At 65.1% G+C, this 221118-nt stretch carries 220 protein-coding genes, 3 tRNA genes, 2 pseudogenes and 1 riboswitch (1 of these 226 only partly in view); of the genes and pseudogenes, 135 read left to right on the top strand and 90 right to left on the bottom strand.

The features are described from left to right. On the bottom strand, positions 1-34 hold the 5' portion of the coding sequence (locus IVB46_RS29495) for a YgiQ family radical SAM protein (protein WP_247344000.1). The gene continues 1988 nt to the left of window position 1, outside the view; the window shows 34 of its 2022 coding nt (coding positions 1-34); it begins with the start codon at positions 32-34; its stop codon lies beyond the left edge, outside the window. Positions 35-130: 96 nt separating this feature from the next. Next, positions 131-325 (bottom strand): hypothetical protein, encoded by a 195-nt coding sequence (locus IVB46_RS29490; protein ID WP_247313769.1) that lies wholly within the window; start codon positions 323-325, stop codon positions 131-133. Between the two features lie 56 nt (positions 326-381). Here IVB46_RS29490 and IVB46_RS29485 point away from each other — a divergent pair, with 56 nt between their 5' ends. Then, positions 382-1320 carry a DMT family transporter gene (locus IVB46_RS29485; RefSeq protein WP_247343997.1) on the top strand — a complete coding sequence of 313 codons (939 nt, stop codon included), beginning with the start codon at positions 382-384 and terminating at the stop codon, positions 1318-1320. Positions 1321-1505: 185 nt separating this feature from the next. Next, on the top strand, positions 1506-1646 hold the full coding sequence (locus tag IVB46_RS29480) for a hypothetical protein (RefSeq protein ID WP_162131457.1): 141 nt from the start codon (positions 1506-1508) through the stop codon (positions 1644-1646). A gap of 6 nt (positions 1647-1652) precedes the next feature. Here the strand turns inward: IVB46_RS29480 and IVB46_RS29475 are convergent, their stop codons facing one another. Continuing rightward, entirely contained in the window at positions 1653-2348 is a 696-nt protein-coding gene (locus IVB46_RS29475; RefSeq protein ID WP_247313763.1) for a GntR family transcriptional regulator, read from the bottom strand. Positions 2349-2356: 8 nt separating this feature from the next. Further along, the gene (locus IVB46_RS29470) at positions 2357-3769 is read right to left on the bottom strand and encodes an FAD-binding oxidoreductase (RefSeq protein WP_247313761.1); all 1413 of its coding nucleotides are present in this window, start codon (positions 3767-3769) and stop codon (positions 2357-2359) included. Positions 3770-3948: 179 nt separating this feature from the next. Here IVB46_RS29470 and IVB46_RS29465 point away from each other — a divergent pair, with 179 nt between their 5' ends. From IVB46_RS29465 to IVB46_RS29430, 8 genes are all read left to right on the top strand, one after another. Further along, entirely contained in the window at positions 3949-4833 is an 885-nt protein-coding gene (locus IVB46_RS29465; RefSeq protein WP_247313758.1) for a dihydrodipicolinate synthase family protein, read from the top strand. A 202-nt stretch (positions 4834-5035) separates the two neighbouring features. After that, complete coding sequence (locus IVB46_RS29460; protein ID WP_247313754.1) at positions 5036-7366, top strand: TonB-dependent siderophore receptor; 2331 nt, start codon at positions 5036-5038, stop codon at positions 7364-7366. A 2-nt stretch (positions 7367-7368) separates the two neighbouring features. After that, positions 7369-8397 carry an extracellular solute-binding protein gene (locus tag IVB46_RS29455; protein ID WP_247313751.1) on the top strand — a complete coding sequence of 343 codons (1029 nt, stop codon included), beginning with the start codon at positions 7369-7371 and terminating at the stop codon, positions 8395-8397. Further along, positions 8390-9583: a PepSY-associated TM helix domain-containing protein gene (locus tag IVB46_RS29450; protein ID WP_247313748.1), complete on the top strand. Its 1194-nt coding sequence runs from the start codon at positions 8390-8392 to the stop codon at positions 9581-9583. Before IVB46_RS29455 ends, IVB46_RS29450 begins: the two co-directional genes overlap by 8 nt. 73 nt (positions 9584-9656) lie before the next feature. Continuing rightward, entirely contained in the window at positions 9657-10889 is a 1233-nt protein-coding gene (locus IVB46_RS29445) for a rhodanese-like domain-containing protein (protein ID WP_247313746.1), read from the top strand. Positions 10890-11148: 259 nt separating this feature from the next. Continuing rightward, positions 11149-12393, top strand: a complete 1245-nt coding sequence (gene serA / locus IVB46_RS29440) for a phosphoglycerate dehydrogenase (protein WP_247313741.1) — start codon at positions 11149-11151, stop codon at positions 12391-12393. A gap of 109 nt (positions 12394-12502) precedes the next feature. After that, a complete protein-coding gene (locus IVB46_RS29435) occupies positions 12503-13522 on the top strand; it encodes a patatin-like phospholipase family protein (RefSeq protein ID WP_247313738.1) in 1020 nt (339 codons plus the stop codon). A 3-nt stretch (positions 13523-13525) separates the two neighbouring features. Beyond that, positions 13526-14980 (top strand): SLC13 family permease, encoded by a 1455-nt coding sequence (locus IVB46_RS29430; RefSeq protein WP_208084128.1) that lies wholly within the window; start codon positions 13526-13528, stop codon positions 14978-14980. Positions 14981-15005: 25 nt separating this feature from the next. Here IVB46_RS29430 and IVB46_RS29425 read toward each other — a convergent pair whose 3' ends face one another. The 4 genes from IVB46_RS29425 to IVB46_RS29410 form a co-directional block, all read right to left on the bottom strand. Beyond that, positions 15006-16115: a hypothetical protein gene (locus tag IVB46_RS29425; protein ID WP_247313733.1), complete on the bottom strand. Its 1110-nt coding sequence runs from the start codon at positions 16113-16115 to the stop codon at positions 15006-15008. Further along, complete coding sequence (locus IVB46_RS29420) at positions 16115-16771, bottom strand: 5-bromo-4-chloroindolyl phosphate hydrolysis family protein (RefSeq protein WP_247313730.1); 657 nt, start codon at positions 16769-16771, stop codon at positions 16115-16117. Before IVB46_RS29420 ends, IVB46_RS29425 begins: the two co-directional genes overlap by 1 nt. Further along, positions 16772-18304 (bottom strand): substrate-binding domain-containing protein, encoded by a 1533-nt coding sequence (locus IVB46_RS29415; RefSeq protein ID WP_247313915.1) that lies wholly within the window; start codon positions 18302-18304, stop codon positions 16772-16774. Between the two features lie 122 nt (positions 18305-18426). Continuing rightward, a complete protein-coding gene (locus IVB46_RS29410; RefSeq protein WP_247343995.1) occupies positions 18427-19485 on the bottom strand; it encodes a toxic anion resistance protein in 1059 nt (352 codons plus the stop codon). Between the two features lie 307 nt (positions 19486-19792). Here IVB46_RS29410 and IVB46_RS29405 point away from each other — a divergent pair, with 307 nt between their 5' ends. Further along, on the top strand, positions 19793-21454 hold the full coding sequence (locus IVB46_RS29405) for a tannase/feruloyl esterase family alpha/beta hydrolase (RefSeq protein WP_247313726.1): 1662 nt from the start codon (positions 19793-19795) through the stop codon (positions 21452-21454). Between the two features lie 156 nt (positions 21455-21610). Here the strand turns inward: IVB46_RS29405 and IVB46_RS29400 are convergent, their stop codons facing one another. Both IVB46_RS29400 and IVB46_RS29395 read right to left on the bottom strand, forming a co-directional pair. Further along, complete coding sequence (locus tag IVB46_RS29400; protein WP_247313722.1) at positions 21611-23224, bottom strand: DHA2 family efflux MFS transporter permease subunit; 1614 nt, start codon at positions 23222-23224, stop codon at positions 21611-21613. Then, positions 23172-24431: an HlyD family secretion protein gene (locus tag IVB46_RS29395; protein WP_247313719.1), complete on the bottom strand. Its 1260-nt coding sequence runs from the start codon at positions 24429-24431 to the stop codon at positions 23172-23174. The genes IVB46_RS29400 and IVB46_RS29395 overlap by 53 nt, the downstream gene beginning before the upstream one ends. Before the next feature lie 91 nt (positions 24432-24522). On the opposite strand from IVB46_RS29395, the gene IVB46_RS29390 reads away from it, so the two are divergent. The 7 genes from IVB46_RS29390 to IVB46_RS29360 all read left to right on the top strand — a co-directional run bounded on the left by IVB46_RS29390 (position 24523) and on the right by IVB46_RS29360 (position 32071). Further along, on the top strand, positions 24523-25176 hold the full coding sequence (locus tag IVB46_RS29390) for a TetR/AcrR family transcriptional regulator (RefSeq protein ID WP_247313716.1): 654 nt from the start codon (positions 24523-24525) through the stop codon (positions 25174-25176). 45 nt (positions 25177-25221) lie between these two features. Next, the gene (locus tag IVB46_RS29385) at positions 25222-25671 is read left to right on the top strand and encodes a MarR family winged helix-turn-helix transcriptional regulator (RefSeq protein ID WP_247313714.1); all 450 of its coding nucleotides are present in this window, start codon (positions 25222-25224) and stop codon (positions 25669-25671) included. An 11-nt stretch (positions 25672-25682) separates the two neighbouring features. Continuing rightward, positions 25683-26453, top strand: a complete 771-nt coding sequence (locus IVB46_RS29380; RefSeq protein ID WP_247313711.1) for an enoyl-CoA hydratase — start codon at positions 25683-25685, stop codon at positions 26451-26453. A gap of 121 nt (positions 26454-26574) precedes the next feature. Next, positions 26575-28656 (top strand): methyl-accepting chemotaxis protein, encoded by a 2082-nt coding sequence (locus tag IVB46_RS29375; protein WP_247313708.1) that lies wholly within the window; start codon positions 26575-26577, stop codon positions 28654-28656. A 117-nt stretch (positions 28657-28773) separates the two neighbouring features. After that, positions 28774-29712 carry a dihydrodipicolinate synthase family protein gene (locus tag IVB46_RS29370; protein WP_247313705.1) on the top strand — a complete coding sequence of 313 codons (939 nt, stop codon included), beginning with the start codon at positions 28774-28776 and terminating at the stop codon, positions 29710-29712. 281 nt (positions 29713-29993) lie between these two features. Beyond that, positions 29994-31394, top strand: coding sequence for a selenium-binding protein SBP56-related protein (locus IVB46_RS29365; RefSeq protein ID WP_166104559.1), 1401 nt, complete (start codon positions 29994-29996; stop codon positions 31392-31394). A 68-nt stretch (positions 31395-31462) separates the two neighbouring features. Then, positions 31463-32071 (top strand): hypothetical protein, encoded by a 609-nt coding sequence (locus IVB46_RS29360; RefSeq protein WP_247313913.1) that lies wholly within the window; start codon positions 31463-31465, stop codon positions 32069-32071. A 3-nt stretch (positions 32072-32074) separates the two neighbouring features. Here IVB46_RS29360 and IVB46_RS29355 read toward each other — a convergent pair whose 3' ends face one another. Genes IVB46_RS29355 through IVB46_RS29345 form a run of 3 tightly spaced genes read right to left on the bottom strand, consistent with a single transcriptional unit; the run spans position 32075 to position 34653 of the window. Beyond that, the gene (locus IVB46_RS29355; protein WP_247313704.1) at positions 32075-32773 is read right to left on the bottom strand and encodes a DUF1045 domain-containing protein; all 699 of its coding nucleotides are present in this window, start codon (positions 32771-32773) and stop codon (positions 32075-32077) included. Positions 32774-32791: 18 nt separating this feature from the next. Then, on the bottom strand, positions 32792-33985 hold the full coding sequence (locus IVB46_RS29350) for an alpha-D-ribose 1-methylphosphonate 5-triphosphate diphosphatase (RefSeq protein ID WP_247313701.1): 1194 nt from the start codon (positions 33983-33985) through the stop codon (positions 32792-32794). Beyond that, the gene (locus IVB46_RS29345; RefSeq protein WP_071909228.1) at positions 33982-34653 is read right to left on the bottom strand and encodes a chloramphenicol acetyltransferase; all 672 of its coding nucleotides are present in this window, start codon (positions 34651-34653) and stop codon (positions 33982-33984) included. Before IVB46_RS29345 ends, IVB46_RS29350 begins: the two co-directional genes overlap by 4 nt. 174 nt (positions 34654-34827) lie before the next feature. On the opposite strand from IVB46_RS29345, the gene phnC reads away from it, so the two are divergent. The 4 genes from phnC (at position 34828) to phnE (IVB46_RS29325) (ending at position 38438) form a co-directional block, all read left to right on the top strand. Then, on the top strand, positions 34828-35637 hold the full coding sequence (phnC, locus tag IVB46_RS29340) for a phosphonate ABC transporter ATP-binding protein (RefSeq protein WP_247313699.1): 810 nt from the start codon (positions 34828-34830) through the stop codon (positions 35635-35637). Positions 35638-35696: 59 nt separating this feature from the next. Then, on the top strand, positions 35697-36632 hold the full coding sequence (phnD, locus tag IVB46_RS29335) for a phosphonate ABC transporter substrate-binding protein (protein WP_063979768.1): 936 nt from the start codon (positions 35697-35699) through the stop codon (positions 36630-36632). Between the two features lie 76 nt (positions 36633-36708). Beyond that, positions 36709-37593 (top strand): phosphonate ABC transporter, permease protein PhnE, encoded by an 885-nt coding sequence (phnE, locus tag IVB46_RS29330; protein ID WP_247313692.1) that lies wholly within the window; start codon positions 36709-36711, stop codon positions 37591-37593. Then, positions 37590-38438 carry a phosphonate ABC transporter, permease protein PhnE gene (phnE, locus tag IVB46_RS29325; protein WP_247313689.1) on the top strand — a complete coding sequence of 283 codons (849 nt, stop codon included), beginning with the start codon at positions 37590-37592 and terminating at the stop codon, positions 38436-38438. Before phnE (IVB46_RS29330) ends, phnE (IVB46_RS29325) begins: the two co-directional genes overlap by 4 nt. 126 nt (positions 38439-38564) lie before the next feature. Here the strand turns inward: phnE (IVB46_RS29325) and phnF are convergent, their stop codons facing one another. After that, on the bottom strand, positions 38565-39296 hold the full coding sequence (gene phnF / locus IVB46_RS29320) for a phosphonate metabolism transcriptional regulator PhnF (protein WP_247343990.1): 732 nt from the start codon (positions 39294-39296) through the stop codon (positions 38565-38567). A 119-nt stretch (positions 39297-39415) separates the two neighbouring features. Between phnF and phnG the strand changes: the two genes are divergently transcribed. Genes phnG through IVB46_RS29275 form a run of 9 tightly spaced genes read left to right on the top strand, consistent with a single transcriptional unit; the run spans position 39416 to position 46410 of the window. Beyond that, positions 39416-39880, top strand: a complete 465-nt coding sequence (phnG, locus tag IVB46_RS29315; RefSeq protein ID WP_247313686.1) for a phosphonate C-P lyase system protein PhnG — start codon at positions 39416-39418, stop codon at positions 39878-39880. 4 nt (positions 39881-39884) lie between these two features. After that, positions 39885-40493, top strand: a complete 609-nt coding sequence (phnH, locus tag IVB46_RS29310) for a phosphonate C-P lyase system protein PhnH (protein WP_247313683.1) — start codon at positions 39885-39887, stop codon at positions 40491-40493. Positions 40494-40497: 4 nt separating this feature from the next. Continuing rightward, positions 40498-41601 (top strand): carbon-phosphorus lyase complex subunit PhnI, encoded by a 1104-nt coding sequence (locus IVB46_RS29305; protein WP_247313680.1) that lies wholly within the window; start codon positions 40498-40500, stop codon positions 41599-41601. Further along, positions 41598-42488 carry an alpha-D-ribose 1-methylphosphonate 5-phosphate C-P-lyase PhnJ gene (locus IVB46_RS29300; RefSeq protein WP_071909234.1) on the top strand — a complete coding sequence of 297 codons (891 nt, stop codon included), beginning with the start codon at positions 41598-41600 and terminating at the stop codon, positions 42486-42488. Before IVB46_RS29305 ends, IVB46_RS29300 begins: the two co-directional genes overlap by 4 nt. Further along, positions 42481-43293: a phosphonate C-P lyase system protein PhnK gene (gene phnK / locus IVB46_RS29295; RefSeq protein WP_166348438.1), complete on the top strand. Its 813-nt coding sequence runs from the start codon at positions 42481-42483 to the stop codon at positions 43291-43293. Before IVB46_RS29300 ends, phnK begins: the two co-directional genes overlap by 8 nt. Before the next feature lie 22 nt (positions 43294-43315). Next, complete coding sequence (gene phnL, locus IVB46_RS29290) at positions 43316-44014, top strand: phosphonate C-P lyase system protein PhnL (protein WP_166353575.1); 699 nt, start codon at positions 43316-43318, stop codon at positions 44012-44014. A gap of 11 nt (positions 44015-44025) precedes the next feature. Then, positions 44026-45183: an alpha-D-ribose 1-methylphosphonate 5-triphosphate diphosphatase gene (locus IVB46_RS29285; RefSeq protein WP_071917087.1), complete on the top strand. Its 1158-nt coding sequence runs from the start codon at positions 44026-44028 to the stop codon at positions 45181-45183. Next, entirely contained in the window at positions 45180-45776 is a 597-nt protein-coding gene (gene phnN, locus IVB46_RS29280; RefSeq protein WP_247313677.1) for a phosphonate metabolism protein/1,5-bisphosphokinase (PRPP-forming) PhnN, read from the top strand. The genes IVB46_RS29285 and phnN overlap by 4 nt, the downstream gene beginning before the upstream one ends. Positions 45777-45798: 22 nt before the next feature. After that, positions 45799-46410, top strand: coding sequence for a pyridoxamine 5'-phosphate oxidase family protein (locus IVB46_RS29275; protein WP_071909237.1), 612 nt, complete (start codon positions 45799-45801; stop codon positions 46408-46410). A gap of 293 nt (positions 46411-46703) precedes the next feature. Here the strand turns inward: IVB46_RS29275 and IVB46_RS29270 are convergent, their stop codons facing one another. Then, complete coding sequence (locus IVB46_RS29270) at positions 46704-47435, bottom strand: SDR family NAD(P)-dependent oxidoreductase (RefSeq protein WP_247313674.1); 732 nt, start codon at positions 47433-47435, stop codon at positions 46704-46706. A 392-nt stretch (positions 47436-47827) separates the two neighbouring features. On the opposite strand from IVB46_RS29270, the gene IVB46_RS29265 reads away from it, so the two are divergent. Together IVB46_RS29265 and IVB46_RS29260 are read left to right on the top strand one after the other, a co-directional pair. Further along, the gene (locus tag IVB46_RS29265) at positions 47828-48049 is read left to right on the top strand and encodes a hypothetical protein (protein WP_247313670.1); all 222 of its coding nucleotides are present in this window, start codon (positions 47828-47830) and stop codon (positions 48047-48049) included. A 22-nt stretch (positions 48050-48071) separates the two neighbouring features. Next, positions 48072-49025 carry a sulfonate ABC transporter substrate-binding protein gene (locus tag IVB46_RS29260; RefSeq protein ID WP_247313666.1) on the top strand — a complete coding sequence of 318 codons (954 nt, stop codon included), beginning with the start codon at positions 48072-48074 and terminating at the stop codon, positions 49023-49025. A gap of 189 nt (positions 49026-49214) precedes the next feature. Here the strand turns inward: IVB46_RS29260 and IVB46_RS29255 are convergent, their stop codons facing one another. From IVB46_RS29255 to IVB46_RS29245, 3 genes are all read right to left on the bottom strand, one after another. Then, entirely contained in the window at positions 49215-49997 is a 783-nt protein-coding gene (locus IVB46_RS29255) for an alpha/beta hydrolase (protein ID WP_247343986.1), read from the bottom strand. A gap of 4 nt (positions 49998-50001) precedes the next feature. Continuing rightward, positions 50002-51297, bottom strand: coding sequence for an O-acetylhomoserine aminocarboxypropyltransferase (locus IVB46_RS29250; RefSeq protein WP_247313660.1), 1296 nt, complete (start codon positions 51295-51297; stop codon positions 50002-50004). Positions 51298-51378: 81 nt separating this feature from the next. Then, a complete protein-coding gene (locus IVB46_RS29245) occupies positions 51379-52179 on the bottom strand; it encodes an IclR family transcriptional regulator (RefSeq protein WP_247313657.1) in 801 nt (266 codons plus the stop codon). A gap of 129 nt (positions 52180-52308) precedes the next feature. Between IVB46_RS29245 and IVB46_RS29240 the strand changes: the two genes are divergently transcribed. From IVB46_RS29240 to IVB46_RS29215, 6 genes are read left to right on the top strand one after another with little or no spacing between them, the layout of a single operon-like run. Next, on the top strand, positions 52309-53274 hold the full coding sequence (locus IVB46_RS29240) for a tripartite tricarboxylate transporter substrate binding protein (RefSeq protein WP_247313654.1): 966 nt from the start codon (positions 52309-52311) through the stop codon (positions 53272-53274). 3 nt (positions 53275-53277) lie between these two features. Further along, positions 53278-53895: a flavin reductase family protein gene (locus tag IVB46_RS29235; RefSeq protein WP_014491471.1), complete on the top strand. Its 618-nt coding sequence runs from the start codon at positions 53278-53280 to the stop codon at positions 53893-53895. Positions 53896-53950: 55 nt separating this feature from the next. Then, complete coding sequence (locus IVB46_RS29230) at positions 53951-54811, top strand: fumarylacetoacetate hydrolase family protein (protein WP_247313651.1); 861 nt, start codon at positions 53951-53953, stop codon at positions 54809-54811. A 3-nt stretch (positions 54812-54814) separates the two neighbouring features. Further along, positions 54815-55618, top strand: coding sequence for a 2-oxo-hept-4-ene-1,7-dioate hydratase (gene hpaH, locus IVB46_RS29225; RefSeq protein WP_039154531.1), 804 nt, complete (start codon positions 54815-54817; stop codon positions 55616-55618). 25 nt (positions 55619-55643) lie between these two features. Continuing rightward, a complete protein-coding gene (locus IVB46_RS29220; RefSeq protein WP_247313649.1) occupies positions 55644-56036 on the top strand; it encodes a RidA family protein in 393 nt (130 codons plus the stop codon). Positions 56037-56049: 13 nt separating this feature from the next. Then, entirely contained in the window at positions 56050-56925 is an 876-nt protein-coding gene (locus IVB46_RS29215) for an amidohydrolase family protein (RefSeq protein ID WP_247313647.1), read from the top strand. 12 nt (positions 56926-56937) lie between these two features. On the opposite strand, the gene IVB46_RS29210 is transcribed toward IVB46_RS29215, so the two are convergent. From IVB46_RS29210 to IVB46_RS29200, 3 genes are all read right to left on the bottom strand, one after another. Further along, positions 56938-57945 carry an LLM class flavin-dependent oxidoreductase gene (locus IVB46_RS29210; protein ID WP_247313644.1) on the bottom strand — a complete coding sequence of 336 codons (1008 nt, stop codon included), beginning with the start codon at positions 57943-57945 and terminating at the stop codon, positions 56938-56940. A gap of 127 nt (positions 57946-58072) precedes the next feature. Next, on the bottom strand, positions 58073-58291 hold the full coding sequence (locus IVB46_RS29205) for a hypothetical protein (protein WP_247313642.1): 219 nt from the start codon (positions 58289-58291) through the stop codon (positions 58073-58075). Positions 58292-58349: 58 nt separating this feature from the next. Then, a complete protein-coding gene (locus IVB46_RS29200; protein WP_247313638.1) occupies positions 58350-58517 on the bottom strand; it encodes a hypothetical protein in 168 nt (55 codons plus the stop codon). Positions 58518-58687: 170 nt separating this feature from the next. On the opposite strand from IVB46_RS29200, the gene IVB46_RS29195 reads away from it, so the two are divergent. Both IVB46_RS29195 and IVB46_RS29190 read left to right on the top strand, forming a co-directional pair. Next, the gene (locus IVB46_RS29195; RefSeq protein ID WP_247313636.1) at positions 58688-58927 is read left to right on the top strand and encodes a hypothetical protein; all 240 of its coding nucleotides are present in this window, start codon (positions 58688-58690) and stop codon (positions 58925-58927) included. Further along, positions 58924-59373, top strand: coding sequence for a DUF3085 domain-containing protein (locus tag IVB46_RS29190; protein ID WP_071909249.1), 450 nt, complete (start codon positions 58924-58926; stop codon positions 59371-59373). Before IVB46_RS29195 ends, IVB46_RS29190 begins: the two co-directional genes overlap by 4 nt. Positions 59374-59386: 13 nt before the next feature. Here the strand turns inward: IVB46_RS29190 and sulP are convergent, their stop codons facing one another. Further along, on the bottom strand, positions 59387-61141 hold the full coding sequence (gene sulP, locus IVB46_RS29185; RefSeq protein ID WP_247313633.1) for a sulfate permease: 1755 nt from the start codon (positions 61139-61141) through the stop codon (positions 59387-59389). A 371-nt stretch (positions 61142-61512) separates the two neighbouring features. Here sulP and IVB46_RS29180 point away from each other — a divergent pair, with 371 nt between their 5' ends. From IVB46_RS29180 to IVB46_RS29170, 3 genes are all read left to right on the top strand, one after another. Further along, the gene (locus tag IVB46_RS29180; protein WP_247313630.1) at positions 61513-62001 is read left to right on the top strand and encodes a Twin-arginine translocation pathway signal; all 489 of its coding nucleotides are present in this window, start codon (positions 61513-61515) and stop codon (positions 61999-62001) included. An 11-nt stretch (positions 62002-62012) separates the two neighbouring features. Next, a complete protein-coding gene (locus IVB46_RS29175; protein WP_247313627.1) occupies positions 62013-62651 on the top strand; it encodes a ferric reductase-like transmembrane domain-containing protein in 639 nt (212 codons plus the stop codon). A 196-nt stretch (positions 62652-62847) separates the two neighbouring features. Next, positions 62848-63336, top strand: coding sequence for a cyclic nucleotide-binding domain-containing protein (locus IVB46_RS29170; RefSeq protein ID WP_247313911.1), 489 nt, complete (start codon positions 62848-62850; stop codon positions 63334-63336). A gap of 96 nt (positions 63337-63432) precedes the next feature. Here IVB46_RS29170 and IVB46_RS29165 read toward each other — a convergent pair whose 3' ends face one another. Further along, the gene (locus IVB46_RS29165) at positions 63433-63924 is read right to left on the bottom strand and encodes a septal ring lytic transglycosylase RlpA family protein (RefSeq protein WP_094184040.1); all 492 of its coding nucleotides are present in this window, start codon (positions 63922-63924) and stop codon (positions 63433-63435) included. 1102 nt (positions 63925-65026) lie between these two features. Here IVB46_RS29165 and IVB46_RS29160 point away from each other — a divergent pair. After that, positions 65027-66046 (top strand): hypothetical protein, encoded by a 1020-nt coding sequence (locus IVB46_RS29160; RefSeq protein ID WP_247343983.1) that lies wholly within the window; start codon positions 65027-65029, stop codon positions 66044-66046. A 100-nt stretch (positions 66047-66146) separates the two neighbouring features. Here the strand turns inward: IVB46_RS29160 and IVB46_RS29155 are convergent. Beyond that, a tRNA-Thr gene (locus tag IVB46_RS29155) sits at positions 66147-66221 on the bottom strand. Between the two features lie 317 nt (positions 66222-66538). On the opposite strand from IVB46_RS29155, the gene IVB46_RS29150 reads away from it, so the two are divergent. The 5 genes from IVB46_RS29150 (at position 66539) to IVB46_RS29130 (ending at position 70613) form a co-directional block, all read left to right on the top strand. Beyond that, the gene (locus IVB46_RS29150; protein WP_063985880.1) at positions 66539-66727 is read left to right on the top strand and encodes a hypothetical protein; all 189 of its coding nucleotides are present in this window, start codon (positions 66539-66541) and stop codon (positions 66725-66727) included. A gap of 28 nt (positions 66728-66755) precedes the next feature. Then, positions 66756-68474 (top strand): FAD-dependent oxidoreductase, encoded by a 1719-nt coding sequence (locus IVB46_RS29145; RefSeq protein WP_247313620.1) that lies wholly within the window; start codon positions 66756-66758, stop codon positions 68472-68474. A 126-nt stretch (positions 68475-68600) separates the two neighbouring features. Further along, positions 68601-68909: an EthD family reductase gene (locus tag IVB46_RS29140; RefSeq protein ID WP_063985878.1), complete on the top strand. Its 309-nt coding sequence runs from the start codon at positions 68601-68603 to the stop codon at positions 68907-68909. 258 nt (positions 68910-69167) lie between these two features. Continuing rightward, positions 69168-69677, top strand: coding sequence for a hypothetical protein (locus IVB46_RS29135; protein ID WP_028151419.1), 510 nt, complete (start codon positions 69168-69170; stop codon positions 69675-69677). Between the two features lie 114 nt (positions 69678-69791). After that, entirely contained in the window at positions 69792-70613 is an 822-nt protein-coding gene (locus IVB46_RS29130; RefSeq protein ID WP_247313617.1) for an alpha/beta hydrolase, read from the top strand. A 200-nt stretch (positions 70614-70813) separates the two neighbouring features. On the opposite strand, the gene IVB46_RS29125 is transcribed toward IVB46_RS29130, so the two are convergent. Continuing rightward, the gene (locus IVB46_RS29125; protein ID WP_247313614.1) at positions 70814-71467 is read right to left on the bottom strand and encodes a TetR/AcrR family transcriptional regulator; all 654 of its coding nucleotides are present in this window, start codon (positions 71465-71467) and stop codon (positions 70814-70816) included. An 84-nt stretch (positions 71468-71551) separates the two neighbouring features. On the opposite strand from IVB46_RS29125, the gene IVB46_RS29120 reads away from it, so the two are divergent. The 11 genes from IVB46_RS29120 (at position 71552) to IVB46_RS29070 (ending at position 78476) form a co-directional block, all read left to right on the top strand. After that, complete coding sequence (locus IVB46_RS29120) at positions 71552-72490, top strand: SDR family oxidoreductase (RefSeq protein ID WP_247313611.1); 939 nt, start codon at positions 71552-71554, stop codon at positions 72488-72490. A gap of 26 nt (positions 72491-72516) precedes the next feature. Next, positions 72517-73176, top strand: coding sequence for an NAD(P)H-binding protein (locus IVB46_RS29115; protein ID WP_247313608.1), 660 nt, complete (start codon positions 72517-72519; stop codon positions 73174-73176). A gap of 81 nt (positions 73177-73257) precedes the next feature. Further along, complete coding sequence (locus IVB46_RS29110; protein WP_063986739.1) at positions 73258-73707, top strand: DUF2948 family protein; 450 nt, start codon at positions 73258-73260, stop codon at positions 73705-73707. A 145-nt stretch (positions 73708-73852) separates the two neighbouring features. Further along, on the top strand, positions 73853-75148 hold the full coding sequence (hisD, locus tag IVB46_RS29105; RefSeq protein WP_247313605.1) for a histidinol dehydrogenase: 1296 nt from the start codon (positions 73853-73855) through the stop codon (positions 75146-75148). Next, on the top strand, positions 75145-75642 hold the full coding sequence (locus tag IVB46_RS29100; RefSeq protein WP_063985874.1) for a UPF0262 family protein: 498 nt from the start codon (positions 75145-75147) through the stop codon (positions 75640-75642). The genes hisD and IVB46_RS29100 overlap by 4 nt, the downstream gene beginning before the upstream one ends. Before the next feature lie 132 nt (positions 75643-75774). Further along, positions 75775-76242, top strand: coding sequence for an arsenate reductase ArsC (locus IVB46_RS29095; RefSeq protein WP_063985873.1), 468 nt, complete (start codon positions 75775-75777; stop codon positions 76240-76242). 145 nt (positions 76243-76387) lie between these two features. Continuing rightward, positions 76388-77017 carry a Maf-like protein gene (locus IVB46_RS29090; RefSeq protein WP_028151428.1) on the top strand — a complete coding sequence of 210 codons (630 nt, stop codon included), beginning with the start codon at positions 76388-76390 and terminating at the stop codon, positions 77015-77017. A gap of 145 nt (positions 77018-77162) precedes the next feature. After that, the gene (gene yacG, locus IVB46_RS29085; protein ID WP_028151429.1) at positions 77163-77345 is read left to right on the top strand and encodes a DNA gyrase inhibitor YacG; all 183 of its coding nucleotides are present in this window, start codon (positions 77163-77165) and stop codon (positions 77343-77345) included. Between the two features lie 184 nt (positions 77346-77529). Further along, positions 77530-77605, top strand: a tRNA-Phe gene (locus IVB46_RS29080). A gap of 109 nt (positions 77606-77714) precedes the next feature. After that, positions 77715-77870: a hypothetical protein gene (locus IVB46_RS29075; RefSeq protein ID WP_155794856.1), complete on the top strand. Its 156-nt coding sequence runs from the start codon at positions 77715-77717 to the stop codon at positions 77868-77870. A 108-nt stretch (positions 77871-77978) separates the two neighbouring features. Then, the gene (locus tag IVB46_RS29070; RefSeq protein WP_247313526.1) at positions 77979-78476 is read left to right on the top strand and encodes a hypothetical protein; all 498 of its coding nucleotides are present in this window, start codon (positions 77979-77981) and stop codon (positions 78474-78476) included. A gap of 675 nt (positions 78477-79151) precedes the next feature. On the opposite strand, the gene IVB46_RS29065 is transcribed toward IVB46_RS29070, so the two are convergent. The 3 genes from IVB46_RS29065 to IVB46_RS29055 all read right to left on the bottom strand — a co-directional run bounded on the left by IVB46_RS29065 (position 79152) and on the right by IVB46_RS29055 (position 83098). Then, entirely contained in the window at positions 79152-79535 is a 384-nt protein-coding gene (locus IVB46_RS29065) for a PLDc N-terminal domain-containing protein (protein WP_028147401.1), read from the bottom strand. A 409-nt stretch (positions 79536-79944) separates the two neighbouring features. Beyond that, positions 79945-80172, bottom strand: a complete 228-nt coding sequence (locus IVB46_RS29060; protein ID WP_247313522.1) for a DUF3551 domain-containing protein — start codon at positions 80170-80172, stop codon at positions 79945-79947. Positions 80173-81037: 865 nt separating this feature from the next. Next, the gene (locus tag IVB46_RS29055) at positions 81038-83098 is read right to left on the bottom strand and encodes an ATP-binding protein (RefSeq protein WP_247313517.1); all 2061 of its coding nucleotides are present in this window, start codon (positions 83096-83098) and stop codon (positions 81038-81040) included. A gap of 203 nt (positions 83099-83301) precedes the next feature. Between IVB46_RS29055 and IVB46_RS29050 the strand changes: the two genes are divergently transcribed. The 3 genes from IVB46_RS29050 to IVB46_RS29040 are packed head-to-tail and all read left to right on the top strand — an operon-like array spanning position 83302 to position 85972. Continuing rightward, positions 83302-83964 carry a heme-binding beta-barrel domain-containing protein gene (locus tag IVB46_RS29050; RefSeq protein WP_247313513.1) on the top strand — a complete coding sequence of 221 codons (663 nt, stop codon included), beginning with the start codon at positions 83302-83304 and terminating at the stop codon, positions 83962-83964. Positions 83965-83983: 19 nt separating this feature from the next. Next, entirely contained in the window at positions 83984-84694 is a 711-nt protein-coding gene (locus IVB46_RS29045; RefSeq protein ID WP_247313510.1) for a dihydrofolate reductase family protein, read from the top strand. Positions 84695-84703: 9 nt separating this feature from the next. Beyond that, entirely contained in the window at positions 84704-85972 is a 1269-nt protein-coding gene (locus tag IVB46_RS29040) for an NAD(P)/FAD-dependent oxidoreductase (protein WP_247313507.1), read from the top strand. Between the two features lie 31 nt (positions 85973-86003). On the opposite strand, the gene IVB46_RS29035 is transcribed toward IVB46_RS29040, so the two are convergent. From IVB46_RS29035 to IVB46_RS29005, 7 genes are all read right to left on the bottom strand, one after another. Then, entirely contained in the window at positions 86004-86324 is a 321-nt protein-coding gene (locus IVB46_RS29035; protein WP_085400922.1) for a hypothetical protein, read from the bottom strand. Between the two features lie 121 nt (positions 86325-86445). After that, positions 86446-87021, bottom strand: a complete 576-nt coding sequence (locus IVB46_RS29030; RefSeq protein ID WP_247313505.1) for a cysteine hydrolase family protein — start codon at positions 87019-87021, stop codon at positions 86446-86448. 171 nt (positions 87022-87192) lie between these two features. Continuing rightward, a complete protein-coding gene (locus IVB46_RS29025) occupies positions 87193-87540 on the bottom strand; it encodes a DUF3088 domain-containing protein (protein ID WP_247313503.1) in 348 nt (115 codons plus the stop codon). Positions 87541-87595: 55 nt separating this feature from the next. Next, the gene (locus IVB46_RS29020; RefSeq protein ID WP_071917092.1) at positions 87596-88171 is read right to left on the bottom strand and encodes a hypothetical protein; all 576 of its coding nucleotides are present in this window, start codon (positions 88169-88171) and stop codon (positions 87596-87598) included. 300 nt (positions 88172-88471) lie between these two features. Further along, positions 88472-89788 (bottom strand): tetratricopeptide repeat protein, encoded by a 1317-nt coding sequence (locus IVB46_RS29015; RefSeq protein ID WP_247313500.1) that lies wholly within the window; start codon positions 89786-89788, stop codon positions 88472-88474. A gap of 12 nt (positions 89789-89800) precedes the next feature. After that, the gene (locus IVB46_RS29010) at positions 89801-90823 is read right to left on the bottom strand and encodes an aldo/keto reductase (protein ID WP_208068167.1); all 1023 of its coding nucleotides are present in this window, start codon (positions 90821-90823) and stop codon (positions 89801-89803) included. A 311-nt stretch (positions 90824-91134) separates the two neighbouring features. Further along, on the bottom strand, positions 91135-91560 hold the full coding sequence (locus IVB46_RS29005) for a PaaI family thioesterase (RefSeq protein WP_247313497.1): 426 nt from the start codon (positions 91558-91560) through the stop codon (positions 91135-91137). A 71-nt stretch (positions 91561-91631) separates the two neighbouring features. On the opposite strand from IVB46_RS29005, the gene IVB46_RS29000 reads away from it, so the two are divergent. Together IVB46_RS29000 and IVB46_RS28995 are read left to right on the top strand one after the other, a co-directional pair. Then, on the top strand, positions 91632-92258 hold the full coding sequence (locus IVB46_RS29000) for a CoA pyrophosphatase (protein ID WP_063985864.1): 627 nt from the start codon (positions 91632-91634) through the stop codon (positions 92256-92258). A gap of 56 nt (positions 92259-92314) precedes the next feature. Further along, a complete protein-coding gene (locus tag IVB46_RS28995; protein ID WP_247313494.1) occupies positions 92315-93529 on the top strand; it encodes a hypothetical protein in 1215 nt (404 codons plus the stop codon). Between the two features lie 171 nt (positions 93530-93700). Here the strand turns inward: IVB46_RS28995 and IVB46_RS28990 are convergent, their stop codons facing one another. Beyond that, positions 93701-94009, bottom strand: coding sequence for a hypothetical protein (locus IVB46_RS28990; RefSeq protein WP_247313908.1), 309 nt, complete (start codon positions 94007-94009; stop codon positions 93701-93703). A gap of 197 nt (positions 94010-94206) precedes the next feature. Between IVB46_RS28990 and IVB46_RS28985 the strand changes: the two genes are divergently transcribed. The 5 genes from IVB46_RS28985 to IVB46_RS28965 all read left to right on the top strand — a co-directional run bounded on the left by IVB46_RS28985 (position 94207) and on the right by IVB46_RS28965 (position 99351). Further along, positions 94207-94686 (top strand): hypothetical protein, encoded by a 480-nt coding sequence (locus IVB46_RS28985; protein ID WP_247343980.1) that lies wholly within the window; start codon positions 94207-94209, stop codon positions 94684-94686. Positions 94687-94883: 197 nt separating this feature from the next. Continuing rightward, positions 94884-95831: a TAXI family TRAP transporter solute-binding subunit gene (locus IVB46_RS28980; RefSeq protein ID WP_166104196.1), complete on the top strand. Its 948-nt coding sequence runs from the start codon at positions 94884-94886 to the stop codon at positions 95829-95831. 184 nt (positions 95832-96015) lie between these two features. Beyond that, positions 96016-98124, top strand: a complete 2109-nt coding sequence (locus IVB46_RS28975) for a TRAP transporter permease (RefSeq protein ID WP_247343976.1) — start codon at positions 96016-96018, stop codon at positions 98122-98124. Further along, complete coding sequence (locus tag IVB46_RS28970; RefSeq protein WP_247313489.1) at positions 98085-98498, top strand: DUF1850 domain-containing protein; 414 nt, start codon at positions 98085-98087, stop codon at positions 98496-98498. The genes IVB46_RS28975 and IVB46_RS28970 overlap by 40 nt, the downstream gene beginning before the upstream one ends. Before the next feature lie 46 nt (positions 98499-98544). Next, complete coding sequence (locus IVB46_RS28965; RefSeq protein ID WP_085400938.1) at positions 98545-99351, top strand: glucose 1-dehydrogenase; 807 nt, start codon at positions 98545-98547, stop codon at positions 99349-99351. A 171-nt stretch (positions 99352-99522) separates the two neighbouring features. Here IVB46_RS28965 and IVB46_RS28960 read toward each other — a convergent pair whose 3' ends face one another. Together IVB46_RS28960 and IVB46_RS28955 are read right to left on the bottom strand one after the other, a co-directional pair. Then, positions 99523-100293 (bottom strand): hypothetical protein, encoded by a 771-nt coding sequence (locus tag IVB46_RS28960; protein WP_247313486.1) that lies wholly within the window; start codon positions 100291-100293, stop codon positions 99523-99525. Between the two features lie 205 nt (positions 100294-100498). Beyond that, a complete protein-coding gene (locus IVB46_RS28955) occupies positions 100499-102076 on the bottom strand; it encodes a sodium:proton antiporter (protein WP_085400941.1) in 1578 nt (525 codons plus the stop codon). Between the two features lie 118 nt (positions 102077-102194). Here IVB46_RS28955 and IVB46_RS28950 point away from each other — a divergent pair, with 118 nt between their 5' ends. The 5 genes and pseudogenes from IVB46_RS28950 (at position 102195) to IVB46_RS28930 (ending at position 108118) form a co-directional block, all read left to right on the top strand. Then, positions 102195-102959 (top strand): tetratricopeptide repeat protein, encoded by a 765-nt coding sequence (locus IVB46_RS28950; RefSeq protein WP_071909282.1) that lies wholly within the window; start codon positions 102195-102197, stop codon positions 102957-102959. Positions 102960-103092: 133 nt separating this feature from the next. Next, on the top strand, positions 103093-104478 hold the full coding sequence (locus tag IVB46_RS28945; RefSeq protein WP_247313483.1) for a tetratricopeptide repeat protein: 1386 nt from the start codon (positions 103093-103095) through the stop codon (positions 104476-104478). A gap of 337 nt (positions 104479-104815) precedes the next feature. Next, positions 104816-106726, top strand: a complete 1911-nt coding sequence (locus IVB46_RS28940; RefSeq protein WP_247313480.1) for a propionyl-CoA synthetase — start codon at positions 104816-104818, stop codon at positions 106724-106726. Between the two features lie 195 nt (positions 106727-106921). Then, positions 106922-107191, top strand: coding sequence for a hypothetical protein (locus IVB46_RS28935; protein WP_247313477.1), 270 nt, complete (start codon positions 106922-106924; stop codon positions 107189-107191). Positions 107192-107372: 181 nt separating this feature from the next. Then, positions 107373-108118, top strand: a pseudogene (locus IVB46_RS28930) (OmpW family outer membrane protein). A gap of 306 nt (positions 108119-108424) precedes the next feature. On the opposite strand, the gene IVB46_RS28925 reads toward IVB46_RS28930, so the two are convergent. Further along, positions 108425-109120, bottom strand: coding sequence for a cell cycle transcriptional regulator TrcR (locus IVB46_RS28925; RefSeq protein WP_247313471.1), 696 nt, complete (start codon positions 109118-109120; stop codon positions 108425-108427). A 265-nt stretch (positions 109121-109385) separates the two neighbouring features. Between IVB46_RS28925 and ispH the strand changes: the two genes are divergently transcribed. The 3 genes from ispH to rnhA are packed head-to-tail and all read left to right on the top strand — an operon-like array spanning position 109386 to position 111805. Beyond that, entirely contained in the window at positions 109386-110354 is a 969-nt protein-coding gene (gene ispH / locus IVB46_RS28920) for a 4-hydroxy-3-methylbut-2-enyl diphosphate reductase (protein ID WP_063985850.1), read from the top strand. Positions 110355-110360: 6 nt separating this feature from the next. Beyond that, the gene (locus IVB46_RS28915; RefSeq protein WP_247313468.1) at positions 110361-111344 is read left to right on the top strand and encodes a homoserine kinase; all 984 of its coding nucleotides are present in this window, start codon (positions 110361-110363) and stop codon (positions 111342-111344) included. Further along, complete coding sequence (gene rnhA, locus IVB46_RS28910; RefSeq protein ID WP_247313465.1) at positions 111341-111805, top strand: ribonuclease HI; 465 nt, start codon at positions 111341-111343, stop codon at positions 111803-111805. Before IVB46_RS28915 ends, rnhA begins: the two co-directional genes overlap by 4 nt. 155 nt (positions 111806-111960) lie before the next feature. On the opposite strand, the gene IVB46_RS28905 is transcribed toward rnhA, so the two are convergent. From IVB46_RS28905 to IVB46_RS28880, 6 genes are all read right to left on the bottom strand, one after another. Next, positions 111961-112446 (bottom strand): peroxiredoxin, encoded by a 486-nt coding sequence (locus IVB46_RS28905; protein ID WP_247313463.1) that lies wholly within the window; start codon positions 112444-112446, stop codon positions 111961-111963. A gap of 96 nt (positions 112447-112542) precedes the next feature. Beyond that, entirely contained in the window at positions 112543-113097 is a 555-nt protein-coding gene (locus tag IVB46_RS28900) for a DUF924 family protein (RefSeq protein ID WP_247313460.1), read from the bottom strand. A 30-nt stretch (positions 113098-113127) separates the two neighbouring features. Further along, positions 113128-114813 carry a long-chain fatty acid--CoA ligase gene (locus IVB46_RS28895; RefSeq protein ID WP_247313457.1) on the bottom strand — a complete coding sequence of 562 codons (1686 nt, stop codon included), beginning with the start codon at positions 114811-114813 and terminating at the stop codon, positions 113128-113130. Positions 114814-115004: 191 nt separating this feature from the next. Further along, positions 115005-116489, bottom strand: coding sequence for a D-alanyl-D-alanine carboxypeptidase family protein (locus tag IVB46_RS28890; protein ID WP_247313452.1), 1485 nt, complete (start codon positions 116487-116489; stop codon positions 115005-115007). Between the two features lie 176 nt (positions 116490-116665). After that, positions 116666-118462, bottom strand: coding sequence for a glucan ABC transporter ATP-binding protein/ permease (locus tag IVB46_RS28885; RefSeq protein ID WP_247313449.1), 1797 nt, complete (start codon positions 118460-118462; stop codon positions 116666-116668). 91 nt (positions 118463-118553) lie between these two features. Beyond that, on the bottom strand, positions 118554-119603 hold the full coding sequence (locus IVB46_RS28880) for an ABC transporter substrate-binding protein (RefSeq protein ID WP_247313446.1): 1050 nt from the start codon (positions 119601-119603) through the stop codon (positions 118554-118556). Between the two features lie 227 nt (positions 119604-119830). Between IVB46_RS28880 and IVB46_RS28875 the strand changes: the two genes are divergently transcribed. The 7 genes from IVB46_RS28875 to IVB46_RS28845 all read left to right on the top strand — a co-directional run bounded on the left by IVB46_RS28875 (position 119831) and on the right by IVB46_RS28845 (position 125649). Further along, complete coding sequence (locus IVB46_RS28875; RefSeq protein WP_071909294.1) at positions 119831-120208, top strand: hypothetical protein; 378 nt, start codon at positions 119831-119833, stop codon at positions 120206-120208. A gap of 163 nt (positions 120209-120371) precedes the next feature. Continuing rightward, complete coding sequence (gene hisE, locus IVB46_RS28870; protein ID WP_028147364.1) at positions 120372-120776, top strand: phosphoribosyl-ATP diphosphatase; 405 nt, start codon at positions 120372-120374, stop codon at positions 120774-120776. Between the two features lie 133 nt (positions 120777-120909). Continuing rightward, positions 120910-121512 carry a YqaA family protein gene (locus IVB46_RS28865; protein ID WP_081369120.1) on the top strand — a complete coding sequence of 201 codons (603 nt, stop codon included), beginning with the start codon at positions 120910-120912 and terminating at the stop codon, positions 121510-121512. A gap of 122 nt (positions 121513-121634) precedes the next feature. Continuing rightward, entirely contained in the window at positions 121635-122174 is a 540-nt protein-coding gene (locus tag IVB46_RS28860; protein WP_085400964.1) for a hypothetical protein, read from the top strand. Between the two features lie 27 nt (positions 122175-122201). After that, entirely contained in the window at positions 122202-123602 is a 1401-nt protein-coding gene (locus tag IVB46_RS28855; protein ID WP_247313443.1) for an aspartate ammonia-lyase, read from the top strand. Between the two features lie 155 nt (positions 123603-123757). Further along, positions 123758-124726: a nitronate monooxygenase family protein gene (locus IVB46_RS28850; RefSeq protein WP_014491545.1), complete on the top strand. Its 969-nt coding sequence runs from the start codon at positions 123758-123760 to the stop codon at positions 124724-124726. A 149-nt stretch (positions 124727-124875) separates the two neighbouring features. Then, positions 124876-125649, top strand: coding sequence for a thioesterase family protein (locus tag IVB46_RS28845; protein ID WP_247313440.1), 774 nt, complete (start codon positions 124876-124878; stop codon positions 125647-125649). Between the two features lie 422 nt (positions 125650-126071). On the opposite strand, the gene IVB46_RS28840 is transcribed toward IVB46_RS28845, so the two are convergent. Then, on the bottom strand, positions 126072-127634 hold the full coding sequence (locus IVB46_RS28840; RefSeq protein ID WP_247313437.1) for an AMP-binding protein: 1563 nt from the start codon (positions 127632-127634) through the stop codon (positions 126072-126074). A gap of 108 nt (positions 127635-127742) precedes the next feature. On the opposite strand from IVB46_RS28840, the gene IVB46_RS28835 reads away from it, so the two are divergent. The 7 genes from IVB46_RS28835 (at position 127743) to IVB46_RS28805 (ending at position 133445) form a co-directional block, all read left to right on the top strand. After that, entirely contained in the window at positions 127743-128708 is a 966-nt protein-coding gene (locus IVB46_RS28835; RefSeq protein ID WP_247313433.1) for a nitronate monooxygenase, read from the top strand. Positions 128709-128876: 168 nt separating this feature from the next. Next, a complete protein-coding gene (locus IVB46_RS28830) occupies positions 128877-129125 on the top strand; it encodes a hypothetical protein (RefSeq protein ID WP_028147356.1) in 249 nt (82 codons plus the stop codon). A 130-nt stretch (positions 129126-129255) separates the two neighbouring features. Beyond that, a complete protein-coding gene (locus IVB46_RS28825) occupies positions 129256-129951 on the top strand; it encodes a hypothetical protein (RefSeq protein WP_247313430.1) in 696 nt (231 codons plus the stop codon). Positions 129952-130038: 87 nt separating this feature from the next. Next, positions 130039-130722: a hypothetical protein gene (locus IVB46_RS28820; RefSeq protein ID WP_247313427.1), complete on the top strand. Its 684-nt coding sequence runs from the start codon at positions 130039-130041 to the stop codon at positions 130720-130722. A 130-nt stretch (positions 130723-130852) separates the two neighbouring features. After that, positions 130853-131074, top strand: coding sequence for a hypothetical protein (locus IVB46_RS28815; RefSeq protein ID WP_247313425.1), 222 nt, complete (start codon positions 130853-130855; stop codon positions 131072-131074). A gap of 8 nt (positions 131075-131082) precedes the next feature. Further along, on the top strand, positions 131083-131550 hold the full coding sequence (locus IVB46_RS28810; RefSeq protein ID WP_247343971.1) for a hypothetical protein: 468 nt from the start codon (positions 131083-131085) through the stop codon (positions 131548-131550). A gap of 2 nt (positions 131551-131552) precedes the next feature. Further along, positions 131553-133445 carry a hypothetical protein gene (locus IVB46_RS28805; RefSeq protein WP_247313420.1) on the top strand — a complete coding sequence of 631 codons (1893 nt, stop codon included), beginning with the start codon at positions 131553-131555 and terminating at the stop codon, positions 133443-133445. Positions 133446-133574: 129 nt separating this feature from the next. Here IVB46_RS28805 and IVB46_RS28800 read toward each other — a convergent pair whose 3' ends face one another. Continuing rightward, complete coding sequence (locus IVB46_RS28800; protein WP_247313417.1) at positions 133575-133799, bottom strand: cysteine rich repeat-containing protein; 225 nt, start codon at positions 133797-133799, stop codon at positions 133575-133577. A 226-nt stretch (positions 133800-134025) separates the two neighbouring features. Here IVB46_RS28800 and IVB46_RS28795 point away from each other — a divergent pair, with 226 nt between their 5' ends. Further along, entirely contained in the window at positions 134026-134307 is a 282-nt protein-coding gene (locus IVB46_RS28795) for a hypothetical protein (protein ID WP_014491556.1), read from the top strand. Positions 134308-134444: 137 nt separating this feature from the next. Here the strand turns inward: IVB46_RS28795 and IVB46_RS28790 are convergent, their stop codons facing one another. From IVB46_RS28790 to IVB46_RS28770, 5 genes are all read right to left on the bottom strand, one after another. Beyond that, positions 134445-136382 (bottom strand): ATP-binding protein, encoded by a 1938-nt coding sequence (locus IVB46_RS28790; RefSeq protein ID WP_247313414.1) that lies wholly within the window; start codon positions 136380-136382, stop codon positions 134445-134447. Continuing rightward, entirely contained in the window at positions 136379-137062 is a 684-nt protein-coding gene (locus tag IVB46_RS28785; RefSeq protein WP_028170124.1) for a response regulator transcription factor, read from the bottom strand. The genes IVB46_RS28790 and IVB46_RS28785 overlap by 4 nt, the downstream gene beginning before the upstream one ends. Positions 137063-137183: 121 nt before the next feature. Then, on the bottom strand, positions 137184-139931 hold the full coding sequence (locus IVB46_RS28780; protein WP_247343968.1) for a DUF2235 domain-containing protein: 2748 nt from the start codon (positions 139929-139931) through the stop codon (positions 137184-137186). A 272-nt stretch (positions 139932-140203) separates the two neighbouring features. After that, on the bottom strand, positions 140204-140455 hold the full coding sequence (locus tag IVB46_RS28775) for a hypothetical protein (protein ID WP_071909307.1): 252 nt from the start codon (positions 140453-140455) through the stop codon (positions 140204-140206). 24 nt (positions 140456-140479) lie between these two features. Beyond that, a complete protein-coding gene (locus tag IVB46_RS28770) occupies positions 140480-140722 on the bottom strand; it encodes a hypothetical protein (RefSeq protein WP_063985829.1) in 243 nt (80 codons plus the stop codon). A gap of 296 nt (positions 140723-141018) precedes the next feature. Here IVB46_RS28770 and IVB46_RS28765 point away from each other — a divergent pair, with 296 nt between their 5' ends. After that, on the top strand, positions 141019-141978 hold the full coding sequence (locus IVB46_RS28765; protein WP_247313406.1) for an AraC family transcriptional regulator: 960 nt from the start codon (positions 141019-141021) through the stop codon (positions 141976-141978). Positions 141979-141985: 7 nt separating this feature from the next. Here the strand turns inward: IVB46_RS28765 and IVB46_RS28760 are convergent, their stop codons facing one another. Continuing rightward, entirely contained in the window at positions 141986-142216 is a 231-nt protein-coding gene (locus tag IVB46_RS28760) for a hypothetical protein (protein ID WP_247313403.1), read from the bottom strand. A 137-nt stretch (positions 142217-142353) separates the two neighbouring features. On the opposite strand from IVB46_RS28760, the gene IVB46_RS28755 reads away from it, so the two are divergent. Further along, positions 142354-142815 carry a DUF6314 family protein gene (locus IVB46_RS28755; protein WP_247313399.1) on the top strand — a complete coding sequence of 154 codons (462 nt, stop codon included), beginning with the start codon at positions 142354-142356 and terminating at the stop codon, positions 142813-142815. Between the two features lie 35 nt (positions 142816-142850). Here the strand turns inward: IVB46_RS28755 and IVB46_RS28750 are convergent, their stop codons facing one another. Both IVB46_RS28750 and IVB46_RS28745 read right to left on the bottom strand, forming a co-directional pair. Further along, positions 142851-143153 (bottom strand): hypothetical protein, encoded by a 303-nt coding sequence (locus IVB46_RS28750; RefSeq protein WP_247313396.1) that lies wholly within the window; start codon positions 143151-143153, stop codon positions 142851-142853. 191 nt (positions 143154-143344) lie between these two features. Then, positions 143345-143429, bottom strand: a tRNA-Leu gene (locus tag IVB46_RS28745). 158 nt (positions 143430-143587) lie between these two features. Between IVB46_RS28745 and IVB46_RS28740 the strand changes: the two genes are divergently transcribed. Next, on the top strand, positions 143588-144127 hold the full coding sequence (locus IVB46_RS28740; protein WP_247313390.1) for a disulfide bond formation protein B: 540 nt from the start codon (positions 143588-143590) through the stop codon (positions 144125-144127). 169 nt (positions 144128-144296) lie between these two features. On the opposite strand, the gene IVB46_RS28735 is transcribed toward IVB46_RS28740, so the two are convergent. Next, the gene (locus tag IVB46_RS28735) at positions 144297-145382 is read right to left on the bottom strand and encodes an AbrB family transcriptional regulator (RefSeq protein ID WP_166348789.1); all 1086 of its coding nucleotides are present in this window, start codon (positions 145380-145382) and stop codon (positions 144297-144299) included. A gap of 101 nt (positions 145383-145483) precedes the next feature. After that, positions 145484-145783 carry a PsiF family protein gene (locus IVB46_RS28730; protein ID WP_247313388.1) on the bottom strand — a complete coding sequence of 100 codons (300 nt, stop codon included), beginning with the start codon at positions 145781-145783 and terminating at the stop codon, positions 145484-145486. Between the two features lie 199 nt (positions 145784-145982). Between IVB46_RS28730 and IVB46_RS28725 the strand changes: the two genes are divergently transcribed. Then, on the top strand, positions 145983-146474 hold the full coding sequence (locus IVB46_RS28725) for a hypothetical protein (RefSeq protein WP_063985822.1): 492 nt from the start codon (positions 145983-145985) through the stop codon (positions 146472-146474). Positions 146475-146514: 40 nt separating this feature from the next. Here the strand turns inward: IVB46_RS28725 and IVB46_RS28720 are convergent, their stop codons facing one another. Further along, on the bottom strand, positions 146515-147063 hold the full coding sequence (locus IVB46_RS28720) for a TetR/AcrR family transcriptional regulator (protein WP_247313385.1): 549 nt from the start codon (positions 147061-147063) through the stop codon (positions 146515-146517). 111 nt (positions 147064-147174) lie between these two features. Here IVB46_RS28720 and IVB46_RS28715 point away from each other — a divergent pair, with 111 nt between their 5' ends. The 3 genes from IVB46_RS28715 (at position 147175) to IVB46_RS28705 (ending at position 148838) form a co-directional block, all read left to right on the top strand. Further along, the gene (locus IVB46_RS28715) at positions 147175-147600 is read left to right on the top strand and encodes an acyl-CoA thioesterase (RefSeq protein WP_247343966.1); all 426 of its coding nucleotides are present in this window, start codon (positions 147175-147177) and stop codon (positions 147598-147600) included. A gap of 3 nt (positions 147601-147603) precedes the next feature. Beyond that, on the top strand, positions 147604-148080 hold the full coding sequence (locus IVB46_RS28710) for a PaaI family thioesterase (protein ID WP_247313379.1): 477 nt from the start codon (positions 147604-147606) through the stop codon (positions 148078-148080). Positions 148081-148178: 98 nt separating this feature from the next. Then, positions 148179-148838 (top strand): DsbA family protein, encoded by a 660-nt coding sequence (locus IVB46_RS28705; protein ID WP_028147336.1) that lies wholly within the window; start codon positions 148179-148181, stop codon positions 148836-148838. Between the two features lie 78 nt (positions 148839-148916). Here IVB46_RS28705 and IVB46_RS28700 read toward each other — a convergent pair whose 3' ends face one another. The 3 genes from IVB46_RS28700 to IVB46_RS28690 all read right to left on the bottom strand — a co-directional run bounded on the left by IVB46_RS28700 (position 148917) and on the right by IVB46_RS28690 (position 151277). Further along, complete coding sequence (locus IVB46_RS28700) at positions 148917-149123, bottom strand: hypothetical protein (protein WP_247313374.1); 207 nt, start codon at positions 149121-149123, stop codon at positions 148917-148919. An 82-nt stretch (positions 149124-149205) separates the two neighbouring features. Beyond that, positions 149206-150276, bottom strand: a complete 1071-nt coding sequence (locus IVB46_RS28695) for a phospholipase (RefSeq protein ID WP_247313371.1) — start codon at positions 150274-150276, stop codon at positions 149206-149208. Between the two features lie 29 nt (positions 150277-150305). Next, on the bottom strand, positions 150306-151277 hold the full coding sequence (locus IVB46_RS28690; protein ID WP_085401911.1) for a S1C family serine protease: 972 nt from the start codon (positions 151275-151277) through the stop codon (positions 150306-150308). Positions 151278-151562: 285 nt separating this feature from the next. On the opposite strand from IVB46_RS28690, the gene IVB46_RS28685 reads away from it, so the two are divergent. The 6 genes from IVB46_RS28685 to IVB46_RS28660 all read left to right on the top strand — a co-directional run bounded on the left by IVB46_RS28685 (position 151563) and on the right by IVB46_RS28660 (position 158865). Beyond that, positions 151563-152981 carry a M20 family metallopeptidase gene (locus tag IVB46_RS28685; protein ID WP_208068829.1) on the top strand — a complete coding sequence of 473 codons (1419 nt, stop codon included), beginning with the start codon at positions 151563-151565 and terminating at the stop codon, positions 152979-152981. Positions 152982-153242: 261 nt separating this feature from the next. Then, complete coding sequence (locus tag IVB46_RS28680) at positions 153243-155033, top strand: peptide ABC transporter substrate-binding protein (protein ID WP_071909319.1); 1791 nt, start codon at positions 153243-153245, stop codon at positions 155031-155033. 29 nt (positions 155034-155062) lie between these two features. Then, positions 155063-156022, top strand: coding sequence for an ABC transporter permease (locus tag IVB46_RS28675; protein ID WP_063985816.1), 960 nt, complete (start codon positions 155063-155065; stop codon positions 156020-156022). Continuing rightward, positions 155988-156905, top strand: a complete 918-nt coding sequence (locus IVB46_RS28670) for an ABC transporter permease (protein WP_014491615.1) — start codon at positions 155988-155990, stop codon at positions 156903-156905. Before IVB46_RS28675 ends, IVB46_RS28670 begins: the two co-directional genes overlap by 35 nt. Further along, complete coding sequence (locus tag IVB46_RS28665) at positions 156905-157900, top strand: ABC transporter ATP-binding protein (protein ID WP_247343963.1); 996 nt, start codon at positions 156905-156907, stop codon at positions 157898-157900. The genes IVB46_RS28670 and IVB46_RS28665 overlap by 1 nt, the downstream gene beginning before the upstream one ends. Next, a complete protein-coding gene (locus tag IVB46_RS28660; protein ID WP_063985815.1) occupies positions 157897-158865 on the top strand; it encodes a dipeptide ABC transporter ATP-binding protein in 969 nt (322 codons plus the stop codon). The genes IVB46_RS28665 and IVB46_RS28660 overlap by 4 nt, the downstream gene beginning before the upstream one ends. Before the next feature lie 24 nt (positions 158866-158889). On the opposite strand, the gene IVB46_RS28655 is transcribed toward IVB46_RS28660, so the two are convergent. The 4 genes from IVB46_RS28655 to IVB46_RS28640 all read right to left on the bottom strand — a co-directional run bounded on the left by IVB46_RS28655 (position 158890) and on the right by IVB46_RS28640 (position 163203). After that, the gene (locus IVB46_RS28655) at positions 158890-159561 is read right to left on the bottom strand and encodes an HAD family phosphatase (RefSeq protein WP_346016146.1); all 672 of its coding nucleotides are present in this window, start codon (positions 159559-159561) and stop codon (positions 158890-158892) included. Between the two features lie 81 nt (positions 159562-159642). Further along, positions 159643-160668: a helix-turn-helix domain-containing protein gene (locus IVB46_RS28650; protein ID WP_247313366.1), complete on the bottom strand. Its 1026-nt coding sequence runs from the start codon at positions 160666-160668 to the stop codon at positions 159643-159645. Positions 160669-160897: 229 nt separating this feature from the next. Beyond that, complete coding sequence (locus IVB46_RS28645) at positions 160898-162802, bottom strand: diguanylate cyclase (protein WP_247313363.1); 1905 nt, start codon at positions 162800-162802, stop codon at positions 160898-160900. 179 nt (positions 162803-162981) lie between these two features. Beyond that, on the bottom strand, positions 162982-163203 hold the full coding sequence (locus IVB46_RS28640) for a dodecin (protein ID WP_063985811.1): 222 nt from the start codon (positions 163201-163203) through the stop codon (positions 162982-162984). 146 nt (positions 163204-163349) lie between these two features. Between IVB46_RS28640 and IVB46_RS28635 the strand changes: the two genes are divergently transcribed. Beyond that, complete coding sequence (locus IVB46_RS28635) at positions 163350-164231, top strand: DMT family transporter (RefSeq protein WP_247313360.1); 882 nt, start codon at positions 163350-163352, stop codon at positions 164229-164231. 5 nt (positions 164232-164236) lie between these two features. Here the strand turns inward: IVB46_RS28635 and IVB46_RS28630 are convergent, their stop codons facing one another. Beyond that, a complete protein-coding gene (locus IVB46_RS28630; protein ID WP_247343957.1) occupies positions 164237-165484 on the bottom strand; it encodes a glycosyltransferase family 87 protein in 1248 nt (415 codons plus the stop codon). A gap of 332 nt (positions 165485-165816) precedes the next feature. On the opposite strand from IVB46_RS28630, the gene IVB46_RS28625 reads away from it, so the two are divergent. Next, the gene (locus IVB46_RS28625) at positions 165817-166818 is read left to right on the top strand and encodes a glycoside hydrolase family 16 protein (RefSeq protein ID WP_247313355.1); all 1002 of its coding nucleotides are present in this window, start codon (positions 165817-165819) and stop codon (positions 166816-166818) included. 2 nt (positions 166819-166820) lie between these two features. Beyond that, positions 166821-168329, top strand: a complete 1509-nt coding sequence (locus IVB46_RS28620; RefSeq protein WP_247313352.1) for a GH1 family beta-glucosidase — start codon at positions 166821-166823, stop codon at positions 168327-168329. Positions 168330-168371: 42 nt separating this feature from the next. Here IVB46_RS28620 and IVB46_RS28615 read toward each other — a convergent pair whose 3' ends face one another. Beyond that, entirely contained in the window at positions 168372-170513 is a 2142-nt protein-coding gene (locus tag IVB46_RS28615) for a WG repeat-containing protein (protein WP_247313349.1), read from the bottom strand. 158 nt (positions 170514-170671) lie between these two features. Here IVB46_RS28615 and IVB46_RS28610 point away from each other — a divergent pair, with 158 nt between their 5' ends. Together IVB46_RS28610 and IVB46_RS28605 are read left to right on the top strand one after the other, a co-directional pair. Further along, complete coding sequence (locus IVB46_RS28610) at positions 170672-171751, top strand: squalene monooxygenase (protein ID WP_247343954.1); 1080 nt, start codon at positions 170672-170674, stop codon at positions 171749-171751. Beyond that, positions 171741-171962, top strand: coding sequence for a hypothetical protein (locus IVB46_RS28605; RefSeq protein ID WP_247343951.1), 222 nt, complete (start codon positions 171741-171743; stop codon positions 171960-171962). The genes IVB46_RS28610 and IVB46_RS28605 overlap by 11 nt, the downstream gene beginning before the upstream one ends. 90 nt (positions 171963-172052) lie before the next feature. Here the strand turns inward: IVB46_RS28605 and IVB46_RS28600 are convergent, their stop codons facing one another. The 7 genes from IVB46_RS28600 to IVB46_RS28570 all read right to left on the bottom strand — a co-directional run bounded on the left by IVB46_RS28600 (position 172053) and on the right by IVB46_RS28570 (position 180715). Then, complete coding sequence (locus IVB46_RS28600; RefSeq protein WP_063985805.1) at positions 172053-172610, bottom strand: HNH endonuclease; 558 nt, start codon at positions 172608-172610, stop codon at positions 172053-172055. A 222-nt stretch (positions 172611-172832) separates the two neighbouring features. Next, on the bottom strand, positions 172833-173810 hold the full coding sequence (locus IVB46_RS28595) for a peptidyl-alpha-hydroxyglycine alpha-amidating lyase family protein (protein ID WP_247313346.1): 978 nt from the start codon (positions 173808-173810) through the stop codon (positions 172833-172835). Positions 173811-173939: 129 nt separating this feature from the next. Next, positions 173940-175715, bottom strand: coding sequence for an NAD(P)/FAD-dependent oxidoreductase (locus IVB46_RS28590; protein ID WP_247313345.1), 1776 nt, complete (start codon positions 175713-175715; stop codon positions 173940-173942). 77 nt (positions 175716-175792) lie between these two features. Next, complete coding sequence (locus IVB46_RS28585; RefSeq protein WP_247313344.1) at positions 175793-176878, bottom strand: DUF2855 family protein; 1086 nt, start codon at positions 176876-176878, stop codon at positions 175793-175795. A 98-nt stretch (positions 176879-176976) separates the two neighbouring features. Continuing rightward, complete coding sequence (locus tag IVB46_RS28580) at positions 176977-178503, bottom strand: acyl-CoA synthetase (protein ID WP_247343948.1); 1527 nt, start codon at positions 178501-178503, stop codon at positions 176977-176979. Between the two features lie 10 nt (positions 178504-178513). Beyond that, positions 178514-179689: an ABC transporter substrate-binding protein gene (locus IVB46_RS28575; RefSeq protein ID WP_247313341.1), complete on the bottom strand. Its 1176-nt coding sequence runs from the start codon at positions 179687-179689 to the stop codon at positions 178514-178516. A gap of 51 nt (positions 179690-179740) precedes the next feature. Next, positions 179741-180715: a nitronate monooxygenase family protein gene (locus tag IVB46_RS28570; protein WP_247313339.1), complete on the bottom strand. Its 975-nt coding sequence runs from the start codon at positions 180713-180715 to the stop codon at positions 179741-179743. 178 nt (positions 180716-180893) lie between these two features. Between IVB46_RS28570 and IVB46_RS28565 the strand changes: the two genes are divergently transcribed. Next, the gene (locus tag IVB46_RS28565; protein ID WP_247313906.1) at positions 180894-181781 is read left to right on the top strand and encodes a LysR family transcriptional regulator; all 888 of its coding nucleotides are present in this window, start codon (positions 180894-180896) and stop codon (positions 181779-181781) included. On the opposite strand, the gene IVB46_RS28560 is transcribed toward IVB46_RS28565, so the two are convergent. Then, positions 181778-182431 (bottom strand): DNA-3-methyladenine glycosylase 2 family protein, encoded by a 654-nt coding sequence (locus IVB46_RS28560; RefSeq protein ID WP_208084331.1) that lies wholly within the window; start codon positions 182429-182431, stop codon positions 181778-181780. The genes IVB46_RS28565 and IVB46_RS28560 overlap by 4 nt on opposite strands. A gap of 224 nt (positions 182432-182655) precedes the next feature. On the opposite strand from IVB46_RS28560, the gene gluQRS reads away from it, so the two are divergent. Together gluQRS and IVB46_RS28550 are read left to right on the top strand one after the other, a co-directional pair. Further along, positions 182656-183528, top strand: coding sequence for a tRNA glutamyl-Q(34) synthetase GluQRS (gene gluQRS / locus IVB46_RS28555; protein ID WP_247313338.1), 873 nt, complete (start codon positions 182656-182658; stop codon positions 183526-183528). A gap of 103 nt (positions 183529-183631) precedes the next feature. After that, entirely contained in the window at positions 183632-184906 is a 1275-nt protein-coding gene (locus IVB46_RS28550; protein ID WP_247313336.1) for an ATP-binding protein, read from the top strand. Here IVB46_RS28550 and IVB46_RS28545 read toward each other — a convergent pair. Beyond that, positions 184833-185726 carry a YihY/virulence factor BrkB family protein gene (locus IVB46_RS28545; RefSeq protein ID WP_166348866.1) on the bottom strand — a complete coding sequence of 298 codons (894 nt, stop codon included), beginning with the start codon at positions 185724-185726 and terminating at the stop codon, positions 184833-184835. The two genes, IVB46_RS28550 and IVB46_RS28545, sit on opposite strands and share 74 nt — an antisense overlap. 155 nt (positions 185727-185881) lie before the next feature. On the opposite strand from IVB46_RS28545, the gene IVB46_RS28540 reads away from it, so the two are divergent. The 6 genes from IVB46_RS28540 (at position 185882) to IVB46_RS28515 (ending at position 189994) form a co-directional block, all read left to right on the top strand. Continuing rightward, the gene (locus IVB46_RS28540; RefSeq protein ID WP_028147306.1) at positions 185882-186076 is read left to right on the top strand and encodes a twin transmembrane helix small protein; all 195 of its coding nucleotides are present in this window, start codon (positions 185882-185884) and stop codon (positions 186074-186076) included. Positions 186077-186078: 2 nt separating this feature from the next. Further along, entirely contained in the window at positions 186079-186651 is a 573-nt protein-coding gene (locus tag IVB46_RS28535; RefSeq protein ID WP_014491644.1) for a cob(I)yrinic acid a,c-diamide adenosyltransferase, read from the top strand. Positions 186652-186776: 125 nt separating this feature from the next. Beyond that, positions 186777-187526, top strand: coding sequence for an electron transfer flavoprotein subunit beta/FixA family protein (locus IVB46_RS28530; RefSeq protein ID WP_071909337.1), 750 nt, complete (start codon positions 186777-186779; stop codon positions 187524-187526). Next, a complete protein-coding gene (locus tag IVB46_RS28525) occupies positions 187526-188470 on the top strand; it encodes an FAD-binding protein (RefSeq protein ID WP_063985793.1) in 945 nt (314 codons plus the stop codon). Before IVB46_RS28530 ends, IVB46_RS28525 begins: the two co-directional genes overlap by 1 nt. Before the next feature lie 210 nt (positions 188471-188680). Beyond that, a complete protein-coding gene (locus tag IVB46_RS28520) occupies positions 188681-189562 on the top strand; it encodes a 3-hydroxybutyryl-CoA dehydrogenase (RefSeq protein ID WP_063985792.1) in 882 nt (293 codons plus the stop codon). A gap of 237 nt (positions 189563-189799) precedes the next feature. Next, on the top strand, positions 189800-189994 hold the full coding sequence (locus tag IVB46_RS28515) for a hypothetical protein (protein WP_014491648.1): 195 nt from the start codon (positions 189800-189802) through the stop codon (positions 189992-189994). 10 nt (positions 189995-190004) lie between these two features. Here IVB46_RS28515 and IVB46_RS28510 read toward each other — a convergent pair whose 3' ends face one another. Then, positions 190005-190670, bottom strand: coding sequence for a TlpA disulfide reductase family protein (locus tag IVB46_RS28510; protein ID WP_063985791.1), 666 nt, complete (start codon positions 190668-190670; stop codon positions 190005-190007). Positions 190671-190779: 109 nt separating this feature from the next. On the opposite strand from IVB46_RS28510, the gene argH reads away from it, so the two are divergent. The 3 genes from argH (at position 190780) to lysA (ending at position 193853) form a co-directional block, all read left to right on the top strand. Next, a complete protein-coding gene (gene argH / locus IVB46_RS28505; RefSeq protein WP_071909339.1) occupies positions 190780-192177 on the top strand; it encodes an argininosuccinate lyase in 1398 nt (465 codons plus the stop codon). Positions 192178-192270: 93 nt separating this feature from the next. Beyond that, positions 192271-192564 carry a lipoprotein gene (locus IVB46_RS28500; RefSeq protein ID WP_063985789.1) on the top strand — a complete coding sequence of 98 codons (294 nt, stop codon included), beginning with the start codon at positions 192271-192273 and terminating at the stop codon, positions 192562-192564. A 23-nt stretch (positions 192565-192587) separates the two neighbouring features. After that, positions 192588-193853, top strand: a complete 1266-nt coding sequence (gene lysA / locus IVB46_RS28495; RefSeq protein ID WP_247313307.1) for a diaminopimelate decarboxylase — start codon at positions 192588-192590, stop codon at positions 193851-193853. A gap of 206 nt (positions 193854-194059) precedes the next feature. Here lysA and IVB46_RS28490 read toward each other — a convergent pair whose 3' ends face one another. Further along, positions 194060-194968 (bottom strand): NAD(P)-dependent oxidoreductase, encoded by a 909-nt coding sequence (locus IVB46_RS28490; RefSeq protein WP_247313303.1) that lies wholly within the window; start codon positions 194966-194968, stop codon positions 194060-194062. Between the two features lie 232 nt (positions 194969-195200). Further along, positions 195201-195584: a carboxymuconolactone decarboxylase family protein gene (locus tag IVB46_RS28485; RefSeq protein WP_014491654.1), complete on the bottom strand. Its 384-nt coding sequence runs from the start codon at positions 195582-195584 to the stop codon at positions 195201-195203. Positions 195585-195762: 178 nt separating this feature from the next. Between IVB46_RS28485 and IVB46_RS28480 the strand changes: the two genes are divergently transcribed. Both IVB46_RS28480 and IVB46_RS28475 read left to right on the top strand, forming a co-directional pair. Further along, complete coding sequence (locus IVB46_RS28480; protein WP_247313301.1) at positions 195763-197880, top strand: TIGR02302 family protein; 2118 nt, start codon at positions 195763-195765, stop codon at positions 197878-197880. A 3-nt stretch (positions 197881-197883) separates the two neighbouring features. After that, positions 197884-198789: a DUF4175 family protein gene (locus IVB46_RS28475; protein ID WP_071909343.1), complete on the top strand. Its 906-nt coding sequence runs from the start codon at positions 197884-197886 to the stop codon at positions 198787-198789. A gap of 133 nt (positions 198790-198922) precedes the next feature. Here IVB46_RS28475 and IVB46_RS28470 read toward each other — a convergent pair whose 3' ends face one another. Both IVB46_RS28470 and IVB46_RS28465 read right to left on the bottom strand, forming a co-directional pair. Then, positions 198923-199297 (bottom strand): response regulator, encoded by a 375-nt coding sequence (locus tag IVB46_RS28470; RefSeq protein WP_028147294.1) that lies wholly within the window; start codon positions 199295-199297, stop codon positions 198923-198925. A gap of 59 nt (positions 199298-199356) precedes the next feature. Further along, complete coding sequence (locus IVB46_RS28465) at positions 199357-200235, bottom strand: MJ0042-type zinc finger domain-containing protein (protein WP_247313298.1); 879 nt, start codon at positions 200233-200235, stop codon at positions 199357-199359. 181 nt (positions 200236-200416) lie between these two features. Here IVB46_RS28465 and ftsE point away from each other — a divergent pair, with 181 nt between their 5' ends. The 4 genes from ftsE (at position 200417) to IVB46_RS28445 (ending at position 203599) form a co-directional block, all read left to right on the top strand. Continuing rightward, positions 200417-201076 carry a cell division ATP-binding protein FtsE gene (gene ftsE / locus IVB46_RS28460; RefSeq protein ID WP_014491659.1) on the top strand — a complete coding sequence of 220 codons (660 nt, stop codon included), beginning with the start codon at positions 200417-200419 and terminating at the stop codon, positions 201074-201076. Then, on the top strand, positions 201069-202037 hold the full coding sequence (locus IVB46_RS28455; RefSeq protein WP_063985782.1) for an ABC transporter permease: 969 nt from the start codon (positions 201069-201071) through the stop codon (positions 202035-202037). Before ftsE ends, IVB46_RS28455 begins: the two co-directional genes overlap by 8 nt. A 72-nt stretch (positions 202038-202109) precedes the next feature. After that, entirely contained in the window at positions 202110-202814 is a 705-nt protein-coding gene (locus IVB46_RS28450; protein WP_247313294.1) for a YdcF family protein, read from the top strand. Positions 202815-202825: 11 nt separating this feature from the next. Further along, on the top strand, positions 202826-203599 hold the full coding sequence (locus IVB46_RS28445; RefSeq protein WP_247343944.1) for a lysophospholipid acyltransferase family protein: 774 nt from the start codon (positions 202826-202828) through the stop codon (positions 203597-203599). On the opposite strand, the gene IVB46_RS28440 is transcribed toward IVB46_RS28445, so the two are convergent. Beyond that, positions 203596-204207 (bottom strand): gamma-glutamylcyclotransferase, encoded by a 612-nt coding sequence (locus IVB46_RS28440; protein ID WP_247313289.1) that lies wholly within the window; start codon positions 204205-204207, stop codon positions 203596-203598. The genes IVB46_RS28445 and IVB46_RS28440 overlap by 4 nt on opposite strands. A gap of 110 nt (positions 204208-204317) precedes the next feature. On the opposite strand from IVB46_RS28440, the gene IVB46_RS28435 reads away from it, so the two are divergent. Beyond that, a complete protein-coding gene (locus IVB46_RS28435; protein ID WP_063985778.1) occupies positions 204318-205502 on the top strand; it encodes a DUF2125 domain-containing protein in 1185 nt (394 codons plus the stop codon). Positions 205503-205691: 189 nt separating this feature from the next. Here the strand turns inward: IVB46_RS28435 and IVB46_RS28430 are convergent, their stop codons facing one another. The 3 genes from IVB46_RS28430 to IVB46_RS28420 are packed head-to-tail and all read right to left on the bottom strand — an operon-like array spanning position 205692 to position 208603. Further along, a complete protein-coding gene (locus IVB46_RS28430; RefSeq protein WP_247313286.1) occupies positions 205692-206627 on the bottom strand; it encodes a prephenate/arogenate dehydrogenase family protein in 936 nt (311 codons plus the stop codon). Continuing rightward, on the bottom strand, positions 206624-207718 hold the full coding sequence (locus IVB46_RS28425; RefSeq protein ID WP_247313283.1) for a histidinol-phosphate transaminase: 1095 nt from the start codon (positions 207716-207718) through the stop codon (positions 206624-206626). Before IVB46_RS28425 ends, IVB46_RS28430 begins: the two co-directional genes overlap by 4 nt. Before the next feature lie 36 nt (positions 207719-207754). Beyond that, positions 207755-208603, bottom strand: coding sequence for a chorismate mutase (locus IVB46_RS28420; protein WP_063985777.1), 849 nt, complete (start codon positions 208601-208603; stop codon positions 207755-207757). Positions 208604-208820: 217 nt separating this feature from the next. Further along, a riboswitch (SAM riboswitch) is annotated at positions 208821-208900 on the top strand. Positions 208901-208985: 85 nt separating this feature from the next. On the opposite strand from IVB46_RS28420, the gene IVB46_RS28415 reads away from it, so the two are divergent. Then, positions 208986-210188 carry a homoserine O-acetyltransferase gene (locus IVB46_RS28415; protein ID WP_247313904.1) on the top strand — a complete coding sequence of 401 codons (1203 nt, stop codon included), beginning with the start codon at positions 208986-208988 and terminating at the stop codon, positions 210186-210188. Positions 210189-210203: 15 nt separating this feature from the next. Next, on the top strand, positions 210204-210866 hold the full coding sequence (gene metW / locus IVB46_RS28410) for a methionine biosynthesis protein MetW (protein ID WP_063985776.1): 663 nt from the start codon (positions 210204-210206) through the stop codon (positions 210864-210866). A gap of 59 nt (positions 210867-210925) precedes the next feature. Here metW and IVB46_RS28405 read toward each other — a convergent pair whose 3' ends face one another. Continuing rightward, on the bottom strand, positions 210926-211789 hold the full coding sequence (locus IVB46_RS28405) for an alpha/beta hydrolase (RefSeq protein ID WP_247343939.1): 864 nt from the start codon (positions 211787-211789) through the stop codon (positions 210926-210928). Positions 211790-212004: 215 nt separating this feature from the next. On the opposite strand from IVB46_RS28405, the gene IVB46_RS28400 reads away from it, so the two are divergent. Next, entirely contained in the window at positions 212005-212676 is a 672-nt protein-coding gene (locus IVB46_RS28400; RefSeq protein WP_247313278.1) for a TIGR02594 family protein, read from the top strand. 113 nt (positions 212677-212789) lie between these two features. Here the strand turns inward: IVB46_RS28400 and IVB46_RS28395 are convergent, their stop codons facing one another. Continuing rightward, positions 212790-213578, bottom strand: coding sequence for an MOSC domain-containing protein (locus tag IVB46_RS28395; protein ID WP_247343936.1), 789 nt, complete (start codon positions 213576-213578; stop codon positions 212790-212792). Between the two features lie 241 nt (positions 213579-213819). Between IVB46_RS28395 and clpB the strand changes: the two genes are divergently transcribed. Beyond that, on the top strand, positions 213820-216462 hold the full coding sequence (clpB, locus tag IVB46_RS28390; RefSeq protein ID WP_247313272.1) for an ATP-dependent chaperone ClpB: 2643 nt from the start codon (positions 213820-213822) through the stop codon (positions 216460-216462). 79 nt (positions 216463-216541) lie between these two features. Here the strand turns inward: clpB and IVB46_RS28385 are convergent, their stop codons facing one another. From IVB46_RS28385 to IVB46_RS28375, 3 genes and pseudogenes are all read right to left on the bottom strand, one after another. Continuing rightward, positions 216542-216808, bottom strand: a complete 267-nt coding sequence (locus IVB46_RS28385; protein WP_166103776.1) for a hypothetical protein — start codon at positions 216806-216808, stop codon at positions 216542-216544. A gap of 83 nt (positions 216809-216891) precedes the next feature. Continuing rightward, positions 216892-217997: pseudogene (locus IVB46_RS28380) on the bottom strand (hypothetical protein). Between the two features lie 155 nt (positions 217998-218152). Continuing rightward, positions 218153-220210, bottom strand: a complete 2058-nt coding sequence (locus IVB46_RS28375) for a M23 family metallopeptidase (protein WP_247313267.1) — start codon at positions 220208-220210, stop codon at positions 218153-218155. Positions 220211-221118 lie beyond the last annotated feature (908 nt).

Here is a 221118-nt window from a genome sequence, read left to right as displayed (position 1 = left end):
GGGGCTTTTCGGCGGTGATGATCTGGGTGTCCATGGCGCCTACGCATAGGACTCCGGGCGTACGAATACAACCGACGGACGCGTGAAGATTTGCGGTTCCGCCAGGGGCAAACCGGCTTGCGGGAGCGCGTTAACCGTTCGCGAACCCCTGCCGGACCTCGGCAGTCGTGGCCGGCTCGCCATGCTGGCGGACCATCCGTACGGCGTCCTCGACGAGGCGGAGATTGGTCGCCGTCGAGCCCAGCAGCGCCGCCTCGATCCAGACCTTGCGCAAGGCGAGCATCGCCTCGCCGCCCGGAACAGTGCGCGTGCCGCATATGCACATGAGCGATCCGTCTTCCGGGTTCTCACCGCGGCCGACATCGGATATCCGATTGCTCCATGGGCAAGGAAACTTCTGACGGCGGTGATGACGCCGGCGCGGCGCCGTCCACCGAGGCCTGGCTCGGTGCGGTTGCGCTGATCGGCTTCATCCTGGTGGCGACCGCGCAGGCCTCAAATCAGATTCTGGCGCGCGGGCTTGCGGGCTCGGTGCCGCCCTTCGCGCTCGCCTTCTTCCGCTGGAGCATCGTTGCCATCGGGCTCGCGCCGATCGCGTTCGCCGAAATCCGCGCCGGCCGCGTGCCACTCGGCAAGAACATCTGGCCGATCTTCGCCGCCGGCTTCATGGGCATGTTCCTCTGCGGCGGTCCGGTCTATGCCGCGGGCATCTCGACGACGGCGATCCACATCGCGTTGATCATGGCGCTATCGCCGATCACGGTGCTGATGATCTCTGCGGTGCTCGGCATCGAGCATGTCGGCCCGCTGCAATGGCTCGGCACGGCGCTTGCGCTCGCCGGCGCCTTGCTCATCATCTCCGGCGGACATCCGGAGACCTTGTTCGCACTGGAGACCGCAGCGGGCGACGGCCTGGTCGTGATCGCGATGCTCGGCTGGTCCGGCTACACGCTGCTGCAATCGCGCGCGGCGCCCAAGGCGTCGCTGCTGGCGCGCATGAGCCTGTTCGCAGGCGCCGGCGCGCTGTTCTCGCTGCCGCAGGCGCTGATCGAGATGTGGACCACGCCGGCGCAGGTCTTCAGCACGAAAGCGGTGTCGGCTTACGTCTTCGCCGGGATCGTTCCGGGGCTGCTCGCCTATGCCGGCTTTGCCTGGCTCGGCGGCAAATTCGGTTCGGTCCGAACCTCGCTCGTGCTTTATCTCGGACCGATCGCGAGCGCCCTGCTGTCGTTCGCGATTCTCGGTGAACCGCCAAAACTGATCCATCTGTTCGGCGGTGTGCTGATCCTCGGCGGGGTCTGGGCGAGCCTGCGCAAATAGTTCCATCGATCGGAGTTGTGGTTCATTCGCAGGAACCAACCGTCTCCGCGAACATTCTGATCAAGGGACCGGTGCGAGCCATGCTCGCGCGCGCCCCGACCATCCCGGCGCCAGTGCCGTAACCGGATTTTGCCTCGACGTTTCGGGGCGATGGGGGACTTGTGAGTACGGTCATAGAGAACTTGTTGTCACGGAAGCAGAAGCTTGTGGAACAGCTCGAGAAGGCGCAGTCGGTCGACGATCGCGACAAGATCGAGCACCAGCTCGAACAGATCAACACCGCGCTGGATTTTCTGGACAGGCCGGGATCGAAGGACGCGGGGTAGAAGCGCTCAGTCCACCTTCAGCGCGTCCACTTTCAAGGCCTCCACTTTCAAGGCCTTGGCGTAGACCAGGCCGGAATTGGTGATGTGCGTCGTCATCAGCGCTTCGAAGGCGGCGAACTCGCCGCGCGCGAACAAATCGAGCAGCTTGCGATGCTCGTCGAAGGACGAGCGGGTGCGCACGTCGATCGGCGACGTCAGATTGGTGCGCAGCGCGGCGACGCGGCCCGAGACGAGCTGGTAGGATTCGATGAGATAGCGGTTGCCGCAATGCGCGAACAATCCTTCGTGAAAGCTCGCATCGGCGCGGCCATAGGCGATGTTGTCCTTCGCCCCGATCGCCGGCTCCATCGCCGCGACTGCCTCGCTCATCGTCGCAATTGCGCCGTCGCGATCATGACGAAACGCGAGCTCGGCGGCCTTGGGCTCGAGCGCGATCCGGAAGGTACAGAGCGCAGTGATGTCGTCCGCGCTCGGCGTGAACACGAAACTGCCGACCTGCGGCCGGATCACGACCAGGCCCTGCGCCTGCAACTGGCCCATCGCCTCGCGCACCGGCGTGCGGCTGACGCCGAAGGAGTTCGCCACCATCTCCTCGGAGATGGCGGCGCCAAGCGCGAACTCGCCGTCGATGATGGCCTGGCGCAGCCGCAGCACCACCCGCTGCGACAGCGATTTCGGCGTATCGAGCTTGAGCGATCGCATCTGCTGTCTCAGATCACCTTGCCGGGATTAAGCAGGTGATCGGGATCGAGCGCGGCCTTCAGCGTCCGCATCAACGCGATCTCGGCTTCGCTCCTGGCATGGCCCAGCCACTTCTTCTTGAGCGTGCCGATGCCGTGCTCGGCGGAGACGCTGCCGCCCAGTTCACGCACCAGGCCGTAGATGATCGCGTCCATCTCTTCCTTCGGCTGCTGCTCGACGGAAAGACCGGTGACCCAGGACACGAGATGCAGATTGCCGTCGCCGATATGGCCGTAATAGACGCTCTCGCATCCCTTGATTCCATCGGCGAGCGCGGCCTTGCAGCGGGTGACGAACTCGTCCATTCGCGCCACCGCAAGCCCGATGTCATAGGAGATGTGCGGGCCCAGCACCTGGCCGAACTCGGCGCAGATGTCGCGCACGCGCCAGAACGCCTGCGTCTGCGCCAGCGATTGCGCCACGGCGGCATCTGCGAGCAGCCCGCGCTCCATCAGCTCTTCGAGCCAGGCCTGGAAACGCGGTGCATCCAGGCTCTCGTCGGTGCCTTGGGCCTCGACGAGCACGTAGAGGCCGTGGCCTGCGGCGACCGGTGGCTTCACCCCGGCGCGCGTCGTGATCACGTCCCAATAGTCCGGCCACATCACCTCGAATGCCGACAGCAGCGGCCCGAGCCCGCTTCGCGCGGCATCGAGCAGGGCGATCACCGCGGTATAGTCCTTCAGCGCGCACAGCGCCGCCATGGTCGAGCGCGGTTTCGGGAACAGCCGCAGCACCACGCGGGTGATGATGCCGAGCGTGCCTTCGGAGCCTATGAAGAGGTGCTTGAGGTCATAGCCCGCGTTGTTCTTCATCAGCTTGTTGAGGCTGGTGATGATGGTGCCGTCGGGCAGCACCACCTCCAGGCCGAGCACCAGTTCGCGCGTCATGCCGTAGCGGATCACGCGATTGCCGCCGGCATTGGTGGAGAGATTGCCGCCGATCGCGCAGGAGCCGCGCGAGCCGAGATCGAGCGGAAAGAAGAAACCGGCTTCGTCCGCGGCCTTCTGGATCGTCTCCAGCGGCGTGCCCGATTTCACCGTCATCGTCATTGACGCCCGATCGATCTCCTCGATGCCGGTCATGCGCTCAAGCGAGATCGCGACCCAGCCTGCTTCGGGCGATGCGCCGCGGCACAGCCCGGTCAATCCACCCTGCGGCACGAAGGGCAGCCGCGCCTGCCGGCAGGTCGCAATCGCATCGGCAACGCCTTGCGCATCGACCGGCCGGATCACCGCAAGCGGCGTTTGCGGCAGGCTCGCGCTCCAGTCGTTGCAATTGCGCGCGGGCACGTCGGTGCCAACAAGCACGGCGGCCGCGCCGAGCTTGTCGCGCAAGGCGCCAAGCAACTGATCGGGACGCTCAATGGGGCTCACCGCGTTCATGCGAGACCTCCTCGGAATCTGGCTGCGTCTCATGCGCGCCGTGATGGTGGAAAGGATTTGCGTCCGTCTTGTATGTAAGGTACAACATGAAAAGTAAAGCAAAAACAAGGCTCGGAAGGCCTCCTAAGATCGTTCGAGATCAGGGGCTTAGTCCGGGACCGCAGCTAATGGGTGGTGAGATGACGGAGGCAATTCGCGGGTTCTGGGTGGCGTCGGCGACGCCGCTGGCGACTGATGGCAGCGTGGACTCCGCCAAGCTCGCCGCTCACGCCAAGCAGCTCTTCGGCAAGGGCGTCGATGGCGTCGTGTTGTTCGGTACCACCGGCGAGGGTACCTCCTTCAATGTCACTGAGCGTGTCGCGACCATCGAGGCCGTGCTCAAGGCCGGCGTCGCGCCCGAGCGGATCGGCATCGGCGGCGGCTTTCCCGCCATCACCGACAGCATCGCGCTGACGCGCACCGTGCTCGGCCTCGGCCTGCGCCACGTGCTGTATCTGCCGCCCTATTTCGACCGTGGTGTCACGCCCGAAGGCATCGAGGATGCTTTTGCTGCGATCATCGACGGCGTCGCCGACGATCGCCTGCGCGCCTCGCTCTATCACATCCCGCAGGTCTCCGGCGTTGCGATCCCGACCGGTGTCGCGGCGAACTTGCGCAAGCGTTACGGCAAGGTGGTTGCGGGCCTGAAGGACTCCAGCGGCGACTTCAAGCAGTTCCAGGCGTTCCGTACTGCTGCTCCCGATCTCGCCATCACCGTAGGCAACGAAGCCGATATCACCCGCGCGATCGCCGCCGGCGGCGCCGGCACCATCTGCGGCATGGCCAACGTCGTGCCCGAGCTGGTCAAGGGCATGGTTGACGGCAAGGACGTCGAGGCGCGCATGCAAGCCGCGACCGATGTCGTGCTGAACACGCCGTCGTTCCTTGCGACGCTGAAGGCAATCCTCGCTGCACAGACGGGCGACGCGGGCTGGCTGCGCGTGCGCCCGCCATTCCGTGCCTCGTCCGATGGCGCAGCGCTCAAGCGAAAGATTGACGAGCTGATTGCTCCTGCCATCGCGTGAGATATGAAATCTTCGTGACACGTTGCCGCGGATTCGCGTGCAGCGTGTTGCGATAACTGCGACGTCTATTGGTGATTGCCGTTCGGTGCGCTGATGCGCTTAGAACGATTCAACACTAGAGCGATTCAAGCTCGCCTACGGTTCTCTTCGATCCCGCCGACTGTTACAGGCGCACACTTCAATGTTCTTGACTTGAAGTGGAATGAAAGTGCGTGCCCCCGTGGATGGCCAGCGCGTCAGCGGCCATCGTCATCGTGCCGGCAAGAGCCGTGCAGGTCTTCTCCTCGGCGCAGCGGTGCTGCTCGTCGAATCCCCCTCGAACACGACGAGTGCGCTGGCGCAATCGGCGCTGCCGCCGGTGACAGTGGAAGCGCCGGTGCAGCGGCCGAAGCCGGCCCGCGCGTCACAACAGTCCCAACGCCGCGCGCAAACCGTTGCGCGCCAGCGCAATGCCAATCCCACACCCGCAGCACCGACAATATCGGAACGTGCAGCAGCCGCGGCCGCCGCGCAGCAGGCTGCCAAGCTCGGTTATCGCGCGATGCCGAGTTCGACCACGCTGCGCAGCGGCGCCTCGCCCCTCGATACCTCGCAGGCGGTCAACGTCGTGCCTGAGCAGGTGTTGAAGGACCAGCTTCCGCGGAACATCGACGATGCGCTCATCAACGTCTCCGGCATCACTCAGACCAACACGCTCGCCGGCAGCCAGGACGCGGTGATCCGCCGCGGCTTCGGCGATAATCGTGACGGTTCGATCATGCGCAACGGCATGCCGCTGGTGCAGGGCCGCAGCTTCAATCCCGCGGTCGAAAGCGTCGAGGTTCTGAAGGGGCCGGCCTCGCTGCTCTACGGCATCATGGATCCGGGCGGCATCGTCAACACGATCAGCAAGCGGCCGGAGCTCTATCAGCACGGTTCGGTCACGTTGCTCGGCTCGGCATTCAGTGCCTCGAAAACCGGCGCCGACGGCCTGCTCGACGTCACCGGTCCGATCGGCGATCAGGGCCTTGCCTATCGCTTCATCGGCTACGGCGTCAGCGAGGATTACTGGCGCAATTTCGGCCGTCACCGCGAGATGCTGGTCGCACCGTCGCTGGCCTGGTACGGCCAGGACACGACGGTCCAGCTCAACTACGAGCACCGCGAATTCATCTATCCGTTCGATCGTGGCACGGCGTTCAATCCGGTGACCAAGGCACCGCTCGCGGTGCCGTCCACGCGCCGGCTCGATGAGCCCTTCAACAACACCTGGGGCACCTCGGACTTGATGCAAGCCTCGATAGAGCACCGCTTCAACCAGGATTGGAAGCTTTACGCCGGCTACAGCTACAACACTGAAACCTTCAGCGCCAACCAGCTCCGCATCTCCACCCTCAACTTCACGACGGGCGTCGAGACGCGCAGCAACGACGGCACGCAGGGCTCGCTCAGCAATGCCAGCTATGGAACGTCGTACATTTCCGGCGGCTTCTGGCTCGGCAATATGCGCAACGAGGTGGTATTCGGCGGCGACGGCCAGTATCGCACCATCTACCGCGACAATCTGATCCGGCAGGCCACTCCCGCCATCAACGTCTACAATCCCGTCTACGGGTTGGTCGGACCGGGCACGACGGTGTCGAACAGCGATAGCGCACAGACCGACAAGCTCGGCCAATGGTCGCTGTTCTTCCAGGACACCCTGCATCTCACCGAACGGTTCGCGCTGGTCGGCGGCGTCCGTTACATGGACTACGACCAGATCGCCGGGCGCGGGAAACCGTTCATCACCAATACCAACGTGTCGCAAGACAAGGTGCTTCCCCTCGGCGGCGCCATTCTCAAGCTGACCGAGGAAGTCTCGCTGTATGCGAGCTACACCGAGTCGCTGAAGCCGAACTCGACCATTGCACCGATCGGCATCGTGATTGACTCCAATGTCGCGCCGGAGGAAGGCGTGTCATACGAGACCGGCGTGAAGTTCGATTTGAACAAGCGCATCTCAGGTACGCTGGCGCTCTACGATCTCGACAAGAAGAACGTGCAGACGACGAAGACGAACAGCGCTGGCGTGGTGGAACTCCATACCGTCGGCCGCGCCCGCTCGCGCGGCGTCGAGCTGGACGTGACCGGCAGGCTCACCGACAGTTGGGCCCTGATCGGCAGCTATGGCTATACCGACGCGCGGGTGACGGCATCCGAAGATCGGTCGCTCTACGGCATGAAGCTGCAGAACGTCGCGCTGAACACGGCCTCGCTCTATCTGGTCTACGACTTCGGCACGGCTCTGCCGGGACAGCTCCGCCTCGGCGGCGGCGCGCGCTATGTCGGCGATCGTCCCGGTGATGCGATCAACAGCTTCTTCTTGCCGTCCTATGTGGTCGCCGATATTTTCGCGACCTATGAGACGAATTACCAGAACACGCCGGTGATCTATCAGCTCAACGTCAAGAACCTGTTCGACACCGTCTATTATCCCTCCGCCGTGAACAATCTGAATGTCGCGATCGGCGATGCGCGCCGCGTGTCGCTGTCGGCAACGGTGAAGTTCTAGCGATGGCGGTGCGGCACAAAGCCATCGCGGTCCTGATCGCGGCGGCGTCTGCCTGCCTTGCCGCCACAGGTGCGAGCCGCGCCGAGGAGATCACGCTCTATTCGACCAGGGAGGCCGCCCTGGTCGAGCCTGTCGTTGCGGCCTTCACGGAAGCCAGCGGCGTCAAGGTGAAAATCGTCTTCGTCGAGGACAGTCTCGTCAAGCGCTTGGTATCGGAAGGTGACGCGTCGCCTGCCGACGTATTGATGACGATCGGGCTGGACAAGACGACCCAGCTCTCCACCCGCGGTCTGACGCAAGCCTTCACGTCGTCTCGTCTCGACCAGGTCGTCCCTCCAAATCTTCGTGGTAACGGCGCGCAATGGCTTGCGCTTTCCGTCCGACCGCGTGTTGCATTTGTGCGCGAGGACAGCGCGCTTGCTTCGATCGACTATGAAGATCTCGCCGCTCCCAATTGGCGCGGCAAGCTCTGCATGCGCTCGCCGCTGCATCAGAACAATGTCGCGCTGGTTGCGGCCTATCTCGTCCATCACGGCGAGGCCGCGACGGAGGCCTGGCTCGCCGGCCTGAAGGCCAATCTCGCGCACAAGCCTGATGGCAAGGACAACGACGTAATCCGCGAGATCGCGCAAGGCACGTGCAAGATCGGCATCGGCAACACCGTGGCATTGGCGCAATTGCGCGACGGACGCGAAGGGGCCGACTGGCGTGCCTGGGCGATGGAGGTCAAGGCGGTGCCATCGACCTTCAAGGGCGGCGGCACGCATATGAACCTCACCGGCGCGGCCATCGCGAAACAGGCGCCACATCCGGCGTTGGCGCGACAATTCCTCGAATTCCTTGTCACGCCGGCAGCGCAGCGGATCTTTGCCGCTGCCGAGTTGGAATACCCCGTGCTTGCAGCAGCGGAGCGTGCACCCATCGTTGCCGAAATGGGCACGTTCATCGCCGATGCAGCGTCGATCGACCAGATCGCCGCACATCAGCAGGCCGCGATCTCGCTTATCAAGAAGGTTGGCTTCGATGAGTAGGGTGGGGCATCACATCAAGGCCGCTCTGCACCAGATTCACTCGATCGCGGGCCTCGTGCTTGCGCTGCTGCTGGCCTTGATCGCGCTGACCGGCGCGATCATGAGCTTTGAGGACGAGATCGGCGACTATCTGAATAGCGGTATCATGCAGGTCGCGCCGCGCCAGGCGCCGGCGCTGATGCCGGACGAACTGGTGGCCCGGCTCAAGGCGGGGCAGGACCTCGGCAAGGTCTCGGCCGTCACGCTGTCGAGTGATCCGGCCGCGGCGGTGCGTGTCCGCTTCGCGCGCGACGAGCAGGGCGCGCGGCCGACATCGCTCTATGTCGATCCCTACGACGCGCGCGTGCTGGGCGCGCCGCGTGGCGAGGAGTTCTTCGCGACTGTGCGCAGGCTGCATCGATGGCTGTTGATCCCCGGCGATGCCAAGGGCTGGGGGCGCCAGATCACCGGCATCGCCGCGCTCGGCCTGATCGTCATGCTCATCTCGGGCCTCGTGCTGCGCTGGCCGCGCCGCGCCGGCAGCGTGAAGATGTGGCTGAAGCCCAATCTCGGTCTCAGCGGCCGCGGCCTGCACCGTTCGCTGCACGCGGTGATCGGCACGTGGGTGCTGCCGATCTATCTGGTGATGACGCTGACCGGGCTCTGGTACTCGTTCGACTGGTACAAGGATGGGGTGGTCTGGCTGCTGTCGCGCCCAGACGTCACTGCTGCGAAGATGCAACCCAAGATGTCCGCAAAGGCGCCGCGCGCAGCCGGCCAGGCCGAGCCGGCTCAGCCGGTCGGATTCGATCGTGCATGGACGACGCTCCAGCATGAGGAGGGGAAACACTTCTCCAAAGCGTTGCTGACGCTGCCCGCCGGACCCGGCACGGTCATCCGGATCCGGTCGTGGCCGAAGGATTCGACGCTCGATACCACGCGCGACGAATTCCGCGTGGATGCGGTCACGGGGCAGGTGATCTCGGCGGAGCGCTACGCCGACAAGACGATCGGCGAGAAGATCATCGCGAACGTGCTCGACATCCATCGCGGCGCGTTCCTGGGCTGGCCCGGCAAGCTCGCCTTCATGATTGCAGCAGCATTGATGCCGCTGTTCTCGGTCACCGGCATTTTGCTTTATCTGTCTCGCCGCAGGCTGCGGCGTCCCGCGCAGCCGCCGCTCGGGCGGCTGGTTCCGGGCGAGTGAACGGTCGCGAAGGCTAGCCAAGCGCGCGGCAATCGTTCAAAAGCCCTTGGCCGTACTTGCCAGGGTTCACGCCATGAAACTCCCCACCGTCACCCCCGCCGATATCCGCCGCGCGCTGCTGCTCCGCGAGGAGATCGCGCTGCTCGATCTCAGGTACGAGGCCGGCTTCGCCACCGGCCATCCGCTGTTTGCCGCCAACATGGCCGCGGACCGGATCGCGATCGAGGCCGAGCTGCGGTTGCCACGCAAGGACGTCGCGATCGTGCTCTATGATGATGGCGAGGGACTTGTTGCAACCGGCGCCGAGCGGCTTGCCGCGCTCGGCTACAGCAATGTCCGTGCGCTTGACGGCGGGCTGAAGGGCTGGCGCGCGGCGGGCTATCAGGTGTTCGAGGACGTCAATTCCTATTCCAAGGCATTCGGCGAGCTGGTCGAGGCGCGGCGGCACACGCCGTCGTTCAGCGCCGACGAAGTGGCAAAGCTGATCGCGGACAGGGCCAACATCGCCATCCTCGACGTCCGCCGCTTCGACGAATATGCGACCATGAACATTCCGGGCTCGGTCAGCGTGCCCGGCGCTGAGCTGGTGCTGCGGGCAGGGCAGGCCGCGCCCGATCCTGAGACCACCATCATCGTCAATTGCGCCGGCCGCACGCGCTCGATCATCGGCACCCAGTCGCTGATCAATGCCGGCGTGCCCAACAAGGTGCGGGCGCTGCGCAACGGTACCATCGGCTGGACGCTGGCGCGGCACACGCTCGATCATGGTGCCGACCGGCGTGGCGCGATCGGGCCGTTCGAGGGCGGCCCGGCCAATGCGCGCGATGTCGCCTATCGCGCCGGTGTTCGCCATATCGGCGCGAACGAGGCGAAGGCGCTCGCAGCGCAGACCGACCGCACGCTCTATCGCTTCGACGTACGCGACGCCGAAGAGTATGCGGCCGGCCATCTCCCCGGCTCCCGTCATTATCCCGGCGGCCAGCTCGTCCAGGAAACCGACATGGCCGCGCCCGTGCGCGGCGCGCGCATCCTTCTGACCGACGACCAGGGCGTGCGTGCCGACATGACGGCATCCTGGCTCGCGCAGATGGGCTGGGAGGTCTACGTCCTCGAAGGCGGTTACGAGGGAGAGCTCGAGGTCGGCCCGCCGCGCGTGCTGCCAAAGCCCGATCCGGCGCACCGCTACCGCCGGCCCTATGAGGGCACTGACGTCGCCGAGCGCGCGATGCAGGCCTATCTCGACTGGGAATACGGTCTCGTCGAGCAACTCCGGCTCGACGGTACGCACGGGTTTTATGTGATTTAAATCCGTCACCCTGAGGCGGCCGCGCAGCGGCCCTCGAAGGGCGACGGCCCGGCTGTATGGGGGCCGTTCATCCTTCGAGGCTCCCCACGCGACGCGCTGCGCCGCGTGGCTCGCACCTCAGGATGACGGAGCTAGTGGTGGTGGGATGCCAAGCACGCCTCCCCCGCCCCGCCATCTTCTCCCCATATCCAAACCCTATTGTGCTGCATCTCCCCCGCGGTCTATGAGCTGCGGCAAAGCTGTGACCTACGGAGATTCCATGCCAGCCCCAGGCCAAAGCCCCGAGCGGAACGCGAAGGCGCTGTTGCTCGAAGGCGTCAATGACAGCGCTGTCGACCTGTTTCGGAGTGCGGGCTTCACCAATGTCGAGCGGTTGACCAAGGCGCTGGACGGCGAAGACCTGCGGCGCGCGCTGAAGGGCGTGTCGCTGCTCGGCATCCGCTCGCGCACCCAGATAACCGATGAGGTGCTCGCGGCCGCGGACGGGCTTCTCGCGGTCGGCTGCTTCAGCGTCGGCACCAACCAGGTCGATCTCCTGGCGGCCCGCAAGCGCGGCATTCCCGTGTTCAACGCGCCGTTTTCCAACACGCGCAGCGTCGCCGAGCTCGTGATCGGCGAGATCGTGATGCTGCTGCGGCGCATCTTCCCGCGCTCGGTGTCGGCCCATGAGGGCGGCTGGGACAAGTCGGCGACCGGCAGCCGCGAGGTGCGCGGCCGCACGCTCGGCATCATCGGCTACGGCAATATCGGCTCGCAGCTCTCGACGCTGGCCGAGGCGATCGGCATGCGGGTGATCTATTTCGACCGCACCGACAAGCTCCGCCACGGCAACACCGAGCCGGTCGAGAAGCTGGAAGAGCTGCTGGCGCAGAGCGATGTCGTCAGCCTTCACGTGCCCGAGACGCCGGAGACATCAGGCATGATCGGGGAGAAGGAGCTGCGGGCGATGAAAGCAGGCTCGTTCCTGATCAACAACAGCCGCGGCACCGTGGTCGATCTCGATGCGCTCGCGGGCGCCCTGCGCGACGGCCATCTCGCCGGCGCAGCCATTGACGTGTTTCCGGTCGAGCCGTCCTCGAACTCGGATCGCTTCAAGAGCCCGGTGCAGGGCCTCGAGAACGTCATCCTCACCCCGCATATCGGCGGCTCGACCGAGGAAGCACAAGAGCGCATCGGCGGGGAAGTCGCGCGAAAACTGGTCGACTATTTCATCACGGGATCGACCATGGGCGCGGTGAATTTCCCGGAGGTGCAACTGCACTTGCGTCCCGCCGGTGCGCGCTTCAGCCATGTCCATCGCAACGTGCCGGGCATGCTGCGGCGGCTGAACGAGGTCTTCCTCCAGCGCGACATCAACATTGTCGCGCAATATCTGGAGACCGCCGGCGACCTCGGCTACGTCGTGCTCGACGCCGACCTCGGGGGCGAGGATTCAGGCGCGCTGCTTGCGCAGATCCGCGCGCTTGAGGGCACGGTCGGCGCACGGCTGGTATTCGAGCACTGAATCGCCCGACGTTTCGGTTGCATCTTGCGGCCACTGCTCCCACACTGCTGTCATCCTCGGCGTGCTACAATCACGTCGAATTTGAGCTTCAGTTGCGTGAGTGTCCGCCATGGAACGCGACGCCGTACTGATTGATCTCGCGCTTCAGGGCGGCGGTTCGCACGGCGCCTTCACCTGGGGTGTGCTCGACCGCCTCCTGGAAGAGAGATGGCTAGAGATCGCAGCGATCTCCGGAACCTCCGCAGGCGCGATGAACGCGGCCGTGCTGGCGGACGGCTGGACGGCCGGCGGCGCCGGGGGGGCACGCGAGGCGCTCGAACAATACTGGCGCCGCGTTTCGAAGGCTGCCGCCTTTAGTCCGCTCCAGCGCTCGCCGCTCGATCGATTGATGGGGCGCTGGACGCTCGATACGTCGCCCTTCTACATCCTCACCGACCTGATGTCGCGCGTGCTGTCGCCCTACGATCTCAATCCGACCGGCTACAATCCGCTGCGCGCGGTGCTGGCCGAGAGCATCGATTTCGAGCGGCTCGCGAGCTCGCCAATAAAGCTGTTCGTCACCGCGACGCGGGTGCGCACCGGCCGTGGACGGATCTTCCGCAATGCCGAGATCACGGCGGACGTGCTGTTGGCATCGGCCTGCCTGCCGACCATGTTCCGCGCGATCGACATCGACGGCGAACCCTATTGGGATGGCGGCTTCGCCGGCAACCCCACGATCACACCGCTCATTCGCGAAAGCGATGCGCACGACACGATCCTGGTGCAGATCAATCCGACCGAAACGCTCGAAGAGCCGCGGACGGCTGCGGAGATTCTCAATCGATTGAACGAGATTTCGTTCAATTCGCCCCTGATGAAGGAATTGCGCATGATCGCGCTGCTGCGCCAGGCGGCCGACCCCGGCAGCGGCGAGGGCGCGCGCTGGGCAAAGATGCGGACCCACCGCGTCAAGAGTGACATGCTGGCGAAGTTCGGCGCGTCATCCAAGCTCAACGCCGAATGGGAGTTCGTCTCGATGCTGCGCGCCGAGGGGCGCCTGGCCGCGGACGCGTTTCTCGCCGCGCACGGTGCCGACATCGGCCGGCAATCGACCGCCGATCTCGACGTCCTGCTGTCGGAGTGCTGAGGCATGGGTCTTCTCGGCCTCCTCGTCGGGCTCGCCCTGCTCGTCCTGTTCGCTTTTCGCGGCTGGAGCGTGCTTCTGCTGGCGCCGTTCGCAGCGCTCGTTGCCGCGTTGTTCGGCGGCGAGCCGCTGCTTGCGAACCTGACCCAGGTGTTCATGGTGCATGCGGCGGGATTTCTGGCGCAGTTCTTCCCGATCTTCCTGCTTGGCGCGGTCTTCGGCAAGCTGATGGACGATAGCGGCGCGGTCACGTCGGTCGCCGCCTTCATGGCGGAGCGCCTCGGCGAGCGTCGCGTGATCCTGGCGGTGGTGCTCGCCGGTGCCGCGGTGACCTATGGCGGCGTCAGCCTGTTTGTTGCGTTTTTCGTCATCGTTCCCATGGCCCGCTCGCTGTTTCGCGCGGCTTCGATCCCGCGTCGCCTGATCCCGGCTGCGATCGTGCTGGGAACGTCGACCTTCACCATGTCGGCGTTGCCGGGCACGCCGTCGATCCAGAATGCGATCCCGATGCCGTTCTTCGGCACGACGCCGTTCGCAGCGCCAGGCCTCGGCATCATCGCCTCCCTCATCATGCTCGTGACAGGGTTGTGGTGGCTGCACCGCGCCGAAGCCGCAGCGCGCCGCGCCGGGGAAGGCTATGGCGACGATATCGAGGGCGCGACCGAGCGCGCCGCCGCGGACGAGCTCGTGCGCGAGCGCGCAACGACCGCGCGCGAGTTCGATCCGGCAGAGCTCCAGCACGGTCAGCGCAGCGAGCGGCCGTCGCCCGTGTGGAGTGCGATCGCGCCGCTGATCGTGGTCGTCATCGTGAATCTGGTGATGTCGCTCGTGGTGCTGCCGCGGCTCGATGTTAGCTATCTCGCCGAGCAGCGTTTTGGTGAAACGACGCTCGCGGCCGTCGCAGGCGTGTGGTCGGTCGCGGTCGCGCTGACTGCGGCCATCGTCACGACCATCGTGCTGAACCGGGCTCGCCTGCCGGCGCTTCGCCGCACCATGGACGCCGGGGCCAATGCATCCGTCCTGCCTGCGTTCAGCGTGGCGAGCCTCGTCGGATTCGGTGCGGTCGTCGCCTCGCTGCCGGCGTTCACGATCGTGCGCGACTGGGTGCTGGCGATCGAAGGCGGACCGCTGGTCTCACTAGCGGTCGCGACCAACATCCTGGCCGCTCTGACCGGCTCGGCGTCAGGCGGCCTGACCATTGCGCTGGACGCACTCGGCCAGACCTATGTCGAGCTCGCCGCGCGCACCGGCATCGCCCCTGCGTTGATGCACCGCGTCGCGGTGATCGGCTCGGGGACGCTGGACATCCTGCCGCACAATGGCGCGGTGGTCAGCCTGCTCGCGATCTGCGGCCTGACGCACCGCGACAGCTATTTCGACATCGTAATGGTCGGCATCGCGACGTCGCTGCTGGCGCTGGTGGCCGTAATCGCATTGGGTAGTGCGCTGGGATCGTTCTGACCAACGCGCAACCGCGGGCGGTTGCCTAGGCGGCCAGCCGGTCGAGTAGGGCCAGCATGACCGGCGCGTCCGGCATCGGCAGCACCGCGTCGATCCGCTCCAGCAGGCGCGACTGCAGCAACGCGTTGCGCGCCTTGCCGATGGTGCCGAGCGGCCCGCGAAAGCCGTGGTCCTCCCAGGCCATCTCGAGCAGGCTCTCGCTCATCAGCGCCTCGACGAGATCGTCGGCCTGGCGCTCGACGCTGATTAGCGGGTGAGCCGAGAACACCGTGGGCTGCGGATAGAGGATGACGGGTTTTGCGGGCGCGTTGGCCTCAAGCCGCTTCCAGCGTTCGGCGTCCTGGAGCACCCATTCGACGAGCTGGTTCTCGTAGCCGACGATCAGGGGCTGCGCGCCCGCGCCGCCGGCGACATAGTCGTCGAACAGCTTGCCCGAGGATGGCGGCTTGAAACCCATGCGGCGGAACACGGTGGCGACATCGCCGTCGATCTTGCTCAGCGTCTCTGGCATCACCACGTCGCCCGACAACAGGCTCGCCGCAAGGCCGGCGAACATGAAGCCGGAGTTGGATTTGTTCGGATCGGTGGAGACCACCCGGGCGCGACCGAACAGGTCTGCGACGCCGATCGACGACCACGTCTCGCCGGCAATGATCGCTTTGAGCAGTTTTGACAGGTCGACCGTGTAGCGCGGCCCGCCGGCCGATTGGGCGATGCCGCCCTTCACCAGACCGTCGGCGATGCGATCCCAGGAATAGAGCACGATCGGCGAGTTGAAGATCACCTGGTCGCGCGAGATCTTGACGCCCGAGGACCGCGCCACTTCGACCAGCACGGACGACGACGGCCAGAGGAATTGCGGCTTCTGGTCGAGCAGCGCGCGCTCGCGGACCATTTCGACCGAGCCCGCGCGGCGCCCGTCGAGGATCAGCCCGAAACGGCGCTCCAGCACGTTCTTCACGCGGGCGTTGGCGAGAAATCCCTCCTTCTCGCCGCCGGCAAAGCCGAACAGCCGCTTGGCTTCGCCGAAGCGGCCGGCGATTTCGGGATGCTCGCGCAGATAAACATAGCCGCCGGTCGCCGCCGCGCTCGCAGCGACGAGGCCGATGCCGAAGGCTCGGCGCGAGATAGCCATCAGGAGGTTCCTCTCTTGGTCTTGACCGGGGCCGCCGGCGGCGTCGGGCCGATGTCCTCGTCGAGCGAGCTTTTCAGCAGCTTCAGCTCGATATCAAGCTTGTCGAGGTCGGCATCCTGAAGATTGGCGGCGTAGCGCGTGAAGGCGCCGTCGAGCCGGTCGATCATGTCGCCCGTGGCCGCAAGGCGCGCGGTGTCGGGCACGGCGCTCTTCTCGAGCGCGCGGTATGCTTCGGCGATCTCGGCCGCGCGGGGCAGATAGTAGGTCAGGAACCGGCGCACCCGGTCGAGCCGCAGCGGATCACGCTCGATGGCTGCGAAGATGTCGCGCGCAATTTGCACCAGGTGGCGGATGCGATCGGCGACCGCGCGGGTGCGGATCGCCGATGCCGTATATTCCATCCGCTCGGCCAGCGGCTCTGCTTCGGCCAGCAGTTCGTTTGCGAACTCGATCTTGCCGCGTGCGACGCCGCTGGCCTCCAGTGCGGCAAACCGGTTTCGCGGCGCCAGCGCCACGACGATACCGCCCCCGGCGGCCGCGCTGATCGCGAGCGCGATCCAGAACGGCATGGCGAGCCCGATCGCGAGCGACGGCAGCAGCGCCGCGGCTGCCACTCCCCCGGCGATCCAGCCAAGCCCGGACGGCATTGCGGCCATTCAGTTGTATCCTCGTACGGCGCGGAACGCGTCGGTGAGGCTCTTGCTGCCGTCGAACACGCGGCCTCCGGTCAGCTTGGCCAGATTGTCGAGCTGGGCCCGGTCGACCTCGGAACCGAATGTCACGCCGAAGACAGGCACACGATGACCATCGGCGCGCCATGCGCTCTCGAATGTCGACATCGCCCCCTGGCTTTTGCCATCCGTCATGATGACGATGGCCGGGAGATGCTGGCCGTCCTGGAGCAGCGGCTTCATCAAGGCGAGCGCCTGCGCGCCGCAGGTGTAGAAGTCGGTGCCGCCGTTGGCGCGCAATTCGAGCGCGCGTGCGAGCAGGCCGGCCTGCTCGTTGTCTTCACCGCTAGCGCGCGCCGTCCACAAGACGTGATCGCTGAACGGCATGATCAGGATCTGATCCGATTTGGTCCATTGCACCAGCATCTCGCGGGTGCGCGCCGGCGTGAGCAGGAAGCGCATGGCGTCGAGCAGCTGAGTCTCGCCCGGGCCCTGCATGCTACCGGAGACGTCGAGGCAGAGCGCGGTCAGCGACGGCCGCCGCAACGCTTCCTGATAGATCAGCAGCGCCTTCTGGATCACCGCCGGCTCGGGGGGGCGGATCACGGTCACCGGCCGCGATGGATCCAGATTGGTCTTGGGGGCGGCCGCAAGCGGTGTGGCACGGCCGATCTCGACGCGCCGGCCGGTCTTGGCGATCCTGCCTTGCGCATCGCCATTGAGCAGGAAGGCCTGCAGATCGGTGAAGAAGCCTTCGACCTCCTTGCCGCGGCCACGGTCGACGAAGCCGAGTGGGGAATCCGCGATCGCGACGCCGTCGGCCGGATAGATCGCGTAGAGCGGCTCGTGATTGTCGGCGATCAGCTTATCGTTGGTTTCCTTGATGACGGCTTCGTAATTCCAGATCGCCTGGTAATGCGCGCCGCTGCGCTCGCCGTCGCGATAGAGCTCGGCGAGCCAGCCGCTCGAGCCCGCGCTGCGCTCGACGCCTTTCAGCAATCCGCGCGCCGTCGCCAGCACCTCGGGCTTGTCGAGATCGCCGGCCTCGATCAGATCGGGCTTGCCGATGCCGGCCGCCAGCATCGCAAGATAGGCGGCTGCGCCAGAATTCGACTGCGTCGCCGACGTCATCAGGAATTTCAGCTTGCCGCCTTCGACGGCCGCGAGGATGTCCTTCGCCGTCACCTTGGCGCCGATCCAGCCCAGCGCCTGCGCCTTGGAGCGGCGCACGCCGAGAATGACCGGCATCTGCACGATCGACTTGACCATCTTCACGCGCCGCGTCGTGTCGAACATGTCGATCCAGATCGAGGCGGCCGGCCAGACGGCGTCGGCGCCGGGATCGCCGGCCTTCAGCGCGAGCGCGATGTCGAGCGAACCCTGATAGCGCATGGTGCAGGTCGCGTTGCGCGACTTGCAGAACTCCTGCACCAGCGGCTCGAGGATGTCGTTCTCCGAGCCCGAGAGAATGGTGAATTGCGGCCCCGGGCCGCCGCAGCCCGACAGCAGCGCGGCCATCAGCGGCACGGCCGCAAGCAGCACCAGCGGGCGCCGCAGGAAACGGAAAGTTCTCATGCGCGTGCCTTCATGCCGCAGTTCTTATGCAGACGCTTCATCGAGAAACCGTTGCGTGAGGCGCATCAAGGCGCGGCCTGGGAGATCGCGGACTTCAATTCGTCCGTCAGCTCTGCCATCCGATGCTCGATTTCGGCGCGCTTGTTGCGGCCCTCTTGCTGCACCGAGAGCACGCCCGCAATGGCGTCGATCAAATCCCGGTTGGTCTTCTCCAGGGTCTGGATGTCGACGATGCCGCGCTGCGACTGCTTCTCGATCTCGATCGCCTGGGTCTTCATCATCTCGGACGCCTGGCGCATCATCTCGTTGGTCGCGTCCGTGATGGTCTTCTGCAACTCCAGCGCCGATTTCTGCCGGTTCAGGCCGAGCAGCAGGATCATTTTCTGCTTCCACACCGGGATCGTCAGCTCGGTCGTGGCCTGCAAATTCTCGATCAGCGTCTCGTCGCCGGACTGAACGATGCGGATCTGCGGCAGCTGCTGGATGCCGATCTGGCGCGCCTGCTGGAGATAGAAGACGCGCTTCTCCAGCCGGTCGAGCGCCTGGACCGCGTCCTGATAGGTCTGCGCGGCGAGCATGGCGTCGCTGCCGGCAGCTTGCGCCTTCGCGCTCCGCTCCATCTCGATGAGCTTGCTGCCGCGGAACTCTTCGGTGAAGGCCTTGCCGGCAGCGATATGTGCATCGAGCTGGCCGAGCGCGCCCCTTGTCTGTTCGTAGAGGTCGTCGAGCAGGGCGATGTCGCGGCGCAGGACTTCCTTGTTGCGGTCGAGATCGACGCAGACCCGGTCGATCTGCGAGGCGACGTCGTTGAACTGCTCGGTGAAGCGGCGCAGCCGTGCCTCGGCCGACGAGAACAGGCGCGTGAGAAAGCCTTTGTCCTTGAGATCGGCCGGATCGAGCCCGCGTGCCTTGCCAAGGATGTCGGTCAGGAGCTTTCCGGTGGCGCCGAGCTCACGGTTCTGGGTCTGGGCGAGAATGCGGTCGGCGAATTCGACCACCGAGCGCTGCGCGCGCTCGCCGAATGTCACGAGGCGCGACCGGTCCGAAATGTCGATCTCGGACTTGATGCGTGCGACCACAGAGGCATCCGTCGGTAACGCCGGGACATTGATCGTTTCGCTCACCACTTGCTCCTTGTTCTGCACGGTCATGCATAGCATGCCGACGAGACAGGCAGGTAACCCCAGGTCGTATGACAGATTGATGACAGCCTGTGGATTGGTCGGTCGCGAGGCTTTCCGAGTTCGGGGCAGGGGCAAGATTTCCCATAGAATTCAGATCTCTATGGGCCCGTGGGGCGGCCGGGCTGGTGGGCAGGGGCGATGTTTCCGTTGATGGCGATCGCGGCGCGTGTCGCGGCGATTGACGGCCAGCAATCCGACGCATTGAATCGACCGTCTGAACGATAACAAGGCAGCAGGGATGGAAACGATGGCGCGCAGGATTGCGAAGCTGAGTGTGTGGCTTGCCGGCGCCGTGGCCGCGATGAGCGCGAGCAGCACGTTCGCCGCGACGCTGGCGGAGGATGCGGACACGGTCTGCAAAGGGCTCGTCGGCGGCGCCGATGCCGTGAAGATCGATGCCGCGACATTGCTGGCGCCGTCACAACTGGCTGTTGCCGAACGCGGGCCGACCCCGTCGGGGCGCGTCACGCCCGCCAATCCCGCCTTCTGCAAGGTGCTCGGCCATATCGCCCCTGTTGATCCCAAGGCGCCGCCGATCAAGTTTCAGGTCAACCTTCCCGTCGAATGGAACGGGCGCTCCGTCCAGTATGGCGGTGGCGGCTTTAACGGCGTGCTGATCACCGGCCTTGGGCTGCCGCCGGCCTATCCCTTCGACAAGCCGTCGCCACTGGCACGCGGTTTTGTCACCTACGGCACCGATTCCGGCCATGAGTCCAAGCCCGGCGAGCCGCCGCAGGTCTTCGCGCTCAACGACGAAGCCTTCGAGAATTTCGCTCACCGCGCCTACAAGAAGGTGCGCGATGCTTCTGTCGCGCTGATGGAGCGCGCCTACGGCAAGAAGCCGGAAAAAATATACTTCATGGGCTCGTCCGAGGGCGGCCGCGAAGGCCTCACCATGGCGCAGCGTTACCCCGACGATTTCGACGGCATCTTCGCCCGCGTGCCCGTGATCAACTGGGTCGGCCTGCAGCATGCCGGTACGCGCTCGGGCCTTATGACCATGGGCGAGGGCTGGATCAATCCGACGCAAGTCAAGCTCTTTGCCGATGCGGTGCGCACTGCCTGCGACAAGGCCGACGGCTCCGACAAGACGCTGGTGCACGATCCCGTGGCCTGCAAGGCCGTGTTCAAGGTCGAGACGCTGCGCTGCGAGGCCGGCAAGGCCGGCGATCAGTGCCTGACCGAGGCGCAAATCAAGGCAGTCAGCACGCTGCATGGGACCTACAAATTCCCGTTCGGGCTCGCCAATGACCTCGACGACTATCCGGGCTGGGGCGTCTCTGGCGAGGACACGCCGGCGTTTGGTCCGACCGGCGGCTGGTCCGCGTGGTGGCTCGGCAGCGCGCCGCCGGCGCAGCCGCCCGCGCCCAACAACGGCATCGCCTGGATCTACGGCGCCGGCGGCATCCAATATGTGTTCGCCCGCGATCCCAAGCTCGACGTCACCACTTACAAGGTGGAGGACCACAAGGTGCGGCTGCTCGAGGTCTCGAGCCTGATGGATTCGACCGATCCGGATCTCAGCCGTTTTCGCGGACGCGGCGGCCGGCTGATCATGCTCGAGCACATGGCCGACTATGCGCAGAGCCCCTATGCCGGCATCCGCTATTTCGAAAGCGTCGAGCGCAAGCTCGGCAAGGCCGAGACGGCGGAATTCGCGCGGCTCTACACCGCGCCCGGCGTCGACCATGTCGGCTCCGGCGCACCGGCCAATGTCGACATGCTGAGCGTGTTGGTCGACTGGGTCGAGAAGGGCAAGGCGCCTGGCGATCTGGAGGTCTCTGAGCAAAAGGTCGAGGCGCCCACATTTGCAACGCTCCGCGCGATGCCGCTGTGCCGCTGGCTGTCCTGGCCGCGTTACAAGAGCGGTCCGGTCACGGAGGCGTCCAGCTTTACTTGCGCGCCGTGAGTTCTTACCTCGCCCCGCTTGCGGGGAGAGGTCGGAATTCAAGCAACGCTTGAATTCCGGGTGAGGGGGTACGGGTCTCACGGCAATCTCATGCGTGGAGAGAGCCCCTCACCCCGACCCTCTCCCCGTAAGAACGGGGAGAGGGGGAAGAAGAGCCTAATGCGCCGGCCCACCCGCCGCCTTCACGCGCCGGGTCAACACCACCGCGATCGCCGCGAGCACCAGCACCGCGCCGATCACCGCAAACGCATCGGAATAGCCCATCACCAGCGCCTGGCGCTTGACCGTCTTGCCGAGTGCGATGATGGCCTGCTCGCGCGCGGCGTGGGGGTCTGGCACGCCGTGGGCCATGAAGTAATCCGTCATCTGTGCGATGCGGGTGCGGACTTCCTCGCGGCCGAGTGTGACCGACTGGCCGATGATGTTGGAGTGGAACTGCTCGCGCTTGGTGATGATGGTGGCGAGCGTCGCCGTGCCGATCGCGCCGCCGAGATTGCGGAACATGTTGCTGATGCCGGAGGCCGCGGCCGCGTCCTGCGGCGCGATGCCGCCTGTCAGCACCGAGGTCAGCGGCGTCAGCACCATGGCCTGTCCCACGGCACGCACGATGTTCGGAATCCAGAGCTGGTCGCCGGCATAGTCCGGCGACATCGCCGTGTTCATGAAGCAGCTATAGGCGAAGATCAGAAGGCCGGTGATCGCGATATAGCGCGTGTCGAAGCGCTGCATCAGCTTCGGGATCAGCGGGATCAGCACGAGCTGCGGCAGGCCGGTCCAGGCCAGCACGTTGCCGATTTGCTCGGCATTGTAGCCCTGCGCCTGGCCGAGATAGGCCGGCAGGATGTAGACCGAGCCGAACAGCGCGAAGCCGACCATCGTCATCGCGATGGTGCCGAAGCCGAAATTGCGTTGCGTCAGCAGGCGCAGCCGGATCAGCGGCTTTTCGATCGTGAGCTCGATCGTGACGAACAGCGTGAGGCTGACGGTCGCGATGATCGCCAGCTTGACGATGAAGGGCGAGGAAAACCAGTCATCCTTGTTGCCTTCCTCCAGCACGGCCTGCAGTGCCGACAGCCCGATCGCCATGGTGACGATGCCGGCCCAGTCGCCTTCCTTCAACAGGCCGAGCTGCATCTTCTGCTTCTCCAGCGTCAGATAGAGCGCGGCCACCATCACCGCGGTCGGAATTACGTTGACGAAGAAGATCGTACGCCAGCCGTAATTCTCCGTGAGATAGCCGCCGATGGTCGGTCCGATCGCGGGTGCAAAGGTGACGGACAGCGCGAAGATCGCAAGCCCCACCGGCTGCTGCGGCTTCGGTAGCTTGGTCAGCACCAGCGTGAACGCCATCGGGATCAGCACGCCGCCGGCAAAGCCCTGCAGGCCGCGCATCGCGATCATCGACGGCAAATCATGGGTGAAGGCGCAGGCGACCGAGAACGCCGCGAACAGCGCCGCGCTCGCCAGCATGTAGCGGCGGAACGAGAACACGCGGCTCAAATAGTCGGTCAGCGGGATCACGATGATCTCGCCGATCAGATACGACGTCGAGATCCAGGAGCCGTTGTCGGCGCCGGTACCGATGCCACCCTCGATGTTGGCCAGCGAGGCGTTGGTGATCTGGATGTTCAGGATCGCCATGAACGAGCCGATCATGGCGGCGAGCACGGCGATCCAGATCGCGGCACTCGCGCGGTTCGGGTCGGCTATTGCCGGATCAGGCGTCGCGACCGGTGTTGCTGGCGTCGAAAGTGAGAGGCTGTTTGACATGGCACGACCCTCCGGAAACGAGCTTCGCCTTTACGTTTGTCTTGGGCGTCACGGCCGCATTCGCGGTCGGCGCGGTCGAACGTGTTGCAATGGTCGGGATCACCGACATGCCCGGCCGCAGCGCGATCGCGGGACCGTGCGCGGCATCGAGCGCGATCTTGACGGGGATGCGCTGCACCACCTTGGTGAAATTGCCGGTGGCGTTATCGGGCGGCAGCAGCGCGAACTCCTCGCCGCTCGCCGGCGCGATGGAATCGACGTGACCGTGCACGACCTGGCCCGGGAAGGTGTCGACCTCGATATCGACGGCCTGGCCGGCCTGCACGTGGGTGAGTTGCGTCTCCTTGAAATTGGCGACGACATAGGCGCCCTCGGCCGGCACGATCGCCATCAGTTGCGTGCCCGCCTGCACGAATTGGCCAACGCGCAAGGAGCGGTTGCCGACCACGCCGTCGATCGGCGAGACGATTGTGGTGTAGCCGAGATTGAGCTCGGCCTGACGCTGGAGTGCGGCCGCGCGCGCGGCGGCGGCCCTGGCTTGCAATATCTCGGCGTTCAGGAGATCGACCTGCTTCAGGGCGGAGGTGAGATTGGCGATATCGCGCTGGATCGCCGCGTCTGCGCCGGCGTCGCGCGCTTGCGCCTGCTGCGCGTTCTGCACGCTGCCGAAACCCGTTGCCGCGAGATCGGTGTAGCGCTTGTTCTCCTGCTTCGCGAAAACCTTCGCGGCATTGTCGACGTCGATGGTCGCTCTTGCCGCCGCGATCACGGCTTGCTGGACCTCGAGCTGCGCTTGCTTGCTCGTCACCGTCGCATTCGCGGCGGCGACATCAGCCTTGGCCTGGTCGAGCGCGACGCGGAAGTCGCGATCGTCGATCCTGGCGAGCACCTGGCCGGCCTTCACATGCTCGTTATCGCCGACCAGCACGCGGTCGAGATAGCCGCTGACCTTCGGCGCGATCGTGGTGTTGTCGGCCTTCACATAGGCGTCATCGGTGGAGACGAGGTACTGCCCGACGGTCCAATAGTCGTAGCCGTACCAGCTCGCACCGGCCAGCGCGACGATCGCCACTCCCATCAGCAACAGCTTGCGGAGATTGAGTTTTTGCCGGCGGACGCCGGTTGCCGTGGTGGGCAGGACGCCCTCCGGCACGGTTGCTGGAATAGCGATTTGGGTCGCAGCAGATGGGGTGGTGTGGACGGTCATGGCCGGCTCCCCTGAATTAGGAAACTTGACGATTTCCAAAATGAGACTAGCTTTGGAATTGTCAATGGAATGACAGGCGTCATTTAAAAGCATGGCTCAGGCAAAACCTTCGGGTGAATGCCGCCCCCGCGGGCGGCCGCAACTGCGCAGCGACGAGGAGACGAGGCGGATCGTCTTCGATGCAGCGCGCAACGCCTTCGCCGTCGACGGCTACGCCGCGACCAGCACCGAAGAGCTGGCACGCCGCGCCGGCATCTCGACCAAGACGCTCTATCGCCTGTTTCCGGGCAAGGCCGCACTGTTCGAGGCGATGTGCGCGGACAGGCTCGAGCAGCTGCTCTCCGCCGTCGATCTGCAAGGAAGCGACGAGGTCGATATCGAGACGGGCCTGCGTGCCGCGCTGCTGGCCTGCGCCGATCTCGCACTCGATCCGGAGGTCGTGGCGCTGCAGCGCATGGTGCTGCAGGAATCCGCCGCGTTCCCCGAGCTCGCCGCCAACTTCTACAACAACGGCATTTCCCGCACCGTCAGGACGCTCGCGGGCTGGCTGCGCGTCCAGGTCAAGCGCAAGCGCATCGCCATCGACGATGCGGAGGAAGTTGCCGGCATGCTGATCGGCATGGTCGCATCGGCGCCGCAGCGCGCGGCGATCTATGGCGGCATGCCGCTGCCGTCACGCAAGCAGATCGAGCGCCGCGTGCAGACCTGCGCGGCGCTGTTCCTCGATGGCTGCCGCGCCGCGTAGCCGTCTCCCTTTGACAATCCGGTTCGGCTCGGATATCTATTTCGCATGCGAAATAAAGAAGCCGCAGCGAGGCATCATCGGCTTATTTACCTCCTGAACGTCGCGCAACGCCGTTTGCAGCGCTGGATGGCGGCGCAGCCGCAGAACGAGGTCACGCCGGCGCAGGCGGGGCTGTTGTTCATCCTCGGCAAGCAGGACGGCGTGCTGATGGGCGAGGCAGGCGCGGCGCTCGACATGGGGCCGGCCGGCATCTCAGGCCTCGTCGATCGCTCGGCTGCGGCGAGGCTGGTCGAGCGGCGGGCCGATCGCGAGGACGGCCGGGCCTGGCGCGTATGGCTGACGCAGAAGGGGCGCACCGTGCTGGCGCAGGCGAAGACTGACGCGGCGCAGATCAACGCCGCGTTGACGGACGGATTTACCAGCGCGGAGATCGACATCGTCGCGCGCTGGCTGACCAGCATTCAGGACAAGTTTCCAAGACCTTCAGACGAATAAAGGAGAGACCCATGACCGAGCACGTCCGGATCGAGAACAACAACGGAATTCTCACCCTCACGCTGGCGCGCCCCGACAAGAAGAACGCGCTGACGGATGCGATGTACGGCAAGCTCGCCGACACCATCGAATCCGCCGAGTTCGATCCGTCCGCCCGCGTGATCCTGATCCGCGGCGAGGGTGACATGTTCACCGCCGGCAACGATGTCGGCGAATTCGCCGCCGTGGCAGCCGGCAAGTCTGAAGGCAGCCGCAACGTCGTGCGCTTCATCCAGTCGCTGGCGCGCTGCACCCGGCCGCTGGTCGCGGCGGTGCAGGGCCGCGCCGTCGGCGTCGGCACCACGATGCTGCTGCATTGCGACCTCGTCGTGCTCGCCGACAACGCGCAATTGTCGACGCCCTTCGTCAGCCTCGCGCTGGTGCCGGAGGCCGCCTCCAGCCTGCTGATGCCGGCGCGCATCGGCTACGCCCGCGCCTACGAGATGTTCGCGCTGGGCGAGACCGTACCGGCGAGGTCGGCGCTGGAATGGGGCCTTGCCAATCGCGTGGTGCCGCTCGACAAGCTCGATGCCGAGGCGCTCGCGCTGGCGCAGCGGCTCGCTCGCCAGCCGGCCGGCGCGCTTACTGCGACCAAGAAGCTGATGCGCAATGGCGAGGCGCTGGTCGCGCAGATGAATGCCGAGAGCGAGCAGTTCGGACAGCGTTTGCGCACCGCTGAGGCGCGTGAGGCCTTCACCGCTTTCGCCGAGCGCCGGCCGCCTGACTTCACCAAGGTTGCCTGATTTCGCTAGTCTTAAAGCGCTTACAGACCGGGCACTTCCGGCAATTTGACTAAAACCTTAACCGATCCTTGGCATGTCGCGATGCAGGGTGGCCGGCAGTACAATGCAGGCCCCCTGACTCATGGCAATGTTTAAGAAATCGGTAAGCTCGCTTCTCCTGACCTTGATGGCCCTGCTGGCCGCCGGTGCGCTCGCTTCTACGGCGATCCAGATGTTCGGAGCGTTCGGTCGCTACAGCGGCAGTCTCGAGACGGCGCGGCTCGCCGCTGCCGACAAGGCGATCTTCCATGGCGTGCTCGCGTTGCGCAACAATCGTGGCGATGCCCAGAGCGCCATCCTTGGCGAGGACGATCCAAAGGCAAAACTCGCCGAAGCCGAGAAGGCTGAGCAGGGCGGCTATGAAGGGATCAGCGCCGCACTCTCGACCGTCGATTTCGCACGCCGCGACGAGCTCGCCGGCACGCTGAAGCAGCGCTGGAACGAAGCCGCGCCGCAATTCCAGCTGTTCTACGACGAGGCCAGGCTTCCGCGCGCCGAGCGCAAGATGGAGCGGACCAATTCCTGGTACGACGCCGTCACCAAGGTCATCGACACAGCGAACCTCGCCTCCACCGCGGTGTCGAACCGCGCCTGGATGAACGATCCCTACATCGCCCGCATGATCCAGGTCCGCCGCTTCGCCTGGCAGGTGCGCGACCGCTATGGGGTCCATTGTTCGTCGCTTCGCTCGAACATCAACAGCAGCAAGCCGCTCGACGACGTTCAGAAGCGGTCGGTGGCGCAATGGGACGGCACGATCGCCTCCGGCTGGGCGGGCATGGCCGAGTTGCTGGCTGCGCCCGACGTGACGGCGGAGCTGGTGACGGCAGCGTCGGACGCGAAGACCAAGACCGATGGCGTCCTGAAGCAGATCGGCGATCTCACCAAGAATCTGGACGGCAGCGGCAAGCCCGCGATGCCCGCTTCGGAGTGGAATACGCTCTGCCAGTCGCCGTTCCCGCTCATTGTCGGGGTCGCGACCAAAGCGCTGGATCAGTCGATCGCGCGTGCCGAGGCCGTGCAGACCAAGGCGCTCACCAACCTCATCGTGCAGTCGCTCGCGTTTCTGCTCGCGCTCGCCGTGACCCTCGCCGGCGTCTACGTGGTGCGCAATCGCCTGATGCGCCCGGTCCGCGCCATCCTCGACGCCATCGCGCGAATCGGCGCCCGTGATTATGCGACGCCCGTGCCGCGATCCCGATATCCCGACGAGTTCGGCACCATGGCTGCCGCGCTCGAGAGCCTGCGCGAGAGCGCGGCGACCGCCGAGCGGCTGGGCCAGGAACGCGAATCGGAGCAGGCGTTGCAACTCGCCCGCTCCGGCACCGTGGACGACGCATGCCGCAGCTTCGACGACACCGTGCAGGCGGTGATCCACAGTGTCGCGGCGTCGGCGAGGGAGCTCGATGCCACGGCGACTGATGTGCGCACGCTGGTATCAGAGTCGACCAGCCAGACCGCGGCAGTCTCCTCCGCGGCCGAGCAGGCCACCAACAATCTCGAGACCATCGCGGCCGCGACCGAGGAACTCTCCGCATCCGTCGGCGAGATCTCCGCACAGGTGCAGTTGAGCGCCCGCGAGGCGCGCGAGGCGGTGTCGCAGGCCGAGCGGACCAACGCGACGGTCGAGATCCTCGATCAGACCGCGAGCCGGATCGGCGAGGTCGTGAAGATGATCAACGCCATCGCCGGTCAGACCAATCTCCTGGCGCTGAACGCGACCATCGAGGCGGCGCGTGCGGGCGAGGCCGGCCGCGGCTTTGCCGTGGTCGCCGGCGAGGTCAAGAGCCTCGCCGCGCAGACCGCAACCGCAACCGAAGAAATCTCGCGCCAGGTCGAGGAGATCCAGGGCGCGACGGGCCAGGCCGTGACCGCCATCCGCTCGATCGGGGGCGCCATCAGCGGCATCGACGAGAAGATGACGGCGATCGCAGCCGCCGTCGAGGAGCAGCGCGCGGCCACCACCGAGATCTCGCGCAACTTCCAGCAGGCCGCCCAGGGCACGCGCGAGGTCACCGACACCATAGGCAGCGTCGCCAGGCTCAACCAGGAAACCGGCAACGCCGGCACGGTGCTGTCCGAATCCGTGAAGAAGATGTCGGGCGATGCCGATCGTCTTCGCGTCGCGGTCGAAGGCTTTTTGGGGGCCGTGAAGACCGCATAACTTCGATCGTCATCCGTCTAGGCGTCGCGCGAACGGCATTGCCGCCGCTTCACGTGGCGGGTACATCTGTGGCGCTGCGGGAGTGCCGCAACAGACGTATCAAGGATGGAGAGTTCGATGCCGGCCACCCCACACAACGCCCAGCGCCCCTATCGCGGCGTGTTCCCGGTCGCGCCCACCATCTTCGACGAGCGCGGCGAGCTCGACCTCGAGGGCCAGCGCCGCTGCATCGATTTCATGATCGATGCGGGCTCGAATGGTCTCTGCATCCTCGCCAATTTCTCCGAGCAGTTCGTGCTCACCGATGCCGAGCGCGAAACCGTGATGCATGCGGTGCTGGAGCATGTCGCGGGCCGGGTTCCCGTGATCGTCACCACCACGCATTTCAGCTCGGCCGTCTGCGCCGCGCGCAGCCAGCAGGCGGAGGCGGCGGGGGCCGCGATGGTCATGGTGATGCCGCCCTATCACGGCGCGACCTTCCGCGTGCCTGAGAAGGGCATCGTCGAGTTCTTCAAGGTGCTCTCGGGCGCGATCAACATTCCCATCATGATCCAGGACGCGCCTGTCGCCGGAACGCCGCTGTCGGTCGAGCTGCTCGCGCGACTGGCGCGCGACTTCGCCAACATCCGCTATTTCAAGATCGAAGTGCCGGGCGCGGCTGCAAAGCTGCGCAGCCTGATCGAGGCGGGCGGCAAGGATATCGAAGGCCCGTGGGACGGCGAGGAAGCCATCACGCTGCTCGCCGATCTCGACGCCGGCGCCACCGGCGCCATGACTGGCGGCGGCTATCCCGACGGCATCCGCCAGATCATCGATCCCTATTTCGCCGGCAAGCGCGAGGAGGCAAAGGCCGCCTATGAGCGGTGGCTGCCGTTGATCAACTACGAAAACCGCCAATGCGGCCTGATCGCCTGCAAGGCCATGATGCAGGCCGGCGGCGTGATCAAATCGGACACCGTGCGGCATCCGCTCCAGCCGCTGCACCCGGCGACGCGGGCAGGGCTGCTGGAGCTCGCCAAGGAGCGGGATGCGCTGGCGTTGCGGTGGGGGAAGTAGCGCCGTACCCACTCGGTCGTCGCCAGGTCTCTCGGCAGTTCCCGCCTACGCGGGGACGACGCCGAGTGTGAGGTGCGCGCTGGCCTGATCCCGCCGGCTTCCGTCTGGCTGAGGGCGTCGAATTAGCGCGGTTCGCGCGGTTTTCCGCACGCCGGCGATGACGTATTGTACGCTCGCCAACCAGGTCCGCGGAGCTTCTCAAGACGTCGCTGAGCAGCTCTTCATTATGCCGCTATTCCGAGCCAGGTTGGAGCGAGCCGACGAAACAGGGAGGCAGTGCCATGACGATGAGGCCGGATCCCACCTTTCACGCATCGCCCAAGCTGGCGATGGAAGCACCTGCAGAGAACTTTGCCTACACGCTGCTGCTCAGTCCGGATTTCTCAAAGCCGGATGCTCTCGCGGTCATCGACGTCAAGCCGGGATCGCCGACCTACAGCCAAATCGTCCACACGGTGACGATGCCCAACAAGGGCGATGAGTTTCATCACTTCGGCTGGAATGCTTGCTCCTCCGCCTTGTCGCCGCTCGCCGGACATGCCTTCATCGAGCGGCGCTATCTCATCATCCCCGGGATACGCTCGTCGCGGATCTACATCATCGATACCAAGCCCGATCCGACCAAAGCCAAAATCCATAAGATCATCGAGCCCGAGGAAATCTTCAAGAAGACCGGCTACTCGCGGCCGCATACCATCCATTGCGGGCCGGACGGCGTCTATGTGAGCACGCTGGGCGGCGGCGGCAAGGACGGCACCAACGGGCCGCCAGGCGTCTTCATCATGGATTGCGAGACGTTCGAGGTCCTTGGACGGTGGGAGATCGACCGCGGTCCGCAGACGCTGCACTATGATTTCTGGTGGAACCTGCCGCGCGACTACATGGTGACGAGCGAATGGGCGTTGCCGCCGCAGTTCGAGAACGGGATCGTCGCGGAAGATCTGCTGGCGAACAAATATGGCCATCGTCTCCACTTCTGGGATCTCCGCGCCCGTCGCAACGTGCAGACCATCGACCTCGGCGCCAATCATCAGATGGCGCTGGAGGTGCGGCCCGCGCACGATCCGGTTCGCGAATACGGCTTCGTTGGCGTTGTGGTCGACACCACCAACCTCGAAGCATCGATCTGGACCTGGTGGCGCGAAGGCGGAAAATTCCATGCGGAGAAGACGGCGACGATTCCGCCCGAGCCCGCGCCAAAGGAGCAGCTCCCGCCGCTGCTGCAGGGATTTGGCGCCGTGCCGCCGCTGGTGACCGACATCGACCTGTCGATGGATGACCGGTTTCTCTATGTCTCGTGCTGGGGCACCGGTGAAATGCGCCAGTACGATGTGAGTGATCCGCGAAAGCCGAAGCTTGCGGGCTCGGTTCACATCGGCGGCATCGCGCGCCGCACGCCCCATCCGAACGGCAAGGCATTTGCGGCCGGTCCGCAGATGGTCGAGATCAGCCGCGACGGCAAGCGCGTGTACTGGACCAATTCGCTGTATTCCACCTGGGATGACCAATTTTATCCCGATGGAGTTCCGGGCGTGGAAGTCATGGCCAATGCAGGTCGCGACGGCGGCCTCGAGCTCGCCAAGGACTATTTCGTGAGCTTCCCCGACGGATATCGCGCGCACCAGATCAGGCTGGAGGGCGGCGATTGTTCGACGGACTCCTTTTGCTACCCGTCGGCCTAGGCTGGCAGCACGGCTGGCTGTGGCTCGCTCTTGTTGCGAGCGGTCTCTATCACGGCGTCAATCCGGGAATGGGATGGCCGCTCGCCGTTTCGGCCGGGCTCATGGACAAGAGCCCGCGCGAGCTGTTCCGCGCGTTGTGGGCTCTGGCGGCCGGTCATCTCCTGGCAACACTTCTCGTGCTGCTGCCATTCGCGTTCCTGCTCGTGCTGGCCGAGTGGCAGCGTTCGATCCAGCTCGGCGCGAGTCTTCTCGTCATCGGCTTCGGCGTCTATCGGCTGATCGAGCGGCGCCATCCGCGCACGCTGGCACGAATTCCGCCAACGCAATTGGCGCTCTGGTCATTCGCCGTTGCCATTGCTCACGGCGCGGCCTTGATGCTCGTGCCGATCTATCTCGGGCTCTGCCAGGCGTTCGAACTCGATGCCGGCCATGAGGCGGCGGGCGCACTGATGAAGGCAAGCCTTCTGAAGACAAGTCTCGGGATGGCGGTGCTGGTGTCCCTGGTGCACGTTGTCGCCATGGTCAGTGCCGGCGGGTGTCTGGCGTGGCTGGTCTACCGCTATCTGGGATTGAGGTTCGTCTCGCGAAGCTGGTTCAATCTGGATGCAATCTGGGCGACCAGCCTCATTCTGGTTGGCGCCGTGGCGCTCGCCTTCAATCTCGCGAGCTGGCGCTGAGGCCTACTTCGCCAACGCCCACTCGCCGACAAAGCGGAAGCGCGCCCTGGCATCATCCTGCTTGAACAGCGCGATCCGGTCGATCGCCAGCGTCTCGAGACCGAGCGCCGAAAACCTCGCGCGCAACATCTCCAGGATCGGCCCGCGCCGCTCCGCATCCAGCCGTCCCGTCAGCGTCATGTGGAAGCGGAATTCTTCCATCACGTAAGGGTAACCCCAGCGGTCGAGATAGTCGCGCTGCCGCTCAGTGAGCTTGTCGGGCTTGCGCCGCGCGCGGTCTTCCGCCGTCATGGGCGCGCGGAAGTCGTCGAATTCGCGGACGCAATCGGCGGCAAGTTGCTGGAGCGCGCCCACGGGCTCGGTCGGAATCACCGCGATGAAGCCGCTGATGGAGTCGACGACCGGACGGATTGACGGCATCGGCCGCGCCTTGCCGGCAAAGGCCGCGCAGGCTGCGACGAACTCGGCTTCAGTCCTGCCGGGCGCCAGCGCCATCGGCGCCTTCAGCGTGCCGTGGAAACCGTATTTGCGGGGATCGGCCGTGACGTCGCGCCAGTCCGGCGCAACACGCGATGCGTCGGCAGGGAACGACGCCTCGTCGCCGGTGTAGACATCGTAGCCGAGCAGCTCGGCGCCGAAGCGGGTGAGGGCGCTGTCGGCGCCGGCGGCAAAATAGATCGCGTAGCGGGGAAAATCTGTCATCGCCCGAGCATAACCGGTTCAGGCCGCAACAACAGCCTCGCGCGGCGTCGCCGCAGCAGCGAGCAGTCGCGTCGCATCGGTGAGATGCACGAGCTTTCCGCCTGATACCACCGCGATCAGCCGCGGCCGCAGCGGCACGCTGTCGTCGACCAGCAGCATGTCGGCGCGGCGTCCTTCCGCGAGCACGCCGCGATCGGCAAGGCCGGTCGCGCGGGCCGGTCCCGCGGACACCAGGTTCCACGCCTCGGTCAGCGGCAGCACGCCGTCGGCGACGAGGCGGAACGCGGCAAGCAGCTGCGCGGGATAATAATAGTCCGACGCCAGCACCGAGCAGAGCCCCTTCGCGATCATGTCGGATGCTCGGGTCCAGCCGGTATGGCTGCCACCGCGCACGACATTCGGCGCACCGTAGACGATGGCATCGCCGGCGGACGCGGCCGCTCGCGCGGTCTCCTCGTTGATCGGAAACTCCGCGATGTCAGCGCCCAGCTCGCGAAACTCCTGCCGCATCGCCGGTGTCGCATCGTCGTGCGAGAGCATCCGCACCTCGGCCGCGCGAGCAGTCGCGGCAAGCCGCGACACAGAAGCCGGCACTTCACTGGCGCGCGAAAGCACACGCTCCACCAGCCGGTCGAATTCCTCGCCCGAGAGGCCGGTGCGCTCGACCATGCGGTTGCGCTTGCGCGGCTTGGCCATGTCGGCAACGGTGCCGTCCATGTGGTCGTTGAAGGCGAACAGGTCGACGCGGCCCTCGGCGAGCCACTGGCCGATCTCGGCCTCTGCATCGAGATTGTAGGTCTCGTGCCGCAGGTGGAAACGGGTGTCGGCGGCGAATTGCGGGCGCTGCCGCTCGATCGCCTCCATTAGGGCGCGCGCATTGCCGGCGCTGCGCAGGCCCGGCTCCCATGAGCAGGTCGTGGCGTGAAACACCGTGGTGATGCCGTTGCTGATCGCCTGGCGGTCACTGTCGGCGAGCGCGACGTCGATCGGGAAGTCGACGCCGGCGCGCGGCATCATCTGGCGCTCGAAGGCATCGCCATGCAGATCGACGATGCCGGGCAGCACCAGCAGGTTGCGCGCATCGATCGCCAGTCGCGTCCGGCCGCGAGAGGCATCGACCTGCGCAATGTCCGCGCCGGACACCAGAATGGAAGTTTCGACGAGCTCGGAGCCGATCAGGGCCCGGCCGCCCTCAAGGAAGATGTCTGTCACGCGACCGCGCTTCGTTTGCTGGCAGGAGAACGGGTGAGGGAGCTTGCCCGTGCTTCATATGCCGAGAGGAAATCTTCAATCCCGAGCTTGCGGAAATCGGGCAGTGCTTCACGCAATTTGTCGTGATCCCAGTCCCACCAGGCGAGCCGGGCCAGCCGTCCGGCGACGTCTTCCGAGAACCGCCGTCGGACGATGCGCGCCGGATTGCCGGCGACGATGGTGTAGGCCGGCACGTCCTTGGTGACGATGGCGCCGGCCGCGATCACCGCGCCGGTGCCGATGTTGCGGCCGGGCAGCACGATCGCGCCATGGCCGATCCAGACATCGTGGCCAATATGGACGTGATGCTGGCGCCGCCAGTCGAAGAACTCGGTGTCGTCGCTCTCGCCTTCGAAATAGGCGCTGGAACGATAGGTGAAATGCGCCTGCGTGGCGCGATGCATCGGATGATTGCCGGGATTGATGCGGGTCATCGCCGCGATCGAGCAGAATTTTCCGATGGTGGTGTAGGTGATCTGGGCGTCGTTCACGACATAGGAGTAATCGCCCATCGTGACTTCAGTGAGGATCGTGCGCGCGCCGACTTCGGTATAGGTGCCGAGCCTGGTCTCATGCAGCTTCGCCGAAGGGTCGATGGTCGGTTGAACCGAGAGCGTTTTGCCGGCCATGCTGCATCCGATAGGTCGAGGGCGGGCGTACCTCTTCGAGCGGCCTGATGACAACGTCATGACGATGCGATGACAGGGGAGGAGGTGTGTAGGATCGCCGCACCGCAACGCCGGTGTCACACAAGTGTCAAGTGCCAGCGTTAGCGGTGGCAGCCAGCTACTCTGGAGCCCTCTATGCTGGTGGTTGAAGGTCTGACGTGCCGCTTCGGCGCAAAAGCCGCGGTGGACGACGCTTCGTTTAAAATCTCCCCCGGCGGCTTCGTCGGTGTGATCGGGCGTTCCGGCGCCGGCAAGTCGACCATGCTGCGCATGATCAATCGCCTGGCGACGCCGACGCAGGGCCGCATCCTGTTCGACGGCCTCGACGTCACCGCGCTGCGCGGCAAGGAATTGCGGCAGTGGCGGGCGCGCTCGGCGATGATTTTCCAGCAGTTCAACCTGGTCGGCCGGCTCGATGTGCTCACCAACGTCCTGATGGGGCGTCTTGCCACGATGCCGGCCTGGCGCTCGCTGACGCAGACATGGCCCGAGCACGACAAGGCGTTGGCGATGTCGGCGCTCGAACAGTTCGATATCGCCTCGCTCGCCGCCCAGCGTGCCGACCAGCTCTCCGGCGGCCAGCAGCAGCGTGTTGCGATCGCCCGCGCGCTGGTGCAGGAGCCCGACATCATCCTCGCCGACGAGCCGATCGCCTCGCTCGACCCGCGGAACACGAAGATCGTGATGGATGCGCTGCTGCGCATCAACAAGCATTTCGGCATCACCGTGCTCTGCAACCTGCATTCGCTCGATCTCGCCCGCACCTATTGCGACCGCCTGATCGGCATGGCGCAGGGTCGCGTGGTGTTCGACGGCGCGCCGGCCGAGTTGACCGATCACGTCGCGCGCGAGCTCTACGATCTCGAAGCCTCCGACGTCATGGGCGGAATCCCCGTGCCGGCGCCTGAGGGCGTGCCGGCGCTCGGAACGGCCGCGGCCGCCTGAGCTGCGCCTGTAGTTGCCAATTTTTGCGTCAACCGACCCCAACCGATGAAGAGGGTATCATGATCACTCGCAGACTCGTTCTTGCCGGCGCCGCCGCGCTCGCGTTCACGACCTCGGCCTCCGCCGACGACTGGAAAGCCAAATATCCCGAACTGACCTTCGCGGTCATTCCGGCGGAAAACGCCTCGGGCGTGACCGAGCGCTGGGCGCCGTTCATGAACTATCTCTCCAAGGAATTGGGCGTGAAGGTCACGCTGCGCATCGCCAACGACTACGCCGCCGTCATCGAGGGCCAGCGCGCCGGCAACATCCATATCGCCAGCTACGGCTCGGCGTCGTTCGCCCGCGCCCGCCTGACCGGCGTCAAGACCGATGCCTTCGCCAACGACATCAACGCCGACGGTTCGACCGGCTACTACTCGGTGTTCTTCGTCAAGGCGAGCAGCCCCTACAAGAGCGTCGATCAGCTCAAGGGCAAGAACCTCGGCCTCGTCGATCCGAACTCGACCTCCGGCAACAACGTGCCGCGCTTCGAGCTCGACAAGATGGGCATCACGGATGCCGACACCTATTTCAGCAAGGTCGTCTTCACCGGCAGTCACGAGAACGCGATCCTGGCGCTGGCGCAGGGCACGGTCGACGTTGCGGCCAACCAGTGGACCAGCGATGACGATTCGACGCTGGCGCAGATGCTGACCAAGGGCATGCTGAAGAACGCCGACGGCTCGCCGATGAAGAAGGACGATTTCCGCATCATCCACAAGTCGGCGCCGATCATCAACGGCCCCTACGCCTACAATTCCGACCTGCCGGAAGATGCCAAGGCGGCGATCGCCAAGGCGTTCTTCGACGCGCCGGCCAAGGACAAGGCGGCCTTCGATCGCCTCCAGGACGGCCAGAAGAAGGGTTTTCATCCCGCCACCACCAAGGACTGGGATGGCACGATCGAGCTGATCAAGTTCGTCGATGCACTGCGTAAGAAGAAGGCGTCCTGAGTTTCGGGACGATAGCACTGGAGCCGGGTCGATGGACCCGGCTCTTTCTCTTTGATCGACCACCTTTCCTGGCCAGATGACCGTCGCGGTTTCGATCCTCCCCGAGCAGCAGCTCGCCGTGCTCAACGCGGCCTATCGCCAGGCGGTCGCGCGCAAGCGGCTCCGACTCCTGTTGGGGGTCGCGATCTTTGCCGCAGCGCTGTTTCTTGCCGCGATCGGCGCGGAAGTGAACCTGCGCACCTTCTTTGCCCATTTCGGCAATTTCATCAGCTATTTCGACCGCATCCTCACGCTCGATAGCGGCCAGCGGGTCTGGACCGATGCCGGCGAGTGGCTGTGGGGCTGGCGCAAATGGCTGAAGATGCTGGGCGAGACGCTGCTGATCTCCTACGTCGGCACGCTGATCGGCGCGACCTTGGCCTTCGCCTTGAATTTCTTCGCGGCCGAGAACACCTCGCCGTCGCCCTGGCTGCGCTTCGTGGTGCGTCGCCTGCTCGAATTCGCCCGCACCGTGCCGGGCATCGTCTTCGCGCTGATCTTCGTGATCGCCTTCGGCCTCGGGCCGATGGCCGGCGTGCTCGCGATCGCGATCCACTCCACCGGCGCGCTCGGCAAACTGTTCTCCGAGATCGTCGAGAATGCCGACATGAAGCCGGTCGAAGGCATCCGCTCGACCGGCGCGAGCTGGCTCTCATGCATGCGCTTCGCCGTGGTGCCGCAGGTGACCGCGGGCTATGCCAGCTATGCGCTGCTCCGCTTCGAGATCAACGTCCGCGAGGCCTCGGTCATGGGCTTCGTCGGTGCCGGCGGCATCGGCCAGGAGCTTGTCGTCGCCATCCGCAAGTTCTATTACTCCGACGTCAGTGCCATCCTGCTCACCATCATCATCACGGTCTTCATCATCGACATCACCACGGGCTGGCTGCGCGGCCGTCTGTTCGGCAAGGAGGCACGGACGTGACGAGGCCGCAGGAGGTCGACCCGCGAGAGCTTCGCGCGCGCTATCCCGATGTGTTCGACCGGCCCGCCTCGGCGCGGCTCGCGATGCCGGCGATGATCGTCGCGGCGTTTGCGATCCTGGTTTACGGCCTCGTCGATCTCGACTTCTCGCCGTCGCGATTCCTTGCAGGGCTGAGCCAGCTCGGCTGGATCAGCCTGATGATGATCCCGCCCGATCCTGGTTCCTCGCTGCCGGTCTATCTGAAGGCGCTGGGCGAGACGCTGTCGATCGCGCTGCTCGGCACGACGCTGGCGGCGGTGTTCGCGCTTCCGGTCAGCCTGCTGGCCGCGCGCAACGTCATACCCTCGCAGATCCTGCGTTTTCCGGTTCGCCGCTTCCTGGATTCGATCCGCGGCGTGGACACCCTGATCTGGGCGCTGGTCTGGATCAATGTCGTCGGCCTCGGCCCGTTCGCCGGTGTGCTGGCGATTGCCGTGTCGGATTTCGGTGCGTTCGGAAAACTGTTCTCGGAGGCGATCGAAGGCGCCGACCAGAAGCAGGTCGAAGGCGTCCGCGCCTCCGGCGGCAGTGCTTTGCACGAAATCCGCTTCGGCCTGCTGCCGCAGGTGCTGCCCGTGATCGCCGGCCAGGTGCTCTATTTCATCGAATCCAACACGCGCTCGGCAACGATCATCGGCATCGTTGGCGCCGGCGGCATCGGCCTCCAGCTCGCCGAGCAGATCCGCGTGCTGGAATGGCAGCGGGTGTCGTTCCTGATCCTGATGATTCTGGTCGCCGTCGCCGCGATCGATTTCATCTCGAGCAAGCTGCGGTTTGCGATCATTGGGCGGCGAGCTGTCGCCTGATCGCCGGCGCCGTAGGGTGGGCAAAGCGAAGCGTGCCCACCAATTCTGCTTAGATATCGGGGAGAGATGGTGGGCACGGCGCAAGTGCGCCTTTGCCCACCCTACTAGCCCTGCGTGGTCGCCCGCTCACCCGTTCTCCACCAGAAACTCCACGCGCTCCGCTGCAAAGCGCGAGTGCTTGGTCACCAGCGGCTTGCCGGCGAGATCGTGGTCGGTCGCGTCGACCACCAGGATCGGCCGTCCCAGCGGCAGATCGAGCCGCGCGGCATCGGTCGCGTCCACGATGCCGGCGGTGATCCGGGTCGCGCCGCGGCTGTAGTCGCGGACGCCGTAATGCTCGAGCAGTTTCGTCATCGAGCGCGTCGCGGCGAACACTTCGCCCGCGCCCGGAAACAATTCCGCTGACAGCCAGGTGGTGGAGACGCAGATCGGCGTGCGGTCGGCGAGGCGGATCGCCTCGATCCGCACCAGCGGCGCGCCGGCCTTCAATCCCAGTTCGCGCGCCAGTTCGCGGGTCGCGACATCGCCGGACGCCTCGATCAGCCGGCCATGCGGTTTGCGGCCATCGGCGCCGACGATCTCGGAGAAGCGGGTGCGCGAGCGCAAGGGATAAGCGAGGCGCTGCGCCTCGACATAGGTTCCGCTGCCGCGTTCGGCGCGCACGATGCCGCGCTCGGCAAGCGCGGCCAGCGCGCGCCGCACGGTGTGGCGGTTCACCCGATAGGTTTCGGCGATCTCCATCTCGCCCGGCAGCTTGTCGCCGGCCGCAAAGCGGCCGTCGGCGATGCCACGCTCGATGCCGTCGGCAACGAGGCGCCACAGCGCGACGCCCGAAGAGGCTGTGTCCTGCATGCTCATGTCGCCGAGAAGCCTACTTCAGAAATCACACGTTTGTCACGAAACAGTCATGGCGCTTCCGTATCAAGTTGTCTATTATCATAGACAACTTGGATTCGGCAAGTTCTGTCAAAAGCTCGGTGGATTTGGTGACCCAGCACAACAACCAGCAAGTCCAGCGCAAGGCCGCGATGGCCGTGCTGGCGCACGCGGAGGCGGGCGAGATCGCCGCTCGCCTCCGCGCTCTCGCCCTGCCGGCTCATCAGGAGCTGCGCGCGCCGGAATACGGTCTCGTCATGCTGCGCGGCCGGGTCGGCGGCGACGGCGCGCCGTTCAATCTCGGTGAAGCCACGGTGTCTCGCGCGGCGGTCCGGCTCGCGAGCGGCGAGGTCGGCTTCGGCTACACGCTGGGGCGCGATGGCGAAAAGGCGCGGCTGATCGCGCTGTGCGACGCACTGGCGCAGTCCAGTGATTTCGGTGAGGCGGTGGAGCGTGACGTTATCGCGCCGTTGCGCGAGCAGCTTATGATCCAGCGCAAGCAGGCGGCCGCCGAGACCGCCGCGACGAAGGTTGATTTCTACACCATGGTGCGCGGTGAGGGGTGAGGCCATGACCACGATTGCGGAACTGCCGCCGGGTTTCGTCGACAAAGTCTTGTCGGCGCAATCGACCTTTCGTTCCGTCATGGACGCGATGGCGCGGCCGGGCTCGGTCCAGCGCATCGTGCCGATGGCGGGAGCGCCCGAGCCAACGATGCGCGGCACAGCCGCGATCGCGCTGACGCTGTTCGATCACGACACTCCGCTCTGGCTCGATGCCCGGATGGCGGAGAGGTCGGACGTGGTGAAATGGCTCAAGTTCCACACCGGCGCGCCGGTGGTGCAGGACTCTTCGATCGCGAGTTTCGCGCTGATCAGCGACGGCGCGGCGCTGCCGTCGCTCGAGCGCTTCGCGCTGGGCACGAATGAGTATCCGGATCGTTCGACCACGGTGATCCTTCAGGTCGAGAGCCTGAATTCGGGGCGCAGTTTCGAACTGCGTGGCCCCGGCATCGACGGTGTCGCGACGCTTCAGGCCTCGATCAGGCCTTTCGACCTGTTCGAACGGCTGCAGTTCAACGAGGCGCTGTTTCCGCGCGGCATCGATTTGGTGCTGGTTGCCGATGATGCCGTGGTTGCGATTCCGCGCACCACGCGTGTCGTGAACAAGGGAAGCTAGTCGCATGTATGTCGCAGTCAAAGGCGGCGAGCGCGCCATCGAGAACGCCCATCGCCTGCTCGCCAATGCGCGGCGTGGCGACCAGAGCATTTCCGAAGTCACGCTCGATCAGATCTCGGAGCAGCTTGGCCTCGCCGTGGACCGCGTCATGAGCGAAGGGTCGCTCTACGACCGCGAGCTCGCGGCGCTCGCCATCAAGCAGGCGCGCGGGGATCTGATCGAGGCGATCTTCCTGGTCCGCGCCTTCCGCGCCACCCTGCCGCGCTTCGGCGCCAGCGAGCCGGTCGAGACCGGCGCGATGCGGGTACAGCGGCGCGTGTCGGCGACCTTCAAGGATATTCCCGGCGGCCAGATCCTCGGGCCGACCTTCGACTACACGCATCGTCTGCTCGATCCCTCGCTTGGCCAGGGCTTTGTGCCTGAAGTGCCGGCGACGGCCGAAGCTTCGACGGCGCCCACGCCGCGTGTGACCGACATTCTGGGCCGCGACGGGCTGATCGAATCCTCGCCGCGGGCCGAAGACGGCGCCAGCGTCGGCGATCTCACGCGCGAACCGCTGAACTTCCCGGCCGATCGCGACCTGCGCCTGCAAAACCTCGCGCGCGGTGACGAAGGCTTTCTGCTGGCCATGGGTTATTCCACCCAGCGCGGTTACGGCCGCAACCATCCCTTCGTCGGCGAGATACGCTTCGGCGAGGCCGAGGTCGAATTTTTCGCGGAGGACGTCGGCTTCGCCGTGCCGCTCGGCTCCATCGAGCTCACCGAGTGCCAGATGGTCAACCAGTTCAAGGGTTCGGCGACGGAAGCGCCGTGCTTCACCCGCGGCTATGGTCTCGCCTTCGGCCAGAGCGAGCGCAAGACCATGTCGATGGCGCTGGTCGACCGTGCGCTGCGTGCCCGCGAGCTCGGCGAAGAAGCCGTGGCCCCCGCGCAAGATGAAGAATTCGTGATGTCGCATTCGGACAACGTCCAGGCGACCGGCTTCGTCGAGCATCTGAAGCTGCCGCATTATGTCGACTTCCAGTCCGAGCTCGGCCTCCTTCGCAAGCTGCGCAAGGAATTTGCCGAGGCCAATGCGCCCGATGCCATGAAGGAGGCCGCGGAATGAACGCGCCCGCCTACAATTTCGCCTATCTCGACGAACAGACCAAGCGGATGATCCGCCGCGCGATCCTCAAGGCCATCGCAATCCCCGGTTATCAGGTGCCGTTCGCCAGCCGTGAAATGCCGATGCCCTATGGCTGGGGCACCGGCGGCGTGCAGGTCACAGCCGCGATCCTTGGGCCGCAGGATGTGCTGAAGGTGATCGACCAGGGTTCCGACGACACGACGAATGCGATCTCGATCCGCAAATTCTTCGCCAAGACCGCGGGCGTCGCCACGACCACGGCAACAGAAGATGCAACCGTAATCCAGACGCGTCACCGCATCCCGGAGACGTCGCTGCACGCGAACCAGGTGCTGGTCTATCAGGTGCCGATCCCGGAGCCGCTGCGTTTCCTCGAACCGCGCGAGACCGAGACGCGGCGCATGCATGCGCTCGCCGAATACGGCCTGATGCACGTAAAACTCTACGAGGACATCGCCCGCTTCGGCCACATCGCGACCGCCTATGCCTATCCGGTGAAGGTGAACGCGCGCTACGTGATGGATCCGTCGCCGACGCCGAAATTCGACAATCCCAAGATGGACAATTGCCCGGCGCTGCAATTGTTCGGCGCCGGCCGCGAGAAGCGCATCTATGCGATCCCGCCCTATACGCAGGTGGTGTCGCTCGATTTCGAGGATCACCCGTTCGAGCCGTACCGCTTCAACGCGCCCTGCGCGCTGTGCGCGGCGGAAAATTCCTATCTCGACGAGATCGTCACCGACGACAAGGGTGGGCGCATGTTCGTCTGCTCGGATACCGACTATTGCGAGGGCCGTCAGGCCGCCGGCCATCACGGCAGCCTCAGCGCCGCGCCGTACAAGGACAAGGCGGGTTCACATGGCTGATCAAGACATGGCTGATCTCGCCAAGCTCGAAAACGATCAGCCGCTGCTGGTCGCAGAATCCCTCAGCAAATCCTATGGCCGCATCGCCGCGTGCCGCGACGTGTCGTTCTCGCTCTACCCCGGCGAGGTGCTGGCGATCGTCGGCGAGTCCGGCTCGGGCAAGTCGACGCTGCTGCAAATGCTCTCGGGCCAGCTCGCGCCGAGCGCCGGCCAGGTGTCGTACCGGATGCGTGACGGCGTCACCCGCGATCTCACGAGCCTTGGCGAAGCCGAGCGACGCTTCCTGTTCCGCACCGACTGGGGCTATGTCCACCAGGATCCCGCGCAGGGCCTGCGCATGGCGGTCTCGGCCGGCGCCAATGTCGGCGAGCGGCTGATGGCGGTGGGCTGGAATCACTACGGCCGCATCCGAGATACCGCGTCGGACTGGCTCACCCGTGTCGAGATCGACATCGCGCGCATCGACGATGCGCCGCGCACCTATTCCGGCGGCATGCGCCAGCGTCTCCAGATCGCGCGCAACCTCGTCACCGAGCCGCGGCTGGTGTTCATGGACGAGCCGACCGGCGGTCTGGACGTGTCTGTCCAGGCGCGCCTGCTCGACCTCGTGCGCAGCCTCGTTGCCGAGCTGCACCTCGCCGTCATCATCGTCACCCATGATCTCGCGGTGGCGCGACTGCTGTCGCATCGCGTGATGGTGATGAAGGGCGGCCGTGTCATCGAGACCGGTCTCACCGACCAGGTGCTCGATGACCCCCGCGAGCCCTATACCCAGCTCCTCGTTTCCTCGATTCTGCCGCCATAAGCCTTCCAAGATGAGTTTTCCGATGACCGCCATGATCGACATCGCCGCCGCGAAAAAGACCTTTACGATGCACCTGCAGGGCGGCATCGAGCTGCCTGTCGTCAGCGGCGTGACCTTCCACGTCAACCCCGGCGAATGCGTCGTGCTCTCCGGGCCGTCCGGCGCCGGCAAGTCGTCGATCCTGAAGATGATTTTTGGCAATTACCGCTGCGACTCCGGCCGCATCGGCATCCGCCATCGCGGCGCGGTGGTCGATCTCGCCACCGCTGAGCCGCGCCAGGTTCTCAATATCCGCCGCTCCACCATCGGCTATGTCAGCCAGTTTTTGCGGGCGGTGCCGCGTGTTGCGACCATTGACGTCGTCGCGGAGCCACTGATCGTGAACGGCCTGGCACGCGCTGAGGCGCAGCAGCGCGCCGGCGAGTTGCTGCATCGCCTCAACATTCCCGAAAGACTCTGGCAGCTTCCGCCGGCGACCTTCTCCGGCGGTGAGCAGCAGCGCGTCAACATCGCGCGCGGCTTCATCTCGGAGCTGCCGATCCTGCTGCTGGACGAGCCGACCGCTTCGCTCGATGCCGCCAACCGCGCCGTCGTGGTCGATCTGGTCGCCGAGAAGAAGCGCCAGGGCGTCGCCATGGTCGCCATTGTCCATGACGACGAAATCCGTCATTTGATTGCCGACCGTATTGTTGACGTCACCAGCTTTGCCGCCGCCGCCTGAAGGAAATGGAAATGAACGCCAAGCCGAAGGACACAGTGATCGCCAACGCCAGGATCGTGCTGGCTGACCGGGTGATCGAACAGGGCTGGCTCGCTCTCGCGGATGGACGCATCGCCGAGATCGGCGAGGGCAGGGCCCCCGCGGGTGCGGAGGATGCCGGCGGCGACCTCATCATGCCCGGCCTGATCGAGCTCCACACCGATCATCTCGAAGCGCATTACGTGCCGCGCCCAAAAGTGTTCTGGAATCCGGTCGCCGCCGTCATCTCCTATGACGGCCAGCTTGCGACCTCAGGCATCACCACCGTGTTCGATTCGCTCCGGGTCTGGCGCGAGGACGGCGCCGAGGAAGTCGATGGCCGCGCGGGCGTGCTCGCCGCCGCGATCACGACCGCGCGCGATGCCAGCCTGCTGCGCGCCGACCACTTCCTGCATCTGCGCTGCGAAATTCCGATGCCGAGCGTGGTGGAGGAGGCCAAGGAGCTAATCGACCGTCCCGACGTCAAGCTGATGTCGCTGATGGACCACACACCCGGCCAGCGCCAGTTCCGCGACGAGGTCAAGCTGCGCGACTATTATCGCGGCAAGGGCGGCGGCAAGACCGATGCCGAGCTCGACGAGCTGTTCGCGAAGCGCTTCGAGTATCAGAAGCTCTATGCCGCGGCCAACATGCGCGAGATCGTGTCGCTGGCGCACAAATACAACATTCCGCTGGCGAGCCACGACGACACCACCGAGGAGAACGTCGTGGACGCCGTGCGCGATCGCGTGTCGGTGGCGGAGTTCCCGACCACGCTGGAGGCCGCGCGCGGCCTGCATCAGGCCGGCATCGACATCCTGATGGGTGCGCCGAACGTCGTGCGCGGCGGCTCGCACTCCGGCAACATCGCCGCGGTCGATCTCGCCCGCGAGGGCCTGCTCGACATCCTGTCGTCGGACTACATCCCGTCCAGCCTCCTGATGGCCGCGCTGCAATTGCCGGAGCATGTGCCCGCGATCAGCCTTCCGGCGGCGGTTCGCACGGTGACGAAGGCGCCGGCCGAGGCGGTTGGCCTGTCGGATCGTGGCGAGGTCGCGATCGGCAAGCGCGCCGACCTGATCCGCGTGCATGTCGCAGGCGACGTTCCCGTCGTCCGCAGCGTCTGGCGCGAAGGAAACCGCGTCGCATGAGCGAGACCGCGACCATGGCACACGATGAGGCCAGCGGGATCGGACCCGGGCGGCTCGTGCTCGTGGTCGGTCCCAGCGGTGCCGGCAAGGACACGCTGTTGCGGCTCGCACAGGCGGCCTGCGTGGACGATCACGACATCGTCTTTCCGCGCCGTGTCGTGACGCGCGAATCCTCCGAGGCCGAAGACAACATGGCGATGAGCCAGGACGAATTCCGCCGCGCGTGCGAGCACGGCGATTTCGCCGTGCACTGGGAAGCGCATGGTCATTCCTACGCTCTTCCGCTCGAAATCAACGATGACATCCTCGCTGGCCGGGCCGTCGTCGCCAATGTCTCGCGCACGGTGATCGGCGCGCTGCGCCGAGCCTATGCCAACGTCGTCGTGGTCGCGATCACGGCGCCGCCGGACGTGCTGGCGCAGCGGCTTGCTGCCCGGGCCCGGCACAGCGACGGCAATATCGCAGATCGCCTCGCGCGCAGCGTCGACGACGCATCGGCCAATGCCGATGTCACCATCCTCAACGCGGGCGGTGCGGACTATCACAGCCGCCAGCTCGTGCGCGTGATCAGGAACGAAGGCTGGCACGAATAGCCGGCGCAACAAGGAGAACGGAATGTCGGTCATTGAAACGGTCGAACAGCTGGAGGCCATCTACGGTGCCGTTGGTGATGCCTCGACCGTGAAAGTCGCCGACCACGTTACCCCGCTCTACCGCATCTTCATCGAGAAGGCCCCGTTTGCCGCGCTCGCCACCATCGGGCCCGAGGGGATCGACTGCTCGCCGCGCGGCGATCTCCCCGGCTTCGTCCGCATTCATGATCCGAAGACGCTGATGCTCCCGGATCGCCGCGGCAACAACCGGGTCGACTCCTTGCGCAACATCGTGCGCGATCCCAGGGTGTCGCTGATGTTCCTGATCCCCGGTTCCGGCAATGCGGTGCGGGCCAACGGCCGCGCTTGTCTCTCCGTCGATCCCGAGCTGCTCGCCTCGTTCAAGGTCGAGGGCAAGGCGCCGCGCAGCGTCATGGTGATGAATGTGGACGAAATCTATTTCCAGTGCGCCCGCGCCATCGTCCGCTCCGACCTCTGGAATCCCGACAAGCGGATCGATCCGAAGACGCTGCCGACGCCCGGCCAGATCCTCGCCGAGATGAGCGAGAACAAGGTCGGCGGCGCCGAATACGACCGCATCTGGCCCGAGCGGGCTGCGGCGACGATGTGGTAGCTCTCTCTTACCCTCTCCCCTTGTGGGAGAGGGTGGCTCGCCGCGATAGCGGCGAGACGGGTGAGGGGTATCTCTCCTCACGAAAAGGAATCGTAGGGTGGGCAAAGGCGCACTTGCGCCGTGCCCACCACCTATCCAACACCGCGATAGAAATGGTGGGCACGCTCCGCTTTGCCCACCCTACGGCTCACGAAGAGCGGTGCGCGCGGAGAGATACCCCTCATCCGGCGCTTCGCGCCACCTTCTCCCACAAGGGGAGAAGGAAGAGGGCGCGCGCCAAAGCCGCTAATCGTTCAATTAAACGCCATGCCTCCACTCAGCGCGATGGTCTGCCCGGTCATGTAGGCATTGTCGACCAGCAGCATCACGGCTTTCGCCACCTCATCGGCCGTGCCGAAGCGGCCGAGCGGGATGCGGCTGACGAGCCCGGGCTGGCCAGTCATCATGTCGGTCTCGATCAGTGACGGCGCTACCGCGTTGACGGTGATGCCTTCCTTCACCAGCCGCGCCGCATAGCCGCGCGTGAGGCCCTCCATGCCGGCCTTGGATGCGTTGTAGTGCGGGCCGATCGAGCCGGCACCGCGCGCGGCGCCGGAGGAAATGTTCACGATGCGGCCCCATTTCCGCGCGCGCATCTCCGGCAGCACCGCCTGTGTGCAAAGGAAGGCGGATTTCAGGTTGACCAGGATGGTGCGGTCGAAATCGTCCTCGGTGAGATCATCGACGCCGCGCGTGATGGCGATGCCGGCATTGTTGACGAGGATGTCGATCGGTCCGAGCCCGGCCGTGACGCGCTCGGTCATTGTAGCCACGGCGTCGCGCTCCGAAACGTCGGCGGCAACGACAATGGCGCGTCCGCCTTGCTTGCCGATTTCGCCTGCCAGCTTTTCGGCCTGCCCGATCTGCTCCCGGCAGTTGATCGCCACCGCCGCGCCTGATGCGGCCAGCGCGCGACAGACGGCTGCGCCAATCCCGCGCGAGCCACCGGTGACGAGCGCGGTGCGCACCTTCAGATCATCCGCCATGTCCGGATCTCCCAAATTGTCTGTTTTGACGTTGCGCGAGCGTACCATGCCCGCCGCCCGCGCCTGTTGAACTCATCGCGAGATGAATCCGCCTGTTGGTGCTTGCGCCGGGAGAAGCGCGCCAGCGCGCGCGTGCCAAATATGGATAGCCATTTCATTGACCGAACGCACCAATCGCTCGATATTCGCAGCATCGAAACTGCTCCTAGAGCTTGATGCCGCGATATGAGAACCGATCACCAGCGTAACCTTGACGACATGCACGCGTGCATGACGCGGCGCTGTTTCTCGGCGGCAACAGGCGCCTGTTGTTGTTGCTGATCGTCTCCTAGCAACCTCGCACAGCACAAATCCCACGACAGGAACGCCGAGATTCCGGCGAACGAGCAGTCATGTCCCAAATCCAGTCCAACGCCTACATCATTGAAATCCACGACCGCGCCGCCGGCATCATCACAAGAGATGAGCGCCGCTTCCGCTTTTTCTCCTCCGAGCGCCTGTTCGACAGCCTCGAAGGCCGCCAGTTCCGCTCGGCGCGCGAGGCCGAACGAGCCGCCCGCGCGGTATTCTCGGAGCGGAGCCGCCGCGCCAATTCCTCACTCTTCGCCAACTGAACCTGACGCAAAGGACCGCAACATGATTGCACGACGACATATCCTGACCGCAGCGCTTCTCCTTGCAACCGCCCTCGCCGTACCCGCACGCGCCGAGGACAAGCCGGCGGAAATCCGCATCGGCACCCAGAAGGGTGGCTTCTTCCCGGCTGTACGCCAGCGCCAAACGCTCGAAAATGCCTTCAGGCCACTGGGCGTCGAGGTCAGATGGATCGACTTCCAGTTCGGTCCGCCGCTGCTGGAGGCGATCAACGTCGGCAGCGTCGATTTCGGCTTCGTCGGCGACACGCCGCCGATCTTCGCGCAAGCCGGCGGCGCAAAAATCAAATATGTCGCGGCGGTGAAGTCCGAGGGCGACAACCAGGCGATCATCGTGCCGAAGGATTCGCCGATCAAGACGCTCGCCGATCTCAAAGGCAAGCGCGTCGCCTTCGGCAAGGGATCGAGCGCGCACAATCTCCTGGTCGCCTCGCTCGAAAAGGCCGGCCTGTCCTGGTCCGACATCACGCCCGCGCCGCTCGCGCCGGCCGATGCGACGGCAGCCTTCGTGAAGGGTTCGGTCGACGCCTGGTCGATCTGGGATCCCTATCTCGCGCTCGCCGAATTGAAGGAGAGCGCCCGCGTTCTCGTCTTCGACAAGGACGTGCACAAGCCGAACGCCTACTACATCGCCAACACCGACTTCGTCGAGAAATATCCGTCGCTGGTCGCGAAGCTCAACACGACCTTCGCCTCCGAAGGCAAGTGGGCGGAGCAGCATCACGAGGAGGTCGCAAAGGCGCAGGCCGAGGCGACCGGCGTCGACATTGAAGCTGTCAGGCGCTTCGTCAACCGCTCCGTCTACAGCGTGGTGCCGCTCGACGCGGAGGTGATCAAGACGCAGCAGGCCGTCGCCGACCGTTTTGCAAAGCTCGGCCTGATCCCGAAGCCGGTCAATGTCTCCGATATCGTCTGGAAGTGGACGCCGGGGTCCTGAGCGGAGCAATAACAAGGCGTCGTCATGCCCGGGCTTGTCCCGCCTGCGCGGCCGAAGCCGCTTCGGCGAGGCGAAGGCCCGGGCATCCACGTTCTTCGCGTCGCGTGGCCAGGCGTGGATGGCCGGGACAAGCCCGGCCATGACGCCCGTGGCGGCTATCTGCGTCCAAACTTTCAAGTCGGAAGCGGCTCAGCCCCTCAGCGCCGCCAGCAATTGATCCGGGCGCTCGGCCATGATCATGTGGCCTGCGCCCGGCACCACGACGGTTTTGGCATGCGGGATCGCCGCGGCGAGCGCCTTGCCCGCCTTCGCCGGTGTCATCATGTCGCGTTCGCCGAGGATGAGCGTGGTGGGCACTTTCACGCTCGCGGCAGCAGTCAGCGCATTCGCGTAAGCATTGCAGGCCGACAAATCCCTGAACAGCACGCCGGGCTCGCAAGACTTCAGCACCGCCTGCGCGCCGCCATGCATCCACAGGCCCGGCGCGAGGCTGCCGCCGAGCTCGGCGTTGAAGCCGAGGCCCCAGATCGACACCATATCGTTGGCGTCCTGCGAGTTGGCTTCGGCCGCTTTCAGCAGATCCGGGCCGACTGTCATGGTCGCTGCGGTGCCGATCAGGCTCAGCGCGGAGACCTTGTCGGGGTGACGCGCCGCCGTCTCCAGCGAGATCAGCGATCCCATGGAATGGCCGATCAGGTGCGCCTTCGCCACGCCGGCCGCGGCGAGCAATGCCGCCGTCCAGTCCGCCATCTCGGCGATCGTTGACAGCGAAGGTCCGGCCGTGCGGCCGTGGCCGGGCAGGTCGGGCGCCAGCACGGAAAATCCGTGATGGGCGAACCAGCGCGTATGCAGCGCCCAGGTCGAGTGATCGAAGCCGGCGCCGTGGAGGAAGACGACGGCGGGCAGAGATTTGTCGAACTCGCGGCCGCCGTTTGCGACAAACACCTCGGCGCCGTTGACAGTGAGCTTCATGGTGTCAGACCTTTTGCGAGATGCGCAGCGCTTGCGCAAGATCGTCGATGATGTCGCTTGCCGTCTCGATGCCGACCGACAGCCGCACCAGCTCCTCGCCGATGCCGGCGGCCTTGAGCTGTTCGGCATCCATCTGCTGATGCGTGGTCGAGGCCGGGTGGATCACCAGTGTCTTGGCGTCGCCGACATTGGCGAGATGGCTGATCATGCGCAGCGATTCGATGAATTTTCGGCCGGCGGGTCGCCCGCCCTTGATGCCGAAGGAGACGATCGAGCCGGCGCCGCGCGGCAGCAGCGTTTTTGCGAGCTGATAGTCGGTGTGGTCCTCCAGTGAGGGATGCAGGACCCAATCGACGGCCTTGTTCGACTTCAGCGCCTCCAGAACCAGATGTGTGTTCTGGATGTGGCGGTCCATGCGCACGCCGAGCGTCTCCACGCCCTGCAAGAGCTGGAACGCGTTGGTGGGGGACAAGCAGGCGCCGAAATCGCGCAGGCCCTCGGTGCGTGCGCGCATGATGAAGGCGCTCGTGCCGAACTGTTCGTCGAAGACGATGCCGTGATAACCGCCATAGGGCTCGGTCAGCACGCCGAATTTGCCGGAGCCGCGCCAGTCGAACCGGCCGCCGTCGACGATGGCGCCGCCGATCGCGATGCCGTGGCCGCCGATCCATTTGGTCGCCGAATGCATGACGATGTCGGCGCCAAGCTCGATCGGGCGGCTGAGATAGGGCGTGGCAAAGGTGTTGTCGATCAGCAGCGGAATCTTTGCCTCATGCGCGATTCCCGCGACCTTCGGGATATCGAGCACTTCGAGCCCGGGATTGCCGATGGTCTCGCCGATCACGAGTTTCGTGTTCGGCTTGATCGCCGCGCGGAACGCGTCGAGGTCGCGCGGCTTGACGAAGGTCGTGGTGATGCCGAAGCGCGGCAGCGTGTGCGCCAGCAGATTGATGGTGCCGCCATAGAGCGAGCTCGACGCCACGATGTGGTCACCGGCATTCAAGAGCGTCGCGATGGCCAGATGCAGCGCGGCCATGCCGCTCGCGGTGCAGATCGCGCCGACGCCGCCTTCCAGCGCCGCGAGCCGCTCTTCCAGCACACCGGTGGTGGGATTGGAGATGCGCGTATAGATGTGGCCGGCGCGCTCCAGATTGAACAGCGCGGCAGCGTGGTCGGAATCCTGGAACACGTAGGACGTGGTCTGGTAGATCGGCACCGCGCGGGCGCCGGTCGCGGGATCCGGATGCTGGCCCGCATGCAGGCTCAGGGTCTCGAAGGCTGGCGGTTTCGGCGCGGGCATGCGTGGCCTCGTTGGTCGGTAGGCGGAGGCGGCCGTTGTGCCACAAAATGGAGCGCGAAGTCAGCCCATTGACAGCGCCGCCTAACCCCGGATCGCCTGCTCGATGATCCGCGCCTCGCGAAGCAGGATCTCTGCAACCTCCTGCTCCCGCCTCGGTCCGAGCCTCGTCCGAACGGCGGAGACGGTAATCGCCGCGGCAGGCTGTCCGTCCGGAGTCTTGATCCAGGTGGAGATCGATTTCGTGCCCTGCACGAGGCCGATCTCCCTCATGCCGTACCCCAGCCGTCTCGCGGCGGTGACCTGGCCGAGCACCGTCGCGACGTCGGTCCGGTAGGCCCCGAATCGCTTCTCGTTGGCCGCGACGATTTTTCGCGCGTCCTGCGCCGGCATCGCGGCGAGGATGGCGACGCCTGCGCTAGAGACGCCGAGCGGGCGGCGCGCGCCGACCTCGATCGACAGCACCTGAATCGGATAGATTCCGATCCTGCGATCGACGCATAGCGTGTCGTTGCCGGTCCGCACCGTCAGGAACAGCGTGTCGCCGATCTCGGTGGAGGCACGCCGCAGCGACGGATTTGCCGCGACCAGCAGCCGCGACGGCCGCGGGCGTGCAAGCGCCAGCTCCGGCACCTGGTTGCCGATCGCGTAGCGGCCGGTTCGCTCGTGACGTTCGACGATGCCTTCCTCGATCAGCACGTGGACGATGCGATGCACGGTCGGACGCGTGAGGCCGGTCGCGCGCACGACCTCGGCCAGTGGCACGCCGTCTTCGCGGCCTGCGGCAAGAATACGCAGCACCGCGAGCGCGCGCCGGATCGCCTGCGCGCCCTGTCGCGGCTCTGCCGTTCCGCGGGCGGATCTTGCGGAGTTTGTCTTGTCCATATTATGGACAAGAACGCCACAATTCACTCGACAGGTAAAGCGCTCATCTGGAGATTGCGCCACGATCGAGCGCCATGCGCGACGTCACGGCATTCGATATGGAATTGGAAGCGCCGCCGGGAGGTTAACATGAGATTAATCTGGATTGCCATAGCTGCCGCAGCGGCGATGCTGGCGGGACCCGCATCGGGCCAGCAATGGCCGGCGCGCAGCGTCAAGCTGATCGTGCCCTATCCGGCCGGCGGCAACGTCGACAGCGCCGCGCGCATCGTCGCCGACAAGCTCCAGGAAAAGCTCGGCCAGCCCTTCATCATCGAGAACAAGGCCGGCGCCGGCGGCATGATCGCGGGCGAAGCCTTCGCGAAATCGGCGCCCGACGGTTACACGCTGTTCGTCGGCGCCAACGGCCCGGTGCTGTTCGCGACCGAGATCAACAAGCGCGAGGCCTATAACTGGAAGAAGGATTTTCTTCCGATCTCGACGATCTCGATGACGCCGCTGGTGCTCGAAGTGCACCCGTCCGTGCAGGCCACGACGTTCAAGGAATTCATCGAGCTCGCCAAGCGCGAGCCCGGCAAGCTGACGATGGCCTCGCCCGGCCCCGGCACCACCAACCATCTGCTCAGCGAGCTGATGCAGTCGAGCCTCGATCTGCAATGGGTCACCGCGCATTACCGCGGCAATGCGCCGGCGATCAACGATCTCCTGGGCGGCCAGGTGCAGTTCGCATTCGACCAGCTCACGGTCAGCCTCCAGCACATCAAGGCCGGCCTGTTCCGCGCGCTCGCCGTCACCAGCCCGCATCGCCTGAAGTCGCTGCCTGATGTCCCGACCTTCGCCGAGCTCGGCTACAAGGACTTCGACGGCCAGACCTTTACGGGCCTGTTCGCGCCCGCTGGCACGCCGGCGCCGATCGTCGACAAGCTGCACGAGACGCTGATTGCGATCCTGAAAGATCCCGGTGTGATCGACAAGTTCGAAAAGCTTGGCGGCGAATCCACCCCGATGACACCGGCCGAGTTCAAGGCATATCTCGAGCGCGAGGACGCCAAGTGGATTCCGGTCGTCCGCAAGGCCAACATCAAGGCTGACTGATCGATGCGGATCGACCCCACCGAGCTCGGCGCGGAGCGCATCTACCGGCTGATGACCGGCATCGTGGTGCCGCGCCCGATCGCCTGGGTCACGAGCCTGTCGCGCTCCGGCGTGCTCAACCTCGCCCCCTTCAGCGCCTTCACCTTCGTCTCGCAGAAGCCGCCGATGCTCGCCATCAGCGTCGGCCGCAAGGGCGCCGACTACAAGGACACCGCGCACAACATCCTCGACACCGAGGAATATGTGATCCACATCGCCGATACCCCGCTGATGTCCGCAGTGCACGACAGCTCGGTCGAGCATCCGCCTGAAATCAGCGAGGTCGAGCATCTCGGGCTGGAGACGCTGCCGTGCGAGCGCATCAAGGTGCCGCGGCTTGCGGCGGCACCCGTGGCGATGGAGTGCCGCTTCCGGCAGTGCCTCGAATTCGGCGAGGCCCGCAGCCGGCTCATCGTCGGCGAGGTCGTGATGTTCCACATCCGCGACGGCCTCGTGAACGACGGCAAGGTCGAGACCGCGGCGCTCGACCCGATCGCGCGCATTGGCGGCCCGCGCTACGCCCGTCTCGGCGAGATCGTGACGCTGAACACCGTCTTCCAGACGCCCAAATCCAAAGACTGAGCGCGCGGCCCATCGCACGGGCCCTCGTGCCTGAAGACCATTGGAGAATACGACAATGCGACTCGTAAGCTATCTCTTGGACGGAGAGCCGCGCTATGGCGCTGCTGTCGAAGGCGGCGTCGTCGATCTGACCAGGCGGATCGGACGCGACTTCTCCGACGTGAAAGCGCTGATCGCGGCCAACGCGCTCGCGGACGCGCAGGAAGCGGTGGCCGGACAAAAACCCGACCACGCGCTGGAGAGCCTGGTCCTGCTTCCGCCGGTGCTGGCGCCGGAAAAGCTCTGGTGCATCGGCGTCAACTACGCCGAGCGCAATGCCGAGTATAAAGACAGTTCGGACTTGCCCAAATATCCCAGCCTGTTCGTGCGCAGCATGTCGTCGATGACCGGCTCCGGCCAGCCGCTCGAGAAGCCCAGGGTCTCCGACCAGCTCGACTATGAAGGCGAGCTCGTCATCGTGATCGGCCAGGGCGGCCGTCACATCCCGCGCGAACAGGCCTTCGCGCACATCTTCGGCATGACCCTGTGCAATGAGGGCACGATCCGCGACTGGCTGCGCCACGGCAAGTTCAACGTCACCCAGGGCAAGAATTTCGACCGCTCCGGCAGCATCGGGCCGTGGATCGTCACGTCTGACGAGCTCGATCCGCGCGGGCCTCATGACATCATCACGCGCGTCAACGGCGAGGTGCGGCAGCAGGACACGACCGAGCGGCTGATGTTCCCGTTCGACTTCCTGATCTCCTATCTCTCGACCTTTGCCACCCTGAAGCCCGGCGACATGATCGTAACAGGCACGCCGACGGGCGCGGGCGCGCGTTTCGATCCGCCGCGCTGGCTTAGGGTGGGCGACGTCGTCGAGGTCGAGTCTGCTGGCATCGGCGTGCTGCGCAACACCGTCGCCGCGGAGCAGTAAGCCATGCTTGATACCGCCACGATCGAACGCCTCGCCGCGCGCCTGGATGAGGCCGAGCGCAGCAAGACGCTGATCCCGATGTTCTCGAAGGAATATCCCGACTTCGCCATCGAGGATGCCTACGCCATCCAGCGCGCCTGGACGAAACTTCAGCTCGGCCGCGGCCGTGTTATCAAGGGACACAAGATCGGCCTGACCTCGAAGGCGATGCAGAACGCGGTCGGCATCTCCGAGCCCGATTACGGCGTGCTGTTCGCCGACATGTTCTATGCCGACGCCACGCCGATCCCGTTCGACCGCTTCCACGCGCCGCGCATCGAGGTCGAGCTCGCCTTCGTGCTGAAGGCGCCGTTGCGCGGGCCTGACTGCACCATTTTCGACGTGCTCAACGCCACCGACTACGTCACGCCTGCGCTCGAAATCCTGGAGACGCGCATGCATCGCGTCGATCCCGAGACCGGCAAAACGCGGAAGGTCATGGACACGATCTCGGACAACGCGGCGAACGCCGCGCTGGTGCTCGGCGGCCGGCCGTTCCGCCCGATGGATGCGGATTTGCGCTGGATCGGCGCGCTGCTGTTCCGCAACGGCGAGGTCGAGGAGACCGGGCTTGCGGCCGGAGTACTCAACCACCCCGCCAACGGCATCGCCTGGCTCGCCAACCGTCTTGCGCCGCATGACGAGCATCTCGCGGCCGGCGAGGTGGTGCTGGCGGGATCGTTCACGCGGCCCGTCGACATCCGCCGCGGCGACACGTTCCATGCCGACTATGGCGCGTTCGGCTCGGTGTCGTGCCAGTTCGTCTGAATCAACACATAAGAGGGAGCGCATCATGACGGATCAAACGCGGCGCAAGAGCATCCACATCGGCGGCTTCAAGCACGCCAACCCGATTCCCAACGCCTGCCGCATCGGCAATCTCGTGATGTCCGGTGTCATCCTCGGCCGTGATGCGGCCGGCGTGATGCCTGCGAGCCTGGACGCGCAATGCGCCAACATGTTCGCGCATATGAAGGCGACGGTGGAAGCCGCCGGCGGCACCACGGACGACATCATCAAGATGACGGTGTGGCTGAAGGACCGTACGCAGCGCGGCCCGGTCAATGTCGAGTGGCTAAAAATGTTTCCGGACGAGCATTCGCGCCCGGCGCGCCACGCGCTGCCGATGGACAACATGGACGGCGGCGCACTGGTGCAGTGCGACTTCACCGCCGTGATCGACTGAAGGAGCATTTTGCATGCCGACCTATCTGCCGTTCGATCCGAACCCCCGCCGCCCGGTCAAGGCGCCGCCGCCGAAGACTGTCGACAGCCAGTTTCACGTGCTCGGACCCATCGACAAATATCCGGAGCGCCCCGGCGCGGCCTATCGGATGCCGAGCGCGACCTGGGAAGCAGCGCTGCGCGTGCACAAGACGCTCGGCATCGAGCGCGGCATCATCGTGCAGACCACGACCTATGGTGCGGATCATTCCGTCGTGCTCGACGGCCTCGCCGCGATGGGCCCGAACTATCGCGGCTGCGCCAACGCGCTGGTGTTCGCCGAGGCGAACGACGCTTATCTCGCCAAGCTGCATGACGCGGGCGTGCGCGGCGCGCGCTTCAGTTTCCGCCAGGAGCTCGGCGCCGTGCTGTCGGACGCCGATTTCGCCCGCGCCATCGCGCGCATCCGCGAGCTCGGCTGGTACGTGAAGATCCAGCCCGAGAAGGACGGCATCGTCTCCAGCGTCGCCAAGTACGAGAATCTCGATGTCCCCGTGCTGATCGACCACATGGCGCGGCCCGTGCCCTCGAATGGCAAGGATGATCCGAACCTGCGCAAGATGCTGGAGCTGCTCGAGAAGGGCAATTTCTGGGTCATGCTGTCGCTCGGCGAGAAGACCTCGCAGGCCGGCCCGCCCTATGACGACGTGATCCCGATCGCGCGCGCCTATATCGAGGCCGCAATCGACCGCTGCGTCTGGGCCAGCGACTGGCCGCATCCCGTCTCCGTCAAGCAGCCGCCCAACGACGCCGACCTGCTCGAGCTGATGTACCGCTACGCGCCCGACCAGGCCGAGCTGGAGAAGATCCTGGTGCACAATCCGGCAAAGCTGTTCGGCTTTCCGGACTAGGGCGGAATTGATTCACACCTCCGGCTGCTTCGCCAACCTATCCCGCACCTCGGTTGCGATCTCGAACGAGCGCAGCCGCGCGGCGTGGTCGTAGATCTGGCCCGTCGTCATCAGCTCGTCCGCGCCGGTCTCGGCGATCAGCGCCTTCAGCTTCTCCTCGACCGTTTCAGGCGAACCTATGGCGGAGCAGGACAGCGACTGGCCAACCATGGCCTTCTCGGCCGGCGACCACAGCGCGTCCATGTCGTCGACCGGCGGCGGCAGCGGGCCGGGCGTGCCGCGGCGCAGATTGATGAACTGCTGTTGGAGCGAGGAGAACATCCGCTGCGCCTCCGCGTCGCTCTCGGCGGCGAACACGTTGACGCCGACCATCGCATAGGGTTTGTCGAGCTGCGCCGACGGCTCGAAGCGCGCCCGATATTCGCGCAGCGCCGGCATCATCATTTGAGGCGCGAAGTGCGAGGCGAACGCGAATGGCAGCCCGAGCATCGCGGCAAGCTGCGCGCCAAAGGTGCTCGATCCCAGGATCCAGAGCGGCACTTTCGTCCCAAAGCCGGGCACTGCGCGGATCGACGGGTTCGGCTGGACATCACCGAGCAGCGCCTGCAACTCCAGCACGTCGTGCGGAAAGTTTTCGGAGCTCGTGGCGAGGTCGCGCCGCAGTGCCCGCGCGGTGAACTGATCGGTGCCCGGCGCGCGGCCGAGCCCGAGATCGATGCGCCCGGGATAGAGCGACTCCAGCGTGCCGAACTGCTCGGCGATGACCAGCGGTGAATGGTTCGGCAGCATGATCCCGCCGGACCCGACCCGGATCGTCCTGGTCCCGCCCGCGACATGCCCGATCACCACCGACGTCGCCGCGCTCGCGATGCCCGTCATGTTGTGATGCTCGGCCAGCCAGAACCGCTTGTAGCCCCAGGCCTCGGCATGCTGGGCCAGGTCGAGCGAATTGCGGAACGCCTGCGCCGCATCGCCACCCCTTCGGATGGGAGCGAGGTCGAGCACGGAGAAGGGGATCATGTTTGGCGTACCGGGTGGGAATGCGATGTGCGCTGCGGTCTCACATGTAGTGGCTTATTATGGAAATGTTAGCGCGCGCTTTTCAGTCGGTCGAGATGTGGCCGGCACCTTTCCCCGTTGGCGGCAGCTACAGCAAGCCGCGCTTGTGCTGGATGATGATGATAACGCGAATGATGCAGTCCGATACTGACTCGCCGGGCCGCCGCGCCTTGTGCAGCATTTGCCACGTCACCTCATCGATCTGTATCTGCCATCTGCCGCTTGCCAGGCGTTGTCCGGTATCGTCGGACGGGAACTCGGCCGCAATCAGAGCGCGGCACTCGTCGGTGATTTCAATTTCCGGCATTGTTGGTCGTTCTCGCGGACGGTGTGCTCGCGTGCAGCCCTCGCCCGATCCGGAGAGATCAGCCAGTTAAATCGCGGTAACTACCGATCCGGCCGAAGCCGAAGCCGATCGTCCTGACCATGGACGAGGAGCGCGACATCTGGACGCAGTCGCGGTAGGGCGCTGCGGCGCCACCAGTGGATGCCTGCTGAATATTGAGGGACGCGGCGCTGACAAGAAGGATCATTCAATGGCTTGGGTCTCGTTCGCGCAGCCGTGACGGTTGAGTCGTCGGGCTCCCGTCGTCGCCGGACATTGCCGATCCTTCACAACCTTAATGCGATTTAACGAGGTTTCCGTAAGCGGTGTGGGTAAACCGCGAGTCGCGGGGGCGTCCTCCAGACACGAGATGACGCCGTGAAGTTTGACGAACAGGAACGCACCGCGCTGACGGACGCTGGGTTTTCCGTCGCCGACAACAGCAAAGCTGCCTACGTCGAAGCCGTCGTGGTGATCGCCGCGTACGACGCCGAAACCTATTGGCTGACGTTCGCCCTGCCGAATGATGCCCAGATCGTGTGCGTTGTGCCACGCGACCAGATTGCCGACGCGATCGCAACTCGTAACTACGCAGCTCGGCGGAACCGATTTCAGTGAAGCTGACCTTCCCTCATGCAAGGCTGAAGGCGCTCTGGAACGAGGCCGTCCGGCAATGGCCGGTTTCGGTGCGAGCCATGAACGGTCGAGATTCGCCCGGTTTCTGGCTTGTCGGTGGCCAAGGCATCTATCTCGTGCATAACGGCGCCAGGCCTCGGGGCAGCGTGACTCTGGCCTACGCAAACGAATGCGACCCGGTCAGGGTGCCGGTCCAAAGTTGGTTGGGTATCAAGCGCGCCATCTTCGGCGATAACGATGGGAGGGAATTCGTCGATCTGGTGATGATCGGCACTGCCGTCGATGCCGGCGCCGACCTCGAGGTGACCTTCGAGCCCGACACGATGACGGTGGCTGTCGTCGAAAAAGGGACGGCGAGCATACGACTGCAATCGCTGCGCATCCGGGACAAAAATGACACCACGTCAGGACGCAGTTGTCGGGTTTGAGTCTGAATCTCGGCTAAGGACCAGACGCGGTATCTTGGCCCGCTACTCTCTCCAAGCCCTGCACATCGTCGTCCTCCCAGTCCTCCCATTCCACGTTGTTGGTTTCGAGATAGCGGGCGACGGCTACGCCGATTGTCGGGAAGAAGTAATTCTCTCCAAGCTGCGCGAAGAGGCCAAATCTTTTCAGCTTGTCCTTCACGGGATCTTTGAGTTCGGCAAAACAAAACTCTATGCCTTGCGCGTGCAACGATCGGTCCAGTTCGGCAACCACGTCGCAGGCGGTGACGTCTACGCTCGTGACCGGCTCCGCGGCAACAACTAGCCAACGCACGGGTGTTGGCGATGTCGCTACGGCATCCAGGACGCGTTCCCTGAAGAATTCGGCGTTGGCAAAAAACAGAGGTGCATCCCAGCGAAACAGGACCAGCCCGGGGACCCGGCGCGCATCCGGATATCGTGTGATGTCGTGATAGCCTTTGACGCCGTGGGCGCGCCCCAATACGGCGGAGTGTGGGCGCCAACCGTCCCACAGGAACTCGATGATAGCGATTGCGATCGCAAGACCAATTCCTGGAATGACTCCGAGCACTGCTACACCGACAAAGCAGACGATCGCCAGCCAGAATTCCCACCGTTGAATGCGATAGATTCGTTTGAGGTCGGCAACTTCAATCAAGCCAATCGCCGATGCGATGACGACGGCGGCCAATGCGGCGGTGGGTAAATGTTGGAGCAGGCTCGGCGCGACCAGGAGGAGCAACGCGATGGCAAGCGCGCCTACGACGCTCGTGAGTTGAGTGCGGGCACCGGCGGCTTCCGCAACGGGTGTCCGTGAACTACTGCTGCTGATCGGGAAGCCCTGGAAAAATCCCGTCGCCAGATTGGCGGCACCGAGCCCGACCATCTCTTGGTTGGGATCGACCCGAGACCCCAATCGCGCAGCATAGGCACGTGAAAGTACGCTCGTATCGGCAAACGAAACCATCGCTACTGCACAACCGCCGATCAGCACCGGCACGAGGTCGCTGGAGGTGATCCATGGGACAACGAAACCCGGCAGGCCCTGGGGAAGGGGGCCCAGTACCTTGACGCCGTATTGCGTCCCGAGATCAAGCACCCCGACGACGAGCGTAGCCCCAACGACCGCAATCAGAAGGCCCGGTACCCGCTTGTTGTTTCTGAGAAGCAGGATCACGATCAACGTGGCGAGGCCAATCGCGAACGCGACCCAGTTTATCCGCCCCCCAAGGATCGCGCTGACAATCGCCCACAGGCTTCGCAGTGGCCCCTCGCTCTCGATGGAAAAGCCGAAGAGCTTGGGCAGCTGGCTGATCAATACGGTCAGGGCAATTCCGTTCATATACCCGTAGCGTATCGGCTTCGAGAGAAGCTCGGTGATAAAGCCAAGGCGCGCGACACCTGCCAGGATACAGACCGTCCCTGAGACAATCGCCATCATGCCCGCGAGTGTCACGGCCCGCAGGGGATCGCCCTGAGCCAAGGGAGCGATGACTCCAAGGAGTATTGCCGCCAGCGCCGAGTCCGGGCCAAGGACGAGAATGCGGCTTGGGCCGAACAGCGCGTAGGCGAGCAGCGGCACGATCGTTGCGTACAAACCGTAGATGCCCGGCAGGCCCGATGCAGCTGCATAGGCAATGCCGACCGGGACCAGCATTGTCGCCAGGACGATGCCGGCGAAGATATCGTGCGGAAGCCATGCTGCTTCATATTGACGGAGAGTGTCGAGTCCGGGCAACCAGCGCTTCATTGATGGCTTCTCCCAGCCCGCATTGAGCAAGTTTGCCCCGCATGATGTGTTGGACCGATCAGGCTATTACGCCCGCAGCAGGCTGAACAGTGGCCCGGCGCTATGGCCGAAGCAGCATAGCGGGCCATGGGTGCCAGCCGGCACCAAGTCTTCCCTGCGCCCTCTTCACGGAAGAGGGGGAAGGACCAAAACCGAACTCGGGCGTTTCATCCCGCGAGAATGGCGTTCGTTCGCGGCTGTTTGAGTGGCCGGCACCTCCGTTCACAACCCTGTTATTGCGACCCATGGCGCCCTTTGTCTCAACTGGGCGTTTTGCGCCTGTTGTTGTACCCTTGGTGAAACAACTGCTGGGGTCGCGAGGAGGAACTGACATGACCATGGTCGTACTCAACCGACGCTATCTCCTCGCCGCCGGCGGCTCGGTCCTGGCGGCCGGGATGTCCGGGCTCCTGTTGCCGGCCCGTGCCGAAGGCCTCGCACCGACCGAGTCGATGTCGGGTGGCGCGAACAATTACCGGAAGGGCGCGGCGATCGTGGACCGGATCGGCAAGGGCGGCTTCTGGATGAGCGGCACCGTACGCCGCGCAGGCGACGGGGCTCCACTTGCCGGGCAGCGCATCCAGATCTGGGCGCACACGACCGAAGGGCAGGAACACGAGCCGCAGAGTCATGGCGCCACGCTCACCGACAAGGACGGCAAGTTCCGGCTCGAGATGCCGCAGATCATTCCGATCTTTGGCCAGCCGCATGGTCACCTCGCCTATGACAGCGGTGAGTTCAAGACCGTCTTTCTGCGGCCGGTGATGCGGAGCGCGAAGGAGACGAGCCTGGAAGCGCACTTCGTCCTGCAGACGGCCTGACCGGGTTGCGAATGAAGGGGTGGAGACTGGCCCGGGTGATCCTGATCTGGGTCGCCCTTGCTTTGGCCATTGGCGTGCCGATCGCCGCGGCAGCGGGAAGCGAGCAGCTCGCATGGCGCGGTTCGCTCTACATCCTGGCCGGGTTTGCGGGGATTGTTGCCCTCGGCCTCGTGCTCGTTCAGCCCCTGCTGATTGGCGGATATCTGCCGGGATTTCCGGCCTATCGCGGACGGCGTGCGCATCACTGGATCGGCGGCGCGCTGGTCGCAGCGATCGTGATCCATGTCGTTGGCCTCTGGATCACCAGCCCGCCCGACATGATCGACGCGCTGACCTTCTCATCGCCGACGCCGTTCTCTCCCTTTGGCGTGACCGCGATGTGGGCCATCTTCGCGGTCGCGCTCTTGGCCGCCCTGCGTCGGCGATTGGGACTGCGACCACGAACCTGGCGCTTCATTCACATGCCGCTGGCGATCGTCATCGTCGCAGGCAGCGTGGTCCATTGCCTGCTGATCGAGGGGACGATGGAGACGATCTCTAAGGCGGCACTCTGCGCGCTCGTCCTCGCGGCAACCGTAAAAGCCATGATCGACCTGCAGGTGTGGCGAAAGCGAAGGACGTTGCGCGGCGAGAGCACTGCGCCGCAGTGACATGGCCGCGCGTAGCGCGTAGTAGAGCGAAGCGAAACCCATCGCACTTTGTCTGCGCGGAAGCATGATGGGTTTCGCAAGCGCTCTACCATCCTACGAAACTTTTGCTGACCGCCTTGTTCAAACACGTTCGGCGTCGTCAGCGCCGATCTCCGCTCCGCTTGCCGCAGATAGCGACGGGGCGTATCCTAGCGTGATGGTTGTCAGTGTCCCCGAGCTGAAAGCGTTCCTGCTCGCGACGCCGTTCTTCGGCGGTCTTCCGGACCCGAGCCTCGACCTGCTGATTTCGATGCTGGTCGAGTGCCGCTTTGATGCCGGCGCGACCGTCGTGGCGGAAAGCGAGCCGGGACGCTCGCTGTTCATCGTCAAGTCCGGCCGGCTGGTGGTGAGCAAGCTGGCGAACTCGGGGAGCGTCATCCCGATTTCCGTTCTGGAGGCTGGCGATTTCTTCGGTGAAATGACGCTGATTGAAATGCAGAATCGCTCCGCAACGGTGGTCGCGGAGAGTCCGACGGTGCTGTACGAGCTGACGGCGCAAAAGCTCTACGCTTGCTACAAGGCCGATATCCACGCCTATGTGATCGTCCTGCAGAACGTCAATCGAGAGCTATGCCGGCGGCTGCGCCGTGCCGACGATCGCCTCACCGGACACCAGGCGGACGAAGACGAAACCCCCGCGAGATGACTGTGCTTCTCTGCGCCGCCGCAAGTTCGCTCCGCGGCTGACGGTCCCGGATTACGCTCGCGCTCCATCCGGGCCACGCCACTTCGCGTGGGACGTTCAGCCCACCGGTCCCGGGATCCAATCGTCCCCTGAAAGTGGGATCACCCTTACGCCAACAATGACTCCGAGTTCCAGGCTTGGATCGAAATGGCGCATCGTCCGCTCGTTGAGGTCGATGATGCGGCCAGGCCTTAATGGCCCCACGTCATTTATCTTGACGATGACCTTCTTGCCGACGGCCTCGACGAGCGCATATTTCGGCCTCGCGCCAAATTGGACCCCACCAAATTTCCCGCGCAAATTCGTCTTGATGGCAGCCGCCCAGACAGAGGGATCATAGCGCTCGCCGGAGGCTGTGTTCGGACCGCCCTCTTCCTTGCCGGGCTTGAACGGATTGTACATGGATGCGGCGCCAACGATCGCCTCCCCGGAGGCGGCATCGACGACGGCGCTTGAGTGAACTTCACACGCTTCACTTCGATCAACGGGAACAGAAACGGCAAGCGCAACCAGGGCGCCGCAAATTGCGGCGCTCGAGCGGAACAGCATTATAACTCCTGTGATTTTTTCGATCGTCCGGTTCCGACACCGCAAACATGGTCAAGCGAACGCGGAAGCGTTCACGAACTTGCACCAGTGCTTTGCGGATTCGAGCCAACCCCTGGCTACGGAACCGATGTGCGAACCAGAGCGGTCCGCACGCAGTGTTTTAGGTTGTCCCCGACTAAGACAGAGAATGCGTCAGCAGCATGACCTGATGGAACCTGCGGTGAGTGACAAATGCGATGTCGCCACAAGCTGACATGCTCGCGCTAATTGATGCGTCGGGCAAAACACCCGCCGCTCGCACAAACCCGTCAATCCTCTTCAGTAAAAATATTCCACTTTACCGAAATTCGGAATTGCGGCATTCTCTCCGCCATCCCGGCCCGAGAAGAGGGGCGATCGTACGTCGTCACGAACGTGGGCCGGGGTGCGGTGGACGCGGCAGTGCCGGGCACGCGAATGCGGGACCAGGGCGAGATGAACCTCGTGAGGGCCTTGACTGCGTGCGGGACGGACGGCGCCTGTGTCCGGCGAAGCCCTTGGGCGGAGCTGGATCGCTGCGTACGGCGAAAACGCGTGGTCCTGACCGTCGTTGCTATGGTCAAGCCTTGCGGAGATGGATCGGGGCTCTACCGGGTTTCGAGGCATCGCCAATTCGCGAGGTGACGGAGGCCAGAAGGAACTCGGCTCCGGGGAGAGCGCGCATAAGCCGTCAGACCATCGCGCAGGGAAGGCCGGGTGTTTTTCCGGCCCACCTGTTTCCCGCCTGCGCATTTGCGTGTGCAAATTCCTGGCGCAGCGGATCATGGGTGCCAGCCGGCACCCGGCCTTCCCTGCGCCCTCTTCACGGAAGAGGGCGAAAGAGGAGAGCAAAACTCGGGCGCCAGGTGCCGCGAGAATGCCGCTTCATGCGTGAATTGAGAACCGTGTTGCCCGATGGGATTGATCGAGACGCGGGGTGCGTGTCGCTCAAAATCCACATGCGTTCGGAATCGCCAGCTTAGGTGCCTCAAACGGTCGCATCCGCGGACGCGATATCTTTGCGATGGCCTGACCAGATTCCATAGTGTCAGCGATGATTTGCAACCGAGGGGCGGGGTATCAAATGACAGCGCGTAAATGTTTCATCGTGGCCGCGGGATTGATGACGGCGAGCGCCGCCCATGCCGAGGACGTTCCCTCCAACGCCGAACTGTTTCGCATGCTGAAAGCGCAGCAGCAGACCATCTCCGAGCTGCGCGCCGAATTGAAGCAGGCCAAACAGGAGCGGCGCGCGGTCACTCCGCGAGAGGCGACTGCACCGGCAGCCAAGCCAGCCGGACGCGACGCCGCGAGGGAGACGGTTGCGGTAGCACCGCCCGCGCAGGCTTATGCGATGTACAACAAGGGACCCGCAGTCGTGCCGGCGCGCACCGGCGGTGCCTATGTCGGTGTGTTCGGTGGCGGCGGCAGTCGCGGCGGCACTGACGTCAGCCAGCTCGGCACCGTCTTTTTCGTTGAGGCCGTCGGGGGCCCCTTGGCTGTCGACGCCACAGGGCGGACCAGCAGCGGCGGCGTCGGGTTCGGTGGCGCGCATCTCGGTTATGAATGGTCGTATGGTACGTATCTGCGGCCCGCTTTGGAGATCGAAGGTTTCTATCTGGCAGGTAACCAGCCGCGTGCGACGTTGGTGACCCCCACAGACCGATTTGCAGAGCACTCCTTCGACACGACTTTCCCGACGCGCACCACGGTGCTGCTGGCGAACATGGTTGTCGGCTTCAACACGCCCTATCAAGGCATCACGCCCTATATCGGTGGCGGGATCGGGGCCGCGAACGTCTCCATCAACGGCGCCACGTCCACACAGACCGACCCGGCCGAGCCTGGCATCAACCACTTCAACGCGCGTCCGGACTCCTCAGCCTGGACCTTTGCGGCACAGGCCAAGGCCGGCGCGCGCTTCGCTCTCGGCAACAGCGGCGCTTACCTGTTCGGCGAGTACCGCTATCTGTACGTCGGCGACGTGAATCAGGTTTTCGGCTCCACCGTGAATCCCGCTCATGCTGCGACCAGCCCGTGGACGGCCAGCTTCGGCGGCACATCGCACCATCTCGCAGCCGGCGGCATCGGCTTCGGCTTCTAGCTGATCTCGATCACTGCGAGAATCGGAGGGGGCGGACGACACGTCCGGCCCCTCCCAGGAGGCAACCGGGCAACGGAAGAAGGCGATTTTCTGAGGAAACTGGTGCTGCCAGACAGGATTGAACTGTCGACCTCTCCATTACCAATGGAGTGCTCTACCACTGAGCTACGGCAGCATGTGCTGGGATGAGAATCGGCCGCCAAGGGGGCCTACCAAGCGGGCCGATATCTGCCACAAGCCCCCCTCCTGTGCAAGCTTGCTAGCTCCGCCAAAACGAGAAAATCGGGTCGATATCGGGGCCAAAATGCCCGTTTTCAGGTGAAAGTACCGACTTTCCGCCGATTTCGGTTCCGATATCCCCGGCCAACTGGCCAGTTGGCCGCGGCATGGCATTCGGCCCATTTTGGATTTCGCACGAACAGTTCGTGAGGGGCCTCTTGAGCTGCCGCATTCTCCGGGCATGTTATCGCGGATCGCTGGTATGGACCGCTGATGGCTGACGAGAACGACAAGAGCACGAGACAGGCGAGGGGGGCGCGGGACGACCGGCTGAAATCGGCGCTGCGCGAAAACCTGAAGCGGCGGAAGATGCAGGCGCGCGAACGCGCCGCAATCACCGACCCCTCGCAGAATGACGATGCTTCCCTAGATGAGGGGACCGCCGGCAAGACCGGCGATTGAAGTCTGGCGATTAGAATTTTTGGAGTGCATGGACGTGGCAATGGGGCAGGACGAGCAGCAACGAGACAATGGTGACGCGCAGATGTCGCGGTTCACGCGCCCTGAGCAGACCTTTCCGGCGCTGACATCGGCCGAGATCGAGCGCATGCGGAATTTCGGCGAGGTCCGCACTTACGCCGACGGCGAATTCCTGTTCGAGACCGGCAAGCCCGGTCCGGGCATGTTCGTCGTGCTGAAGGGCCACGTCGCCATTACCCAGCGCGACGGGCTCGGCAATGTCACCCCGCTGATCGACCAGGGGCCGGGGCAATTTCTGGCCGAGCTCAGCCAGCTCTCGGGCCGGCCGGCGCTGGTCGACGGCCGCGCCGATGGCGAGGTCGAGACGCTGCTGTTGCCGCCGCCGCGCCTGCGCGCGCTGCTGGTCGCCGAGGCCGAGCTCGGCGAGCGCATCATGCGCGCGCTGATCCTGCGCCGGGTCAATCTGCTTCAGGCCGGCGTCGGCGGTGTGGTGCTGATCGGTCCCTCGTATTCGGCCGGCGTGGTGCGCTTGCAGGGCTTCCTCACCCGCAACGGCCAGCCGCATCATCTGCTCGATCCCGAGCGTGACCGCGACGCCGCCGAGGTGATCGCGCGCTATTCGCCGAAGCCGGAAGACTGGCCGCTGGTCGTCGCGGCGAGCGGCGAGGTGCTGCGCAACCCCAGCGAAACCGAGGTTGCGCGCGCGATGGGCATGATCGGCGGCCCCCGCAACGACCGCATCTACGATGTCGCGATTGTCGGCTGCGGACCCGCCGGGCTGGCGACCGCGGTGTATGCCGCCTCCGAAGGGCTTTCGGTTGCCGTGCTCGACACCCGCGCCTTCGGCGGCCAGGCCGGCGCCAGCGCGCGCATCGAAAACTATCTGGGCTTTCCGACCGGCATTTCCGGCCAGGCCCTGACCGCGCGCGCGTTCAACCAGGCGCAGAAGTTCGGCGCCGACATCATGATCCCCGTCACGGTGAAGTCGCTCGACTGCACGCGCAGGGACGGCGCCTTTGCGGTGACGCTCGACGGCAGCGATCCCTTGCGCTCGCGCGCAGTCGTGGTTGCGAGCGGCGCGCGTTATCGCCGCCCCGAGATCGAAAACCTCGACAAGTTCGAGGGCCGCGGCGTCTGGTATTGGGCCTCTCCGGTCGAGGCGCGGCTCTGCGCCGGCGAGGAAGTGGCCCTGGTCGGTGCCGGCAATTCGGCGGGGCAGGCGGCCGTGTTCCTGTCGGGACACGCCAAGAAGGTGCTGATGATCATCCGCGGCGGTGGCCTGGGCGCCAGCATGTCGCGCTATCTCATCGAGCGCATCGAAGCGACGCCCAACATCGAATTGATGTTCAACACCGAGATCACCGCGCTCGAGGGCGACGAGGCCTCGCTGCTGCGGCGCATCCGCTGGAAGAGCCGGCTGTCGAGCGATGAAGACTCTGCCGACATCAAGAATCTCTTTTTGTTCGTTGGTGCCGATCCCGCCACCAGCTGGCTCGACGGCTGCGGCGTCACGCTCGACCGCGGCGGCTTCGTCGTGACGGGGGCGCAGTCCGAGCTGAACCAGGGCAAGCTGGTGGCCCCACTGGAGACCTCGGTGCCCGGCGTCTACGCGGTCGGCGACGTCCGCTCCGGCTCGGTCAAGCGCGTCGGCGGCGCCATCGGCGAAGGCGCGCAGGTCGTGGCCTCCCTGCACGGCTATCTCGGCGACGCCGCAAAACCGGCGCTTTAGTCAAGGACAAGACAAGCAGACGGCAAGCGGAATCTCACTTGCCATCTTGCCGTGTCCCACGGACTATCGCCCCGTCGCGAGGCCAATCGCGCGTGGAAGAACAAAAGATTCACAAGGGAGGACTAAATGGCCGAACTCGTCGTGCTCTACAAGACGCCCAAGGACGCCGCCGCCTTCGACAAGCATTATGCCGAGACCCACATTCCGCTCGCGAAGAAACTTCCCGGCCTGAAGAAATACGCCGTCAGCACGGGCGCAGTCGGCTCGCCCGCCGGACCATCGGGCGTCCACCTCGTCGCCATTCTCAGCTTCGACAGCGTGGGCGACATCCAGAAGGCCTTCGGCAGCGAAGCTGGCAAGGCGGCCGCGGGCGACGTGCCGAAATTCGCCAGCGGCGGCGCCGATCTGCTGATCTTCGACACCAAGGAAGTCTGAGCGCGCGAAGCGCCTGCCAAATTCGATTCAACTTTCGTCGAAGACCTGCAAGCTCGTAGCCCGGATTTAGCTTCGCCCCATCCGGGCTACAAACTGCTCTGGTTTGTGACAGCACTTGCAAAACATTCGGTCGTGCGTTTGTCGATTCGCACGACGGCGCATGGCTCCGCACGAGTCTGTGACATCGCGTATGTAGCCATCCGATGAGGACCGTAATATCAATCGCCTGATCTCAATGCAGAGAGTAGGAGAGATGCCGTGGTTCTTGGGTTGAGCCTGCCCGCCTTCACGTTGGTCCATGTCATCATCAGCCTGATCGGCATCGTCGCCGGCCTGGTCGTGATGTTCGGTCTGCTCGGGTCGAAGTCGATGCCGGGCCTCACCGCGATCTTCCTGCTGTTCACGATCCTCACCAGCGTCACCGGCTTCCTGTTTCCGTTCAAGGAGCTGCTGCCCTCGTACATCATCGCCGGCATCTCGCTGGTGCTGCTCGCGATCGCCTGCCTCGCGCTCTACGGAATGAAGCTCAAAGGGGTCTGGCGTCCCGTCTACATCGTGACCGCGATGATCTCGCTCTATTTCAACGTCTTCGTGCTGGTGATCCAGTCGTTCCTGAAGGTGCCGGCGCTCGCCGCGCTCGCGCCTGCCGTGCCGCCGAATCCGCCGGGAGGCCCCGTCTTCGCCGTGGTGCAGGGCATCGTGCTGGTGTTCTTCGTGGTGCTGACCATCGGCGCCTGGCGCCGCTACAAGCCGATGACGTTTGCCTGATCGCACGTTCGCGGTCGGTGCGCGGCATCGACCTCGTGACATCGCCCGACCATCTCCGGATTGCCGGCTCGCGTTTTGCGAGCCCCGGATTGATTTTCACTGAAGGAGCCATTCATGCCCACCATCACCACCAAGGACGGCGTCGAGATCTTTTTCAAGGATTGGGGCTCGGGCCAGCCGATCGTGTTCAGCCATGGCTGGCCGCTGTCGGCCGACGACTGGGACACGCAGATGATATTCTTCGCCAATCACGGCTACCGCGTCATCGCCCATGACCGCCGCGGCCACGGCCGCTCCTCGCAGGTCGCCGACGGCCACGACATGGATCACTATGCCGACGATCTCGCGGCGGTGACCGCGCATCTCGACCTCAAGAACGCCATCCATGTCGGCCACTCCACCGGCGGCGGCGAGGTCGTGCACTACATCGCGCGTCACGGTGAGAGCCGGGTGGCGAAGGCTGCGATCCTCTCGGCCGTGCCGCCGCTGATGGTGCAGACGGCCAATCCCGGCGGCCTTCCGAAGAGCGTGTTCGACGATCTCCAGAAGCAGCTCGCCGCCAGCCGCACCGGCTTCTACCGCGACCTCGCTTCCGGTCCTTTCTACGGCTACAACCGTCCCGGCGCAAAGCCGTCGGAAGCGGTGATCCAGAACTGGTGGCGCCAGGGCATGATGGGCGGCGCGAAGGCGCATTACGACGGCATTGTCGCGTTCTCGCAGACCGATTTCACCGAGGACCTGAAGAAGATCAGCGTGCCCGTGCTGGTGATGCACGGCGACGACGACCAGATCGTTCCCTACGCCGATTCCGGCCCGCTGTCGGCCAAGCTGCTGAAGAACGGCACGCTCAAGACCTACAAGGGCTTCCCGCACGGCATGCCGACCACGCACGCCGAAACCATCAACGCGGACCTGCTCGCGTTCTTCAAGGGGTGAGAGACTGATCTTACCCTCCCCTGGAGGGGGAGGGTCGATCGCGCGCAGCGCGAGCGGGGTGGGGTGATCTCTCCCTTCGGGCATTGCTCGATGCGGAGAGACCGTCACCCCACCCCGTCTCACATTCCGCTGAGCTCCATGTGAGCCGACCCACGGGCGAGCTACGCTCGTCCCGGACCCCTGCAGGGGAGGGTGCGCACTCACTTCAAGATCGCCCTGATCGCATCGAACGTGCGCTTCACGAAAACCTCCGGTTTCTCCCGCACACCTTCGCCGATCCAGCTTTCGCCGCCGACGCGCATCGCGCCGGTGGCGATCATGGCGACGAGCCGTGCCTTCAGCCTGTCCGATTTGGTTTTGGCACGCTGCGAAAGCCCTTCGGCCAGTGCGCGCTCGAGCTTCTCGTATTTGAGCTGGTCGCGCGCGTGAAGCGCGGGATTGTCGCGCTTGAGCCGCGACATCGCCGCCGCTTCCGCCGGGTCGATCCGCCTGACCGCCGCCGCGATCGCATTCTCCGCCGCCGTCAGCATGGTTTCGCCCGCTGGCCGCGCCACGACCTCTGCGACCAGCGCGCTTGCTGCGCCCTCCTGCCAGGCGGCGACCACGTCCTCTTTCGACGCGAAGTAGTGGAAGAAGCTGCGGCGTGACACGTCCGCCGCGGTCGCGATGTCGTCGATGGTCGTGGCCTCGAAGCCGCGCTCCAGGAACAGTGCCATCGCCGCGCGGGTCAGCCGCTCGCGGGTCTCTTGCAATTTACGCTGGCGCAGGCCGGGGCCATCAGGGGATTTTGCTCCTGCCGGCAATGGCTTGGCGCCTTTCCTGACCGATTTCCCGCCGGGCTTCGAAGCCTTCAAATTATTTCACCTCTTGCAAACTTGCACTCAGTGCACATTTAGACCGGTCGCGGGCCTCATTCCAGCCCCGAACGGAGATACGGCATGACCGACTGGAGCACGGCAGACATCCCCTCCCTCAGCGGCAAGACCGCCGTCGTGACCGGGGCGACGGGCGGCCTCGGCTATGAGACGGCGATGGCGCTGGCGGGCGCCGGTGCCATTGTCATACTCACCGGACGCAACGACGCAAAGGGCCTGCGGGCGATCGAGGGCATTTGCGAGCGGTTTCCCAACGCATTGATCGCCTACGAGCATCTCGATCTCGCCAGTCTCGCCTCCGTCGCCGATTTTATCAGGCGCTTTGCCGCCAGCAACGAGCAGCTCGATCTCCTCATCAACAATGCCGGCGTGATGGCGCTGCCGAAGCGGCAGCAGACAGAGGATGGTTTCGAGATGCAGCTCGGCACCAACTATCTCGGCCATTACGCGCTGACGGCGCAGCTGTTGCCGCAGCTTCGCCGCGCGAAAGCGCCGCGCATCGTCAATCTGTCGAGCCTCGCGCACCGCTCCGGCGCGATCAATTTCGACGATCTGCAAGGCAAGCGTTCCTATCGTCCCTGGCGCGCCTATTGCCAGTCCAAGCTGGCGATGCTGATGTTTTCGCTGGAGCTGCAGCGCCGCAGCCTCGCCGCCGGCTGGGGCCTGACGAGCCTTGCTGCCCATCCCGGCTACGCGCGGACCGATCTCATTCCGAACGGGCCGGGCGCGAACACCTTCCAGTGGCGTGTGAGCCGTTGGCTCCAGCCTTTCATCAGCCACTCCGCAGCCGAAGGCGCGCTGCCCACGCTGTTCGCGGCAACCTCTCCGGCTGCAGAGCCCGGCGGCTATTACGGTCCGAACTGGTTCTACGAATTGAAGGGGCCGCCCGCGCCGGCGAAGATCATGCCGCAGGCGAAGGATTTCGCCGCGGCCGCCATGCTGTGGGATGTCTCGGCGACGTTGACCGGTGTATCCTTCGACGAGATCGCGATCGCCGCATGAGCCGCGGGCCGGTTGGGGACGTCACGATGCAAGTCATCATCTTCGGCGCGACCGGCATGGTCGGGCAGGGCGTATTGCGCGAATGCCTGATCGACACCGGCATCGACCGCGTGCTCGTGGTCGGCCGCAGCCCGACCGGCGTGCGCAACGCCAAGCTCACCGAAATCACGCACGGCGATTTCACCGACTACTCGGCGATCGAAGCGCAGCTCACGGGCTTCGATGCCTGCTTCTTCTGCCTCGGCGTCTCCTCGATCGGCATGAGCGAGGATCGCTATCGCCATCTCACCTACGATCTCACGCTCGCGGCAGCGACGCCGCTCGCGAAGCTCAATCCGCAGATGACGTTCGTCTACGTCACCGGCGCCGGCACCGATTCCACCGAGCAGGGATCGCGGATGTGGGCGCGGATCAAGGGCAAGACCGAAAACGATCTGCTCAGGCTGCCGTTCCGGGGCGCCTACATGTTCCGTCCGGGCGCGATTCAGCCCCTGCACGGCGCCCGCTCCAAGACCGTCTGGGTGCAGGCCGTGTATGCCGCAACCGGGCCGCTCTGGTCGGCGCTGCGCCGGACCTCGCCGCGGCTCGTCACCTCGACCGAGCAGATGGGCCGCGCCATGATTCGTGTCGCCCGGGAGGGGTATCCGCGGAAGGTGCTGGAGATGGAGGATATCAATAGCCTCTAGCCGGCTGGCCCGTTAGTTTCACGGAAATTTCCGCGTCCGCGCGCGTTGAGCCTTATCGGACCCCGAGGAGAAATGCCGGCGATGTCTCCCCAGCTCAAACTGATCGCGCTCGACGCCGACGATCTCGCCGTGATCTCGACCCATGTGCAGGACGCCCGCGTTCAGGCCGCCGACATCATCTGGCGGCAAAGCGAGAAGCGGCTGGTGGTCGGGATGAGCCGGCTGGACTGGGAGCAGTCGCTGGACGGCGAGGCCGAACCCCGCCGGCTGGTCGCCGCGCTCCGCTTCGACCGCGTGCTCGCCTGCAAGTCGCGCAATATCGACCTCGGCGCGCCGGACGAGGTTCTGGACCTCGTCGGCATCGAGTTTCACTCCCAGGACGGCCGCGACGAGGAGCCCGGCGGCAGCGCCCTGCTGCTGTTCGCCCATGGCGGCGCCATCCGCCTCGACGTCGAATGTCTGGAATGCGAATTGACCGATCTGGGGGCGGACGCGCTGGGGGCGGGACTGGGCCTCGAGGAGGAGGGGTGAGTTGGCCGGTATACCAGTCAAGCCAGGTCGGGCCGCTGCCGGAACGGCATCTCCCGAGGGTTGACGCAGCTTCCCCGCCGCGCCATTGAGCAGGGGGTCGGGTGAGCCAATCCGCCCCAAAGACCAGCCGGAAGCCAGGCCAAAAATGCCCGTTCGTCTCGACCGCAGCAGCGCCGATTTTGACCAGCGATTCGCGGCCTTCCTCGCCGCCAAGCGCGAGGTCTCGGCCGACGTCGAGGCCGCCGTGCGCACCATCGTCGACGACGTCGCCAGGCGGGGCGATGCGGCCCTGCTTGAGGCCACGGCAAAGTTCGACCGGCTGAAGCTGGATGCATCCGGCCTGCGCGTCACCGCAGCCGAGATCGAGACGGCCGTGAAGGCCTGCGATGCCGCGACGCTGGATGCGCTCAAGCTCGCGCGCGACCGCATCGAGACCTATCACCGCCGCCAGCTTCCGAAGGACGAGCGCTTCACCGATCCGCTCGGCGTCGAGCTCGGCTGGCGCTATACCGCGATCGAATCCGCGGGCCTCTATGTGCCCGGCGGCACCGCGGCCTATCCCTCCTCTGTGCTGATGAACGCCGTACCCGCGCAGGTCGCCGGCGTCGCGCGCCTCGTCATGGTGGTGCCGTCGCCGGACGGCAAGCTCAACCCGCTGGTGCTGGCGGCCGCTTCGCTTGGCGGCGTCAGCGAGATCTACCGCGTTGGCGGCGCGCAGGCCGTGGCAGCGCTCGCGCACGGCACCGCGACGATCGCGCCGGTGGCCAAGATCGTCGGCCCCGGCAACGCCTATGTCGCCGCCGCAAAACGGCTGGTGTTCGGCAAGGTCGGTATCGACATGATCGCCGGCCCCTCCGAGGTGCTGGTGATTGCCGACGACACCGGCAATGCCGACTGGATCGCCGCTGATCTGCTGGCGCAGGCTGAACACGACGCCAGCGCGCAATCGATCCTGATCACGGATTCCGCGTGCCTCGCCGCCGATGTCGAAAAGGCCGTCGAAGCGCAGCTGAAGACATTGCCGCGCGCCGCGATTGCCGGCGCCTCCTGGGCCGATTTCGGCGCCATCATCATGGTGACAAATCTTGCCGACGCCATTCCGCTCGCGGATGCGATCGCGGCCGAGCATCTCGAGATCATGACTGATGATCCCGACGCGCTTGCCGGAAAGATCCGCAACGCCGGCGCGGTGTTCCTCGGGGCGCATACGCCTGAGGCGATCGGCGATTATGTCGGCGGCTCCAACCACGTGCTGCCGACGGCGCGCTCGGCGCGATTCTCCTCGGGCCTCGGGGTCGCCGACTTCATGAAGCGCACCTCGATCCTGAAATGCGGCCCGGACCAGCTGCGTGCGCTGGGACCTGCCGCGATGACGCTCGGACAAGCGGAGGGGCTGGACGCTCATTCGCGCTCGATTGGATTGCGCCTCAATCTGTCATGACCCAGCCGCCCGAACAGGACGACTCGACCAATCGCATCGTCGCGGTCACCCTCGACGAGGACTCGATCGGCCGTTCCGGGCCGGACATCGAGCATGAGCGCGCGATCGCGATCTACGATCTGATCGAGCAGAACCTGTTCGCGCCCGATGGCGCCGACGGGAAGGGGCCGTTCACGCTGCATATCGGCATCACCGGCAGCCGGCTGATGTTCGACATTCGCCTTGAGGACGGCGCGCCCGTGGTCGCGCATCTGTTGTCGCTGACGCCGTTCCGGCGGATCGTGAAGGACTATTTCATGATCTGCGACAGCTACTATCAGGCGATCCGGACAGCTACGCCGGACAAGATCGAGGCCATCGACATGGGCCGCCGCGGCATCCATGACGAGGGATCGCGCACGCTTCAGGAGCGGCTGAAGGGCAAGGTGCGGGTCGACTTCGAGACCTCGCGCCGGCTGTTCACGCTCATCACCGTCCTGCACTGGAAGGGTTAGGCGCATGATCCCGAAAAGTGGGCACCGGTTTTCGGACCAGATCATGCGCGAGACAAACGGCTTAATGGCCCGGAAAAATGTGCAGCGGTTTTCCGACAAGGCCATGCCCTCTTTCAAAAGAGGCTAGGCGCGATGGCGGGTCCGCCACGCGCACGCGATCCGCAATCGGTGCTGTTCGCCTGCGCGATGAACAGCGTGCGCTCGCCGATGGCCGAGAGCCTGCTCCGGCACATGTTTCCGCAAGGCCTCTACGTGAAGTCGGCCGGCGCTAGGAAAGGCGAGCTCGATCCCTTCGTGGTCGCCGTGATGGACGAACTGGGGCAGGACATCTCCGCCCACAAGCCGCAGACCTTCGAGGAGCTGGAGGATTGGGAGGGGCTGAATTTCGACCTTATCATCACGCTCTCGCCCGAAGCGCACCACAAGGCGCTGGAGCTGACCCGCACGCTCGCCGCCGACGTCGAATACTGGCCGACGCAGGATCCCACCACCATCGAAGGCAGCCGCGACCAGAAGCTCGCCGCCTACCGCGAGGTCTGCGACCAGCTCCTGATGCGCATCCGCAGGCGGTTTGCGAAGGTCGGCGCGGCGAGCGGTTAGCCGTAACACCCGCGTCACAGACCGAGGGCACACGCATGTTGGACGCCTCGAATCAGTAAAGTCCGGGTTCCCGGGTTGTGAAATCAGCCCCCTTCCGATAGGTTCCGCGCGCAATTCACCCCCTGCTTCATCCCCCAATCACCTGATGCTCGGCCGCCCCAAATTCGTACTTGCCTCCGGTTCGCCGCGGCGCCTGTCGCTGCTCAACCAGGCCGGCATCGAGCCGGACGCGCTCCGGCCGGCCGACGTCGACGAGACGCCGAAGCGGGGCGAGCTGCCGCGCGCCTGCGCCAACCGTCTCGCGAGGGCCAAGGCCGATGCTGCGCTGAAATCGGTGCAGCTCGACGACGAGCTGCGCGGCGCCTTCATCCTCTCGGCCGATACGGTTGTGGCGGTCGGCCGCCGCATCCTGCCCAAGGCCAATCTGGTGGACGAGGCGGCGCAGTGCCTGCGGCTGCTGTCGGGCCGCAACCATCGCGTCTACACCGCGATCTGCCTGGTGACGCCGCGCGAGGCCTTCCGCCAGCGCCTGGTCGAGACCCGCGTCCGCTTCAAGCGCCTCTCCGAGGACGACATCCAAGCCTATATCGGCTCCGGTGAATGGCGCGGCAAAGCCGGCGGTTACGCCGTGCAGGGCATCGCCGGCTCCTTCGTGGTCAAGATGGTCGGGTCCTACAGCAACGTCGTCGGCCTGCCGCTCTACGAGACCACGACGCTGCTCGGCGGCGAAGGTTTTCCGATCCGCTTCGGCTGGCTCAACGCCACGGCCATCTAGCGCGCCGACAAAAATCTCGAAAACAACCCCATGCACAGTAGAATGGGCCCGCCGGACACGGCCCGCGACGCCTGCGCGACCGCCCGAGGAACCGCTTTGCCGACAGGCTCTTGAACGCCTTCACCCCGAGTAAGCTGCCGACATCATGGACGACCACGTCAAAAAGCCCGCCGGCCCGCTCAAAACCTGCCCGATCTGCGGCAAGCCGCAGTCGGAAGCCACCCGCCCGTTCTGCTCCTCGCGCTGCCGCGACGTCGACCTGAACCGCTGGCTGAAAGGCTCCTACGTCATCCCCGGCCGCGACGACGAGGCCGATGGCGAAGAATAGCCAATAATATCAGATGCTTATTTCGGCTTCCGATTCGCCGCGCACCAGCCGCGGCGACGCCCTCGCACCTTGTGCACAGCCGGGCCGCGCCCGGCGAAGCCACTTGGCGAAGCCGGGTGGACATGCCGCTTCTAGCCCACTATAAACCGCCCGCTCGATGGGCCTTGGCCCCTCTTTGGAGCACGCCCAGGTAGCTCAGTTGGTAGAGCATGCGACTGAAAATCGCAGTGTCGGTGGTTCGATTCCGCCCCTGGGCACCATCCTGGTGTTTGCCCTCGTTCTCCGGCATCCGCTGACGCCAATTTCTCCGGCCTATTCCAGGAATGCCACGCATCGTGGCTGAGCGCGAACCTTGGTTCAGCGGGCGCGGTGCTGCTGACCATGCTCATTCATGGCTGCGCCCGCTTCAAGGCGGAATGCAACGATGATTTCCGCCCGCTCCAGGAGCCAAACCTCATCGTCGTCGCCATCGCGGTCGCCGTTCTGATGACGTTCTTCCAGTGGTTGATCACCACGGGCGGATGACGAGAGCGGCCGAATCAAGTTGCAGGGTTCGGCGATGCAACTTCAATCGGCGCGTGATATCCTCGTCTCGGGGGATGGAATGGACTGTCCCTCCGCATCTGGAAGGACATGGCCATGACGTTGTCGTCACGCTTCGTTGCGCGTCCCGCTGTCACATTCCCGTCGATTGCACTGTTGCTGTGCGGCCTAAGCGGCACGGCAATGTCTCAACCGACGCCCACCGAGACTCAGCTTCCCAGCATCACGGTCGACGCACCGAGACAGGTGGCGAGGCCGCACAAGCCAACGCATCACGTGGCCATCCGCAGCACCGGGTATCGGACATCGCCAGCCACATCGACGGCCGCGGCGGCGCCGATGTCGGATGCCGCGAGGCTCGCCAAGCTCGAACGCGAAACGAGCAGCTGTGCCGGCGGTTGCCAATCGAGCTTCAAGACGGGAAATCAGCCCTGGGTCGGCTGCAACGCTTCGGGCGGCGTGTACTCCTTCACGTGCCGGAACGTCGGCAACTTCAAGACTTACGACGAGTGCAAGGAAGCCGGACGGGTCACCGGCTGGCGATCGGGCGAGACCTCGGCGTATTGCAGCAGCCTGGCGTTGAAGTAGGGGCGGCTGGGGTTGAGGAGGCTCGTCCGCTGGGCCAGCCTCCTCCGATCGGACTGGGGTACAGTCGCCCGCGTATCGATAATCACGGCGTGATCGCCCGTACCTATCATCGCACGCTGCGGTTCCGGTCGAAAACGCGACCAAGCCCAATAATGCTCAGTAGCGCTCCGTCAGAACTTCGAACCGACACCTCGATTGTCGATGCGAGAGCGATCCGGTGGGCAACCTGCAAACCCGCAAGACGAAGTCTGCCTTCTAATTCCCTTTGGGCCCGGGCGGTCCGATCGGGCCCGCAGGTCCGGCCGGCCCTGGAGGACCCGCTGGCCCGGGGAGGCCGCAATTCTGTATCACCACGTCTCTCGTATCCGGTCCGGACGTGATCTTTACGATACAAGTCGATGGAAACTCCGGTCCAATCCACCGAAATCCTCCGGTCGAAGTGCTCTCGACTTTCACGGTTTTGCTCGGACTGATCTTGATTTCCACGCTGGGCTCGCGGGGCCGTCTTACTCTTCCGACGATGACCAACTCGCCCTGCGATATGGTGGCGGTTGTTATGAATATTTCCGCATGCGCGCTTTCAGTCCACGCAATTGCAAAGCCAGCAATAAGAGCTCCAACGGTGCCAAAAGGCTTTGCGAACATCATGGGCCTCCCCGCTTCCCTCACCGATGGTTAGGAGACCAGCTTGGTGCGAAGGCGCCCGTACTCGGTATCGGTTATAGATCCCGATTTTTTGAGCTGATCGAGCTTGGAAAGCTCGTCGGCGACACTAAAGCCGACGATGTGCCGTAATTCCTCGCGCGCCCGCTGAGCCTGCTCAGCGCTGCGTTCCGCCATCCCCCTGCCTTGGGTGATGAGGTAAGCAAAGATGCCGAGGTAGGAGGTCAGAACAAGTGCAAGCACCCACAGTGCCTTACCCCATCCGGAAATGTCGTGGCGCCTGAACAGGTCGCCATAGATGACAATGAGCAGCCAGAACCAAACGACAAATGCGAATACAGCAATTATATCCATCAGAAAATTTCGATATGTGAATCCTTCCTGAGCGAAGAACATTGCGATCCCCTTATTGAGTTGCCGTTCTCGATCTTTCCTGTAGGCCAGTCGCACGGCCCGCTACGCGAAGGCTCAACGGCAATACCGATGCGACACGCGGTGCGACCTTCCGCTGGTCGAGCGGTACCAGCAGTTGCCGTTCCTCCAATAATATCGATGCCAATGGCGATGTCGCCGGTGGGCGCCCGCGATGGCTCCGGCCGTCGCCCCTATGGCAGCGCCGCGGCGACCACCAACAGCACCACCGATGACGGCACCTCGAAGCGCACTCTGAGCAAATGATTCGCTGGAAGGGACCATTCCTGCGAACGAGAGCAGGATGACGAACAGTGCAAGCTTTCGCATCGGGGGCCTTCCCTTGATTGACCGCTTCTGCCATGCCGTGCCGCCGAATAGCTCCGAGCGGTGATTAGCGCCGCCGCGGAGCGGCATAGCGCGGGTTGATGCCGCAATATGCGTTCGTGCCAGAAGCAGCAGCCAGGCATTGTGAGCGGGCGGCGAACTGACAATTGCCCGGAAAGCCCCAATTGCGACCTCGCAGGCAGTATCGATCCGCCTCGGCAGCTAGGACCGGCTCCAAAAAAGCAAGGAATACAGCGGCAGTGAGTAACGTCAGCATCGGAGCGACACGATGCATATCGATCTCCGTGGATGGATGGAGGTGAATATACTGGCGGCGCGAGGGGAATACCGCCAGTAAAAGCCCTTGCCAGACGCTGGGGCGTTTATTGATGCTACTTGGCGCGAAAAGCGCTCATGCTATTCAGGCTCGGAACCGCTTGTAGGTAAACGTAACAATTGCCATTGCGTGTCCTTGAATGCGGACCGCTGGCCGGATGACGTACGGCTTTCGGATATCGAGCCCCGTTTCGCCACCCAGGATGCCGCGGAAGCATGGTTCGTAGAGAACGATCCTGAGGGAGTGGCGTTCGAATACGAGGTTTTCGAATGAACCGGATCGGCCGCAGGACTATCTACGCCATGTCAGCAATCGTTGTGCTGCTGATCGACTGGTAGATTTTCGCACCGCTTTGAAGGGGTGAGACGTCGTCGCGCAAGGCCAATGAACCTTGCATACTTGTAACGAGGCGGACACCGAAGCGCCTTCTGGGTGGCCAAATGCTGGCGGAATGTGAGGGCTTATAAAAGCCGACCCTGGCCCACGGGATTTACTCCGATGTTATTTCAAGCGGCGATTATTTGCCTGATCGTACTCAGCATCGGCGTTCTCGTCGCCCACGCGGTTGACGCTCTCAGAACGTAGCGAGCCCGCCAGCGTGAACCGGCGGGCCTCCACCTCGGTCTTCTCAGTTCACGCCCAGAGTCTGGCGTTGAAGTAGATGCGGCTGGGGTTGAGGAGGTTCGTCGGCTAGGCCAGGCTCCTCCGATCGGACTGGGGTACAGTCGCCCGCGCATCGATAATCACGGCGTGATCGCCGATACACATCATCGCACCGGCATGTCGCTTTCGCTCATGCGAGCTGCTCGCCCGCTTGCGTCGCCTACCGCCCCGCCTTCGCCAAGCCCGCCAGGCTCGCCGCCAGCTCATCGCTTCGGAACGGCTTCGTCAGCCGCGACAGGTCCGGCGTGATGCCCTCGTTGTTGGCGTAGCCTGACACGACGAGGATCTGGAGCTCGGGATATTGATTGCGCAGCGCGAGGCCGAGGTCTGTTCCGCTCATGCCGGGCATCAAATGGTCGGTGACGAGCAGGTTCGGCCGCAGGCCTTCCCTGACGCGCTGAAGCGCGTCCTCCGCCGAGGCGGCTTCGACGACGTTGTAGCCGAGCTCGCCCAGCATCTCGGCGGTGCTCATGCGCACCAGCGGTTCGTCATCCACCAGCAGAGCCGTGCCGACGGGCTGTGGCCGCAGTTTGGATTGCGGGACGGCATCAATGGCGCCCGCGACGGCGTGGCTGACCGGCAGCCACAGCTCGACCGTCGTGCCCGCGCCCACGGTGCTTCTGATCGTCAGCGCGCCGCCGAGCTGTGACGCAAGGCCGTGGACCATCGAGAGACCGAGACCGGTGCCTCGCCCGACGCCCTTGGTCGAGAAGAACGGTTCGACGGCGTGGGCCAGCGTGAACTCGTCCATGCCGATGCCGGTGTCGGCGACGGAGATGCAGACATAGGCGCCCGGTGCCAACTCCGAATTGTGAGAGTCTCCAACCGTCCGGGCCTTCGCCGAGATGCGCAACTTGCCGCCGCCGGGCATGGCATCCCTGGCGTTTACGCTGAGGTTCAGGATCGCCATCTCGATCTGGTTGGGATCGGCCATGGCCGCGGGAAGGTCTTCCGGCGTGTCCACCGTCACCTGGATTTGCGGTCCGGTCGTGCTGGAGATCAGGTCGCCCATCTCGGCAACGAGGAGACCGATGCTGACGGGAATGGCCTGAAGCGGTTGCCGGCGCGCGAAAGCGAGCAGGCGCTGAACCAGCGTCTTGGCGCGCTCGGCCGCCTGCGCTGCGCCGGCGATGAGGCGATGCTCGCGCTCGCCGCCGATGCCCTTGCGCTGAAACAGGTCGAGCAGGCCGACGATCGGCGTGAGCAGATTGTTAAAGTCGTGCGCGACGCCGCCCGTGAGCTGGCCCATGGCCTCCATCTTCTGGGCCTGGCGGAGCGCCTCCTCGGCCTGCGCGAGTCGCGCCTGCTCCTCCAGGCGATCCGTCACGTCGACCCCGGTCAGGAACGCGCCGATCCGCGTGCCGTCCGGAGCGCGCAGCGCCTCGAACTTCATCTCGTAGACGCGGCGGTCGAACCGGGGATCGCCGAACTCATCGATGTTGGTGAAGGCTTCGCCGGCCAGCGCCCGGCTCCAGATCGCGGTCGCCGCAGCGAGATGCTCGGGCCGGTCGGCCAGAAATTCGTGCAGGGAATCGCCGATCTGCGGCCGCCTGCCGTAGATGCGCTGATAGGCGTCGGCGCAGGACGTGTTGATCGCCAGCCAGCGATAATCGAGATCGAGCGCCTGGATCTGTCCGTCGGTGGTTTCCACGATCGTCGCCAGCAAATGACGCTCGGCGGTGCGTTCGGCGACGCGCTGCTCGAGGGTCGTGGTCAGCTCCCTGTATCGCGCTTCGCTCGCCCGCAGCCGCGTCTCGCCCAGCACGCGCTCCGTCGTCTCGGACACGATGCAGAGCACTCCGCCGACCGAGCCGTCATCGTCCCGCACGGCCGAGTAGGAGACGTCCCAGTAGCTGGTTTCGCCGTAGCCGTGGCGCTCGACGTAGAACGGTCGATCCTTGGCGGCGAATGTCTTTCTGGTTCGGCGCACGCCTGATAGCAGCGGTTCGAGATCGTCCCACAGCTCGCCCCAGTTTTCGATCGCGGGGCGACCGAGGGCGCGGGGGTGATTGGCGCCGATGCCCGGGACGTAGGCGTCATTGTAGAGCGCGACGAAGTCGGGCCCCCAGAACAGGACGATCTGGGCTTGCGCGGCCAGCAGCATGCTGACCGTCGTTTTCAGCGCCTGAGACCAATCGCGGGGATGACCGAGCGGTGAATCCGACCAGTCGCGGGCGCTCATCATCGCGCCCAGCTCGCCTCCGTCAGCGAGGAAGCCCATTTCAATCGACCGCCGAGCAGCCTTCGCAGACAGCACCGGATCCCCCGCTACGCGTGACACGGGCGTCCTTGCCCATTCGAGCCGGCTTTCGAGGGCTCGTGCTCAAGCGCGGATAACACCCGGCGCGCGCTCTGGTTCCATTCCAGTCGATTCCCGCCGTCCTTGTGCTATTGCTGCTCTCCGCAACTTGACGCGAGGTTCCCATGCTCCCCATTCCCGCAGACATCTTCACCGAGCCCGAGGACGTCTCGCCCGACGGCTTTGCCAATCTCGGCCCGCTCCGCCGTCTCGCAGGGAGCTGGCAGGCGGACAAGGGCATCGACATCAATCCGAAGGCGGAGGGGCCGGAGCGGCGGACCTTCATCGAACGCATCCGCATGGACCCGATCGACCCGCAGGCCAACGGGCCGCAGCTGTTTTACGGGCTGCGCTATCACATCCACATCAACACGCCCGAGGAAGACATCACCTTCCACGACCAGGTCGGCTACTGGCTGTGGGAGCCCGCGACCGGGCTGATCATGCAGACGCTCGCGATTCCGCGCGGACAGGTCTTGCTCGCCTCGGGCAAGGCCGGGCCGGATGACAGGAAGATATCGGTCACGGCGAAGCGCGGCGATACCGCTTATGGAATCTGCTCGACCGATTTCCTGGAACAGGCCTTCCGCACCGACTCCTATCGCTGCGACATCACCTTCAACGATGATGGAAGCTGGAGCTATCTGATCCAGACCGAGTTGTTCGTGCGCGGCGCGCCGTTCAACCATCACGACAGCAACACGCTCAAGCTCGTCGCGCCGCCCAAGCTCAATCCACTGGCGGTGATCGTGAAGGATCGCGCCGGGCGCGATGGATCGTCGGCCTGAAGCGTACCCGGAGAATTGCATGAAGCCCTACGTCATTTGCCTGATGCACTCCAGCCTGGACGGCCGCACGCATCCCAGCCGCTGGCGGCCGAAGGGGGCGGGCACAGACTGGTTCGAGAAGATCCATGACGAACTCGGCGGAGACGCCTGGGTGATCGGCCGCGTCACCGGCTCCGAGTTCGCCAAGGGCAAGCCCTATCCCGCAACGGCGGGCGAGACATTTCCCCGCCAAAGCTGGTTCGCGCGGCGCGATGCGAAAACCTACGGCGTCGTGCTCGACGCGCAGGGCAAGATCGGCTGGGGCCGGTCAGACATCGGCGGTGACCCGATCGTCGTGGTGCTGACCGAGGGCGTGCCGGATTCGCATCTGGCGGGGCTGCGCGACGAGGGTGTGTCCTACATCTTCGCCGGCAAGTCCGAGATCGACCTTGCGCTGACGCTGGACATCCTCAATCGGGAGTTAGGGGTGAAGCGCCTGCTGGTGGAGGGCGGCGGCGTTGCCAACGGCGCCTTCCTGCGCGCCGGCCTCATCGACGAATTCAACCTGATCCTCAGCCCCGCGATCGATGGCGCCAGGGGCGCACCCTTCGTGTTCGATTCGACGGACGCGGACAGCGACAAGCGCGCGCCGCTCGCCGCGATGACGCTGGAGAGCACGCGCGACCTCGGTGGTGGCGTTCTGCTGCTGCGGTATCTGATCAAGAACGACCCGCAAGCGATGCCCAAGTAAGGCATCGGCATGGGACAATTGGAGCACATCGTCATCGTCGGTGCCGGCGCGGCCGGGCTGATGGCGGCGCGCGCGCTGGCACGTGCGGGCAGGACGGTCACGATCCTGGAGGCGCGCGAGCGCTGCGGCGGGCGCATCGATCCGCTGCCGGCGTCGGAGTTCGGCTACCCCGCCGATGGCGGCGCCGAATTCGTCCATGGCGAGGCGCCGGTCACGCGCAAGCTTGTGCGCGATGCGGGACTGTCGCTGCAGGAGATCGAAGGCATCCAGTGGAGCTTTGACGGCACGAGGCTCTCGCACGAAGACCGTCACGATCCGCACGAGGCAGAGCTTCAAGCCGCGCTGGGGGCGTTGAAGGATGATCTCACGGTTGCCGATTTCCTGCGCCGTCATTTCGCTGAGCCCGAGTATGTTCAGCTGCGCTATTCCATAGAGCGCATGGTCGAGGGCTATGACGCCGCCGACCCCGAGCGCGCCTCGACGCTGGCGCTGCGTGAGGAATGGATGGACGGCGGGCATCACACCCAGGCGCGCATCGTCGGCGGCTATGGCGCGCTGATCGATTTTCTGGCGAGCGAGTGCCGCGGGCTTGGCGTTAAGTTTCGCTTTGGCTGCGCGGTGTCGGCGATCGAGGAGACGGGCGGCGCGCTGGCCGTCCGCTGTGCCGGCGGCGACGTGCACGGCTGCGATCGCGCGATCCTCACCGTCCCGCTGCCGTTGTTGCGCGAGATCGCGCTTCCGGAGCCCGCACGTGCGAAGGCTGCGGCGGCTGACGATATCGGCTTCGGCAGCGTGATAAAAATCCTGCTGCGGTTCGCGCGGCCGTGGTGGCGCGAGCGAAACGAAGATCTCGCGGACATGACCTTCCTGCTGTCGGACCAGTCGATCCCGGTGTGGTGGACTCGGCATCCGGACCAGCATCCCGTGCTCACCGGCTGGTTCGGCGGGCCGCGGACGGCCGAGCTTGCGAAGCTCGATCGGCAAGGGCTGATCGACGCCGGGGTCGATTCGCTTGCGGCCATCTTCGGCGTGTCGCGCGACGACATCGCGCGCGATCTCGTGGCGGCTGCGGCGACCAACTGGCTGCACGATCCCTTCGCGCGCGGCGCCTATTCCTGGGCGACGCCGCGGACGCGCGAGGCCCAGGCGATCCTCGCGCGCGCCGACGGCCCGGTGCTGTTCTCCGGCGAAGCGCTCTATCGCGGCCGCGACATGGGGACGGTCGAGGCGGCGCTGGCGAGCGGGCTGGAGATTGCGGAGATGATTTTGCGGGGATGAAAAAAGGCCCGCACAAGGCGGGCCTTAACTCTCACCAGCGGCCGCCGCCGAAGCTGAACGTTACGCCGGGACCTCCGCCACCATAATAGCCGTACGGTCCGCCGCCGTAATAGCCGTGGTGCCGCGGGTAATAGCCATAGTTCCGGTAGTGCGGACGATAGTAGCCGTGGTGGTGATGGCGCCATTGATGATGGCGATGGCCGTGGTGGTGGTGCCTGTGCTGCGCGCTGATGTCGGTGGATTGGCCGGCTGGCGCGTTCTGCTTCGCGCTGGCCTTGCCCGCCGCGTTGGCCGTGGATCCGCCGGCGAGCGCCGCAGCACCTACAGCCATCGCGACAAAGAGATACTTCATGTCATCACTCCAGTTGAGAAGTCGCGTGATAACAGATGGCTGTCCGCTGCGTTCCGGCCAGTGCGGGCGTCGAAACGACGCAGACGAAGTTCCGATCGACGTGTGAACGATATCGCGCGATCTATTGTCGCATCGCTTCGAGCGAAGCGATCACGTCGGCGGTGGCGACGATGCGCGCAAATTCGCCGTTGAGATTCGACAGCGTCATCGCATGAATCTCTTCAGCCGAATGCTTGTCGCCATCTGGTCCGATCCGGTCGAAGGTCCAGGTCGCATCGCCCACGAGGCTCGCGTCGAAACCGAGATTGCCGGCCATCCGCGTCGTCGTCTCGACGCAATGATTGGTGGTGGCGCCGCAGATCACGAGCGTCGTGATGTTGTCAGCGCGCAGGCGCGTCTCGAGATCGGTGCCGATGAAGGCGCTGTTGACGCGCTTGACGATCACCGCCTCGCCCGGCGCTTCGCGCGCCTCGTCCTTGACCGCGTAGCCGGAGCTTTGCGGCAGGAACGTCGAATTCGGCTTCGTGCCCTCGTGGCGGATGTGGAAGATCGGCGCGCCGCGCTTCCTGAATGCGGCGAGCAGATCGGCGATGCGCGCCACCGCGTCCGGATTGTTGCGCCGCTTGCCCGCCGCCTCCCATTCATCGAACGCGCGCTGAACGTCGACGACGACGAGGGCGGGGAGGGGGCTGATCATGAGGAGCGGCTTTCAGACTTGCTTGCTGCGCGAAGTATGCGGGGCGACCGACATGACAGGCAATGTCGATTTTCCCTCGTTTCGCGACAGCTCTCGTGCCCCGGCTCTACGGAACGGCGCTACGCGCTGCACCGCGTCCGGGACACGGAGAGCTGCGCGCGTGCTCGGCCCTCACGGATGCGGATCGGGAAACCCGTGGCGTTCGGAGAGCGCGGCGAGGATCGCGTCCTTGTCGGCGATGAAGGCGCGGCCGTGGTGACTGCCGGTCTGGTGCGGCGACGTCGTCCCGTCGGCCAGCACGAGCAGCGGCAGCGACTGGTTCTCCTCGCCGACCAGCGCGATCACCGGCAGCCTTGGCCGCGGCCATACGATCCGCTCAACGTCGAGCTGTTCGGCGAGCTGCGGAAATGAGGCGAGCACGCCCTCGATCAGCGCGCAATGCCAGCAATAGAAGCGCTGGCCCGGAAAGGCGGGGTCCTCGAAGCCGGGGCGCAGCAGAAACAGGCGGTCGCGAGTCATGAATCGCTCCAAAGCATGGCGCGATCATACATGGCGGCAGCAGCTGATGATGCCGTTACTTGAATGGATCCTGGATCGATGGCGACGATTGCCGGATGCGGCGCACGCTCACCGGCTTGCCGTCGGAGACGAACAGCAGCTCGTACCGGCGGCCCTCGCTGTCGGTCGCCGTGCAGGTGACGTCGGTGACCTTCCTTGCGGCGAAATTGCCGGTCTGGCGGCAGACGCCGGTCGAGGTCTGCTCGGCCGGCACCGGCAGGCCGTCGACCTTGGGGCGGTCCTTGGAATTGAGCAGCATGCGGTCGATTCGCAGCTCGTAGGAATTGTCGTCCGCGCGCTGGCCGTTCTCGCCGGAGAACGACACGACGTGGTTGGCGTCGGAGGGATCGTCGACGGCGACCGCGAAATTGACCCGGCCCTTGTCACCATGGGCGTAAGCCACCGTCTTGCAAGCGAAGGTGCGCCCCGCGACCTTCAGCGTCTTGCAGTGGCCCGACATCAGCGCCAGCAGGTCGATGAAGGCGTTTTGCGCCGGAGGGTTGTTGACAGGGATGGGCGCGGAAGACTCGGCAAAACAAGGGCTTGCGAGAGTCGCGAGGGCCGCGGCGAGGACCGGTCGGCGGAGGCGCATCATCAGGCTCGTATGCCAGGGGGCCACGGCGGCGGAAAAGTTCCGCTCAACAACGAGCGAACCACAAATTGGTTGCGATCCCGTTTGTTCAGCCAAACCCGACTGGAATACCACCGCACCACCCATCGGCGATTCATCCGATCGCCCCATCCCGTCCTAGCAGGCCACTTGCTGCCAGACCGATGTTTTTTTCGTGGCAGAGTGAGACCCCCGTTCCGATGGGATCGGAACGGAGTTCTAGCTTCCTGTTTTGACGCGTTTTCCAGACGCGAACCGGTACCCACTTCGCTCGAAAACGCTTTAGCCCGTCGCCGCCTGCCAGCGCGTATCGCGCAAGGACGGCCGGCGGTGCAGGCGGGCATCGAGCAGCGCGCGGGCGCGGGGCAGCTCGCCGCTGCGCATGAGCGCGACGATGTAGGTATCCTCGATCAGTTCGCGCTGGGCATGGCTGCCGCCGATGCGCACGACCTCGCCGAGGACGGGCGCGAGCGTTTGCACGCATGAGGTGTAATCCTCGCGGGCAAAGGCCACGAGCGCACGGCAGATCGCCGGCACCACGGGACCGGCCGGCAGCTTGCCGTCGCCGAGCCGCTGCTCGATCGCCGCAAGGCGCGCGGCGAGCGCCTCCTGGTTCTGCGTCGCGGCGGCGAACAGCGCCATGTGGACGTCGGCAAAGGGCAGGCTCGATTTTGGAAACAGTTTTTGCGCGGTGGCGTCGGCTTCGAGCCAGAGCGCTTCCGGCACGGTGTGGCCGTAAGCCGACAGACGCCAGAGCAGCGAGGCGCCGTCGGTGACGACGTTGAGCGGCGGCGCCTGCGTGGCGGAGGGCTGAAGCACGTCGGCATAGATCGCAAGCGCGCGCGCCGCATCGCCATGCTCGAGCGCGCCGAGCGCCTGATGCCAGCGGATATGGCCGTGCAGGATGCCGGCGCGGTCGTAAGAGGGAATCCACTCGTCGACGAGACGATCAGCCGCGTCGATCGAGCCGTCCTCGAACATCGCATGCAGCACGGCGTGCGCGGCGTGGGCGTTCTGACGGCGCAGGTCGAAGCCACGCTCGGTGACGCGGCGACCGCGCGCGACGTCGCCATTCTCGGTCATGGCCCAGCCGGACATGGTGAGAAACCACCAGTCCTCGCCATAATGCTGCGCGACGCGCTCGCACAGCTCGTGCCGGGCGCGGTCGTGATCGGGCATGCCGGAAAACGCGAACAGGCCGAACGCGCCGAGCGGCAGCGACAGCACCACGGCGTCGCGCGGCCAGCTCTCGACATGCTTCAGCGTCGATGCGATCGCCTCGGGCAGCCGTCCCTCGATCGCAAGCGCCAGCGTCTCGACATGCGAGCGCTCGCGCTCCGTGCCGCGTTTCGCTGTGAGCTCGCGCGCGCGTGCCGCCTTCTGCCGCGCGAGATCGCCCTGCTGATAGAAGGCATGCACGCGGGCGCGGGCGATATGGGGCAGCGCGAAATCCGGATCGGCCGCAATCGCGCGTTCCAGCGCCTCCGCCGTGCCGGTCCAGCCGGCCAGCATGAGATCGACGCCTTCGCGATAGGCGCTTGCCGCCTCGTGCGAAGACGTCGAGAGCGAAAGGCCGTAGCGGTCTTCGTGCGCCGTCATCGTCTTCAGCTCTCAAGCCGTCCGCGCGCGGCGTCCCTCGATCGGATAGGCGGGGTCGTTGTAGCCCGGCGTCGAGGGATGGCCCGGCACGACCAGTCTGTCGATCAGCGCCTCGTCATCCGCCGTGAAGCGGTAGTCGAGCGCGCGGATGTAGCCGTCCCACTGCTCCTCGGTGCGCGGGCCGGCGACGATCGAGCTGACAAAGGCGGAGTTCAGCACCCAGGCGACCGCGAACTGACCGGCCGTGATGCCTTTCGTCTCGGCATGGGTCTTGATCTCCTGCGCGAGCTGGAGCGATTCCGGCCGCCATTCGGTCTGCATCATGCGGGTGTCGTTGCGGCCGGCGCGTGTCTCCTTGTCCGGCGCGGCGTCGGGCTTGTACTTGCCGGTGAGCACGCCGCGCGCCAGCGGGCTGTAGGGGACGATGCCGAGGCCGTAATAGGAGCAGGCCGGGAAGTGCTCGACCTCGGGCATGCGGTTCATCGCGTTGTAATAGGGCTGGCTCACCGCGGGACGGTCGATGCCGAGCCGGTCGCAGATGTTGCAGATCTCGGCGACGCGCCAGGCGCGGTAGTTCGAGACGCCGAAATAGCGCACCTTGCCGGCGCGGATCAGATCGCCCATCGCGCGCACCGTCTCCTCCAGCGGCGTCGCATGGTCTTCCTTGTGCAGATAGTAGATGTCGATGTGGTCGGTGCCGAGCCGCTTCAGGCTCTCGTCCGCGGCCTGCAACACCCAGCGCCGCGACAGGCCGACACGGTTGGGATCGTCGCCCATACCAGTGTTCATGGGGTTGGCGAGTTTTGTGGCGAGCACCCAGGCGTGCCGGTTGTTGCCGATGGCGCGGCCGACGACCTCCTCGGATGCGCCCTTCGAATAGGCATCCGCCGTGTCGATGAAATTGATCCCGGCCTCATGCGCCTTGGCGATGATCCGGTTTGATGCGGCTTCATCGGTCGGCCCGCCGAACATCATGGTGCCCAGACAGATCGGCGAGACTTTCAGGCCGGTGCGGCCGAGCTGGCGGTATTGCATGGGCTGTTTCCTCAACGCTATCGAAGCTGGCAGCATAGCCAGCTAATTCCGTCATTGCGAGCGCAGCGAAGCAATCCAGAGATGCATCCGCGGAAAGATGCTGGATTGCTTCGCTGCGCTCGCAATGAGGAGATTGGGGAGGGCGCTTGCCGCACTCTCAGCTGTCATCGCCCGACTTGATCGGGCGATCCAGTATTCCAGAGACGGCTGTGATTGAGCCGAGAGGCCGCGGCGTACTGGGTCGCCCGATCAAGCCGGGCGACGACAGCGGTGGGTGTGGCTAGCAACGGCGGCAGCCCGACCGCGCGACGCTACCCCGGCCCCTTCAGGATCTTGAACACGCCATTCGCCATCACGATGCAGCGGCCGTCGACGGTGACTTCGGTGCTCATGAAGATGAGGCTGCGCGTCGAGCGCACCACGCGCGGGCGGGAGATCAGGATGTCGCCGATCTGGCCGGCCTCGACGAAATGGGTGTCGAGCTGCACCGTCGCCATGAATTCCTTGCCGGAAACGTAGCGGGCGGTCATGCCGCAGGTGCGGTCCGCGAACGTCATCATCACGCCGCCCTGGACCATGCCGCGGCGATTGTGGTGCTTGTCCTCGGTGGCGAGCGCGAATTCGTAATGGCCGTCGACCTTGCGCTCCCACAACGGGCCGACCAGGTGCAGGAAGCCCGTGGTCTCCAGGATGCTCCAGCCGTCCGATTTGAGCCTTGCGGCGGCCTTGTTGGTCATGTGGTCGTCCATTGCTGCGCGGGCCTTGCGAGCTCATTTCATCGGGGCCGGACGTGGTGTAGTCAAGCATCATGAGACCGTTCGACGATGCCACACGGCGGAATATCGCGGCTGCCTGCGCGGCCTTCACGCGGCTGCCCGAGGACGATGCGCCGGCCGCATTGAAGCGCGCCGCGGTGGCGGTTGCGCTGACCGCGGCGAGTGACGGTGATGACACCGCATTCCTGCTCACGCTGCGCGCGTCACACCTGCGCGCCCATCGCGGCCAATGGGCCTTGCCGGGCGGCCGCTGCGATGCCGGCGAGACGCCGGTCGAAGCGGCGCTGCGCGAGCTTGATGAGGAGCTTGGCCTCCGCCTTTCGCATGCGGAGGTGCTCGGCACGCTCGACGATTATCCGACTCGCTCCGGCTATCTGATCACGCCGGTGGTGGTCTGGACGGCCGACAGTGCCGCGATCCGGCCGAACCCGGATGAGGTCGCCTCGGTCCACCGCATCGCGCTCGCCACGATCGAGCATGAAGACGCGTTCGACTTCATCGCGATTCCCGAAAGCTCCCGCCGCGTGATCCGCTTCCATCACGAGACGAGCCTGATTCACGCGCCGACCGCGGCGCTGATCTACCAGTTCCGCGAGGTGCTGGCGGGACGTCACACCCGCGTCACCGAGCTGGAACAGCCGGTGTTCGCCTGGAAGTGACGATGGTAAACGGCGCGTTAACGTGACGGTTACCGGATGCCTGCTAAGAGGGCAGCATGCATCATTCGATTCGAAAACATCTCGCGCTGGTTCCATTCGCGCTCGTCCTGCTCGCGCCCACTGCGCGAGGCGGCGAGGCCGACGCGCTGCCGCCGGCCGTCCGCGATGCCAACGCCCAGTTGCTGTCGCAGTTTTTTGCGCAGGGTGGGGCGTCGCCGGCCGTGCTCGAATATCGCCGCAAGCTGCAGGAATATCAGGCGGCGCGCGCGGCCTTCGACGAAGAGGCGGGTGCCTATTGGAGCCAGATCTCCGAGAAGCGGAAAGGCCGCAACGCCAAGCGGCGCAGCGGACAGCAAGTGACGCTAGAGGATTATGTGCTGCAGCATCCGCCGCTCTATAACGGGCCGAAGCGGCCGGTGAATCCGGAACCGGAAGAAACGCCGGATCGTCCGACCAGAAAGCCGATACCGGTGGTCGCCGATCTCCTGCAGGCGGCGCGGGAGCTCTATCAGTTCACGCCGCAGCGGCCGTCCAGCGAGGTCGAGTTCAAGCGCGCCTATGCGCGCTACGCGCTCGCCTCGGGGCTGACGCGCGAGCAGGCGGTGCGGGTCTATTCGTTCGAGACCGGCGGCACCGGCAGTTACGACGTGCAGGCGGGAATCGAGCATGGCGGCAAGCGCGCGATCTCGACCGCGATGGGCTACAACCAGCTCCTGACCACCAACAGCGTCGAGCTGCTGGCCGAGCAGGGCCATGAACTCATCCGTGCGCTCTCCGAGAAGGTGGCGCGGACGTCGGGGCCGGCGCGCCAGCCGCTCGAGCACAAGCTTGCCGTGCTGAAGAAGATGGTGGCGCAGGCGAAGTCGGTGCCGGACACCTGGTCGGAGCACGAGAAGATCGGCAACACCGCGCAGGGCTGGGCCATGCATGCCATGGTGCTCGACATCGACATCGGCCCGATGCTGCAAACCCATAAGCTTTTGACTTCGGTGCTGTTCGCGCGCGCCAAGGGCTACACCCGGCCGCTCACCGCCGCCGAGCTCGAGATGATGAACCTCACCGGCGACGGCACCGGCCTCGACATGGTGACGATGCCGCAGGCGATGCGCGAGCAGGTGCCGACCTCGAACTTCTTCCAGCGCGGCGGTTACGAGCGCAACCCGGTCGCGATCCGCCACAACACGGTGGCCAAGCTGCTGGCGGTGACGGACACGCGGATGGACAGTAACAGCAACAACGCCGGCGCACGGGAGTTGGCAGGGGCGTTTTAGTCGTCGCTGCCACATCCTCCGCTGTCATGCCCCGGCTTGACCGGGGCATCCAGTACGCCGCGGCCTCTCGATTGAAGCACAACGGCCTCTGGAATACTGGATCACCCGCCCCAGTGCGCAAGCGCGCACAAGGCGGGTGATGACACCGAATGCTTGGGTTGGCCGTCGCCCCTACTGATCCGACCCGAACTTGAACTTGCCGTCGCCTTCGAGATACGGGCCGCTGCGCATGTAGAGCTGGCCGTTGTGGCCGATGAAGAACAGCGTGCCTTTCGGCACCTTCTTGGCGCCCTTCAGGAGTTCACCGGCATTGTTGGTGCCCATCTTGTAGGAGAAGGTCTTGCCGTCCTTGTCATAGGCATAGCCGGTGTCGGGCTTGAGCTCCCAGGGCGTTGCCGCGGTCTGCGCCAATGCGGGTGCGCTGAACGCGCCGAGCGCTGCAGTGAGTGCAAGTGCAAATGTCTTCGTTGAAAATGCCATCATCCCATCCTCCCCATCGTTGGGGTTGCCATCTTGAACAAATCACGAACGGCGTTTACAGGTCAATTTGCGAAAGCGCCGCAGCGCATCACGTCCTGCCCAGCAGTTTGTGATTTTCCCTTCGTCCCCGCGCGACTATGTTCCGCTTTCAGTCTAGAACGCAATTCGACAAAAATATTGGTAGGGGGATGATTCGGATGAACCAAGTCGTGAAAGCCTGCTCAGCCGCCGCGCTGTTGGTGACGGCGCTGGCGCCCGCCGCCCTGGCGGATGACTACCAACTCAGCCACAACCAGCGGATTTCGTGCAGCCGTGGCCTCGCCCCGGGCAAGCTGAACACCGCGACCTGCAAGTCTTACACCTACCTGTTCAACACCAAGACCTCGGAATATTTCCGCTGCCAGGTCTCGCTCGCGCTGACCCGCGACAACAAGGAAGTCATCAACGTCCAGACCGACGGCGGCTGCACCAAGAAGCCGCGCATTTTCGAGACCGACGGCAAATACGATTTCGACGCGACCGAGACCGAACCGCCGAACACCAACTCGTTCTTCGGTCCCGGCGGCTACTCGGTCTGGGCCGCCGACGTCACCGCGCAGAAGGTGCGCGGCTGCATCATCATCTCCTCCGGCCTCGGCTCCGACATCTCCAAGTGCCTGGACATGACCTTCCAATAAGGGCTTGCCAGCAAGAGCTTGCCAGCGCGGCGAGACACGCGCCAGACCCTGACTGCGCCACCTCGCCGCACCCCGAGGGTTCCCCAAAAATCGAGCCGGGTCAGCCGTTTACCGCAGTCCTGTTGTGACTTTTGGATGGGTTGACCCGCTTACCCCATCCGGCCAATTTCCCGGCCGGTTTGGGGAGTACAACAACCATGAAACGGACGATTTTCGGCGCGGCCGCGGCTCTTGCCCTGGCGGCGTCGGCACCTTGCGCGCATGCGCAATCCTTCATCAACGTGCTGACCGGCGGCACCTCCGGCGTCTACTATCCGCTCGGGGTCGCGATCGGAAAGATTTACGGTGACAAGATTCCGAACGTGAAGACGCAGGTGCAGGCCACCAAGGCGTCGGTCGAGAACCTGATCCTGCTCCAGCAGGGCCGCGGCGAAATTGCGTTCACGCTGGGTGACTCGCTCAAAGCCGCCTGGGAGGGCGACGAGGAAGCCGGCTTCAAGACCAAGCTGGACAAGCTGCGCACCATCGGCGCGATCTATCCGAACTACATCCAGATTGTCGCGACCGCCGAATCGGGCATCAAGACGCTCGCAGATCTCAAGGGCAAGAGCCTCTCGGTCGGCGCGCCGAAGTCGGGCACCGAGCTCAATTCCCGTGCGATCCTCGCGGCCGCAGGTATGACCTATAAGGACCTCGGCAAGGTCGAATATCTGCCGTTCGCCGAGTCCGTCGACCTCATGAAGAACCGCCAGTTGGGCGCGACGCTTCAATCGGCCGGCCTTGGCGTCGCCTCGCTGAAGGATCTCTCGAGTTCGGCCTCGATCACCGTGGTGTCGGTGCCGAAGGAGACCATCGACAAGATCGGCCCGCCCTTCATCTCGGCAATCATTCCGGCCAATACCTATACCGGCCAGGACAAGGACGTGCCGACCGCGGCCGTGGTCAACTATCTCGTGACGAGCTCCGCGGTGTCGGACGACCTCGCCTACCAGATGACCAAGCTGATCTTCGAGTCGCTGCCCGAATTGCAGAACGCCCATGCCGCGGGCAAGGAGATCAAGCTCGAGACGGCCGCCACCGGCAGCCCGGTTCCGCTGCATCCCGGCGCGATCCGCTATTACAAGGAAAAAGGGCTGATCAAGTAGTCAGCTTTCGTTATCGGACGTCATGGCCGGGCAAAAGCGCGAAGCGCGTCTTCGCGCAGATGTGCCGGCCATCCACGTTCTAAGGCTAGGCGAGAAAGTCCGTGGATGCTCGGGACAAGCCCGGGCATGACGGTCTCGAGACGCTGTGCGATGTTAAAAGCGCTGGACGGTTGGGGACATATCGATGTTGCAGGCAGAGGGCTCCGCAGGGCCTATCAAGGTTGAATTCGACAATTTCGAGCACGGTTTTCCGGAAGGTTTTGGTCCGGGCTGGTGGGGCACTCTCGCCTACTGGATCGGCATTGCCTTCGCCACCTTCCAGCTCTATGTCGCCGCCTTCAACTATCTGCCGAGCCAGGTGGTGCGCGGCGTCCATGTCGGCTTCCTCGTTCTCCTCACCTTCGGCCTGATCGCCAACTTTACCGCGAAGAGCGATGTCGGCCGTACGCTCGGCTGGGTGATCGGCGGCGCCGGCTTCTTCTGCGGCCTCTACCAGTGGATCTTCTATGCCGACCTGATCGCGCGCGACGGCGATCCGACGCGGCTCGATCTTGCGGTCGGCACCCTGCTCGCGGTCCTGATCTTCGAGGGCACTCGGCGGCTGATGGGCGCGGCGCTGCCGCTGATGTGCGGCGCGTGTCTTCTCTACTGGTTCTTCGGCCAATACCTGCCGTCGCCGCTCAACCATCGCGGCTACGACTTCGACCAGATCGTCACGCATCTATCGTTCGGCACCGAAGGTTTTTACGGCGTGCCGATCTACGTCTCGGCGACCTACATCTTCCTGTTCATCCTGTTCGGCTCGTTCCTGGAGCGCGCCGGCATGATCCAGCTGTTCACCGACGTTTCTCTTGGGCTATTTGGCAGGACCCGCGGCGGCCCGGCCAAGGTCGCGGTGTTCGCCTCGGGCATGATGGGCACGATCTCCGGCTCCGGCGTAGCCAACGTCGTCACCGTCGGCCAGTTCACAATTCCGCTGATGATCAGATTCGGCTATCGCCGCGCCTTTGCCGCCGGTGTCGAGGCGACGGCCTCGATGGGCGGCCAGATCATGCCGCCGGTGATGGGCGCGGTCGCGTTCATCATGGCGGAGACGCTCGGCGTTCAATATTCGGAGATCGTGAAAGCGGCCGCGATTCCGGCCATCCTCTATTTCGCCTCCGCCTTCTGGATGGTGCATCTGGAAGCCGGCAAGCACGGTCTCGTCGGCATGAAGCGCTCGGAGATCCCGAGCGCCTGGAAGGCGCTGGTGACGCGCTGGTACCTCGTGCTGCCGCTCGCCGCGCTCGTCTACATGCTGTTCGAGGGCTTTACGCCGCTCTATGCCGGCAGCATGGGCCTTGCGCTCACGGTGACGCTGATCCTGGGCGCCAGCATCACGGCCGGCGCCTCCTCGATGGTCGTCCGCTCCATCTTCTGGATCGGACTTGCGCTCGTCGTCGGCGCGCTGTCGCGCGACGGTCTCCAGATCGTGCCGGTCGCGAGCGTCGTCGTCGGCCTGATCGTGATCACCGCGTTCGTCCGTGGTGGGTTCAAGGCCCTGCGCGAGTGCCGCGATGCGCTGGCCGAAAGTGCCAAGTCCGCCATCACCGTCGGCATGGCCTGCGCCATCGTCGGCGTCATCATCGGCATGATGTCGCAGACCGGCGTCGGCAACATTTTTGGCAGCTGGGTGATCGGTCTCGGCGAGAAGAGCCTGTTCCTGGCGTTGATCATGACCATGCTGCTGTCGATCCTGCTCGGCACCGGCATCCCGACCATCCCGACCTACATCATCACCGCCGCGCTCGCTGCGCCGGCGCTGGCGAAGCTCGGTGTGCCCCTGATCGCGAGCCACATGTTCGCGTTCTATTACGGCATCATGGCCGACCTCTCGCCGCCGGTGGCACTCGCCGCATTGGCGGCGGCGCCGATCGCGAAGGAGAATCCGGACAAGATCGGCTGGGAGGCGATGCGTATCGCGCTCGCCGGTTATGTCATCCCCTTCATCTTCGTCTATTCGCCGGCGCTGATGCTGCAGGCCGGCGATCCCATGGCGGCCAAGCTCGGCTTCTATGGTGCGGTGGCGCTCGCGACCCTGAAGGCGCTGGTGGCGATCGGCCTGTTCGGCATGGTCGCGATCGGTTTTCTGTTCACGCGCATGACGCTGCTTGAACGCGCACTCGCGCTCGGCGCCGCGCTGTGCCTGCTCGGTGACTTCCCGTTCAGCGATACCGCCGGCTTTACGCTCTCCGCCGCGCTTCTGCTGTGGCAATGGCGGCAGCGTCCGCCCGCCGTCGTCGAAGCCGCGTGAGCCTCTGCTTCGCAACAGCGGGTGGCGTGAAAGCGCTGGCGCTTTCCGCCTTCACGCTGGTGTGGACGCATTCGATCGCGAAGGTCGATTGGCAGGAGGACTGGCGCGTCACGCCTGCCGGCCTCGAACTGGTGCAGGCGCGGGTCAAAGGCACCGGGCCCGGCATGGAGCCGCCGCCCGAGGCACGGCTCGTCGACGGCTGGTTTCAATGGCGGCCGCAGCGTGCGCCGATGCCGGAGGTCGTGCTTGGCAATTCCGGCGCGGCCGGGGAATGGCGGTTATGCCATGATGGAAGCTGCCGGACTCTTTCGGAGATTGTCGGGCATCCCATCGGTGCTAACGTCACCACGATGAAGGTCTGTAACGATCCGTAGCTCGCCACGCCCGGGCTACAATTAACAACAACACGGGAGACACGCGATGGATCGGCTCAAGGGCAAGGTTGCGATGGTGGTGGGCGCCGGCTCGATCGGGCCCGGCTGGGGCAACGGCAAGGCGACCGCGGTGACCTTTGCGCGCGAGGGCGCGCAGGTGTTTTGCGTCGATCGCAACGGTGCCGCAGCCGAGGAGACCGCGAAGATCATCACGGGTGAGGGCGGCAATGCGACTGCCTTCACCGCGGACGTCTCGCGCGCGAGCGAGATCGAGGCGATGGTGGCGGCGTGCCTGAAAGCCTATGGCCGCATCGATGTGCTCGACAACAATGTCGGCATCGCCGAGATGGGCAGCGTGGTCGAGGTCGCCGAGGAGAGCTGGGACCGCGTCTTCACTGTCAACCTCAAGAGCGCCTATCTCGCCATGAAGCACATCGTCCCCGTGATGGTGAAGCAGGGCGGCGGCTCGATCATCAACATCTCCTCGATCGCCTCGATCCGGCATGTTGGGATTTCCTATGTCAGCTACAACGCCAGCAAGGCCGCGATGAACCAGCTGACGCGCTCGACCGCGATCGAGTTCGCGAAGAACCATGTGCGGGTGAATGCAATCCTGCCTGGCCTGATGAAAACGCCGATGGTGGAGCATTCCGCGGGTCTCGCGAATAGCTACGCCAAGGGCGACGTCGAAGCGATGTGGCGCGCCCGCGATGCGCAGGTGCCGATGGGGCACATGGGTGAGGCCTGGGACGTCGCCAATGCCGCGCTGTTCCTAGCGTCGGACGAGTCGAAATATGTGACGGGGATCGAGCTCGTGGTCGACGGCGGGATCACGTGCAAGGCGGGGGCCTAAGGCGCATCATACTCCGCTGTCGTCCCGGGGCGCGCAAAGCGCGAACCCGGGACCCATAACCACAGGCCAGAGTTGTTTTGCTAAGCTGTAACTCCGAGTCTTCGTAACCACGCCGGCCTGTGGTTATGGGTCCCGGATCGGCGCTAAGCTTGTCCGGGACGACAGCGGTAACTACTGCGCCAGCGCCAGAATCCCGCCGGCGAACGAATGCCACGCGGCACTCTCGCTGATCGGCCAGTTCAGCACCTTTACTGCCAGCAGCGCGAGCGTGCCGTAAATGTAGACCGGGTGCACGCGGCCATCGATGCGCCAGTCGCGCACCATGGCGACGACGAGCAGGAGCGAAGCGACCACGGCCGGGGCGATCGTGACGGGTACCGGCGGCGGGCCGGGCGGACCGGGAGGCGCGAGGAAGGTAATGAACCAGCGCGCGATCGCGGCGTCGAGGATCGAGACCGCGGCAAGCAGCATCAGGCGTTTGTGAATCTCGGGCTTTCGCGTGTTCATGATCGCGAGCACGAACACCACCGCGAAGAACGCGATGCCGCTCATCGGCACGATCGAGAAGCCGATGCCGGCATCCTTCTGGCCGAGCGCCGCGGCGTGCTGCATCACATGCACCGAGGCGAGAAAGCCGAAGATCGTCATCGCGGTCGCAAGCGACACGCCGGCAATCCCGAGCGCACGGTGATTGACCACGCGGCCCGACGCCGCGAGCCAGGTCTGAATCACGAAATAGAGAGACCAGGTGAAGAACAGGAGCCCGTGAAAATGAATCACCGGGCTCGCGGAAAACGTCCGCTGCGCGAGCGGTACGAAATAGGTCGGCGCGAAGCCGAGAAACGCGGTGGCTGCGCAGGCCAGTGCCATATTGAGATAAAAATATCGTGCAGGCGACGCATCACGCGCGCGTACACGACGGTCGTCGATCAAGGTCGTCATCTGGAATGAGTCTGGAGAGGCGGTGTTTGGTTCAACGCCCCCGCTGTCGTCCCGGGGCGCGCGCAGCGCGAGCCCGGGACCCATAACCACAGGGAGCGGTTGTCGCGCGAGCTGGCAACTCCGAGTCTTCGCAAAACCATGGCCTGTGGTTATGGGTCCCGGATCTGCGCTTCGCTTGTCCGGGACGACAGCGGTGTTTGCGGATCTATCCGCCGGCGCTCAATTCTGCGCGATCGAGCTCTTCCTCGATCCGGTGAAACGCGTCGTCGCCGATCACCTCGGTATCGCGAAGGCCGAGGATCGATTTGCGCGCGGCCTCGATGGCGCGGCGGCGCAGCGGATCGGCGGGCAACTCGCCGCTGGCGATGCCGCCGTGCGGATCGTCGTCGGCCTGCATCAGGATGGCGCGGTATTCGAGCCGCAGGATTTCCGCCTCCTCCGACGGATCGTCCTCGATCGCATCGAGCGCGGCGCGATAGGCGACTGCGCGGGCGCGCGCGACCTCGATACCGACGGGATCGTCGTCCTTGAGGCCGAAGGCGAGAATCAGCGGCCGCAGCGTCAGGCCCTGGATGACCAGCGAGCCCAGCACCACCGCAAAGGCGATGAAGACGATGAAGTCGCGATAGGGGAAGCTTTCCGGCAGGGCGAAGGCGGTGGCGAGCGTGACGAGACCGCGCATGCCGCACCAGGAGATGATGAGGCCACCCTTCGGCGAGGCAACCTGCTTGGGATCTTTCGGGTGATAGAGCCCGTGCGCGATCAGGACGCGCAGCGTCGCGCGGTAGAACGTGATCCAGGCAAGCCGCACCAGGACCACCGTGAGCAGGATCCAGGCGGCGGCCACGCAATATTCCCAGCGCACCTCCGCGTCCAACCGCGTCCAGATCGGCCGCATCTGCATGCCGATCAGCATGAAGGCGAGCACGTTGAGCACGAACACCATCGTCTCCCAGACCGCATAGGACGGCACCCTCAACCGCGCCGGCATGCGCGCCCCCGCCGTGCGCGCGACGGTGATGGCGTAGACGACGATGGTGAGGATGCCGGAGAGGCCGAGATGCTCGGCTGCGATCCAGACCATGAAGGTGGTGGCGAACTGCACGATGATCGCGCTCGGCGCTTCCTTCACGCGTTCCAGGAACAGCGGGATGATGCGCCCGGCCAAAAGACCGGCGAGGACGCTGCCGACCAGCCCGAGTGCAATCGTCGGCGCGACCTCGCTCCATTTCAGATGCTCCATGACGACAGCGCCGACCGCGATGCGATAGATCAGAAGCGCGCTGGCGTCGTTGAGCAGGCTCTCGCCTTCCAGGACCTTCACCATGCGATAGGGCAGCTTGACCTGGCTCAGGATCGCAACCGCTGCCGCGGCATCCGGCGGGGCCACGATGGCGCCGAGCGCAATGGCGGCGGCCCAGGGCATGTCAGGCATCAGCCGGTGCGCGACGAAGGCCACGCCGACCGTGGTCAGGCCGACCGCGGCGACCACCAGGGTCGAGACCGGAACCCAGTTGTTGCGGAGATCGCGCAGCGAGGTGTCGAAGGCGGCATCCATTAGCACCGGTGCGACAAAAAGTGCCAAGGCGAGGTCGGGTTCGAGCGTCCAGGAGGGGCTGTTCGGCACGAAGGCGATCAGCGCGCCGCCGATGGCGAGAAAGGTCGGGTAGGGGACCTTGATCCGCCGCGCCAGCGCCGATAATGCAACGGCGCCGAGCAGAAGCACGATGATCCATTCGAATGTCGACACGTTGATCCCCGAAACCGATTTTGGCTGTGCCACAAGCTAGCACCAATCCGGCCGTATGATGGATAGTGCACCCTCAAGGCAAGGCTCAAGCCAAGACCCAAGCCAAGACCCAGGCCAAGACTCAAGCCAAGACTTTCCGACTGCAGCTAGCATGCGTTCTCAAAATCTCATTCGATTGTCCGGCGCGGTGGCGCTCTGTGTGCTTTCGCTCGGGGCGGCCCATGCCGCCACCGGCGGCGAGCCCGCCGCCGTCGTGCAGGTCGATGTCGCGCCGTGCCTCGCTGCTGCTGCCGCCGACGACATGGACAAGGCCGGCTCCGCCTGCGCGTCCGTCATCGACAACGAGAAGACGGCCAAGGCGGACCTGGTCAAGGCGCTGGTCGCGCGCGGCGCGCTTTATGCGCGGCATGACCAGGTCGACCGCGCGATCGCCGACGACAGCCGCGCTCTTCAGCTCGATCCGACCCTGGCCGACCTCTTCAACGCCCGCGGCGAGCTCTGGCTGAAGAAGGGCGATAAGCCGAAGGCGGTGCAGGATTTCGGCGCCGCGCTGAAGATCGATCCGAACCACGAGAAGGCCAAGGCCAATCACAAGGCGATGGCGCGCGAGCTCGAGCGGATCGGCGCGCAGATGGCGGTGGCCGGCAAGCCCAGCTTCAATTGCAGGAGTGCGGCCCGGGCGGTCGAGAAGGCGATCTGCGCCAACCGCGAGCTCGCCGATCTCGATCGGGAGATTTTTGCATCGAATGCCCGCGTGATCCGGGAGGCGCGCAATCCTGCGGAAGCCAAGGCGCTCCAGCGCGCGCAGGACGAATTCATTGCCCGCCGCAATGCTGGTTATGGGCGGGCCGGGTACGATCTGAAGAAGGCGATGCAGGAGCGGCTGCAGCGGATCAACGGGGTGGACGGGTATTGAGGGCTTCCTTCGCCTCTCCCCGCAAGCGGGGCGAGGGAGTGCAGGCGCCCGTGCGTCCCTAACAGGCCCGAATTGAACCCATTCTTCGCCCGCCGCGACAATGGTGAACACCTGATGTCACGGAGTCTTCCTGATGTGCGGCACGCGTTCTTCCGCGCAAATGTTCCCGTTTGCCAAAATCCCGCTTCGCGCCTTCCTGCTCAGCGCCGCGATGAGCCTGGTCCTCGCCGCCCCGGCCTCTGCTGCCGTCGATTGCGTGATGGGCAGCAAGACTGTGCCTGCCGAACTGATCACGGCGTGCGGCGCCATCATCGACCAGACCACCAATTCGAGCTCAGACCGCGCCGCCGCGCTGCTGGTGCGCGCCGACGCCAATGCGCGAACCTCAGGCGGCCTCACGCAGGCGCTGCGGGATATCGACCGCGCCATCGCGCTGGACGGCAAGAATGCAAAGGCATGGCGCCTGCGCGGCGACCTGCTGCGCGAGGCCGGCGGCGATCTCAACCGTGCCGCAGCTGATCTCAGCAAGGCCATCGAACTCGATCCGCAGGACGCGGAAGCCTACGAGCTGCGCGGCGTCGTCTACACCAATCAGCGCCGGCTCGACCGCGCGCTCGCCGATTACGATCAGGCGATCAAGCTGAAGCCGGATGATGCGCAGGCCTGGTCCGACCGCGGCGTGAACTATTATCTCGGCGGCGACAACGAGAAGGCGATCCGCGATCTCAGCGAGGCGCTGCGGCTCGATCCGAACCGGCCGCGCGCCTACACCAATCGCGGCGCGGCCTACAAGAAGCTCGGCCAGCTCGACAAGGCGGTCGCCGATGACGGCGAGGCGATCAGGCTCGATCCGAAGGTCCCCGAATATTACGACAATCGTGGCCTGGTGCTGGCCGCGATGGGTGAGTACGACAAGGCGATCGCCGACTACGACCAGGCGCTGCGGCTGGCGCCGCGGCCGAACTTCTTCACCAACCGCGGCGACTCTTACCAGCTCAAGGGCGAGCTTGGCGCGGCGCTCAGCGACTACGAGGCTGCGCTGAAGATCGATCCGAATTTCGCGCAGACCTTCAACAACCGCGCGGTGCTCTACAAGAAGATGGGCGAACGCAAGAAGGCGCTGGCCGATTACGAGACGGCGCTGAAGCTCGATCCCGGCAACGAGAATGCCGCCAACGGCCGCCGCAGCATGATCGCGGAGATTGCGAAGTTCGGCGCCGAGCCGCTGCATCCGCTCGCGGCGAGTTCCGGCAACGGCCCGTCGTTCGATTGCGCCACGGCGAAGCGCGAGGTCGAGAAGGTGATCTGCGCCGATCCGCAACTCGGCGTGCTCGATCGCCAGATTGCCGAGACCTATGAGCGGGTGCTGAAGGCCACGAAAGGCCGTTCGGCCGGCGACCTGCGCAAGACCCAGCGCGATTTCCTCGCCACGCGTGATGCCAGCTTCCGCCGTCCGGGCTACGATCTGAAGAAGATCATGCAGGAACGGTTGCAGCGGCTGAATGCGATGGAGAGTTGAGGCGCCTCTACGCGCACACTGCGTTCCCTCCCCCCTTGCGGGGGAGGGTTAGGGAGAGGGGTGGCCACAAACTCCAGACAGAGTTCGTGGCCACCCCTCTCTCCCGCTCTCCCCCGCAAGGGGGGAGAGGGCTCACCTTTGTCGTGGCTCCAGCTTGCTGCGATGGCCTTTCTTCCCTCCCTCCCAAAGACCCATCCTTTTCAGCTTGAACCGCGGCCCGTTCCCGGGAAAATACCTCTCAAACAACGCCGGCACTTGATCCCTGTCATGGCGGGACGCTCGTCCTGTCGGTCAGGTCAGGTCAAGGCCAGGCGAATAAAGGGATGGGAGCGCGGCAATGAACGTCAAGGGAACGAGCCTCTATCACGAGGTCCACGCGCGCTCGCTGGCTGATCCCCAGGGCTTCTGGGCCGAGGCGGCCACGGAGATCGACTGGATCGAGCCGCCAAAGACGATCTTCGATGCCTCGCAGGGCGTCTACGGCCGCTGGTTCATGGGGGGCGTCGTCAACACCTGCTACAACGCGCTCGACCGCCATGTCGAACGCGGCCGCGCCGACCAGGTCGCGCTGATCCATGATTCGCCGCTGACGGGCTCGGTCACCAGGTTCACCTATGCCGAGCTATTGGGTGAGGTGCAGGCGCTCGCCGCCATCATGCAGGATTTTGGCGTCGCCAAGGGCGATCGCGTCATCCTCTATATGCCGATGGTGCCGGAGGCCGTGGTCGCGATGCTCGCCTGCGCGCGCATCGGCGCGGTGCATTCGGTCGTGTTCGGCGGCTTTGCCGCCAAGGAGCTCGCCACCCGCATCGACGACGCTCAGCCGAAGCTCATTCTCTCCGCAAGCTGCGGCATCGAGCCCGGCCGGATCGTGCAGTACAAGCCGCTGCTCGACGAGGCGATCAAGCTTGCGGGCACGAAGCCGAAGGCCTGCATCGTGCTGCAACGTTCCCAGCATATCTGCGACCTCACACCGGGCCGCGACTACGATTGGGCGAGCCTTCGCCGCAAGGCGATGAACGACGGCAAGAGAGCCCCTTGCGTGCCTGTCGCCGCCACCGATCCGCTCTACATCCTCTACACCTCAGGCACGACCGGCATCCCCAAGGGCGTCGTGCGCGACAATGGCGGGCACTTGGTCGCGGTGAAATGGTCGATGTTCAATCTCTATGGCGTCAAGCCGGGCGAGGTCTGGTGGTGTGGCTCGGACATCGGCTGGGTGGTCGGCCACAGCTACATCATCTATGGCCCGCTGCTGCATGGTGCGACGTCGATCATGTACGAGGGTAAGCCAATCGGCACGCCCGATGCCGGCGCGTTCTGGCGCGTCATCAGCGAGCACAAGGCGGTCGCCTTCTTCACGGCACCGACGGCGTTCCGCGCCATCCGCAAAGAGGATCCGGAAGGCAAGTTCATCCGGCAATACGACCTGTCGCAATTCCGTACGCTGTTCCTCGCCGGCGAGCGTGCCGATCCGCCGACGGTGGAATGGGCGGAGCAGCAGCTCAAGGTGCCGGTGATCGACCATTGGTGGCAGACCGAGACGGGCTGGTGCATCGCCGGCAATCCGGTCGGTCTCGGCATGCTGCCGGTGAAGCATGGCTCGCCGACGGTGCCGATGCCGGGATACCAGGTCGACGTCGTCGACGAAGCCGCAAAGCCCGTCGGCCCCAATACCATGGGCTCGATCGTCATCAAGCTGCCGATGCCACCGGCCTGCCTGCCGACGCTGTGGAATCAGGATGCGCGCTTCAAGGACGCCTACCTCACTGAATTCCCCGGCTACTACAAAACCTCGGACGCCGGCTACAAGGATGAGGACGGCTATGTCTTCGTGATGGGCCGCACCGACGATATCATCAACGTCGCCGGCCACAGACTTTCCACCGGCGGCATGGAGGAGATTTTGGCCTCGCATCCGGACGTCGCCGAATGCGCCGTGCTCGGCGTCAAGGACGCGATCAAGGGCGAGGTGCCCTGCGGCTTCCTGGTGCTCAAGGCCGGCGTGAAGCGCGCGCCTGCGGAGATCGAAAAGGAGATCGTCGCGCTGGTGCGCGACAGGCTCGGCCCCGTCGCCGCCTTCAAGCTCGCCATCACCGTCGGCCGCCTGCCCAAAACGCGCTCGGGGAAGATCCTGCGCGGCACCATCAAGAAGATCGCCGATGGCGAAGCCTGGACCATGCCGGCCACGATCGAGGATCCCAAGGTGCTGGACGAGATCGGCGAGGCGCTGAAGGGCAGGGTGTGAGGTGATCTCCGCTGTCATCACCCGCGAAAGCGGGTGATCCAGTACGCCGCGGCCGGAGTTGTGTGACCCAATGACCGCCGCGGAGTACTGGATTCCCCGCTTTTGAGGGGAATGACAGCGCGTGGGGAACGACGCCCAGGGACTTACAATCTCCTCATTCCGGGCTAAACAGGGCCGGCCAACAGGGGACCTCGTATGCCACTCGCCACCGCGCCGCGCCTGCTTGTCGCCGTGCTGCTCGCCATCGCTGTCTCCGCCTGCTCCGCGCGCTACCAGACGCCGGTGGCGGTGGGCGGTGACGATGACGACGCGGTCTGTCAGAGTCGCGGCTTTGCGCAGGGCTCGCCCGAATACGTGGCCTGCCGCAAGGACCGCGACGTCCAGCGCAACGCTGCCACCGCCCGGTCCGACCGCCGTCAGCGCGATCTCGGCGAGTACATGCTGAACCATCCCGAGCGGCCGTGACATCGGCTACGGAATTATCCTGCGCATTCATTCGCGTTTCTCGTGACACATCGGCAACGCCACAACCAAATCGTGTCGCGTCAGTCCTGATTTGATCGGCGTCAAATCCATCACCATCCCCTTTCTGCTCTGACGCTGATGTCGCGCAACGACGCGCGAGAGATGGCTGAAGGGGAATGCAATGAACGGAACGACAAAAAACCTGGCGCGGCTTGCGACGGTTGGCGCGATGCTCGTGGGGACTTTTGGCTCGGTGCAGGCGGCCGATCTGCCTGTCTACAAGAAGGCACCGCCGCCGGTAGAAGCGTTCAATCCGTGGATGGTGCGTCTGCGCGTGCTTGGCGTGTTGCCGGATGCCGGTGGCTCAACCGTCAATGTCGCAGGCGTGCCGTCGCTGTCGTCGCCGAATTCCGGGCTCTCGATCAGCGACCAGGTCGTGCCCGAGCTCGACATCAGCTATTTCTTCACCAAGAACATCGCGGCCGAGCTGATCCTCGGCGTGACCAGGCACTCGATCAGCGGCAACGGCTCGCTCGCGAACCTGCCGATCGGCAGACCACGCTGCTGCCGCCGACGCTGACCTTGCAATATCACTTCGACAATTTCGGCGCGTTCAAGCCGTATATCGGCGCCGGCGTGAACTACACCGTGTTCTTCAACAATTCGGCTGCCAATACGCCAGCCGCCATCGTCGGTCCGCCCGCGATCGTTGCCACCACCACCAGCGTGCACGTCAGCAACGCCTGGGGCGGCGCCGTGCAGTTCGGCTTTGACTACATGCTCGACCGGCACTGGGGTCTCAACGTCGACGTCAAGAAGCTCTGGCTGCGGCCGGATTACTCAGCGACCGTCAGCGGCCTGCCGGTCACAGGCACCGCGCATATCGATCCGTGGCTGGTCGGTGGCGGTGTGACGTACAAGTTTTGACGCGTTGTTTGAAGACGAGCTGTGGCCGCGGTTGACCCTGCGCTCCCTCCCCCCTTGCGGGGGAGGGCGGGGGAGAGGGGCAGCCCAGCAAAAGGCGCGAGAGAGCTTCGCCAGACGCTTTGAATTGATGGAGGAAGTCCCCGTGGGGCAACCCCTTTCCCTAACCCTCCCCCGCAAGGGGGGAGGGGACTGCAGCTTGCGTGTGGCTGCTTCTGTGCCGATCGCGAGGGTCTCCGCAAAACAAAAACGCGGCAGGTTTCCCTGCCGCGTTCAAATTGCGTTCGATCGTAAACCGAGAGGGGAGCCTTACTCCTCCTCCTCGTCCTGCTTCTTGCCACCGAGCGTCTTCAGCTTGGCGAACACGGCGTCGACGTTGAGGTCGTCGTTCGATCGCTCTGCCGGCTCGAACTCGTCCTTCTTGGTGGTTTCGGAGGCCGGCAGCAGGGTGGCGCCACCGTAGGATGCGTCGATCGGCTTTTCCTTCGCCGCGCGGGCCACTTCGAAATCGAGCTCGATCTGCGAGCAAAGGCCAAGGGTCACCGGGTCGATCGGGGTCAGCTGGGAGGTGTTCCAGTGGGTGCGGTCGCGAACGCTGGCGATGGTGCTCTTGGTGGTGCCGACCAGGCGCATGATCTGGGCGTCCTTGAGCTCCGGATGGCTGCGCAGCAGCCAGAGGATGGCGCTCGGGCGTTCATGGCGACGGGAGACCGGGGTGTAGCGCGGGCCCTTGCGCTTGGGCTGGGGCGGCAGAATCACCTTGCTCTCCTGGAGGCGGAGCCGGTAGTCCGGGTTCTTCTCGCCCTTCTCGATCTCCTCGCGGGTCAGCTGGCCGTTGGAGAGGGGATCCATGCCCTTGATGCCCTGGGCAGCGTCGCCGTCGGCGATCGCACGCACCTCGAGGGGGTGCATCTTGGTGAAATCGGCGACCTGGTCGAAGGTCAGCGCGGTGTTGTCGAGCAGCCAGACGGCGGTCGCCTTGGGCATCAGAGGTGCGTTGCTCATGGCAAATCTCCTTTGTGCTTCGCCCACCCCTCTGGAGGCGAAACCGGTGGTCATCAGCGATGACAGGGAATTCGCGCTATATAAGCCCTGAGGGGCTAGCCACGCAATGGTTCTGCTATAGATAGTGCCTTGACAGCGCCCGAAAGGGGGCCCAATTCCCTTGGAAGCGCCTGTAAAGTCCTAGCAGACCCCTTTAAGCCCTATTCCATCCATTGACCGCCCCCGCCAGAAGGCGAAACGGGTGATTCGGTCCCGAGATCGCTCAATGTCAGCCAAACCAGACCTCAAGATCGTGCTTTGTTCTCCCCGCGGCTTCTGCGCCGGGGTGGTCCGGGCGATCGACACCGTGGAACGGGCGCTCGATAAATACGGCGCCCCCGTCTATGTTCGCCACGAGATTGTGCACAACAAATACGTCGTCGACGGGTTGAAGAAGAAGGGCGCGATCTTCGTCGAAGAGCTCGCCGAAATCCCGGAAAACACCACCGCGCCGGTTGTGTTCTCGGCCCATGGCGTGCCGAAATCGGTCCCGGCCGACGCCACCTCCCGCAATTTGTTCTCGCTGGATGCGACCTGCCCGCTGGTGACCAAGGTGCACCGCGAGGCCGCGATCCACTTCAAGCGTGGCCGCGAGATCTTCCTGATCGGCCATTCCCACCACCCCGAAGTGGTCGGCACGCTCGGCCAGCTTCCGGTCGGCGCCGTAACCCTGATCGAGACCGCCGAGGACGCCAAGACCATCGTCCCGAAGAACCCCGACAACATCGCCTTCGTGACGCAGACCACGCTGTCGATCGACGACACCGCGGAGATCGTGGCGCTGCTCAAGGAGCGTTTCCCGAACATCAACGGCCCGCACAAGGAAGACATCTGCTACGCCACCACCAACCGCCAGCTCGCGGTGAAGAAGGTGGCGCCGGTGGTCGACGCCCTGATCGTGGTCGGTGCGCCGAACTCGTCGAATTCGCAGCGCCTGCGTGAGGTCGCTGAGCGCGAAGGCTGCGGGATCGCGGTACTGGCGCAGCGCGCCACCGACATCGACTGGACCAGGTTCGGCAACATCAAGAGCCTCGGCATCACCGCGGGCGCGTCCGCGCCGGAAGTGATCGTCGAGGAGATCATGGATGCGTTCGCCGAGCGCTACACGCTGCATGTGGAGACGGTCTCGGCCGCGGAAGAGAACGAGTTCTTCCCGCTGCCGCGCCAGGTGCGCCCCGAAGCCGCCGCCGAGTAGACTTTTATGGCGGTCTACACCGACGTTGCCGCCGACGAGCTTGCGGATTTCCTGAAGCAATACGATCTCGGCGAATTGCTCTCCTACAAGGGCATCGCCGAGGGCGTCGAAAACACCAACTTCCTGCTGCACACCAGCAAGGGCTCGTTCATCCTCACGCTCTATGAGAAGCGCGTGGCGAAGAACGACCTGCCGTTCTTCCTCGCGCTGATGACGCATCTCGCCGAGCACGGCGTCACCTGCCCGCTGCCGGTGAAGGCCGGGGACGGCGAGGCGCTGCGCGAGCTGTCGGGCCGGCCGGCCGCGATCATCACCTTTCTCGAAGGCGTCTGGCCGCGCAAGCCGAACGTGGCCCATTGCGCCGGCGTCGGCGAGGGACTGGCCAGGATGCATCTGGCCGGCGCCAATTTTGCGATCAAGCGTGGCAATGCGCTGTCGGTCTCCGGCTGGCGGCCGCTGTTCGACGCGGCGGCAAGCCGCGCCGATGAGGTCCAGCCGGGCCTGCATGCGTTTCTCGCCGCCGAGCTCGACTATCTCTCGAGCGGGGTCTGGCCGAGCAATCTGCCTGAAGGCGTGATCCACGCCGATCTCTTCAACGACAACGTCTTCTTCCTCGGGGACAAGCTCTCCGGCATCATCGACTTCACCTTCGCCTGCAACGACATGCTGGCCTATGACGTCGCGATCTGCCTGAATGCCTGGTGTTTCGAGCCGGACCATTCGTTCAACGTCACCAAGGCGCGCGCCTTCCTCAATGCCTATGGCCGGGTGCGAAAACTCTCCGAGGCGGAAGAAGCCGCGCTGCCGCTGCTCGCGCGCGGCGCCGCGATCCGCTTCCTGCTGACGCGGCTGGTCGACTGGCTCAACGTGCCTCCAGGAGCCCTGGTCAAGCCCAAGGATCCGCTGGAATATTTTCGCAAGCTGCGCTTCCACCAGAGCGTTTCCAGCGTGCGCGACTACGGGCTGATGCCGTCAGGACTGGTCGCGTGAGCGAGCTTCCCCTCGTCACGATCTATACCGACGGCGCCTGCTCGGGAAATCCCGGGCCGGGCGGCTGGGGCGCGATCCTGAAGTTCGGCGACAAGGAAAAAGAGCTGAACGGCGGCGAGCGCCACACCACCAACAACCAGATGGAATTGATGGCGGCGATCTCCGCGCTCGAAGCGCTGAAGAAGCCGTGCACCGTCGATCTCTACACCGACAGCCAGTATGTCCGGCAGGGCATCACCGGCTGGATCCACGGCTGGAAGCGCAACGGCTGGCGCACTGCCGACAAGAAGCCGGTGAAGAATGTCGAGCTATGGCAGCGGCTGGATGCGGCGCTGAAGGCGCACGACGTGCGCTGGCACTGGGTCAAGGGCCACGCCGGGCATCCCGAGAACGAGCGCGCGGATCAGCTGGCGCGGGACGGGATTGTGAAGGCGCGGTTGCAGCAGCGGGTGGCGGAGTAGGCGACGCGCTATCGGCGTCGCCCGGTTTCGTAGGGTGGGCAAAGCGAAGCGTGCCCACGGCTTCTTCTCAATCAAGGAAAGATGGTGGGCACGGCGCTGACGCGCCTTTGCCCACCCTACGGCACTTCCCGCTTGGAAGGAGCTCTGGCCTAAGCCTACAGCTGCCCCAGCAGCGTATCGCCACCGGAGACCTCGACCTTGCCGGGCATCGCTTCGAGGTTCAGCTTCTTCACCACGCCGTCCTCGACCAGCATCGAATAGCGCTTGGAGCGGATGCCGAGGCCGTTGCCGGAGGCGTCCAGCTCCATGCCGATCGCCTTGGCGAAGTCGGCATTGCCGTCGGCGAGGAAGATCGCCTCGTCGCGCTGGTCGGTATCGCGCTTCCAGGCGCTCATGACGAAAGCGTCGTTGACGGAGACGATGGCGATGGTGTCGACGCCCTTGTCCTTCATGGCGTAGGCGTTGAGGAAGATGCTCGGCAGATGCATCTTGTGGCAGGTGCCGGTGTAGGCGCCGGGCACTGCGAACAGCGCCACCTTCTTGCCCTTGAAGATGTCGTCGGTGGTCTTCACCTGCGGACCTTCGGCCGTCATCACGCGGAATTTCGCCTCGGGCAGCTTGTCGCCAGTCTGGATCGCCATCGTCAGTCTCCCTGAAAATCGGTCCCGCTTTTTAGACCGTGCGGCGGCGCTGCACAACATTGGCGGCGAGGGTCGTGGTCCTTCACCGTTCTGTCATCAGCCGGCAAAACCGCCGCCGTCGAGGAAGGCCTGTTCTTCCTCGGTGGTATCGCGGTCGAGCAGGCGGTTGCGGTGGGGAAAGCGGCCGAACCGCTGGATGATGTCGGCGTGCTCCCGCGCGTATTTCAGGTTCTCGGCATTGTCGGTGTTCTGAAACAGCGCGACGCAATGCAACTGGTCGGGCAGGTGCTCGGAATGCATGAAGGGCAAATAGAGGAATTCGAGCAGGATGGGATCGATCCTGCGATCGACGCCCCGATCGATTGCGCGGCGGGCGACGTCGCGCGCCGGCGCGTCGCTGGCAAAGGCTTCCGGCGTGCCGCGAAACATGTTGCGGGGAAACTGGTCGAGCGCGATGACGAGCGCGAGCGCGCCCTCGTCGCTTTCTTCCCAGGAGGCCAGCTCGCCGGCGGTCGCCCGCTTCCATAGCGGAAGAAAGCGACGCCTGACCTCCGCGTCGAAAGCGTCGCTGCGCTTGTACCAGCGCTCGCGGCCGGCCTCGCGCCAGAAGGCGAGAATGCCTGATGGCGTGATGTCACCGCCGTCAGTCATGAACCCAAGAGTCATGAACCAAGGCGCGGCTTACGCCGCCTCCGCCTTCTTCTCGTCGCGGAGCTGCCGGCGCAGGATCTTGCCGACATTGGTCTTCGGCAGGTCGGTGCGGAATTCGATGTGCTTGGGCACCTTGTAGCCGGTGAGCTGCTCCTGACAGAACTTGATCACGGCTTCCGCGGTGAGGTTGGGATCCTTCTTCACCACGAACGCCTTCACCGCCTCGCCCGACTTGGAATCGGGGATGCCGATCACGGCGCATTCGAGCACGCCCGGATTGCTCGCGATCACTTCCTCGATCTCGTTCGGATAGACGTTGAAGCCCGAGACCAGGATCATGTCCTTCTTGCGGTCGACGATCTTGGTGTAGCCCTTCTCGTCCATCACGCCGATGTCGCCGGTGCGGAAATAGCCGTCGGCGGTCATCACCTTGTCGGTCTCTTCCGGCCTGTTCCAGTAGCCCGACATCACCTGCGGGCCCTTGGCGCAGATCTCGCCGGGCTGGCCGAGCGGGACTTCGTTGCCGTCGTCGTCGCGGATCGAGATCCAGGTCGAAGGCACGGGGATGCCGATCGATCCCGAGAACTCGGTCGTGGTCGCGGGATTGCAGGTCAGTGTCGGCGAGGTCTCCGAGAGGCCGTAGCCTTCGGCGATGAAGCAGCCGGTCACCGCCTTCCACTGCTCGGCGACGGGGCGCTGCACCGCCATGCCGCCGCCGTTCGAGATCTTCAGCTTGGAGAAGTCGAGCTTCTTGAAGTCGGGATGGTGCATCAACCCGTTGTAGAGCGTGTTCACGGCCGGGAAGCTGTTGACCTGGTACTTCGCCAGCTCCTTGACGAAGCCCGCGATGTCGCGCGGATTGGGGATCAGCAGATTGCAGCCGCCGGCGCGCACCGCGAGCAGGTAGCAGGCCGTCAGCGCGAAGATGTGATAGAGCGGCAGCGCGCAGACGATCATCAGCTGATCGACATGCGGCGGCGCGGCGAGTGCCGGCTGGAGCCAGGCGTCGTTCTGCAGCACGTTGGCGACGATGTTGCGGTGGAGCAGGGTGGCGCCCTTGGAGACGCCGGTGGTGCCGCCGGTATATTGCAGGAAGGCGACGTCGCCCGGCGACAGCTTCGGCTTGTTGAACGTCAGGCCGCGGCCGGCCGATACCGCGTCGTTGAAGGACACCGCGCCTGGCAGCGACCAGGCCGGCACCATCTTCTTGACGCGGCGGACGACGAGGTTGACGATCACGCCCTTGAAGCCGAGCAGGTCGCCCATGCTGCCGACGATGACATGCTTGACTTGCGTCTTCGCGATCACCTGCTCGACCGTGTGGGCGAAATTCTCCAGCACGATGATGGCTTCGGCGCCGGAATCCTTGAGCTGATGCTCGAGCTCGCGCGGCGTGTAGAGCGGGTTGACGTTGACCACCGCGAAACCGGCGCGCAGCACGGCAGCGGTCGCGACCGGATATTGCAGCACGTTCGGCATCATGATCGCGACGCGGGCGCCACGTTGCAGGCCACGGCCCTGTAAATAGGAGGCGAGCGCCAGCGACATCTGGTCGAGGTCGCGATAGCTGATCGCCTTGTCCATGCAGATGAATGCCTTGCGGTCGGCGAACTTGGCGAAGCTCTCCTCCAGAAGGTCGACCAGCGATGCGTATTGGGTCGGCTCGATATCAGCAGGGACGCCGGGCGGATATTGCTTGAGCCAGATGCGCTCCATGGAAAACTCCCCTCAATTTACCAGAGCCCGTTGTGTCTCGGGCTTGCCTCATTGCGGCCAGTATCGAGCCTGCCGGAACGGGTGGCAAGCCGGTCGAGGCTTAGGACAAAGGTCAGGGAGTGGCTACTGGAATTGTCGCAAGCCGCTCTGCCGCAGGTGCGAAGCGCGGGCGCGGCTTGCGATGGGTGCCGTTAACTGTTGTTGGCCGGCTTGGCGGCGGGCTTGGTCGCGGCCTTGGGCTTGGCGGGCTTGGCCGCCTGATCGCCGCTTGCCGCAGGCTTCTCGGCGGGTTTCGCCGCCGCATCGTGCTTGGCCGCGGCATGCTTGGTCCCGGCCGGCTTCGCCGCGGACTTGGTATCGCTCTTGGCGTCAGGCTTGGCGGCAGCCGGCTTTGCCGCCGCCGGCTTTGCCGCCGCCGTCTTGGCATCCTTCGGCTTGTCGGCTGGCTTGTCGGTCGCGTCGGGCTTCCTGGCGACGCGCGACTTCTTGCCACGCGGCTTTGGCGTGGCCTGCTGGTCGGCATCGGCCGCGACCGCCGCGATCAGGGCAGTGCCGGTGCGGGTCGGGCCGGTATAGACGAGCACGGGCTCGGCCGCCGCGGGCGCCGTGGCCATCAGCTCGGAGGCCTTCATCAGGGGCGGCTGAAGGCCCGCGGTGAAGAAGGTCACCTGGGCTTCGCCGCCGGTGGCGGAGGCCGATCCGGACGTGCCGCCATTGGTGGCGATCAGCGCGTCGTCATCGTCGCTGGCCGGCCGCTTGCGATGACCGCCGCACATGTCCTCGCGCAGGTTCGGCGGCGAGGCGTCGACCGGCACCAGCCTGTCGACGGTGCCGAGCGAGGGGCGGAGCCAGGTGAGGTTGTCCTGGCTGAAGCCGCGCTCGAGCAGCTGCGCCGCCTTCACGGCACGCGCAGTGCCGGAGTTGGCGCCGAGCACGACGGCGATCAGCCGGCGGCCGTTGCGCGTGGCCGACGCCACCAGATTGTAGCCGGAGGCGCAGATGAAGCCGGTCTTGAAACCGTCGGCGCCGGGGTAGCGGCCGATCAGCTTGTTGAAATTGCCGGTGACGCGCTTGCCGAAGCGGATTGCCGGGATGTGCACGAAATATTCGTATTCCGGCAGGTCGCGCAGGAACGAGCGCGCGAGAATGCCGAGGTCGCGCGCGGACGTGATCTGGCCGTCAGCGGGCAGGCCGTTCGGATTGACGTAGCTCGTCTGCGTCATGCCGAGCTTCTGCGCGGTGTCGTTCATCATCGCCGAGAAGCCGTCGATCGAGCCACCGACGCCTTCGGCAAGCACCACGGCCATGTCGTTCGCCGACTTCACCATCATCATCTTCAGCGCGTTGTCGACGGTGAGCTGCGTTCCCGGACGGAACCCCATCTTCGACGGCGATTGCGAAGCCGCCGTCGGCGACACTGTGATCAGCGTGTCGAGCGTGAGTCTGCCGTCCTTCACCGCCTTCAGCGTCACGTAGGCTGTCATGATCTTGGTGACGGAGGCCGGATACCACGGGATGGTCGCGTTCTCGGCCTGCAGCACCTTGCCGCTGTCGGCTTCGATCAGCAGCAGTGCTTCGGCGCTGGCCGTGCGCGGCGCAAGCAGCACCGCGGATGCGAGGGCCGCGGCGAACAGGTTGAACAGGGACTTGCGAAGCAGCGGGCGAAGGGCGTGCACTATCCGATTCCGGTCCTTGGAGACCCGCCGGTTCCGGTCGGCTCTCGTGATCTGATGTTCGGTTCTGAAATCCGGCGCCGCCGCTTGCGGCGTCGCAAACCTATACCGGCTCGTGCGTCGAGAATAGGGGTTTCGGCCGGGTATTCCGTGATGAAATAGGCCGAATTTCGACGATGCTATGGGGACTTGACCGCAGTCGCCGCAGCCTCAGCGGCCGTCACGCTGGCCCGTGCATTTTCCTGAACCATGAACTGGGCCCTGGCGAGTTCGGCAAAATGGCCGCCTTTGGCCACGAGTTCATCGAAAGTTCCGCTTTCGATCACGCGGCCGTTCTCGAACACCAGGATCCTCGTGGCATTCCGGATGGTGGAGAGACGGTGGGCGATCACGAACGTGGTGCGTCCCTTCATCACTTCGTCGAGAGCGGCGTTCACCTTGGCCTCGGTGACGGCGTCGAGCGCGCTTGTGGCCTCGTCCAGGATCAGGATCGGCGGATCCTTCAGCAGCGCGCGGGCGATCGACAGCCGCTGGCGCTCGCCGCCGGAGAGCATGCGGCCGCGCTCGCCGGCATTGGTCTCGAAGCCGCCGCTGCGCTCGATGAATTCGAGCGCCTGCGCGCGCTCCGCGGCCTTGCGCATCTCCGCTTCGGTCGCATCCGGCTTGCCGACGCGCAAATTCTCCGCGATCGAGCGGTTGAACAGCAGCGCCTCCTGGAACACCACGCCGATGTTCCGGCGCAGCGAGGTCAGCGTCACGCCGCGGACGTCCATGCCGTCGATCCTGATGAAGCCGGACTGCGGATCGAAGGCGCGATGCAGAAGCGCGATCGCAGTCGACTTGCCGGCGCCGGTCGCGCCGACCAGCGCGATGGTCTGGCCGGGCAGCGCGGTGAAGGAGAGGTCCTCGACCGCCGGCCGCTTGCCGTCATAGGAGAAGGTGACGTCGTTGAATTCGACGAGGCCAGAGAGCCGCCCCGCATCGATCGCGTCGGGCCGGTCGTGGACTGTGGGCACGGCGTCGAGCACGTTGAAGAACTCGCGCAGCCGCGGGGCCTCCATGAACACGTTGTTGATGAAGCTCACGACCTGCTCGAGCTTCTGGATCAGCATCGTCGCGAAGCTCACGAACATCACGATCTCGCCGACGGAGGTGAGCCCCTGGTCGTGCAGCGCGATGCCGAGCGTGAAGATCGCGAGCACCGTGATGGTGGTGGAGGCGCGCGTGATGACGGTGACGAGCGCCCACCACGACAGCACCGGCATCTGCGCCGCGAGCAGGTCATCAGCGACGGAGCGCAAGCCCTTCACCTCGGATTCGACGCGCACGAAGCTCTGTACCAGAGCGACGTTGCCGAGCGCGTCGGAGGCGCGCGCGGAGAGCTCGCTGTAGTGCTCCTCGACCTGCATCTGCATGCCGAAGGTCCGGCGCACGACGAAGGTCGTCAGCGCGGTGAAGACGACGCAGAGCACGAACAGCAGGACCGCGAGCCGCCAGTTCAGGTAGAGCGACAGCGGCAGCAGCACCACGACCGACAGGATCGCGGCAAAGTGCTCGCGGAAGAAGCCGAGCCACAACCGCCACAGCGCGTCGGTGCCGTTGAGCATCACCTTCATCAGCCGGCCCGAATGGGTGCCTGAGTGGAAGGTCAGCGGCAGCTGCAAAATGTGCTCGAAATAGTCGGTCAGCACCGCCTGGCGCTGGCGGTGCGAGAGCCGGTCGGCCTGCAACGCCACGATCGCGCTGCAGCCGATGGTGAACAGCCCGAACGCCACCCAGGCCATCAAAAACGGCCAGGCCGAATTCGACCCGGCGACCGACTTGCCGGAGAGCACGTCGACGATCCGGCCGAACAGCACGGGTTCCGCGAACTGCGAGGCCGCGAGCAGGAGATTGGCAAACGCCAGCAACCAGCCCAGCCGCGCCTCCTTGCCGAGCAGTTCGAGAACGCGGGTGTAGAGACGGAGGATGGGCATGCGAGGGACGAACTCGGGCGGACGAAACGATGTGAGCCCACATTCTAATCAGGGATCGCTCGCGAGATACAGCGGAAGCTGCGGGTTTTGCTCAGTTGATCAGTCGTCCCGCGACCGGCGGCAGGAACCGGTCGTCGAAGATATCGCCCGCCGCCGGCCGTTTGCGGAATTTGAAATCCTGCGCGATCTGGTCGATCGAGCGGTCCAGGCGCGCCGGGTCGATGCCGCCGAGGCCGTTGCGTTTGACCTCGTCGGTCAGGATGTTGTCGATGAGCACGCTGCGCAGGCGTTCCCGCTCGAGGTCGCGGTCGCCGTCGTCGATCCGGTTCGTGGCTTCGTCCGCCGCACGGGCCGGCTCTTTGATGGTCGCGTTGACGCCGGCGATCAATGCGCGGACGAAACCCTTCACGGCGTCGGGCTTCGCGGCGGCGAAAGCGGGGTTGGCCACCACGGCGAAGCCGTAGGCCTCGCAGCCATAGTCGGCATAGCGGAGTACCACGAGATCGCCGCCGGGCACGCCGCGGTCGCGCAGGTTTACCGCCGAGAGATAGCTGAAGCCGGCGACGGCATCGACCTGGCCCGCGGAGAGGAGCGGCTCGCGGACCGCGGCGCTGATCTTGTGGAATTTCACTTGCGACGCGTTGATGCCGTTCTGCTGCGCCAGCGCCGGCCACAGTCGCATCGACAGATCGCCGTCGGCGACGCCGACGGTCTTGCCGTCGAGGTCGGGCAGCAGGTGAATGCCGCGGCTCCTGCGCGCGACGATCGCGTAAGGCGCGCGATTGAACAACACGAACACGGCTTTGACCGGCGCGGCATCGTCCTTGTCGCGAAAGCGGATCAGCTCGTTGATGTCGACGAGCGCGAGCTCGCTGTCGCCCTTGGCGACGCGTGCGAGCGCCTCCGGCGATCCGGCGGCGCTCTTGAAGGACACGTTGAGACGCTCGGCGCCGAAATTGCCGTCCTTCGCGGCGAGGAAGAACGGCGCCATGCTCGCATCGACGGGACGATCGAATGTGAAGTGGATCGCAGTGGACGGCGCAGCAGTCTCGGCCGCGCTGACGTCGCGCGCAGCCAGCGCGGCAAGCGAGATTGCAATGGCCAGCAGGCCGCGAAGGGCGATTGTCTTGAATGCAAACATCAGTGGCGCCGGTCCCGCATTGTTGTGGTTTCGTGACGCTCGCAGCGCCGGCCAGCGACGAGCCTGCGCGCGCCAACATGAACGGCGGATGAGCGGGGGTTGCGTGATCATGACGCAACCCCGTTCAGCTTCTGTTGGGGTTCGGGAACCCAACATGGGCTGCGGGTGTTTGAAAGACATGAGCCTGTCGTCAGGCACCATTCGAGGTCCCAAGGAGGGTCCAGGACATGTTTGACCGATTTTCGAGATTTGCCGGCCGCAAGGCCGTCTTTGCCACCGCCGCGGTGCTGGCGCTGACCGCGGTCGCCCCGACCGCCTCATACGCAGGCGGCCGCCACTGGCATGGCGGTGGCGGCGGTGCTGCGGCTGCCGCGGCCTTTGCCGGCATCATCGGCACCGGCCTTGCGATCGCTGCGACCCGTGACGCCTACGCTTATGATTACGGTCCGGGTCCGGGTTATGGCTATTACGGCGGCCCTGCCTATTACAGTGGCCCGGCCTACGGTCCTTACTACGGCCCGGGCCCGAACTACCAATATCAGCGCTATGGCGGCACGGCTCCGTCGGAGCTCTGTGGCCAGGGCTACATGCAGAACTGCTACTAGCCTTGGCTACCAAGTCCTTGACTACCAAGTCCCTGGCTACCAAGTCCCCGGCTACCAAGTCTTGACCACAACGGGCCGTCGCGCTTGCCGCGGCGGCCTGTTTTTCGCTTTTAACCCTGCGCGTTAACGCGCTCGCCATTGGTTTAGGGTAGTTTTGAGTACCATGAGTGATTCGCTTGAGCGGCTATATCTGGCTGTGCTCGCGGCCAAGGATCTTGATCCGGCAACATCGCGTACCGCCCGGCTGTTTCAGCGTGGGCCATCCAAAATGGCGAAAAAACTGGCCGAGGAAGCCATTGAGGTCGTCATCGACGCGGTCAATGGCGACAGCGAGGCCGTGATCCGGGAAAGCGCCGACCTGCTCTACAATCTCACGGTGCTCTGGGCCTCGGCCGGCGTGCGCCCGGAGGATGTCTGGCGCGAGATGGCGCGGCGGGAAGACATGCTCGGCATTGCCGAGAAGTTGCCGAAGTCGCCGATGAAGCTGCCCAAAGTCGCGTCACCGCGCGTTGCCGCCAGGCGGCCAATTGTCGCGCTGGAAGGGCGCGTCTCGCGCAAGCGCCACTAAAGCGCGGTGAAACCGGAGCAAAGCGTCATCGCGCTTTAGGTTGTTGTTTGGGCGCGATCTTTCGGAAAACCGCGACACACTGTTCCAGATCACGCCAAATCGTCACAAAACTCGCGATGGACAAATCCGTCCCATGGTGCTTCATCGCGGCGCCATGCTGAAACGTATCTACGACTGGTGCATCGACGCCGCCCACAAGCCCTACGCGCTCTGGATCATGGGAGCCGTGGCTTTCGCAGAAAGCTCCTTCTTTCCGGTCCCGCCGGATGTGATGCTGATCCCGATGTCGCTGGCGCGCCCGCAGCGCGCCTGGCTCTACGCCGCGGTCTGCACCGCGACCTCGGTGGTGGGCGGTCTGCTGGGCTACGCCATCGGTGCGCTGCTGTTTGACTCGGTCGGCCATTGGCTGATCCAGGTCTATGGCCTCGGCGACAAGGTCGACGCCTTCCGCGCCTCCTACGCGGAGTGGGGCGCGGTGATCATCCTGCTCAAGGGCCTGACGCCGATCCCCTACAAGCTCGTCACCATCACCTCGGGCTTTGCCGGTTACAATATCGGCCTGTTCATCCTGTGCTCGATCGTCGCGCGCGGCGGCCGTTTCTTCATCGTCGCGATCCTGCTCAACCGCTATGGCGACTGGATCCGCGTCAGGATCGAGAAGCATCTCGGTCTCTGGGTGGCGCTCGGCGCCGCCGTGCTGGTGCTCGGCTTCGTCGTCGCGGTCAAGCTGATCTAGGGAATGATCCGGACCCGAAGGGCCGCCTCAGCGCAACGTGTGAAGCCGTTCTCCGCAAAGATCATGTTCGCTCAATAACCCCGCGCTTTGCCGCTGCGCCGGGTTCGGCTACGGTTGCCGTCATGATGGTTCGATCCGGCAATCCGGTCCTCCGACCGGGGACGCTGATATTCGCAGTGCTTTCGCTCCTGCTCGGTGCCGGCAGCACCAGCTGGCCGCAATCCGCGCCGCCGGCGCTCGGCTTGCAGGAGCAGGGACCGCAGACCGCGCCGCCGCCCTCGACATCAGCACCTTCATCGCCGCCGGCGCGCGAGGAAAATCCCGGACTGATCAACGAAATGGGCAAGCTGTTCGACAAGCTGCCCTCGATCCTGCCACCGATCAAAAGCCCGAGCGAGACCATGAACGATCTGTCGCGGCTGGCGACGCCGTCGGCCATGGTGTCGGGGCGCATGGCTTGCCCCGCCTCGTCGAATGGCGCGCCCGACTGCAAGCAAGCCGCCGACCAGCTCTGCCAGAGCAAGGGCTACAAGGAAGGCAAGAGCCTGAACGCCGATTCCGCGGAAAAATGCTCGGCCAAGGTTCTGATCCCGGGCCGGCAACGCAAACCGGATGACTGCCGCACCGATACCTTCGTCACCAGCGCGCTGTGCCAGAACTGAGGACGTAGCGCCAGCAAAGGAGCGCCCATGAGCCGCACGGAGCAGGACTTCCTCGGACAGCGCGAGATCGCCGACGACATCTACTACGGCGTCCAGACCATCCGCGGGAAGGAGAACTTCCACATCACCGGCATCCCGATGAACCAGGAGCCTTACTTCGTGAAGGCGCTCGGTTACGTCAAGAAGGCTGCCGCGATGGCCAACCGCGACCTCGGCGCGGTCGACACGAAAGTTGCGGACGCGATCATCCAGGGCTGCGACCGCGTCATCGCCGGCGACATGATGGATCAGTTCGTCACCGACTTCATCCAGGGCGGCGCCGGCACCTCTACCAACATGAACGCCAACGAGGTGATCGCCAATCTCGCGCTGGAATCGCTCGGCTTCAGCAAGGGCGACTACCAGCATGTCAGCCCGAATGACCATGTCAATTACGGCCAGTCGACCAACGACACCTATCCGACCGCGTTTCGGCTGGCACTGATCCTGCGGCTCGAGAGCTACATGACGGCGCTGCGCCAGCTCCAGGAGGCCTTCTTCACCAAGGGCCGCGAGTTCGAGCGCGTGCTGAAGATGGGGCGCACGCATCTTCAGGACGCCGTGCCGATGTCGCTCGGTGCCGAATTCCGCGGTTGGGGCACCACGATCGGCGAGGAGGTCGACCGCATCTCCGAGGCGCGTGCGCTGCTGCGAGAGATCAATCTCGGCGCCACCGCGATCGGCACCTCCGTCACCGCGGCTGTCGGCTATCCAAAACTTGCGGTCCGGCATTTGAGCGCGCTGACCGGCGTCGACTTCATCCTTGCCGGCGATCTCGTCGAGGCGACCTCGGACACCGGCGCCTATGTGCAGCTCTCCGGCGTGCTCAAGCGCACGGCGAGCAAGCTGACGAAAATCTGCAACGACATCCGCCTGCTGGCCTCGGGCCCGCGCGCCGGCTTCAACGAGATCAACCTGCCGCAGCTCCAGCCGGGCTCGTCGATCATGCCGGGCAAGGTCAACCCTGTCATCCCCGAGGTCGTCAACCAGACCAGCTTCCTCGTCATCGGCCTCGACACCACGGTGACGCTCGCTGCAAGTGCCGGCCAGCTTCAGCTCAACGTGATGGAGCCGGTGATCTCGTTCGCGCTGTTCTTCTCGATCCGCACCATGGAGCGCGCGGTCAACAGCCTGCGCGAGAACTGCGTTGTCGGCATCACCGCCAACGAGGAGCACACCCGCAACATGGTGCTGAACTCGTTGGGTATCGTTACGGTGCTGAAGCCGCTGCTCGGCTACAAGCAATGCGCCGAGATCGCGCGCGAGGGCTACAAGAGCGGCAAGTCGCTGCACCAGATCGTGGTGGTCGAACGCAAGCTGCTGACACAGGAGAAATGGGACGAGATGTTCTCGTTCGAGCGGCTGATCAATCCGGATCTGATTGGGTGATGCCGCCCGCATTTGCGTAGCGAATTCCGCATGTTGGAATTGCGGTAACGGCATCCGCCACGGCGTCAAAACGCAATACTTGACAGTGGAAAGATTGCCTTGTTGGTATGGCCTCCAGCTTTCGATTTGCTCGCCACCAAAGGATCGTTTCGCCTATGTCCATGCCTGCCTTGTTCAAGGGGCGCCTGTCGATCCCCGTGATCGGTTCGCCGCTCTTCATCATCTCGGTGCCCGATCTCGTAATCGCGCAGTGCAAGGCCGGCGTGGTCGGCTCGTTTCCGTCGCTGAACGCGCGGCCGCCGGAGCTGCTCGACGAATGGCTGGCGCGGATCACCGAAGAGCTCGCGGCCTATGACCGCGCCCATCCCGACAAGCCGTCGGCGCCGTTCGCGGTGAACCAGATCGTGCACAAGTCGAACAACCGGCTCGATCACGACATGCAGCTCTGCGCCAAGTACAAGGTGCCGATGATCATCTCGTCGCTCGGCGCGCGCGAGGAGCTCAATCAAGCGGTGCACGGTTGGGGCGGCATCGTCTTCCACGACGTGATCAACCAGAAGTTCGCCCACAAGGCGATTGAGAAGGGGGCCGATGGTCTGATCCTGGTTGCGGCCGGCGCCGGCGGCCACGCCGGCACGATCTCGCCGCTGGCCTTCGTCGCAGAAACGCGAAAATGGTTCGATGGCCCGATCGCGCTGTCGGGTGCCATCGGCAACGGCAAGGCGATCCGCGCCGCGCGCATCCTCGGCGCAGACTTCGCCTATATCGGCTCGGCCTTCATTGCGACCAAGGAAGCCAACGCGGTCGAGAAATACAAGGAGATGATCGCGGGCTCGACGGCCGACGACATCGTCTACTCCAACCTCTTCACCGGCGTGCACGGCAACTATCTGAAGCCATCGATCCTCGCGGCCGGCATGGATCCGGAAAACCTGCCGACGTCCGATCCGTCCAAGATGAACTTCGGCACGGATGCCTCCGGCGAGCGGGCCAAACCGAAAGCCTGGAAGGAGATCTGGGGTTCGGGCCAAGGCATCGGCAGCGTCGACGGCATCATCCCGGCCGCCGATCTGATCGCGCGCTTCAAGAAGGAATATGACGAGGCGATCGATCCGCCGCTCTAACCGCTCTCGTGTCGCGGACGCGCTGCACCGTGCAACGCTGCTGCGCAGAGCCGGGACCCATCGCTGCAGCACATGGACCCCGGCTCTGCAGCGCACCGCTTACGCGCTGCGCTGCGTCCGGGGAACGCCAGCCCAGATATCGTGCAAACATGACCGCCATCTATAGCATCGACGGCAACAGCGTCGTCACCAGCCCCAATGCTGCAGGTCCGTGGGACCGGCGTATGCAGCACGGCTCGGCGCCGTCTGCGCTGGTGACGTGGGCGGCGGAACGCATTCCGACGCCGGTGCCGATGAATGTTGCGCGCGTCACCATCGACTTGATGCGCCCGGTGCCGGTGGCGCCGCTCTCGATCGAGAGCGAGGTTTTGCGCGAGGGGCGCAAGATCCAGCTCTGCGAGATCAAGTTGTTCGCCGACGGTGTTCAGGTCGTCGGTGCCACCGTGCTCAAGATCAAGCGGCAATCACAGCCTTTGCCGGACGACGTCAAGGAGTTGCCGGTCACGCTGCCGTCGCCCGAGGACTCGCTGGTCGAGGACGGCCATGGCGCGACCAGTCCGTTCGCAGGCATGGTCTCGATGCGCGCCGCGCGCGGCCGCTTCGGCCAGGCCGGGGCCGGCGCGATCTGGTTTCGCCTCGACCATCCGCTGGTCGAAGGCGAAGCGGTCTCGCAGGCGATGCGCGCCGTGGTCGCTGCCGATTTCTCCAACGGCACCGCCTCGACGCTCGACTTCCGCGCCTGGACCTACATCAATGCCGACCTTACTGTGAACCTATCGCGCCAGCCGGTCGGCGAGTGGATCTTGCTCGACGGCGAATCCTGGATCGGTCCCGACGGCGCCGGCCTCGCGATGTCGCGGCTCGCGGATCGTCACGGCTATTTCGGCCGGGCGGTGCAGAGTCTGGTGATCGAAAAGCGGTAAGCGTGTCGGCAAGCGCCGTGATCGCTCCTTGCGCCGATGGAACGGCAAACTTCCGCCGCCGCGGAAGGGATGCCCTGGTCGCGAACCTCTTCTTGTCCGGAGGTCTCTGTTCGACGCCAGCGTCCTGCCAGTTCAGCTGCCGTAGACGATCTTGATCTCCCACAGCAGGACGATGATAGCCGTGATCAACGTGATCGCGGCCAACGCACTTTCCAAGGAAGCGACTCTCATTTGATACTCCGCTTCCCAGCCCCGTCAGCGGTCTAGTTGATTCGTTGATTCGCCTGCAATTGCGCGGACGGCGTGCCTGAAAAGTCCCTTCCGAGCTGTTGTTCGTGGGTCACAGCGACCCGTAGAACCCCGGGGTCCGGCTGCGGGAATACGTGCGGTGCTACCTGCCACAAGTTGCAGATCGGGGATGACTACCCCACCATCCGGTCCCGTCCACTCCAGAAGCCTGCGCGCAGCACCTTCTTGTCGACCTTGCCGACGCCGGTCATCGGCAGCTGCTTGACGAACTGGATCTGCTTCGGTGCATGTGCCGAGCCTTTTCGCGTCCTCACCAGATTGATCAGCTCGTCCGGATCGGGCTTTGCCCCCTCGCGCGGCACGACTATGGCGGTGACGGCTTCGCCCCATTTCTCGTCGGGGACGCCGACGACCGCGACCATCGCGACATCCGCATGCTGCGACAGCACGTCCTCGACCTCGCGCGGAAAAATGTTGAAGCCGCCGGAGACGATCATGTCCTTCTTGCGGTCGAGGATGAACATGTAGCCGCGCTCGTCCTTGCGCGCGACGTCGCCGGTGTGGACCCAGCCATTCTTCAGCGTCTCGGCTGTGATGTCGGGCCGCTTCCAGTATTCGGCCATGGCATGCGGCGCGCGCACGCAGATCTCGCCGGCTTCGCCCGTCTTCACTTCATGGTCGTTGTCGTCGAGGATCCTGACCTCGCAGGCCGAGATCGGGAAGCCGCAGGACAGGAACAACTCCGGCGTTTTTGGATCGTGATCCGCCTTGCGCAGCACCGAGATCGGATAGCATTCGGTCTGCCCGTAAAGCTGTGAGAACACCGGCCCAATGCGTTCGATGCCCTCGACCAGCCGGCTCGGCGACATCGCGGAAGCGCCATAGAGCACGAGCTCGAGCGAGGACAGATCGGTCCTGCTCAGCGCGGGATGATCGAGCAGCACATAGATCATGGTCGGCACGAACAGCGTGAAATTGATGCGATCGCGCGCGATCGTCGTCAGCACCGCCTCGGGATCGAAACCCTTCAGCATGTGCACGGTGCCCCCGCGCATCAGGGTCGGCACGACTTTCGTGCCGGCGACATGGCTGATCGGGGCAACCGCGAGGTAGCGTGGGGTGTCAGGGATCTCGAAGTCGGCGAGGATCGCGGCAGCACCCCCGGCGTTCTCGCGGTGATAGCGCAGTGCGCCCTTGGATTTTCCGGTCGTGCCACCGGTGTAATTCAGCGTTGAGAGATCGTCGGGGCCGGCGAAGCAATGCGCGCTGGCATGGCCTTCGATCTCGATCGCCTGCAGGAGGTCGACGCCATAGTCGGCCGGTCCCGTGGTGAAGACTGCCTTCAGCCGGCTCGCACTCGCGGCAAGCTCGCCGCCGCGATCGCGGAAGGTGGCGGCATCGACCACCAGCATCTCGGCCTCGGAATCCTCGAGCTGGAAGAGCTGGTCTGCCCTCGATCCCAGCGGATGCAGCCAGGTGACGCAGAGCCTGGATAATTGCGCGGCGACACCGGCGCACCAGGTGTCGGCACGGTTCGCGGTGAGGAACGCGACGCGCGCGCCGGGCTGCAAGCCCAGCCGCATGAACACGGCCTGGATGCGTCCGATCAGGTCGATGGTGCCCTGATAGCTCAGCGATCCACCGGGCCAGGCGAAAGCGGTGCGGCCGGGATAGCGCGACAGTGCCCGCAGCGTCTGCGCGCAAGTCGGGGACGATGCGTGGAGCGGATCGGACATATGTTTCCCCGTTGTTTTGTCATCGACTTTTGACGTGCCAATGTTTGTGCGCAACGCTAGCACAGAGAATGCGGGATGGAACGACAAAGCCCGTGCAAGGAGGCGTGAGTGACATCCGATCGACTGCAACACTTCCGTGATCGTCTCGCGCTGCCTCTGATCGCGGCGCCGATGTTTCTGGTGTCGGGCGTCGAACTCATGGTCGCGGCCTGTCGCAATGGCGTGATCGGCAGCTTCCCCACCGTGAATTGCCGCGGCACGGAACAGCTCGAGGCGTGGCTCACCGAGATCGAAACGCGACTGCGGCAACACGAAGATCACACAGGTCCTAAGGCCGCGCCGCTTTGCCCGAACCTGATCGTGCATCGCTCCAACGCGCGGCTTGAGCAGGATCTCGCGGTGCTGCTGCGACACAAGCCGGAGATCGTCATCACCTCTGTTGGGTCGCCCGCGCCGGTGTTGAAGCCGCTGCACGATGCCGGCGCGCTGGTGCTGGCGGACGTGGCCTCGATCCGCCACGCCCAGCGCGCGGCGGAAGCCGGCGCCGACGGGCTGGTGCTGCTCACCGCGGGCGCCGGCGGGCAGACCGGCTGGCTCAATCCGTTCGCGTTCGTCCGCGCGGTGCGCGCATTCTTTGACGGCATCATCGTGCTCGCCGGAGGCATCAGCGACGGCCGCGCGCTGCATGCGGCTGGAGTCCTCGGCTGCGATCTCGGCTACATGGGCACGAAATTCATCGCGACGCGCGAGAGCATGGCGGACGAGCGCCACAAGGAGATGCTGGTCGACAGCAGCGCCGACGACATCCTGCTGACCACCGCGTTCACAGGGTTGCAGACCAGCATGCTGAAGCCGTCGATCGTGGCTGCGGGCCTCGACCCCGACGATCTGCCGGCACGTCGCGCGATCGACATCGGCAAGGATATTGACGTCGACGCGCGCGAAAACCGCCCGAAACGCTGGCGCGATATCTGGAGCGGGGGGCACGCGACATCGGGCGTGACCGACGTGATGGCGGTCGACGATCTCGTGGCACGGACCCTCGCCGAATATCGCGATGCGGGCGGGCGGTAGGCGGTGTCCTTGCCCTCGCCCCGCTTGCGGGGGAGGGACAGGGGGCGCCGTCGGCTCCGATCACAGTTAATCGAGCGCTCCTCCGCAGCCCCGTACTTAACGGCAGATTAACCAACGCCCGCCAAGAATCCCCTCACGGCCGCCAATCGGGACCGAGAGGGACAGGCGATGGACTTCGATTTTCTCAATAGCAAGACAGCCGCGACGCTGGACGAAATCCGGGTCCGCGTGGCCCATGCGCTGGCCCGTCATCCGCTGTGCCGCAACGTGCGCTTCGACATCCTCAGCGTCCCCCGCACCCGCCGGGGCGGCAACTGGACGGTGACGCTGCAATCGGTCGAGCCGCGCGCGGTCTGGGAGGCCTCCGAGATCGTCGCCGACATCCAGGATGCCTACGACCTGGCGCTAGCTGCCTGATTTTCTTGAGATTTCGGGCATGTCGCCGCAGTCCGCGCGATTGCCGTTACGATGGCACGGTTAAGCCTTATTTACCGCCCAGTTTCCGGGCACTCATCACGTGGACTTGAAGCTGGGCCTGGAGAGACGTTTGTCCAAAGCCATCACTATCGTCGTGCTGACCTGTTTCCTCGTCCTCGGCGCCGCCACCACCGCCATCCTTGGCCGTGACAGCGTGCCCAGCGTCAGCGCAGAGATGATCACGCAGGCCCCGCCGCCCAAGCAGCTTTTGACAAATCGCGCCGCCAAGGCCGACCGTCTGGTTCCGACGCTGGCGCTGGCTTCGGCCGCGATCGATCCGGTCCAGGTCTCCGCCGACAAGCTTTCGCAGGCGCCGGTGCTGACCGAGCCGCTGCGCCAGGCGTTTGCCGCCGCGACGCCCGCCGATTTCCCGATGCCCAAGGCGAGTGCGCATGAAGCGCCTGCCGCCGCAGAGGCTCCGGCCAAGCCGAAGGTCGCCGCCAAGCCGCAGCCGCAGAAAAACTATTCGTTGCTGTCCGACGTGCAGATCGCGGGCATCAGAGATCGCCTGAAACTGTCGTCGTCGCAGGAATATTACTGGCCCTCGGTCGAGACCGCGCTGCGCAATGTCGTCCGCAAGATCTCCGCGAACAAGCTCTCCAATCCGAACGCGCCGGGCGTGCCGATCGATCCGAACTGCGACGAGGTCCAGCAGTTGAAGTCGGCCGCAATGCCGCTGCTGTTCCAGCTGCGCGAGGATCAGAAGGAAGAAGTGCGCAAGCTCGCCCGCATCATCGGGCTTGAAAAAGTCGCGCAGCAGATCTGACGCGCAAGTTCCTCCGGGAACTGCGTCCCGCATCGGGAACATCCGGCAATCGACAGGCGTTGCCCGCTCCAAAGAGGGAGTGGACCAATGCGCGCCTCGACAGCTTATTTCGTCGGTGCCGGAACGATCGTCGCGGCCATCGCCATTGGTCTCGGTGGCGGCATCGTCGCCGGCAATATCATGAATCCGGTCTCGCCCAAGCAGGGGCCGGACACGAGCAAGATGGCGCAGCGCGCTGAAGCTGCCAAACCCGCGATGACGGACGCGCCTTCCGAGCGCTTGCAATATCTCACCGGCTCGCAAGCCTTCGGCGCCATGATCGCCGCGCCGGCGCAGGCCGAAGCCAAATCCGAACCCGCAAAGCCCGACACGCAGGCTAGTCAGGCGAACGCCGAGCCGTCAGCGTCACAGCCTTCCCAGGCGGCCGCGGCCGAGCCGCCCAAGCCGGCACCGGCATCGCCTCCGCAAGTCGCAAAGCCTGCCGAGCAGCAGGCATCGACAGAGCAGCCATCCTCACCCGACAACGCCTATGCCAAGGCCAGGGATTCCGATGTGAAGCGCGCCGCGTCCGAACGGCGCCGCATGGAGCGCCGCGAGCGCTGGGCCGAGCGCCGGCACTACGATCCCCGCGAGCCGCGTGGCATGCGCGACCGCACCGATTGGGATGACGTCGCGCGCAACATCCGCGAAGATTCCGATGCGCGCGATGTCGCGAGCCGGCCGCGCGGCGGCTTGCCGCAGATCAGGCTGTTCGGGTCTCACGACGATTAGCGCCCATCCTCGCCGTCGCGCACGCGATCGTGAGCGACGGTTCGTTCTGCGGACGCGCTTGCCCCGAATTTCAACTTCCAGACGATCTCCGTTCAATGCATGATTGGCGTGGCTAGCCAAAGGCCGCGTCATGGGCGTAGCGCTGTTAGCTTGGGGTCGCTTCTTCGCGCCGTACCGCGAAGGCGTCACCGTGCCGGCGTCGGTTGATAAAGCCGGCATTGCCTGGCTGCTCTACCTTCTCCCGCGACACGCGCGCAATCGCGGTTTCACCGCGCTGCAATGGCCCTCGAAGGCGGATGACGGGGCGGCCTTCTCGACTGACCTCACTTATCTCGCATTGCAAACCTTTTAGAGGTTTCCATGTCGATACATCTGTTGTGGACGTCCGCGGACAGTCTCATCGTGGCCTTTGCGCTCGCATTCATCGTTCCGCAACGGCATGTGCTGCCGCTCATTCTGATGTTCGGCGCTTGCGATGCGCTGGGTTCCGCGCTCGGCGTCACGATGCCGGTCGCGGGCGGGTTCGCAGCGATCCTGTTGATCGCGTGCGGCGCATCGCTGGTGGTGCGCCACCCCATCGCGCAACGTCTTTTGAATGCGCCGGGCTGGTTCTATGTGCTGCCACCGCTGCTGGCGATCGACAATGTCGTATCGCGTACGCCTGATGCGCCGGCCGTTGCCGCACTGTCGAGCGCGATCATGGCCGGGCTCGGCTTTGCCTGCGCAGCCGTCGTGTCGCGCGGGTGGCGCGCAGGCTTGCGCGACGTACGACCGCTTGCAGCGGCTTGCCTGATTGCGGCCGGAAGCCTCCTCGCCTACGGAGCCTGACCATGGTCGTCTCCGTCACGACCCGCAGCTACGACCGTGCCCGTACCGGTACGAACAATTCCGAGACGGTGCTGACGGCGACCGCCGTCCGCAGCAGGGGCATCGTCAAACTCTTCAGCCTTCCGATTCCCGACGATCCCAGGCTCGAGGCGCAGCCGCTGGCGGTCGGCGGCGTGCACACAGCCGACGGCAAGATCCGCGACCTGATCTTCCAGGCCAGCATGGGCAATTGGGTCTATGCATTCGACGCTGTGACCGGTGAGAAGATCTGGTCGACCAACTTGGGGCGTCCCATCGTCGGAACGAGGGCGATCGACGGCCACATGACCAACGTCCATTGGGGCATTCTCTCGACTCCGGTGATCGACGAGGGGGCGGGCATTCTCTATGCCTGCGCCTGGATCAGCGACGACGGCAGCGTCGTCAAGGGGCAGCATTTCCTCGCCGCGCTGCGGATCCGCGACGGCTCGAAGGTGCACGGGCTGCTGAACCTGGAGGGCGCGGTCTACACGCCGCCGAACGGCCTGCCGGTGCAGAAATTCGTCTCGGCCCAGCGCAAGCAGCGCAGCGCCCTGACGCTGACGCGGAACCACGTGCTGATTCCCTTCGGCACGATCGCCGAGACCTCGAAGACGGCGCGCGGCTGGCTGCTCGCGGTCGACGTCCATGCCTGGCGGCTCGCTGCGTCGTGGTGCTCCACGGTCACCGGATCCGGCGGCGGGCTGTGGCAGAGCGGGGCCGGCCCGGCCCTCGCTCCCGACGGTTCGATCTACGTCATCACCGGCAACGGAGCGTTCTCGCCGCAGCATGGCGATTTCGGCGAGAGCATCGTGCGGCTCGCCTTGCACACCGGAAGCCATGCGCATTTCGAAGTCATGTCGTGGTGGGCGCCATGGACCGACGCCAACCGGGTCGGCGCGGCCGCGGACGCAGCAGCCGCCGACGATGACGACAATGACGAACTGGCGCTGCCGTCGAACGTTTCCCTGCCCTCCGTGATCGCGCATGCGAGGCGCATGGGAATGACGCTGAAGCCGCGGTATGCGCGCGAGATGCCGCATGTCGCGGTCACCTCGGGTCGCAGTGCAACCGATGCGCAGATCGCGCCGGTCGTGGCGCATCACATGGAGGCGATGAACGAGTCGATGTGGGGCGACCAGGATTTCGGTTCCGGCGGTCCGGTCTATGTCGCCTCCGCCCATGCCATTCTGGCTGCGGGCAAGGACGGCATCCTCTACACCGGCAATGCCAATGCGCTCGGCAAGACGCAGCCGGGCGAACTTGCGGCCGGCCATTTCGCGGCGAACTACAACAGGCTTCTCATGCCACCGATCCTGTACACGTATTTCGATCCCGCCGTGCCGCCGGCGCCGGCGTCACCGATGGAGCTGAACGTGTTTCCCGGCGGCGCGACGCGGCATCTGCATGGCACGCCGCTGCTGTTCCAGTCCGCCACCCACGGCACCATGCATTTCGTCGGCGGCGAGAACAGCGCCTTGCGGGCCTGGTCGATTGCGGCCGACGGGAGAACGACCTATCTCGCCGGGGGCAACGAGATCGCCTCGCCGCAATCGCCGCGTCCGCCGGGCGGCATGCCCGGCTGGAGCATCACGCTTGCCGCCAACAACGGCACTGATGGCATCATCGTGGCGATGGTGCCCTATCAGGACAGCAACATGATTCTCAGTCCGGGCCGCTTCCTGGTTTACGACGCGCAGAATTTCGCCACCAATCCGGATGGCTCCAAACGGCTCCAGGTGATCTGGGACAGCGAGGACTGGGGGCCGGAGCACGCCTTCATGCATCCCAAGTTCAACCGTCCGATCGTCTGGAAAGGCCGCATCTATCGCCCGACTTATGACGGCCGCATCGACGTCTATGGCCTGACGAACTAGCTGCTGTCCCTCTCCCTTCTTCGCGGGAGAGGGTGGCTCGCGGCAGAGCGTCTCTGCTCTTGGTGCGTCGAAGCAACTCTCATCCGCCTCGCCATTGGCAAGGCACCTTCTCCCACAGGGGGAAGAAGATCACCCGCCGTGCGACTCCACCACCTTGCGGCAGGCATCCGAGAGCTTTGTCTTGTTCTCGCGCAGGCAGGCATTCATCTGCGGCGGCTTGCCGATATGTTCGGCGCAGAATTTGCCGGCGTCGCTGCGGCAGGCCATCTGCTCCTGCGGCGTCGGACCGGATTGCGCAGCGGCGGGCAGGATGGCGGCAGCGAGCAGCAGCGCAGCAAGAACTGAAGTCTTCATGAGACACCTCTTTGGGATTGTGACGGGTCCCGCTGGGATCGGGTGAGCCGGACCATCTCGCGGAGGGCCGTTGCCGGTCCATGCCATGTTCATGGCATCGGCTCGCTCGGCGCACCCCCATCTTCATGGCATGTATCCGCGCGCCGTCTTTTGCCATTCAGGCTGCACGTCGGCTGCGAAACCCGGTGATTGCATCGGGGCGCCGAACGGGAAGCAGGAGAGCAAGATGTCGAAAAACGTGGGCGCGCTGAGCGCCGGGCTGACGGTCATGATGCTCGCGGGTGCGGCGATGGTGTCGCTGGGCACGAGCCCGGCGCAGGCGGTGGTCTATTGCAAGACGGTCGGCGTGCCCAAGGGCTGCGTGGTGCGGCCGACCGGGGCGGTGGTGGTTGCGCCGGCCGCCGCGGTCGCGGTGGCGACGCCCGGGGTGGGCGCGCCCGGCGTCGGCGTTCGTGCGGGAACGCCGATGAATCGCGGAGGCCCGGTCAATCGCGTCGGCGTGCGCTGACGATCTCGTTTGATTGAGTTGATTGCATCGCTTCGGGCGAAAGGATGACTTGCGGACGAACCCCCCGTCCTCCGCATGACGATAATCCGGCCCGTTCCCTCTCTCCGTGCGTCCCACACGTTCGGGGAGGGGGCTTTTCAGCCCGTGGCGGCGGCGTCGCTATCGGGAAAGGTTTTCGGCAGTTGCAGCCGTACGCGCGTACCCGAGGAATCCGAGGCCAGATCCAGCACCGCGCCGCAGCGCGCGGCGCGGCTTCGCATGTTGCGCAGACCCCGCGCGGTCTGGCCCGCACTGCCGGCTTCGCCGTTGCCGGACAGGGCAAAGCCCTTGCCGTCGTCCGCGACGCTGATCATGCCACGCGGCCCGTCGCCCTCTCCTTGGCCATCGTCGAGCGTCTCGATGGTAACGACGATATGGCGCGCCTGCGCGTGCTTGACCGCGTTGGTCACGGCCTCGTCGAGGATGCGCACGATCTGGATGACGTGCCATGGCCGCAGTTCAGGATGCAGCGGCAGGCCCTGCGGCGTCGCCACGTGCCATCCGAGTGCGACGTCGTGCGGCCGCAATTGTGCCGCCGCGCGCTCGCGCCAGGAGCCGAGCGCAAGCATCAGGTCGCCGCCGATGTCGTCCATGGAATCGATAACGAGGCGCAGATCCTTCAACGCGGCGCGCGCAGCGTCCGTGATGGTCGCGCCCTCGTGCCCACGCTCGGAGAGCGCGACGATGCTGACGAGCTGACCGCCGAGGCCGTCATGCAGGTCGCGCATCAAGCGCGTGCGCTCGTTGGCGAGTGCGGCGGCCCGGGCGCGCTCTTCTTCGCGGGCGAAGCTTGCCTTCAGCCGCTCCTCGGCCTCGCGCACGCGTGCGACGAGCTGGCCGGCGAAGCTGTCGACCTCGTTGAGCGCGCGGGCGAAGCGCCAGGTCAGTCCGGCGCCTATCGCCACCAGCATCGCGGAATAGGACAGCCGCGTGACGAAGGTGCGATCGTCCGGCACGAACTCGAACGCCGAGAGCATGTCGTGAAACCAGCAGGTCAGCACGATGGTCACGGCGCAGCCGAAGGTAAAGCTCGCCGCGTCCTGCCGCCTGATCACCGCCCACGTCAGGATGACGACCAGCAGCATCAGGCACAGGCCCACGGTCGGCACGCCGAGGAACAGGAAGGTGATGCGCGGGATCGGCTGGCCCGCAAAGAGCCCGACCAGCAGGATGACGAGCCCCGGCGCGAACAACAGCAGCCCGTAGCGCGGCCAGCGCCAGCCGAAGAACAGCACCGCGAACGTCACGACCAGCGCGCTCTCGATCGGCGCGGACGCCAGCAGGATGGAGGCCAGCCGCGGATAAGGCGCGGGCGGCAGCGGCGCCGGCGCGAAGGCCTGCATCGCGCCGACGAGCATTCCTGCCGCCAGCACGCCATAGACCGGCTCGCGGCGTCGCATCAGCCACATGATGGCGAGGATCACCGCCAGCAACGATTGCCAGGCCGAGAACACCACGGGCAGCGTCACGAACAGCAGCGTGCGCGTCTCGTAGGCTCCCCGCAGGCTTTCGTCCGGCCCGACATAGACGGTGTCGAGGAAGCCTCGCAGCGGACCCCACACCAACAGCCGCACGGTGATCTCGTTGCTGCCGTCGCGCAGCAGCGACGACGGGATCAGTGCGATCTCCGGCGTGTTGCGGTCGGGCCGGTTGGCGGTGGGATCGCGCCGGGAGTCCAGGATCGCGACGCCGTTGACCGCGACCTCCACGCCGTTGCTGAAGCGCGGCAGGAAAACCGACCAGGCCGTGTTTGCCGCATCGGGCTTGAAGACGAACGCGCCCGAATAGAGCGGCGGGTCCTGGAGCGCGTAGCGCGACGACGTGAAATGCGGCAACGTCACCGCCCGGGTCGTGCCGTCCTCCCGCAGCGAAAATTCGCTCACGGCATAATCGTCGGGGTCGCTGGGCTGGAGCAGCCGCAGCCCCTGGATGTTGACGATCACGATCAGCGCCTGGAGCAGCAGATAGGGCACGAGGCGCGCCGCGATCAGCCGGCGCCGCGGTCGCGCAGGTGCTTTCACCGCGATCTCGCTCACAGCTTGATCAGGCCCTGCTGCACCGCCTCGAACACGGCTTCACTGCGCGTGTGCACTTCGAGCTTGCGATAGATGTTCTTGATGTGGCCGGGCACGGTCTGCCTGGACAGGCCGAGATGGCTCGCGATCTCGGCGTAGCTGAAACCCTTGGCGATGCCCCAGAGGATATCGATCTCGCGCGGGGTGAGTCGTGCGGTGTTGAGCACGGGCCCGCGCGGCGGCTCGGCCGAACTCGGCGCGGCGCCTTGCGTTCTGCGCACGATGAAACGGGCGATCGAGGCCGAGATCGGCGAATGGCCGGCGACCAGATCGCGCACGGTGGTGGCGATGTCGGTCGGGAAGGCGTCCTTCAGGAGATAGCCGGTGGCTCCGACCGTGATCGCCGAGATCACGCTCTCCTCGTCGCCGAGCGCCGAGATCACCATGATCTCGGTGTCGGGAAAGCGCTGCCGGGTCTCGCGGATCAGCTCGATGCCATGGCCGTCGGGCAATCGCAGATCGGTCAGCAGCACGCGCGGCGCGCCGCCGTTCAGGGCTTGGCGCGCCTCGCCGAGCGTGGCTGCGCTGCGCACCTTGTAGCCGGCCTTGACCAGCGCATCCTGGAGCCGCCAGCAGGTCGGCGCGTCGTCCTCGACGAGGAGGATGGTGATGGCCTCACCCGTCTCGCCCTGTTCGCTCATGTTCATCGTCCCGCACCACGTGTCCCCCGCGGCGCGAGGCCAAGTTTAGCCGCGGCGCGGACGCCGCGACACCCATAATCATGGGGGCGTTGTCACTCTTCCGCTCCGTTGTGGCCGGCGCCTACTGCTTTGCCGCAGCCGATGGCGTCGGCGGCGCGGGCAGACGCTGTACCGTGATCCGCGCCGTGCCGCTGTTGTTCTTGTAGTATTGTTCGTCCGGCCCGAAATAGTCGGCGTATTTTGCTGGGGCCAGCCATCGCAGGAAGCCCGGGACGATCTGCACGGCGTCGTTGACGTAGAAGAACAGCTCGCCGGAATCAGGTGCGGTGAATTCGGCCACCATCCGGTCTGCAAGTTTCTGCGTGTCCCAAACCTTGCGTGCCGAATCGTCTGGCGGAAGCGCATCGAATGTGTCCATCTTCGCGATACCGGCCTTGAGTTTCGTCAGCTTCGCCGCATCGTCCGTACTCGATTCCTCGGCGTTTTCGATGCGGACGGGATATCTGTTTTTTGGCTCATCCTGAGCATTGTCCTCGGGGAGGGTCGGGTCAATGCGGCGCGGCAGTTCATCTGCCGACATCACGTTCATGGCCTGCAGCGGCTGATCGTTCAGGCCCTTCTCGCCGACGCGTACGACCGGCTGGAACCAGTCCGCGCCGAACAGTCGCCGGGTCGGGAGAGCGAGGTAATGGTGGTTTTCGTAGGTCTGGAATCCGTTGACGCCGGTCATGATCGTGCGGTCGAACCAGCGTTGGTCGATATCGATCCAGACCCGGTATTTGCGGCCTTTCTCCACGGCGAGCCTGCTTGCCCAACAGAACTGGTTGACGTTGAAAAGCTCGACCGCAGGAAGCGCGTTGTCGCCCACCGGCTTGGCTGGCGGAATGTCCACCGCGACGTTCATTCCCTTTTTCTTCGCCTCTGCGGCTTTTGTTTCCGGGGCTTCACAAACCTGTCCGGTCGCGACGCGCCAGGTGAAGAAGCTGCTCGAGGCGATCAGCAAGGCCGCGGCGTAGATGACGACGATGGAGACGATGGGAAAGATGATCTTGGTGAACGGAAAGCTCATCCACCGCGCATTTCGCTGCATCAAACCGCCAAACCTGAACAACAAACTCATCCGGCTGAGGTTTTTTGCGCTTGCCTTCCGTTCCGGCCGGTACCAGGCGAGCCGCGCCCGCTCCTGGATGCCATCACGCAGCGAGGCGTTGATGCTCCAGACCCACCACGTGACCAGCACGACGAGTGAGGTCGCGACAGGATAATAGAGTGCGATATTGAGCCATGGCCCCGCATAGGAGGGCAACACGTTCTTGAGCAGGTTCGCGACGGAGCCGAGTATGGCGCTGAAACCCCAGTCGATGTTGCTGACAAAATCGCGCAGGCTCTTGCCGGATGTATCTATGATCTTGTGGGCGATCCACGGCCAGGCGGCAATGATGCCCGTCATGATCAGGAGCGCGAAATAGGCCACGCGTCGCCACCACACGGCGCCGCGCGCCAGATTCGCCATGTCCGCGTCTGGCGCTTTCATTCCAGTGAAGGCGTCGGATTCCTCCTTGCTTATCGGGCGCCTCGCTTTCTTCGCGTAGGCGTCATGCATGGCCTGGTGCGCGCCGTCATTGGTGAGCTCCCTGATGCTTCCGTCGGGCATCAGCACCCGCGCGTTCGCCGGCAGCATGATCGGCGCATAATCGTCGCATCCGAACAGCATTCGTTCGACCACGGCGAAGTGAACGACCGGTTTGCCGCCGTTCACATCGCCTTCGAGGATCGGCCGCGGACCGTAGCGGTAAAGCACGGCGGCGCCGCTGCGTGAATCGTGCTTTGGCCCGATCGCCGATTGATACTCGCGGAAACGCTCGATCGTGCCGTTCTGGAAGCGCAATTGGCCACCGAGCTGCTCGGTCATCCAGACCAGCGGAACGAAGGAGAGGGTGGATTCCGGGTAACCGCCGCCAATGTCGGAATGGACGCCCGCGAACCACACCTCCTTGACAGTCTGGTCATTCGCCAGACGGCTCTGGTCGATCCGCAGCGGATGAAAGGTGGTGCGCTCGTCGTCGAGCGCGAGCGCGTGACAGATGTGCTTCGCCTTGCGCGAGGGCCGATGATTGCGGAACGAAATCGGCCAAATTGCCCAGTCGATCGCGACGCGCAGCTCCTCGATCGGTACGCCGAAAGCCTCGACCGTGTCGAACAGCCCGAGGAATTCGATCTTGACGTTCTTGCGGCCGGCCATGGCCTTGCGGACCGTGCAATAGGAGCGGTGCCCGCAGACGAAATGGTAGATGATGAGCAGCAGGTCGCGAATCCAGCGCGTAATCCAGATCGTCGGCAGGCTGCGATAGCCCACCGATTCCTTGCGGTATTCCCGCCATGCGGACATGGCGTTGCGCTCCATCTCGGCATGCGAGACCGGCTCGCCCTTGATTTCCGCCGGCACCAACCCCTGGCTCGCGATCAGCGCCGCCAGCGTGCGCGCGGTGAAAGCGCCGCGGCTGAAGCCGAAGATGTAGATCTCGTCGCCCTCGCGCCAGTTCCAGCACAGGAAGCGGTAGAGCTTGCGGACGTTGGAGGGAACGCCGATGCCGGTGGCGCCGTCGATGGCTGCGAGCGGCGCCCAGCCGGCGGTGCCGACACCCTTGATGTAGTGCGCGATCTGGTCCGGCTGGGTGTGGTCGAGCGCTTCATAGAGCCGCCAGACGCTGGATTCCTGGGCGGTGAACGCGTTGCCCGTGCCGTCGGCGAACAGCACCAGCTTGCGCTTCGACAGGGTGTTGGCGGTCGTCCCGCCGGCGCTTGCATCGTCATGCGTGTGCTTGGGTCTGGCAGAATTACCATTCCGCGCGCCATCATGCTGGGTCATGGGGCCCCTCTGGCAATCGACGGTGAAGCACTTCAGGCTGGCGCCGTTCAGCACTCCACAATTTCAATCAATGGTTGCGTCATGAAAGAAGGTGCATTCTGTGCATAGTCCCGTTGAGGTAGCAAGCGGGATCGCGCCGCCGCCCTGCCGCGGTCGGACGCCGCGGCATGACGGTTACGAAAACGTTTGGTCTTGCTGGTGCCGGTGGCGAGAGGCGTGATGTCGGCGGACGCCTCTCCCCTGCGAGCGGGGAGAGGCGGAGTGTTCAGCTCCTACCTGCCATTGCCGCGGCAAGCGCCGCCGGGGCCGATATGGTAGCCGCGCGGGCAGGCATGCGCGGCGGGGTTGGCGTAGTTCCTGAGGCAGCCGCCATAGGGGCCGCGGTGCCAGCCGGGGCCGCAGCCGCCGGCGACCGCGATGACGTCGCCGTTCGCGCCTGCGTTGAGCAGGGTGAGCGGCATGGCCTGGGCAACGCCCGTGATCGCGCCGAGCGTGAGAGCCGTGGCAAACAGGGTGCGTATCATGTCTTCCTCCCGAATGCCGTTGCTTCAATGGCCGGCGGCGAACGCGATGCCGGCGCGTACTTCGGCGATCGCCTGGTCGATCATCCCGATCGCCTTCTCGCGATGACCGCCCTTGTTCGGCTCTGCCTTGCCGAGCTCGGCGCGGGCCGATTGCAGGATCGCGATGGCTTCGTCCATGTGCGGCTGCGCGCCCAGCGCGTAACCGATGCAGAGGCTGGTCGCGATGGCGCCGCCGAGCACGAGGCTGCGGGGTAGAGAGGTTCGCATGTCGTTGTCTCCTCCAGCGGGCGTCAGGCTGGGGCCGCCCGTTTGCCCGGATGCAGTTCTTGTGTGGCGTGCCGCATCCGCGGCCTGAATAGGGCCCGCTTGTGTGGGGCGTCTTGGACTGTACGGCGCCAGCGCCGTCGCAGCTTGGACTGACCGGCGCGGCTTGATTCACGTTGGCGTGCTGATAGCTTGCGGTATGCTGGTCTTCTGCGGGCGTCTGTTTGGCGTGCGAGGTTCGGCGAGCGCCAAGCCTTTTTTAAGAACTTAGAAAAGCCATTCTCGAAAAGTCGTTCTCGATGTCCGTCATCAGGAAGTCGCTCTCGACCGAGATGCTGCCGCAGGACTTGTCCGACCGGCAGCGCTTCATCCGCTTCGCGGAGCTGTTCGAGCATTTCTCCAACACCGGCGAGCTCGATCCGGCGTCCGACGTGCCGTTTCGCGCCACGATGAACTCGATCCATATCGGCACCACCATGCTCGGCCGTTGCGACGGCAGCTTCGTCACGGTCCGGCGCGAGAAGCGCCAGGTGATCGAGACCGGCGACGACCGCTTTTGCCTCGCGCGCAACACCGGAGATATTCCGTCTCAGGTGATCCATCGCGGCCGCGAGTTCACCATGCGGCCGGGAGCGATGGTGCTGCTCAAGCTGGACGAGCCGTTCTTCGCGGCCGACGGCGCGAGCCAAAAGCGCTTCACCAACGTGCATCTGCCGGTCGATACGCTGCGCGCGATGGTCGCCGACATCGACGATCTCGTCGGCTGCGAGCTCGAGCCCGGCGGCGCGCTGTCGCTGGCGATGGATTACAGCGATCTCCTCCTCCGCAATCCCACGGCCGCCGACGAGGCCGGCATGGCGATCGCCGGCCATCTGCTCGACCTTGCCGCGATCGGTCTCGGTGCCCGCAGCGATATCGCCACTGCCGCGCGACGGGGGGGCCTGCGCGTCGTGCGGCTCAAGGCCGTGCTGTCGATTCTTGAGGCGCGCTTCCACGAGCCGGGTTTTTCCGCCCAGAAGCTTGCCGCCGCCGCCGGCCTATCCGAGCGCTACGTCAACGAGCTGCTGTTCGAGGCCGGCGCCAGCTTCACCACCCGCCTCACTGAGCTGCGTCTGCGCAAGGCCGCCGACCTCCTGGCACATCGCGAGGGCCGCATCAGCGACATCGCCTTTGCCTGCGGCTTCAACGATCTCTCTTATTTTAACCGCTGCTTCCGCAGGCGGTTTGGGTTGACGCCGACCGCGGCGAGGGGGAAGTGAGAGAGCGCTAGGTCTCCACCCGCGGCGGCGGATAGCGCCGTGCCAGCGCCGACAGCGGCAGGTGCCGTTCGCCTTCCGGCAGCTCCAGAAAGGCCAGCACTTGCGGCCGCTTCCAGTCACCGATGCCGAAATCCATCGCCGTCCATTTCTGCGGCTCGGGGCCTTCGAGGCCCCGGACCCAGACGAAATAGCGGGGGAGGTCGTCGGCGTCCGCTTCCGTCGTGCGTCTCCTGGCCATCGAAGCTGCTCACTGCATCACCATTCATTGCGGTAGGATATAGGTATCGGCTCGCTGAAGTCGAACTCCCGGCTGCGGGTCCTGAGAGGCTGGACCGGCCGGTTAATTGCGCAGGTCTAAAGAGCAGGTCTGAAGATATGAATGAAGCGATGATCGATAGTTGGGGTGACGCCTCGGACGTCACGAAAAGGCTGATCGGCTCGTGGTCCTTCAACCGCGTCATCGAAGGCCAGGCTACGATGCAGGGTATCGCGATCTTCACGCCACTGGACGGGGGGCGGTTGGCCTACCGCGAGCAGGGATATCTGACGCTCGCGAACGGCACCATTGTGCAGGCCGAACGCGAATACGTCTTCAGCAGCAGCGACGGAGGTTTCAAGGTCTTCTTCAGGGAAGATCCGCCGCGGCTGTTTCACGAGATTTCACTGTCCGCATCTTCCGGAGGAGAGCTGAGCGGACGTGCGCGCCATCTTTGCAAGCACGACGACTATCAGTCGGCCTACAAGTTTCGGCCGGATGGAACGTTCGTCGTCCGTCATGTCGTATCGGGTCCACGCAAGGACTATACGATGAACACGACCTACACGCGTCTCTCGTGATCAAGCCGGGGCGATGGCGACGGCCGTGCCGCCTCTCACCGCCAGAGCTCACTCTCCGCCACGCGGTTGATGTCGGCGAGCCGGCGATTGGCGTCGCCGTGAAGATCGATGCTCTCAACCAGCGTTAGCAGACGCTGATATGCGCCATCGGCGATTTCGACCGGCAGCGGCTCCTCGTCAAAGGCCTCGACATAGCTGCCGACGAGGCTGCTCAACAGGCGGCAAAGACCGCGCTGGGCGGGATCGTCCCGGCCGAGCGTCTCGAGCTTTTGCTGAAATGTCCGGAAGGTGCGCAGGCCGTGGTGCTGCTGCGAAAGCCACGTATGCAGGTCGTTCATGTGAGCTCCTTCGAGTTACAGAAGAAGCTACCGGTTTATACAGGTGGGATGTGACGATTGGAAGGGGAGGGAAACACCGGATTCGTTGATCTAGTCCGCCTTCGCCAAGGCTTCGGCGGGACAGCCTTCGCTGCTTCGCATGGATAGACTGCGCCCGGCTCGCCCAGCCGTAGCTGCGAAGCAGCGAAGGCTGGTGCCCCTGGCCGGAATCGAACCAGCACTCCTTGCGGAACTCGATTTTGAGTCGAGCGCGTCTACCAATTCCGCCACAGGGGCCCCCGGTCGGCCCCTGGAGAAGGGCCTCGCAAAGCGGGCGGACTATAGCCATGGACAGGGCAGGGTCAACCCGCGCCAAAGTGATCCCGGCCGTTCTCGACAGCCGCCTGGGCCGGGGTTAGAGCCTAAGGAAAGCGACCCCATCGGAAGAGGCTGCCGTGACGACCCAGAGTGCCGCAATACCTGCATTCAGGCCGGCTGGGACCGGTCCCGCGCTGACCGCCTCGGTGCTCGTCACGCTGATTGCCGCCGCGACCATCGCCGGCGCCTGGTTCTTCCAGCTCGTGCTGGAGATCCTGCCCTGTCCGCTGTGCCTGGAGCAGCGCTACGCCTATTATCTCGCGATCCCGGTCGGCGTGCTGACGGCGCTTGCGGCGCGGAGCGGGGCGCCGCGGCCGCTGCTGCTCGCGGGCCTTGCGATCCTCGCGCTGGCGACACTCGCCAATGCCGGCCTCGGCACCTACCACTCCGGCGTCGAATGGGGGTTCTGGAAGGGCCCGACCGATTGCTCCGGTCCCGTCATCAATCTCGGCAATGCCGCCGACCTGCTGTCCAAGCTGGATACCGTGAAGGTGGTGCGCTGCGACGAGGTGCAGTGGCGCTTCCTCGGCCTCTCGCTCGCCGGCTACAACGTGCTGATCTCGCTGTTGATGGCGGCGATCGCGGCGTGGGGATTTTTGCGGACGGCGAAGCGCTAGGTAAGCTGCCGTAGGGTGGGCAAAGCGACTTGTCCGCCGTAGCTCGAAGAGCGAAGGCGGAAGCGTGCCCACCACTTTTAGCGATATTGCGGGAGCACGGTGGGCACGGCGCTAGCGCGCCTTTGCCCACCCTACGAGACCGGAGCTCCGCTACGACTACGGCGCTTCGCTAATCATCCACATCGTCCTGCGTGCGGCCGAACAGGTGCACGATGCCCGGGGTCGCGATCGTCACGAACACGAAGCGCGACAAATGATGGGCGCCGACGAAGATCGGGTCGATGTGCAGCGTGAGCGCGAGCGCCAGCATCGCGTCCATCGCGCCCGGCGCAAAGGCGACGACGACATCCGATAATTTCACCTGCGTGGTGAGCGCGACGATGCCGACGAAGATGGCCGAGACGGCGATGGCCACGGCAAACGAGCCCAGCGCCGCATGGATGTGGCCGGCGAGCGTCTTGATCCGCATCCGCGCGAAACGGCTGCCGATCAATGCGCCGATGCCGATCAGCGCCACGCCGCGCACCCAGTTCGGCAGGCCGCCCTCGACCCAGCCTGCGCCATGCAGCACGCTGGAGGCGATCATCGCGCCGAACATCCAGCTCGCCGGAAACTTGATCAGCCGCAGCAGGAGCGCTGCGGCCAGCGAGGCCGCGACCAGCTCCACGAGCTCGAGCGGCGAGGCGATCGTCGTCGTCAGCGACGGCGCGACGGAGGGCGCCACGCCCGCGAACGCGAGCACCATCGGCAGCGCCGCGGTGAGGATGATGACGCGCAGGGTCTGCACCACCGCGATGCCGGGCAGGTCGGCGCCGCGCTCGACCGCCAGGATCGTGATCTGCGACAGCGCCCCGGGGCTGCCGGCAAGGAAGGCCGAGGTGCGGTCCCAGCCATGGATGCGCTGGAGGTAATAGCTCGAGCCGAAGGTCGAGCAGAAGGTCGCGAGCGCAAGCAGGCCGATGGTGAGGGGATAGGCACTGACCTGTTGCAGCAGATGGCGCGAGACGACCGACCCCAGTGAAATGCCGAGCAGCACCAGCACGGTCTGGGTCAGGATCGGCGGCAGCGCCAGCTGGCGGCCGGCGATCGCGGCGATCCCGACCGCGATCATAGAGCCCGAGATCAGTCCCCCGGGAAGTCCGGCGACCAGAAACACGAGGCCGCCGGCGGTGCCGATGACGAGCGTCTCCACCGTGCTCAAGATCTTGGCACGGCTTGGCCATTCGAACGGCAGGGAGGCGGTGATTTGCTTCACGCCACCTTATCGCAAATCAGCGAGAGGCACACAATTGCAGCCTCGTCATGCCGCAATGCGCGCGCCTCTCACGGACGCTCGCGAACCGTAGTGTGACGGATTTACTTCTTGTCGGCGGCGGGGGCGGCGGGGGCGGCGGTGCCGGCCTTCGCTTCCTTCATGCACTCACGGCGGAATTTTTTGCGCTCCTTGCCCTTCAGTGCCTTGGCGTCCGCTTGCTTGGAGCATTCGAGCGACTCCGCCGAGCGCTCCTTCGACGCCTTCTTGTCGGCGGCGGGGGCGGCGGCAGTTGTGGTCTTGGCGTCGGTCTTGGCAGCCGGCGCGGCGGTCTGCGCGAAGGCGGTGCCGGTGGCGAGCAGGGAGGTCAGGGCGACGATGGCGAGGCGAGACGTGAAGGTCATGGTGGTGCACTCTTGCGAGATTGCGGAGGGTTGGGAACGTCGGCTCGCCTTGCTGAACGCGACATGAATAATCCGAGCCGGGGGGATCACTATATTTTGGCGGCAGGCGCCATCGCTTCCTTGTCGCGGCCGGGCGGCACGCTAGGATAGCAATCCTCGTTTCGCTTCCGTCGGGGAAGACCAAGGAGGAGGACCAAGGATGACCATTCAATCAAAATTGCTGTGTGCGGTTGCATTGACGGGCTTTGCCGCGCTGGTCGCGAGCGCGCCGGCGCAGGCGCTGACCTCGCAGGAGTGCAGCGCGAAATACCAGGCCGCCAAGAAGGACGGCTCGCTTGGCACAACGAAGTGGAATGACTTCCGCAAGGCCCAGTGCGGAGCGGATGCGACGCCTGCCGCCGCGCCGGCCGCCGCTGCTCCGGCTGCGCCCGCCGCTCCTGCCGAGCCGAAGCAGGCGAAGAAGGAGGCGGCCCCCGCTGCCGCGCCAACCCTGCCGGCCGGACCCGCGATCTATCCGAACGCGGTCGATCCGAAATACGCCAAGGAGACCGCCGGCAAGGCGCGCCTCCACACCTGCGTCGACCAGTACAACGCCAACAAGACCACCAACGGCAATGGCGGCATGAAGTGGATCGAGAAGGGCGGCGGCTATTACAGCGAGTGCAACAAGAAGCTGAAGGGCGCCGCCTGAGCTTCGACATGATGCGATGGCCGGAGCAAAGCTCCGGCCATTAGCCCAACAGCTTCTCGGCCGACTTCGCCACCAGCTGCGAGCGTTTGCGTGGACCGCGCTCGACGAACAGCAAGCTCTGGCCGAAGATGAAGCAATAGAACAGGAAGGCCTGCGCCTCGGCCGCCTCGGCCTCGAGGCCGGTCGCGCGATAGAGCTCGGCGACGTGCTTGAGCCGCGCCGCGTCCACGCTCGCGACCGCCGCGGCGGCGTTTTCGTCCGAGCGGGCCCATTGCCGGATCGCGAGCTCGATCGCCATGCCCTCCGGATTGAGCCGCTCGGAATAAAGCTGGATCACCGCCTTCAGCCGCTCGCGGGGCTCTTGCCCATCGAGGCTTGTCTGCTGCGCGATTGACGCCGCACGTCCCTCGCGCCAGCGTTCCAGCATGGCATCGAGCAGCGCGGCACGGTCGGCGAAGCGGCGGTAGAAGCCGCCCTTGGTGACGCCGAGATTCTTGGCGAGCAGCTCGACCCTGACACCCTCGACCCCCGAGCGGGCGAGCTCGGTAAACCCTGCCTCGACCCAGACATCGCCCTTGCCGTCGTTCATGAAGGAAGCCTCACCGGTTCTTGATACGGTACCGTATTGCTAACGCGCGGAGGTGCTGATACGCTACCGTATCAATGATCAGAGGGCGGAAAAACGGCAGGAGCAATTGCGATGCAGGAGGCGACCTATCGCGGCACGGTCTATCCGTGGCAGTGCGATCATGTCGGTCACATGAATATCATGTGGTATGTCGGCAAATTCGACGAGGCCAACTGGAATCTGTTCGCCCGCCTCGGGCTGACGCCGAGCTATCTGCGCTCTTCCGGCCGCGGCATGGCCGCCGTGCAGCAGAACATCACCTACAGGCGGGAGCTGCTCGCTGGCGACATCGTCGAGATCCGCAGCCATTTGCTGGAGGTCCGCGACAAGTCGATCCGCTTCCGGCACGACATGACCAATGCCGAGACCGGCGAGATCGCCGCGTTGTGCGACATCACCGGCGTGCACATGGACCGCAGCCAGCGGAAGTCGGCGCCGTTCACGGATGCGATCCGCGCGGTCGCTCTGCAGCATCTTGCCGAGCCGGCCGAGGCCTGAGCCATGGCCGCGTTCGAGCCGAAAAATCCGGGCTATCGTGCTGCCGCCATTGCCATGTTCGACGGCCAGCCGGCGATGCGCACGCTCGGCATCGTGATCGTCCGCCTCGCGCCGGGCGAGGTCGAATTGGCCATGCTGCATTCGGCGGCCTTCACGCAGCAGAACGGTTTTGTCCATGCCGGCATCATCACGGCAGGCCTCGACAATGCCTGCGGCGTCGCCGCCTTCACCCTGATGCCGCGCGAGGCCGACATCCTGACCGTCGAGTTCAAGACCACGCTGTTGGCGCCCGCCCGCGGCGCGCGCTTCGTCTTCAAGGCCGAGGTGGTCAAGCCCGGCCGCACGCTGACCTTCTGCGAGGCCAGGGCCTTTGCCGAGCACGAGGGCAACACCACGCTGATCGCCACCATGACCGGGACGCTGATGGCGATGCTGCCCCGCGCGGCGGCTTCGCCAGCGCCGGCGGCGATCCGCGCATAGCATGGCGATGACATCGCGCCCGCAACGCTCTATATGACGCGTAACAGGTCCCGGTCGCGAACCGTATTTGCAGCGATGGGACCGAAACGGGACGAGATATGGCTGGATTCAGGAACAAGGGCCTCGTGGCGACGCGGCGTGCGGCGCTGACGCTGATCGGGGCGGGTGCCCTTGCGGCAGGTCGGATCACCTCTGCGCGCGCGGCCGCCGCCGATGACGAGGTGCTGACCGAAGCCAAGGTGTTGCGCGACCCCGATGTTCCCGTCGCCGGTAATCCCGACGGCAACATCAGCATCATCGAATGGTCCGACTACAATTGTCCCTATTGCCGCAAGCTCGAGCCGGAGCTGCGCCAGGTGGTCCAGGACGACGGCAAGGTCAGGCTGGTGATGAAGGATTGGCCGATCCTCGGGCCGGTCTCGGTCACCGCGGCGCGGATCGCGCTCGCGGCAAAATTCCAGGACAAATACCATCAGGCGCATGATGCCATGATGGGTGTCAGCTCGCGCCTGACAGAGCCGCGCATCAACGAGCTGCTCGCGGCCGCCGGCGTCGACATGGACCGCCTGAAGCGCGATCTCACCGACCGCGCCAAGGACATCGACGCCGTCCTCAAGCGCAACAACGAGCAGGCCGAAGCCTTCGGCTTCAGCGGTACCCCCTCCTTCATCGTCGGCAAGTACCGCGTGCCGGGCGTGCTCAGCATGACCGAGTTCGAGCAGGTCATCGCCGATGCCCGCAAGGCCAAGATGAACTGACGTGAGCACATCGATCGCCGTCAACGCAAAGGCGCCGCCGCGGACCCGCGACGGCGCCTTGTTCGTGATACGGCGTCGTTACTTCGACGAGATGCGGACCCAGTCCTTGTGCGCGCGATCGCGCAGCGCATCCCAGTCGGCCTTGGCGACGTCCCAGTTCACGATGGTGCGATTGGTCGTTGCAACCTCGCCATTGGCGACCGACGACGTCTGCATGGAGTCGTAGACGTATACGCCGCAACTGAGCAGCAGTGCGCCCAAAATCATTCCGAAAAACGTCTGCATCTGCGAACCTCCGGTGACGGGCGATAACGTCGGCCCGGAGTGATGGTTCCGCGGCAGTACGGCGCAGATAAGGACGACCCGTTCATCCGCGGTTCAGCCACTCCAGCAGCTCTGCGTTGATCTCGCGCGGATAGGTGTGGCTGAGGTCGTCGATCTCGCGATAGGTGACATCGGCGCCGGCGGCGGAGAGGGCCGCCTGCGTCTGGCGCGCGGTCTGTACCGGAAACATCCAGTCGAGCTTGCCGTGGGTGATGAAGATCGGCAGTCCCTGCAGGCGCACGGCGTCCGCCATCGCCGCCATCAGCGGATGGAACGTCGCCGACACCGGCGCGAGATGCGTGAAGGGCGAGGCGCCGTCGAGCCCGGTGACGTAGCAGAAGGTGCCGCCGTCACTCATGCCGCTCAGCAGCAGGCGCGAACCGTCGACGCTCCAGCGGCTGCGCACCGTGTCGAGAATGCGCATGAGGTTCGGCGTGTCGCTATCGTCGCCCATCAGCGCCCATGTCGGGCCGGTCGCGGTCGGCGCCACCAGGATCGCGCCAAGGCTGCGGGCATCGCGCAGCCAGCTCCAGAGAAAACCGCGGCCGTTGCCGCTGCCGCCATGCAGCGCCATCACCAGCGGCATGGCGCGCTCCGGCGAATAATATTCTGGCACATAGACCGAGAAGCCGCCGCGGCTGCCGGGCTCGTTGTGGTCGTGGAAGATGCCGGTGTGTTCGCCCGCGCCGGCTTCCAGCCGCGCCAGCAGATCGTCATTCTCGCGATTGGCGGCGTTAAGGAAGAAGCTGCTCACCGGCGGAAACTGGGTCGACAGCGGGTACAGCGCCTCCTGCGCACGAGGCAGATGGCGCAGCGCGCGGAAGACCGCGACGAGATCGCCATTGCCGCGCTCGACCTCGCGTATGCCGGCAAAGGCGGCGAGCGTCTCGTTGCAGGCGCGGTCGAGCCGCTCGCGCAGCCCGGTGAACTGCTCGGGCCAGGCGCCGATCGCAGCGTGCACCGCCTGCAGCGCCGCGTCGGGCGCGCCGATCGCATTCATCACCGAGGCAAAGGCCGGCGGATGCAGATTCCGAGTGAAGAAGCCGAGTGCTTCCAGCGCGTTGAGCAGCGGCGGCAGCACGGTCACGATGTCGTCAACGACGGCCTCGGTCATCGCCGCTTCCTTGCGTCAGTTCGGTGGTGTCAGTGCAGCTTCGGCGCTTTCAGCAACTTGAAGCGATCGGTCGACGTCACCGTGACGTCGAAGGTGACACCTTCATGATGCACGGTCAGCGGCACGTCGACGCCGGCGGCGCCTAGCGCCCACATCGTCTTGTAGAAGGCGGTCTGGCTCGTCACCTCCTGGCCGTCCACCGCAAGGATGACATCGCCGGTCTTCAGCTCCGCGCGCGCGGCCGGGCCGTTGGTGGAGATCCCGATCACCACCAGGCGGTTGTCGATTTCGGTCGAATAGAGCCCGAGCCAGGGGCGCGACGGCTTATTGACGCGGCCGAATTTGCGCAGATCGTCGAGCACCGGCTTCAACAGGTCGATCGGCACGATCATGTTGACGTGCTCGGCCTTGCCTTCGCGTTCGCGCTCGAGCTGCAGCGAGCCGATGCCGATCAGCTCCCCGCGCTCGTTGAGCAGCGCCGTGCCGCCCCAGTTCGGATGTGCGGGATAGGTGAACACGGCCTCGTCCAGCAGATATTCCCAGTAGCCGGCGAATTCTTGCTTGGCCACGATCTGGCTCGCGACCGAGCGCGTGCGCCCGCCGGCGCCGCCGACCACGACGCGGTCGCCGACCCTTGTTTTCGCCGAGTTGCCGAGCGGCAAGGGTTCGACGTCGAGCTGACCGAGCGCCTGCACGAGGCCGAAGCCGGTGACGGAATCGAAACCGAGCGCATGCCCTTCGACGACGCGCCCGTCGGCGAGATGCAGCCACACCGATTCCGCCTCGGTAATGAGGTAGCCGATGGTGAGCACCAGCCCGTTGTCGATCACGACGCCGTTGCCGGCGCGTTCGGTGCCCAGCGTTTCGGCACTGAAGGCGTCGGGCGGGATGATGGCGTGCAGGCCGACGACGGACGCGAGCGAGCGGTCGAGATCGAAACCGTAATCGCTCGCGCGCGGCTGATTGGCCGGCGGCACTCTCCATTCGGTCAGGGCGGGCATGGAGTTCTCCTGGCTGAGAGCATTGCTCCGCCTTGGCCGGCGGAACGACGCGCGAAGCACTCATAATTTAGGCTGGAGGAGGCCGTCTTGAAAGCCTCGATCCCAACTATTCCGGAGAACGCCGCGTGAAATCTTCGACAGGCACAGGAACGCCCGCACAGGTGGCAAGCGGCCGCGCGATCCAGCACCGGCCGCATGGCTGCTGTCCCGCGACGTGCTAGGCGGGGTGCAATGAAGCTGCTAACCATTGCCGCTTCGTTTGACCAAGAGATCACGGACCGAAGCATGGATAATCGCAGCGACATCTGGCGTGGCGTCGACACGATCAAGGCGCGTTTCATCGACCTCAGCGACAGGGTCTGGGGCATGCCCGAGGTGTGCTACACCGAGGCGCGGTCCGCCGCCGAGCATCTCGCCGAGCTGCGCCACCAGGGTTTCCGTATCACCGAGAACGTCGCGGGCATCCCGACCGCGGTAATGGGCGAGTGGGGTGAGGGCGGTCCGGTCATTGCCTTCATGGGTGAATATGACGCGTTGCCGGGCCTCAGCCAGGAGGCCGGCGTCGCCGAGCACCGTCCGGTCGAGACCGGCGGCCACGGCCACGGTTGCGGCCACAATCTGCTTGGTTCCGCGGCGCTGCTCGCCGCGACCGCGATGAAGGACTGGCTCGCCGAGAACAAGGTGCCCGGCCGCGTGCGCTATTACGGCTGCCCGGCGGAAGAGGGCGGCGCAGCCAAGGCCTTCATGGTGCGCTCGGGCGCGTTTGAAGACGCCGACATCGCCATCACCTGGCATCCGCACAGCTTCTGGGAAGTCGCGGTGACGCCGTCGCTCGCCAACACGCGCGCGGATTTCATCTTCACCGGCCGCACGTCGCACGCGGCGGCCTCGCCGCATCTCGGCCGCTCTGCGCTCGACGCGGTGGAGCTGATGAATGTCGGCGTGAACTACATGCGCGAGCACATGCCGAGCGACGCGCGCGTGCATTACGCCCTGCTCGACACCGGCGGCATCGCCCCCAACGTGGTGCAGGCGCATGCGCGCGTGCGTTATTCGATCCGCGCCCGCGATCTGCCCGGCATGAACGAGCTGGTCGGACGCGTCAGCAAGATCGCAGAAGGCGCGGCGTTGATGACCGAGACCAAGGTCGAGATGAAGATCATCTCCGCGGTCTCCAACATCCTGCCGAATACGCCGCTGGAGCAGGCCTTGCACCGGGTGATGGAAGAGCTGGGGCCGCCGCATTTCGACGACGCCGACAAGGGGTTTGCCAGCCAGATCCGCGCGACGCTCAGCGACAAGGACATCGCGTCGGTCTATTACGCGATCGGCATGGAGCCGACTGATCGGCCGCTGGCCGACTTCCTGGTGCCGCTCGATGCCAAGCGCAATCCGCTGGTCGGCTCGACCGACGTCGGCGACGTGAGCTGGGTGGTGCCGACCGTGCAGGTTCACGCACCCACGGTTGCAATCGGCACGCCGTTCCACACTTGGCAGGTGGTGGCGCAGGGCAAGAGCGGACACGCTCATAAGGCCATGGTGCAGGCGGCCAAGGCGATGGCCGGGATCGGCATCAAGGCGTTGACGGATCCGGAGCTGATCAAGGCCGCGAAAGCGGACTTGCAGAAGCGGACCGCCAAGACACCTTATGTCTGTCCGCTGCCGGACCACGTCGCGCCGCCGCTGACCATGTCCGTGGCGTAGAATTTCGCCTCGATACTTCGTCTGATGCCGCGAACAAATTTTCCGCAGTGCAATGTGGATTCCGGCGCGATTTAGCGCCGGATTGCCGAACGCTTGGGCTGCGGAACAGAGTTTTGCCCAACAGACAGCCAGAACACCGTTTGCATACACATGGTCGCAGTTGACGCGCGGCCTATTCGGTGTGCCATCTACCGCCAGCAAAAACCCGGCGGCCGCGGTGCGGCTGCCTGCATCCATACGGGAACCAGACGGGGGACAACCATGCTGGATAAAGAACTGCGTTCGATGATCGGTGACGTGAAGGACGGCCGGATGGACCGCCGTGCCTTCATCATGCGTATGGCCGCGGTCGGCCTCACCGCACCCCTCGCCAACCAGATCCTCGCGCTCGGCGGCGTCGCCATGGCGGAAGGTGCCCAGACCTACAAGCCGACCAAGCGCGGCGGCGGCGGTGCGCTGAAGCTGCTGTGGTGGCAGGGGCCGACCCTGCTCAATCCGCATTTCGCCACCGGCACCAAGGACCAGGACGGCGCGCGCCTGTTCTACGAGCCCCTCGCCTGCTGGGATCCCGACGGCAACATGAAGCTGGTTCTGGCGGCCGAAATTCCCTCGATCCAGAACGGCGGCCTCGCCGCCGACGGCAAGTCGGTGACCTGGAAGCTCAAACCAGGCGTCAAATGGCATGACGGCAAGCCGTTCACCGCCGATGACGTCGTGTTCAACTGGGAATATGCCAGGGATCCGGCGACCTCCGCCCTGACCATCGCGACGCTCCGCGACATCACGGTCGAGAAGGTGGATGACCTCACGGTTCGCATCCTCTTTAACAAGCCGACGCCGTTCTGGGCCGACGCCTTTGTCGGGGCTCCCAACACCATCATCCCCAAACATTTGTTCGCCGACTACAAGGGGTCCAAATCGCGGGAAGCGCCCACCAACCTCTCGCCGGTCGGCACTGGCCCCTACAAGTTCGTCGAGTTCAAGCCGGGCGATCTCGTCCGCGGCCAGCTCAATCCCGATTACCACATGCCGAACCGGCCTTATTTCGACACGGTCGAGATGAAGGGCGGCGGCGACGCCGTCTCTGCGGCGCGCGCGGTGATCCAGACCGGCGAATATGATTTCGGATGGAACATCCAGGTCGAGGACGACGTGCTGCTGCGCCTCGAAAAGGGCGGCAAGGGCAAGACCGTTTATGCCGTGGGCGGCGACACCGAATTCATCGCGCTCAACTTCACCGATCCGAACACCGAGGTCGATGGCGAGCGCTCCTCGATGAAGACCAAGCATCCGCTGTTCTCCGATCCGGCGGTACGCAAGGCGCTGTCGATGCTGGTCGACCGCGAGTCCATCAAGAAGGCGATCTACGGCCGCGCCGGCCGCACCACCGCCAACTTCCTCAACGGTCCCGAGAAGTTCGTCTCCAAGAACACGACCTGGGAATTCAGCATCGAGAAGGCCTCGAAGCTGCTCGACGACGCCGGCTGGAAGCCCGGCGCGGATGGCATCCGCGAGAAGGACGGCAAGAAGCTGAAGCTTCTGTACCAGACCTCGATCAACGGACCGCGTCAGAAGACCCAGGCGATCGTCAAGCAGGCCTGTCAGAAGGCCGGCATCGACGTCGAGCTGAAGTCGGTGGTGGCGTCCGTGTTCTTCTCCTCCGATGTCGCCAACCCCGACACCTACGCGCATTTCTACGCCGATCTCCAGATGTTCCAGATCCCGCTGAGCCAGCCGGATCCGTCTCAGCATATGCGCCGCTATCTGTCGACCAACGTCGCCACGAAGGAGAACAAGTGGCAGGGCACGAACTTCCCGCGCTGGGTCAACAAGGACTATGACGCAGCGATCGAAGCAGCCGAAGGCGAAATGGATCCGGTCAAGCGCGCGGCGCACTATATCAAGGCCAACGACCTCATGTTCCAGGACACCGTGTTCATCCCGGCGCAGCATCGCCTAAAGGTGGAAGCGGCAGCCAACAATCTGCGCCCGATCATCAGCGGCTGGGCCAACGAAACCGACAATCTGCACGATTGGTACCGCGAGGAATGATCCCCCAGCTCTAGACGGGGTCTTTCCCTATGAGTCAGTACGTCCTGCGTCGCCTCCTGATCGCGATTCCGAGTCTTCTCGGAATCTCGGTTGTGCTGTTTGTCGTGCTGGCGCTTGCGCCAGGCGATCCGTTCTCGGAACTGGCGACGAACCCGAACGTCCCGCCCGAGGTGCAGGCCGCACTTCGGGCCAAGTTCGGCCTCGACGATCCGATCCACCTCCGTTACCTGCACTGGCTCAACGCCATGCTGCACGGCGACTGGGGTTTCTCCTTCGTCAGCCGGATGAATGTCGACACGCTGATCCTTCAGCGTCTGCCGGCGACGCTCTACGTGATCGGCTCGGCGCAGATCCTGGCGCTGCTGATTGCGATCCCCGTCGGTGTCTATGCGGCGACAAAGCCCTATTCGCTGTTCGACCAGATCGCCAATACGCTCGCCTTCGTCGGCTTCTCGCTGCCGACCTTCTTCACCGGCATCCTGTTCATCCTGATCTTCTCGGTCACGCTGGACTGGCTGCCTTTCGTCTATACGACCGACATCAAGGGCACCGGCATCCATTGGGTGCTGGAGATGATCCGGCAGGCGATCATGCCGGTGGCGGTGCTCGGTCTGTTCCAGGCTGCGTCGATGACGCGCTTCGTGCGCTCGGCGATGCTGGACGTGATCCGGCTCGACTATGTCACCACGGCGCGCGCCAAGGGGCTTGGGCAGGCCACGGTCATCGTCAAGCACGTCATGCGCAACGCCATGATCCCGGTCGTCACCCTGATTGCGTTGCAGATGCCGGCCGTGTTCGGCGGCGCCATCGTCACCGAGCAGATATTCCGCATCCCCGGCATCGGCTCGCTACTGATCTCCTCCATCCTCTCCAACGACACGCCGGTGGTGATGGCCGTTACCTTCGTCTTCGCGTGCCTCGTCGTGCTGTTCAATCTCATCGCGGACGTCCTTTATGGCTGGCTTGACCCTCGCATCTCCCTCCGCTGAGCGGCGCGTCTACTCGCCCTGGCGCGAGATGTGGCGGCGCTACAGCCGCCACAAGCTCGCCGTGGTCAGTGCGTTTCTGCTCCTCATTCTGATCCTGGCGGTGGTGGCCGGCCCCTTCGTCTGGCGGGTCAAGATCGACGACATCGATATCGTGGCGGGCATGCAGGGGCCGTCGCTTGCCCATCCGTTCGGCACCGACGATCTCGGGCAGGACATCCTGGCCCGCATGATCTATGGCGGCCGCATCTCGCTCGCGGTCGGCCTTGCCGCGATGCTGGTCTCGGTCTTTATCGGTGTCCTGATCGGCGCGCTCGCCGGCATGTCGCGCGGCGCGCTCGGCCACGGCCTGATGTGGCTCACCGATCTCTTCCTGTCGCTGCCGCAACTGCCGCTGCTGCTGCTGCTGATCTATCTCTTCCGCGACGGGCTGAAGCAGATGTTCGGTCCCGAGGGCGGCATCTTCATCCTGATCGTGCTCGTGATCGGCGGCTTGCGCTGGATGCCGGTCGCGCGGCTGGTGCGCGCGCAGTTCCTGTCGATCCGCGAGAAGGAGTTCGTCGAGGCCGCCCGTGCGCTCGGCGCAAGTCCGGTGCGCCAGGTGGTGCGGCACATCCTGCCCAATGCGCTCGGTCCCGTGATCATCGCCGGCACCATCGACGTCGCTGCCGCCATCATCGCGGAATCGACACTGTCCTTCCTCGGCCTCGGCTTTCCGCCGGATACGCCAACCTGGGGCCGGCTCTTGTACGACGCCAAGGATTTCCTCGACATCGGCCCGCACTGGGCGCTGTTTCCGGGCGGCGCGATCTTCATCGCGGTGGTCGCCATCAACTTCATCGGCGACGGCCTGCGTGACGCGCTCGATGCGCGACGGGTGATCTGATGGCGCCGCTGCTGGAAATCAAAGGGCTGAAAACCCACTTCTCGACCGACGACGGCATCCTGCAGGCCGTCGACGGTGTCGACATCTCCATCAACAAGGGCGAGACGCTCTGTGTCGTCGGCGAATCCGGCTGCGGCAAGACCATGACCGCGATGTCGATCCTGAAGCTGATCGCCATGCCGCCCGGCCGCATCGCGGCGGGCCAGATCATCTTCGAGGGCCGCGATCTCGTGCCGCTGACGAGCCGTCAGCTCGACGAGATCAGGGCCAAGGAGATCGGCTTCATCTTCCAGGAGCCGATGACCTCGCTCAATCCGGTGCTCACCATCGGCGAGCAGATCGCCGAGAGCCTGCGCCGGCATGAAGCGGTGACGAAGAAGCAGGCGCTCGAGCGCACCATCGAGATGCTGAAGCTGGTGCAGATCCCCAACGCCGAAGGCCGCGTGCACAATTATCCGCACCAGTTCTCAGGCGGCATGCGCCAGCGCGTGATGATCGCGATGGCGCTCGCCTGCAGGCCGAAGCTGATCATCGCCGACGAGCCGACCACCGCGCTCGACGTCACCATCCAGGCGCAAATCCTCGACCTCCTGCAGGACATGAAGGAGCGCTTCGGCATGGCGGTGATGCTGATCACCCACGCCATGGGCGTCGTCGCCGAGACCGCGCAGCGCGTCGTCGTGATGTATGCCGGCAAGGTGGTGGAGGAAGCGCTCGTCGACGACCTCTTCGGCAATCCCGGCCACCCCTACACCCAGGGGCTGATCCGCTCGATCCCGCGCATCGATCTCGACAGCGAGCACAAGACAAGGCTCGAAGCGATCGGCGGCTCGGTGCCGATCCTGATCAATCCGCCGGTCGGCTGCCGCTTCGCCCCGCGCTGCAAGTTTGCCATGAACGTCTGCACCGAGAAGGAGCCGCTGCTGCGCGAGATCGCGCCCGGCCACCGCATGGCCTGTCATTTGGGAGATACGCAGTTGGGAGGCACGGCATGACCGAGCCCTTGCTCCGCGTCAGCGGCCTGAAGAAATATTTCCCCGTGCACGGCGGCCTGTTGTCGCGCCAGGTCGGCAGCGTCTATGCGGTCGACGGGGTCTCGTTCTCGGTCAACCGCGGCGAGACGCTCGGCCTCGTCGGCGAATCCGGCTGCGGCAAATCCACCACTGGCCGCTGCGTGCTGCGCCTGATCGAGCCGACCGACGGCGAGGTCGTGTTCGACGGCCAGGACGTGCGCCAGCTCAGCGGCAATGATTTGCGCGCGATGCGGCGGAACATGCAGCTGGTGTTCCAGGATCCGTTCGCCTCGCTCAATCCGCGCATGACGGTCGGCGCCATCCTCGGTGAGGCCCTGATCATCCATAAGCTCGGGTCGTCGGCCAAGGAGCGCGAGGAGCGCGTCGCCAGCCTGCTCGTGAAGGTCGGCCTCAAGGCCGAGCACATGCGCCGCTACCCGCACGAATTCTCGGGCGGCCAACGCCAGCGCATCGTGATCGCGCGGGCGCTCGCGGTCGAGCCGAAGCTGATCGTCTGTGACGAGCCGGTGTCCGCGCTCGACGTCTCGATCCAGGCGCAGGTGATCAATCTGCTGGAGGATCTCCAGGCCGAGCTGAACCTCACCTATCTGTTCGTCGCGCACGACCTGTCGGTGGTCGAGCACATCTCCGACCGCGTCGCCGTGATGTATCTCGGCCGGATCGTCGAGCTGGCGAAAGCGAGCGATCTCTACCGCAATCCGCAGCATCCCTACACCAGGGCGCTGTTGTCGGCGGTGCCGGTGCCCGATCCCAAGCTCAAGCGTGAACGCATTCGCCTCAAGGGCGACGTGCCAAGCCCGATGAAGCCGCCATCCGGCTGCCACTTCCACACCCGCTGCCCGATCGCCCAGCCGCGCTGCGCGGAAAGCGCGCCCGTACTGAGGGAAGGGGCGGGCGGCCATTTTGTGGCGTGTCATCTCGCCTGACGTCGCGCGAGACGGTGCGCCCGTTCATCCGTCCCGGAGCAGGCCGTGCGCCGAAAGGGCCTGCCGGAAAGCCTCCACCGACGTGTGATGATGCGCGAAGAGGCCCGCTTCCCGCGCGCCGGCGACATTTGCGGCGAGGTCGTCGACGAACAGAACGGTCTGCGGCGTCGTCTGTAGCTCCGACAGGCAGAGGCGATAGCAGCGCGGGTCCGGCTTGGCGGCCTTGAACCGGGCCGACGTGTAGATGCGGGAGCCGAACAGCGGACGCAATTCCGGCAGCAGCGCGTCGATATGGTCGGCGACCAGCGTGGTATTGTTGGTCAGGACGGCAACATCGATGGTCTCATGCAGGCGGCGGGCAATCTCCAGCACCGCGCGATCGGCCTTCATCGAACGGCGGCGCGCCTCCACCCACTCATCGAGCGAGAGGGGATAGCCGATGCGCTCGCCAAATCCCCGCAAATAGTCGGCGGCATCGAGCGTGCCGGAGTCGCCGAGAAGCTCGAATCCGCTCTCCCAGATCGCCTTGTAGACGAACTCACTGGTGGTCCCCGCAAGCTCCGCCAGAAACGCGACGCGCCTTCCTCTGTCGTATTCGCAGAGGACATTGTCCATATCAAAGAGGACAAGCTTGATCTCGTCAGGCACGGGAACGCTCCCGGCCGGACCGAAACATCCGGCCGTGCTCAAAGTCATATCCCACTGGAGCGCGGGCGACAAATCCGGGCGCCAAGGCCGAACGTTGCGATACTGGTGTCGAGCGTCGCAGCTTCATGGCTACGAGGTGCGGCGGCGGGCCAGTTGATGCAGCACCGTGTCGATGGTCGGGACCGCACCAGTCTCGCGGAGCCAATTGTCGGCCAGCTCCCTCAGTTCGCCCGGCGTCAAGCCGAACTTGCGGCGGAATGCGCGAATGAAGGTGGAATCGCTGCTGAAACGCATGCCGACGGCGAGGTCGATCAGCCGCGTGTCTTCCGCGGACGGCGATATCAGCTGGCGGAAAGCGAGATTGAGGCGCTGCTCCCTCACGTAGTGCGAGAGCCCGCCATCCGCCTCGAACAGCCGATAGAGGGTCGCGCGCGAAATCTGGAAGTGGCGGCACAACTCGTCTGCGGTGAGCGCGTCGGTCTCGAGATTGTCCGCGATGCGGCGCTTGATCATCGCAAGATAAAGATGCCGCTCGGCGCGTTCGACTCCGGCCGCAATGTCGGCGGTCCCGCCAGCGGCCGCGGCAACGATGTCGGCGATCGCGTCGATCGTGGCCTCGGCGCTGCCCGCCTCGGGCTCGGGTGGCAGCGTAAGCGCCGCGTAATGGCTGGCAAGCAGGCGGGTATGAGGATGGTTTGACGGCAGCAAGGTTGCGGTGGCCGAATCCGGATGAGCAAGCCGTGGTGCCAGCATGGCGCGTTGCAGGATGATCGCCATCAGGCGGGTACGACTGCCGCCGCCGCGCAACACGGTCCGGTTCGGCTGCGCCATGTCGATCAGGCAGATGGCGCCGGGCCCCATCGTCACCTCGCGCCGGCCCGAGCTGAACCGCATCTCGCCTTCGACACACAGGGTGATCTGAAAGTGATCCATCGCACCGCGGGCGACGTGCGCGGGCGTCCGGTCGTATTCCTGATCGGTCGCGCGCGTATCGACCAGCAACGCATTGCGGGTCATCATCGTCACGGTGGTGACATGGAAGTCGTCCTCCGTGGTGAGCGGAACGACATCGCAGATGTCGGCCGTCATGGCGCGCAACTGTCTCAGCGCGTCCACCCCGCGCCCCGGGATGTCCGCCGGCATGGTCTCGTTCACGGCCGTCTCGTCTGCATTGCCCCACGATGAGGCCGTACCGCATGGACCCGATCGAAGAAGTCCGGCGGCCCCCCAACATCGCCTCGGGATGTAGCCATTCAGAAATCGGTGCGCAAGCGATGGTGGGCGGGATTTGGCGCGCGCCGATGTGCCGCATGTGCACATCGCGTTAGCCGCGCTTGCCAGCTACGCAGGAAAGGGCGGCGTTCGCTACGCCTGGCAGGATTCGTCACGCGCTCTTCGCGGGCCAGGGCACGACCTGTCCCGACATCACCATACGGTCGCGGCCGCTGTCCTTGGCGGCGTAGAGTGCGCGGTCGGCGCCGGCGACCAGCGTGTTGCAGTCCAGCGCGGTCTGAGATGGAAGGCTTGTCGCAGCGCCGATGCTTGCCGTAACCAGCCGGGAGGGTGGATTTTGTGCATGCAGCATGGCGAGGTCGTGCAGTGCCTCGCGAATCCCTTCGCCGACTTCGGCGCAACCATCCGGGCCGGTGTTCGGCAACAATACGGCGAATTCCTCGCCGCCGTAGCGCGCCGCGAGGTCAGCCGGGCGCCTGGCCTGAGCGGACAGGATCCGGCCGAGTGCGCGCAGGCAGCCGTCGCCCGCCTGATGTCCGTAATGATCGTTGAATTTCTTGAACTGATCGACGTCGATCAACAGGAGCGAGATCTGCGTGCCGTCGCGCCCGGCGCGTGCCCATTCCTCCGCGAGGCGTTCGTCGAACGCGCGGCGGTTGGCAAGGCCGGTCAGGCCATCGGTGGTCGCGAGCGATGCGAGCTTGTCCTGCAAGTCCTTCTGCTCGGTCATGTCGCGCACGACCGCGACGACACCGTCGACTTCGCCGCTGTCGGAGGCACGGGTCACGTGCAAGGCCGCCTCGGCCCAGATATCGCCCTTGTCGCGATGGCGCTGGCGATAGACGAACCGCGCTTCCTCGGCCTCGCCGTTCTTCAGCGCTGCGATGGCCTGCTCGACCCGCTCCATGTCGTTCGCGTGGATACCGGCCACCGCCGACGCGCCGAGCAGCTCCTCGGGAGACCAGCCGATGATGCGCACGCACGAGGGCGAGACGTAGAGCAGCCGGTTATCCAGCCCGATCCGGGATACCATATCGCTGGATTGCTCGGCGAGCAGGCGAAAATGGGCTTCATTCGCGACCAGGGCCTGCGCCATTCGCTGCCGCTGCCAGAGCTGGCGGACCAGGTAGAAGCCGATCACCGCGATCAGCGCGACGAGGCCGAGCACAAAGGCCGTGCGTACGGCTGCCGCGCGCCGCCAGGGCGCCAGCACGTCGTCCTGCGACTTGCTCGCCAGCACCATCAGCGGATAGCGGCTGCTGCGCTGGTAGTAGCTCAGCCGCTGCACGCCATCGAGCGGCGACTTGAAATAGTAGACCGCCGCCGCCGGACGGCTTTTCCATTCCCTGAACAGCGGCGCATTGGAGAGGTCGCGCCCGATGAAGGCGCCGCTCTCGTCGTGGCTGCGCGCCAGCATGATACCGGAGCCGTTGAGCAGCGATGCCGAGCCGTTCGACCCGACGTCGAAGCGCTCGTAGAATTTCGCGAAATAGGCGACGTCGATCGTGAGCAGCGCGACGCCGGCAAAGCTGCCGTCGGGGTGGTTGATGCGGCGTGACGCGGTGATGATCCACTGGCCGCCGGCGCGGCTCTTGATGGGCCGGCCGATCAGCGTGTCCTTCGCCGGGGAATCACGGTGCTGCCGGAAATATTCGCGATCGCTGTTGTTGAGCTTGGAGAAGTCGAGATGCTCGGTCGTAGCAAGCCATCGGCCGGTCTCGTCATAGACGAAGATGCCGCGGATGCGGTCCGATGATTTGCGGGTCGGCAGGTAAGTCTGGAGCTTCGCGATCGTGTCCGGGCCGGTTCCGTCGAGTTCGAGGCGATGGACCAGTCCGACCAGGATCGTATCGGCAAGCTCGAACGTGTCGTCCGCGTGCTGGACCAGGGAATGCGCGAGGTTGGCGACGTCGATCTCGGCGTTCCTGAGATCGGCGTTGTGCGTTTCCCATTCGCGCCAGACGCTCAAGCCGAGGATCGCCACGCAGATCAGCACGACGAATCCCGCCGCCCAGAGCGGAAGGCGCGTCTTGCCGAGCTCGCGGTCCGTGACCATCGGCTTGCTCCAAATCGGAGCAAACCTCTCACTTTGGTCTTAACGGCCTGTTGCAACTTCCGCGATGATTTTGCGCGTCCGTAGTAAGCCAGAGGAGATCGTCGATATTTTGATCGACTCTCATCGTCGGATGTTAACCACGCCGCCGCGGCATGATGTTTCGCGCGGCGTCTGCCGCGTCAGTCCATCAGCGTGAAGCCGACGCGCAGCGTCACCTGGTAGTGGCGGACAGCGCCATTCTCGATGTGACCGCGTGTCTGCACCACCTCGAACCATTTCATTTCGCGAACGGTCTTGGCGGCGCGGCTGATCGCGTTCTTGATCGCATCCTCGATGGAGGTCTCGGATGATCCGACCAGCTCCAGGATCTTGTAGACGTGATCCGTCTCGGCTGTGGGCATGGTACGTCTCCCTCGTTTGCGCTGCGGCACCACCGCCACCCGCTCCCATTTGAACGGGTACCGGCGTTCCCGGTTCCATCGTCCGCCATGGCCCGCATGCGCCAGCCGAGGTGGAGTGCGCCGCACCCGCCTGCTAAGCGCTGTCCATGGATTCGGCGCGGCGCGACAGGACGATCGGCTCTCTCTGCCTCGGTGTGACCGCGTTCGGCTGGGCGCTGAACTGGCCATTGATGAAGCTGCTGCTCCAGCAATGGCCACCGCTGTTCGCGCGCGGGCTGGCCGGCGTCTGCGCCTCGCTCATTCTCGGTGTGCTGGTACTGAGCCGGAAGGAATCCTTCGCCGTTCCGCGCGAGGCGATTCCGCGGCTGTTGTTTGCGACCCTCACCAACGTCCTTGCCTGGATGGGGCTCGGCACGGTCGCGATGAAATATGTGACCGTGAGCGAGGGGGCTCTGCTCGCCTATACGATGCCGATCTGGGCCATGCTGTTCGCCTGGCCGGTGCTGGGTACGCGGCCGACCATGCGGGATATTTCGGGTCTCGTCCTCGGTGTCGCCGGCGTCGCGCTGCTCCTCGGCGGCAACGGCTTTGCGTTCGGCGCCGACAAGCTGCTCGGCATCGCGCTCGCACTGCTCTGCGCCATCCTGTTCGCGCTCGGCAATGTGCTCAACCGCAAGCCGCTGCCGATGCCGCCGCTCGTGGTCGTCGCCTGGCAGGTTGGGCTCGGCTGCGCCACGATGCTGATCCTCGGCATCCTGTTTGAGCATCCCGACATCACAGCGATCACCCCGCTGGGGCTCGGCTGCTTCGTCTATATGACGCTGGTGCCGATGGGCGTCTGTTACGTCACCTGGTTCGAGACGTTGCGCCGCCTGCCGCCGACCTCGGCCTCGACCGGCATGCTGATCGTCCCCGTGATCGGCGTCGTCTCCGCCGCGATCATCCTGGGCGAGCCGCTGGGCCTGCGCGAATGGGCGGCGATGGCGCTCACGCTCGGCGGCGTGACGCTGGCGTTGCAGCGGGCCTAGAGGCGTTATTCCGCGGCCTGCGACAGGATGGGCGCCGGCTGCGTCCCGCGCCACAGCAGCCGCAGCAGCAGGACCAGGAGCGCCATCAGGGCGAAGCCGCCCAGGGCGGGCGCGAAATGTTGATCGGGATCGGCCTTCTGCCCGAATTGCACCGCGAGCCGCCCCGCCTGCAACAGCCCATAGGCTCCGGCGAACAGGATCAGCCCGTATATGACGCTCCGCTCGCGCGGGCTCGCCATCCTGGCGAGATCGGGCAGCATCAGGGCCAGACCGATCCCGACCATCGGCAGATCGTAATCATACGCATAGGGGCTGATCATCACGGATACCATCACGGCGGCACCGAGCGTGAAGGTCGGTGAAGCGCCCCGCGCCGCACCGAGAAGGACGGCGAACAAGGCCAGCCCGGCAACGGCCGTCTGTCCCCAGAAGGCGGCGCTTGCGGGAAGGCCGGCCTTGTACAGCGCCGCATAGGTCGAGATCATGCGGAAGAGCGGGTAGAAGCCCTGCTCGAGATAGCCCGCCGATTCCCTGATCGCTCCGAGCCACGCGAACCAGATCTGCCCCCCGAACAGGAGCGTGCAGAGCAGTGAGCTCGCCAATACGACGGCCGCGGCCGTTCCGAGCGCAATCCAGCGCCGCGTCACCAGCAGATAGACGCCGGCGGCAATCGCAAGGTGCGGCTTGATCACCATGGCGCCGAGCGCGAGGCCGGCCAACAGCTGCCGCCGCTCCACGTTGAGGCAGACCAGCCCGATCAGCGCCCCCGTCAGAAAGCCATTCTGCCCGCAGCCGATGGTGATCGCCATCGCCGGAAACAGGATCACCAGCACCGGCGCGAAATTCCGGCCGGCGATCGCCCGGAGCGTCACGAGATAAAGTGCGAGCGTCGCGGCGGTGAACAGGAGATAGCCGATGCCGACCGGCAGGAATGCGAACGGCGCGACCAGGAGGTCGTATTGCGGCGGATAGGTCCAGGGCATGAAGCCGGTGGCGCCGCCGGCGGCCTCCATCTGCATCTTCAGCAGGGCGTCGAAATGATAGACTTGGTCGAGATCGCCGCGCCAGACGTGCTGCGCGACGATGTGGAAGGCATCGAAATCGGCGAGCTCGCGATCCGTCCAGCCGCCGAAGCGTGCGAACCAGAAGGCCTTGAACACGGCGATCGACGCCAGCGCCGCCAGCACGAAGCGGACATAGGCAGTCCGCTTCGACGGCGAGGACTGAACCGCTTCCAGCGTCTCGGCAAACATGAGCGACGACCTTGGACCTGATGGATCGGCGGTTGGACGGGCAGGGCCGCGGATCCCGGCCAAACTGCCATCGGAGGCTTAAGGGACGGTAACGAATGCGGAAGGATTTGGCGCCCGCGCCTCTCTGGCGGAGCTGGAGCGCGCGGAACTGGCCCGGTTAGCCGCCGATCTTGCGCCCGGGATGACGCGATTTCCGGTCGACCCGAATGTGATGTCGAGATGACCTTTTCGAAATCGCCCGCCCCCACAGATGGCCGTGCTTGCCCGCTCGAAGACAGGCGAGCTAACCTGCGCACACCTGCCAAGTTTTCTGCCAAGTTCGATGTGCGGTGATGATCGACAGTTGGACGAAGGGCGCTCTGGTTGCGATCGGCCTGTCTGCCGTGCCCGCGCCGGGCGTCGCGCAGGACGATCTCGATGCTGCGCCCGGTACGATGACGCTGCAAGTGACCACCGATCCCTCCATGATCGAGTGTCGCAAGCTTGAGACGGTCAATCCCGCCTCGCTCGCGTTCCTGCCGCTGCGCCGGACTTTCAACGATGACTTTGACGAGCATCCGCTTGCGACAGGGCGCTGGGTGCCGCATTACGCCGGCGGTGCGGCGTGGCCGGAAGCGCGCTATTGGGGCGGTGACGGCTCCGACTTCAAGCGCAAGACCAGCGCCAATGGCGAGCAGCAGATCTATGTCGATCCGCGCTATTCGGGGCGTGCGGGGACGCCGCTTGGGCTTGATCCGTTCAAGGTGAAAGACGGTGTGCTCTCGATCGTCGCCAGCCGCACGCCGCCGGAACTGAAGTCCGTGCTGTTCAACAACGAGTACATCTCGGGGATCCTGACCACGCAGGGCACGTTCGCGCAGAAGCACGGCTATTTCGAAATCCGCGCCAAGGTGCCGGTTGGTCACGCCGTGTGGCCGGCGTTCTGGATGCTGGCGGACGACGGCGGCTGGCCGCCGGAGGTCGACGTGCTGGAAGGCCGCGGCGAACGACCCGGCGATCTCGTGATGACGACGCATTGGCGGATTCCGTCGACCCAGAAGATCCAGTCCTGCGGCTTTGACTATGCGGTCGGCGATGCCTCCAGCGTGTTCCACAATTACGGTGTGCTGTGGGAGGAGGATCGCCTGGTCTATTTCATCGACCGCAAGCCGGTCTCCGACATCAAGGTGCCGATCGGCTTCGACGATCCCATGTACATGATCGTCAATCTCGCGATCGGATCGAAATTCTTTCTCGGCGTCGGTCCGGTCGATGCGGAATCGCCGCCCACGGTCGCATTCGAGATCGACCGGATTTCCGCCTATCAGATCGATATGGAGCAAGCTCGGAGATAGCGATGTCAGCTGATGTCTCGCGGCGCGATCTTGCGAAGCTCGCGGGGCTCGTCGCGCTTGGTGCAGCGGCGGGTGCCAAGGCTGCAGATAACAAGGCTGCAGAGAACAAGGCTGCGGATAACAAGGCTGCAGATAATGAGACGCCCGCACCGGCCGATCGCCACGCGCCCTTTCCCAAGGATTTTCTGTGGGGCACGGCAACCTCGTCCTACCAGATCGAGGGCGCCGTCGACGAGGACGGCCGCGGCCAATCGATCTGGGATGTCTTCAGCCACACGCCCGGCAAGATCGAGGACGGCTCGACCGGCGACCGCGCCAATGAGCACTATCACCGCTACAAGGATGACGTCGCGTTGATCAAGGCGCTCGGGGTCAAGGCCTACCGCTTCTCGATTGCGTGGCCGCGGGTGTTTCCGGATGGATCGGGCCAGCCCAATCCGAAGGGGCTCGATTTCTACAACCGGCTCGTTGACGAGCTGCTCGCGAACGGCATCGAGCCCTATGCGACGCTCTATCACTGGGACCTGCCGCAGGGGCTCCAGGACCGCGTCGGCGGCTGGCAGTCGAGCGACACGTCGAAGGCTTTTGCAGATTACGCCGCCTACGTCGCCGCACGCCTGACCGATCGCGTCAAAACCATCTTCACCGTGAACGAGGTCGGGCGCTTCGTGAATTTCGGCTATGGCTGGGGCATCGACGCGCCCGGCCTCAAGCTGCCGGCGGCGCAGCTCAACCAGGCGCGCCATCACGTCGCGCTGGCGCATGGGCTTGCCGTGCAGGCGATCCGCGCGTCGGGCCGCGCCGGCACCCGCGTCGGTGCCGCCGAAAACATCGCGGCCTGCGTGCCCGCGATCGCAACGCCGGAAAATATCCGCGCCGCCGAGATCGCGACGCGTGAGCTCAACGCCGGCTTTCTTGGCGTGGTGCTGGAGGGCAAGTACACCGACGGCTTCCTCGCCTATGCCGGCGCGGATGCGCCGAAATTCACCCCTGAGGAGTTGAAGATCATCGGCACGCCGAACGATTTCGTCGGGCTCAACATCTACGCGCCGCAATACTACGTCACGGCCTCCGATCGCGCGTCGGGCTTCCGCGTGCTGCCGTTCCCAACCTCGTTCCCGCACATGAACTCGGAATGGCTGCGGGTCGGCCCTGAGGTGATCTACTGGGCCCCGCGTCTCGCCGCAAAAATCTGGAACATCGAGACCATCTATATCAGCGAGAACGGCACCTCGTCCGAGGACAAGATTTCCGCCGACGGCCAGGTCTACGATCTCGACCGGATCATGTTCCTGCGCAATTACCTGACCCAGATGCAGCGTGCGATCGCCGAGGGCGTGCCGATTCGCGGCTATTTCCTGTGGAGCCTGATGGACAATTTCGAGTGGATCTACGGCTACGGCAAGCGGTTCGGCCTCTACCGGGTCGACTTCGAGACCCAAGCGCGCGTGCCGAAGCTGAGCGCGGCGTTCTACCGGGACGTGGTGATGCGCAACGCGATCGGGGTGTGAGCTGGAGACGAAATACGTATCATCGTCTTGCGCAGATCGAACTCAAGGCTCGATCTTGCATTCGAATCGCGGTGCCAGGGATGGTGCGGGATTGGCATCGGAGCATGCGATCCCCGGGATCGCATGGTTGCGCCGGTCGATCGGGCACCATTTGCCGTCCCGCTTGGCCCAGGCGATGCCGCGATCGCGTGGCGCGAAATAGACCGGCTCGTCATATTGCGGCTCGACCAACACATGTCCGGCAGTGTCGACCAGGCCCCACTTGCCGTTTCTCAAAAACGTCAGAAGTCCGAAGTCGAGATTGATGCCGACGCGCTCGGCGTCGGCGTCGATCCAGACCTCGCCGGCGGGAGACAATATCACGCGTTTTCCGCCGGCCTGCGACATGAGCGCGATTCCGATGTCGCACATGACGCCCGGGCGGGGTTGCATGACCCAGGATTGATCATTGAGCCGCAAGATGCCTGTGGCGCCAGCGGTTGTGACGAAAGCGGTGCCGTCTTGTCGGATTCGAACGGCGTCGAATTTGGGATCGATCAGCCATGTCCCATCCGATTTCATGACGCCGCGCTTACCGTCAATGGACGCGACAAAGGGATCGGGATTGGTCGAAAGGTAGTCGAATCGGGGCTCGACGAGCCAACTCCCGTCGGACCTGATGCGTCCCCATTTGCCATCGACTTTGGCATTCCTGGCATCCCGTCCAATTCGCACGACTGCCTCGAACTGCATCGGCGCGATAGGCTGCAAGCGTGCGTCAACAAGCTGGAACGTGTCTCCGGTTTGCAGGGTGTACGGCGGTGCGGCGCCGCATGTCGCATCGATCAACCGGCTTCCAGGAGGTTGCAGAGGATTTCCGCCTTCCGTGAAATACAGCCATTGCTTGTTCTTGTAGGCGATCAGCCGCTTGTCTTCACAATGCTGGACGGGTTGATCGAACGCTGCGTCGAGCACAGTACGGCCGTCGAGGTCCAGAAGACCCCAGTGGTCCGCCTGCTTGAAGTGCCATCCGTACGGCACCTCGGAGGAGCCTCCGTTACGGGCAATCGCCAGATAAATTTGCTGGTGACTGGTTTGGAATATCCAGGATCCGGACTTGTCAATCACGCCGAAGCTGCCGTCTCGTTCTGCCGATGTGCGCCCAACGCCGAGCCTGAACGGCCAGGCCGTGTCGAAGACGGGCTCGATGGCGAATTTCCCTGTGCCATCAATGAAGCCAACCTTGCCGCTGAGAGTCACGCGCGCCAGGCCGTCACTTAGGGCTTCCGCCCGCTGAAACTTCGGCTCGACCAGCCAGCTTCCATCGGCTTGCAACAACCCCCACAATCCGCCTCTTTCGACCCAGCGAACTGATGGACTTGTCTTGTCGAATTCGCGCGATGGCGGCGCCGCCGGTTCTATCCATTGTCCGGAGAGATCGATCACGCCATTCGTCTTGAATTCGAAGGGGGCGGAGACACTGACGCTGTTTGAGGTGTAGGTGGTCCTTATCCCCGAGAAATCCTCGGCGCCAATGGTTCCGCCGCGTCGCGGAAAATCCGACACGCGGAAGCGGTCGGGACCGATCGCCTCGATGAAGCCGTATGTCGGCGCGAAGATCATCTTGCCGTCACGATCGATCAGGCCCGATTTGCCCCCGACCTCGACTTGCGCAAAGCCAAATTTGTAGTCGTCCACGAGGCCGTATTGCGGTGCGGCGACCTCGTGCCCTTCGTCGTCGACGAAGCCGTACAGTCCTCCGCTGCGAACTGCGGCGCGCTTGTCCGAGAAGTCGCCGACCCAATCGTATCGCGGCGGCACGGCCACCGAACCGTCAGGCCGAACCGCGCCGCACAGGCCGCCCGGGAAGGTGCACACGGCCAACGGAGAGTCCACCGGCTTGCCGGATCCCGAGCGGTCCTTGGCCGCGATCTCGGCTTGAAGGACGGCCTTGCCGACAGGCGTAAGCTCCGACGGCATGTCCTGTGCAGTCGCGCCATTCGTGAACGCGAGAACAAACAATGCGACTCTGAACCAGCTGCATGCACCCATCGCGACTTTCCCGGTATTCCGATTTTGGTCGAATACCGATGATCCGTGGCGAGAACGTGTCAAAACATGATGCTGCAACCTTAGAGATTGCGTCGCATCGAGTCTGGCGAGTACCGCAGCTGAACGCGGCGTTCTGTCGTAACGCTTGGGCATCGCGGCCGCTCCGTTGCAATCGAAACAAAGATCCCGCGATTGGAAACATTCCCGTAGTGCGGTCCACGCACAGAAAGGTGGTGAATCGAACCAAAGGAATAAGTATGAGCCGTCATTTTGGGCAACGCGCGGTTGTCATCGGAGCGGGGATTGGAGGATTGTCTGCCGCCGGTGCGCTTTCTTCCGCCTTCCAGGAAGTCGTCATTCTCGAACGCGATGTCCTGCCGGCTTCGATCATGTCCCGCGCCGGCGTTCCCCAGGATCGGCATCCGCATCTTCTTCTGGCCGGTGGGCTGCAGGCCCTCGACTCCCTTTTCCCGGGTTTCGCGCAGGATCTTGCCGCCGCCGGTGCAGTTCCCGTGAATGTCTTCAAGGACGTCCAGTACGAGCGGCCAGATGTCGGCGCGCTGCCAAGGCGCGACTGCGGGACGTCGCTGCTGTGTGGCTCGCGGCCGCTGATCGAGCATACGCTGCGCCGAAAGGTGACTGCGATCGCCAATGTCAAAGTGCAATCGCAGAGCCGCGTGACGGAGATTGTGCCGGCTGCAACCCGGCCGATGGTGAAGTTCGAAAACGACGCAGGCGTTGGTGCGGCGATCGAGGCGGATCTCGTGGTGGACGCATCCGGCCGCGGCGCGCCGACACTCGGCCTGCTCGATGTGCTTGGCTGGGAGCGGCCGCAGGAGATCGTCGTGGGCGTCGACATCAGCTACACCACCGCGGTTCTGCGGCCGGGGCGAACCTCGTTCGACTGGCAAAATCTGGTCACGTTGCCCGATCCCGCCACGTCGGCGACAGCCGGCTTGATCATTCCTCTCGAAGGCGGGCGCTGGTTTACATCGATCTCCCATCACGGCGCGACGGATCGCCCCGGCACGTGGGAGGACTATCTTGCGGCTGCGCGCCAATTGAAGACGCCGGCGATCTACAACGCAATCTACAAGCTCTTGCCACCCGGAGGCCTCCGGCATTTCGTGTTTGACGCGAGCCGCTGGCGGCATTTTGAACGGCTCAAGCGGCTGCCGCGCGGGATTCTCCCCGTGGCGGACTCGCTGTGCCGGTTCAATCCGGTCTACGGGCAGGGCATGACGGTCGCCGCGCGAGAGGCAAAGTTGCTGCGCGAGATCCTGGATCGCGTCGCCGGGGAGGCGGACCCGATCGAGGCCCTCCAGGCTGGGTTCATGTCCGAAGTGGGCGCGCTGCTTCAGGCACCCTGGAACATGGGCGGTGAACGCTGACTTCGCCTATCCAACCACGCGCGGCGAGCGCCCGGAGCGGTACGAGGAAAGCCGGCAGTTCGAAGCCGCTCTATTCCGGGCCGTCGTGGCCGATCCGGTGGTCCAGCGCGCGTTCTCGGATGTCGTGCAACTCATGGAGCCGTTCGACCTGATCAATTCGCCCGATATCCGCCAACGAATCGAGGCTCATTCGTTGGCGCAGAATGCGTGACGTTCGATGAAACGAACCGAGGACCCGACGGGTCCTCGATCTTTCGATTTCAGCAGGTCGCACGAACGGCCGAGCGCGAACAGCGTCGCCCTACGGATCCAGCTCCGTATCCCAGTAGAGATAATCCAGCCAGCTATCGTGCAGATAGTTCGGCGGGAACAGGCGGCCGTTGCGGTGGAGCTGGTGCACGGTCGGCGCGAACGCGCTCTGGCGCGGAAACATCTTTGCCTGCGCCGGCGTCAGATTGCCCTTGCGCAGATTACAGGGCGAGCATGCCGCGACCACGTTCTCCCAGGTGGTCTGACCGCCTTTGCTGCGCGGGACGATGTGGTCGAAGGTGAGGTCTTCGGGCGAGCCGCAATATTGGCAGGCGAAACGATCGCGCAGGAAGACGTTGAACCGGGTGAAGGCGGGATGCGTGGTCGGCTTGACGAAGGATTTGAGCGAGACAACGCTCGGCAGCTGCATTTGCAGCGTGGGACTGTGAACCGCCTGATCGTAATGCGCGACGATGTTGACGCGGTCGAGGAACACTGCCTTGATCGCGTCCTGCCACGACCAGAGAGACAGCGGGTAGTAACTCAGCGGCCGGAAGTCCGCATTCAGCACCAACACCGGCCAACTGCCTTGCGAGACATGTGCGTTCAAGTAACGCTCCCGGCCTCCAATATACGCTGCGAAGCAGCATGTACTGACATACTACATGCAGCGTGACGGGATTGTGAAGCCCGTTGAGCGACTTATTCAGATGCAAGCAATGCGGCGGCGGGGTGGCAAAGCGCTCAAAACCGCCGTGATTTGGGGGGCGAGGACGACGCCGGGGGGCAGTCAGGGTCGACCCGACAGCGCATCGCGGCCTCGCCCGCCCAACTATTCCCGCACCCGCTCCAGCTTCTGCAAGCACCGCGTGGCGCGCACCACGGCCGGGATCTCCTGGTCCGGAAAACTCGTCTTCCAGTCGGTGACGCCGACCTCGCCGACATAGATGTCGCCCTTCGAATCCAGCGCGATGCCGTGCGGAGCCAGGAACTTTCCGCTGGCGACACCCGGTCCTTCCTCGCCGCCGAGCCGCGCAATGCGTTTGCCTTGCGCGTCCACGATCGACAGCCGCGGGCCGAGATTGCGCACCTTGCGGTTGACGGCGAGGCCTGGGCCGAGCTCGCCGATCACGAATGTCGGGCTCTTGCCGCCGCCACAGCAGCACAGCGCACAGGGCCGGTGAAGGTTGTTCCACTGCATCTCGTACTTGCCCTCGCCATCGAACACCTGCACGCGATGGTTCTCGCGGTCGGCGACATAGACAAAACCGTCGGCGTCGGCGGCGATGTTGTGCACGATGTTGAACTGGCCGGGGTCGGTGCCGGGCTCGCCCCAGCTCTTGAGCAGCTTGCCGTCCGGCGTGAACTTGTGCACGCGCGCATTGCCATAGCCGTCGGAGACGTAGATCTCGCCCTTCGGCGACAGCGCGGTGTGGGTGCAGCGATGGAACGGCTCGCCGCTCATGAACGGCGACGGCTTCTCGGGGATGCCGATCGTCAGCAGCACCTTGCCGTCGGTGGTGCATTTGCGCACGGTGTGATCGCCGTCATCGGTGCAGTAGAGATTGTCGTCGGCATCGATGTGCAGGCCGTGCGCGCGGGAGAACAGGCCTTCACCCCAGCTCCGGAGGAAATTGCCCTCGCGATCCAGCACCACCATCGGATGGGCTCCGCGGTTGAAGACGTAGACGCGGTCCTTGCTGTCGACGGCGACCGAGGCGACGTCGGTCAGCGTCCAGCCGTCGGGCAGCTTCGCGAAATTGTCGACGACGCGGTAGCGGTGCTCGCCGGTGCCGAGAATGGCAGGCATTTGTTTTTCCTCTTCTTCGTTTCGGCGGCGCGATCGTCTCTACACTGTCATTGCGAGCGCAGCGAAGCAATCCAGACTGTCTTCGCGGAAAGATCCTGGATTGCTTCGCTGCGCTCGCAATGACGAGGCTTAAGCGGCGCCCGCCTCACGCCCCAAAATCCCTTCCTCGATCGCCTTGATCTGGAGCGCGAGATATTTCGAGTTGATCCGGCACTGCGCGAGGCTGCCGGCGATGAACCAGAGGCCGGGTTGCCCGGTGCGCGCATACATGTTGCGCAGCTCGAACCCGTCGCCAAAGCCCCAGACCGGTCCGACGCGGTCGGCGACGCCGTCGCCGAACAGTTTTCGCACCAGATATTCCTGCGGCTTGTAGCCGGTGGAGAGCACGATGAGGTCGGCCGCGATCATCGAGCCGTCCTTCATCCGAGCGCCTTCGGCCGTGAAGCTCTCGATGTCCCCAAACTGCTTGAGCCCGATCGCGCCCTCGACGATCAGGTTGGAGCAGCCGACATTGAAATAATAGCCACCACCGCGGGTGAGGTATTTGAACTGCCAGCCGGTGCCGGCCTCGCCGAAGTCGAGCTTGAATCCGACTTTGCGCAGGCCGTCGAGCAGCTCCTTGTCGAGCTCCTTCGACTGCTCGGTCAGCATCACATGGGTCTTCTTCGCGAGCGGCGTCGGCATCGAGGTCGCGATCAGGTCGTTGTCCTCGAGGGTGCCTTCGTTGTAGGTCGCATAAGCGAGCTGGGCCGACGGCTCGATATTGGTGACCAGCGTCGGCGAGCGCTGCACCAGTGTCACCTCGGCGCCGCTGGAGCAGAGATCCTGCGCGATGTCGTGGCCGCTGTTGCCGGTGCCGATCACGATGGCGCGCTTGCCGGTCCAGTTCTCGCCGTCCTCGTAGCGGCTGGAATGCAGCAGCGTGCCTTTGAAATTGGCGAGGGTCGGAATATCAGGCACGTTGGCGATGCCGCTGACGCCGGTCGCCATCACAACATGGCGCGGCTGCATGGTGCGCTTGCTGCCGTCGGCGCGCCGCAGCGTAACGGTCCAGCAGCCCTTCGCGTCGTCATAGCTACCGCCCTCGAACTCGGCGCCGGTCCAGAAATCCAGCTCCATCGCGTCGACATAGGCTTCGAACCAGTTGGCGAGCTTGTCCTTCGGGATGTAGGTCGGCCAGTTCGGCGGGAACGGCATGTAGGGCAAATGATTGACCTGCACCTGGTTATGCAGGGTCAGCGCGTGATAGCGCTTGCGCCAATTATCGCCGATCCGCGTCTCGCGATCGACGATCAGCGTGTCGATCTTCAGTTGCTTCAGCCGTGCTGCAATCGCAAGGCCGGCCTGGCCGCCCCCGACCACCAGCACGGCAGGATTGCGATCGGCGTAGTCGCGGGCCGCGTTACGCAAATCGAGCCAGTTCGGCCCGCGGAAATCGCGTGAATAGGCCTGCCCCCGCGGTCGCGACGTGCCGAGCTGCTCCTCGAACCCTTTGAGCTCATCGAGCGCAGTGAGCAGTGTCCACGCCTTCAGCCGGTCACCATCGGCGGTATCGGGCACGAGCCGAACGATGCCGCTGCCGCGACCGATCACGGTCTCGAAATTGAAGATGACCTCGATATTGCTGGTGCCGGCGCGCGTGACCCAGCGCGGCGCCGCGCGGTTGGGCGCGATCGTGAAGCTGGTCGGCGCCGCCCGTGGCGCGAGCGCCCTCAGCGCTTGGGCAATCCGGTCGTGGCCAGCGATCGTCTGCAGGTTCCAGCTCAGCGCCAGCACATCGCGCCAAAAACTGTCGGCGAGGAAGAGATGGTCGAGTGCGGCCGGGTCAGGCTTGCCGAGCGTGCGCTCGAACTCATCGAGCCAAGCTTGCGCCGAGACGGAAATATCCTTCGTCTTGTCCAGCATGCGCGACCTCGTGGCCGTCTTCGCGGCGTTTCCTCTGAGGTTGACGCTATACCGGTTCGACGGGCCTCGAAAGCGATTTACCCGAGCAGAGAGAGCATGTGGCCCTGCTCCGGCGGAATACGCCCTTTCAGCGTATCGAGAAACACCTGCCGCACCGCGTCGGGTCCGCGGCCCTCGACCACGGTCAGGCTTCTCTCCAGTAGCGGCGCAAAGCCGGACCATGCCGTGCCAAAGCGCTGCTCGATGCCGCCCGGGCCCCATTCCTTGGCGCGCTTGCGGATCTGGTCGGGCGCGAAGAACCAGCGCGGCTTTGCACCGGGCAGCTCGCCTTCGTCGGGCTCGGTGGCGCGATGCGTCAATCCGACGCGTACGGAGCATTTCATCCGGTCGCCGAAGTGCTGATGCAATCCGGCGCGCAGCGCGCTGTTGCCGGCCATGTCAACGAAGGCGACTGGCGCATCCGATGGCAGCGACGTAATGCGGTCATAGGTGACGACCTCGTCATAGCAACCGAGCGACGCGACAAAGCCGGCATTGCCGGCGGACGTCAGCCCGATCACCTTGCGACCGCGCGTGTGCAGCGGATGGGCGAGGCCGAACGCGGTCTTGCTCGAGGCGCTCGAGAGCAGCACGGTGCGTGCGCCGAAATCGTCGTTCTCGGCCAGAAAGTCGTCGACCAGGAACGACAGCATGAATAGCGGCCGCAGCAGCGCCTGGTAATCGCCGTTCCGACCGGCGTAAGCGGGATCGCCGCTGACGCGGGCATAGGCGTTGTAGACCGGCGCCACGCCCTGCCGGTGTGCGGCACCGTCGCGCAGGCCGCGCTTGCTCACGTCGGTCGCCTCGATGACGAGATGCGTCGCCATCGGGAAGTAGCCGAACAGGCGCTCGCCCACGCCAACGTTCGGATGGCTGGAGGCGATCACCTCGCCAAAGCCCCATACCGGAATGTTGCCAAAACCGTTCGGCGCGGGAAAGAGCTGCCAGTATTTCAACTCGTCGCCCATCACCGCGTAGGTGATGTTGTTGGCGGTGAAGGCGAAGCGGTCGACCTTCACGAGCAGGGCGTCAGGCGGCAGCGCATCCGCGCCGGGAAGCTCGGTCGTGACCACCTTGCACTGGTCGAGGTCATTTTTCGCAACGACGAAGTCGATCGATGTCATGGCTTTGATCCCGGCTTTGTCCGCGCCGGCATTTCATCGTTCACCCATGATCCTTTTGCAACAGCAACATAGTTTAAAACGCCGTTCGCAGCCGTTCGTTACGCGCCGGCGCGCGCGTGGCCCGCCCAATAGGGCTCCCGCAGCTTGCGCTTGAAGATCTTTCCCGTCGCCTCGCGCGGCAGCGCGTCGCGGAATTCGACGTCCTTCGGCACCTTGAAATTGGCGAGCCGCTCGCGCAGGAACGACTGGACCGCGGCGGACGAGAGCGCTGCGCCCGGCTCCGGCTCGACATAGGCGCAGAGCCGCTCGCCAAATTCGGCGTCGGGAATGCCGAACACCGCGCAATCGCGCACGCCGGGCATTCCGATCAGCGCATTCTCGATCTCGGCGGGATAGATGTTGACGCCGCCGGAGATCACCATGTCGCGCTTGCGGTCGCATAGGAACAGATAGCCGTCCTCGTCGAGGTAGCCGACGTCGCCGACGCTGACGAGCCCGTCGCGGCCGGCCTCGGCGCGCGCTTCGGCCTTGCCGTGATAGTCGAAATCCGGCACCGAGGTTTGCCGCATGTAGATTTCGCCGACCTCGCCAGCGCCGCAGAGGCTGCCGTCCTCCCGGAAGATCTTGACGATGCCGCCTTCGATGGCGCGGCCGACCGTGCCGGGCTTCTTCAGCGCCTCCGCCGCGGAGTGCCACACCGGAATCCCGGTCTCGGTCGAGCCGAAATATTCGTTGATGACGCCTCCCCACCAATCGATCATCGCCTTCTTCACGTCGGGCGGGCAGGGCGCCGCGCCATGAACGACAAAGCGCAGCGAGGACAGGTCGTAACGCCGCTTCACGTCGTCGGGCAGCCGCAGCAGACGGACGAACATCGTCGGAACCATGTGCGTGTGCGTGACGCGATGGCGTTCAACCAGTTGCAGCAGGTCTTCGGGATCGAAGCGCGGTTCCAGCACGATGGTGCAGCCACTGCGATAGGCCAGCATGCCGTAGGAGTGCGGAGCGGAATGGTACATCGGGCCGTTCATCAGCACGACCTGATCCTCGTTCGGCTTCACGCCGTAGGCGATCGCCCCGACGCGCTCGGAGGCCGCGACCTGATCGGGGCGCATCGGCATGCGCCGCACGCCCTTCGGCATGCCCGTCGTGCCCGACGTGTAGAACATCGGCGCGCCGCGGCGTGGCGGCTGGGTGAACTCCGCCTGGCTGTCCCGCCATTTGTCCCAATCGGTCAATCCGTCCGGCACCTTTGTGAGCGCGGCGGGGATGTCGAACGCGCCGGCGATCTCCGGCGGCGTCGGCACGACCATCAGCGCCAGGCCCTCCGGCAGGCCGTCGCGAATCTGCGGCAGCAGGTCGGCATGGCAGATCAGGATGTTGGCGCCGCTGTCGGCCAGGATATAGCGGACTTCGGCGGCCTTCAGGTGCCAGTTGATCGGCACCACCGGTCGGCCGAGCGCGGCGGAAGCCGCGACGACCTCGAACAGGGCGAAGTCATTGCGCAGCATCATGGCGACCGGCGTGCCCTCGCGCCCGCCAAGCGTGCTGATCCCGCCTGCGGCCCGCCTGATCCGCGCATGGAGGTCTGGATAATCGATCCGGCGCTCGCCGCTGATGATCATGGGATGTCCTCTACCGGTCATCGAGAATGCCGCCGAACGGCACCCAGCTCTTGCCGTTGAAGCGGCGGAGCTGCAGCTGCTGGAACGGCAGATAGTCGTCCGGGCCGGTCGACACGCTCATTCCGGGCAACAGCAGCGGCAGCTTCACCTCTTTCAGCGACGCGGCCTGCTTCAAGATGTTGTCGCGGCTGACATCGTCCTTGCAGGCGTTCAGCACCGTCATCAGCAGCGTGGCATAGTGATAGCCCGCCGCGTAGTTGGAGTTCGAGAGATCCGCGGTCGGCATGTATTGCTTCATGAACGCGAAATAGGACTTCACGCCGGGATCGTCGGCCCATTGCGGGTCCATCGTGTCCTTCTGATTGCTCGACGAGATCAGTCCGACCGCATTGTCCAGTCCCGCCGGCTCAAGGAACGAGATCGAGGAGGCCGAGGTGGGCACGAACAACAGCTCCGGCTTCCAGCCAATCTCGGCTACGCCCTTGACCATCTGCGAGGTGAACTTGCCGAGCACGACGCCAAACAGCACGTTGGCGCCAGATGCCTTCAACGTCGAGAGCTGCGAGCTGATCGTCGGCGCGCTGGTCTCGTAGCTTGCCTCCGCGATGATCATGCCGGCCGCTTTCGCGCCGAGCGCGCGCTTGAAACCCGCGACATAGTCGCGGCCGAAATCGTCGTTCTGGGACAGGATCGCGATCTTCGCGTCGGGCTTGGACTGCAAGATATACTTGGCATAGACGACGCCCTCGGATTCGTAGGCCGCCATGCCCGGCATCGTCCAGGGATTCTTCTGCGGATCGGCCCATTTGGTGGCGCCCGAGAGCACGAACAGCTGCGGCACCTTCTTGGCGTTGAGGTAACGCTGCACGGCGCTGTTGGTGGCGGTGCCGAGCGAGCCGAACATCATCAGCACCTCGTCCTGCTCCACCAGCTTGCGGGTCTGCTCGACCGTCTTCGGCGGCGAGTAGGCGTCGTCCAGCGTGATGAACTTGACCTTGCGGCCGTTGATGCCGCCCTCCGCGTTGACCTTCTCGAAGAACGCCTCCTGTGTCCGTCCGATCGCGCCGAACCCGGATGCCGGACCGCTATAGGGCAGGGTCTGCCCGATCCGGATCTCGTCCGCACCGGCGCTGCCGGCGGCAAGCGTCAGCAACGACAGGCCGATCAATGCGGCTGCCAGCTTCATGGTGTCCTCCCGTTTGTCTTGTCAGTCCAATTTTCTTGTCGGACCAAGCCGTCAGGCGCTGGCGCGCATCAGGAAATCCTGCCGGGCCTGATCGAATTCGCCCTTCATCCGGTCGACCAGCTCGGCCACCGGCGGCGCATCCAGGATCTGGCCGATGCCCTGGCCCGAGCCCCAGATGTCGCGCCACGCCTTGGATTTCATGTTGCCGCCGGAACCGAAATTCATCTTCGTCTTGTCGGCAACCGGGAGATTGTCCGGATCGAGCCCGGCGGCGGCGATCGAGGGGCCGAGATAGTTGCCGTGCACGCCGGTGAACAGGTTGGTGTAGACGATGTCGTGCGCGGCGTGCTGCGTCAGCGCGGACTTGTAGGCTTCGTCGGCATTGGCTTCCTGCGTCGCGATGAAGCGCGTGCCCATATAGGCGAGGTCGGCGCCCAGCGTCAGCGCGGAGGCGATGCCAAAACCGTCGCTGATCGCGCCTGACAGCAGGATCGCGCCGTCGAACCATTGCTTGACCTCGCGCACCAGCGCGAACGGCGAGAGCATGCCGGCATGGCCGCCGGCGCCGGCGCAGACCAGGATCAGTCCGTCGACGCCCTGCTCGGCAGCCTTGCGCGCGTGCTTGACGTTGATGACATCGTGGAACACCAGCCCGCCATAGGAGTGCGCAGCCTCGACGATCTCGGCGGGCGGCCGCAGCGAAGTGATGATGATGGGCGCCTTGTGCTTCACACAGGTTTCCATGTCCTTCATCAGCCGGTCGTTGGAAGCGTGGCAGATCTGGTTGACCGCGTAGGGCGCAACCTTCCTGCCGGGATTGCGCGATTTGTATTCGCCGAGCTCGTCCTCGATGCGGCTCAGCCACTCGTCGAGCTTTTCCACCGGACGGGCGTTGAGCGCCGGAAACGAGCCGACGACACCGGCCTTGCATTGGGCGATCACCAGCTCCGGCCCGGAGACGATGAAGAGGGGCGAGCCGACGACGGGCAGCTCCAGATTGTTCTTGAGCAGAGCGGGCAGTGCCATCCGATCCTCCTGACAAAGCACTTCGCCAGCCTGCCGGCCGGGGTGAGCGCTTCCATGTCGATTGTCGCGTCGGCGGGGTGTCCGCCGCTGGCGTGTTTGACCCCACTATAGGGTTGGACGGCGGGCGGGGGTCGTTCAATATTGAACAAGCGGATATTCAGATTTGTACGGAGCCGACGTGGATTGGGATCTCTGCAAGACCTTCGTTGCGGTCGCCGACACCGGCAGCTTCACTGCGGCGGCAAAGCGCCTTCACGCCAGCCATCCGACCGTCAGCCGCAAGATCGCGGCGCTGGAGGCGCAGCTCGGCACCAAGCTGCTGGCGCGGGCCGCCGATGGCTTCGTGCTCACCGCCGACGGACGTACGCTGCGTGAGCATGCCGAGGCGATGGCGGCTGCCGCGCTCCGCGCCGAAGCCGCCGTTGGCGCCGGCGGGCGCAAGGCGCGCGGCACGGTCAAGCTGTCGATCGGCGCGACGCTGGCCTCGCACTGGCTGATGCCGCGGCTGCGCTCTTTTCTCGGCGCACATGATCACATTCGGCTCGAGATCATCACCCATCCGTTTCCGGCCAGCGTGCGCCGGCGGGAGGCCGACGTCGTGCTGCGCCCGGTCGACAGCGGCGAGGAAAACCTGGTCGGCCGCAAGATCGGCCGTCTCGGCACCGGCTTCTATGCCTCGCGCGACTATGCCGCGGGCCGGTCCATGCCGGAGCGGAGCGGCGAGTGGAAGGGGCACAGCGTCATCGGCTTTGCCGATCAGGATTCGAACGCGCAGCTGGCGCGCTGGAGCGATGCGATCACCCGGCAAGGCACCATGGTGATGCGCTGCTCGTCGCAGGGCGACATGCTGGCGGCGGTGCGCGCCGGAATCGGCATCTCTGCGCTGTCCTGCTTCGTCGCGGAGAGCTATCCGGACCTCGTGCGCGTCGCGCCGCAGAAACTCGTCAGCGTCGCCGATCTCTGGCTGCTCGCCCATCCCGATCTGGTCGAGTTGTCCGCGGTGCGCGCCGTCATCGATTTCGTCGCGGAATGCGCCCGCGCCGATCGCGAGCGGCTGCGCGGCTAGGGCTGGTTGCTGATGACACCTTCGCGCTTCTTGATCACGCGATAATAGCTCCACCACAGATGCGCGGCTGCCCCGCGCAGCGGCCGCCAGGGTTCGGCGAGCGGCGCCATCTGCTTCTCCGTCGGCCGCGCCTGAAGGCCCAGGCCAACTTTGATCCCCTCCTGCACGGCGATGTCGCCGGCCGGCCAGGCATCGCCGTGCCCGAGGCAGAACAGCAGATAGACGTCGGCCGTCCATGGCCCGATGCCGGGCAGCGCGATCAGCGTATGGTGCGCGGCCTCGGCGTCTTCCTCGGCGAGCACGTCGAGGTTCAGCCGCTGCGCATTGATCTCGCGCGCGAGATGTTTCAGCGTCTTGATCTTGGCGGCGGACAGGCCAAGCCGTCCCAGCCGGTCGGTGCGGGCGCGGCTCACAGCCTCATGGTCGAACGGATCGAACGCGGCGGACAGCCGTCCCCAGATCGCCGCGGCGCTCGCCGTGGAGAGCTGCTGCCCGCAAACGATGTGGGCGAGCCCCGTAAAACCCGGCTCACGCCGCCGCAAGGCGGGCATGCCGGCGATCTCGAGCACGGGCTTGAGGCGCGGGTCGCGCTTGATCAGCGCGTGGACGGCCTCTTCGAGGTCGGACTGGGTTTCGAGGTGGATGGTCATATGGGTCGGCAAACTCTCTCCGGCGTCATGGCCGGGCTTGATCCGGCCATCCACGTCTCTCTAACCACACGACATGTCTAGCATGGGTGACAGTGTTCGTATCTGTCCACGACTTGACACGATCGCTGTATCGCACCGAAGAACGTGGATGGCCGGGACATAGGCGAGCGGAAGCGACGCCGTCCCTTCGGACGGCTATGCCCGGCCATGACGAGTTTCACCGAATGGCGCCACCCGTTTTCCGATTTGCCCCCAGCCCGAATGGCCTCTTGCATCTCGGCCACGCCTATTCGGCGCTGCTCAACTTCGACCGTGCGCGCGAGACTGGCGGGCGGCTGTTGCTGCGGATCGAGGACATCGACGCGACGCGCTGCCGGCCGGAATATGAGACGGCGATCTACGACGATCTTGCGTGGCTCGGCATCGCCTGGGAAACGCCGGTGCGGCGGCAGTTGGAGCATCTCGCGGTTTATCGCGCCGCGCTCGAGAAACTCTCGGCACTTGGTCTCGTCTATCCCGCGTTCGAAAGTCGCGCGGAGATCGCCAGGCTCGTGGCCGCGCGCGAGGCCGCCGGGCCATGGCCTCGCGATCCCGATGGCGCACCGCTTTATCCGGGTGACGCCAGATCGCTGTCGGCCGGCGAGCGCGACCGGCTCATTGCATCCGGCGTGCCTTACGCGCTCCGGCTCGACATGGTGGCCGCCTGCCGGCGCGCCGCTGGCCTGAGGTGGACTGAGCTGGGCGTGGGTCCCGACGGCGAGCATGGTACCGTCCCCGCGCGGCCCGAGGCTTGGGGCGACGTCATCCTGGCCCGCAAGGAGACGCCGACCAGCTACCATCTGTCCGTCGTCGTCGACGACGCGCTTCAGGGCATCAGCGAGGTCGTGCGGGGGCAGGACCTGTTTCACGCCACCTCGGTTCACCGCCTGCTCCAGGTCCTGCTCGATCTGCCGGAACCCGCCTATCGCCACCACGCCTTGATTCTGGACGAGGCGGGCCGGAAGTTGTCGAAATCGGACCGCTCGACCGGCCTGCGCGAGCTGCGCGCTGCCGGGGCCACGCCCGCCGGCATCCGCCGGTTGGTGGGATTAGGTTAAGTTTCTCTGGGGGTTAGCAAAACGCCGCCGTGACTCCAGGGGTTCCGCCGTGCGATGCTTGCTTGAGAGCCTGGGGATCGAAGGGGACCCTTCGAAGGGATTCATGGCGGCGAAAACGCGCTCAGCGCGCACCACGCGAACGTCCCGGCGACCGCCTCGGAAGCGGTCCGGGGCGACCGGCCGGTTGCGCAAGCGCAGCGCCAAGGCCGTGGCGCCGGACGTGGTCCAGGCCGCGCTCGCCGCCTTCGCCCATGAGGTCCGTACCCCCCTGACCGGCATTCTCGCGATCAGCGACCTGCTCGCCACCTCCGATCTCGGCGAGCGCGAGCGGCGCTGGGCCGACACCATCAAGGCCGGTGCCGAGCATCTGGCGAGCCTCGCCACCCTGTTCGTCGATGCTGCCCGAACCGGCAAGGGGGCGGGCAAGGGTGGAAGTGCCTTGCGGCAGGATTTGTTCGATCTGCGCGCGCTCGCCCGCAGCGCCGGCGATTCGCTCGCCGGACGCGCCGCGGCCAAGGGCCTCCAGGCCCAGGTCGATATCTCCGAGAAGCTGCCGGGGCTGGTGGTCGGCGATTCCGTCCGCCTGCGCGCCGCGCTCGAGAACCTGATCGACAATGCCGTCAAATTCACCGAGCAGGGCGGTGTCGCGCTCGCGGTCGCGCCTTGGCGTCCCGCCAAAGGCAAGGCCAGAGACAAGGCGAAGGGCAAGGTCGGCGTCGCCTTCGCGGTGTCCGACAGCGGCATCGGCCTGACCATGGCCGAGATCAATCGGCTGTTCCGCCCCTTCACCCAGGCCAATGTCACCATTGCCTCGCGCTTCGGCGGCGCCGGCTTGGGCCTTTCGTCGGTCAAGCAACTGGCGCGCGCGATGGGCGGCGACATCACGGTCGCCCCGCGGCGCGGCGGCGGCGCCACCTTCACGTTGACGATGTCGCTCGACGCGACGGAATCGCGCAAGTCCCGCAAGTCGAAGGGCGAAGCCGAGGCGGATGCGATGGCCGCGCTGCGCGTGCTCAGCGTCGAGGACAATCCGTTCGGCCGCGTCGTGCTCAACACCATCCTGACCGAGCTCGGCCACCATGCCGAGTTCATCGGGCGCGGCGAGGATGCAGTGAACCGGCTCGCGCAGGGCGCGTTCGATGCGGTGCTGATGGACATGGTGCTGCCCGGCATCGACGGCGTCGAGGCCATCAGGCGGATCCGGACCATGCCGGCGCCGCTGGCTCAGATCCCCATCATCGGCGTATCCGGCCGTGGCGAGGACGAGGCGGCCTCGCGCGAGGCCGGCGCCGACGCCTTCCTGGTCAAGCCTGTGTCTCCGCGCGCTTTAGCGACTGCGCTGCTTGAAGCGAAACGCCGTGAGGAAGCCGCGACTTGATGATCGCGGCGTTGAGCTCGCCGCCGTAGACGAAGATCGCGGCGATGAAATACAGGAACACCAGCGCGATGATCACCGAGGCGAGCCCCGCATACATCGTCACGTAGTTGTTGGCGAAGCGCGCCAGATATTGGCCGAACACGATGCCCGAGATCAGCGACGCCACGATGGTGAAGACGATGCCGGGCAGGATCTGGAGGAAGGCGCGCCGTCCCGCCGGCAGCCAGGCATGCAGGATGATCAGCGCCACCACCAGCGCACCCACGGTGATGCCGTAGCGCAGCCAGGTGAGGATGCTCTCGTTGGACTCCACGACCAGCGGGATATGGCGCCGCGCCGCCTCGATGAAGAGCGGTCCGAGCACGATCAGGAACGCCATGGCAAGCGCGGTGAAGGCCGCGACCAGCGTGTAGCCGATTGATTCAAGGCGCAGCCAGTACCAGCGCCGCATCTCCACCACCGCATAGGCGCGGTTCAGCGCGACGCGGAGCGCCTCGACGCCATTGGAGGCGAAATACACCGACAGCGCTGCGCCGATCGTCAGCACGCCGGTGCGGGTCGTGGTCAAAACGTCGTGGACTTCCCCCGAGATCGAATCCGCGACCTGCTTCGGCCAGACCTGAAGCATCAGGCTTGCGGCCTGATCGGCAAGTTCCTTGGAGCCGAAGAAGCCGGCGAGCGAGGTCAGCACTATCAGGAACGGGAACAGCGCCATCAGCGTCGACAGCGCGATATGGCTGGCGATCGCCCAGCCGTCGTCGGCGAGGAACGTGTAGAAGGCGTCCTCCACGACGACGTAGATGTAGCGGATGGCCTTCACAGCTTACTCCGGATTCGCCTTTCCCCGCATGCGGGGAGAGGCGAAGAAGACAGGCGACGAGCGCAAATCATCCAGCTAGCTTCTGATATTATTGGCTTAAAAGCCAGATCGGGAACGCCATGGCGGACCAGCGCACACGGTGTTATCTACCGCTGATGGCATCTCTCCTGAGTACTTTCATCCTGCCGGTGGCAGCCGGCGCCGTGGCGGTGGTGCTGCTGCTCGGTCTCGTCAACATGATGCGCGGCGGCTCGCCAAACACCTCGCAGAAGCTGATGCGCTGGCGCGTGCTGCTTCAGTTCGTGGCGATCGTGATTGCCATGCTCGCAGTCTGGGCAATGGGGCGTTAAAAATGGTCACGCTGAATCGCATCTATACGAAGACCGGTGACGACGGCACGACGGCGCTCGGAACGGGCGAGCGCCGTCCGAAATATGATCTGCGCATCGAAGCCTATGGCACCGTGGACGAGACCAATGCCGCGATCGGCGTTGTCAGGCTCCACACCCATGACATGCCCGAGTTCGACGCGATGCTCGGCCGCATCCAGAACGATCTGTTCGACCTCGGCGCGGACCTCGCAGTGCCCGAGCGTGAAGGCAAGGCCGAGCGGCTGCGGGTGGTGGCAAGCCAGGTCGAGCGGCTCGAGCGCGACATCGACGCGCTCAACGACAAGCTGGCGCCGCTCACCTCCTTCGTGCTGCCGGGCGGCACGCCGGCCGCCGCATACCTCCACGTTGCCCGTACGATTTGCCGCAGGGCGGAACGCGTGATGGTGGAACTGGCGGCCCGGCCCGGCGAGCCCGTGGGCGCTGCTGGCATCCAGTATATGAACCGCCTGTCCGACTTCCTGTTCGTCGCCAGCCGTGCCGCCAACCATAACGGCGCCGGCGACGTGCTCTGGGTTCCGGGCCAGAATCGCTGACCCATTGAGGTCGATATTTCTAAGGTCTAAAATTTGGCCCTGTCGCGCGTTGACCGGGCCGGATCAGGCCTTTAGGTTCCGCGCCAGTTGATAACCCCCCTCCCAAATTGAGTGAAAGAGGATCGATGAAGGTCTTGGTGCCGGTAAAGCGGGTGGTTGATTACAACGTCAAGGTCCGCGTCAAGGGCGATGGATCGGGCGTTGAACTCGCCAACGTCAAAATGTCGATGAACCCGTTCGACGAAATCGCGGTCGAGGAAGCGTTGCGCCTGAAGGAAGGCGGCAAGGCCACCGAGGTCGTCGTGGTTTCCATTGGACCGGCGCAGGCCTCGGAGACGATCCGCACCGGTCTCGCCATGGGCGCCGACCGCGGCATCCTGGTGAAGGTTGATGGCACCGTCGAGCCGCTCGCGGTCGCGAAGATTCTGAAGAAGATCGCCGACGAAGAGCAGCCCGGCCTGATCATCCTCGGCAAGCAGGCGATCGATGACGACAGCAACCAGACCGGTCAGATGCTGGCTGCGCTGCTCGGCTGGTCGCAGGCGACGTTTGCTTCGAAGCTCGAGGTCGAAGGTTCTGACTTCAAGGTCACCCGCGAAGTCGACGGCGGTCTGCAGACCGTGAAGCTGAAGGGACCGGCGATCGTCACCACCGATCTCCGTCTCAACGAGCCGCGCTATGCCTCGCTGCCCAACATCATGAAGGCCAAGAAGAAGCCGATCGCGGAGAAGACCGTCGCCGATTACGGCGTCGACGTCGCCGCGCGTCTCGAGGTTCTCAAGACGACGGAGCCGGCGGGCCGCAAGGCGGGCGTCAAGGTCAAGGACGTCGCCGAGCTGGTGTCGAAACTCAAGAACGAAGCCGGGGTGCTCTGATGACGACGCTTCTGATTGCCGAACACGACAATGCGTCGCTGAAGGACGCGACCAACAAGGCCCTGACCGCGGCTGCCGCGCTCGGCGCGGATGTCGACGTGCTGGTGGCCGGCCAGAACGCCAAAGCTGCGGCGGATGCCGCCGCCAAGCTTGCCGGCGTGAAGAAGGTGCTGCTTGCCGAGGGCGAGACTTACGCCCACGATCTCGCCGAGCCGCTGGCCGCGCTGATCGTCTCGCTGGCTTCCGGCTATGACGCGATCGTCGCGCCCGCGACCTCGCGCTTCAAGAACGTGATGCCGCGTGTCGCAGCCCTGCTCGACGTCATGCAGGTCTCCGAGATCACCAAGGTGGTCGCCCCCGACACCTATGAGCGCCCGATCTATGCCGGCAACGCCATCCAGACGGTGAAGTCGAAGGACGCCAAGAAGGTCATCACGGTGCGCACCTCGACCTTTGCGGCGGCGGGTGAAGGCGGCAGCGCCGCCGTCGAGAACGTCGCTGCGGCGGCCGATCCGGGCCTGTCGTCCTTCGTCGGCGAGGAAGTCGCCAAGAGCGACCGCCCCGAGCTGACCTCGGCCAAGATCATCGTCTCCGGTGGCCGTGCCATGCAGAGCCGCGAGAACTTCGCCAAGTACATCGAACCGCTCGCCGACAAGCTCGGTGCCGGCGTCGGTGCCTCGCGCGCGGCGGTGGATGCCGGCTATGCGCCGAACGACTGGCAGGTCGGCCAGACCGGCAAGGTGGTGGCCCCCGAGCTCTATGTCGCGGTGGGCATTTCCGGCGCGATCCAGCATTTGGCCGGCATGAAGGACTCCAAGGTGATCGTCGCGATCAACAAGGACGAGGACGCGCCGATCTTCCAGGTCGCCGATTACGGCCTGGTCGCCGACCTCTACCAGGCGGTTCCTGAGCTCACCGAAGCGCTCGCCAAGCTCGGCAAGTAAAAACGCGCTAAAAACACCGGCCGGAGTGGTACACTCCGGCCGGTTTTTCTTTTTCGAGGCGTTTTCTTTGGCGTGGGGCACGCCGGGGAGGCGATCCAATCTAGGTTTCGAGCCAGGATTCTGATCTAATCGAGTTTCTGATTAAATCGGACCTCCCGGCTCGGGGGATGAGGCAGGCGCGATCTGCGCGCCGTTCCGGTGGATGACATTATGGCGGCAGTGATCAAGAAGGTCGGCGTGATCGGCGCGGGTCAGATGGGCAATGGCATCGCGCATGTCGCGGCGCTGGCCGGTTTCGACGTGGTGCTCAACGACGTCTCGGCCGACCGGCTCAAGTCGGGCATGGCCACCATCAATGGCAATCTGGCGCGCCAGGTCTCCAAGAAGGCCGTCAGCGAGGACGACAAGACCAAGGCGATGGCGCGCATCAAGCTCGCCGAGAAGCTCGACGACCTCGCCGATTGCGACCTCGTGATCGAGACCGCGGTCGAGAAGGAAGAGGTCAAGCGCAAGATCTTCCACGAGCTCTGCGCGGTACTGAAGCCGGAGGCGATCGTCGCCTCCGATACCTCCTCGATCTCGATCACGCGGCTAGCCGCCGCCACCGACCGGCCCGAGCGCTTCATCGGCATTCACTTCATGAATCCGGTGCCGCTGATGGAGCTGGTCGAGCTGATCCGCGGCATCGCCACCGACGACCAGACCTTCGAGGCGTCCAAGGAATTCGTCTCCAAGCTCGGCAAGCAGGTCGCGGTCTCCGAGGATTTCCCGGCCTTCATCGTCAACCGCATCCTGCTGCCGATGATCAACGAGGCGATCTACACGCTGTATGAAGGCGTCGGCAATGTCGAGGCCATCGACGCGGCGATGAAGCTTGGCGCGCATCATCCGATGGGCCCGCTCGAGCTCGCCGATTTCATCGGCCTCGATACCTGCCTGTCGATCATGCAGGTGCTGCACGAGGGCCTTGCCGACTCGAAATATCGCCCGTGCCCGCTGCTGGTGAAATACGTCGAGGCCGGCTGGCTCGGTCGCAAGACCCAGCGCGGCTTCTACGACTACCGCGGCGCCAAGCCGGTTCCGACGCGCTGATCCAGTTTCCGGTGCCGTAGGGTGGGCAAAGGCGCAAAGCGCCGTGCCCACCATCTCTCCAATGATGCGGTGGAAATTGGTGGGCACGCTTCCGCCTTCGCTCTTCGAGCTACGGCGGACAAGCCGCTTTGCCCACCCTACGGCGCTATCGCCCTCCGGCCGTGCATCCGCACCGTGACAATTCATGTCGCATTAACCCATCGCCCCTAGGCTGCGCCCGGTAAGAGGGTTTGCGTAATGGACATGATGGCGATGGTCAGCACCATGCTGGCCGCTCAGCAAGGCGCGCTGCAGTCGAATATCACGGCGACGCTGATGAAGCAGAATGCGGACGCGGAGAAATCCACCGTCCTGACGCTGCTCGGCGCTGGTCAGCCCTCGCTCGCCAATGTCGGCGCCGGCGTCGGCGGCAACCTCAACGTCACCGCTTAAGACAAACCGCCTAGAGCGACGCGGCGGCCTTGCCCGTCGCAGCCCGGATCAGCTTGAGCGCGTCCTCGCTCGCCCATTCCGCCGGCCCCGCGATCGTCGCGATCTCGCAGCCCTGCGGGTCGACCAGCACCGAGGTCGGCATGCCCAGGGCCCGGCCTATGGCTTTAAGATCCTGGAAAACCTTGGCTTTCTGATCGCTAAAATAGCCGAGCCGGGTCAGATTGGCCTCTTTCAGGAACGTCTTGGGCTTCTCGGCGTCGCGGGTGTCGATGTTGATCGCCACCACCTCGAAATTCGGGCCCGAAAGCTTGCCCTGGAGCTCGTCCAGCGCAGGCATTTCCTTGCGGCAGGGCACGCACCAGGTGGCCCAGAGGTTGACCAGCAGCGTCTTGCCGCGGAAATCGGACAGCTTCTTCGGCTTGCCGTCGGCGTCCTCGAAGACCAGATCGGGCAGTTTTAGCGGCGCGCTCGCCACGGTCAGGGCGGCCAATTCTCCATGGGCGAGGGGGGCGATTTTTTGCGCCGTTGCCACTGCGGCCCGGCAGGCCGGATCGCCTGACGGCGCCCGGTTCAGGCCCAGCCCGTACAGCGCGGCGAAGCCGGCCAGCCCTCCGATCGCCACGGTGGCGATGACGAGGGGGATCCGGCGCGTGGCGGAGGGCGTCTTGTCGAGCATATCGTTTGTCATCCGGTCGCAGATATGGCTATCAGGGGCCTCTTAATACGGCTGGCTCCGGCCAGCAAACGTGCGGCAGCAGCGGCAAGCAAGGCGTGAGCAGGGGATCATGAGCAACAAGATGTGGGGCGGCCGGTTCTCGGAGCGTCCCGATGAGATCATGGAAGAGATCAACGTCTCCATCGACGTCGATCGTCACCTCTTCGCCCAGGACATTGCCGCATCCAAGGCGCACGCCGCGATGCTTGCCGCGCAGGGCATCATCACGGGCTCTGATGCGAAAAATATCGGCAAGGGTCTAGACACGATTTTGTCAGAGATCGGCAAGGGCGGCTTCACGTTCAAGCGTGCCCTCGAAGATATCCATATGAACGTCGAGAGCCGCCTGTCCGAGCTGATCGGCCCCGCCGCCGGCCGGCTGCACACCGCGCGCTCGCGCAACGACCAGGTTGCGACCGATTTCCGTCTCTATGTCCGCGACGTTCTCGACGAGACCGATGCGGCGCTCGCCGCGTTCCAGGCCGCGCTCGTCAATCGCGCGCTCGAACATGCCGCGACCGTCATGCCCGGCTTCACGCATCTGCAGACCGCGCAGCCCGTGACCTTCGGCCATCATCTGCTTGCCTATGTCGAGATGGCCGCGCGCGACCGCGGCCGTTTCCAGGACGCCCGCAAGCGGCTCAATGAATCGCCGCTCGGCGCCGCCGCGCTCGCCGGCACCTCGTTCCCGATCGATCGCCACGCCACCGCGAAGGCGCTCGGTTTCGACCGCCCGATGGCGAATTCCCTCGATGCGGTCTCCGATCGCGACTTCGTGCTGGAGACGCTGTCGGCGGCCTCGATCTGCGCCGTGCACATGTCGCGCTTTGCCGAGGAGATCGTGATCTGGACCTCGCCGCTGGTCGGTCTCATCCGCCTCAGCGACAAGTTCACCACCGGATCCTCGATCATGCCGCAAAAGCGCAACCCGGATGCCGCCGAGCTCGTGCGCGCCAAGACCGGCCGCGTCATCGGTGCGCTCAATGGCCTCCTGATCGTGATGAAGGGCCTGCCGCTCGCCTATCAAAAGGACATGCAGGAGGACAAGCAGGGCGCGATGGAGGGCTTTGCTGCCCTGTCGCTCGCGATCCGCGCCATGACCGGCATGGTCCGCGATCTCGTGCCCGACGAAGCGAAGATGAAGGCGGCGGCGGGCGAGGGCTATGCCACCGCGACCGACCTTGCCGACTGGCTGGTGCGGACGCTGAAGATGCCGTTCCGCGACGCCCACCACGTCACCGGCCGTATCGTGGCGAAGGCCGCCGAGGGCGGGGTGGCACTGCACGAGCTGCCGCTGAAGGAGATGCAGGCGATCGAGCCCAAGATCACCAAGGATGTGCTCGGCGTGCTCTCGGTCGAATCGTCGGTGAAGAGCCGGACCAGCTTCGGCGGCACCGCGCCGAAGAACGTGGCGTCGCAGGCCAAGGCCTGGGCGAAGCGGCTGGAAAAAGAGCGAAAATTGGGCTGAGGGCAAAATTTCGCTTATGTTTCATGGTCATCCGGCTCTCGCCAGAGCGCGCCAATCTCTGTATGGTGCGGCCCGCGTAGTGGGGATTTCGTCGTGACGTCAAAGTTTCGCCCGGCCGGCTCGGGGTGGGCCATCATTGTCTTGAGCCTGACGGCGCTCGCGCTTGCCGGCTGCGGCCGCAAGGGCCCGCTGGATCTGCCGCCGACCGCCTCCAGTGCATCCACGGCCAATGTCGCGGCTCCAACCGACACCGAGACCGAAGCCCAGAGGACGCCGAGCGTGTTCAATCCCGGCTACGGTGCGGACGCGGCGCCTGCCGCCGCCAAGGGCAAGAAGAAATCGTTTATCCTCGACCCGCTCCTGGACGAACCTCCCGGCAAAAAATGAGCCGGGATAGCTGAGCCGACGCCATGAACCATTTTGACTATCGCAACGGCGTGCTGCACGCCGAGGCCGTGAACCTGTCCGAGCTGGCCGCAACCGTCGGTACGCCGTTCTATTGCTATTCGACCGCGACACTGGAGCGGCACTACCGCGTCTTCGCCGACGCCTTCGCCGGCGAGAAGGTGCTGGTCTGCTACGCCATGAAGGCGAATTCCAACCAGTCGGTGCTGCGCACGCTGGCCAAGCTCGGGGCCGGCGCCGACGTGGTCTCCGGCGGCGAATTGAAGCGCGCGCTGGCCGCCGGCATCCCCGCCAGCAAGATCCTGTTCTCCGGCGTCGGCAAGACCGAGGCCGAGCTGCGCGCCGCACTTGCGGCCGACATCCTCTGCCTCAACGTCGAATCCGAGCCCGAGCTCGAGCTGTTGTCGCGGCTTGCGACCGAGATGGGCAAGACCGCGCGCATCTCCGTGCGCGTCAATCCCGATGTCGATGCCGGCACGCACGCCAAGATCTCGACCGGCAAGTCCGAGAACAAGTTCGGGATTCCGATCGCCTATGCCCGCGAGGTCTATGCGCGCGCCGCAAAACTTCCGGGCATCGAGGTCACCGGCACCGACGTGCATATCGGCAGCCAGATCACCGATCTCTCCAAGATGGAGACTGCGTTCCGCATCCTCTCCGAATTCGTGCAGACGCTGCGCAGTGACGGCCACAACATCAGCCACGTCGATTTCGGCGGCGGCCTCGGCATTCCCTATTACATGGACCGCGAGGCGCCGCCGGCGCCCGACGCCTATGCCGCCATGGTCAAGCGCGTCAGCCACAATCTCGGCTGCACGCTGATGTTCGAGCCGGGCCGCATGATCGTCGGCAATGCCGGCATCCTGGTCGCCAGGGTGATCTATGTGAAGCACGGCGACGGCAAGAATTTCGTCATCATCGACGCCGCCATGAACGATTTGATCCGTCCGACGCTGTACGAGGCGCATCACGACATTCTGCCGGTGACGCAGCCGGCCGCGGGCGCCGCCACGATCATGGCCGACGTCGTCGGCCCGGTCTGCGAGACCGGCGACTATCTCGCACTGGATCGCACGCTGCCGACGCCGAAGCCTGGCGATCTCATCGCCATCATGACCGCGGGCGCCTATGGCGCGGTGCAGGCCGGCACCTACAACACGCGGGCGCTGGTGCCGGAAGTGCTGGTGAAGGGCGATCAATACGCCGTGGTGCGCCCGCGCATCGAGGTCGAGCAGCTGATCGCGATGGACACGCCGGCGCCGTGGCTGTGAGGGATTGAGGGGCGGTAAGGCCGCGCCTCATCCTCGCTGTCGTCCCCGCCTAGTGCGCAATTGCGCACGGGGGGCGGGGACCCATAACCACAGGGTGTAGTTGTTGCCTGAGCTGTAACTCCGAGTCCCCGTAACCACATCCGCCTGTGGTTATGGGTCCCGGGCTCGCGCTTCGCACGCCCCGGGACGACGAGCGTGCGGGGCGGCTACTTCCCGGCCAATCCACCCTTCGTTCCGCCGACCACAACTCCCGCCTTCTTCTCGATCGGCTTGATCGCCGCGGTGAAGTCGGACTCGGCGCCTTCCGCGCTGATCACGGTCTCCCATAGTCGTCCGACCGCGTCGGCGACCTCCATCGACAGGCCGAGCTGCTTCATCTCCTCCAGCGCCAGCCGCACGTCCTTCACCATCAATCCGGTGGCGAAGCCGAAGTCGAACGTCCGCGGCAGCACCGAGCGCGGAAACTTGTCGCGGCTCGCGGTGTTCATGCCAGAGCCGGCATTGATGACGTCGATCATCACGGCGGGATCGAGCCCCGCCTTGACGCCCATCACCACCGCTTCCGAGGTTGCCACGATCGCGGTCGCCGACAGGAAATTGTTGGCGAGCTTCATGGTCTGCGCCGCGCCCGGCTTCTCGCCGATGAAGAACACTTTTCCGATCACGTCGAGCGCGGGCTTGAGCAGCTCGAACTCGGCTTTGGGCCCTGAGACCATCACCGCCAGCGTGCCCTTCTCGGCGCCGCCGACGCCGCCGGAGACGGGGCAGTCGATCTGCACGATGTCGCGTTTTGCCAGCAGGCCGTGGATCTTCGCCGCCATCGTCGAGCCGACGGTGGAGAGATCGATGAAGCGCCTGGCGCGGCTCCCTTCGATCACGCCGTTCGCTCCCGTGGCGACCTCGAGCGACGCCTGCAGCGAGGGCAGGCTCGCCATGACCGTCTCGACCTGGTCGGCGACGTCCTTCGGCGAGGCTGCAGCGGTGGCCCCGCGCGCCACGAGCTTGTCGACGGCCTCCTTGCGGGTGTCGAACACGACGAGCTTGTGCCCCGCCTCGATCAGCCGCCGCGCCATCGGGAAACCCATGTTTCCGAGGCCGATGAATCCGATGTGCATGGTGTTTCCTTTGTTTGTTGTTGTGCGTGAGAGCGGGGTCACATTTTACGCTCGTCGTCCCGGGGCATCGCGAAGCGATGAGCCCGGGACCCATATCCGCGGGGAGGAGTTGTTGCGCGAAAGCGGTCACTCCGAGTCCCGCTAACCACATCTGCCTGTGGTTGTGGGTCCCGGGCTCGCGCTTCGCGCGCCCCGGGACGACGTCGGAGAGAGGTTGGCCTCAAGCCCTTCCTCACGCCTTGCCGTCAATCTCCGCGAACACCTCGCGCGCGATGCGAAAGCTGTCGACTGCGGCCGGCATCCCGCCATAGATCGCGACCTGCATCAGGATCTCGCGGATCTCGTCGCGGGAGACGCCGTTGGTCAGCGCGCCCTTGAGATGCGCGCGAAACTCGTGCTGGCGGTTGAGGATCGCGATCATGGCGATGTTGAGCATGCTGCGGGTCTTGCGCGGCAGTTCCTCGCGGCCCCACACGGTGCCCCAGCAATATTCGTTGAGCATCTCCTGGAACGGACGGTTGAAATCGTCGACGTTCTTCAGGGCATTGTTGACATAGGCCTCGCCCAGCACCGCTTTGCGGACTTCCAGGCCCTTGTCGTGCATCTTCTTGTCCATGGCGTTCCCTCTATTTCCCTTGCGTTTCCCTTGGGAATGGCGCGTGGAAATTACGGGGTTGCGCCCGGCCAGTCACGTCCTCGTGTTATGCGGGAAAAGGGGTCTCTCCCGTACCGGAACGGATGCCTCAGTGCTGCCGTTGTGATACGCTTCTCTACCGGGCAACCTGGAGAATTGATTGAACGGCGTCACCCCCGACCCGTCAGACCCGATCCGCGATGGCGACGCTCTGTCGCGGCTGAAGCTGGCGCAGGCCCTCGATCGGGCTATTTATGCCATCGCGTGGGAACGTGCCTGGCCACATCTGGCGCGGGTGCTGACTGTCGTCGGCCTGTTCCTGGTGGTGTCGTGGGCCGGCCTCTGGCTGGCGTTGCCGTCCGTCATCCGTGCCATCGGTCTCGTGGCTTTTGCCGGCATCGCAATCGCCGCTCTGGTCCCGCTGCTTCGTTTCCGCTGGCCGAGCCGCGACGAGGCTCTGAGCCGGCTCGACCGTGGCTCCGGTATCCGTCACCGCCCGGCGACGACGCTGACGGACACGCTGAGCTCGAAAGACCCGGTTGCGCTGGCGCTGTGGCAGGCGCAGCGCGAGCGCACGCTGGCTTCGCTCAAGCGCATCCGTGCCGGCTTGCCGCATCCTCGCCTCGCCCTGCACGATCCCTGGGCGCTGCGCGCGCTGGTCATGGTGATGCTGGTCGCGACCTTCTTCGCCGCCGGCGACGAGCGCGCGATGCGGTTAGGTGCCGCGTTCGACTGGAACGGCGTGCTGGCGCCGACCAACGTCCGCGTCGATGCCTGGATCACCCCGCCGCTCTACACCGGCAAGCCGCCGGTCATCCTGTCGGCCGCCAACAAGGAGGCCGCAGCGCTGCCTGCGAGCGGCCCACTCGCCGTTCCGGCCGGCTCGACCCTGATCGTGCGCTCCTCCGGTAGCAGCCTCGATGTCGTCACCTCCGGCGGCCTCAAGGAGGTCGCGCCCACCGAGGCCGCGCCGAAGGGCACCAACGAGAAGCATTTTACTATCACCGGCGACGGCACTGCGCATGTCCGCGCACCTTCCGGCCAGCCGCAATGGGCCTTCGCGGCGACGCCGGACCGCGCGCCGACGATCGCGCTCGCCAAGGATCCCGAGCGTCAGGCCTACGGCGCGTTGCAGCTCTCCTACAAGATCGAGGACGATTACGGCGTCACGGGCGCCGCCGCGCAATTCGTTCCGCGCGCAACCGAAGACAAGGACGGAACCAAGGACGCGGACGGCAAGGCCGCGCGGCCGCTGTTCCAGCCGCCGCAATTCGCGCTGACCCTGCCCAATGCGCGGACCCGCAACGGCGTCGGCCAGACCGTGAAGGACCTCAGCGAGGATCCTTATTCCGGTGCGGACGTGACGCTGACGCTCACCGCCAAGGACGAGGCCGGCAACGAGGCGAAGAGCGAGCCCTTCAACATGCGCTTGCCGGGCCGGCTGTTCACCAAGCCGCTCGCCCGCGCGCTGATCGAGCAGCGCCGCATCCTGGCGCTCGACGCCAACAAGAATTCCGACGTCTACGCCGCGCTCGACGCGCTGATGATCGCGCCCGAGATGTTCACGCCGGAAGCCGGGCAATATCTCGGCCTGCATAGCGTCGCACGCCAGCTCGAGGCGGCGCGCACCGACGATTCCCTGCGTGAGGTCGTGGCGAGCCTGTGGGCGCTTGCGGTGACGATCGAGGACGGCAACATCAGCGACGTCGCCAAGGCGCTGCGCGCGGCGCAGGACGCGCTTAAGCAGGCGCTTCAGCGCGGCGCCAGCGACGAAGAGCTCAAGAAGCTCATGGACAATCTGCGGACCGCGCTCGACAACTACATGCGCCAGTACGCGCAGCAGATGCGCAGCAATCCGCTGGCGCGGCCGGCCATCGGCCTCGACGACCAGATGAAGCGCATCGAGCGGCTGATCCAGCGCGGCAACCGCGAAGCGGCGGCGCGCGAGCTGGACCGCCTGGCCCGCGCGCTGGAAAATCCTCCGGGGCCGCCCAGCGCCGAGCAGAAAGAGATGGACGAGATTGCGCGCGAGCTGAACGATCTGCTTCGGGAGCAGAACGCGCTTCGCGACGAAACCGACCGGCAGAGCAAGGATTCCAAACGCGGCCAACGTACCAAGCCTCTGCCGCCCAAGGTCGCGGAGATCCTGCGCAAATCGAGAGAGCTGCGGCAGAAGACGCGCGGCGCGACCAGCGATCAGCTGGAGGACCTGGCAAGGCAGCAGGACGCCTTGCGCGAAGAGCTCAGGACCTGGCGTGAATCCCAGGGAGCGAGATAGCTCATGAAACACACCTCAATCTGGCAGAACGGCAAGGTCGCGCGCGGAAGGCTCGCCACGGCTTGTCTCGTGCTTATGCTGTCCTGTTCCACGGCTTCGATTGGCCTCGCCCAGTCGTCGCGCGCCGACCAGAAGAGTCTGGATGCACTGCTCGACAGCGCCGAGCGGTCGATGAAGCAATCCGCCGACAACCTGAAGGACAAGAACTCGGACGAGAGCATTGGCCAGCAGTCCCGGGCGATCCGGGACATGGAGAAATATCTCTATCCCGATCCGAACGATCCCTCGGCGTCGCGCGAAGGGTCGCAGGATACGCAGGGCCGGCAGGAGCAACTGAAGAAGCGGCTGGAGGCCCTCAAGAAGAAGCTCGCCGAGATGGGCTTGCAGCAGGATGGCCAGAAAGGCCAGCGCGGGCAGAAACAGCCGGGGCAGCAGGGCCAACAAGGTCAGCAGGGCCAAGGTCAGGGTCAGGACGGCGACCAGGATGGCGATGACGGCTTCGACGCCGCCGAGAACGCCATGGGAGATGCCGGCAATCAGATCGGCGAAGGCGATGCCGACGGTGCGACGGCATCGCAGGGCAAGGCCATCGACGCCCTGCGCAAGGGCATGCAGGATCTCGCCGACGCGCTCGGCGGGCAGCAGAACGGCGAAGGCCAGGATCCGGGCGATGGTGACGGCCCCGGTCAGGCCGTCGGCCGCCAGCAGAGCGGCGGCGAACGGACCGACCCGCTGGGCCGGCCGCTGCGCGGCAAGGAATACAGCGACGACTACACGGTCAAGATTCCCGGCGAGATCGATGCCCAGCGCGCGCGCCGCATCCTCGAAGAGCTCCGCCGCCGCCTGAGCGATCCCGCGCGTCCGCAGATCGAGCTCGATTACCTCGAGCGTCTGCTGAAGGATTTTTGACGTCACACTCGGTGTCATCGCCCGCGCAGGCGGGCGATCCAGTATTCCAGAGACGGTTGTGATTGAATGAGAGGCCGCGGCGTACTGGATGCCCCGGTCAAGACCGGGGCATGACAGCGGAATACGCCGCCCCCTACGCCTTCTTCGCTGCCAGCGCGTCCGCGACCGCCGTACGGATGTCGGCCACCGAGAACGGCTTGGTCACGACGTCATGCACCAGCGCATTCAAATTCGAGGCGCGCTCGCGCTGGTCGGCAAAGCCGGTCATCAGCAAAATGGTCAGGTCAGGGAAATCGCGCGCGGCGGAGAGCGCCAGCGCGATGCCGTCCATCACCGGCATCTGGATATCGGTGAGCAGGAGATCGAACGCGCCGTTCTCGCGGGTCAGGATTTCCAGCGCCTCGGCGCCGTCCTGCGCGGTGACGGTCTCGTGGCCGTCCATGGCGATGGCGCGCGCCACCAGCTGGCGCATCGAATCCTCGTCGTCGGCGATCAGGATTTTCGGCATGAGACCAACCTTGAGACCAATCTTGGGACCAGCCTCCCGTGCGGGATATGCAAAATCGATTACACGCTGCCGCCGGCAATGTCGCGCCGGTTGAAGAAGCGAACGTCGATATTGCGGCCTTCGGGCGGCGGCGAGGCCAGGCGCGAGCGGAAGAAGGCGCGCTCACCCGGCTGCAGCACGGTCTGCTCCAGCACGGTGTTCCAGGCGTAGATTTCCGCTCCCTGCGCGTCGCGCACCGCGAAGCGCAGCCGCGGGATATCGAGCGGCTTCTTGCTTTGGCCCACGATCACGCCCTCGATCACCAGCACCTGCTTACCGTCCACGGTCTCGCTGGAGAGCTTGACGTCCTTGAACGCGAGCCCGCGCAAATTAACTTCGAGTCCGACCATCTTGTAGAACGCCGCCGTCTGCGGCAGCAGCCGGACCATGTCGCCGCGCCAGATGACCAGCGCCAGCACCAGCGCGCCCATGGCGGCGCAGGCGGTCGGCAGGCCGAAATGGGATTTTCGCGGAGCCTCGGTGGGGGCCTGGCGCCTCACCCGTGCCCCGCGGCGGCCGAACAGGCCGCGGAACCAGGACTGGTGCTGCGCGCCGACGACGTCATCCTCGGCGGCGCGGGCCGCCGCTGACCATTCGTCCTCGGTCGCCTGGGCGTCCTCGGCCGGCCAGTCGCTGGCGATCGAGGGGCTGTCGACGACCGGCGTGTCCGCGGCGCCGTCGTCCCTGGCGTAGGAGTTCCACTGCTCGGCGAGGTCGGACTGGTCGTCGGCCTGGCTGGCCGCCGCCATGGCCGGGACGGACGCCTCCTCGATGGCATCCTCGGCGTAGGCGACCCAGGTCTCCTTGCAGCGGGAGCAGCGGACCGTTCGTCCGTTCGCCCCCAGGCTCGCGGGCTTGATGGCGTAGGATGTCGTACAATGGGGGCAGACGATATGCATGGACACGAGCCTTGATGCACGGACTGGTCTTGACGATGCTCCGGTCGCGGAGAACCGGGCATCCCAGATGCTACAGAGCGACCGTTAACGAACCGGAAACCATAACGGTCGCAAAACCCGTTGATCGCGTGTGGCGGAGCGCAGCAGCGCGGCCCGCGCCCCCTCTCGAACGGAGCTGAGCTTGGTTCGGTTCGAAAATGTCGGATTGCGTTACGGTCTGGGGCCGGAGATTCTGCGCGACCTCAGTTTCGAGATTCCGGCGCATTCCTTCCAGTTTCTCACCGGCCCGTCCGGCGCCGGCAAGACCTCGCTGCTGCGTCTGTTGTTCCTGTCGCACCGGCCGACGCGCGGCCTCGTCAACCTGTTCGGCCACGACATCTCGCAGCTCGGCAAGGACGAGATCGCGGATTTGCGCAAGCGTATCGGCATCGTGCTCCAGGACTTCCGCCTGCTCGACCACATGACGACCTATGAGAACGTCGCCTTGCCGTTCCGCGTCATGGGCCGCAGCGAGTCGAGCTACCGCAAGGAGGTGATCGACCTGTTGCGCTGGGTCGGCCTCGGTGACCGCATGGACGCGCTGCCGCCGATCCTGTCCGGCGGCGAGAAGCAGCGCGCGGCGATCGCGCGCGCCGTGATCTCGCGGCCGCAGCTCCTGCTCGCCGACGAGCCGACCGGCAGCGTCGATCCGACGCTCGGCCGCAGGCTGCTGCGGCTGTTCATCGAGCTCAACAAATCGGGCACCGCCGTCATCATCGCCACCCACGACATCGGCCTCATGGACCAGTACGAGGCGCGACGCTTCGTGCTGCACCAGGGGCGGCTGCACGTCTATGAGTAGGCCCGACGACCGCGGCGTTCTGGTCGATCTCGGACAGGAGCGTCCGCAGCTTCCGCCCAAGGCGCGCAACATGTCGCCGATCGTGCCGCGCGCCTCGATCCACGGCCGCGCGCTGGTTGCCGTCGTCGCCATCATGACCTTCCTCGCCTCGATGACCACGGGCACGGTGCTGCTCGTCAGTGCCTCCGCCGCGGAATGGCAGTCGGACGTTGCAAGCGAAATCACCATCCAGGTCCGCCCGCAGACCGGCCGCGATCTCGATCGCGACACCGCGGCAGTGACGGAGGCCATCCGCGCGCAGGCCGGCATCATCGAGGTCAAGCCGTTCACCAAGGACGAGAGCGGCAAGCTGCTCGAGCCCTGGCTCGGCACCGGCCTGTCGATGGACGATTTGCCGGTGCCGCGGATGATCATCGCGCGCGTGCAGCCCGGCACGCCGCTCGATCTCGGCGCCTTGCGCGCGCGTGTGACCCAGGCCGCCCCGAGCGCCAGCGTCGACGATCACCGCGCCTGGATCGAGCGGATGCGCTCGATGACCAACGCCACCGTGCTCGCCGGCATCGGCATCCTCGCCCTCGTCATCATCGCGACCATCATCTCGGTCTCGTTCGCGACCCGCGGCGCCATGGCGGCGAACCAACCGATCGTCGAGGTCCTGCATTTCGTCGGTGCCGGCGACCGGTACATCGCCAACCGCTTCCTGCGTCACTTCCTCAGGCTGGGCCTGGAGGGCGGCGTGATCGGCGGCGGCGCCGCCATGCTGGTGTTCGGCTTCTCCGAGTCGATCGCCGGCTGGTTTTCCGGGACCCCCGTCGGCGACCAGTTCGCAGCCCTGCTCGGCACCTTCTCGCTGCGGCCGTCGGGCTACATCGTGCTCGCCGTGCAGGCGGTGCTGATCGGCGCCATCACCGCGGTTGCCTCGCGCCAGACGCTGTTCGCGACGCTGAATGATGTCGATTGAGCCCGATAAACCGGACTCCACTTCGCCTCAAAACGTCCTAAAATCATCCGGGGAAGGGATCACCGACATCATATGACCTCGCCGACCGACGATCGATCGCCGAAATTGCCGCGCGGCTGGCTGCGCGCGGCATTGGTATCGACGATCGCGTTCGTCTTCGTCGGCGCGGCGGCGGGCTTCATCGCCTTCCTGTCGCAATTGCGCGGCGCGGAGATCGCGCCGGACCGCAAGGCGGATGGCATCGTGGTGCTGACCGGCGGCTCCTCGCGGGTGTCGGATGCGATGGAGCTCCTGGCGGCCGGCTACGGCAAGCGGCTCCTGATCTCCGGCGTGCACCCGACCTCGACGGCGAGTGACATCTCCCGGACGCTGCCGGAGAACCAGTCCTTCATGCATTGCTGTGTCGATCTCGACCGCACCGCGGTCTCGACCCGCGGCAACGCGGCGGAAGCGCGGCGCTGGGCCGAGGGGCGCGGCTTCAGATCGCTGATCGTCGTCACCTCGAACTATCACATGCCGCGCGCGCTGGTGGAGTTCTCGCACGCGATGCCGGAAACCACGCTGATCCCGTTCGCTGTGGTCGGCGAAAAATGGCGTGAGGAGCCGTGGTGGACCTCGGCCTCCACCTTGCGGCTGCTCCTGTCCGAATACGTCAAATACATCGCCGCCGAGCTGAGGGTGCGGCTGGAGGATTTCGGGATTGACCTTTCGCCCGAGATGTCGGAGCAGCCTGCAGGCGTGGCGCCGAAGCGGCCCGCCACGGCACAGGCCAATTGATCGGACCATCGATGTTTTTGATTTTCCTGCGCTCGCTCCTGTTCAACGTGCTGTTCTACGCCGTGCTGGTGTGCCTCGCGATCGTGGCGCTGCCGACCTTCGCATTGCCGCCGCGCGCCATGCTGACGGTTGCGCAATGGTGGGCGAAGGCGACGCTGTTCCTGTTGCGCGTGATCTGCAACATCAAGGTCGAATTCCGTGGGCAGGAGAAGATCCCGGCAGGGCCGCTGGTGATCGCGGCGAAGCATCAGTCGTTCTGGGAGACGTTCGTGCTGCCGGGCTTCTTCAACCATCCGATCTTCATCCTCAAGCGGCAGCTCATGCAGATCCCGGTGTTCGGCCAGTTCCTGGTCAAGACCGGAATGATCGCGATCGACCGCAAGGCCGGCGTGAAGGCGCTGCTGGACATGACGCGGCGGGCGCGCGACGCGGTGCGCGGTGGCGGACAGCTCGTGATCTTTCCGGAAGGCACACGCCGGGCGCCCGGCGCCGCGCCCGATTACAAGACCGGCTTTGCGCAGATCTATTCGTCCTGCGGCGTGCGGTGCCTGCCGATCGCGCTCAATTCCGGCCTGTTCTGGCCGCGCCGCACCTTCATGCGCTATCCCGGCACGCTGGTGGTCGAGTTCCTCGATCCACTGCCATCAGGCCTGCCGAAAGACGAGTTTCTCTCGCGCGTGCAAACCGCCATCGAAGACGCGACCGGCCGCCTCGTCGAAGCGGGCCGGAAAGAGCAGGAGCAGTTGATCGGCTCGTCGCCGAGCTACGCGCCGTCGCAGAGCTAGCGGTTCTCTCGATCTTCTGCGGGAGCCGGCGCGTGCAGCGAATGCGCATCACCATGCAGCATGGTCGCGAGCTGATGCAATTGCGTGTCGCGAAAACCTTCGGCCTCGATCGCCTTCACCGTTGCCGTCACGTAGTCGCGGTTGGCGCCGGACTGGCCATGGCCCTGGACGACATGGCGATGCTGGTCGGCGAGCGACAGCCGGCCGGCATATTGGACGTGGCCGCGATCGACGACATAGGCGAGCGCGGAGACGCGCTGTCGCGCATCGTTCTCAAGCCACACCGAGCGCATCACCTCGCGATAGACGGACGTGACCTGCTCGCGCGCCCGCAGATAGGCGACGACGTCGGCGCGGTCCTTCTCGGCGACGCGAAAAGCAATGCCGCGGCAGGCGCCGCCGCGGTCGAGCCCGAGCACCAGGCCAGGCTGCTCCGGCGTGCCGCGATGCACGAAGGAATAGACGCAGAGCGCGCGGTGCTCGCCGACCAGCCGCGCCGGGACGCGTTCCCTGAATTCGAAGCCCGGCCGCCACATCAGCGAGCCATAGCCGAACACCCAGAGGTCGCCCTTGGCTGTGGTGACGGAGGGGAGGGTCATTTCCGACATTTCGGGCACGGCTACCAGAACGACGCCCCCAAGCGAAGCGAATTCTCGGCCTTTCGGCGCGGCCGAACCCCGCTTACATTTGACAAAATCTGGGGTCAAAGGGTCGCCGCATGTCAGATATGACCGTTGCCACAGGCCGCCGCCCCCGTTGGGGCCTTTTCATCGCCCCCATTATCCTCCTGATCCTCGCCGTCGCGTGGAGCTGTTTCTGGTTCTATGCGGCCTCGCAGGCCGAAATCGCCGCAGACGCCTGGCGGGCGCAGGAGGCCAAGTCCGGCCGCATCTACGATTGCGCCAAGCGCTCGATCGCCGGCTTCCCGTTCCGCTTCGAGGTCCAGTGCTCCGGCGCCAGCGTCGCCCTGGTGTCGCAGAACGCCAGCAAGACGCCGTTCACGGCGAAGCTCGACAACATCCTGGTCGTCGCCCAGGTCTACGATCCCAAGCGCGTCATCGCCGAATTCTCCGCGCCGGCGACGCTCACCGACGGCGTCACGCAAAACACCTTCGTGGTGAATTGGAGCAAGGGCCGCAGCAGCGTGTTCGGCCTGCCGGCGGTGCCGGATCGCGCCTCCATCGTGTTCGACGATCCCGTCATCAATCGTCTCGACGGCAGCGTGCAGGTGCCGCTCGCGCGCGCCAAGCAGGTCGAGCTGCACGGTCGCCTCGCAGACGGGTCGCGGTCGGATCATCCTGTGATCGAGACCGTGCTGCACGTCGCGCAGGGCAGCATCCAGGGTGTTCATCCCTTGCTCGCCGAGCCGTTCGAGGCGGACACGCGTGCGAAGATCACGGGCCTCTCCGACCTCACCCCAAAGCCGTGGCCGCAACGCTTCCGCGAGATCCAGGCCGCCGGCGGTCACATCGAGATCGTGCAGTCGCGCGTCCAGCAGGGCGAGATGATCGCGGTTGCGGCCGGCACGCTCGGCCTCTCGGCCAATGGCCGACTCGACGGCGAATTGCAGATGACCGTGACCGGCCTCGAGCGCGTGATCCCGGCGCTCGGCATCGACAAGATGCTGGAGGAGGGGGTGCCGCAGGCAACCCTCGACCGCGTTGCGCCCGGCGTGAAGTCGCAGGACCTCAACAATCTGTTCGGCGCACTCGACCGCGCCGTTCCCGGCCTCGGCAAGGTCATCAAGCAGAACGCCAATGCCGGCGTTGCGGCCGGCATCAATTCGATCGGCACCGAGAGCACGCTTGAGGGCAAGAAGGCGAGGAGTTTCCCGCTGAAGTTCGTCGACGGCGCCGTGCTGCTCGGCCCAGTCAAGGTCGGGCAGATCCCGCCGCTGTATTGATTTGGCGACGCGTCCGCTCACGGATTGATGGAGCCGCGCACGAGAATGTCTAACCCTCACCCTGAGGAGCCGCGCTCTTCGCGCGGCGTCTCGAAGGGCGAGGCCACCAGCCCGGGCCTTCATCCTTCGAGACGCGCGTTCCGCGCTCCTCAGGATAAGGAACTGGCAGCGAAGTCGTCGCGCGAAGGACTACGGCTTCTTCAACGCCGCATGCGGCCGGCCGAAATCCGGCGCCGCCGAATCCTGGCCGATCTCGACGATGCCGCGGCGGATGGCGCGCGTGCGCGTGAAGTGGTCGAACAGCGCCTCGCCGTCGCCGCGCCGGATCGCGCGGGTGAGCTTGGCGAGATCCTCGGTGAAGGTGCCGAGCATCTCCAGCACGGCTTCCTTGTTGGCGAGGAAGACGTCGCGCCACATCGTCGGGTCGGACGCGGCGATGCGGGTGAAATCGCGGAAGCCGCCGGCCGAGAACTTGATCACCTCGGACTCCGTCACCTGCGCCAGCTCGTCGGCGGTGCCGACGATGGTGTAGGCGATCAGATGCGGCAGATGGCTGGTGATCGCGAGCACGAGATCATGATGATCCGGCGTCATGATCTCGACCTTGGCGCCCATCGCCGCCCAGAACGTGCGCAGACGATCGGTGGCCGCCGCATCGACGCCTTCCGGCGGCGTCAGGATGCACCAGCGGTTGATGAAGAGCTCGGCGAAACCGGAATCGGGACCCGAATGCTCGGTGCCGGCGACGGGATGCGCGGGCACGAAATGAATGGTCTTCGGCAGGTGCGGCGCCATGTCCCTGACGATCGCACCCTTGACCGAGCCGACGTCGGAGACGATCGCGCCCGGCTTGAGATGTGCAGCGATCTCCTGCGCCACTGGCCCGCAGGCGCCGACGGGAATGCAGAGGATGACGAGATCGGCATCCTTCACCGCTTCCGCATTGGTCGCCACGACCTGGTCGACGATGCCGAGCTCCAGCACCCGCGCGCGCGTCTTCTCCGACCGCGCGGTGGTGACGATCTCGGAGGCCAAGCCCTGGAGCTTCGCAGCGCGCGCGATCGAGCCGCCGATCAGGCCGAAGCCGATCAGCGCAACGCGCTGGAAGTGCGGTGTGATGCTCATTTGCCGGCCATGAAGTCGCGCAGGCCCTCGACGACGAGGCGGTTGGCCTCCTCGGTGCCGATGGTCATGCGCAGCGCATGCGGCAGGCGGTAGTTCTTCAGCGCGCGCAACACCAGCCCGCGCTTGGTAAGATATGCGTCGGCCTCGTCCGCGGTCTTGCCATTTTCCGGGAAGTGGATCAGCACGAAATTGGCGACGCCCGGCGTCACCTTCAGTCCGAGCTTGCCGATCTCCTCGGAGAGCCAGTTGCGCCAGGTCTCGGTGAACTGCTTCGACATCGCCTGGTGCGCGGTGTCCTCGATCGCGGCGACCGCGGCATACATCGCCGGCGTCGACACGTTGAAGGGACCGCGGATGCGGTTGACCGCGTCGATGATGTGCTCGGGACCGAACATCCAGCCGACGCGCAGCGCGGCGAGGCCGTGGATCTTGGAGAAGGTGTGCGTCACCACGGTGTTCTCGGTGGTGGCGACGAGCTCGATCCCCATCTCGTAGTCGTTGCGCGAGACGTAATCGGAATAGGCGGCATCGAGCACCAGCAGCACGTGCGACGGCAGGCCGGCGCGCAGCCGCTTGACCTCGTCGAACGGCACATAGGTGCCGGTCGGATTGTTGGGATTGGCGAGCCAGACCAGCTTTGTCTTCGGCGTCACCGCCTTGAGGATGGCGTCGACATTGCAGGTGAGGTTGGTCTCCTGCGCGACCACGTTCTTGGCGCCGACCGCCATGGTCGCGATCGGGTAGACCAGGAAGCCGTGCGTGGTCGAGATCGCCTCGTCGCCGTGGCTGAGATAGGTGTGGGCGAGCAGATTGAGAATCTCGTCCGAGCCGGCGCCGCAGATGATGCGGTTGGGGTCGAGCCCGAAAGAACGGCCGATCGCTTCGCGCAGCACGCGCGAGGTTCCTTCCGGATAGTCTTCCAGATGCGCCGCCACGTTCCTGAACGCCTCGATCGCCTTGGGCGAGGGCCCGAACGGCGTCTCGTTGGCCGAGAGCTTGAACACCTTGCGGCCCGGCTCAGCCACCGGGCTCTTGCCGGGCGTGTAGGGCGCAATATCGAGAATGCCGGGATTCGGCACGGGGCGGGACATCTTCAACTCCGGAAGTAGCTTTAGGCGGTTCGCGATCTACGATTTCGACCCGGTCGAGGGCACCGTATAGCGCGTTGCGTGGCTGCCGACGAGGGCCGTGGAGCGCACCGAGGCCCCCGCTTCGATCAGGGCAGCCTTGATCTTGTCGATGCTGGTCGCGCTCGTGACCGAGACCAGCAGCGCTGCGCCGTCGAAGGCGGTATCGGGCACTGCCACGATCTCGGCGAGCGGCGACAGGGCGCGGGCGACCTCGGCGTTCCACCCGGACACGCGCACGCTGAAGGTCTCGACCTCCGTCACCACGGCGCTGTCGGCGACGCGCGAGATCGCGAACACCGGCAGTGCGGCCGGATGGTCGGCGCGCTCGACGAAGGGCATCCGCGCGATGATCTTCGGCGCGCCGTCCGCTTCCAGCTCCAGCCACCATGGCGTGCGGCTCGAGGTCGCCGAGACCAGCGCCAGATCGCCCTTGGACTTCGCCACCGCTTCGACCGCGGCCTGCGCGCTGAAATGCGCGACGTAAGGCACCGTGAAGCCGAAATGGAAGCGCACGGAATCGCGCATCGCCGGCTCGCTCACCGAGATGTCGGCATGGACGGAGAACGGCGCTTGGACGTAAGTGAACGTCGAGATGATGACGCGCCAGATGCTCTCGACCGTGTCGAGCGGCAGGATGCCGCGATGACGCTGCACGATGTCACGCATCATGGCGGCCTCGCGCGCCGGGCGGAACGCCGAGCCGACCTCCTGGGTCTGCTTCACCTGGATCAGGCGGTCGATGATGTCGCCGCGCTGCATCAGGAGACGATGCATGCCCTCGTCGATCGCGTCGATCTCCTTGCGCAATTCCTGGAGCGATGGTGGCGCGGGCGGACGTTGGGACATATCTGCGAGATGCTGGTGAGAGGCGTTCCAATGCGGGTCGGCCAAGGCCCATCGGCAAGGCCGGATCCGCTGCGATCGACGTCCTGATTAGGCAGTCGGCGCGGCGAAAGCAAAGAGAAATGCAAAGGGAAACCGGGCCTTTTCGGCCGGCCTTTCAGGGATGAATTTGGCTAATCGGGACCATGACTTGACGAAAACCGCCCAAGACAGTAGCTTTTGCCCGTTCCGTGGTCATTTGAGCCGGCCGGCTTGCAGCCACGTTAAAAAACTCGCTAAACAGGCCGGGGACGCTTCAGATCCCGGCCGAACCTATCGTTCAGGCCGGGTTTTTCATGGCCTGATTCCAGCGGCAGCCTGACGGGTGTCGCAAACGAGGTCGATGATGGTTGGCGTGAAGCCCGTGCCGAGTCCCGCGATCAGCGCCGACGACCGGTCGCATGAGGCGGATCATCCGAATTCGCAGGTCGCGCAGTTCGGCGCCGAGCAGCCGCTGCGGCTCGATTGCGGCATCGATCTCACCCCGTTCCAGATCGCCTACCAGACCTATGGCGAGCTCAACGCCGATAGCTCCAACGCGGTGCTGATCTGCCATGCGCTGACCGGCGATCAGCATGTCGCCAACGTGCATCCCGTCACCGGCAAGTCGGGTTGGTGGGAGACGCTGGTCGGTCCCGGCCGACCTCTTGATCCTCAGCACTACTTCATCATTTGCGCCAACGTGATCGGCGGCTGCATGGGCTCGACCGGGCCGGCCTCGATCAATCCCGCGACCGGCAAGGTGTGGGGCCTGGATTTTCCCGTCATCACCATTCCCGACATGGTGCGCGCGCAGGCGATGCTGATCGACCGGCTCGGCATCGACACGTTGTTCGCGGTGGTCGGCGGCTCGATGGGCGGCATGCAGGTGCTGCAATGGACCGCGGCCTATCCCAAGCGCGTGTACTCCGCGCTGGCGATTGCCTGCGCGACGCGGCACTCGGCGCAGAACATCGCTTTCCACGAGCTCGGCCGCCAGGCGGTGATGGCCGATCCCGACTGGCACAACGGCCGCTACACGGATCAGGGCATCCATCCGCATCGCGGACTTGCGGTGGCACGGATGGCCGCGCACATCACCTATCTCTCCGACGCCGCGCTGCATCGCAAGTTCGGCCGCCGCATGCAGGACCGCGAGCTGCCGACCTTCTCGTTCGACGCCGATTTCCAGGTCGAGAGCTATCTGCGCTACCAGGGCTCGTCCTTCGTCGAGCGGTTCGACGCCAACTCCTATCTCTATCTGACCCGTGCGATGGACTATTTCGACATCGCCGGCGATCACGGCGGCGTGCTGGCGAAAGCGTTCGCGGGCATCGAGACGCGCTTCTGCGTGGTCTCCTTCACCAGCGACTGGCTGTTCCCGACCTCGGAATCGCGCGCACTGGTGCATGCGCTGAACGCGTCGAGCGCGCGGGTGTCGTTCGCCGAGATCGAGACCGATCGCGGCCATGACGCCTTCCTGCTCGACGTGCCTGAATTCTTCGATATCGCCCGTGCCTTCCTGCAATCGGCAGGGAAGGCGCGCGGGCTCACCGCCAGGATTGACTGACAAGGACGGCTAGCGATGTCTGTGCAGGAAGTGCTGCCGCTGGGCGGCGTTGCGACGGAGCAGTCAGGCCAGTTTCGCGCCGATCATCTGCTGGTCGCCGAGATGGTCAAGCCCGGCTCGAAAGTGCTCGACGTCGGCTGCGGCGAGGGCGATTTGCTCCAGCTTCTGGAGACCCGCGGCATCGACGGGCGCGGCATCGAGCTGTCGCGCGAGGGCGTCAACCGTTGCGTCGCCAAGGGCCTCGCGGTGGTGCAGGGCGATGCCGACACCGATCTCGTCAATTATCCCGACGACGCCTTCGATTACGTTATCCTGTCGCAGACGCTGCAGGCGACGCGGCAGCCGCGGGTCGTGCTGGAGAATCTGCTGCGCATCGGCCGCCGCGCCATCGTGTCGTTCCCGAATTTCGGCTTCTGGAAGATGCGGCTCCAGCTCCTGGTCGGCGGCCACATGCCGCGCACCGAGAATCTGCCGGCGACCTGGTACGACACCGCCAACATCCATTTCTGCACCATCAAGGATTTCGTCGAGCTCTGCGACGCGATCCACGTCAAGATGGAGCGCGCCGAGGCGCTGGATCTCTACGGCCGTCCATTGCGGCTGCGATTGCCGTGGTGGGTGTGGAACATGTTCGGCGAGCAGGGCGTGTTTCTGCTCACGCGCGGGCAGGGGAAGTAGTTGCCGTCATTCCGGGCCTGCGCCTGTCGGCGCATCCCGGAATGACAGCGACTGGCAGTCTAATGCGCCGCCAGCGACCGCGGATCGCGCACCGGCCAGCGCCCGGCTTCCACCAGCGTCACGAACCGCTCCACGCTCTCGTTGAACAGTGCGGGTTCTTCGAGATTGAGCACGTGGCCTGATTTCGGAAACATCGCGAGGCCCGCCGCGGGCAGGTGCTTCTTCAGGAACAGGCTTGCCCCGACGCAGGGATCGTCTTCGTCGCCGCAGATGATCAGCGCGGGCGTTACCACACCTCGAATGGCATCCGGCATCGTGTAAATCGATGGCCTGCCGCCCTGGAAGCCGCGCATCGTGTTCGCGGAGCCCTTGGCATCGTGGCGCGCCAGTGCGGCGTAGAAATCGGCGTGGCCGCGCGGATCTTTCACCAGGAAGGGAATCCGGCTCGGCGCCTCGCGCGTGACCTTTGCGACCTCGGCGGAGCCGAGCGTCTCGAACTGCTCGGCGTTGGCGCGGCACTGCTTGCGCCAGTTGTCGAGATTCTCGATCTCCGATCCTGAGCCCACGCCGGCCAGCGTCATCGACAGCGCGCGCTGCGGCGAGTTCAACCCGATCTGGAGTGACGAATAGGCGCCCATCGACAGGCCGACGAGATGCGCGCGCTCGATCTTGAGATGATCGAGCACCGCGAGCGCGTCGGTGTAGAAATGCTTGTAGGTGTAGACCTCGCCATCAGGCACGTCCGACGGCGTGTAGCCGCGCGCGGAATAGGTGATGCAGCGATGGCCGCGCGAGAAGTAGCGCATCTGCGGCTCCCAATTGGTGTAGTCGGCCGCGAACTCATGCAGAAAAATAATCGGCGTTCCCTGACCCGCTTCTTCGAAATAGACGCGGACGTCGTCCCTGGTCGTGGCGTGGGGCATTAACTGTTTCCCTCTCTTCAAGCCGCCTTTGGAGAATTGCAGTTAACGTTGTTGTCCGCAATGCGGCAGCCTCAAGCCAGCACCGGCACAAAATCATCGCAGCTATTCGCGGGCGTGGCGTCTTTTTCTCGCCACATCCGGCGGCTTAACGGCCAGACGGATGCCGGCCATCGCACGGGCCGATTGGGGAAGTGGGGTGTCAAGAAGGATGAAGTATGTTGGAGTTGTTTGCGTCTCGCCTGTCGCGTTGTGTTGTCGCGCTGGCGATTTTCTTCGCGGCGGTTGCCGCGTTCGTTTCTCCGGCCTCCGCGCGGCCGCATCATCGTCATAGCGCAGAGCGGCACGCTTACGTGCACCACGCCAGACATCATCATTACCGTCATTATCGGCATCATGCCCGCAGCTCGCGCTTCGAGCGCGGCGCGGCGCAGTTGCAGGCGAGCGGCTTCGCCGACACCCAGGCGAGCTACAATCCGAACGCCAATGTCGGCGGCATGGCCAATCCTGGAATGGCCAATAGCGGTGGCGGCTTCGGCGGCGGATCGGGCCTCGTGTCCGAGGCGCGCCGTTATATCGGCGGCAATCCGACCGGGCGCGGCAGCCTGTGGTGCGCGCGCTTCATGAACATGGTGCTGCAGCACACCGGCCATCAGGGCACCGGCTCCGACATGGCGAGCTCGTTCGCGCGCTACGGCACGCGTGTCTCCGGTCCGCAGGTCGGCGCCATCGCGGTCATGTCGCGCGGTCGCCGGGGCGGCCATGTCGGCATCATCACCGGCGTGGACGCGCAGGGCAATCCGATCATGATCTCCGGCAACAACGGCAATCGCGTTCGCGAGGCACCGGTCTCGCGCGGCCGGATCTATGCGTATGTGATGCCGAACTGACACTTGTCATTGCGAGCGAAGCGAAGCAATCCAGAATCCCACCGCGGAGACTTTCTGGATTGCTTCGTCGCTTCGCTCCTCGCAATGACGGAGTGTGTTGAGGTGGCGTCCCGTCACACCAGCTTCGGCGCTTCCACCGCGATCGCGTCACCGACGCCGATCTCGCCGTCGGCGATGACCTCGGCATAGATGCCGCAATCCATGTGGCCGAGATTGCGCGAGAGCGTCGGCGGTATCTCGAGATCGCGCTGCGCGGTCTCGGGATCGACGTTGACCGCCGGGCAGCGGACGATGCGCTTGACCACCTTGAGCCGGGCCTCGCCGATCGCCAGCGTCTCGCCGACGAGGTCGAGCTCGGACCAGGCCGGCCAACCCTTCGCGTAGAGATTGGCGCGGAAGCGCAGCGGATTGACTGCGGCGCCGCCGAGCATGGTCTCGATCGCCCGGACGCTGTCGAGATTGATGATCGACACGACCTTGCGGGCGACGTCGGAAAAGCTGTGGTCGCGGCCGGACAGAACTTTTGGCGGGCCCTTCAGCTCCGGCTGAAAATTCTCCGCGAAATAGTCCTCGATGGCGGTGCGCCCTGCGGCGGTCTCCAGATCGCCGCTGGCGACGATCTGGCCGTCCTTGCGGATGGTCAGGCGGTTGGTCGCGTCCTCGAACCGGCTGTCGAGGGACGCCAGCCGCTCATTGCGCGCCAGCATCAGGAACTGGATTTTCGGCTTCCAGGCCGGCGCCTCCGGATCGAGGCCGCTCGGTCCGTTCTCGATGGCGTAGCGGCGGTCGGCGGGCAGGGTCTGGCCGATCCGCAAGGGGGCCCGGGGCAGGGATTCCGGCGTCAGGCCCTTGATCGGGTAACGGTAAAGGCCGGCGATTTCGGCGGTCTGGCTGGCTGTCATGTCGCTACTTAAGGGATTCGACCTGCTGACGCCAAGCAGGCGGACCCGTGCACGAAATTGTGAACGCGCCTCTTCCGATCCGAGGCCAAGCTTCCCACATCTGGGTCAGGCCGGCGCCAGCGCCGGCTGCTAACGACCGCTGCCGGTTGAGGAACGTCAACGCGTCCAGCGGAAACCCAATGAAGATGCCGTTTGGAGTGCCTTAGAGGGCTCCAGGGGCAGGCCGAGGGAAAGAAAAGACATGAACATCGACAAATATACCGAACGCTCCAGGGGCTTCGTCCAGTCCGCGCAATCGCTTGCAGTGCGCGAGGGGCATCAGCAGTTTTCGACCCTGCACGTCCTGAAAGTTCTGCTGGACGACAATGAGGGCCTCGCTGCCGGTCTGATCGACCGCGCCGGCGGCAATTCCCGCGCCATCCTGAAGGCGACCGAGGACGCCCTCAACAAGGTGCCGAAGGTCTCCGGCGGCGGCGCCGGCCAGATCTATCTGGCGCCCGAGCTCGCCCGCACTTTCGATGCCGCCGAAAAGGCCGGCGAGAAGGCCGGCGACAGTTTTGTCACCGTCGAGCGGCTGCTGCTCGGCCTCGCGCTGGAAAAGACCAGCGAGGCCGGCGCGATCCTGGCCAAGGGCGGCGTCACCCCGCAAAATCTCAATGCCGCGATCGAGGCGCTGCGCAAGGGCCGCACGGCGGACTCGGCGACCGCCGAGAACGCCTATGACGCGCTGAAGAAATATGCCCGCGACCTGACCCAGGCTGCGCGCGACGGCAAGCTCGACCCGGTCATCGGCCGCGACGAGGAGATCCGCCGCACCATCCAGGTGCTCTCGCGCCGGACCAAGAATAATCCCGTGCTGATCGGTGAGCCCGGCGTCGGCAAGACCGCCATCGCCGAGGGCCTCGCGCTGCGCATCGTCAACGGCGACGTGCCCGAGACCCTCCAGGACAAGAAACTGCTGTCGCTCGACCTGGGCTCATTGATTGCGGGTGCGAAATATCGCGGCGAGTTCGAGGAGCGGCTGAAGGCCGTGCTCCAGGAAGTCACCGCGAGCGAGGGCAATTTCATCCTGTTCATCGACGAGATGCATACGCTGATCGGCGCCGGCAAGGGCGACGGCGCGATGGACGCATCCAACCTGCTCAAGCCCGCGCTCGCGCGCGGCGAGCTGCACTGCATCGGCGCCACCACGCTCGACGAGTACCGCAAGCACGTCGAGAAGGATGCGGCGCTGGCGCGGCGCTTCCAGCCGATCTTCGTGAGCGAGCCTTCCGTCGAGGACACCATCTCGATCCTCCGCGGGTTGAAAGACAAGTACGAGCAGCACCACGGCGTGCGGATCACCGATTCCGCGCTCGTGGCGGCGACGACGCTGTCCAACCGCTACATCACCGACCGCTTCCTGCCGGACAAGGCGATCGACCTCATGGACGAGGCGGCTGCGCGGCTGAAGATGCAGGTCGATTCCAAGCCCGAAGAGCTGGATTCGCTCGACCGCGAGATCATCCGGCTCAAGATCGAGCAGGAAGCTCTCAAGAAGGAGAGCGATCTCGGCTCCAAGACCCGTCTCGAGGGGCTTCAGAAGGAGCTCAGCGAGCTCGAAGAGAAATCCGCGGCCCTGACGTCGCGCTGGAGCGCGGAGAAGAACAAGCTCTCCAACGCCCAGAAGCTGAAGTCAGAGCTGGACGCGCTGCGCGTCGATCTCGCCGACGCACAGCGGCGCGGCGAATTCCAGAAGGCCGGCGAGCTGGCCTATGGCCGGATCCCGCAGCTTGAGAAGCAGCTCGCCGATATCGAGGCGCGTGAAGGCTCTGGCGATATGATGGAGGAGGCGGTCACCGCCAACCACATCGCGCAGGTGGTCTCGCGCTGGACCGGCGTGCCCGTCGACAAGATGCTGGAAGGCGAGAAGGAGAAGCTCCTGAAGATGGAGGAGCAGCTCGGACAGCGCGTCGTCGGCCAGGCCGAGGCCGTGCGTGCGGTCGCGACCGCCGTGCGCCGTTCGCGCGCGGGCCTGCAGGACCCGAACCGGCCGACCGGCTCGTTCATGTTCCTGGGGCCGACCGGCGTCGGCAAGACCGAGCTGACCAAGGCGCTCGCGGAGTATCTGTTCAACGACGAGACCGCGATGGTCCGCCTCGACATGTCCGAGTACATGGAGAAGCACTCGGTCTCGCGGCTGATCGGTGCGCCTCCCGGCTATGTCGGCTATGACGAGGGCGGCGCGCTCACCGAAGCGGTGCGGCGCCGGCCCTATCAGGTGGTGCTGTTCGACGAGATCGAGAAGGCGCATCCTGACGTCTTCAACGTCCTGTTGCAGGTGCTCGATGACGGCCGCCTCACCGATGGCCAGGGCCGTACCGTCGATTTCCGCAACACGCTGATCATCATGACCTCGAACCTCGGTTCGGAGTATCTGGTGAATCAACCGGAGGGCGAAGACACCTCAGCCGTGCGTGAACAGGTGATGGGAATGGTGCGTGGGCATTTCCGCCCCGAGTTCCTGAACCGTGTCGACGAGATCATCCTGTTCCACCGCCTGCAGAGGAGCGAGATGGGGCGGATCGTCGAGATCCAGTTCGCGCGGCTCCAGAAGCTTTTGACCGATCGCAAGATCGTGCTGACGCTCGATGCCGCGGGGCGCGACTGGCTCGCTGCCAAAGGCTGGGATCCCGCCTACGGCGCAAGGCCGCTGAAGCGCGTGGTCCAGCGCTACCTCCAGGATCCGCTCGCCGAGATGATCCTGGCTGGAGACGTCAAAGACGGGGATACGGTCGCGATCTCGTCCGAAGGCAACGTGCTGACCTTCAACGGCAACGCGCAGCAGACCGCGGAGATCGCCCAGTTCGAGGCGCCGCCGGCGTCGAAGCGGAAACTGAACTGATCGTCGCGCTCACTGCAAAACGAAAAATCGCCCCGGAGAGGCCAACTCTCCGGGGCGATTTGCTTTGACGAGGTTCGCTCTAGTTGACCGCGGATGTTGAGCCGGGTTCGGCTGGACCTTGCTCGTCGCTGTCCTCTTCGAGCTCCGACAGGATGTCGACAAGCTCGCGCACGCGTCCGTGCGCCAGCGGGCGCAAATCATTGATCATCGGCTCGTCATTGGCGAGCCAGGCCTGGGCTTCGGCGAGTTCCTCGACCGTCGCGCCGGTTCCGATGATCTGGGCGATGGTGACTTCGTCGGCTCGATCCACGGTCTTGACGACATCGTCGCGTGAGAGGCGCCGCATGGGGATCCTCCTGTTGGTCGGCTTCCGTCAGCATTTAACCGGGAAACGCGTGTGCCGGTTCCACCGGGCTGGTTTCCTCCGCGCTACTTCCTGGTGACCTTGTAGATCGCGTTCTCGATATCGGAGGAGAAGTAGATGACGCCGGAGGCGCCGATGGCGACGCCAGTCGGGATGTTGCTGGGCAGGCCCCCGGGTGCGCCCATCAGCCCGATCGGAAGATTGGCAGCGATCTCGGTGACCTTGCCGCTGTCCGGCGCGATCTCGATTAGTCGCCTGGCGCCCACTTCCGCCACGATCAGCCTGCCGTCGCTCCCGCGCGCGATGCCTTCGGGCATTTTCAACTCCTTGGCGAGCACGGTCTTTTCGCCGTTCGTCTCGATCTTGGAAACGACACCTGCGAAGGCTTCGGTGACGTAGACATCGCCGCTCGATCCGCCGACGAGCCCGACCGGACCTTCGAGGCCGCCAATCAGCGTGGTGCGGTCCTTGCCATGCTCGCCGCTGACGCGGACCAGCGATTTGGTGCCGAGCTCGGCCACCAGGATGCTGCCGTCCGCGAGCACGATTGCGTCATGCGGCGCCTTGAAATCGTGCAGCATGTCGCGGGTGGCGCCGGTCTTGGCGTCGATCACCTGCACCGTGCCCGTGAACCAGCTCGACAGGACCACGTCGTTGCCCTTCGCCGTCGCGCTCATCGGATATTCGAGCGTGGTGCCGTGATCTGGCGGGGCGGTTTGACGCCCTCGACGTCGATCTCATAGAGCGTGTCGCCGAGGAAGACGGTGGTGGCGTAAAGCCTGCCGTCCTTGCGGAAGGCGAGCGAGTTGATGCCGGGAAGGCCGCTAGCCAGCTTCTTGATCGGGCCGTCGCCCTTGCGCGAATAGAGATCGCCGGTCAGGAAGCCGGTCCAGGCCATGGTGCCGTCGGGCGCGAATGCGATGTCGTCTGCCATGCCCACGGGAGACGGGATTGCAACCTTGGCGGTACCGCCTGCAATGTCGACCTCGTAGAGCGCCGCGCCCGCGACGCTGCCGGCAAACAGATGGCCTGCCTTGTCGATTCCGAGCCCGTGCACGCCATGGAACGCCGAGCCGGGGACGAGCTTGGTGACCTCCCAGCTCTCGCCAAATACGCTCGTGGTGGCGAAAATCGCGGCGACGAAAGCTGCGCAGGCGAGCCCGTTCTTCATGGCGAGACCTCCCTTTTTTGGAAAGTATTCGCCCCTGATGCCGCTTTGGCAAACAAAACTTGACGTTGTGGCGCAGTGAAACGACGTCGCTTGACGACGTCGCATCCAGATCATGTTTTCCAGAGATGTCCGGTCGATTTCGGCCGGTTAAGGGATCAGCGGTTGGTGACCTGCAACGGGCCGCCGGTTGCGTCCGAAATGCGGGCGATGGCGCCGTTGCGGCCGCTCATCATGGCGTCGAGCCGGTCGCGTTCCTTCTCGAAGCCCGCCAGCACGGTGCCTTCCAGCGAACGGCCGCGCGGCAGTTTCACGCGCAGCGGATCGACGAAGCGGCCGTTGACGAGGATTTCGTAGTGGACGTGGGGGCCGGTCGACTGGCCGGTCGAACCGACGAAGCCGATCACCTGACCCTGCCGCACCTTCTTGCCGATCTCCATGCCCTTGGCGAAGGCCGACATGTGGCCGTAGGCCGTCTCATAGCCGTTGGAATGCTTGATGCGGATATATTTGCCGTAGCCGCCTTCGGGGCCGACCTTCTCGAGCACGCCGTTGCCGGAAGCGAAGATCGGCGTGCCGTAGGAGGTGGCCCAGTCAACGCCGGTGTGCATCTTCACATAGCCCAGGATCGGATGGCGGCGGCCGCCGAAGCCGGAGCGCATGATCGCGTTGTTGACGGGCTTCCTGACCAGGAATTTTTTCGCGCTCTTGCCGGTCTCGTCGTAGTAGTCGACGACGCCGTCGTCGGGGCTCTGGTAGCGGTAGTATTTCTTGGTCTCGCCGCCGACCGTGAGGGAGGCGAACAGCACGTCGTTCTTTTCGTTCGACGTCGTGCCCTCTTCCTCGCCAGCGTAGAACACGTCGAACGAGTCGCCCGGCTGCACCTTGCGCTGGAAATCGACGTCGTAGGAGTAGATCTTGATCATGTCCTCGATGACCGGCATCGGGACTTTGTTGCGCATCGCGGTCTCGTAGATGCTCTGGTAAAGCCGTACGCCGGTGCCGTCATCGTCGTCATCGCTGTTGGCGTTGGCCGCGGCATCGGCGACGGTGTTCATGCTGGAGACGTCGACCGCGACGTATTTGCCGAGATCGGACAGCGCCGCGATCGCCTCGACCATGGTGTCGTTTGCAACCACGACGCGATAGGGTTGGAGGCGGGCGCCGGGGCTTGCGGGCGCCATCAGGATGCGGAGTTTTTCGCCTTCCTTCAGGCCGCCGTCGCGGCCGCGCGGGCCGAGCGTCGCGGTGATCGCCTTGATCTCCTCGGCCGTCGCGCCGAGATCGCGCAGGACGGAGCCGACGCTGTCGCCCTTCTTGACCACGTGGACGCGCTCGCCGTTGGGATTGCCGCCGGTGATCTGCTCCTTGGTCTTCGGCAGCAGCGTGACGTTTTCCGGCACCACGCGCGTCTCGAAGCCGGCATAGGGATCGGACGGCGACGCTTCGGTGGCGTAGGCCATCTTCATGTCGGAGGGGCCGGTCGCGCCGGAGACGTCGGCGGTGGCATTGGCGAGCGAGGCGTAGCGCACCCCGCCATTGCCGCGCCAGTTGGCGGCGTCGCGCACCCGCATCAGGATGTCGTCGAGCGCCACCACGGCGGAAATCTTGGCCTTCGGCAGCACCGGCGACAGGTCCTTGGTGACGAAGGAGACTTCGGCATCGGGCTCGACGGCTTCGGGATTGTTCGGATCTTCCGCCGCGGTCTTCGGATCGGAGCCGACATCGGTGAGCAGGCGCTGGGCGTTGAACGGTGGGATTTTCGCCGACAGATCGCTCGTCGTCATCGACAGATTGCCGGCGATCCGGACGAACGGGCGCACCCGCATCACGTCGCGGTTGCCGACGCGGGCGACGGTGGAGACGCGCATGATGTTGCGCGAGGCCGTGGATTCGTTCGGCGGCGGCAGGCGGTCGCTCTTGTGCAGCGTGGCGGCGCGATCGGCCGCGCCGAATGCGCCGCGCAGCGCGCCTTCGACGCGCTCAGGCACCTTGGCGAAGGTCATCTCGCCGTCGAGAGACGCGAAAACGGCGCCGCCGATCAGGGCTGCGCCGCAGAGTCCGGTCAGAATTGTCCCGCTGAACCATTGCACGGAAACGCGGCGGCGATCGATGACGGCGGCCTCGGAACCATCGACGGACAGCGGCGGCTCGTGGCCGAGATCGATGATCCCGGTCTCACGCCCGTAAGCGCCGCGCGACGTCCTGTGGTTCAAACCAAGTCCCCCAATCAACGACCCAAGATGCCTGCTTTCGAACCCTTCCTGGCCGCCCTCTTGAAGGGGGATCGCCGGAAAAGGCAAGCCGCACAGGCGCCCGCGCTCAGAAGGCCCTCGATGGGGCCGGCCGAAATTACGAACAGCTGGACGGGTAAAGGTCTCTCGATGTCTCTCGAATGTCGAAGGAAGGCCGCGTCATCTGCAAGATGCCTTCCTCTGACCCCATGAAAATCGCCGGCAGCCCCCACTGGCATCCCGCGATTCAAGCTTGTCTGTACCAGAACGCCGCGGGATTGTGGCTCTAGTACGGCGCCTAATATGGAAAAAGTTTCCTGAACGGCCGGGCGCAAGAAGCCCGTCTGGCCGGGTCCGGGGGACTAGGTTTGGCCTGGGGTGGAGCTTGGTCCAGCCTTGGATGGGGCTCGTCTGCCATGGACGAGGGCTCGGTCCGGCCTGGATGGGCCTCCGCCTGTCCGGGCCCCGGGGGCGTCTGGAAGGACGCAGGGGGAGGGTGCCTGGAGAGGCGTCCAAAGCCCCCTCCGGAGCCCGCCGGCGGGCAAACTTTTTTCGAGATTTTTTGCGGTGCAGCTTTGATCCGGCCATTGGCGGCCCTTCTAATTGACTGGAATCGCGGGATTTTTTTCGATGACCCGCCGTGCGACGATTTGTTGACAATGGGCGTTGACAATCCCGGGCGGGGGGGCCTATAACCCGACCACTGAGCGCGGCGCCGCCGGGTCACTGACCAAGGCGAGCGAACGCGCCACTGATGCTCCTCACCTTGTTGAGTGACACAACAGTCGACGTAAGTCGATTGGAGTTCATTCATCGTCGGTAAGGGTGTCGGAACCCTTCCACTCTGGAAGGTTGGGGCCTCCTGGTCCCGGGCTGTTTGACAAGTGAAG

The organism is Bradyrhizobium sp. 61, from assembly GCF_023073075.1.
GTDB lineage: Bacteria > Pseudomonadota > Alphaproteobacteria > Rhizobiales > Xanthobacteraceae > Bradyrhizobium > Bradyrhizobium barranii.
The sequence above is the reverse complement of the archived record's forward strand: the minus strand, read 5'-3'. Positions and strand labels throughout refer to the sequence as shown.

What these genes read in the sequence shown, in the direction of transcription:
- IVB46_RS29490 (WP_247313769.1), bottom strand. Translation starts at nt 325, where the DNA reads ATGTGCATATGCGGCACGCGCACTGTTCCGGGCGGCGAGGCGATGCTC.
- IVB46_RS29485 (WP_247343997.1), top strand. Translation starts at nt 382, where the DNA reads ATGGGCAAGGAAACTTCTGACGGCGGTGATGACGCCGGCGCGGCGCCG.
- IVB46_RS29475 (WP_247313763.1), bottom strand. Translation starts at nt 2,348, where the DNA reads ATGCGATCGCTCAAGCTCGATACGCCGAAATCGCTGTCGCAGCGGGTG.
- IVB46_RS29470 (WP_247313761.1), bottom strand. Translation starts at nt 3,769, where the DNA reads ATGAACGCGGTGAGCCCCATTGAGCGTCCCGATCAGTTGCTTGGCGCC.
- IVB46_RS29465 (WP_247313758.1), top strand. Translation starts at nt 3,949, where the DNA reads ATGACGGAGGCAATTCGCGGGTTCTGGGTGGCGTCGGCGACGCCGCTG.
- IVB46_RS29460 (WP_247313754.1), top strand. Translation starts at nt 5,036, where the DNA reads ATGAAAGTGCGTGCCCCCGTGGATGGCCAGCGCGTCAGCGGCCATCGT.
- IVB46_RS29455 (WP_247313751.1), top strand. Translation starts at nt 7,369, where the DNA reads ATGGCGGTGCGGCACAAAGCCATCGCGGTCCTGATCGCGGCGGCGTCT.
- IVB46_RS29450 (WP_247313748.1), top strand. Translation starts at nt 8,390, where the DNA reads ATGAGTAGGGTGGGGCATCACATCAAGGCCGCTCTGCACCAGATTCAC.
- IVB46_RS29445 (WP_247313746.1), top strand. Translation starts at nt 9,657, where the DNA reads ATGAAACTCCCCACCGTCACCCCCGCCGATATCCGCCGCGCGCTGCTG.
- serA (WP_247313741.1), top strand. Translation starts at nt 11,149, where the DNA reads ATGCCAGCCCCAGGCCAAAGCCCCGAGCGGAACGCGAAGGCGCTGTTG.
- IVB46_RS29435 (WP_247313738.1), top strand. Translation starts at nt 12,503, where the DNA reads ATGGAACGCGACGCCGTACTGATTGATCTCGCGCTTCAGGGCGGCGGT.
- IVB46_RS29430 (WP_208084128.1), top strand. Translation starts at nt 13,526, where the DNA reads ATGGGTCTTCTCGGCCTCCTCGTCGGGCTCGCCCTGCTCGTCCTGTTC.
- IVB46_RS29425 (WP_247313733.1), bottom strand. Translation starts at nt 16,115, where the DNA reads ATGGCTATCTCGCGCCGAGCCTTCGGCATCGGCCTCGTCGCTGCGAGC.
- IVB46_RS29420 (WP_247313730.1), bottom strand. Translation starts at nt 16,771, where the DNA reads ATGGCCGCAATGCCGTCCGGGCTTGGCTGGATCGCCGGGGGAGTGGCA.
- IVB46_RS29415 (WP_247313915.1), bottom strand. Translation starts at nt 18,304, where the DNA reads ATGGCCGCGCTGCTGTCGGGCTGCGGCGGCCCGGGGCCGCAATTCACC.
- IVB46_RS29405 (WP_247313726.1), top strand. Translation starts at nt 19,793, where the DNA reads ATGGCGCGCAGGATTGCGAAGCTGAGTGTGTGGCTTGCCGGCGCCGTG.
- IVB46_RS29400 (WP_247313722.1), bottom strand. Translation starts at nt 23,224, where the DNA reads ATGTCAAACAGCCTCTCACTTTCGACGCCAGCAACACCGGTCGCGACG.
- IVB46_RS29395 (WP_247313719.1), bottom strand. Translation starts at nt 24,431, where the DNA reads ATGACCGTCCACACCACCCCATCTGCTGCGACCCAAATCGCTATTCCA.
- IVB46_RS29390 (WP_247313716.1), top strand. Translation starts at nt 24,523, where the DNA reads ATGGCTCAGGCAAAACCTTCGGGTGAATGCCGCCCCCGCGGGCGGCCG.
- IVB46_RS29385 (WP_247313714.1), top strand. Translation starts at nt 25,222, where the DNA reads ATGCGAAATAAAGAAGCCGCAGCGAGGCATCATCGGCTTATTTACCTC.
- IVB46_RS29380 (WP_247313711.1), top strand. Translation starts at nt 25,683, where the DNA reads ATGACCGAGCACGTCCGGATCGAGAACAACAACGGAATTCTCACCCTC.
- IVB46_RS29375 (WP_247313708.1), top strand. Translation starts at nt 26,575, where the DNA reads ATGGCAATGTTTAAGAAATCGGTAAGCTCGCTTCTCCTGACCTTGATG.
- IVB46_RS29370 (WP_247313705.1), top strand. Translation starts at nt 28,774, where the DNA reads ATGCCGGCCACCCCACACAACGCCCAGCGCCCCTATCGCGGCGTGTTC.
- IVB46_RS29365 (WP_166104559.1), top strand. Translation starts at nt 29,994, where the DNA reads ATGACGATGAGGCCGGATCCCACCTTTCACGCATCGCCCAAGCTGGCG.
- IVB46_RS29360 (WP_247313913.1), top strand. Translation starts at nt 31,463, where the DNA reads ATGGGATGGCCGCTCGCCGTTTCGGCCGGGCTCATGGACAAGAGCCCG.
- IVB46_RS29355 (WP_247313704.1), bottom strand. Translation starts at nt 32,773, where the DNA reads ATGACAGATTTTCCCCGCTACGCGATCTATTTTGCCGCCGGCGCCGAC.
- IVB46_RS29345 (WP_071909228.1), bottom strand. Translation starts at nt 34,653, where the DNA reads ATGGCCGGCAAAACGCTCTCGGTTCAACCGACCATCGACCCTTCGGCG.
- phnC (WP_247313699.1), top strand. Translation starts at nt 34,828, where the DNA reads ATGCTGGTGGTTGAAGGTCTGACGTGCCGCTTCGGCGCAAAAGCCGCG.
- phnD (WP_063979768.1), top strand. Translation starts at nt 35,697, where the DNA reads ATGATCACTCGCAGACTCGTTCTTGCCGGCGCCGCCGCGCTCGCGTTC.
- phnE (WP_247313692.1), top strand. Translation starts at nt 36,709, where the DNA reads ATGACCGTCGCGGTTTCGATCCTCCCCGAGCAGCAGCTCGCCGTGCTC.
- phnF (WP_247343990.1), bottom strand. Translation starts at nt 39,296, where the DNA reads ATGAGCATGCAGGACACAGCCTCTTCGGGCGTCGCGCTGTGGCGCCTC.
- phnH (WP_247313683.1), top strand. Translation starts at nt 39,885, where the DNA reads ATGACCACGATTGCGGAACTGCCGCCGGGTTTCGTCGACAAAGTCTTG.
- IVB46_RS29305 (WP_247313680.1), top strand. Translation starts at nt 40,498, where the DNA reads ATGTATGTCGCAGTCAAAGGCGGCGAGCGCGCCATCGAGAACGCCCAT.
- IVB46_RS29300 (WP_071909234.1), top strand. Translation starts at nt 41,598, where the DNA reads ATGAACGCGCCCGCCTACAATTTCGCCTATCTCGACGAACAGACCAAG.
- phnK (WP_166348438.1), top strand. Translation starts at nt 42,481, where the DNA reads ATGGCTGATCAAGACATGGCTGATCTCGCCAAGCTCGAAAACGATCAG.
- phnL (WP_166353575.1), top strand. Translation starts at nt 43,316, where the DNA reads ATGACCGCCATGATCGACATCGCCGCCGCGAAAAAGACCTTTACGATG.
- IVB46_RS29285 (WP_071917087.1), top strand. Translation starts at nt 44,026, where the DNA reads ATGAACGCCAAGCCGAAGGACACAGTGATCGCCAACGCCAGGATCGTG.
- phnN (WP_247313677.1), top strand. Translation starts at nt 45,180, where the DNA reads ATGAGCGAGACCGCGACCATGGCACACGATGAGGCCAGCGGGATCGGA.
- IVB46_RS29275 (WP_071909237.1), top strand. Translation starts at nt 45,799, where the DNA reads ATGTCGGTCATTGAAACGGTCGAACAGCTGGAGGCCATCTACGGTGCC.
- IVB46_RS29270 (WP_247313674.1), bottom strand. Translation starts at nt 47,435, where the DNA reads ATGGCGGATGATCTGAAGGTGCGCACCGCGCTCGTCACCGGTGGCTCG.
- IVB46_RS29265 (WP_247313670.1), top strand. Translation starts at nt 47,828, where the DNA reads ATGTCCCAAATCCAGTCCAACGCCTACATCATTGAAATCCACGACCGC.
- IVB46_RS29260 (WP_247313666.1), top strand. Translation starts at nt 48,072, where the DNA reads ATGATTGCACGACGACATATCCTGACCGCAGCGCTTCTCCTTGCAACC.
- IVB46_RS29255 (WP_247343986.1), bottom strand. Translation starts at nt 49,997, where the DNA reads ATGAAGCTCACTGTCAACGGCGCCGAGGTGTTTGTCGCAAACGGCGGC.
- IVB46_RS29250 (WP_247313660.1), bottom strand. Translation starts at nt 51,297, where the DNA reads ATGCCCGCGCCGAAACCGCCAGCCTTCGAGACCCTGAGCCTGCATGCG.
- IVB46_RS29245 (WP_247313657.1), bottom strand. Translation starts at nt 52,179, where the DNA reads ATGGACAAGACAAACTCCGCAAGATCCGCCCGCGGAACGGCAGAGCCG.
- IVB46_RS29240 (WP_247313654.1), top strand. Translation starts at nt 52,309, where the DNA reads ATGAGATTAATCTGGATTGCCATAGCTGCCGCAGCGGCGATGCTGGCG.
- IVB46_RS29235 (WP_014491471.1), top strand. Translation starts at nt 53,278, where the DNA reads ATGCGGATCGACCCCACCGAGCTCGGCGCGGAGCGCATCTACCGGCTG.
- IVB46_RS29230 (WP_247313651.1), top strand. Translation starts at nt 53,951, where the DNA reads ATGCGACTCGTAAGCTATCTCTTGGACGGAGAGCCGCGCTATGGCGCT.
- hpaH (WP_039154531.1), top strand. Translation starts at nt 54,815, where the DNA reads ATGCTTGATACCGCCACGATCGAACGCCTCGCCGCGCGCCTGGATGAG.
- IVB46_RS29220 (WP_247313649.1), top strand. Translation starts at nt 55,644, where the DNA reads ATGACGGATCAAACGCGGCGCAAGAGCATCCACATCGGCGGCTTCAAG.
- IVB46_RS29215 (WP_247313647.1), top strand. Translation starts at nt 56,050, where the DNA reads ATGCCGACCTATCTGCCGTTCGATCCGAACCCCCGCCGCCCGGTCAAG.
- IVB46_RS29210 (WP_247313644.1), bottom strand. Translation starts at nt 57,945, where the DNA reads ATGATCCCCTTCTCCGTGCTCGACCTCGCTCCCATCCGAAGGGGTGGC.
- IVB46_RS29205 (WP_247313642.1), bottom strand. Translation starts at nt 58,291, where the DNA reads ATGCCGGAAATTGAAATCACCGACGAGTGCCGCGCTCTGATTGCGGCC.
- IVB46_RS29200 (WP_247313638.1), bottom strand. Translation starts at nt 58,517, where the DNA reads ATGATCCTTCTTGTCAGCGCCGCGTCCCTCAATATTCAGCAGGCATCC.
- sulP (WP_247313633.1), bottom strand. Translation starts at nt 61,141, where the DNA reads ATGAAGCGCTGGTTGCCCGGACTCGACACTCTCCGTCAATATGAAGCA.
- IVB46_RS29180 (WP_247313630.1), top strand. Translation starts at nt 61,513, where the DNA reads ATGACCATGGTCGTACTCAACCGACGCTATCTCCTCGCCGCCGGCGGC.
- IVB46_RS29175 (WP_247313627.1), top strand. Translation starts at nt 62,013, where the DNA reads ATGAAGGGGTGGAGACTGGCCCGGGTGATCCTGATCTGGGTCGCCCTT.
- IVB46_RS29170 (WP_247313911.1), top strand. Translation starts at nt 62,848, where the DNA reads ATGGTTGTCAGTGTCCCCGAGCTGAAAGCGTTCCTGCTCGCGACGCCG.
- IVB46_RS29165 (WP_094184040.1), bottom strand. Translation starts at nt 63,924, where the DNA reads ATGCTGTTCCGCTCGAGCGCCGCAATTTGCGGCGCCCTGGTTGCGCTT.
- IVB46_RS29160 (WP_247343983.1), top strand. Translation starts at nt 65,027, where the DNA reads ATGACAGCGCGTAAATGTTTCATCGTGGCCGCGGGATTGATGACGGCG.
- IVB46_RS29150 (WP_063985880.1), top strand. Translation starts at nt 66,539, where the DNA reads ATGGCTGACGAGAACGACAAGAGCACGAGACAGGCGAGGGGGGCGCGG.
- IVB46_RS29145 (WP_247313620.1), top strand. Translation starts at nt 66,756, where the DNA reads ATGGACGTGGCAATGGGGCAGGACGAGCAGCAACGAGACAATGGTGAC.
- IVB46_RS29140 (WP_063985878.1), top strand. Translation starts at nt 68,601, where the DNA reads ATGGCCGAACTCGTCGTGCTCTACAAGACGCCCAAGGACGCCGCCGCC.
- IVB46_RS29130 (WP_247313617.1), top strand. Translation starts at nt 69,792, where the DNA reads ATGCCCACCATCACCACCAAGGACGGCGTCGAGATCTTTTTCAAGGAT.
- IVB46_RS29120 (WP_247313611.1), top strand. Translation starts at nt 71,552, where the DNA reads ATGACCGACTGGAGCACGGCAGACATCCCCTCCCTCAGCGGCAAGACC.
- IVB46_RS29115 (WP_247313608.1), top strand. Translation starts at nt 72,517, where the DNA reads ATGCAAGTCATCATCTTCGGCGCGACCGGCATGGTCGGGCAGGGCGTA.
- IVB46_RS29110 (WP_063986739.1), top strand. Translation starts at nt 73,258, where the DNA reads ATGTCTCCCCAGCTCAAACTGATCGCGCTCGACGCCGACGATCTCGCC.
- hisD (WP_247313605.1), top strand. Translation starts at nt 73,853, where the DNA reads ATGCCCGTTCGTCTCGACCGCAGCAGCGCCGATTTTGACCAGCGATTC.
- IVB46_RS29100 (WP_063985874.1), top strand. Translation starts at nt 75,145, where the DNA reads ATGACCCAGCCGCCCGAACAGGACGACTCGACCAATCGCATCGTCGCG.
- IVB46_RS29095 (WP_063985873.1), top strand. Translation starts at nt 75,775, where the DNA reads ATGGCGGGTCCGCCACGCGCACGCGATCCGCAATCGGTGCTGTTCGCC.
- IVB46_RS29090 (WP_028151428.1), top strand. Translation starts at nt 76,388, where the DNA reads ATGCTCGGCCGCCCCAAATTCGTACTTGCCTCCGGTTCGCCGCGGCGC.
- yacG (WP_028151429.1), top strand. Translation starts at nt 77,163, where the DNA reads ATGGACGACCACGTCAAAAAGCCCGCCGGCCCGCTCAAAACCTGCCCG.
- IVB46_RS29070 (WP_247313526.1), top strand. Translation starts at nt 77,979, where the DNA reads ATGGCCATGACGTTGTCGTCACGCTTCGTTGCGCGTCCCGCTGTCACA.
- IVB46_RS29065 (WP_028147401.1), bottom strand. Translation starts at nt 79,535, where the DNA reads ATGTTCTTCGCTCAGGAAGGATTCACATATCGAAATTTTCTGATGGAT.
- IVB46_RS29060 (WP_247313522.1), bottom strand. Translation starts at nt 80,172, where the DNA reads ATGCATCGTGTCGCTCCGATGCTGACGTTACTCACTGCCGCTGTATTC.
- IVB46_RS29055 (WP_247313517.1), bottom strand. Translation starts at nt 83,098, where the DNA reads ATGGGCTTCCTCGCTGACGGAGGCGAGCTGGGCGCGATGATGAGCGCC.
- IVB46_RS29050 (WP_247313513.1), top strand. Translation starts at nt 83,302, where the DNA reads ATGCTCCCCATTCCCGCAGACATCTTCACCGAGCCCGAGGACGTCTCG.
- IVB46_RS29045 (WP_247313510.1), top strand. Translation starts at nt 83,984, where the DNA reads ATGAAGCCCTACGTCATTTGCCTGATGCACTCCAGCCTGGACGGCCGC.
- IVB46_RS29040 (WP_247313507.1), top strand. Translation starts at nt 84,704, where the DNA reads ATGGGACAATTGGAGCACATCGTCATCGTCGGTGCCGGCGCGGCCGGG.
- IVB46_RS29035 (WP_085400922.1), bottom strand. Translation starts at nt 86,324, where the DNA reads ATGAAGTATCTCTTTGTCGCGATGGCTGTAGGTGCTGCGGCGCTCGCC.
- IVB46_RS29030 (WP_247313505.1), bottom strand. Translation starts at nt 87,021, where the DNA reads ATGATCAGCCCCCTCCCCGCCCTCGTCGTCGTCGACGTTCAGCGCGCG.
- IVB46_RS29025 (WP_247313503.1), bottom strand. Translation starts at nt 87,540, where the DNA reads ATGACTCGCGACCGCCTGTTTCTGCTGCGCCCCGGCTTCGAGGACCCC.
- IVB46_RS29020 (WP_071917092.1), bottom strand. Translation starts at nt 88,171, where the DNA reads ATGCGCCTCCGCCGACCGGTCCTCGCCGCGGCCCTCGCGACTCTCGCA.
- IVB46_RS29015 (WP_247313500.1), bottom strand. Translation starts at nt 89,788, where the DNA reads ATGACGGCGCACGAAGACCGCTACGGCCTTTCGCTCTCGACGTCTTCG.
- IVB46_RS29010 (WP_208068167.1), bottom strand. Translation starts at nt 90,823, where the DNA reads ATGCAATACCGCCAGCTCGGCCGCACCGGCCTGAAAGTCTCGCCGATC.
- IVB46_RS29005 (WP_247313497.1), bottom strand. Translation starts at nt 91,560, where the DNA reads ATGACCAACAAGGCCGCCGCAAGGCTCAAATCGGACGGCTGGAGCATC.
- IVB46_RS29000 (WP_063985864.1), top strand. Translation starts at nt 91,632, where the DNA reads ATGAGACCGTTCGACGATGCCACACGGCGGAATATCGCGGCTGCCTGC.
- IVB46_RS28995 (WP_247313494.1), top strand. Translation starts at nt 92,315, where the DNA reads ATGCATCATTCGATTCGAAAACATCTCGCGCTGGTTCCATTCGCGCTC.
- IVB46_RS28990 (WP_247313908.1), bottom strand. Translation starts at nt 94,009, where the DNA reads ATGGCATTTTCAACGAAGACATTTGCACTTGCACTCACTGCAGCGCTC.
- IVB46_RS28985 (WP_247343980.1), top strand. Translation starts at nt 94,207, where the DNA reads ATGAACCAAGTCGTGAAAGCCTGCTCAGCCGCCGCGCTGTTGGTGACG.
- IVB46_RS28980 (WP_166104196.1), top strand. Translation starts at nt 94,884, where the DNA reads ATGAAACGGACGATTTTCGGCGCGGCCGCGGCTCTTGCCCTGGCGGCG.
- IVB46_RS28975 (WP_247343976.1), top strand. Translation starts at nt 96,016, where the DNA reads ATGTTGCAGGCAGAGGGCTCCGCAGGGCCTATCAAGGTTGAATTCGAC.
- IVB46_RS28970 (WP_247313489.1), top strand. Translation starts at nt 98,085, where the DNA reads ATGGCGGCAGCGTCCGCCCGCCGTCGTCGAAGCCGCGTGAGCCTCTGC.
- IVB46_RS28965 (WP_085400938.1), top strand. Translation starts at nt 98,545, where the DNA reads ATGGATCGGCTCAAGGGCAAGGTTGCGATGGTGGTGGGCGCCGGCTCG.
- IVB46_RS28960 (WP_247313486.1), bottom strand. Translation starts at nt 100,293, where the DNA reads ATGACGACCTTGATCGACGACCGTCGTGTACGCGCGCGTGATGCGTCG.
- IVB46_RS28950 (WP_071909282.1), top strand. Translation starts at nt 102,195, where the DNA reads ATGCGTTCTCAAAATCTCATTCGATTGTCCGGCGCGGTGGCGCTCTGT.
- IVB46_RS28945 (WP_247313483.1), top strand. Translation starts at nt 103,093, where the DNA reads ATGTGCGGCACGCGTTCTTCCGCGCAAATGTTCCCGTTTGCCAAAATC.
- IVB46_RS28940 (WP_247313480.1), top strand. Translation starts at nt 104,816, where the DNA reads ATGAACGTCAAGGGAACGAGCCTCTATCACGAGGTCCACGCGCGCTCG.
- IVB46_RS28935 (WP_247313477.1), top strand. Translation starts at nt 106,922, where the DNA reads ATGCCACTCGCCACCGCGCCGCGCCTGCTTGTCGCCGTGCTGCTCGCC.
- IVB46_RS28925 (WP_247313471.1), bottom strand. Translation starts at nt 109,120, where the DNA reads ATGAGCAACGCACCTCTGATGCCCAAGGCGACCGCCGTCTGGCTGCTC.
- ispH (WP_063985850.1), top strand. Translation starts at nt 109,386, where the DNA reads ATGTCAGCCAAACCAGACCTCAAGATCGTGCTTTGTTCTCCCCGCGGC.
- IVB46_RS28915 (WP_247313468.1), top strand. Translation starts at nt 110,361, where the DNA reads ATGGCGGTCTACACCGACGTTGCCGCCGACGAGCTTGCGGATTTCCTG.
- IVB46_RS28905 (WP_247313463.1), bottom strand. Translation starts at nt 112,446, where the DNA reads ATGGCGATCCAGACTGGCGACAAGCTGCCCGAGGCGAAATTCCGCGTG.
- IVB46_RS28900 (WP_247313460.1), bottom strand. Translation starts at nt 113,097, where the DNA reads ATGACTGACGGCGGTGACATCACGCCATCAGGCATTCTCGCCTTCTGG.
- IVB46_RS28895 (WP_247313457.1), bottom strand. Translation starts at nt 114,813, where the DNA reads ATGGAGCGCATCTGGCTCAAGCAATATCCGCCCGGCGTCCCTGCTGAT.
- IVB46_RS28885 (WP_247313449.1), bottom strand. Translation starts at nt 118,462, where the DNA reads ATGCCCATCCTCCGTCTCTACACCCGCGTTCTCGAACTGCTCGGCAAG.
- IVB46_RS28880 (WP_247313446.1), bottom strand. Translation starts at nt 119,603, where the DNA reads ATGTTTGCATTCAAGACAATCGCCCTTCGCGGCCTGCTGGCCATTGCA.
- IVB46_RS28875 (WP_071909294.1), top strand. Translation starts at nt 119,831, where the DNA reads ATGTTTGACCGATTTTCGAGATTTGCCGGCCGCAAGGCCGTCTTTGCC.
- hisE (WP_028147364.1), top strand. Translation starts at nt 120,372, where the DNA reads ATGAGTGATTCGCTTGAGCGGCTATATCTGGCTGTGCTCGCGGCCAAG.
- IVB46_RS28865 (WP_081369120.1), top strand. Translation starts at nt 120,910, where the DNA reads ATGGTGCTTCATCGCGGCGCCATGCTGAAACGTATCTACGACTGGTGC.
- IVB46_RS28860 (WP_085400964.1), top strand. Translation starts at nt 121,635, where the DNA reads ATGATGGTTCGATCCGGCAATCCGGTCCTCCGACCGGGGACGCTGATA.
- IVB46_RS28855 (WP_247313443.1), top strand. Translation starts at nt 122,202, where the DNA reads ATGAGCCGCACGGAGCAGGACTTCCTCGGACAGCGCGAGATCGCCGAC.
- IVB46_RS28850 (WP_014491545.1), top strand. Translation starts at nt 123,758, where the DNA reads ATGTCCATGCCTGCCTTGTTCAAGGGGCGCCTGTCGATCCCCGTGATC.
- IVB46_RS28845 (WP_247313440.1), top strand. Translation starts at nt 124,876, where the DNA reads ATGACCGCCATCTATAGCATCGACGGCAACAGCGTCGTCACCAGCCCC.
- IVB46_RS28840 (WP_247313437.1), bottom strand. Translation starts at nt 127,634, where the DNA reads ATGTCCGATCCGCTCCACGCATCGTCCCCGACTTGCGCGCAGACGCTG.
- IVB46_RS28830 (WP_028147356.1), top strand. Translation starts at nt 128,877, where the DNA reads ATGGACTTCGATTTTCTCAATAGCAAGACAGCCGCGACGCTGGACGAA.
- IVB46_RS28820 (WP_247313427.1), top strand. Translation starts at nt 130,039, where the DNA reads ATGCGCGCCTCGACAGCTTATTTCGTCGGTGCCGGAACGATCGTCGCG.
- IVB46_RS28815 (WP_247313425.1), top strand. Translation starts at nt 130,853, where the DNA reads ATGGGCGTAGCGCTGTTAGCTTGGGGTCGCTTCTTCGCGCCGTACCGC.
- IVB46_RS28810 (WP_247343971.1), top strand. Translation starts at nt 131,083, where the DNA reads ATGTCGATACATCTGTTGTGGACGTCCGCGGACAGTCTCATCGTGGCC.
- IVB46_RS28805 (WP_247313420.1), top strand. Translation starts at nt 131,553, where the DNA reads ATGGTCGTCTCCGTCACGACCCGCAGCTACGACCGTGCCCGTACCGGT.
- IVB46_RS28800 (WP_247313417.1), bottom strand. Translation starts at nt 133,799, where the DNA reads ATGAAGACTTCAGTTCTTGCTGCGCTGCTGCTCGCTGCCGCCATCCTG.
- IVB46_RS28795 (WP_014491556.1), top strand. Translation starts at nt 134,026, where the DNA reads ATGTCGAAAAACGTGGGCGCGCTGAGCGCCGGGCTGACGGTCATGATG.
- IVB46_RS28785 (WP_028170124.1), bottom strand. Translation starts at nt 137,062, where the DNA reads ATGAGCGAACAGGGCGAGACGGGTGAGGCCATCACCATCCTCCTCGTC.
- IVB46_RS28780 (WP_247343968.1), bottom strand. Translation starts at nt 139,931, where the DNA reads ATGACCCAGCATGATGGCGCGCGGAATGGTAATTCTGCCAGACCCAAG.
- IVB46_RS28775 (WP_071909307.1), bottom strand. Translation starts at nt 140,455, where the DNA reads ATGATACGCACCCTGTTTGCCACGGCTCTCACGCTCGGCGCGATCACG.
- IVB46_RS28770 (WP_063985829.1), bottom strand. Translation starts at nt 140,722, where the DNA reads ATGCGAACCTCTCTACCCCGCAGCCTCGTGCTCGGCGGCGCCATCGCG.
- IVB46_RS28765 (WP_247313406.1), top strand. Translation starts at nt 141,019, where the DNA reads ATGTCCGTCATCAGGAAGTCGCTCTCGACCGAGATGCTGCCGCAGGAC.
- IVB46_RS28760 (WP_247313403.1), bottom strand. Translation starts at nt 142,216, where the DNA reads ATGGCCAGGAGACGCACGACGGAAGCGGACGCCGACGACCTCCCCCGC.
- IVB46_RS28755 (WP_247313399.1), top strand. Translation starts at nt 142,354, where the DNA reads ATGAATGAAGCGATGATCGATAGTTGGGGTGACGCCTCGGACGTCACG.
- IVB46_RS28750 (WP_247313396.1), bottom strand. Translation starts at nt 143,153, where the DNA reads ATGAACGACCTGCATACGTGGCTTTCGCAGCAGCACCACGGCCTGCGC.
- IVB46_RS28730 (WP_247313388.1), bottom strand. Translation starts at nt 145,783, where the DNA reads ATGACCTTCACGTCTCGCCTCGCCATCGTCGCCCTGACCTCCCTGCTC.
- IVB46_RS28725 (WP_063985822.1), top strand. Translation starts at nt 145,983, where the DNA reads ATGACCATTCAATCAAAATTGCTGTGTGCGGTTGCATTGACGGGCTTT.
- IVB46_RS28720 (WP_247313385.1), bottom strand. Translation starts at nt 147,063, where the DNA reads ATGAACGACGGCAAGGGCGATGTCTGGGTCGAGGCAGGGTTTACCGAG.
- IVB46_RS28715 (WP_247343966.1), top strand. Translation starts at nt 147,175, where the DNA reads ATGCAGGAGGCGACCTATCGCGGCACGGTCTATCCGTGGCAGTGCGAT.
- IVB46_RS28710 (WP_247313379.1), top strand. Translation starts at nt 147,604, where the DNA reads ATGGCCGCGTTCGAGCCGAAAAATCCGGGCTATCGTGCTGCCGCCATT.
- IVB46_RS28705 (WP_028147336.1), top strand. Translation starts at nt 148,179, where the DNA reads ATGGCTGGATTCAGGAACAAGGGCCTCGTGGCGACGCGGCGTGCGGCG.
- IVB46_RS28700 (WP_247313374.1), bottom strand. Translation starts at nt 149,123, where the DNA reads ATGCAGACGTTTTTCGGAATGATTTTGGGCGCACTGCTGCTCAGTTGC.
- IVB46_RS28695 (WP_247313371.1), bottom strand. Translation starts at nt 150,276, where the DNA reads ATGACCGAGGCCGTCGTTGACGACATCGTGACCGTGCTGCCGCCGCTG.
- IVB46_RS28690 (WP_085401911.1), bottom strand. Translation starts at nt 151,277, where the DNA reads ATGCCCGCCCTGACCGAATGGAGAGTGCCGCCGGCCAATCAGCCGCGC.
- IVB46_RS28685 (WP_208068829.1), top strand. Translation starts at nt 151,563, where the DNA reads ATGGATAATCGCAGCGACATCTGGCGTGGCGTCGACACGATCAAGGCG.
- IVB46_RS28680 (WP_071909319.1), top strand. Translation starts at nt 153,243, where the DNA reads ATGCTGGATAAAGAACTGCGTTCGATGATCGGTGACGTGAAGGACGGC.
- IVB46_RS28675 (WP_063985816.1), top strand. Translation starts at nt 155,063, where the DNA reads ATGAGTCAGTACGTCCTGCGTCGCCTCCTGATCGCGATTCCGAGTCTT.
- IVB46_RS28670 (WP_014491615.1), top strand. Translation starts at nt 155,988, where the DNA reads ATGGCTGGCTTGACCCTCGCATCTCCCTCCGCTGAGCGGCGCGTCTAC.
- IVB46_RS28665 (WP_247343963.1), top strand. Translation starts at nt 156,905, where the DNA reads ATGGCGCCGCTGCTGGAAATCAAAGGGCTGAAAACCCACTTCTCGACC.
- IVB46_RS28660 (WP_063985815.1), top strand. Translation starts at nt 157,897, where the DNA reads ATGACCGAGCCCTTGCTCCGCGTCAGCGGCCTGAAGAAATATTTCCCC.
- IVB46_RS28655 (WP_346016146.1), bottom strand. Translation starts at nt 159,561, where the DNA reads ATGACTTTGAGCACGGCCGGATGTTTCGGTCCGGCCGGGAGCGTTCCC.
- IVB46_RS28645 (WP_247313363.1), bottom strand. Translation starts at nt 162,802, where the DNA reads ATGGTCACGGACCGCGAGCTCGGCAAGACGCGCCTTCCGCTCTGGGCG.
- IVB46_RS28640 (WP_063985811.1), bottom strand. Translation starts at nt 163,203, where the DNA reads ATGCCCACAGCCGAGACGGATCACGTCTACAAGATCCTGGAGCTGGTC.
- IVB46_RS28635 (WP_247313360.1), top strand. Translation starts at nt 163,350, where the DNA reads ATGGATTCGGCGCGGCGCGACAGGACGATCGGCTCTCTCTGCCTCGGT.
- IVB46_RS28630 (WP_247343957.1), bottom strand. Translation starts at nt 165,484, where the DNA reads ATGTTTGCCGAGACGCTGGAAGCGGTTCAGTCCTCGCCGTCGAAGCGG.
- IVB46_RS28625 (WP_247313355.1), top strand. Translation starts at nt 165,817, where the DNA reads ATGATCGACAGTTGGACGAAGGGCGCTCTGGTTGCGATCGGCCTGTCT.
- IVB46_RS28620 (WP_247313352.1), top strand. Translation starts at nt 166,821, where the DNA reads ATGTCAGCTGATGTCTCGCGGCGCGATCTTGCGAAGCTCGCGGGGCTC.
- IVB46_RS28615 (WP_247313349.1), bottom strand. Translation starts at nt 170,513, where the DNA reads ATGCCCAAGCGTTACGACAGAACGCCGCGTTCAGCTGCGGTACTCGCC.
- IVB46_RS28595 (WP_247313346.1), bottom strand. Translation starts at nt 173,810, where the DNA reads ATGCCTGCCATTCTCGGCACCGGCGAGCACCGCTACCGCGTCGTCGAC.
- IVB46_RS28590 (WP_247313345.1), bottom strand. Translation starts at nt 175,715, where the DNA reads ATGCTGGACAAGACGAAGGATATTTCCGTCTCGGCGCAAGCTTGGCTC.
- IVB46_RS28585 (WP_247313344.1), bottom strand. Translation starts at nt 176,878, where the DNA reads ATGACATCGATCGACTTCGTCGTTGCGAAAAATGACCTCGACCAGTGC.
- IVB46_RS28580 (WP_247343948.1), bottom strand. Translation starts at nt 178,503, where the DNA reads ATGATCATCAGCGGCGAGCGCCGGATCGATTATCCAGACCTCCATGCG.
- IVB46_RS28575 (WP_247313341.1), bottom strand. Translation starts at nt 179,689, where the DNA reads ATGAAGCTGGCAGCCGCATTGATCGGCCTGTCGTTGCTGACGCTTGCC.
- IVB46_RS28570 (WP_247313339.1), bottom strand. Translation starts at nt 180,715, where the DNA reads ATGGCACTGCCCGCTCTGCTCAAGAACAATCTGGAGCTGCCCGTCGTC.
- IVB46_RS28560 (WP_208084331.1), bottom strand. Translation starts at nt 182,431, where the DNA reads ATGACCATCCACCTCGAAACCCAGTCCGACCTCGAAGAGGCCGTCCAC.
- gluQRS (WP_247313338.1), top strand. Translation starts at nt 182,656, where the DNA reads ATGGCGCCACCCGTTTTCCGATTTGCCCCCAGCCCGAATGGCCTCTTG.
- IVB46_RS28550 (WP_247313336.1), top strand. Translation starts at nt 183,632, where the DNA reads ATGGCGGCGAAAACGCGCTCAGCGCGCACCACGCGAACGTCCCGGCGA.
- IVB46_RS28540 (WP_028147306.1), top strand. Translation starts at nt 185,882, where the DNA reads ATGGCATCTCTCCTGAGTACTTTCATCCTGCCGGTGGCAGCCGGCGCC.
- IVB46_RS28535 (WP_014491644.1), top strand. Translation starts at nt 186,079, where the DNA reads ATGGTCACGCTGAATCGCATCTATACGAAGACCGGTGACGACGGCACG.
- IVB46_RS28530 (WP_071909337.1), top strand. Translation starts at nt 186,777, where the DNA reads ATGAAGGTCTTGGTGCCGGTAAAGCGGGTGGTTGATTACAACGTCAAG.
- IVB46_RS28525 (WP_063985793.1), top strand. Translation starts at nt 187,526, where the DNA reads ATGACGACGCTTCTGATTGCCGAACACGACAATGCGTCGCTGAAGGAC.
- IVB46_RS28520 (WP_063985792.1), top strand. Translation starts at nt 188,681, where the DNA reads ATGGCGGCAGTGATCAAGAAGGTCGGCGTGATCGGCGCGGGTCAGATG.
- IVB46_RS28515 (WP_014491648.1), top strand. Translation starts at nt 189,800, where the DNA reads ATGGACATGATGGCGATGGTCAGCACCATGCTGGCCGCTCAGCAAGGC.
- IVB46_RS28510 (WP_063985791.1), bottom strand. Translation starts at nt 190,670, where the DNA reads ATGCTCGACAAGACGCCCTCCGCCACGCGCCGGATCCCCCTCGTCATC.
- argH (WP_071909339.1), top strand. Translation starts at nt 190,780, where the DNA reads ATGAGCAACAAGATGTGGGGCGGCCGGTTCTCGGAGCGTCCCGATGAG.
- lysA (WP_247313307.1), top strand. Translation starts at nt 192,588, where the DNA reads ATGAACCATTTTGACTATCGCAACGGCGTGCTGCACGCCGAGGCCGTG.
- IVB46_RS28490 (WP_247313303.1), bottom strand. Translation starts at nt 194,968, where the DNA reads ATGCACATCGGATTCATCGGCCTCGGAAACATGGGTTTCCCGATGGCG.
- IVB46_RS28485 (WP_014491654.1), bottom strand. Translation starts at nt 195,584, where the DNA reads ATGGACAAGAAGATGCACGACAAGGGCCTGGAAGTCCGCAAAGCGGTG.
- IVB46_RS28475 (WP_071909343.1), top strand. Translation starts at nt 197,884, where the DNA reads ATGAAACACACCTCAATCTGGCAGAACGGCAAGGTCGCGCGCGGAAGG.
- IVB46_RS28470 (WP_028147294.1), bottom strand. Translation starts at nt 199,297, where the DNA reads ATGCCGAAAATCCTGATCGCCGACGACGAGGATTCGATGCGCCAGCTG.
- IVB46_RS28465 (WP_247313298.1), bottom strand. Translation starts at nt 200,235, where the DNA reads ATGCATATCGTCTGCCCCCATTGTACGACATCCTACGCCATCAAGCCC.
- IVB46_RS28455 (WP_063985782.1), top strand. Translation starts at nt 201,069, where the DNA reads ATGAGTAGGCCCGACGACCGCGGCGTTCTGGTCGATCTCGGACAGGAG.
- IVB46_RS28450 (WP_247313294.1), top strand. Translation starts at nt 202,110, where the DNA reads ATGACCTCGCCGACCGACGATCGATCGCCGAAATTGCCGCGCGGCTGG.
- IVB46_RS28445 (WP_247343944.1), top strand. Translation starts at nt 202,826, where the DNA reads ATGTTTTTGATTTTCCTGCGCTCGCTCCTGTTCAACGTGCTGTTCTAC.
- IVB46_RS28440 (WP_247313289.1), bottom strand. Translation starts at nt 204,207, where the DNA reads ATGTCGGAAATGACCCTCCCCTCCGTCACCACAGCCAAGGGCGACCTC.
- IVB46_RS28435 (WP_063985778.1), top strand. Translation starts at nt 204,318, where the DNA reads ATGTCAGATATGACCGTTGCCACAGGCCGCCGCCCCCGTTGGGGCCTT.
- IVB46_RS28430 (WP_247313286.1), bottom strand. Translation starts at nt 206,627, where the DNA reads ATGAGCATCACACCGCACTTCCAGCGCGTTGCGCTGATCGGCTTCGGC.
- IVB46_RS28425 (WP_247313283.1), bottom strand. Translation starts at nt 207,718, where the DNA reads ATGTCCCGCCCCGTGCCGAATCCCGGCATTCTCGATATTGCGCCCTAC.
- IVB46_RS28420 (WP_063985777.1), bottom strand. Translation starts at nt 208,603, where the DNA reads ATGTCCCAACGTCCGCCCGCGCCACCATCGCTCCAGGAATTGCGCAAG.
- IVB46_RS28415 (WP_247313904.1), top strand. Translation starts at nt 208,986, where the DNA reads ATGGTTGGCGTGAAGCCCGTGCCGAGTCCCGCGATCAGCGCCGACGAC.
- metW (WP_063985776.1), top strand. Translation starts at nt 210,204, where the DNA reads ATGTCTGTGCAGGAAGTGCTGCCGCTGGGCGGCGTTGCGACGGAGCAG.
- IVB46_RS28405 (WP_247343939.1), bottom strand. Translation starts at nt 211,789, where the DNA reads ATGCCCCACGCCACGACCAGGGACGACGTCCGCGTCTATTTCGAAGAA.
- IVB46_RS28400 (WP_247313278.1), top strand. Translation starts at nt 212,005, where the DNA reads ATGTTGGAGTTGTTTGCGTCTCGCCTGTCGCGTTGTGTTGTCGCGCTG.
- IVB46_RS28395 (WP_247343936.1), bottom strand. Translation starts at nt 213,578, where the DNA reads ATGACAGCCAGCCAGACCGCCGAAATCGCCGGCCTTTACCGTTACCCG.
- clpB (WP_247313272.1), top strand. Translation starts at nt 213,820, where the DNA reads ATGAACATCGACAAATATACCGAACGCTCCAGGGGCTTCGTCCAGTCC.
- IVB46_RS28385 (WP_166103776.1), bottom strand. Translation starts at nt 216,808, where the DNA reads ATGCGGCGCCTCTCACGCGACGATGTCGTCAAGACCGTGGATCGAGCC.